The following is a 227783-nucleotide window of genomic DNA, read 5'->3' on the forward strand; positions in this document are numbered from 1 at the left end:
ACGGGTGTGAGCACCTCGTCCGGCGCTGCACAAACAGAGAAAAAGTCTAGGGGGCAAACCCGTAGGCTCGCGGCGCCCGGCGGGGCGACCTACAAGCGGGGGCTCCCGGGACGGCGACCTGCAAGCGGGGGGCTCGTGGCGCCGGGTCCATGTGTAACGACCGGGGGGCCGGGGTCATTCCGGGGGTGGCCCATCCCGTGGCACCCAATGGGGGTGGGGTGCGCGGCGGAGTCTTCAACGATCGGGCCGGGGCCGGCATTCCAACCCGCTACCGGCGCTCCAGTCCCGGCGTGCGGGTGGCGGAGCCGGTGGTGCTGCGATCGTCAGGGTGTGTAACGACCCCGCCCCGGCCATCATTCCGGCCCGTCGGTGCGCCCGGTCACAGGCCAGACGGCCACGAACCGGACAAACCACGTAACAGCCCTGTTCCCCCGCGCGGCACACCCGACATCGGCCCCAGGCCATCCCGATCAGTCATGATCCACTCGACGTCACGGACATCGCGGTATCCGGGACGGGTTGACACCCCGACGTCACGGAAACCGAGTTGATGGTGCTGCCCCGGATGGCTGATGCCCTGCTCAGGGCCGGAAATTCGGTTGAATCTGGGCGTCCGCGCCGCCAGGCTGAAGTCTCCGCCACCCCACATCCGGAGGACTTCCATGCGCCTGCTCCGTGATCTGTGGGGCACCTCGGCACGTCGGATGACGGTCGTGGCCGTCCTGATCGTGCTCGGCGCCGCCGGCCAGGCGGGGGCTTCGGCGCTGGCCGGCGCGGTGCTGGTGCACCGGTCGGCGGGCTTCTTCGCCGTGCTGGCCGTGGCGCTGGTCGCGGTGGTGCTCAGCGACCTCGCGGTGAGCCTGCTGATGGCCGGTCTGACCGCGGACTGGTCCGCCGACGTACGCCGCCGGCTCTGCCAGGTCGCTCTCGGGCAGGACCTGCCGACCCTGGAGACCACCCCGGTGGGTGAGCTGCTCGACCGGATCGACGGGGACGTCTACCAGGTGGCGTCGGGGATCCGTAACCAGGGCACCCGGCTCGCCCAGGGCCTCTGCGTCGGCCTGCTGTCGATGATCGTCGCGTTGGCCGTGTGGTGGCCGGCCGGGGTCGCGATGCTGCTGCTCACCGTGCTGCTCGCCGCCGGCCTGCGCGGGCCCACGGCGCGGATCGCCCCGGCCCGGATGCGCGAGGAGGAGGCCTGGTCCGACCTGGCCGCCGTGATGGAGGAGGCGGTGCACGGCCAGGACGACGTACGCACCAGCCTGGCCCGGCCGTACGTGCTGCGGCTCTACGCCCGGCGGGCCGCAGCCGTGCTGTCCCGGGGCGGCCTGGTCTGGGTGTTGTCCGCCCGGGTGGCCGCGGCCGCCACCGCGACGATCCGGGCCGGCATCGGCGCGGTGGTGCTCGGCGGGGCGTGGGCGTTGACCACCGACCGGATCGACGCCGCCCGGCTCACCGCGATCTGGCTGCTCGCCCTGGCCTTCGGGGCCACTGCGGAACACGTCAGCCGGATGGTGCCGGAGATCCAGGAGGCGCTGGGCGCGTGGGCCCGGGTGCAGTTGCTGCACAAGGCCCGGCAGGAGCCCGTCGGCGGCGCCAGCCCGACCGAGGGTGACCTGCGCATCCGCGACCTGACCTTCGAATACGAGGTGAGCGGCCCCGAGGGTGGCCGGGGGGCCGCGCTGCGCGGGCTCAGCCTCACCTTCGCGCGCGGACGCTCGTACGCGCTCATCGGGCGGACGGGTTCGGGCAAGTCGACGTTGGCGAAGGTGCTCACCAGGGCCGTCGACGTGCCGTCAGGCGCGGTCTTCCTCGGCGGCACCGACCTGTGCGACCTCGACGTCGAGCAGTTGCGCCGCTGGGTGGCACTTGTGCCGCAGCGTACCGAGATCCTGGCCGGCACTCTCGCGGAGAACGTCGCGCTCTACGACCCGGAGCTGCTCGACGCCGCGGCGAGGGCACTCGACGAGCTGGGCCTGGCCGGCTGGATCGCCGAGTTGCCGGACGGGTTGGCGACCCGGCTGGGGGAGGGCGGGCACGTGCTCTCCGCAGGTCAGGAACAGTTGGTGGCGTTCGCCCGGATCCTGGTCCGTGACCCGCATGTGGTGATCCTCGACGAGGCCACCGCGCGTCTGGACCCGGTCACCGAGGCGCGGGTGCAGCGGGCCACCGAACGACTGCTGCGCGACCGGATCGGCATCGTCATCGCCCACCGGCTCTCCTCCGTGCGCCGCTGCGACGAGGTGGTGGTGCTGGCCGACGGCGCGGTGGTCGAGGCCGGTCCACTGGAAACGTCGACGCGTTTCGCCGAACTGCTGGCGACCAGCCACGCCGCCGCGTACGCCGCGGTGGCGCCGACCGTCCGTGCCGGCGGCACCGACCTGCTGGTCGGTCCCGGCCCCGCCGACGCCTGGCCGAGCGCGCCGCCGCCCGCGCGGGCCGAACCGGTCGCGCCGAACGAGCAGGTCACCGCCTGGCCAAGTGCGCCGGTGCCCACGCGGGCTGAGCCGAATGGGCAGGCCACCGGGGAGACATCGCCCGACAGCACGCAGGGCACGGTGACGCCGACGCGGGCCGACCCGCCGCCGCTGCCACCCGTGCCGCCGGCCCGGACGCTGCGGGAGATCGTCCGACTCTGTACAAACGATCCCCGGTACGGGCTTGCCGCGATCGGATTGTTCCTCGGGCTCAGCCTGCTGGGGCTGGACGGCCCGCTGCTGCCCTGGCTCTGGGCCGACCTGGTCGACGGGACGGGCAACGCGTACCTGCCGGCGGTCGGGATCGTGGCCGGACTGCTGATCACCCTGCCGCTGCCGTTTTACACGCACGTCTGGTTCCCGCACTGGTGGGTACGGCAGATGCTGCGGATCGGCCTGCGCCTGGTGCACGGCCAGACCGGGCCGCGCCGGGTCAGCTCGCACACCCCGGCGGAGGTCGTGGCGCAGGGCGGTGACACCGAGCGGGTGGTCCAGCTCGCCGACAACGTGCTGGACCAGTCCGTCGCGCTGGTCCTGGTGGTGGCCATGACGGCGGTCACCGGCAGCGTCGTACCGGGGCTGTTCTTCCTCGGCACGATGGTCGTCTCCGGGCTGGCCGCGACGCTGTTCGGGCCGAAACTCGAACGTGCGGCCCGGGCGACGGTGGCGGCGCGGGCCGCCTTCGCCACGGCGCTGGTCTCCGCGCTCTCCGCGGCGCGGACGGTGAAGCTCGCCGGCGCGACCACCGCGGTGCTGCGCCACCTGGCAAGCCTGGACGTGCTGCGCAGCGACCGGCAGCGGCGGGAGATCTCCGTGCAGGTGTGGGCGCGCTCCACGCCGTCGATGGCCAGCGGGCTGTTGCCGATCGGCGCGTGGGCGCTCTACCTGGGCGGCTCGCTCTCCGCCGGGGCGGTGCTGGTAGCCGTCTCCACGTTGGGCGCGGCACGCTGGTTCGCCTGGACCACCGCCTCGTTGATCTCCCAGCTACCGTCGGCGCGGGTCTGGACGCGGCGCACCGTGGCGATGGCCGGCGTGAGCGCGTACTCCGCGGGGGTTGCCGCGGTCGACCTGGCCGCCGGGACGGCGCCCGCGCCGACGCCCGCGCCGCGGCATCCGCTGCGCCGGCTGGAGCTGCGCGGTTTCGGGGTGGTGCACTCCGACGGCACGGTGGCCGTCCGCAACGTGGACCTGAGCGTGCGGCGGGGGCAGTTGGTGCTTGTCGTCGGGCCGGTGGGTTCGGGCAAGTCCTCGCTGCTGCGGGCGCTGGCCGGGATCGTGCACCACACCGGTGAGCTGGCCTGGAACGGCGACCCGGTCACCGAGCCGGAGCTGTTCCTGCGACCCAACCAGGTCGGCTACGTCGGTCAGCTGCCCCGGGTGCTGTCCGGCACTGTCGCCGACAACATCGCGCTCGGGCACCAGGTGGACGCCGCCGACGCGGTCAGCACCGCCCAGCTCGACCACGACCTGGCCGCCGCCGGCGGCGGGCTGGGTCTGCTCATCGGGCACAAGGGCACGAGGCTCTCCGGTGGGCAGTTGCAGCGGTTGGCGTTGGCTCGGGCGCTGGCGCCGCGTACCGAACTGTTGGTCGCCGACGACGTGTCGTCGGCGCTCGACGTCACCACCGAGCTGGCGTTGTGGCAGGCGTTGCGCGGACACGGGGTGACGGTGGTCGGCTCGACCGCGAAGCGCGCCGCGCTGGTCCGCGCCGACCACGTGGTGGTGCTGCTCGGTGGCACGGTGGCTGCCCAGGGCAGTTGGCAGGACCTGGAGGGCGACTGGTCGCACCTGGCGGGCTGACCCTCGGACGGCTGCCGGGACCGGCAGCCGTCCGACGGCGGGGATCAGGCGCGGGCGTACTGCGGCGGCCCGGAGTAGACGACGCCGAGCTTGGCGGCGGCCCGGCGCGGCCAGTACGGGTCGCGCAGCAGCTCCCGGCCCAGCAGCACCAGGTCGGCCTCGCCGTCCGCGATGATCTGCTCGGCGTGCTCGGGCTCGACGATCAGGCCCACCGCGCCGGTGGGCACGCTGGCCTCGCGGCGGATCTGGGCGGCCAGCGGCACCTGGTAGCCGGGGCCGAGCGGGATGCGCTGGTCCGTGCTGACGCCACCGGAGGAGGCGTCGACCAGGTCGACGCCGACGCCGGCCAGCTCACCGGCGAGCACCACGCTGTCCTCGATCGTCCAGCCGCCCTCGACCCAGTCGGTGGCCGAGATGCGGGTCAGCACCGGCACGTCCTCGCCCACCGCGGCGCGTACCGCGCGGGCCACCTCCAGGGTGAGTCGCATCCGGGCGGTCCGATCGCCGCCGTAGCCGTCGGTGCGCGTGTTGGTCAGCGGTGAGAGGAACTCGTTGAGCAGGTAACCGTGCGCGGCGTGGATCTCCACGGCGGCGAAGCCGGCGGCCAGCGCGCGTTCGGCTCCGGCCGCGAACGCCTCGACCACGCCGGCGATGCCGGCCTCGTCGAGGGCGGTCGGCGTCCGGTAGCCGGCGGTGAACGGCTCCGCGCCGGGGGCGGTGGGCGTCCAGCCGCCCTCGGCGTCCGGCACGCCACCGCGCTCCGGCGCCCACGGCCGGTAGGTGGAGGCCTTGAACCCGGCGTGCGCGAGCTGCACGGCCGGCACCGCGCCGTGGGCGGCCACGAACGCGGTCACCGGCCGCCACGCGTCGACGTGTGCGCCGGACCACAGCCCGGTGTCCTGCGGGCTGATCCGCCCCTCGGGGAGCACCGCGGTCGCCTCGGTCAGCACCAGCCCGGCGCCACCTACCGCGCGGCTGCCGAGGTGGATCAGGTGCCAGTCGGTGGGCAGACCGTCCGGACCGGCGGAGTACTGGCACATCGGCGCCATGGCGACCCGGTTGGGCAGGGTGACGGCACGCAGGGCCAGGGGAGTGAACAGGGAACTCATGGGGCCATCCTCTCCGAGACGGCGACAGGCCCCCCGGGGGAGGGCCTGTCGCCGTCGGTGTGCTCTGGTCAGGCGGGAACGGGAGTCAGCTCGGGCCGGGCCTGGGCGGCCGGCTCCGGGTCGATCAGGTCGCGACGACCGGCGGACTCGTACGCGACCCGGTCGAGGGTGCCCTCGCGGGCGGCGACGACTGTCGGCACCAGGGCCTGCCCGGCCACGTTGGTGGCGGTGCGGATCATGTCCAGGATCGGGTCGATGGCCAGCAGCAGACCGGCGCCCGCCAGCGGCAGGCCAAGCGTGCTGAGGGTCAGGGTGAGCATCACGATCGCGCCGGTCAGGCCGGCGGTGGCCGCCGAGCCGACCACCGAGACGAACGCGATGAGCAGGTAGTCGGTGACGCCGAGGTGCACGCCGAACACCTGGGCCACGAAGATCGCGGCGAGGGCCGGGTAGATGGCGGCGCAACCGTCCATCTTCGTGGTGGCGCCGAAGGGCACCGCGAACGAGGCGTACTCGCGGGGGACGCCGAGCCGCTCGACGGAGCGCTGCGTCACCGGCATGGTGCCGACCGAGGAGCGGGACACGAAGGCCAGCTCGATCGCCGGCCAGGCGCCGGCGAAGAAGCGCAGCGGGTTGAGGCGGCCGGCGAGGATCAGCACCAGCGGGTAGACCACGAACAGCACGATGGCGCAGCCGACGTAGACGGCGGTGGTGAACTTCGCGAGGGGGGCCAGCAGGTCCCAGCCGTACGAGGCGACGGCATTGCCGATCAGACCGAGGGTGCCGATCGGGGCGAGGCGGATGACCCACCAGAGCGCCTTCTGGACGATCTCCAGCAGGGAGCGGTTCAACGCGACGAACGGTTCGGCGGCGTCGCCGACCAGCAGGGCCGCGGCACCGACGACGAGGGCGAGGAAGACGATCTGCAGGACGTTGCCCTCGACGAACGCGCCGACCGGGTTGGTGGGCACGATGCCGGTGAGGAAGTCGGTCCACGAGCCGGTGTTCTTCGGCGGTGTCGCGCCACCCACGTCGAGGGACACGCCCTTGCCCGGGTTGGTGAGCAGGCCGATGCCGATGCCGATGCTCACCGCGATCAGCGCGGTGATGCCGAACCACATCAGGGTCTTGAGGGCGAGCCGGGCGGCGTTGGCCACGCCGCGCAGGCTGACGACGCTGACCACGATGGCGGTGAAGACCAGCGGCGGTACGGCCAGCTTGAGGAGCTGGATGAAGAGGCCACCGACGGTGTGCAGGGTGCTGGTCAGCCAGCTCAGGTCGTTGGCGCGGGCCAGGAAGCCCAGCGCGACGCCGAGCACGAGGCCGAGCAGGATCTGCACGGAGAAGGGAATCTTGCGCAGGCTGAAGGGCATGAGGAATCTATCCAATTGTCCGGGTCTGATCGGGGCAGGCGTGGAAGCGCAGCTAGCCCGGACAGATGCCGCTGGCCTGCAGTCGGAGGTCGACATACAGGCGGACGGTGAGGCCCCAGACATTTGTCATCGCTAGGCGAGAATACGCCGCTGGCCGGGTATCGCAAGGAGCGGTCGGCGTGAGGATCCTTACCAGGAGCGTGTCTGCCCGCGGTCCAGGGCCAGGGTGGTGGCGGTGGCGAGACCCCAGGCCACGAGCAGCACGAGGACCACCCGTTCCAGCACACCCACCACCGCGCCCCGGCCGACGACGAGCATGCACAGCCCGACCGTCGCGCAGAGTGGCAGGGCCAGCGCGGCGCTCCCACCGGCCAGGCGACGCACCGCCGTGCCGACCGACCCGGACACGGCGAGCGCGAGCATGGCGAAGACCACCGACGCGGTGGCCGCGATGCTCGCGCCGCCGTGCACCAGATCCGCGGTCGTGGCGCGCTCGAACGGCGGCAGTGGGCAGCCGGTGGAGCAGGTCACCGCCCCGGACACCGCCGCGAACACGGCGCCGGTGGCGAGCAGCGCCGGCGCCGCCACCCACACCCCGGCAGGCAGCGCGCCGCCGATCAACAGCAACGCGGCGGCCAGGGCGAGGATTCCGATCCGGTACGTCGCGGCGTGTCCACTGCCGGCGATGCCGGCCTCGCTGACGTACCCGGTGAGACCGGGACCGGGACTGGCGACCACGGCGACCGTCACCGCCACCGCGCCCGCGAGCGCGCAACCCGCCGCGGCGGAACCGGCGGCCCGGCGGGCGACGTCCGCGCCGGGCCTCGGCGCGGTCGTGGTGCCGGGACGACCCGGCTCAGCCACGCCCGTGTGGCGTGTGCCAACCGGACTCGTCCGGCCCGAGTGGCACGATGCCGCTCGGGTTGATCTGGTGGTGGGTGCCGTAGTAGTGCCGCTTGATGTGGTCGAAGTCCACCGTCTCGCCGAAGCCCGGGGTCTGGAAGAGATCCCGGGCGTACGCCCACAGGACCGGCATCTCGGTCAGCTTGGTGCGGTTGCACTTGAAGTGGCCGTGGTAGGCGGCGTCGAAGCGGACCAGCGTGGTGAACAGCCGCACATCGGCCTCGGTGATCGCGTCACCCATCAGGTAGCGCTGCCCGGCCAGCCGCTCGGACAGCGTGTCCAGCCGGGCGAAGAGCGCCCGGAACGCCTCGTCGTACGCCTCCTGGGAGGTGGCGAACCCGCACCGGTAGACGCCGTTGTTGACGTCCGCGTGGATCTCGGCCATCAGCGCGTCCAGCTCGGGGCGCAGCGCGACCGGATACAGATCCGGTGCGTCGGGCGCGTGCAGGGACCGCCACTCGCTGGAGAAGTCGAGGGTGAGCTGGGGGTAGTCGTTGGTGACCACCCGGCCGGTGAGCGTGTCGACGAGCGCCGGCACGGTCACCCGGCCGGTGTAGTCCGGGTCGGTGGCCAGGTACGCCTCGGAGAGGAAGCCAACGCCGAGGACCGGGTCGAAGCCGTCCGGGTCGAGGGCGAACGCCCAGCCCCGCTCGTCGCGGATCGGGTCGACGGTGCCCAGCGAGATCGCGTCGTCCAACCCGAGCAGGCCGCGCACGATCCTCGCCCGGTGCGCCCACGGGCAGGCCCGGCACCAGATCAACCGGTAGCGGCCGGCTTCCAGGGGCCAGCGGTCCTGCTCGTCCGGACCGCCGCCGGGTGGGGAGGTCGAGTCGGCGGTGACCCGCCCGGTGAAGCGGTTGGGCTGGCGGACGAACGCGCCGCCGCCACTGGTCTCTGCGCTGAACTGGGCCCGAGCCATGCCGTCAACCTATCCGTTGCCGGCGCGGATATCCTGGCGGCCGGCAGCCCCCGCGACCCGGTGGGCGTGCCCATCCCCGCCGTCTGCACCCCGAAGGACTCGCGATGACCGTGGCATACCTGGTGGCCGGTGTCCGTACCCCGATCGGCCGGTACGCGGGCGCGCTGGCCGCCGTCCGCCCCGACGACCTGGCCGCGCACGTGATCCGTGAACTGGTCGCCCGCCACCCGTCGGTGGACTGGGCGCGGGTGGACGACGTCGTGCTCGGCTGCGCCAACCAGGCCGGCGAGGACAACCGCAACGTGGCCCGGATGGCGGCGCTGCTGGCCGGCCTGCCCGAGGAGGTGCCGGGCAGCACTGTCAACCGGCTCTGCGGCTCGGGCCTGGACGCCCTCGCCATCGCCGCCCGGGCCGTCGTGTCCGGGGACGCGGAGCTGATGATCGCCGGCGGGGTGGAGAGCATGAGCCGGGCGCCGTTCGTCCTGCCGAAGGCGACGTCGGCGTACTCCCGCTCGGCCGAGGTGTACGACACCACACTGGGCTGGCGGCTGGTCAACCCGTTGATGCGCGACGGGTGGGGCGTCGACTCGATGCCGGAGACGGCGGAGAACGTGGCCGCCGAGTACGGCGTGAGCCGGGCCGAGCAGGACGCCTTCGCGTACCGCTCCCAGCAGCGCGCCGCCAAGGCGCAGGCCGACGGCCGGTTCGCCGAGGAGATCGTGGCGGTGTCGGTGCCGGCCGGTCGGCGCGAGACCCGGCTGGTCGAGGTCGACGAGCACCCCCGGGAGACCACGCTGGAGAAGCTGGCCGCGCTGCCCACCCCGTTCCGCGACGGCGGCACGGTCACCGCCGGCAACTCCTCGGGCGTCAACGACGGCGCGGTCGCGCTGCTGGTGGCCAGCGAGGCGGCGGTGCACCGGTACGGCCTCACCCCGCTGGCCCGCATCGGCGGTGCGGCGGTGGCCGGCGTGCCGCCCCGGATCATGGGGATCGGCCCGGTGCCGGCCACCCGCAAGCTGCTCGACCGGGTGGGTGTCGAGGTGGGCGCGGTGGACGTGGTGGAGCTGAACGAGGCGTTCGCCGCGCAGTCCGTGGCGGTGTTGCGGGAGCTGGGCCTGCCCGTGGACGCCGAGCACGTCAACCCGAACGGCGGGGCCATCGCGCTGGGGCACCCGCTCGGCGCAAGCGGCGCGCGGCTGGCGCTGACGGCCGCCCTGGAGCTGCGCCGTCGCGGCGGCCGCCGGGCGTTGGCCACCATGTGCATCGGCGTCGGTCAAGGCATCTCGCTGATCCTGGAGTCAGCCGCCTAGAGTGGTCCACACCACACGACCCGCGGGTCGGCCGGTGCTCGCGCACGCCGTCGACGCCGGTGCCGTCCCGCGCCGCGGCGATGAACTGGGGAGCACGCTGATGCCGGACGGACTGCCGACCGAGATCGATCTGACCAGGCCGAGCGCGGCCCGGGTGTACGACTATTTCCTGGGCGGGGCGCACAACTTCGAGATCGACAGGCAACTGGCCGAGCAGATCGCCAGCATGACCCCGAACCTCGCCGCCACCATGCGTTCCGGCCGGGAGTTCCTGCGGCGGGCCGTCCGGGTGCTCCTCGACGCCGGCATCGACCAGTTCCTCGACATCGGCTCCGGAATACCGACTGTCGGCAACGTGCACGAGGTGGCCCAGGCGGTCAACCCGAAGGCCCGCGTGGTCTATGTCGACATCGACCCGGTGGCGGTCGCGCACAGCCGGGAGCTGCTCGCCGGCAACGAGTTGACAGGTGTCATCCACGCCGACCTGCGCGAGCCGGAGCGGATCCTCGCCGAGACCCGGCAGCTCGGGCTCATCGACTTCAGCCGGCCGATGGGCATCCTGCTGGCCGGGGTGGTGCACTTCATCCCGGACCGCGACCGGCCTGAGGAGATCCTGACCACCCTGCGGGCCGTCGCCGCGCCGGGCAGCTTCCTGGTCGTCTCGCACTCCACCTTCGAGGACCAGCCACAGGAGATGCTGGACGCCCAGCGGCTCTCCGCACGGACCGACACCGAGATCACCCTGCGCTCCCGTGCGCAGGTCAGCGACTTCTTCGGCGACTGGAAGGTCCTCGAACCGGGCGTGGTGCACATGCCGCTCTGGCGTCCGGACTCACCGTCGGACGTGGACGAGCACCCGGAGCGGTTCGGCGCCTTCGGTGGTGTCGCCCGGTACGACCAGCCCGCCGGCTGATCGACATGACCGCCGTCCCGGACTCCGTCGGCCGGGCCGATGCCCAGGGGTACGCCGCTGACTGGGCCCGCGCGATCCGCCGCCTCGGTTTCGTGCCGCTCAGCGTGACCGAGACCGAGCGGCTGCTGCTGGCGCACACGAACCGGTTGGCGCAGGCGGTGCGGGCGGAACCGTTCCGTGTCGAACCGGCGGAGGAGGTTGGTCGGGCGCTTGTCGAGGCGCACCTCACCGCGCCGCAGGCCCTGGACTGGACGCTGCGCGCCCTCGGTACGGACTTCCCGGGCCGGGTGCTCTCCAGCGTCGATGAGCCGGCGGACCTGACCGAGCGGATCGCGGCGCTGCAGGGCGGGCTGGCCGCCGGGTTCGCCCGCGCGCTGCGCGACCGCACGTTCAGCCAGCAGGAGCAGATCGCCAGGTCCGCCTGGCAGGCACGGGACCGGGTCGAGCAGGCACTGCGCGACAGCGAGGCCCGCTTCCGGGCGGTCTTCACCGGCGCCGCGATCGGCATCGGCATCGCCGGTGTGGACGGCCAGATCATCGACGTCAACCAGGCGTTCGCCGACATGCTCGGCTACTCGATCGAGGAGTTGCGCGGCAGCAACGTGGCGGCGCTGTTCCACGCCGACGACGCCGCCGGGATGTGGGAGCTCTACCAGGAGCTGATCGACGGCAAGCAGGACGCCGCCCGGGTGGAGAAGCGCTACCACCGCAAGGACGGCAGCGTCGTCTGGACGGATCTGGCCGTCTCGCTGATCCGGCACGGCGACGGGCGACCCCGGTTCACCGTCGCGATGATCGAGGACATCACCGAGCGGTACGAACTCCAGCAGCGGCTGCGCTTCCAGGCGCTGCACGACCCGCTGACCGGGCTGCCCAACCGGACGTTGTTCTTCGAGACGCTGGGCCGGGTCCTCGACGGCGCGGGCGCCGGGCAGCGGGTCGGGGTGTGCTTCCTCGACCTGGACGGCTTCAAGGCGATCAACGACAGCCTCGGCCACGACCTCGGCGACCGGCTGCTGGTGATGATCGGCCGCAGGCTGGCCGCGTGCGTGGCCGACCACGGCCACCTGGTCGCCCGGATGGGTGGCGACGAGTTCGTGATCCTGGTCGACGGCGGGGACGACATCGACGACGCGGTGGCCGTCGCGGAGTCCGCGTTGGCCGCCGTCGCGGCCCCGGTGCACGTCGGCGACCACCAGTTGGCCGTGACAGCCAGCGTGGGCATCGTGCAGTGCCCGGCGGCGGAGACCACCCCGTCCGAGCTGATGAAGGCGGCGGACACCACGCTCTACTGGGCCAAGGGGGCGGGCCGGGGCCGCTGGGCGGTCTACGACCCGGAGCGCAGCGCCCGGGACATCGCCCGGTCGGCACTTGTCGCCGGGCTGCCGGCCGCCCTGGACCGGGGCGAGTTCGTGCTGCACTACCAGCCGATCGTGTCGCTGCTGGAGGGCACCATGCTCGCGGTGGAGGCGTTGGTCCGGTGGGAGCACCCGGAGTTGGGCCTGCTCGGGCCGGACGGGTTCATCGGCCTGGCCGAGGAGACCGGCCTGATCGTCCGGCTCGGCGAGTGGGTGCTGCGGCGGGCCTGCCACGACGCCGAGCGGTGGCGGCGGGAGTTCCCCGACGCCCGGCTGGTGGTCAGCGTCAACCTGGCGGCGCGGCAGGCCGACGACCCGGCGATCGTGGACACGGTGGCCGACGTGCTGCACACCAGCGGCCTGCCCGCCGACCTGCTCCAGTTGGAGCTGACCGAGAGCGCCGTGATGGGCAGCGCCGGTGAGCCGCTGCGCAGCCTGCATCGGCTCGCCGCGCTCGGCGTCCGGCTGGCCGTGGACGACTTCGGCACCGGTTACTCGAACCTCGCGTACCTGCGGCGGTTGCCGATCCACTCGCTGAAGCTCGCCGGCCCGTTCGTGGAGGGGATCCGCGCCGACGGGACCGACGTCGCGGCCGACCACCGCGACGAACGGATCGTCGACGCGTTGGTCCGGTTGGCGCACGCCCTGGAGCTGTGGGTCACCGCCGAGGCGGTCGAGACCGGCGTGCAGGCCGAACGGCTGCGGGCGCTACGGTGCGACACCGGGCAGGGCCGGTACTTCGGCGCCCCGGTCCCGGCCGACGCGATCACCGCGCGGCTGCGGGGCGGGGCGGCGTGAGCGGGGAACGGGTTGCCGGCGGCCGCCACGGGCGCGCCACGGTGGACCGCCCGCAGGACGGCGTGCGCGCGAGGGGCCCCCGTGGTCCGGGTGGCTCGGTTGGCGGCGATGGAGGGTGACGGCGTGGACCTGACGGATTCGCAGACGGCGGTGACTGTGGTGGCCGGGCTGGCCATCCTGGCCGGGCTGGCCGGCGTGGTGGTGCCGGGTCTGCCGGCGTTGCCGCTGTGCTGGGGCGGTGTGCTGGTCTGGGCGATCTTCGGCGGCGCCGGGGTGGGTGGTTGGGCGGTGTTCGCAGCCGCCACTGTCGTCGCGGCGGGCGGCACCGTGATCAAGTACGCGTGGCCGGGCCGCAACCTGAAGAACACCGGCGTGCCGATGTCCACCCTGCTCGCCGGTGGGGTGCTCGGCATCATCGGGTTCTTCGTGGTGCCGGTCGTCGGGCTGGTGCTCGGCTTCGTCGCCGGGGTGTGGGCCGCGGAGCGGCTACGGCTGGGCAGCAACCGGCTCGCCTGGCCGTCCACCGTGCAGGCCATCAAGGCGGTCGGCCTGTCGATGCTCGTGGAGTTCCTGGCCGGTCTGACCGTCGCGGCCCTCTGGGTGACCGGCCTCCTCCTGACCTGACCACGGACACGGCGAGGCCGAGCCCGCCCTCCTGCGCGATCTTGCACTTTCTGTCCCGACAGTTGTGGCATGACTGCCCAAATCGACGACAGGAACTGCAAGATCGATGGGGGTGGAGTGGGCGCGGGGCACGTGTCGGGTACGGCGATGAGCCGTACGTGAGAGAGAGGCGTGCCCCGCGCCGCCATCCGGGCGGTCCGAGTGCCCGGGGAGCGGCCCCTGGATCGGGCCTGGTCACGAGGTCAAGGATGCGGGTCGGAGCGGCCGGACGGCAACGCAATTAGCTCTCCGGCGGTGAGTTTCCCACCCGCGACGTATTGACCGTCTTGATCAGCCGGGATGACACTTTGCGCACTCGCACGCGGAACCACCTCAGGGAGGTGTGCAGTGGCCACGACGCCCGTGCCGACCGCCGAGCAACCGATGGACGACGACGCCCGACGGCTCGCCGAACTCGGCTACAAACAGGAGTTGCGCCGCAAGTGGAGCGGCTTCTCCAACTTCGCCATCTCGTTCTCGATCATCTCGATCCTGGCCGGCTGCTTCACCACCTTCGGTCAGGCGTGGAACAACGGCGGGCCGGTCGCCATCTCCTGGGGTTGGCCGCTGATCTCGCTGTTCATCCTGATCATCGGCTTCTGCATGGCGGAGCTGGTGTCGGCGTACCCGACCGCGGGCGGGATCTACTGGTGGGCGGCCACCATGGGTCGCCCGGTGCACGGCTGGTTCACCGGCTGGTTGAACCTGATCGGTCTGGTGGCGGTCACCGCCTCGGTCGACTACGGCTGCGCGACGTTTCTCAACCTCACCCTGTCGGCGCTCTTCGACGGCTGGGCCGGGACGCTGCGGCAGGCGTTCGTGCTCTTCGTGATCATCCTGATCCTGCACGGCCTGATCAACATCTTCGGGCACCGGATCATCGACGTACTCCAGAACGTCTCGGTCTGGTGGCACGTGGCCGGCGCGGCCGTCGTGGTGGCCATCCTGGTCCTCGTGCCCGACAACCATCAGAGCTTCCAGTTCGTGTTCACCGAGCGGTTCAACAACTCCGGCTTCGGTGACGGGGACATCGGCGGACTGACGTTCTGGTTCTACGTGCTGCCGCTGGGCTTCCTGCTGACCCAGTACACGATCACCGGCTTCGACGCCTGCGCGCACGTCTCCGAGGAGACCCGGGGCGCGTCGCAGGCCGCCGCGCGGGGGCTCTGGCAGTCGATCTTCTATTCGGCGGTCGGTGGTTGGATCCTGCTGCTGGCGTTCCTCTTCGCGGCCACCGACGTCGAGGCGGTCAACGCGGCGGGCGGGTTCTCCGGCGCCATCTTCGAGTCGGCGCTGACCCCGGTCTTCTTCAAGATCGTCATCATCATCTCCACCATCGGGCAGTTCTTCTGGGGCATGAGCTGCGTGACGTCGATGAGCCGCATGGCGTACGCGTTCAGCCGGGACCGGGCGGTGCCGGGCTGGCGGCTCTGGTCGACCGTCGACCGAAACGGCACCCCGGTCAACGCGATCATCGGCGCCACGGTGGCCGGCCTGGTGCTGACCCTGCCGGCGCTCTACGAAAGCTCGGCCGGCATCCCGATCGCCTTCTACGCGGTGGTCTCCGTGGCGGTGCTCGGGCTGTACCTGTCCTTCCTCATCCCGATCGCGCTGCGGCTGCGGATGGGCGACCGGTTCGTGCCCGGCCCGTGGACGCTGGGGCGGAAGTACAAGCTGCTGGGCTGGATCGCGGTGATCGAGATCGCGGTCATCGCCGTCTACTTCGTGCTGCCGATCGTGCCCGCCGGGGTGCCCGGCAACGACGGCTTCACCTGGTCGGCCGTGAACTACGCGCCACTCGCCGTCGGCGGGGTGTTGCTGGTGGTCGCCGTCTGGTGGTACGCCTCGGCCCGGAAGTGGTTCGCCGGCCCGGTCCGCACCGTCGAGAGTTCAAGGATGGACGAAAGCCATGATCAGCAATGAGACCACCGCCGTGCTCGAAGCGCCGGACCGGCTGTTTCAGGTCACTCAGGTGAGTCGGAGCCATACCCGGTTGTGGTTGCAGGCCGACGCCAATTCGACACACGAGCACCGGCTCGAGGTCCTGTTCCAGCACGTGAAGTATCTCTGCGCACCCTTCGTGCTGCGCGGCTTGTCACTGCGCAGGGCGGATCCGGAGCAGACGCGCCGTCTGACGGAGTTGCACGGACTGGTCATCGAACCCGGTTCGGACATGTATCTCTTGTCCCGCAGCCACGACTGGTTCGTGGTCTCGTCGCACCCGCTCTGGGCCGAGGCGAAGCTGCGTTATCTTGACGAGCCGGTGTTCTGGTCGCACACCGGTAATGAGGACGTCGTGACCTCAATGGGGACCGTGAAGTGACGTGAAAGTGGGGCCGGGGTCCGCGGGACGGACTCCGATCCGACCGGCGGGCGGTGGCTGCCGCTCGTCGGTCGCGAACCGGAGGATGCGGTCGTCCTGCGGCCCCGGGGTGCCATTGCCGTCGCGGTTGCTGGTGGCCACCCAGAGGGAGCCGTCCGGAGCCACCTCGACGGCACGGAGCCGGCCGTAGGCGCCCACCAGTTCGGCGGACGGTGTGCCGACAGTCCCGGCGGGGCTGATCGGAACGGCCCACAGTCGGGTTCCCCGCAGCGCGGCGACGAACAGGGTGCCATTGGCGAAGGCGGCACCGCTCGGCGACGCCTGTGCCGGGGGCCAGACGACCACCGGGGCACGGAACCGGGGATCGCTGCTCGGGCCCTCCACGACCGGCCAGCCGTAGTTGCCGCCTGGGACGATGCGGTTCACCTCGTCCCACGTGGACTGGCCGAACTCGGTGGCGAACAGTCGGCCCTGCGCGTCCCAGGCCAGACCCTGCACGTTGCGGTGGCCGTAGCTGAACACCGGAGAGCCGGGCAGCGGGTTGCCCGCCGGGACGCCGCCGATCGGCCGGATCCGCAGGATCTTGCCATTGCGGCTGGACAGGTTTGCATGACAACTCCTCGCGCGGTTTGCCGCCGACCATGCCGGGGGCATTGACGGTGATCCGGTTTGCCAGTAGACCTTGGTGATGGAGGCCCGCTCATGAGCAGAACGCCGTTGACGTTGGAAGAGTTGCGGGTCGCCGTCGACGCCGGCGAGATCGACACCGTGGTGCTGGCCCTTGTCGACATGCAGGGGCGGTTGCAGGGCAAACGGTTCCACGCGCCGTTCTTCCTCGACCAGGTGGTGGCCAACGGCAGCGAGGGCTGCAACTACCTGCTCGCCGTCGACGTCGACATGAACACCGTCGACGGCTATGCGATGTCGAGCTGGGAACGCGGCTACGGTGACTTCGCGATGGTGCCGGACTTCGCCACGTTGCGCCGGATGCCCTGGCAGCCGGGCTCCGCGTTGCTGCTGGCCGATCTGACCTGGCTCGACGGCTCCGGCGACGTGGTTGCCTCGCCCCGGCAGATCCTGCGTCGGCAACTGGACCGGCTGGCCGAGCACGGGCTGACCGCGTACGCCGGCACCGAGCTGGAGTTCGTGCTGTTCCGTGACTCGTACGAGGATGCCTGGCGGCGCGGCTACCGCGACCTCACCCCGGCCAACCAGTACAACGTGGACTACTCGCTGCTCGGCACCGCCCGGGTGGAGCCGCTGCTGCGCCGGATCCGCACCGAGATGGCCGGCGCCGGGCTCACGCCGGAGAGCGCCAAGGGCGAGTGCAACCTCGGGCAGCACGAGATCGCCTTCCGCTACGACGAGGCGGTCGCCTGCGCCGACCACCATGTCATCTACAAGAACGGGGCCAAGGAGATCGCCGCCCAGGAGGGGATGGCGATCACCTTCATGGCCAAGCCGAACGAGCGGGAGGGCAACTCCTGCCACATTCACTTCTCGTTGCGCGACAGCAACGATGAGTCGGCGATGCTCGGCGACGGGCCGGCGCACCTGTCGGCGACCGGGCAGCGGGTGCTCGCCGGGCTGCTCGCCACCATGCGGGAGTTCAGCCTGCTGTTCGCCCCCAACATCAACTCCTACAAGCGCTACCAACCCGGCTCGTTCGCCCCGACGGCGCTGCGCTGGGGCGTGGACAACCGCACCTGCGCGCTGCGGGTCGTCGGACACGGGCAGGGCATGCGGGTGGAGAACCGGGTGCCCGGCGCCGACGTCAACCCGTACCTGGCGATCGCCGGGCTGGTGGCAGGCGCGCTGCACGGCATCGACGGCGAGCTGGAGCTGGGCGCGGAGTGCACCGGCAACGCGTACGACGACCCGGAGGCCGAGCGTGTCCCCGGCACTTTGCGCGACGCCCTGACCCTCTGGGAGAACTCCGCGGTGGCCCAGGAGGCGTTCGGCCCCGAGGTGGTGGCCCACTACGCCAACCAGGCACGGGTCGAGCTGGCCGCCTTCGACGCGGCGGTAACGGACTGGGAGCTAACCCGTGGCTTCGAACGCCTCTAACCCACCCCGCCCCTGCCGCCGCGATCTTGCACTTTGTGTCGCCGTTCTGTGGTGAATCGTCGCTGATGTCGGGGCAGTAAGTGCAAGATCGCGTGGAGGAAGGGGTGGGTTGGGGCATGAGTGTTGTCGTGGATCCGGCGAGCGGGGTTGGGTTCCGGGAGGTTTCTTCGGCGTCGGTGGAGGAGGTGGACGGGGCGATCTCTCGGGCCGCCTCGGCCTTCGTGACCTGGCGTCAGGTGGGCGCGGGGGATCGGGCACGGTTGCTGCGGCGGTTCGCCGCCGTGGTCGACGCGCACCTGGACGAGTTGGCCGCGCTGGAGGTGCGCAACTCCGGGCACACCATCGGCAACGCCAGGTGGGAGGCCGGCAACGTCCGCGACGTCCTGGACTACTACGCCGGGGCGCCCGAGCGGCTGACCGGGCGGCAGATCCCGGTGCCGGGCGGGTTGGACGTCACCTTCCACGAGCCACTCGGCGTGGTCGGCGTGATCGTGCCGTGGAACTTTCCGATGCCGATCGCCGCCTGGGGGTTCGTCCCGGCCCTCGCCGCCGGCAACACAGTGGTGCTCAAGCCCGCCGAGTTGACCCCGCTCACCGCGCTGCGGCTGGCCGAGCTGGCCCGCGAGGCGGGCCTGCCCGACGACGTGTTCACCGTCGTACCCGGTGCGGGTGCGGTGGTGGGGGAGCGCTTCGTCAGCCACCCGGCGGTCCGCAAGATCTGCTTCACCGGCTCCACCGAGGTCGGCACCCGGATCATGGCCGGCTGCGCGGCCCAGGTGAAGCGGCTCACCCTGGAACTGGGCGGCAAGAGCGCGAACATCGTGTTCGCCGACGCCGACCTGGAACGCGCTGCCGCGACCGCGCCGGGCGCGGTCTTCGACAACGCCGGCCAGGACTGCTGCGCCCGGTCGCGGATCCTGGTCCAGCGTTCGGTGTACGACAGGTTCCTGGAACTGCTCGAACCGGCGGTACGCGCCTTCCGGGTGGAGGACCCGTCCCGGGAGAGCGCCGAGATGGGTCCGCTGATCTCCGCGGCCCAGCGGGACCGGGTCGCCGGCTACCTGGCCGACGCGCGGGTCGCCTTCACCGGCTCCTGCCCCGACGGCCCCGGCTTCTGGCACGCGCCCACGGTGCTGCTCGCCGACTCGCCGGCCGACCGGCACTGGCGGGAGGAGATCTTCGGCCCGGTGGTCTCGGTGCTGCCGTTCGACGACGAGGCCGACGCGGTCCGGCTCGCCAACGACACCGAGTACGGGCTCTCCGGCTCCATCTGGACCCGGGACGTGGGTCGGGCACTCCGCCTGGCCCGTGCCGTCGACTCCGGCAACCTCAGCGTCAACTCGCACTCCTCGGTGCGCTACTGGACCCCGTTCGGCGGGATGAAGCGTTCCGGGCTCGGCCGTGAGCTGGGCCCGGACGCGCTGCACTCCTTCACCGACGTCAAGAACGTGTTCATCGCGACAGAGGAGTGACGCCTGTGCAGGGTCGATTGCAGGACCGGGTGGCCGTGGTCACCGGAGCGGGCAGCGGCATCGGGTTGGCCACCGTGCGGCGATTCGCCGCCGAGGGGGCCCGGGTGGTCTGCGTGGACATCGACGCGGCGGCCGGCACGAGGGCCGCCGAGGAGTGCGGTGGTGAGTTCGTGGCCACCGACGTGGCCGACGAGTCGGCGGTACGCGACCTGTTCGACGGGGTGGCCGACCGACACGGTCGGGTGGACATCGCGTTCAACAACGCCGGCATCTCACCCCCGGACGACGACTCCATCCTGGACACCGGCCTCGACGCGTGGGAGCGGGTGCTCCGGGTCAACACCACGAGCGTCTACCTCTGCTGCAAGTACGCGATCCCACACATGCGCCGCCAGGGCAAGGGCTCGATCATCAACACGGCGTCGTTCGTGGCGCTGATGGGCGCGGCGACGTCGCAGATCGCGTACACCGCGAGCAAGGGTGGGGTGCTGGCGATGACCCGGGAGCTGGGCGTGCAGTTCGCCCGCGAGGGCATCCGGGTCAACGCGCTCTGTCCCGGCCCGGTGGCCACCCCGTTGCTGCTGGAGCTGTTCGCCGCCGACCCGGAGCGGGCCGCCCGCCGGCTCGTGCACGTGCCGATGGGTCGCTTCGGGCAGCCCGCGGAGATCGCCGCCGCGGTGGCGTTCCTGGCCAGCGACGACGCCTCGTTCATGACCGCCGCGCAGTTCGTGGTCGACGGCGGCATCACGGGCGCGTACGTCACACCGCTGTGAGCACGCCGGCCCGGCGGCGGCCGCTGATCGGGATCAGCGCGTACGTCGAGCCCGCCGCCTGGGCGAGCTGGCAGGGCGTACGGGCCGTGCTGGTGCCAGAGGCCTACGCGCGGGCGGTGACGGCCGCGGGTGGCCGCGCGGTGGTCCTGCCGCCGGACGACGTGGACGCGGACGTGGTGGCCGTCCTCGACGGGCTACTGCTGGCCGGCGGCGCGGACGTGGGTCCGGGGCGCTACGGCCAGCGACCCGACCCGCGGACCGAGGATCGGCCGGACCGGGACGCCGGTGAGCTGGTGTTGTTGGCCGCCGCGCTCGCCGCCGGGCTGCCGGTGCTGGGCGTGTGCCGGGGCATGCAGTTGCTTGCCGTCGCCTACGGCGGCACCCTGCACCAGCACCTGCCCGACGTGGTCGGCCACGAGGGGCACCGGCCGGCGCCCGGCGTCTACGGGACCCATCCGGCACGGTTCGCGCCGGGGAGCCTGGCCGCGACGGTGCTGGCCGGGGTGGACCGGGTCAACTCCTACCACCACCAGGCGGTCGCCGATCCCGGTCGGCTCGCGGTCACCGGGTGGGCGGCGGACGACGTGATCGAGGCCGTCGAGGACCCGACGCGGCCGTTCGTGCTGGGCGTGCAGTGGCATCCGGAGAACGAGAAGGAGCCGCGGCCGATCACGGCGCTGGTCCGGGCCGCCGCCGAGCGGCTGGCCAGCGGTGTGAGCTAGGTCGCCCCGACGGGTGGTGGGGCCGGTGGGAGGATCGCCGCATGGGCAAGGTCTATCCGGAGATCGACTCTCGACTACGTGACTTCATCGCGGACCAGCCGGTCTTCTTCGTGGCGACGGCGGCGTCCGGCGCCGAGGGGCATGTGAACGTCTCCCCGAAGGGCATGCGGGGCACGTTCGTGGTCCTCGGCCCGCATCGGGTGGCCTACCTCGACTATCACGGCAGCGGGGCGGAGACCATCGCCCACCTGCGGGACAACGGCCGGATCACGCTGATGTTCTGCGCCTTCGACGGGCCGCCGAAGATCGTCCGGTTGCAGGGCCGGGGTCGCAGCGTGGCGGTGACCGAGGACGATTTCGCCGACCGGCTCGCCGAGTTTCCCGCGCCGCCGGACGTGCACGCCGTCCGGGCCGTGATCACCGTCGAGGTGGAACGGGTCAGCGACTCCTGCGGCTACGCGGTGCCATTTATGGACTTCCGCGCCGAACGTGACCTGTTACTCACCTCACACTCCCGGCGCACCGCCGACGACCTGGCTGTCTACCGGGCCACCAAGAACGCGGCGAGCATCGACGGGCTGCCGGTCTTCTGACCCCGTCAGGCGCGCTGGCGACCGCCGTTCGACGTCGGTGCGCCCGGCGTACCGTCAGGTGCCCGACGGCTCGGGCGGACATCAACAGCGTCCAACTGTCGTCTTGCGTTACGTTGCTGGTCCGCTGGGGTACAAGTCGAAGCACGGCGGGTGAAGATCAACGGTCGCGGGGTGCCGGCCGGAGCGGGAGGCTGTATGAGCTCGGCCCAGGGGGGCGCGGACATTGGGCGGTCCGTCGCGCCCGGCCCGACGGCTCCTCCGATGCTGGCTGCGGCGTTCGCGGCCGGCGGCGAGATGGGTGAGCTGCTGAGCCGCTTCGACTGGTCCGCCGGCCCGCTCGGCGAGCCCGGCCGCTGGCCGCTGGCGCTCACCAACGCGGTCGGCATGATGCTCGCCTCCAGCGCGCAGATCGTGATGTTCTGGGGCGACGAGCAGCTCGCCTTCTACAACGACGCCTACCGGCCGACAATCGGCGGCAAACATCCGGACGTGCTCTGCCAACCGGCCCGACACCACTGGGCGGAGACCTGGGCGGTGCTCGGCCCGCTGCTCGACGGCGTGCGGAGCACCGGGCGCTCCTACCGCGGCGACGACCACCCGTTCCTGCTGGACCGACACGGTTTCGTCGAGCAGACCTACTTCAACGTCTCGTACGACCCGATCCGGGGCGAGGACGGCTCGGTCAGTGGGGTCTACTGCATCGTCAACGAGACCACCGGGCGGGTCCTCGGCGAGCGCCGGCTGCGGGCACTTGCCGAACTGGGTGTCGAGTTGACCGACACGGGCAACGCCGCCGACCTCGGTCGGACCGCCGCCGAGGCGCTCGGCCGGCACCGGGCGGACGTGCCCTTCGCCGTGATCTACCTGACCGACGAGAGCGGTCAGCTCGCCCTGGCCGGGTCCACCGGCATCGCCCCGGCCGCTCTCGGCGACACCGCCGAGCTGCTGGCGCGGGTCACCGCCGACACCGCGCCCGCGACCGTCGACGTGGCCGATCTGCTCGATCCGCCGCCGGCCGACGCCGCCGACCAGGCCCTCGTGCTGCCCCTCACGGCGGCCAACCAAACGGTCGGCGTGCTTGTCGTCGGAGTGGCCCGCCAGCTTCCGCTCAGCGACGACTACCGCAACTTCCTGGAGCTGATCGCCGCCCAGATCTCCCGTGCGGCCGGCACCCAGCGCGCCTACGAACAGGAGCGGGCCCGCGCCGCCGGACTGGCGGCGCTGGATCTGGCGAAGACCAACTTCTTCGCCAACGTCAGCCACGAGTTCCGCACCCCGCTGACCCTGGTGCTCGGCCCGCTGGAGGACATGCTCGCCGACTCGGCCCGGCCCGCGGCCGAGACCGACCGACTCACCATGATGCACCGCAACGCGTTGCGCCTGCTCAAACTGGTGAACACCGTCCTGGACTTCTCCCGACTGGAGTCCGGTCGGCTCGCCGCCCGCTACCAGCCCACCGACCTCGCCAGCTACACGGCCCGACTGGCCAGCACCTTCCGATCGGCGACCGAACGGGCCGGGTTGCGGCTGGTGGTGGACTGCCCACCGCTGCCGGCGCCGGTCGTCGTCGACCGGGACATGTGGGAGAAGATCGTCCTCAACCTGGTGTCGAACGCGGTCAAGTTCACCTTCGACGGTGAGATCCGGGTGCGGGTCCGGGCCGTGGACGGCGTGGCCTGCCTGGAGGTGACCGACACCGGCATCGGCATCCTGCCGGACGAGCTGCCGCACGTCTTCGAGCGGTTCCACCGGGTGCCGGGGGTGCGTGCCCGCACCCACGAGGGCACCGGGATCGGCCTGGCGCTGGTCCGGGAGTTGGTCGAGATGCACGGCGGCACTGTCGGTCTGACCAGTCAGGTCGACGAGGGCAGTACCTTCACGGTGAGCGTTCCGTTCGGTGTCGCACACCTGCCCGCGGACCGGGTCGTGGCCTTCGACCCGCTGCCGCCCGGTGAGCCCGAGCAGGCCCGGCTCTACGTGGCGGAAACCGCGCGGTGGACCGGCGTCGCGCCGGCGCCCGGGTTCGACGCCCGGCCGACGGACGACGCCCCGGCCGGCCGGATCCTTGTCGTCGACGACAACGTCGACCTGCGCGAGCACGTCACCAGACTGCTCTCCCCGACCTGGGAGGTGGTCACCGCGAGCGATGGGCTGGTTGCCCTGCCGCTGGCCCGTGAGGGCGGCTTCGACCTGGTGCTCAGCGACGTGATGATGCCCCGGCTGGATGGATTCGGGCTGGTGAGCGCGCTGCGGGCGGACCCGCGTACCCGTCATGTGCCGATCGTGCTGCTCTCCGCCCGAGCCGGCTCCGCGGAGGCCGTCGCCGGCCTCTCCGCCGGGGCCGACGACTACCTCACCAAGCCGTTCTCCAGCCAGGAGCTGATCGCCCGGGTCCGGGCCAACGTCGAGCTGGGCCAACTCCGCGGCCAGATCATCCGTCGGCTCCGGGCGCTTGCCGACGCGGCGGTGGCCGTGAACACCGCCCGGTCCACCGCCGACGTGCTCCAGGTCGCCGCCCGGCACGCGCTGAGTCTCGCCGAGGCCGCGCGGGTGGTGGTCACCACCACCGGGGCCCGGGCCGAGGCGGACAGCGGCGGCGCCACCGCCACCGACCCGTCCTTCGTGGCCGACCTGACCGGCACCGCGGGCGAGCCGCTCGGTGAGCTGCGGGTCTGGCGGCCGGCCGGCGACGGCGCACAGGCCGACGACGCCGCGTTGACCCAACTGGCCCGCCTGGTCGGGGTCCGCCTGGAGAACGCCCAGCTCTACGAGGCCGAACACCGCATCGCGACCACCCTGCAGCACAGCCTGCTGCCCCGGTCGCTGCCGCAGCTACCCGGAGCGGTGGTGGCCAGCCGGTACCTGCCCGGCACCGCCGACGTCGAGGTCGGCGGTGACTGGTACGACGCGATAAACGTCGAGGACGACGACCTGGTGCTTGTCATCGGCGACGTGGTCGGCAAGGGCGTCCAGGCCGCCGCGGCGATGGGACAACTGCGCAACGCGCTGCGGGCGTACCTGCTGGAGGGCTACGGCCCGGCCGAGTCGTTGACCCGGCTCAACCGGCTTGTCGACTCCACCGAGGGCCGCTCCTTCGCGACTGTGGTCTGCCTGCTGTTCAACCCGCGCACCGGCCGGCTGCGGTACGCGAGCGCCGGTCACCCGTCCCCGCTGCTGGTCCGAGTGGGTGAGGTGTCGTTCCTGCACGACCGTGCGCTCGGCCCACCGGTCGGCGCGATCCCCGGGGCGACGTACGAGGCGGTCGAGGGCGAGCTGGCGCCCGGCGACCGACTGGTGCTCTACACCGACGGGTTGATCGAGGACCGCCAGCTCGGCATCGATGCCGCGCTGGCCCAGCTGTGCGTCGACGCGGCGACCCCCAGTGAGCACGTGGCCGACCTGATCGACGCGGTCGTCGCGCGGGTCGACGGGCGTCCGCGCCGCGACGACGTCGCGGTCCTCGCCCTCGAGGTGGCCGAGCTGAACCATTTCGCGTTGCGGCTGCCCGCGGACCCGACCCGGCTCAGTGTGCTGCGCAAGCGCCTGGAGGACTTCCTCGTCGCGCACGCGGTCGACGAGACGGACGTGTTCGACCTGACCGTGGCCGTCTCCGAAGCCGCGGCCAACGCCATCGAACACCCGGTCCACCCCGCCGAGGCGGTGATCAGCGTGGAGGTGGCCATCGAGGACCGGACGGTGACGGCGACCGTGCGCGACAGCGGGCAGTGGCGGGAGTCGTCCGACTCCGGGTTCCGGGGGCGTGGCCTGGCGCTGATCAGGGCGTTGGGTGAGCTGTCGGTGCGGCGTACCGACGCGGGCACCGAGGTGACGCTGCGCCGGGAGTTGCGGAGCTGACCGTGCGCCCGGCGGCGCGTCTCAGGTGGGCCGGAGCCAGCTCTGCTCGCCCAGGCCGGAGATCTCCAGCACCCGGCGGACCTGCCGCGACGGCAGGACGGTGAGCGCGCCCGAGAACTGCTGGGCGAGCCGGACCAGGGCGTGGATGGCGGCCGAGTCGAAGAAGGTGACAGCGCTCAGGTCGAGGGTGATCCGCTCGGCGGGCTCGCGCAGCGCCGTCTGGAGCATGGTGTCGGCCGTGGCCATGTCGACCTCACCGGCCACCACCACCTGGAGGTGGTCACCGTCGATCTCCGCGCTGGCGGAGAAGACGGGTGGTGCTCCCCCTTGATCCACGCTGACACCATGGCACAGCCGACCTGGCTGGGCAACAACCCCCTCGGAGCGCCCGTGGCGCGGGTCACCAGCGGCCCCGGCGATAGGCTGGCGGCATGACCGTCCGTCCGCCGCTGACACCAGGCACGCTCTCCCCGATGCGTCCGGTGCCGTCCCAGATCGCCCGACCGGAGTACGTGGGCAAGGAGCGCCCCGCCCAGTGGCGCGGCTCGCACGTGCAGACGCCGGAGACCATCGAGAAGATGCGGGTCGCCAGCCGGCTCGCCGCCCAGGCGACCCAGCTCGCCGGCGAGCACTGCAAGCCCGGCGTGACCACCGACGAGATCGACCGGGTGGTGCACGAGTTCCTCTGCGACCACGGCGCGTACCCGTCGACGCTCGGCTACAAGGGCTTCCCGAAGTCCTGCTGCACGAGCCTCAACGAGGTCATCTGCCACGGCATCCCGGACTCCACCGTGCTGCAGGACGGCGACATCATCAACGTCGACGTCACCGCGTACATCGGTGGGGTGCACGGCGACACCGACGCCACCTTCTGCGTCGGCACGGTCAGCGAGGACGCCCGGCTGCTTGTCGAGCGGACCCACGAGGCGATGATGCGCGGCATCCGCGCGGTCGCCCCGGGCCGCCAGATCAACGTGGTGGGCCGGGTCATCGAGTCGTACGCCAAGCGGTTCGGCTACGGCGTGGTCCGCGACTTCACCGGCCACGGCATCGGCGAGGCCTTCCACAGCGGGCTCTACGTGCCGCACTACGACAGCCCGCGGCCCACCGACATCATGGAGCCGGGCATGACGTTCACCATCGAGCCGATGATCACCCTGGGCACCTACCAGTACGACATGTGGGACGACGGGTGGACAGTGGTCACGAAGGACCGGAAGTGGACGGCCCAGTTCGAGCACACGATCGTGGTGACCGACGACGGCCACGAGATCCTGACCCTGCCGTGACCGACACCCCAGCGGCGCTGCGCGAGGCGCACCACGCGGACGTCTCCGGCGGGTGGCTGCGCCCGGCCGTCTTCGGTGCGATGGACGGCCTGGTCACCAACATCGCCCTGATCGCCGGCGTCGGCGGCGGCGGCGTGTCACCCCGCAACATCGTGCTCACCGGCTCCGCCGGCCTGGTGGCCGGCGCGATCTCGATGGGGCTCGGCGAATACACGAGCGTCCGCTCCGCCAACGAGCAGGTCGCCGCCGAGGTCGCCAAGGAGCGACGCGAGCTGGAACGGCACCCCGAGGCGGAGGCCCGGGAGCTGGCCGACGCCTGGGTGGCCCGGGGTCTTCCCCGGGACCTGGCGACCCAGGTCGCCGAAGCGGTGCGGCGGGACCCGGAGGAGGCCCTGCGGGTGCACGTCCGCGAGGAGTTGGGCGTCGACCCCGACGACCAGCCCAGCCCGTGGGCCGCGGCGATCTCGTCGTTCCTGTTCTTCTCGGTGGGCGCGCTGGTGCCGCTACTGAGCTACCTGTTCGGTGCCACCGAGCTGTGGCTGGCACTCGGTGTGGGCGGGCTCGGCCTGTTCGTCGCCGGTGCGGTGGTAGCCCGCTTCACCCAACGCCCATGGTGGACCAGCGGGCTGCGGCAACTGCTGCTGGGCGCCGCTGCCGCCGGCGCCACCTACCTGGTCGGCACGCTGATCGGCGTGCCGGGCGGGCTGTGACGCCTGTCAACCGCTGAGCAGGTCGTCGATCGTGCCGTCGACCGCCCGACCACGGGCGGCCAACTCCTCGGCCTGTCGACCGAGCACCACACCCACCTCGGTCATGTCCGCGCCGGCCAACCCGGTCCGTCGGACCGCGTCGCCGGGATCCCGATAGTAGGTGCGGCTCAGCAGGCCCGTGACCGTCGCCGCCGCCAGCCGGGCCTCACCGAGCATCAGTAGCGCCTGGTCGGTCTCGTACCACTCGGCGAGCCGGGCGGCCCGAGCGTGCGCCGCGCTGCCCCGGTACCAGGCCTGCCGGGCCGCGGTGCTGAACTCCGCCGGCCGGGCCCGCGCCAGCCGGCCCAGATGCTCGTCGCGCAGCGCCCGCAGCCAGCCGGTCGGATCGTGCAACGGCTGGGTCGTGACGTACCGGTCGGCGGTCAGCGGCCAGAGTGGGGAGATGACCCGGGCCTGCGCCAGGTAGTCCTCGGCGGCGGCCACGGTCAGGTCGACGAGCACCCCGTCCACGCGTCGGGTCGCCGGCCGTGGGCCGGCCCGGGGCCGGTAGGTGACCACCAGCAGGCCCGCCTCGCGATCCCCGCCGCCGTCGTCGTCACCGTGCGCCAGCGGGCCGTGCACCGCGACCGCGAGCACATCGGCCGGGAAGCGCCGGCGGATGGCCTCGCCGACCCGCTCCGCGACCGCCCACCGACCGTCGTCGAGGCCCCGGCCGACCTCGGCCGGCCCGCCGCCTGCGCTCATCCGGGCGCCAGGGTGCGCGACCGCGGGGCTTGCCACCCCGGCTCACTGCTCGCGCTCACGGGACCCGCCTCTGTTCGCGACCGGCCGCCAGCCTAGTCAGCCGACGGGGGACCGGCCGGCACGCCGCGCCCGGCCGGCACGAGCCGGAAGATGTGGATCTCCCGGCCGCCGGCCCGCCGGACGTACGTGTGGTACGCGGGCCACTCGGTGACCAACAGCTGCCACAGCCGGTCCCGCTCGGCGCCGGACGCCCGCTCGGCCCGCACCGGGATCCGCCGGCCCTTCAGCTGCACCTCGGCGGTGGGATCGGCGAGCAGGTTCATCGCCCAGCCGGGGTGCTGGGTCTGCCCCCAGTTGGAGCCGATCACCACGTAGGCGTCGTCGTCGGGCACGTAGAGCAGCGGGTTGCTGCGTGGCTTGCCCGAGCGGCGGCCGGTCGTCGTGATCACCAGGGACGGGATCAGGCCGAGCGCGACCACCCGCCCCCGGGTGAGTCGACCGACCACCCGGTCGGCCGGGACCAGCAGACGTGCGGCGGCGCCGAACCAGCGATGATGACCGACTCGACGGGTGAGGGTTCCGAGCACTGACACGCGGATCAGTGTGCCGGCTGCCGGGCCCCGCCGGCACCCCCCGTACGCGCCCGGCTTGCCAACCGGGCGGTCACGACACCGGGCTCAGTCCAGTCGACGTTCGATCGGCAGCCGGGCGCGGGTGAACAGGCCCGCCCCGAGCATCGCCACGATCGGCACCAGGACGAGCACCCCGAGCGCGGGCCACGGCACCACGTACGGGTACCGGTCGGGTACCGGCCAGTCGTTGGCGTACTGCCGGTTCACCGAGAACAGCACGATCGCGGCGGTGCCCAGACCGGCCACGATGCCGAGCACCGAGCCCAGACCGGCGATCAACCCCGCCTGGCAGATCGCCAGCATCCGGCGGAGCGCCGGTGCCGCGCCGACGGCCGCGAGGGTGGTCAGCTCGGCGCGTCCCTCGGCGGCGGCGAGCGCGGTGGCGATCCCGGCCGCGCCCATCGTGATGACGCCGGCCGCCGCCGCGAGCAGCAGCAGCAACGGGGAGATGTCCTGCTGATCACGGCCGTACTCCACGGACAACGAGAACGTGCCGAAGGGTCGCAGCGCGCTGGCGAACCGTTCCCGTTGCTGCCGGTCCGGCGGGGTGGGAGCGCCGATCACCCAACCGGCCGGTGACCAGGTCAGGCCGAGGTGCCGGGCCGCGGACGCGGAGAGCAGCAGCTGGGACTGGCCGGCCACCCCGTGCAACGCGTACCCGGGGAGGTCGGCGGTGGCGCCCGGCCGGTCCCTCCCGGGATCCACCTGGTTCACGCGTACGGTCACCAGGCCGTCGTGCAGGTAACGCGGGTCGGTCACCACCACACCCCCGGCGCGCAGCACGGCGGTGGCGGCGGCTGTCGTCGCCGGGTCCGCACCGGTGAGCAACGGCAGTGCGGTCCCGTCGTCCACGCCCGTCCGCACGTAGCCGCCGTCGTAGTTCATCGGGTCGATCCGACAACGCCTGTCGGCCCGCGCCTGCCGACGGTGCGCCGCGGAGAGCTTGTCCCCGGGCTGCCAGGGGCAGACCTGCGCGGGCGGCAGCACCGGCGCGACGTCGCAGTAACCCGCCTCGGGTGCGCAACTCACCGTGTTGATCGGGGCGATCCGGTCGGCGCCCCACTGGTCCCGGGCCATGGCGGCGAGCTGGGTCAGCGAGGGCTGCCGGACCGACTCGCCCGCGTAGACGAGCACATGGCCGGTCGGCAGCATCGGCCGGTAGGCGTGCGAGCTACGGGCGTCGCTGCTGGCCAGGAACCCGCCGAGCGCCACACTGCTGGCGACCGCCGCCATCACGGCGCAGATGGCCGGCGCGGCTGCGGCGCGGTTGCGGCTCGCGTCGCGCAACGCGATTCGCGGTGCCAACGGCAACGCCCGACCGAGCCGGGCGAGCGCGCCGATCAGCGTGGGCGTGCAGCACACCAGGCCCAACTCGCCGAGGATCAGGCCGGTGAGGATCACCACGGTGGAGGTACGGGACGCCCCGAACGCCGCCAACCCCACGCCGCCGGCCACCAGCGACAGCCCGAACGCCAACCAGCGGATCCGGGACACCGGGGGAGTGCGTCGCCCGGCGAGGCCGGCGCTGACGTCCTGCCGCGCGGCGGTCCAGGCCGGCGCCAGCGCGGCGAGCACCCCGGCCAGCACCGCGACGGCACCCAGCAGCAGCAGCGCGATCGGCCAGCAGCGGTACCCACCGAAGCGGGCGTCGAAGACGTACTGCTCCATCAGCGGACGACCGGCGAACGCCGCGCCGACGCCGACCAGCAGACCGGTGGCGGCGCCCAGCACACCCAGCACCACGCCGTCGGCCAGCACGACCCGACGGAGCTGGGCGGCGTCCCCGCCGGCCACCGCGACGAGCGCCAGATCGCGCCGTCGGCGACGGACGCCGACCGCGAAGGCCGGCCCGACCAGCAGTACGACCTCCAGCAGTCCGAGGCCGGCGATCAGCACGCCGGTGCCCAGGCCGGTTGTTTCGCCCGGGTCGACGGGGCCGAGCCAGATCCGCTTCCGTTCGGCGGCCGACCCGGTCGGAGGACGGGCGGCGACCAGCACACCCCGGTCGTTGAGTCGGGACACCAGCGCCGCGTCGATGGTGCCGGGCACGTCGACCAGCCAGCTGCTCTCCGGTTCGGGACTGGTCCGTGGCACCGCACCCGGGTGCAGCGCCACCACCGCGCCGAGGTCGTCGGGGAACTCGACCACCCCCACCACGGTGTACGCCCTGCTCCCGTCGGCGAGGGCCACGGCGCGACCGAGGCGCAGGCTCAGACGGCGCAGCGCCGCCGGACTGACCGCGACCTCGCCGGGCTGCTCGGGCGCCCGGCCCGCCCGGAAACGCACCAGCCCCCGGGCCAACGGGTCGCCGAGGTCCAGCACCCGCCCCTGCATGTCCTCGTCGCGGTGTGGGCCCCGCAGGGTCAGCGGGATGCCGCTGCGCATCTCGGTGACCCGACTGCCCGGCCCGAGCAGGGCGCTCACCTGGGCGGTGGTGGCTCGGGCGGTCGTGGGTCGCTGCGTCTCGACGCGGGCGGTCCAGCTGTCACCCCACTCGTCCTGTTCCAGAGGGGTGTCGGCGATCCAGCGCAGCTCCGCGTCGGCCACGCCGAGCCGGCGATCCACCCGTTCCTGGCCGGTCAGCACGGACATGTCGTAGCTGGCGGCCAGGAAGGCGAGCACGGCCACCGGCAGGGCGATCATCGCGAGCACCAGGGCGGTCCGGCGCCGGGCCCGGCGGGACTCCCGCCGGGCGATCCGCAACGCCGCCCGCCACGAGCCGGTCAGCTCGGCGAGCCGCCGACGACCGGCCCGGACCGGTGGCGCGGCAGGTCGTGCCGCGGGGGTGTCGAGCCGGGCAGGCGCCGGCCTGGTCCGGCGGACGGTCACCGCTCGCTGCCGGACAGCAGCTGCTCGACACTGCCCAACGGCGTGGTCGTGTCGACGAGTACGCCGTCGCGCAGGAACACCACCCGGTCCGCCCAGCCGGCATGTCGGGCCTCGTGGGTGACGAGCACTCCGGCGGCCCCCGCGTCGATCCGGCGGCGCAGGAGGTGCAGCACCGCCTCGCCGGTCTGCGAGTCCAGGGCCCCGGTGGGCTCGTCGGCGAGCACCAGCCGGCGTTCGCCCACCAGCGCGCGGGCGATGGCCACCCGCTGCTGCTGCCCGCCGGAGAGCTGGTCGGGAAAGCGGTCACCAAGCGCGGGCAGACCCACCTCGGTGAGCGCGGCCATGGCCAGCGTCCGGGCCCGACGTCCGCTGGTGCCGTCGAGTTCCAGCGGAAGCGCCACGTTCTCCAGCGCGCTCAGGCTGCCCAGCAGGTTGAGCTGCTGGAAGATGTAGCCGATCCGACGGCGCCGCAGCTGGGCCAGCCCGCGACGGTCCAGCGCGCCCAGCGGTTGCCCCTCCACCCGGACCTCCCCGCCGGTCGGGCGGTCCAGCCCGCCGGCGAGGGCCAGCAGCGTCGACTTGCCGGAGCCGGACGGGCCCATCACGGCGACCAGCTCCCCGGGCCGCACGACCAGGCTGACCCCGCGCAACGCGTGTACCGCCGCCGGTCCGGCGCCGTGGGTGCGGTGGACGGCGCGAAGCTCCAGCACCGCGTCGTCCGATCCGCTCACCGTCGCGCCTCCTCGCCGGCCCAGCGCGCCGCGTCCCGCGCGTCGGCGTCACCCGGCCCGGGTGGGGGAGGTGCCGGGCCGCTGGGCTGGTGCCGTACCAGACTTGTCTCGCAGTGGTCGAGCCAGCGGACCTCGGCCTCGGCCTGGAACACCATCGAGTCCAGCACGAGACGCCAGGGCAGGTCCTCCGGTCGGTTGCTGCCGTACTTCAACCGGGTCAACTCCTGCAGAGCCCGCATCGTCGCGCTGCGCTGGGCCTGCACCACCGAGCGGACGTCCACCCCGGGGGTGGTCAGCGCCAGCGCCAGTTTGATCGCCAACTCGTCGCGGGGCCGGTCGTTGCGGTTGACCGGGGTGGCGAACCAGAGCGCCAGATCCGCCCGGCCGGCGTCGGTGATCTCGTACGGGCGCTGCCCGGCCTCGCTCTCCGGCAGCGGGCGCACCAGACCGTCGCGTTCCAGGCGGGACAGTGTGGTGTAAACCTGCCCGATGTTCAGCGGCCAGGTCGAGCCGGTCGACTCCTCGAACGCGGCGCGCAGCTGGTAGCCGTACATCTGGCCGCGTTCGAGCAGGGCGAGCAACCCGTGACGGATGGACATGGCAACGGAGTATGCATACCTGGTATGCGCACCGCAACCGGAGTGGGACGGTTCAGGTCGGCCGTCCGGGAAATGGGACAGTCAGCGGGGTCAGCCCGGCCGTCTTGCGCCACCGGGTGGCCCGTACCGCGTACTCGACAAGGGCGGCCAACGCCTGGTTGCGGTCGGCGCCGGTGGTGGACGCCAGAGCCGCCCGCCAGTGCGCGGCCGTGCGCTCCTCCACCTCCGCGGCGAGCCGCAGGGCGCTGGCCCGGTCGGTGACCGGGAACGGCAGCGCGTAGCCGGCGCGGTCCGGCGGCACGACGCCGCCGGCCGTGCTCAGTTGCACCACAAGGGCGTCGCGCCGGCTGCGATGCGCGGCCTCGGCCTGGTGTGCGGCCTCCCGCGCCGCCCCGGTGAGCCGGACCCCGATCCGCCCGTAGGCGTAGATGGCCGCGTACTCGGCGGACAGGGCGGCGGCGAGCGCCTCCCCGGCGGACGGCTGCCTCACTTCAGTGCCTCCTGGTGGGTGGCTCGGGCGGCGGCGATCGACCCGAGCAGCGCGGCCCGTTCCGCGCTCGCCGAGGCGCAGGCGGCGGTGGCGGACTTCTGCGCGGTCTTCTCCAACGCGCGCAGGGCGGCGAGCGCGCCGCCCGGATCGGTTGCCGGGGCGGTGGTCGGGGTGGCCACAGTGGTGGGCAGGGCGACACCGATCACCCGGGCCAGTTCGGTGGCGTGCGCGGTGTGCGCCTCGGCGATCGGGCCGAGCCGGGCGGCCAGGTCGGGATGCGCGGCCGCGCCGGCCTGGTACGCGGCGGCCAGCGCGAGTGACTCGTCCACCATCGGCCGCAGCGGGTCCGGTGGTGGCGCCGGCTGATCGTCACGGTCGAAAAGATCACAGCCGGTCAGCGGCGCCGCGGCGCCGCCGAGCGCCAGCAGGGCCCCGGCACGCAGGAGCTTTCGCCGGGAATGTCTGGATGCCTGGTCGCGCTGCGTCGTTCTGCCGGTCCCCACCCGGCAAGTCAACACCATCCCCGTCGGTCCGGGGATCACCGACGTCGGTGCGCCGCCCGGCCCGCCGACGGGCAGGCGCGTTACGCTCTGCGCAGCCACCGGCGCGTCCGCTCCGGTGGTATGCCGGCATGTCGGGACGACCGATCACCGTCGACCAGGGAGAGGGTGCGGAGATGACGCAGCGTGGCCGTGCCACCAGGTCGACAGGGCGACCCCGCGATACCGCGGGTCCCCGCGGTGGTGATCTCGCAGCGCGACGCACGCGGTTGCGGGCCGTGATCGAGCCCGTGGTCAACGACGCCGGCTACGACCTGGAGGACCTGTCGGTTTCCCGGGCCGGTCGCCGGCACGTGGTGCGGGTGATGGTCGACACCGACGGCGGGATCGACCTGGACGCCGTCGCCGACGTCTCCCGCGCGGTCTCGACCGCACTGGACGCCGCCGAGGAGACCGGTGGCGACATCGTCGCCGGGGAATACCAGCTTGAGGTCAGCTCGCCGGGCGTCGACCGGCCGCTCACCCTGCCCCGCCACTGGCGGCGCAACGTGGGCCGGCTGGTCAAGGTCACCGCCCGGGGCGCGGCCGCGTTGCCCGGTCAGCGTGGCGAGCAGCCCGCCGGTGACCGTCAGCTGACCGGCCGGGTGGTCGCGGCCGACGACGAGGGCGTGCAGTTGGAGACCGACGGCGACCGTAGCTCCTGGGCGTACGCCCAGCTCGGCCCCGGCCGTGTGCAGGTCGAGTTCACCCGGCTCGCCGAACTCGGCGAGCCGGACGAGGAGTTCGACGACGCGGACGACTCGGACGAGATCGACGATTCAGACGACATCGACGACGAAGATGATGTGGAGGACGAGGAGAGGTGAACATCGACCTCGCGGCGCTGCGCGCACTCGAGCGCGAGCGGGAGATCCCGTTCGACACGATTCTCGCGGCGATCGAGACCGCGTTGCTGACCGCCTACCGGCACACCGACGGCGCCGAGCCGCACGCCCGGGTGGAGATCGACCGCAAGTCGGGCGCCGCCCTGGTGTACGCGCAGGAGATGGACGCCGACGGCAGCCTGGTGCGGGAGTGGGACGACACCCCACACGACTTCGGCCGGATCGCCGCCATGACCGCCAAGCAGGTGATCCTCCAGCGCCTGCGGGAGGCCACCGACGAGGTGCACTTCGGTGAGTACGTGGGCCGCGAGGGTGACCTGGTCACCGGCGTGGTGCAGGCGCACGAGACGCGTACCGAGAAGGGCATCGTCAGCGTCGACCTCGGCAAGCTGGAGGGTGTGCTGCCGCAGTCCGAGCAGGTGCCCGGCGAGCGCTACGCGCACGGTGAGCGGGTGCGCTGTGTCGTGGTGCACGTGGCCAAGGGCATGCGCGGGCCGCAGATCACCCTGTCCCGGTCGCACCCGGCGCTTGTCAAGAAGCTGTTCGCGTTGGAGGTGCCGGAGATCGCCGACGGCACGGTGGAGATCGGCGCGATCGCCCGTGAGGCAGGTCACCGTACGAAGATCGCCGTACGCTCCACCACCCTCGGGGTGAACGCCAAGGGCGCCTGCATCGGCCCGATGGGTCAGCGGGTGCGAGCTGTGATGAGCGAGCTGCACGGTGAGAAGATCGACATCATCGACTGGTCGGACGACCCCGCCACCTTCGTCGGTAACGCGTTGTCGCCGGCCAAGGCGCTGCGGGTCGAGGTCGTCGACCTGGCCGGTCGTGCCGCCCGGGTGACGGTTCCCGACTTCCAGCTCTCCCTCGCGATCGGTCGGGAGGGGCAGAATGCCCGGCTCGCGGCCCGTTTGACCGGTTGGCGGATCGACATTCGGTCCGACGCGGAGCAGACCGCCCCGGCCGCGCGTGCGGGAGCTGATCACGTGCGGGAGCCGGGCGGCGCGATCTCGGGCGGCTAGGGGTAGACTTCTTCCAGTGGTACGACGCGCAACGCCGGAACGCACCTGTGTGGGTTGTCGGCAACGTGCGCCGGCCAGCGAATTGCTGCGGATCATCGCGGTCCGGGACGAGGCTGGTTTCAGTCTTCGACCCGATCCGCGCCGCAGGCTGCCGGGTCGGGGAGCGAACATGCACCCGGATCCGGCCTGCTTCGCGCTGGCGGTGCGTCGCCGCGCCTTCGGGCGTGCGCTGCGCATCACCGAGGTCCTTGACCACGGTGTGCTGGCGGAGCACGTCGATGCGCCAACCACTACGTCCGGTCAACCCGACCGGGCGAGGGTCGCTAGCAGGGTAGGACGACCGACATGAGCACACGATGAAGTCCCTGAAATGACCAGGCTTCAAGTGCACGAGTGAGGTCGCTGCGGGTGCTGCCCGCACGACCTCGGAGTGAGGAGTGCAGTGGCAGGCAAGGCCCGCGTACACGAGCTTGCAAAAGAGCTCGGGGTCGAGAGTAAGACCGTTCTCGCCAAGCTGAAGGAAATGGGCGAGTTCGTGAAGTCCGCGTCCAGCACCGTCGAGGCGCCCGTCGCCCGTCGGCTGCGTAACGCATTCGTCGCGTCCGCCGGTGCTCCGGCACCGGCCGCCGCCCCGTCGGCGCCCGCGCCGACGCTGGCTTCCAACCCGACCCCGACGCTGTCCCCGACCCCGGGCGCGCCCCGGGTCTCGGCGAAGCCGATGCCGCCTCGGCGGCCGACCGCGCCGGCTCCCGGCCCGAAGCCGAAGGGTCCGGTGCCCGGTGCGCCGCAGCCGGCGGCTCCGGTCGCCAAGCCGGCGAGTGCCCACGACATCGAGGTGGCTGCCGCCGAGGCGCGTGCCGCCGCGCTGAAGGCTGAGCAGGAGGCCGCGGTCAAGGCCGCACAGGCCGCCCGCCAGCAGCAGCGGGACAACCCCGTTCGCCGGGAGCCTCCGGCCGACGGTGGCAACCGTCCCGGCCCTCGGCCGGGTCCCGCCGCGATGCCACCCCGTCCCGGTTCACCGGCCGCTCGTCCGAGCACGCCGGCTCCCGGTCCGGGTGCCCGACCCGGTGGTCGCCCACCGGCGCGCGGCGCCGGTAACAACCCGTTCGGTATCCAGGGCGGCCAGCAGCAGCGGCCCCCGGCCGCCGGTGCGGGTGGTCCCCGGCCCAACAGCCCGGCGGGCATGCCGCCGCGGCCCAGTCCCAACTCGATGCCGCCGCGGCCCAGCCCGGCCTCCATGCCGAGCCAGCGTCCGGCTGCCGGTCGTCCCGGTCCCGGTGGCGCTGGTCGCCCCGGTGGTGGCGGCGGCGCCGGTCGTCCCGGTGGCGGCGGCGGTGGCTTCCGTGGCGGTCCCGGCGGTGGCGCCGGTGGCGGTGGCGGTTACCGCGGCGGCCCTGGTGGCGGCGCGGGTGCCGGCGGTGGCGGTGGCTACCGTGGCGGCCCCGGCGGCGGTGGCGGTGCCCCCGGTGGCGGTTTCCGTCCGGGTGCTCCGTCCGGTGGCGGCGGTCGTCCGGGTGCGGGTGGTCGTGGCCGTGGCGGCGGCGCAGCGGGTGCCTTCGGGCGTCCGGGTGGCCGGCCGACGCGCGGTCGCAAGTCCAAGAAGCAGCGCAGACAGGAGTTCGACAACCTGTCGGCTCCGACCATGAGCTCGGGTGCTCCCCGGGGTCAGGGTCAGATCGTCAGGCTCTCCCGTGGCGCCTCGCTGTCGGACTTCGCCGACAAGATCAACGCCAACCCGGGTTCGCTGGTCCAGGAGATGTTCAACCTGGGCGAGATGGTCACCGCGACCCAGTCCTGCTCTGACGACACCCTGCACCTGCTGGGTGAGCACCTGGGCTTCGACATCCAGATCGTCAGCCCGGAGGACGAGGACCGCGAGCTGCTCGCGCAGTTCAACATCGACCTCGACGCGGAGGTGGCCGAGGAGCGTCTGGTCAGCCGTGCGCCGGTGGTGACCGTCATGGGTCACGTCGACCACGGTAAGACCAAGCTGCTCGACGCGATCCGCAAGGCGAACGTCGTGGCCGGTGAGGCGGGTGGCATCACCCAGCACATCGGCGCGTACCAGGTGCACGTCCCGCACGAGGGCGAGGACCGGGCGGTCACCTTCATCGACACCCCGGGTCACGAGGCGTTCACCGCCATGCGTGCTCGTGGTGCCCAGGTCACGGACATCGTGATCCTGGTCGTCGCGGCCGACGACGGTGTGATGCCGCAGACGATCGAGGCGTTGAACCACGCCAAGGCGGCCGACGTGCCGATCGTGGTCGCGGTCAACAAGGTCGACAAGCCGGACGCCAACCCGGACAAGGTCCGCCAGCAGCTGACCGAGTACGGCCTGGTCGCCGAGGAGTACGGCGGCGAGACCATGTTCGTCAACGTGGCCGCCAAGCCGGGCATCGGCATCGAGGAGTTGCTCGAGGCTGTCCTGCTGACCGCCGACGCGTCGCTGGAGCTGACCGCTCCGATCGACGGGCCGGCGCAGGGTGTGGCCATCGAGGCCCACCTGGACAAGGGCCGCGGTGCGGTGGCGACGGTGCTCGTGCAGAAGGGCACCCTGCGGGCGGGCGACTCGATCGTCGCCGGTGGGGCGCACGGCCGGGTCCGGGCCATGCTCGACGAGAACGGCAACCAGCTCACCGAGGCTGGGCCGGCGCGTCCGGTCATGGTGCTGGGTCTGACCGCGCCTCCCGGCGCGGGCGACACGTTCCTCGCCGCGGCGGACGACCGCACGGTGCGGCAGATCGCCGAGCAGCGGCAGGCACGGCGGCGGGCGGCGTCCTTCGCCAACTCCCGTGGTCGGGCCACCCTCGAGACGCTCATGGAGCAGCTCAAGGAGGGCGAGAAGACCTCGCTCAACCTCATCCTCAAGGGCGACGTCTCCGGTTCGGTGGAGGCTCTCGAGGACGCGCTGTTCAACCTGGACATCCCCGAGGAGGTCCAGCTCAAGGTCCTCGACCGGGGCGTCGGCGCGATCACCGAGAGCAACGTCATGCTCGCGAGTGCCTCGTCCGAGCCGGTCACGATCATCGGCTTCAACGTGCGGGCCTCGAACAAGGTCCGTGAGATGGCCGACCGCGAGGGCGTGGAGATCCGGTACTACACCGTCATCTACCAGGCCATCGAGGAGATCGAGGCAGCGCTCAAGGGCCTGCTCAAGCCGGAGTACGAGGAGGCCGAGCTGGGCAGCGCGGAGATCCGCGACGTCTTCCGCTCGTCCAAGATCGGCAACATCTCCGGTTGCATCGTCCGGTCGGGCATCATCCGACGCAACGCGAAGGCTCGACTGCTTCGGGACGGGGCGGTCGTGGCGGACAACCTCACGATCACCTCGCTCAAGCGGTTCAAGGACGACGCCACCGAGGTCCGCGAGGGCTTCGAGTGTGGTCTGACCCTGGGTGGTTACAACAACGTCCAGGTCGGCGACGTCATCGAGACCTTCGAGATGCGGGAGAAGGTTCGCGCCTGATCCGGCAGTGACACGCTGATCGAGGGGTTTACGCCGCGTGGCGTAAACCCCTTGATCATGCGGGGTGGGTTGGCGGTATCGTCCGGGGCGATGTTCACCGGAACCGCGGTCTTCGACCTGCTGCTGCCGGGCGACTCCCGGTCGCTCAAAGCCAAGAGATCATATGTACGGCCGATCGTCGCGGCGTTGCGTCGCTTCGAGGTCTCGGCCGCCGAGGTGGGTGCGCTCGACCTGCATGGTCGGGCGCAGCTGGCGGTGGCCGTGGTGGCCGCCGAGACGGCGCACGTCCGCGAGGTGCTCGACTCCTGTGAGCGCCTGGTGGCCAATCGCCCCGAGGTCGAGTTGCTGTCGGTCCGACGCCGGTTGTACGGCGTGGACGACGACTGACCATGGTGCCGGCTGTGCCGGGCGACCGGTGCGGCCGCGAAGGTAGTGTTCGAGATGTTGGCCGGTCGGCCGGCGACCCCCGGGTCGCCGGCGCGACCGGGAGCAGGACGCCGTGGAGGTGGCGAGATGTCTGATCCGGCCAAGGTACGCCGGCACGCGGAACGGGTGCGTGAGCTGGTCGCGTCGGTGGTGCGGAGCCAGATCAAGGACCCGCGGCTCGGGATGATCACCATCACCGACGCCCGGATCACCGCTGACCTGCGCGAGGCGACGGTCTTCTACACCGTGCTCGGTGACGCGGTGGCCCAGGCGGACACCGCCGCGGCCCTGGAGAGCGCCAAGGGGCTGCTGCGCAGCACTGTCGGCAAGGCGCTCGGGTTGCGCCACTCGCCGACCCTCACGTTCGTCCTCGACGACGTGCAGGACCAGGTCAAGCACATCGACGACCTGCTTGCCGCCGCCCGCAACGCCGACGCCGAGGTGCAGCGACTGGCCGCCCAGGCGAAGTACGCGGGCGAGGCGCAGCCGTACCGGGTGGACGACGAGGATGACGAGACGAACGAGGCCGACGAGGCCACCGACGTCAAGGACACCCCGCGGGGTGGGGAAACGCGGTGACCAGCACCGCCAGCGCCCCGCTCGCCGGGGCAGCCGGGCTCGGCCCGGCCGAGAGGGACTGGGCCGCGGCCGAGGCGCTGGTGCGGGCTGTCCCGCCGGGTGGCCGGGTCCTGCTGATCTGCCACATCAACCCGGACGGTGACGCGCTGGGCAGCATGCTCGGCTTCGGTCTGGGCCTGCGGCAGTTCGGCGTCTTCGAGCTGCAGGCGACCTTTCCCGGGCCGCCGGAGGTGCCCGAGCCGTTCCGGGGTCTACCCGGGCTGGACCTGCTGGTCCCGGCGGACGCCGCCGACCCCGCACCCGACCTGGTGATCTGCTTCGACGCGGCGAGTGAGTCGCGTCTCGGTGAGCTGGCCGGGCGGTTGTCGTCGGCGGGTGCGGCGCTGGTGCTCGACCACCACGCGTCGAACTCCGGCTTCGGCACCGTCAACCTCGTGGACCCGGGCGCCGCGGCGACGTCGGTCGTGGCGGAGCAGTTGCTGGCCCGGCTCGGGGTCGTGGTGGATCCGGCCATCGCGGAGTGCTTCTACGTGGCCCTGACCACGGATACCGGCTCGTTCCGGTTCGCGGCGACCACCCCGGCGGTGCATGAGATGGCTGCCCGGTTGCTGGCGACAGGCATCTCGCCCGGAGACATCTCCCGCCAGGTCTTCGACACCCGGCCCTTCGGGGCGGTGCGTCTCTTCGGTGAGGTGCTCAGCCGGGCACGGCTGGAGCCGGCGGCTGCGGGCGGCCGAGGGTTTGTCTGGACCTTCGCCACGCTTGCGGATCTGACCCGGCACGACCAGCGGCCGTACGTGCTGGAGGCGCTCATCGACTCGGTGCGGTGCACCGCCGAGGCGGATGTGAGCTGTGTGCTGAAGCAGACCGCTCCGGCCGAGTGGGCGGTGTCGATGCGCAGCAAGGGCGCGGTGGACGTCAGCCAGGTCGCGGTGACGCTTGGTGGTGGTGGCCACCGGTTCGCGGCGGGGTTCACCGGTCGGGGCACCGCCGAGCAGGTGGTCGAGTCGATCCGCGGCCAACTGGACGGGGCGTTGCTCGACCCCGGCGCCTGACGGCGGCGTTCGCCGTCATCGATCGCCCGGTCCGCAGGATCAGGGTCAACTCCGGGGAGTGTCGGTCTTCCCGCGCTCGGTGAGACCGGGAAGAATTGCGGGATGGAGCAGCCGCACGACCTCACCGTGGAGGCCCCCCGTGCCTGGGACCGGCCCACCGTCTCCGTTCCCGTCCTCGTCTGCCTGTCGCTCGTCGGTGGTCGGTTCGCGTCGTTCTCCACCGAGGCGAATCTCTTCACCATCGGCACCGGCGGGGTGCTGATCTGGCTCGGTCTGAGCAATCGGGTGCCTCGCCGACCGGCGCCGCGCCGGCTGGGCCCGGGGGCGGTCTGGTGGGCGGTGCCGGTGGTGGTCTTCGGGGTCTTCGAGGGCGTGACCTTCGTGCTGGCCGCCGGTGACGACTTTCCCACCTTCTCCCGGCTGGCCGACCCTCTCCTGGAAGATCATCTGACGCGGTCGGCGGTGTGGTTCGCCTGGCTGGCCGCCTTCTGGGGGCTGGTGCGTCGATGATGCGGGCGCTCGCCATCGGAGGTTTCCTCACCGCGCTGGCGCTCTTCGCGGTGGTCGAGTGGATGGCCCGGCGGGAGGGTTCCCGGATCCCCACCCTGGGCGAGGTCTGCGCGTACGTGATGCGCTACGAGGTCGGCTCGGTGCCGGTGGGCCGGATCGGTCTGTTCGGGTTCTGGTGGTGGCTGGGCTGGCACTTCCTGGCCCGCTGAGCCGGGTCTCCGCCTGTCCACATGGCGGGAACCGGGAGCAGCATATGGACCTGAACGATAACTTGGGAGACGGCCGGGTGCCGCGTCGCGGTGCAGGTCATGGGTGGTGGCGCCACACCTCGTGCTGCCTCCCTCCAGGGTCGGACCGACCCGGGCTCACGCTGCCCAGTCGGCTGCTCCGGTAATCCCGGACCGCCGTGGGACGCGCAGCACGACCGCCCGCGAGGGCCACTGCGTGTCGGTGGCTCGCTCCCTGGAAGGACCACCACCATGCCGAACAAGCCGAAGCCCGAGACCACCGACGACGCCCGCGAGCAGGCCCGCCGTGCCCTGCAGACGTCGATGGACACCCGTCAGTGACCCATCTCGACAAGTGGTGACGCCGCCGATGCGGCGCGCTGACGGCGTCACCGTCCGGCCACCCGTGGGGGTCGGGTCGGTTCAGGACAGGAACGTGTCCAGGGCCGCCTCGATGGTGCCGGAGTCCGGCGCCGCGTACGCCCTCATGGTGGTCCTGTCGTACGAGATGAAACTCGGGCACCTGTTCGTCGGGGCGGTCACGGTGCCGCCGTCGCCGATCTTCTCGGCGGTCCTGGCCGCGTAGAAGGTCAGGGTGTAGCGCGACGAGACGTAGTCGACGCTTACCTGCTTCTCCGCCTTGTCCTTGTACTGACACTTCTTCGGGGCGCCCTGGCTGCCCTCGACGAACGTCAGGCAGCCGACCACCGACACCTTCTGGTAGTCCGCGCCCTTGGCGTAGTAGGACTTGTCCGAAGGGACGTACGTCGACGACCAGGACGTCGGCCGGTCGGGGTTGTTCGAGAACGTGTACGCCTTGGCGCCGGCCCGGCCGCCGTAGGGCGCCGCGTTCAGGATCGGGCTGCCTTCGCAGACGTTCGCCAGGTCGCTTGAGTAGCGGGCGGTCATCGAGTTGTTGTTCGGTGGATCCGCCTGCCCCGGCGTGGGGACGGTCCCCGTGCCCGGGGTGCTGGCGGTGCGGGGCGTGGGGGTGGAGGACGTGCCCCGTCCTGGCTCGTCGTCACCGTAGGCGAGCAGGATGCCGATTCCCGCGCCGCAGATGGCGAGTATGACGACCACCGCGCCGGCGACCAGCCCGATGATCAGGCCCTTGTTCGACTTGTTCGGCGCCGGCGGCGGTGGCGCGCCGTAGTACGGCTGGGGTGGTGGCTGTCCGTACGGCGGGTAGCCGCCCTGCGGCGGCGCCGGGGGGCCGCTCCAGGGGGTGACGTTCGGGTCGGGCGGAGGGTAACTGTCGCTCACTGTAGTCAGGCCTATCGCTGTCGTGGTGCCCCCCGCGCGGGAGCCTTGGACAGGGTAGTGAGCGCCGCAAACCGGGATGCCGGCGACAGGGGGGCCATCGGGGCCGCGATCCTCGGTGCCGTCCGCCGAGCCGGTCGAGGACTGGGCTCGTAAGTTACCGGTGGTCTTGTGCTCCTTACCGCGGCCGTGCCAGGATCGGCGGCGATGAACCACGCCGCCACCGCTCACCGACCCGCCTCGCCTCGGCGGATCGCCGCGCTCGCCCTGCCGGCCCTCGTGGTGCTCGCCGCCGAGCCGCTCTACGTGCTCGTCGACACCGCGGTGGTCGGGCACCTCGGCCGGGTGCCGCTCGCCGCGCTCGCCGTCGGCGGCACCGTGATGACCCTCACCGCCTGGGCCGGCACCGTCGTCGCGTACGGCACCACTGGTCGCGCCGCCCGCCGCTTCGGCGCGGGGGACCGGGCCGAAGCGGTAGCCGAGGGAGTGCAGTCGTCCTGGCTGGCGTTCGGTGTCGGTCTGCTGATCGCGATCGGTATGCAGGTCGGCGGTGGCGCGCTCGCGCGTACCCTCGCCGGTGGACCTGGCGACGTGGCCGACGCCGCCGCTCACTGGCTGCGGATCGCGGCCCTCGGCGCCCCCGGCCTGCTGCTCGCCGCCGCCGGCAACGGCTGGCTGCGCGGGGTGCAGGACACTCGACGTCCGCTGTTCTTCGTGCTCGGCCCCAACCTGCTCTCCGCGCTGCTCTGCCCGCTGCTCGTCTACCCCGGCGGCCTGGGCCTGGTCGGTTCGGCGGTGGCGAACGTCGTCGCGCAGACGCTCTGCGGGGCCCTGTTCGCCGCGGCGCTGGTCGCCGAGCGGGTGTCGCTGCGGCCCCGGCCCCGGGTGATCCGCCAGCAGTTGGTGCTCAGCCGCGACCTGCTCATCCGAGGGCTGGCGTTCCAGGCCAGCTTCCTCTCCGCGACGGCCGTCGCCGCCCGCTTCGGCGCCGCCGCCGTCGGCGCCCACCAGATCGCCCTGCAACTCTGGTTCTTCACCGCGCTGGTGCTCGACGCCCTCGCGATCGCCGCGCAGTCCCTGGTCGGTGCCGCGCTCGGCGCCGGCGACGACGCGGGCGCCCGGGCGCTCGCCCGCCGGATCGGGCTGCTCGGCGGCGTCTGCGGCGTCGCCTTCGCGCTTGTCGTCGCCGCGGGCGCCGGCGTCGTGCCGTCGTGGTTCAGCTCCGACGAGGGGGTACGCGACCAGGCCATGGTGGCCTGGCCGTGGTTCGTCGCCATGCTGCCGCTGGCCGGGGTGGTGTTCGCCCTCGACGGCGTGCTGATCGGCGCGGGCGACGTGCGTTACCTGCGCAACCTCACCATCGTGGCGGCGCTCGGCGGCTTCCTGCCGGCCATCTGGCTGGCGTACGCGCTCGATCTCGGGCTGGGCGGCATCTGGGCCGGGCTCACCCTGTTCGTGGTGGTCCGGCTGGTCGCCCTGCTGCTGCGCCTGCGCGACGGCAGGTGGGCGGTCACCGGGGCCGTCCGCTGACCGGGGCGCCGGGCCGGCCGGTCAGCAGCGCGTGTTGGTCGGCACGGGCGCGTCGAGGTCGAAGATGGTGCCCGGGTCGCCAGCCGGTAGCTGTTCCCGGTGCACGCCGGCCACCCAGGACTGCACCTGCACCCAGCCCTGAGTGAGTTGGGCGCACTCGGCGTTCCAGGTCACTGCCTTCGCCGAGGCGATCCAGAGGCCCCGAGCGGAGGCCGGCACGTCGTCCGGGTGCGGCACCTGCCACACCACCCGGTCGCGGAACGCCACCAGGCCGGCGCCGGCGGGCGCCCGCCGGTCCACCTCGAACGGGTACGCCCACACGAACTCCGTGGACACCTCCAGCAGCCGGATGCCGTTCGCCTCGGTGGCCCGGTAACTGACCCGGCCGTCGGCCCGGGTGCCGGGCTCCCAGTCCGACGGCGACGCCATCCGGGTCGCGTACCGCAGGAAGGCGTTGCTGGTGAAATCCGTCCGGAGCCGCTCGCGAACGTCCGGGGCGAGCAGCTTCAGGAACGGCTCCGGATCACCCATGAACATCGAGGTGTCGAGCCGGCTCTGGATCAGCGCCTTGCGTACCGACTCCAGCGCGGTCCGCACCTGGGCGGCGCTGAACGGCCCGGTGCCCTTGGCGGCCGGCATTCGCACGGCCTCCGCACCCGGCGCGAAGGAGGCCGCCGGCGAGCCCGCGAACAGGTCTTGTGGCTCACCGACCCGGCTGACCGGCAGACTGGGGCTCGCCGAGGCGGCCACGCGGACACCGTCGGCGACCCTACCCACCAACACCACCCCGCCGGCGACCATCAGCAGGGCCAGCGCCAGGCCGAGGCCGAGCAGCACCGCGCCGTTGTGCCGGGCTGAGAAGAAGCGGACTCGGTCCCATCCGGTGGGCTGGTGCTCGGTCTGCGACGACCGCATCCACTCCGGTAGCCGCACCGGGTTGACCTCCGCGACCGGTGTGCGCGGCGCTGGCGGATCGGGCGTGCCCGTCGGTGTGGGCTCGCCCGGTGACGTGTTCTCCATCGGTCCTCCGTCAGTAGTCGCCGCTGGTGGCCAGCGCGAGCAGATAGTAGGCGCCCGTCACCAGGGCGGTCCCGAGGATCGCGGCGACGACGAACGACAGCACGGCGACGACGTTCGGATGCGACTCGCTCCATCTGGTCCGGCCGCGCCAGTGCCACACCGTCCGACGGGCGGCCCGGAGTGCCGGCCAGCCCTCGATCAGGTCGTCGAGGTAGCGCGCCGGGGTCCGCCGCTCCGGCGTCGGATCCCGCATCCACTGCGGCAGGTCGACGCGAGCGCGGTGCTCGTGGCCCGGAGGTCGGTCGGAGGTCATCGGCGATCCTGATTCCAAGGTGGCGACAGCGGGCGGGTGATCTTCGCATCCGCAGGGGTCGGTCTGCTGCCCGCCGAACGGACGCCCTGTCCCGACGAACCGGCTCAGGCCACGCCGGGCCCGCCCACGCATTCCCGGGCGCGGGCCATCTGGCAGGCTTGGCCGACGTGAGCACCGATGGTCTGATCGTGGTCGACAAGCCCGGCGGCATGACGTCGCACGACGTGGTGGCGCGGATCCGCCGACTGGCGAAGACCCGGCGGGTGGGGCACGGCGGCACCCTCGACCCCATGGCGACAGGTGTGCTGGTGATCGGTGTCGGCCGGGCCACCCGCCTGCTGACCTACGTGATCGGCGCGGGCAAGAGCTACACCGGCACCATCCGGCTCGGTCAGGCCACCGTCACCGACGACGCCGAGGGCGACGTGACCGCCACCACCCCGGCCGGCCTGGTGACCGACGAGGCGATCCGATCGGCGCTGGCCGGGTTGAGCGGCGAGGTCGACCAGGTGCCGAGCGCGGTCAGCGCCATCAAGATCGACGGGCAGCGGGCGTACAAGCGGGTCCGCGACGGGGAGAGCGTCGAGCTGCCCGCCCGGCGGGTCACCATCTCCCGCCTGGAGGTGCTCGCGATCCACCGCACCGAGCCGGACGTGGTGGACGTGGACGTGGACGTGACCTGCTCCTCCGGCACGTACATCCGGGCCATCGCCCGGGACGCGGGCCTGGCGCTCGGCGTCGGTGGCCACCTGACGGCCCTGCGCCGGACCGCCGTGGGCGGCTTCACCCTCGCCGAGGCGGCGACCCTCGACGAGCTGGAACAGCGTGCCCCGGACGTGGTGAACCTGCCGTTGGACGCGGCGGCCGACCGGTTCTTCCCGCGTCGCGAGGCCACGCCCGACGAGGCCCGGGTGCTGGCCCACGGCGGGCCGCTGGACCCGGCCGGCCTCACCGGGCCGTACGCCGTCTTCGGGCCGGCGGGCGGCCTGATCGCTATCGTCAGCGAGCGGGACGGACGGGCTCGGGCGGAGATCGTGCTCGCCCCGGCCTGACGGGTCGCAAGGCAGGCCCGCCGGCCCGGCCGGCGGTGTTGGGGACACCAGAGAGGAACGGCATGCAGCGGTGGCGGGGGTACGACGCGGCGCCCGGTGGGTGGGGACGCTCGGTCGTCACCATCGGCGTGTTCGACGGTGTGCACAAGGGGCACCAGGCGACCATCGGGCACACCGTGGCCCGAGCCCGGGAGCTGGGCGTCCAGTCGGTGGTGGTCACCTTCGACCCGCACCCGGCCGAGGTGGTCCGCCCCGGTTCGCACCCGGCGGTGCTCACCGAGCAGGCCCGGAAGGCGGAACTGATCGAGGAACTCGGCGTGGACGCGCTCTGTGTGGTGCCGTTCACACCGGAGTTCTCCCGGTTGTCGGCCGAGCAGTTCGTGCACGACGTCCTGGTCGAGCACCTGCACTGCGCGCTCGTTGTGGTCGGCGGCAACTTCCGGTTCGGGCACCGGGCGGCCGGCGACGTGGCGCTGTTGGAGCGGCTCGGTCAGACCTTCGGCTTCGGGGTGGAGGGCAGCCCGCTCGTCGCCGAGGACGGCACCGTCTTCTCCTCCACGTACATCCGCTCCTGCGTCGACGCGGGCGACGTCGGCGCGGCCGCCGCCGCGCTCGGCCGCCCGCACCGGTTGGAAGGCGTCGTGGTCCGCGGCGACCAGCGGGGGCGGGAGCTGGGGTTCCCCACCGCCAACCTGCTCCGCCACCGGTACGCGGCGGTCCCCGCCGACGGGGTGTACGCGGCCCGGCTGATCCGTCGCGGGCAGCACGAGCCGCTGATGGCGGCGGTGTCGGTGGGCACCAACCCGACGTTCTCCGGGCGGGAGCGGCGGGTGGAGGCGCACGCGCTGGACTTCACAGGTGACCTGTACGGCGAACGGCTGGCCCTGGACTTCGTGGCGCACCTGCGCGGTCAGATCCGGTACGACTCGATCGAGCCGCTGATCGCCCAGATGAACCAGGACGTCGAACGCACCCGGCGCGCGCTCGGCTGAGCGCCGTGGGCTGCGCCGCCGAGCCCTTCGCCGGGTGTTACCGGCGAGTGCTGGTAGTCTTGCCCAGACGTCGGGAGACCGGCGTGGGGCCTCGCGTGCCTGCTCGACGCCGCGGGTGCGAGGTACCGGTCCGTTCCCGGTCCATCGGGACGACGGACACCTACTTGATCAACCCATCGAAACAGGGAGAACATGGCGCTCGACCAGGAAGCCAAGGCCAGTATCCGCGCGGAGTACGCGACCGCCGAGGGCGACACCGGTTCGCCGGAGGTTCAGGTCGCGGTCCTCACCAAGCGGATCGCCGAGCTGACCGAGCACCTGAAGGTGCACAAGCACGACCACCACAGCCGCCGTGGGCTGCTGCTGCTGGTCGGCCGTCGCCGTCGGCTGCTCAACTACGTCCAGAAGAAGGACATTGCCCGCTACCGGTCGCTCATCGAGCGGCTCGGCCTGCGCCGGTGACGTGACGGGGGAGTGGCCGAGCGGCCGCTCCCCCGTACGGCGTCCCACCTGAAGAAACACGGGCCGCGCGACCACCCGAGAGGGAGCCGGTCAGCGTACCGGTCTCCGGTAGTGGCCCCCGGGAACCCCGGCATCAAGCCGGCCCCCGGGCGCTTCGATCGAAGACCGGCCGGCTGAGCAGCTCCCCGATGTCGTGGGCCCACGACGCGAAGGAGCACGACAGCACATGACCGAGACCAAACTCGGCACCGAATCCCGCACCGCCGTGATCGACAACGGGTCCTTCGGCACCCGCGAGATCACCTTCTCCACCGGCCGGCTGGCTCGCCAGGCCGCCGGTTCCGTCATCGCCCAGCTGGGTGAGACGGTCGTTCTCTCCGCCACCACCGCCGGTAAGCACCCGAAGGAGCAGTTCGACTTCTTCCCGCTGACCGTCGACGTCGAGGAGCGGATGTACGCCGCGGGCCGCATTCCCGGCTCGTTCTTCCGCCGTGAGGGCCGGCCCAGCGAGGACGCGATCCTCACCTGCCGCCTGATCGACCGGCCGCTGCGCCCGTCGTTCGTGAAGGGCCTGCGCAACGAGGTCCAGGTCGTCGAGACCATCCTCGCGCTCGACCCGCAGCACCCGTACGACGTCGTGGCGATCAACGCCGCCTCGATGTCGACAAAGCTGTCCGGCCTGCCCTTCTCCGGCCCGATCGGTGCGACCCGCGTCGCCCACATCGACGGCCAGTGGGTCGCCTTCCCGACCCTGGAGGAGCTGGCCCGCGCCACCTTCGACATGGTCGTGGCCGGCCGCACCCTCTCCGACGGCGACGTCGCGATCATGATGGTCGAGGCCGAGGCCACCCCGAACGCCGTCGCCCTGATCTCGGCCGGCGCCACCGCGCCGACCGAGGAGGTCGTCGCCAGCGGCCTGGAGGCCGCCAAGCCGGCGATCCGTGAGCTGTGCCGCGCGCAGAGCGAGCTGGCCGAGGTCGCCGCCAAGCCGGTCACCGAGTTCCCGGTCTTCCTGGACTACCAGGACGACGTGTACGACGCCGTCTCCGAGCTGGCCCGCGGCGAGGTCGCCGAGGCGATCACCATCGCCGGCAAGGCCGACCGCGAGGAGGCCCTGGACCGGGTCAAGGCCCGCGTCGCCGAGGAGCTGGGCGCTCGGTTCGAGGGTCGGGAAAAGGAGCTCAGCGCTGCCTTCCGGTCGCTCACCAAGTCCGAGGTGCGCAACCGCGTGCTGCGCGAGCAGGTCCGCATGGACGGCCGGGGCCCGCGCGACATCCGCGAGCTGACCGCCGAGGTCGGCGTGCTGCCCCGGGTGCACGGTTCGGCGCTGTTCGAGCGGGGCGAGACCCAGATCCTGGGCGTCACCACGCTGAACATGCTCCGGATGGAGCAGATGGTGGACACGCTGTCCCCCGAGAACCGCAAGCGCTACATGCACAACTACAACTTCCCGCCGTACTCGACCGGTGAGACCGGCCGGGTCGGCTCGCCGAAGCGTCGCGAGATCGGCCACGGCGCTCTCGCCGAGCGTGCGCTGATCCCGGTGCTGCCGTCGCGCGAGGAGTTCCCGTACGCCATCCGGCAGGTCTCGGAGGCGCTCGGCTCCAACGGCTCCACCTCGATGGGTTCGGTCTGCGCGTCGACGCTGGGCCTGCTCTCCGCGGGTGTCCCGCTGAAGGCGCCGGTCGCCGGCATCGCGATGGGGCTCATCTCCGACGAGGTGGACGGCAAGACCCAGTACGTGACGCTCACCGACATCCTCGGTGCCGAGGACGCGTTCGGTGACATGGACTTCAAGGTCGCCGGCACGCCGGAGTTCGTCACCGCGCTGCAGCTCGACACCAAGCTCAACGGCATCCCGTCGGACGTGCTGGCCGCCGCGCTGCAGCAGGCGAACGAGGCCCGGCAGGTCATCCTCGGCGTCATGAAGGCCGCGATCGAGGCTCCGGCCGAGATGTCGGACTACGCGCCGCGGGTCACCACCGTCAAGATCCCGGTCGACAAGATCGGCATGGTGATCGGCCCGAAGGGGCAGACCATCAACGCGATCCAGGACGAGACCGGCGCCGAGATCTCCATCGAGGACGACGGCACGATCTACGTCGGCGCCACCAACGGCCCGTCGGCCCAGGCGGCCGTCGACCGGATCAACGGCATCGCCAACCCGACGCTGCCGAAGCAGGGCGAGCGGTTCCTCGGCACGGTGGTCAAGACCGCCGCGTTCGGGGCGTTCATCTCGCTGCTGCCGGGCCGTGACGGCCTGCTGCACATCTCCAAGGTGGGCGACGGCAAGCGGGTCGAGCGCGTCGAGGACTTCCTCAACGTCGGTGACCGGGTCGAGGTCGAGATCGCGGACATCGACGCCCGCGGCAAGATCTACCTCGACAAGGTCCGCCCGGAGGGCACCGAGGCTCCGGCCGCCGGTGAGGCCGCCGCTGGCGACCGGCCGGCTGGTCGGGACCGGGGCGACCGGGCTCCGCGTGACCGTGGCGACCGCGAGCGTGGCGGCGACCGGGGCGGCGACCGCGGTGGCCGTGGCCCGGAGCGTGGCGGTGAAGGCGGCAACGGCGGCGGCGGCGAGGGTGGCGAGGGCGGCGAGCGTCCGCGCCGCCGGACCCGGCACAGCTGACCGTCGTACCTCGCATCACCCACCCCTCGTCGAACCGGGAGCAAGTCGTGAGTCGGGCCATCAGCGCGCCGTTTCCACCGGATCGACGGGGGGTGGCCGCGTCCCCGGGGAATGGGGCGGGCCGCTCCGGCGGCACCGCCCGTGCGGTGACCCGGACGCTCAGCGACGACCCGCTGGGTGGCACGGTACGACGTACCGTGCTGCCCAGCGGCCTGCGCGTCCTCACCGAGGCGATTCCGACGATGCGCAGCGTCTCGTTCGGCATCTGGGTGGCGGTCGGGTCCCGCGACGAGACCGGCCCGCAGGCCGGTGCCGCGCACTTCCTCGAGCACCTGCTCTTCAAGGGCACCCACAAGCGCACCGCGCTGGAGATCTCCTCGCAGATCGAGGCGGTGGGTGGTGAGACGAACGCGTTCACCACGAAGGAATACACCTGCTACTACGCCCGCGTGCTGGACGAGGACCTGCCGCTCGCGGTCGACGTGATGTGTGACCTGGTCGCCGACTCGCTGCTGGAGCCGGCCGACGTCGAGACCGAGCGCGGCGTGATCCTGGAAGAGATCGCCATGCACGACGACGAGCCCGGTGACGAGGTGCACGACCTCTTCGTCCAGGCCGTCTACGGCGACCACCCGTTGGGTCGGCTGATCTCCGGCACCGCCGAGACCGTCACGCCGATGACCCGCAAGCAGATCCAGAGCTTCTACCGGGGCCGCTACACCGCGCCGCAGATCGTCATCGCCGCCGCCGGCAACCTGGACCACGCAGCGGTGGTCAAGATGGTGCGCCAGGCGGTGCGGGGCACACCGCTGGACAGCGACCCGGCCACGCCGGCGCCGTACCGGGCGGCCACCCCGGCGGTACGCACCAAGCCGGCGACCACACTTGTGGAGCCGAAGGAGACCGAGCAGGCGCACATCATCCTCGGCTGCCCCGGCATCGACCGCCTCGACGACCGGCGCTTCGCCCTCGGGGTGCTCAACAACGTGCTCGGCGGTGGCATGTCCAGCCGCCTGTTCCAGGAGATCCGCGAGCAGCGCGGCCTGGCGTACTCGGTCTACTCCTACGCCAGCCAGTACGCCGACACCGGCCTGTTCGCCGTCTACGCCGGCTGCGCGCCGGGCAAGGTGGACGAGGTGCTGGCCCTGACCCGCGCCGAGCTGGCCCGGGTGGCCGCCGACGGGTTGACCGAGGCCGAGGTGGCCCGGGGCAAGGGGATGAGCAAGGGCTCGTTCGTGCTCGGCCTGGAGGACACCGGTTCCCGGATGAGCCGACTGGCCAAGGGTGAGCTGCTCTACGGCGACCTGATGCCCGTGGACGAGCTGCTCCGCCGGGTCGACGAGGTCACCGTGCAGGACGTCAACGTCCTCGCCGCCGAGTTGCTCAGCCGGCCGATGTCGCTGGCCGTGGTCGGCCCGTTCGGCGCGGGCGACTTCACGGTCTGAGGTCTGCCGCCCGACGCGTCGAGGGCGTCCCGGTCGGGGCGTCCCGGCCGGTGGAGCGCACCGGATCCGGCCCGAGGTGCGCGTCCCGATTGGGATAGGTTGTGCCCCGTGACTGACGAGCAGGAGAAGACCCGGGTTGGCGTGTTCGGTGCCCGGGGCCGGATGGGTATCGAGGTCTGCAAGGCGGTCGACGCCGCCGCCGACCTCGCCCTGGTCGCGGCGATCGACCAGGGCGACGACCTCTCCGCCGCCGCCGGCGCCGACGTGGTCGTCGACTTCACCACCCCGGACGTCGTCATGGACAACCTCAGGTGGTGCGTCGACCAGGGCATCAACGCGGTGGTCGGCACGACCGGCTTCACCACCGAGCGGTTGGAGCAGGTGCGCGGCTGGCTGGCCGACAAGCCCGGGGTGGGCGTCGTCATCGCCCCCAACTTCGGCATCGGCGCGGTGCTGATGATGCAGTTCGCCGCGCGGGCCGCCCGACACTTCGAGTCCGTCGAGATCATCGAGCAGCACCACCCGGGCAAGCTGGACGCCCCGAGCGGCACCGCCACGCACACCGCCCGGAAGATCGCCCAGGCCCGCGCCGAGGCCGGCCTCGGCCCGGTCCCGGACGCCACAAAGGACGAGGTGGCGGGTGCGCGCGGCGCCGACATCGACGGGGTACGCGTCCACGCGGTGCGCGCGAGCGGACTCGTCGCTCACCAGGAGGTGCTTTTCGGCACCACCGGCGAGACGCTGACCATCCGGCACGACTCGTACGACCGGGTGTCCTTCATGCCGGGCGTGCTGCTGGCCGTCCGCGCGGTGCGCAACCGCCCCGGTCTCACCGTCGCCCTGGACGCCCTGCTCGACTGACCGCCCCGCTCCTCCGTCTCGTCGACGCCGCCGGGCCGGGGCGGGGCGGGTGGGTTTAGTCCTCGGTTTGGACCTTCTCGGTCGGAACGGCTACGTGCAGGCGTACCTGGGGCACGAGCATGTCGTCGACGTCCAGGGCACGGGCCGCGCCGTCGAGCTCCCAGCCGGTGCTGGTGAGGAATTTCCGGGTCGCCTCGTCGCCCTCGAACGCCCAGGCCACCGCCCGGCTCAGCCCGTCCTCCCGCCACAGGTCGACGGCGGCGGCGAGCAACCGGCTGCCGTGCCCGCGCCGGCCCCACCGCGGTTCCACAAGCAGATCGGTCACGGCGGCCACGCCCGGGCCGAGCGCCTCGGCCGGCTCGTCCGGGGCCAGCGCCTCGGCGTCGGCCGGCCCGGAGGCGGCGAACCCCACCAGATACGATTGCTCGGCCTGTTCGACGGCGACCAGCACCCGGTGCGCGCCCGAGGGCGGCTCCAGCACCGCGGCGTTCCACCGCCGGGCGAGGAACGCCTCGTCCAGGTTGTCGAGCACGTGCCGAGGCAGGATCCGGCGGTACGCGACCCGCCAGGTCGCGAGTTGGATGCGTGCGATCTCGCCGGCGTCTTCAGGACGCGCCGGGCGGACGTACCCGAGAGCCATGGGACGGAAGCCTACGCAGGGCGAGGGAGGCGACGGTGGTGCAGGGTGCCAAGAGGACGACTGGGCAGGTCGTCGGGGTTGTGGTGCTCGCCGCGGCGGTCACCGCGTTCCTCGCCGTCGCGGCCGTGCGGCACGGTTTCTTCGACCTGAAGGTCTACTACGGCGCGTTGACCTGGTGGGTGCACGACGGCGGGGAGATCTACGACTACCTCAAGCCGGGCACCCAGTACGGCTTCACCTATCCGCCGTTCGCCGCGCTGGTGATGCTGCCGATGGCGTACCTGCCGTGGTCGGCCGCGATCGTGGTGAGCGTGCTCGCCAGCGTTGTCACCACCACGGTGCTGATCTGGTGGTGGGTCGACCCGATCGCCCGCCGGGCCGGCTGGACCCGGTGGTTCGCCCTCGCGGTGGCGCTTTGCCTGGTCGCCGCGTTCGAGCCGATGCGGGAGACCGTCAACTTCGGCCAGGTCAACACGCTGCTGCTCTTCCTGGTGGCGGTGGACCTGCTGCGGCTGCTGCCGGCCGGCAACCGGTGGGCCGGGGTGGGCATCGGGCTCGCCACCGCGATCAAACTGACCCCTGGCGTCTTCATCGTCTACCTGCTGGTGACCGGGCGATGGCGGGCGGCGCTCACCGCCTGCGGGACGGCCGCCGGGGTGTCGCTGCTCGCCGGTGCGCTCTTCCCGGACGCGTCCCGGGAGTTCTGGACCGAGGCGCTGTGGAACACCGCACGGGTGGGGGAGCTGGCCTTCGTCTCCAACCAGTCGCTGCGTGGGGTGGTCGCCCGACTCGACCCGGCGCACCCGAGCACCCTGCTATGGCTGCTGCTGGTGCTCGGCACCCTGGCGCTCTGGGCCTTGCGCTCCCGGGCCGCCGTCTCCGCCGGTGACGAGGCCACGGGGCTGGCGTTTACCGGGGCGGTGATGTGCCTGGTCAGCCCGGTCACCTGGGTGCACCACCTGGTCTGGCTGCTGCCCGCGCTGATCCTGCTCGTCGACAACGCGATGGCCGCGCCGGCCGGCCGCCGCCGGCGGGTCCTGCTGGTCGCCGCGACCATCGGGTACGCGCTGCTGATCAGCCGGACCGTCTGGTTCTGGGAGAAGGACTTCACCGGCCTCGGCGGCTTCCTGGGAAGCAACGCCTACGTGTGGATCAGCCTCGCGCTGCTGGCCTTCCTGCCGATCCGCGGCTGGCTGACCCCGCCCGGATCAGCTGTCGAGGAGCCCGACGTACCGCAGCTCGACAAGGCTGACCGGGGGTTGCCCACCGGCGAGCGGCACATGATAGGTCGACCGCTCACCGTCCGCTGACAGCCCGGCCCGTGCGCAGAACCGGCGGGCCCGCCGGTTGTCCGCCAGCACCCACGCCCGGTATTCGCGCCAGCCCCGCTCGGCGAGCCCGGCCCGAGCGGCGGCCAGGAGAGCGGCGGCGCTCCCGTCCCCCCAGTACGCCGGCTCCACGTACAACGCCACCACCTCGCCGACCGTCGGGTCCAGGTCGTCCCGGTCCTGGTCGCGGCGGTACGGCCCGAAGGTGGTGAAGCCGACGACCAGCCCGTCCACCTCGCCGAGCAGTGTGGTGAACGGATGGTCCGGGTCGGCGGTGCCGAGGTCGCGGCGACGCTGCGCCCAGGCCGCCACGTTCAGCCGCGCCAGCACCTCGTCCGGCATGAAGCCCGCGTAGCCCGCCTGCCAGCCGTGCACGTGCACCCGGGCGACCGCCTCGGCGTCGTCCGGCTCCTCCCGACGGATGGTCAGCATTGCACCGTTCTATGCCCCGTTGGTCGTCACGTCCAGCTTCCCGCACCGGCGTCGTACCGATGAATTAAGGTCGCCGACGATGGCCGCACCGGAATCACTCTCGCTCGCCCAGGCTCGTCGGGTGGCGCTCGCCGCCCAGGGCTTCGCCGACCCGGCGCCAGCCGGCGTGCCCACCCGCCGGCACCTGCGTCGGGTGCTCGACCGGGTCAACCTGATCCAGATGGACTCGGTAAACGTGCTGCAACGCGCGCACTACCTGCCGCTCTACAGCCGGCTCGGGCCCTACCCGACCACGCTGCTCGACCAGGCCGCCTATCGCCGCCCACGGGAGCTGTTCGAATACTGGGGCCACGAGGCGTCGCTGGTGCCGGTCGAGCTGCACCCGATGCTGCGCTGGCGGATGGCCCGCGCGCACAGCGAGTCCTGGGGCGGCATGCGGCGGATCGCCCAGGAGCAGCCGGAACTGGTCGCCTGGGTGCGCGACGAGGTGGCCGCCCGCGGCCCGCTGACCGCCGCCGAGATCGAGCACGACGCACCGCGGGAGACCGGCAACTGGGGCTGGAACTGGTCGGCGGTCAAGCGGGCATTGGAGTTCCTCTTCTGGGCCGGCGAGGTGACCGCCGCCCAGCGCAGCACCTCCTTCGCCCGCCGCTACGACCTGCCCGAGCGGGTGCTGCCCGCGGCGGTGCTGGCCGCGCCCACCCCGACCGACGCCGAGGCGTACCGCACGCTTGTGGCCCTTGCCGCGCGGTCGCTGGGGGTGGCCGCCGAGCCGGAGTTGCGCGACTACTTCCGGCTGCCGCTGGCCGGCGCCCGGCAGGCCGTCGCCGAGCTGGCCGAGGCTGGTGAGCTGGTGCCGGTCACCGTGGCGGGCTGGCGTCAGCCGGCCTGGCTGCACGCGTCCGCCCGGCTGCCGCGGTGGATTCGCGGCAACACACTTGTCAGCCCCTTCGACCCGCTGATCTGGGAACGTGCCCGCACCGAGCGGCTGTTCGGCTTCAGCTACCGGATCGAGATCTACGTCCCCGCGCCGCAGCGGGTCTACGGCTACTACGTGTTGCCCTTCCTGCAGGACGACCGGTTCACCGCACGGGTCGACCTGAAGGCCGACCGCAAGGCCGGGGTGCTGCTGGTGCCGGCCGCCTGGATCGAGCCCGGCGCCGACCCGGCGGAGACCGCGGTGGCGCTCGCCGCCGAGCTGCGCCGTCTCGCCGGCTGGCTCGGCCTGGACGCGGTGGCGCCGCCGCTGGCCGGCGACCTGGCCGGTCCGCTCACCGCCGCGTTGGCCGGCGTGTCCGGTGTACCGTGAGCGCGTGACGAGCGCTCCCGGTCCGTTCGACCAGCCGCAGCCCGCCCCCGGGGCGGTACACACCGTCCCGGTCGATCCGGCTGGCGTGGGTTCGTCGGCTGTGGGTTCGGCTGGCGTGGGTCCGGCCGGTGTGGGTTCGGCTGGCGTGGGTCCGGCCGGTGTGGGTTCGCCGGGTGTGGGTCCGGCCGGTTGGCCGATGAATCCGCCGGGTGGGCACCCGGGGGACCGGCTCACCCGGTTCGTGCTGCGGCTCAACGAGCGTTCGCCGCGCTGGGTGGGGCCGCTGGCCGCGGTCGGCTGCGTCGCCGTGGGCATGGGTTACGCGCTGATCAGCGACCCGGCCGACGCCGCCCCGGACGCCGCGCCCACCTGTCTGCTCAAGCTGACCACCGGGCTGGACTGTCCAGGTTGCGGCGGCACCCGCGCACTCTGGTACGTGCTGCACGCCGACGTGCCGGCCGCTGCCCGGCACCACTTCCTGTTCGTCTTCGCGCTGCCGTTCCTCGCGTACCTCTTCGTGGCCTGGGCGGCGAACCAGGCCTTCGGTTGGCGACTGCCGGAGCTGCAGATCAGCTCGAAGGTCATCATCGGGTTCATGGGCGTGTGGCTCGCCTTCTCGGTGCTGCGCAACCTGCCCTGGGCGCCGTTCACCTCGCTCTACGTCTGACCCGTCCGCCCTCCGGGCTCGCAAGGGGCGTCATCCAGCGTGGTGAAGGTCGGGCACGGCTACTCCAACGGCAGGCCGGGCCTCGCCGTGCCCCTGTAGAGCTGCCCCAGTTGTGGGGCACGGTCCACCGTGATGCCGGTCCACCGTGATGCCGGTCCACCGTGATGCCGGTCCACCGTGATGCCGGTCCGCCGTGATGCCGGTCCTCTTGAGTCGCTCCTGCGGACCGCGGCCCCGAACCTGCCGGCCTCCTGCGGGCGCCGGTCCGGTGGATGCCGGCCTCCAGCTGGCACCCGCCCCCGGACTCACGTGCCCCGTATTCGGGGCAGCTCTACAGGCAGCCGGACAGACGTCAGAGGGTTCGTGCGTCGTCGAGATCTTGGACACCTGTGACTCCACCGGTGTCGGGTAAGCGTCGCGGATTTGGTGGTAGCTGGGCGGTTTCTCTACCGCGAGCCCGAGTTGGGCCAGCGACCGACGGCCACTACAGTCCCAGGAATGCCGGAGATGGTGCAGCCCCAGGTCAAGTTGATCGCGTGGACCCAGTTCGCGGCCCCGGACGACGTGCCGTGGTCGACCGATGCGGAGGGTGGCCAGGCCCTCGCCGAGTTCGCCGGCCGGGCCTGTTACCAGTCCTGGAAGAAGCCGAACCCGGCGACCGCCACCAACGCCGGCTACCTGGCGCACATCCTCGACGTCGGGCACCTGTCGGTGCTCGAACACGGGTCGGTCACCTTCTACTTCACCGGGGTGTCCCGCTCCTTCACCCACGAGTTGATCCGGCACCGGCACTTCTCGTACTCCCAGTTGTCCCAGCGTTACGTCCCGGAACGGGACGCGGCCATGGTCGAGCCGGCGGTCATCGCCGACGACCCGGAGCTGCACAAGAAGTTCGTGGCGGCCGCCGAGGCGAGCGTTCAGGCGTACACCGAGTTGCTTGAGGGTCTTGAGCAGCGCTTCTCCGACGAGCCGAACCCGACGCTGCGCCGCAAGCAGGCCCGGCAGGCCGCCCGGGCGGTGCTGCCCAACGCCACCGAGACCCGGATCGTGGTCAGCGGCAACTACCGGGCCTGGCGGCACTTCATCGCGATGCGGGCCACCGAGCACGCCGACGTGGAGATCCGTGAGCTGGCCGTGGAGTGCCTCCGCCAGCTGCAGGGGGTCGCCCCGAACGTGTTCGCCGACTTCGTGATCTCCACGCTGCCGGACGGCACCGAAGTGGCGGCCAGCCCGCACGAGGCGTCCTGAGCCCTTCCCCGGCGGGCCCCGGCTGGTCGTCCGCTAGGTTGGAGGGTATGACGCACGACCACCTCGACGCCGCCGCCCGACCGGCGTCCCGCCCCTTCGGCCGGGTGCTCACCGCCATGGTGAGCCCGTTCACCCCCGACGGCTCGCTCGACCTGGACGGCGCCGCCCGGCTGGCGAGCCACCTGGTCGACGAGCAGGGCAACGACGCGCTGGTGGTCAACGGCACCACCGGCGAGTCGCCGACCACCACCGACACGGAGAAGGAACACCTGATCCGGGCGGTGGTGGAGGCCGTCGGTGACCGTGCCAAGGTGGTCGCCGGGGTCGGCACCAACGACACCCGGCACACCATCGAGCTGGCCACCGCCGCCGAGAAGGCGGGTGCACACGGCCTGCTGGTGGTCACCCCGTACTACAACAAGCCGCCGCAGGCCGGGTTGCTGCGACACTTCACCGCCGTCGCCGACGCCACCGGCCTCCCGGTGATGCTGTACGACATCCCACACCGCTCCGGCGTACCGATCGACACCGAGACGCTGGTCCGGCTCGCCGAACACGGCCGGATCGTCGCGGTCAAGGACGCCAAGAGCGACCTGATCGCCACCGGCTGGGTGACCAGCCGGAGCGCCCTCGCCTTCTACTGCGGCGAGGACGCCCTCACCCTGCCGGCGCTGGCCGTCGGCAGCGTGGGAGTGGTCGGCACCTCGACGCACTTCACCGGGGCGCTGACCGCACAGATGATCGAGGCGTACGACGCGGGGGACATGCCGGCCGCGCTTGCCCTGCACCGGCGGCTGCTGCCGCTGTTCACCGGCATCTTCCGCACCCAGGGAACCATCCTGGTGAAGGCGGGTCTGGCGTCGCTGGGCCTGCCGGCCGGCCCGGTGCGACCCCCGCTCGTGGACGCCACCACCGACGAGATCGCCCAGCTGCGCGCGGACTTCGCCGCAGCGGGCCTGGAGCTGCCCGAATGAACGAACGACACGATGGGCGCCGAGTAATGGCGTCGCAGAATGAGGTGGACGCGTGACCGAGGCGCACATCGAGGCGGAACTACCCCCGCCGCTGCCGGAAGGCGGCCTGCGGATCATCCCGCTCGGCGGGCTCGGCGCCATCGGTCGGAACATGACCGTCTTCGAGTACGACGGCAAGTTGCTGATCGTCGACTGCGGGGTGCTCTTCCCCGACGTCGAGCAACCGGGCGTGGATCTGATCCTGCCCGACTTCGGTCCGATCCTGGACCGACTCGCCGACGTCCAGGCCATCGTGCTGACCCACGGCCACGAGGACCACATCGGCGCGGTGCCGTACCTGCTCGCCCACAAACCCGACATCCCGCTGGTCGGCTCACAGTTCACCCTCGCGCTTGTCGAGGCCAAGTTGGCCGAGCGGCGGATCCAGCCATACACGCTCACCGTGCGGGAGGGCGGCCGGGAGCGGCTCGGCCCGTTCGAGTGCGAGTTCTTCGCGGTCAACCACTCGATCCCGGACGCCCTCGCGGTGGCCATCCGCACCCCCGCCGGCCTGGTGCTGCACACCGGCGACTTCAAGATGGACCAACTGCCGCTGGACGGCCGGATCACCGACCTGGCCGGCTTCGCCCGGCTCGGCGCCGAGGGCGTCGACCTGCTGCTGTCCGACTCCACGAACGCGGAGATCCCCGGCTTCGTCACCCCGGAGCGGGAGATCGGGCCGGTGCTCGACTCGATCTTCGCGAAGGCGAAGGGCCGCATCATCGTGGCCTCGTTCGCCTCGCACGTGCACCGCGTGCAGCAGGTCTTCGACTCCGCCGGCGAGCACGGCCGCAAGGTCGCGCTGATCGGCCGGTCCATGGTCCGCAACATGGGCATCGCCCGGGACCTTGGCCTGCTCAACATCCCGGCCGGTCTGGTCATCAGCATCGACGAGGCGACCACTCTGCCGCCGGACGAGATCGTGCTGATGTCCACCGGTTCCCAGGGTGAGCCGATGAGCGCGCTGGGCCGGATGGCCAGCGGCGACCACCGGCACATCACCATCGCCCCCGGCGACACCGTCGTGCTGGCCTCCTCGCTGGTGCCCGGCAACGAGACCTCGGTCTACCGGGTGATCAACCGGCTCGCCCGGGCGGGCGCGGTGGTCGTGCACAAGGACGTGGCCAAGGTGCACGTCTCCGGGCACGCCCCCGCCGGAGAGCTGCTCTACCTGCTCAACGTGGTCCGTCCCAGCAACCTGATGCCGGTGCACGGCGAGTGGCGGCACCTGCGCGCCCATGCCCGGCTCGGCATCGAGTCCGGGGTCGCCGCCGACCGGGTGGTGATCTGCGAGGACGGCGACGTGGTCGACCTGGTCGAGGGTCGCGCCACCCTGGTCGGGCACGTGAAGAGCCGGTACGTCTACGTGGACGGCCTCGCCGTCGGCGACGTCAGCGAGTCGCTGCTCACCGAGCGGCGGATCCTCGGTGACGGCGGCTTCATCGCCACCACCGTGGTCGTGGACTCGGTCACCGGCAAGGTGGTCGCCGGCCCGACGCTGTCCGCGAAGGGCTTCTCCGAGGACCCGGAGGCGTTCAACCCGGTGGTCCCGCTGGTCACCGAGGCGCTCAACCGGGCCGCGGCGGACGGCATCACCGATCCGCACCAGCTCCAGCAGATCGTCCGCCGGACCGTGGGTCGGTGGGTCAACGACAAGTACCGTCGCCGCCCGATGATCGTGCCTACCGTCGTCGAGGTCTGACACACGGCGGACCGGGCCGGTCACCGACACCCCTGTGGTTGTCGGTGGCCGGCCCGGCCCGTACCGCGACGAGGCACCGCGGTGCGCGACTCAGGGGAGCGCGGCGACCGCCTCGGCGTAGGCGACGCCGGTGGCGATGGCGGCGTCGACGAGCACCGTCAGCTGGGCCGGGGCCACGCCGTGACCCAGGTCGGTGGCCACGTCCCCGGCCAGCACCAACTCCCCGCCGATGTCGTGCACGTACGCCTTGGGCAGCAACCGGTCGTGGTTCCAGGCGTTGCAGAAGGCGTACGCCTCGGCGCGGCGGGTCGCCGGCAGCCGGCGGGTGGCCATGGCACGGGCGTGCAGCACCTCACCGCGTTCGCCGGCCCGCTGGAACTGGATCACCACGCCGTCCCACCGGCCGACGACCCGGTCGCCCTCCTCCACCAGATATCCGTCGCCGCGCCGGTCGAGTGACGCGGTGATCAGGTCGAGGGTCAGCGCCATCAGCTCCCGCCCATCCGCCCCGCTCTCCCCGGCGGACCCCTCGGCGTACCCGTCCGGCTCGTCGTCGGCGGGTAGCGGGACCGGCGCCGCGAGCGGTCGCTCGGCGAGCCAGGCGGCCATCCGCCCGGAGTGGTGGCCGGTGCCGTTGCGGGCGTCGAAGCTGCCGGCCAGCTCGTTGGCCACCCCGAGCAGCAGCGCGCCGAGGCTGGCCACGTCCGGTTCGGTGGCGGGTCGCCCGCCGTACGCCGGGCGTGGCATCGTTCGCCCGCCCAACCCGGCCGCCACGCCCAGACCGCAGACCAGCGCCCCGGCAGCGGCGAACTCCATGGCGGCGAGGTCGTCGGTGGGCCGATCCCACCGGGGCAGTTGCTCGACCAGGATGGTCAGCCCGCGCTCCACGTGCCCGCTCAGGGCACAGAACCGCAGGTGCGTGGCGAGGTGCGCGAACGCGCCGGGTTCGTGCCGGTGGCGGCGGTAGGCCCGCACGTGTGCCGCCGCGGCCCGCTCCGGCTCGCCGACCCGCAGAGCGGGCAGCAGGCTGGCCACCAGATTCCGTTCGGGCTGGTCGGTGCAGGCCTCCGGGTCGTCGTCGGTCGACGGCAGCTCGTCCAGCGCGGCTCGCCACTCGCCCCAGCCGGCCAGCAGCTCCGCGCGCCGGGCCGGGGCGCAACCGGGGCAGCCGCCGGCCGGGCCGGGCCGCCGGCCGGACCACCTCTCGTACCAGTGTCGGGCGGTGGGTTCGTCGCCCAGGTGGTCGGCGATCCGGCAGTGCAACTCCGCGACCGTTGGCGCGTCCGGACCGTTCGCGCCGACCCGGTGGGCCAGGTCGTGCAGCAGGGCACGGGTCTGGTCCAGCCCGACCCGTGGGGTGCCGAGCAGCGCCTCCACCGCGTACCGCTGGTAGCGCAGCAGCAGCCCGGACTCGACGTCGGTGAGCAGGTCGGGCCGGTGGTCGGCGGCGGCGCGGCACCGCCGGACCGGCTCGACCAGGCGCCACCGCTCCCCGTGCAGCAGGTACGCCTCGATGAGCGCGAACCGTGCGTCCACCCCGGAGCGGACGTCCCCGGTGGCGTCGGCGCGTTCGGCGAGCCGTTCCAGGGCCACCTGCCGGGCCGGGCCGTCGGGCAGGTCCCGAGCGTCGGAGAGCGCGACAGTCAGGGCCGGCGGAGTTGACCCGCCGACCCGGTCGACGGGACCGGCGGGTGGCGCGTCGCGGTGGCCTGCCCGGTCGGTGCGACTGCCGGTGGAATCGTCCCGGCCGGTCACGACGGCACCGCGCCGGGCAGTCGACGGACCGCCACGGCGAGCTGGCACCCGGTGGAGATGCCACAGTCGAGCAGGTGGTCGAGTTGGTGCGGGGTCACCCCGCGTTCCAGGTCGGTGACCACCTCGCCGTAGACCCGGGCCCGACCGTCGTCGTCGACGTGCACGAACGCCTTGGGCCAGAGCCGGTCGTGGTTCCACGAGTTGCAGAACGCGTACAGGGCGGGCACCTGCTCGATTCCGAAGGTGGGAGTGACCATCGTGCGGACCTGGAGCAGCTCGCCGTCCCCGCCGAGGCGGAGGAACCAGATCATGTTGTCGTCGAAGCGACCCACCAGTTCGCCGTCCTCGGTCCGGCCGACGGGCCGGCCCCGGGCGGCGAGCACCGCGGCGACCAGTTCGCCGCTCAACGGGCGTAGCGCGCCCGGGTGCCCGGCCAGCGGATCGTTCGGATCGCCCTCGTATTCCGGCGACGCCATGGGGCATCCCTTCTGAGGCGGATATCACGACCGGCGGCGGGTTTCGTGTTACGACGCGCGGACACGACCCGGAAAAGCGGGGATCTGCCCGGCCCCACCGTTACCGTGACTCTATGGCGGGCCGTACCTCTCAGGCGAGCCGGCGGCGCGGCGCGTCGCCGCGCGGTGGCACCAACAGTCGTGCCCGTCAACCGGCGAAGAAGACCCGGGCCCCGGTCCGGCGTCGTACGACGCCGGCGCGACCCGGCGCGGCCGTCTACGTGGGCCGCGCGGTGGGCGCACTGTGGATGGGCGTGGCACACGGGATGGGCTGGGCGGTGCGGGCCGCCGGTCGGCAGGCCGCCTCCGCCCGCGACCTCGACCCGGAGCACCGCCGGGACGGCGCCGGGCTGCTGATGTTCGGGTTCGCCCTGCTCACCGCCGTGGCGCTGTGGCTCTCCGGAGCGGGCCCGGTGGGCGCGCAACTGGCCGACACGATCCGGCTGTTCCTGGGCGCGATCTCGGTGGTCGTGCCGGTGCTGCTGATGATCGGCGCGTGGCGGTTGATGCGTCAGCCGGCCGACCCGGAGCACCGGGGTCGCGGGTTGATCGGCTGGAGCTCACTGCTCGTCTCGACCGCCGCACTGCTCCACATCGGTCAGGCCCCGGCCAATCCGCTACAGCGGGACTTCGCGGGCGGGTTGGTCGGCGCGGGCATCGGCGGGCTGCTGGAGCGCGCGGTCACCGCCTGGGTGGCGGTGCCGCTGCTGATCCTGCTGCTGCTCTTCGGTCTGCTCGTGGTGACCGCGACACCGATCAACAAGATCCCGGAGCGGCTGGGCCTGTTGGCCGGCGGGCTGGTCGCCACACCGGAGGCCGCCGAGGAAGCCGACGAGCCGGCCGCCCAGCGGCCGCGGAAGCGGCCGGCGAAGCGGACGCCTGCGCCGGTGGACGCGGACGACTTCGAGGACCTGGACGGCGCGGACCTCCAGGAAACCATGGTGCTGCCGCGCAAGTCCCCGGCGAAGGTGCCGGCGAGCCGCCGCCCGCCGGTCGAGCCGCCGGAGCACTCGCCCGCGCCGACGCGCGCCGAGCAGCTCGCGCTCACCGGACTGGCCGGCGACTACACCCTGCCACCGCCCAACATGCTCAGCGCCGGTGCCGCCGCGAAGACCCGCAGCAAGGCCAACGACGAGGTGATCGCCGCGCTGACCGGCGTGTTCGACCAGTTCGACGTGGACGCCGCGGTCACCGGCTTCACCCGTGGCCCGACTGTCACCCGCTACGAGGTCGAGCTGGGCCACGGTGTCAAGGTCGAGCGGATCACCCAGCTCTCCCGCAACATCGCGTACGCCGTGAAGTCGCCGGACGTGCGGATCCTCAGCCCGATCCCGGGCAAGAGCGCGGTCGGCGTGGAGATCCCGAACACCGATCCGGAGAACGTCGCCCTCGGCGACGTGCTGCGCTCACGTGCGGCGACGAGCGACCACCATCCGATGGTGGTGGCGCTCGGCAAGGACATCGAGGGCGGCTACGTGGTGGCCAACCTCGCGAAGATGCCGCACATCCTGATCGCCGGGGCCACCGGTGCCGGAAAATCGAGCTGCCTCAATACCTTGCTGGTGTCCGTCCTCACCCGGGCCACCCCCGACGAGGTACGCCTGCTGCTGATCGACCCGAAGCGGGTCGAGATGACCGGCTACGAGGGCATCCCGCACCTGGTCACCCCCATCGTGACGAATGCCAAGAAGGCGGCCGACTCGCTGGACTGGGTGGTCCGCGAGATGGACATGCGCTACGACGACCTCGCCGCCAACGGGGTCCGGCACATCGACGACTTCAACCGCAAGGTCCGCAACGGCGAGATCAAGGCCCCGCCGGGCAGCGAACGGGAGATGCGCCCGTACCCGTACCTGTTGGTGATCGTGGACGAGTTGGCCGACCTGATGATGGTCGCGCCGCGCGACGTGGAGGACTCGGTCGTCCGGATCACCCAGTTGGCCCGAGCGGCCGGCATCCACCTGGTCCTGGCCACCCAGCGGCCCTCGGTCGACGTGGTGACCGGACTGATCAAGGCGAACGTGCCGTCCCGGCTGGCGTTCGCCACCTCCTCGCTCGCGGACTCCCGGGTCATCCTCGACCAGCCGGGCGCGGAGAAGCTGCTCGGCCGCGGCGACGGGCTCTTCCTGCCGATGGGCGCCTCCAAGCCGGTACGCATTCAGGGCGCCTGGGTCACCGAGCGCGAGATCGCCGACGTCGTGAAGTTCTGCAAGGACCAGCGCGAGCCGGAGTTCCGCAAGGACGTGCTGGCCCCCGCGCAGGAGACCAAGAAGAAGATCGACGAGGACATCGGCGACGACCTCGACCTGTTGGTGCAGGCGGTGGAGCTGGTGGTGACCTCGCAGTTCGGCTCGACCTCGATGCTCCAGCGCAAGCTGCGTGTCGGTTTCGCGAAGGCGGGCCGATTGATGGACCTGATGGAGACCCGTGGGGTGGTCGGGCCGTCCGAGGGGTCGAAGGCGCGTGACGTGCTGGTCAAGCCGGACGAGTTGGAGGAGGTCCTGGCCGGCCTACGCGGCGACGTGGACTGACCGACGGTCACCCGCACCACGGTTCCTCAGTGGAAGATTTTCAGGCCGATCACGCCGGCGACCACCAGCAGCAGGCACAGGATCCGGGGCAGGCTCGCCGACTCGCCGAGCACCAGCATCCCGACCAGCGCCGTGCCGACCGCGCCGATGCCGACCCAGACCGCGTAACCGGTGCCGACCGGGATCTCGCGCAGCGCGTACGCCAGGCCGGCCATGCTCAGGACCAGCGTCACCGCGAACACCACGGACGGGACCAGCCGGCTGAGGCCGGCGCTGCGGTCCAGGGCGACAGCCCAGGCCGTCTCCAACAGTCCAGAGATCACCAATACCAGCCAGGCCATCGTTCACCTCACGCGGGAGTGCCCGGGCCGCCGGGGCCGGGACGAGTCGGGTCTGCACGTCGCGGGGCGTCTTGGCCTGACCGGGTACGCCCACCACTCGTCCGGGGTGGCCGCGGGCCACCGACGCCGACGCTAGCACCGGTCGGCCGTCGTGGCGGCTGGACGGGTCGGGCGTGGCGGCTCGCGCCGGTGGCGCAGTGACTCCCGCCACCCCGTCTTGACCTGCACTTGACTCTAACTTGCAGGATGGCCACCATGACGCTGATCTATGCCGACCCCGAGGTCGCCGCCGCGCTGGACGCCGCCACCACCGTCGACGTCATGCGGGCCGCCCTCCTGGCCGCGTACGAGGGACGTCTCGTGGCCCCGCCTCGGGCCGCCGCTCCGCTCAGCGGTGGGCGGCTGGTGCTCACCGCCGGACACCTGGTCGGCGAGTGGTACGGCTTCCGCTCCTACGACACCTTCGGCCACCCACGGAGTGAGCAGGTGGTGGTGCTGCACGACGCGGGCACCGGGGCGATCCGGGCGGTCGCGGTGGGCGAGGAGCTGGGTTCCCGTCGTACCGGAGGATTGGGTGGCCTGGCGGTCGACGCCCTGGCCCGCCCGGACGCGGCCACCCTCGGCGTGGTCGGCTCCGGCCGGCAGGCCTGGACCCAGGTCTGGGCCGCCGCCGCGGTCCGCCCGTTGCGCGAGGTGGTGGTGCACAGCCGCTCCGCCGCCCGGAGGGACGCCTTCGCCGCGCGGGTCCGCGCCGAGCTGGGCGTGCCCGCCCGGACGGTCACCGACCCCGGCTCGGCCGTCGCCGGGCGGGACATCGTGGTGCTGGCGACGACAAGCCCGACCCCGGTGCTCCGCGCCGCCGACCTCAGCCCCGGCACGCACCTCAACGCGGTCGGCTTCAAGCAGCGTGACCGCAGCGAGTTCGGCACCGACCTGCTGGACGCCGCCGACCTGCTGGTCACCGACTCGCCAGCACAGGCGGCGGACTACCAGCCGCCGATGCTCGCGGCCACGCCCCCGTACGCCGGGCGGTTGCGCGACCTGGGCGGCGTCCTGGCCGGCGCCGCCCCCGGCCGGACCACCGCGGACCAGATCTCGGTCTTCTGCTCCACCGGCCTGGCCGGCACCGAGGTCTTCCTGCTCGACGCGTTGACCCGCATGGGCGCCGTGGCTCGCTGAGCGCCGGCGGGGAACCCGGGTGACCGATTCGGTGCCGAGCCGCGCGCCCGGGTCGTCACCGCAGCCCCGCGTGCGTGGGCTTCCCCGGACGGCCCGGTACCCTCGGATGGTGTCTGCCACCTCTCCCGCTCCCGCTGACAACGCCGAGGGCCGTCGCGTCGCCCTGCTGACCCTGGGCTGCGCCCGCAACGAGGTCGACTCGGAGGAGTTGGCCGCACGGCTACACGCCGACGGCTGGCAGGTGACCACCGACGGCGAGGGCGCCGACGTGGTTGTCGTCAACACCTGCGGCTTCGTGGAGAAGGCCAAGCAGGATTCCATCCAGACCCTGCTCGCCGCCGCCGGGACCGGCGCCAAGGTGGTCGCGGCGGGCTGCATGGCCGAGCGGTACGGCCGGGAGCTGGCCGACAGCCTGCCCGAGGCGCAGGCGGTGTTGAGCTTCGACGACTACCCGGACATCGCCGCCCGGCTGAACGCGGTCGTCGCCGGTGAGCAGGTCACCGCGCACACCCCGCGAGACCGGCGCGAGCTGCTCCCGCTGACCCCGGTGAAGCGGCGCGACAGCGCCGTGTCGCTGCCCGGTCACGGCACCGTGAGCCGCACCGCCGTCGACACCGACGAGCACACCCCCGCGCACCTGCGGCAGATCCTGCGCCGCCGACTGGACACCGGCCCGGTGGCCTCGTTGAAGCTGGCCAGCGGCTGCGACCGGCGTTGCGCGTTCTGTGCCATTCCCGCCTTCCGCGGGGCGTTCGTCTCGCGTACCCCGGACGAGCTGCTCGCCGAGGCGGAGTGGTTGGCCAAGACCGGCGTACGGGAGCTGGTGCTGGTCAGTGAGAACTCCACCTCGTACGGCAAGGACCTGGGCGACCCCCGCGCGCTGGAGAAGCTGCTGCCGCAGCTCGCCGCGGTGACCGGCATCGTCCGGGTGCGGGCGAGCTACCTCCAGCCGGCGGAGACCCGCCCCGGGTTGGTCGAGGCGATCGCCAACACCCCGGGCGTGGCCCCGTACTTCGACCTGTCGTTCCAGCACTCCAGCGAGCCGGTGCTGCGTCGGATGCGACGTTTCGGCTCCACCGACCGTTTCCTGGAGCTGCTCGCGGGCGCCCGGGCGTTGGCCCCGGACGCGGGCGCGCGGAGCAACTTCATCGTCGGGTTCCCCGGCGAGACCCGCGCCGACGTCGACGAGCTGGTCCGGTTCCTGACCGAGGCCCGGCTGGACGCGATCGGCATGTTCGACTACAGCGACGAGGACGGCACCGAGGCCGCCGGCCTGCCCGGCAAGGTCTCCGCCGCGACGATCAAGCGGCGCTACGACCGGCTCAGCGCGCTCGCCGACGAGCTCTGCTCGCAGCGGGCCGAGGACCGGCTCGGCTCCACCGTCGAGGTGCTCGTCGACTCGATCGAAGACGGCGTGGTGGAGGGCCGGGCGGCGCACCAGGCGCCGGAGGTGGACGGTTCCACCACCCTGGTCGCCCCGGCCGAGGGTGGGGTCGACCTCGCCGCGCTGCGACCCGGTGACCTGGTACGCGCAACGGTCACCGGCACCGAAGGGGTGGACCTGCTGGCGGTGCCGGATGAGATGATCTCGGCGGCGCCCGGCGCGGCACGGTGACGGTGGGCCCAGGCGGAGCGGGGGAGCCCAGTGGTGCGGTGCCGGGTACGCCACGGAGCGCGGCGGTGACCGGGGCGACGGAGTCGACGCCGGCCCGGGTGGTCGCCGTGGTGCCGATCGTCAACGCGGCCAACGCGCTCACCGCCCTGCGGCTCGCGTTGGTGCCGGTCTTCGCCGCCTCGGTGATCATGTCCGGGATGACCCACGCCGGCTGGCGGATGGCGGCCTGTCTGATCTTCGCGGTGGCGTCGGCGACCGACCTGGTGGACGGCTGGATCGCCCGCCGGTTCGGGCTTGTCACGTCGGTCGGCAAGGTCGCCGACCCGATCGCCGACAAGGCGCTCACCGGCGCCGCCCTGGTGTTGCTCTCCTGGTACGGCCAGGTGCCCTGGTGGGTGACCGCGCTGATCCTCGTCCGCGAGCTGGGCATCACCGGGCTGCGGTTCTGGGTGATCCGGCACGGCGTGATCGCGGCCAGCCGAGGCGGCAAGGTCAAGACCGCGCTCCAGATCCTGGCCATCGCCTGGTATCTCTGGCCGATGCCCGCCGCCCTCGCCGCCGTCGGCCCATGGATCATGGCCGCCGCCGTCCTGGTCACGGTCGCCACCGGCTTCGACTACATAGCCCAGGCCCTCCGCCTCCGCCGCCCCCGCTGAACCCCCACCCCGGCCCCCGCCCCCGGCCCCGCGCCCCCGGCTGCCCCCGCCCCGGACCCCCGTTGATCATGAGGTTTTCGGCATCCGGCGCGGCGTGTCGCGACGATAACCTCATGATCGACGCGAGCGGGTCTGGTGGGGGGTGGGGGGGTTGGGGTTGGCAGGGTTGGGGGTTGGTGGGTGGGGAAGGGTGTGGGTGTGGCGGGAAGGACTGATTGATGCAGCGGGACACGGGTCGTGAGCGGCCGGCGGATGGTGCGGCGGACGACGCCGAGGTGGGTAGTGCGGCGGCCGGAGTCGTGCACCGGCTGGCGCAGCGGCACGAGACGCTCGCCACCGTCGAATCACTCACCGGCGGGCTGCTGGCCGCATCGATCGTGGACATCGCCGGCGTCAGCGGGATATACCGGGGCGGCCTTGTGGTCTACGCCACCGAGTTGAAGGGCACCCTGGCCGACGTCCCCGCCGACCTGCTGTCCGAGCGGGGGCCGGTGGACCCGGACGTGGCGGCGGCGCTCGCCACGGGTGGCCGCCGGCGCTGCGGCGCGGACTGGGGAGTGGCCACCACCGGCGTCGCCGGCCCGGAGCCGCAGGACGGCAAGCCCGTCGGCCTGGTCTACGTCGCGGTCGCCGGCCCGAATGGCGGTGCGGTCCGGCAACTCGACCTGGGCGGCGGGCGCGACCATGTCCGCGCCGGCGCGGTGGTCGAGGCGCTGCGGCTGCTCGCCGAGCGGATCCACGCCGCCGACACGGCGACCGCCGCGCTGCCCACGACCTAAGGCCGGTCGACGAACGGGGCAGCATCCGCCGCGGGGGCGGACCGACGCGGTGGTGGCCCTCGCCCGGAAAGCCGACTCCGCGACCGGCCCCGGGCGTCCGGGCAGTTGGGAGCGGTCGGCGCCGCCCGACGTGAGCCCGTCTCGGCGAACCGACGGGCGGGGCGGGATGTCGGCGGGGCTCGCAACGGGTACGGTTGCGGGAAGGCTCCGACGTTTCGGGGTCGGCGCGGTCCGCCGCGGCCGGCCGCCCAGCGCCGGGCGCGAGGTATCCCTCAGGGGGAGGTGCGATGATCCTGCTACGCCGGGTGATCGGTGACGCACTGCGGGCGCGCCGGCAGGGGCAGCAGCGCACGCTGCGTGAGGTCTCCACCGCCGCCAACGTCAGCCTCGGCTACCTCTCCGAGATCGAGCGGGGGCACAAGGAGCCGTCCAGCGAGCTGCTCGCCGCGATCTGTGACGCCCTCGGTGCCCGTCTGTCCGAGCTTCTCCGTGAGGTCAGCGACACCGTGGCGCTCGCCGAGCAGATGCCCGAGGTGCTCGTCTCGATGCAGGACGAGTCGGCCGACGCCGGGGCGGTGTCCAAGAACACCGGCCGGGGCGTCCGTCAGGTCACCTCCGATGGCAAGGTCGCCGTCTCGGTCCGCCAGGACTCGCCGCTCAAGGCCACGCTGCGCAGCTCACGCGTCCGCCCGACCGAGCGCGACCGGGACGTGGTCTGCGCCGCCTGAGCCCGCCGCTCGGTCGGTCCGTGGGAGGGCTGGCTCCGGCCGCGTAGGGTGGCCCACAGGAGCTGCCGGCGCGGTCGACCGCCCGGTACGGATGCCTTGTTGGCGTTCGGCTGGGACGATGGAGATCGGCCGGTGGTGGCCAGTCGGTCCATCCGGCCCGGCCGGCCGTGGTGGAGCGACGTTACTGAGGGGATACGGCGGAGATGGCGAACCCGTTCGTCAAGGGTTGGAACTACCTGATGGCGCTCTTCGGTGCGAAAATAGACGAGCATGCCGATCCGAAGGTGCAGATCCAGCAGGCCATCGAGGATGCCCAGCGGCAGCACCAGGCGCTCGTCCAGCAGGCTGCCGCGGTGATCGGCAACCAGCGTCAGCTGGAGATGAAGCTGTCCCGGCAGATGTCCGAGGTCGAGCGGTTGCAGGGCAACGCCCGGCAGGCCCTGGTGCTGTCCGACCAGGCCCGGGCCAAGGGTGACGAGGCCGAGGCCGTGCGGTTCGAGCAGTCGGCGCAGACCCTGGCCACCCAGCTGGTCTCCTCCGAACAGGCCACCGAAGACCTGAAGACCCTGCACGACCAGGCGCTGGGCGCCGCCGCCCAGGCCCGTCGTGCGGTCGAGAACAACTCGATGATCCTCCAGCAGAAGCTCGCCGAGCGCACCAAGCTGCTCAGCCAACTGGAGCAGGCCAAGATGCAGGAGTCGGTGGCCCGCTCGCTGGAGTCGATGTCGTCGCTCACCGCGCCCACGAACACCCCGTCCCTGGACGAGGTGCGCGACCGCATCGAGCGGCGGTACGCCAACGCGATGGGCCGTGCCGAGCTGGCGGGCAACTCCGTCGAGGGTCGGATGTTGGAGATCCAGAAGGCGACGATCGACTCAGCCGGTTCGGCCCGGCTGGAGCAGATCCGTTCCAGCATGGCGGGGGAGCAGCTCGGCGGCGCGTCGCAACGACCCGCCGTGCCGCAGGCCGAGAAGGCCGGCCCGGCCACCGACCCGACGGCCGCCGCCCGACTCGACGAGCTGCGCGCCAGCATGGCCCGTGAGCGGGGCACCGGCGACCCGACAGCCGCCGGCTGAACGACCGGACCGAGGAGGTCAGGGTGGCAGACGAGCGGACACGGTACTTCCGCAGACTGGGTCGGCTGCGCCGCTCCGCCCGACGGTGGAGCGTGCTCGCCGGTGGGCTCGGTGGCGCGGCCGCGGTGCTGACCCCGTACGCCGGCCTCGGTCTGCCCGACGCGGCCTGGGCCGGCGCCGCGGGCAGTGCGGTGGCGCTCGCCGCCTGGCGTTGGATCGACGTGCGTGCCCTCGCCGCCCAGCCGGCACCGCCCGCCCTCGACCCGGCGGAGGCCGCGGCCCGGTCGCGGGCCCGGCTGATCGCCGCCGTGGAGCGGCTGCCGGTCGGCCCGGGGGTGCTGGCCGAGGTCCGCCGGGTCCGCTCCCGGATCGCCCTGCGCGGCACCAGCGCGGGCGAGCAGTGGGCCCGACTGGACCGGGCTGCGCTCACCCTGGCTGGCATGGCTCCCCGGCTCACCGGGCTGGCCGAGCCGGCGGTGCTGGAGGCCGCCGCCGCCGACCGTTCGCTGCGTGACCTGGCCGCACGGGTGGCAAGCGTCGAACGGGCGTTGCGGCTGGCGCCGGCCGACGCCCGCCCGCCGCTGGCCGAGGCACACGCCATGCTGACCGCCCAGTTGGAGGGTGGGGTGGCGGCCTACGAACGGCTTGTGGTGGCCGCCGCCGGTTACCTGGCCGAGGATGCCCGACCGGAGCCCGCGCACCCGGCGGCCGACCGGCTCACCGAGGCGACCGACCTGCTGCACGGGGTGGCCGGTGCGCTGGCCGAGCTGCGCGGCGTCGGCACTCCGCTGCGCGCGCCGACCCGCTGAGAGCGCCGCACCGCGCCGGCCAGGTCACGGCGGCGTCGTGACCCGGACCGGCTCCGTGTACGGCGAACTGCCCACCACGTTGAACGACCTGATCCGGTAGTGGTAGGTGACGCCCCGGGTCAAGCCCGTGTTGCTGAAGCCGCGACCGGTCACCGTGAAGGTGGCCACCTCCCGGTCGAACGCCGGGTCCAGCGCCCGCTGCACGATGAACCCCGACCCCGGGCCGGCGGGGGTGCTCGCCGCCCAGACCAGGACCACAGTCGCGGTGTCCGGCCCGGGTGCGCTCGCCGTGGCGTCCACCCCGTTCGGGGTGCCCGGCGCGGGCGGTGAGGTCACCGTGGCGACCGTCGACCAGGCCGAGGCGGCACCCAGATAGGTGGTCCGCACCCGGTAGTAGTACGTGGTGTCCGGCGCGATCGCGACGTCAAGGTGGTTGTCGCCGGCACCGATCGCCGTGATGCCCGGCCCGCTGGTGAACGTCGGGTTGGTGGCCCGCTGCACGTCGATGCCGGTGGCGAACGACCGGTTCGTCCAGCGCAGGGCCGCCCGCAGCGGCGCGGCGGGTGGCAGTGCCGCGACCAGGCCACTCGGCGCGGCCAGGTGCACCGAGGCGGGCACCCCGTTGGACCAGGACGAGTAGCTGACCGCGTTCTCCGCCCGGATCCGGTAGTGGTAGGTCACCCCGGGAGTGACCGACGCGTCCGTGTACCGGGTGGCGGCTGCCGCGACGGTGATCGTGGTGACCTCCCCGTCGAATGTCGCGTCGGTGGCCCGCTGCAGCAGGTGACTGGTGGCCGGCGGCCGGCCGCCGTTGCTGGTCCAGGCGAGCGCGATCGCGGGTAGCGCGGTGGCCGAGCCCGGCACCGGCGTGGCGGTCAGCCCGGTCGGTGCCTTCGGCGTCACCCGCAGCACCAGTGGCCGGGTCATCCCGCCGTCGCGGTGGCCGGCGAGTTGGCTGTGCCAGCGGTATTCCCAGCCGAGGTTGACCAGGTGGTTGACCACGGTGGCGGGTCGCCCGTCCGCCGGGCTCACCGGGGTCGAGCCGGTCCGGGCACCGGCCGGGCGGCAGGGATCGAGCAGCCGGACGCTGTCACCCAGCTTGAAGGGCAAGGCCGGGGCGGCCGGGCGCAGCGCCACGACCACGTCCTCCCGGGGGTTGACCCGGACGATCTGCTTCCAGCCCAACTCGGTGCCGTGCGGGAGCCGCAGCGTGCCGTCCCAACCGACCCGGTTGACCACCTGCACGTCGCAGCCGCCGAAATGCACCGGTTCGGTCTGCCGGACGTTGCCGCTGATCCGCCAGAGCTGGGTGCCGTCGGTCGCGGCGCCCAACGGCACGGCGGGGTCGGTGGCGAAGAGCACCTCGGTGACCGGGTCGGTCGGACCGAGGGGCAGGGTCGTCGGGTTGAGCGGCCCGGCGTGCGGGTGTGCGACGCCGAGTCGGCCGACCAGCCGGCCGTGGTCGGGCTCGAAGACCTGCTGGACGGCCTTGACCGCGATCGGCAGCGTCACCGGGCCCGCCCCGGCCGTCGGTGTGATGGTCACCGAGGTGGCGTGCACCGGCACCGTCGTCGTCGACGCGGTACGGGTGCCGAACGCCGGGTCGTACGCCGGCTGCGGCACGATCGGCGGACGTTGACTGGCCGCGTACGCCACGGGCAGCCGGTCCCGCAGCTGGCCCAGGTCGTACGGCGGCGCCGGGGCCCCCGCCACCCGGAACTGGAGCAGGGTACGAGTGTTCGGGCCGTACCCCGGCTCGGTGCCCGGCGGCCCACCCTCGGCCGTCCGGTCCGGTGCGTCGGTGTGCTGGTCGTAGCGTGGGTCGAAGCCGGGCAGCGGCGCCGGGGCGTCGTTGTACAGGATCAGCGTGCTGCCGGGCGCCACGGTGGAGAAGTCGACGAGCACGTCGGCCCGTTCGCCCGGGCCGAGCAGCAGGGTGTGCCCGTCGACGTTCAGCACGGTGGGGTCGAGCCGGTCGTAGCGGTAGCCGACCGGCCGGTTCGGCAGCACCACCGGGGCGGGCAGCAGCCCGGCCTCGTTGCCGATCTGGATGAACGCCGGCCCGGCGGCGCGCGGATCCGGCACACCGCCGTCGCGTCCGTCGGTCGGCCACCCCGGCGGCCGGTCCGAGGCCCCCACCGCCGGCACCATCGGCACCTCCCCGGCTTCGGCCTCGGCGAGCGCCCCGTCGGCCGTCCACATCGGTGCGTCGGAGCAGGCCCGGTAGAGCTGGAGGTTGAGGCTGCGGTCCAGGCAGGCGTTGAGGATCCGGAACCGGTACGCGCGCGGCGCCACCTCCAGGTACGGATAGGCGACGCCGTTGACGAGTGGGGTGTCGCCGTACGCCTCGGGCACCGCCGACGGGTACGGCACGCCGGGGCGCAGCGGTGGCTCGTCCGGTGCGTCGACCGGGTCGTGGTGCGGGTTGGCGACGCAGCCGTCGGCGCGGGCGCTGTCCGCGGCGGGATCACGCGACCAGGGGCCGTAGTCCCACCGGCCGGTGGGGTTGCGTCCGCCGGACCGGTACGGGTTCTGCCGCGGCTGGTAGACGTGCGGGTGCCAGAGGCTGCCCCGGGTGCCCCAGCGTTCCCGGTCCCAGGTGGGGTCCTCGGCGGCGAGTTGGGCGTCGTCCGGCACGAACGTCTTGTCCTCGATCACCAGCGGCAGCTGGTCGGCCGGCAGCACCGCGTCGGCGACGAGCTGCTCCTCGGCCGGGTCGGTGAGCAGGTAGAGGGCGAGCTGTCCGCCGTACACGGTGAGCCGGGCCAGTCCGAGGGTGTTGTCGTGGAACCACAGCAGCCGGCCGCTCTGCTCGTTCGGGTAGTACAGGGTGGTGGCCCCGGCGCCCGGCGCCGGCATGTCCGGCACGTGGGTCACGCCCACCCCGTTCGGGTACGGGGTGATCTCCCCGGCCGGCGTGATCCACTGCCCCGGGTTGCCGGCGCTGTTCCAGCCGGTGTGTGCCCCGGCCAGGTGCAGCACGGCGCGGTTCTGCGGGAACGGGGCGGGCCCGTCCAGCGGGCCGATCCCGGCCCCCTCGACGGTGTCGTCGACCGGCAGGAACAACTCGCCGGCCCGGCCGGTCGGCAGGTGGTTGATGAACTTCACCCGGACCGGTCGGCCCCGCCGGGCGAGGATCATCGGGCCGAGGTGCCAGGGCCGCTCCGGGGGCGCCACCGTGTTGTGGCCCGCCGGGTCGGTGCCCAGGTTGAGTTGCCGGTAGCCGCGCAGCCGGGTGGCCGGCAGGTCCCGGTGCAGCCGTTGCGCGTACTCCTGCACGACGATCTCGTAGTAGTCGCAGCCCGGAAAGGTGATGGTGTCCGGCGTTGCCACCGGCAGGTGGCCGCCGAGGTCGGTGCCGTCGCGCCGGCCCGGGACGGGCAGTGGGTCGACGAACTTGCGCAGCCCGCTCCCGGGCGTCACCCGCCCGGCGGTGTCGCGCGTCGGGCGAGGGCTGTGGGCGAAGTTCGGCACCGGCCCGAAGCAGCGGGGCGGCACGGCCGGGTCCAGGCTCGGCGCCGGGGCGGTCTCCTCGGCGGTACGCGCGGCCGGCACGGACGCCGTCGCGCCGTTGACACGGCCGTCGGTGTCGCGGGTGGCCCGTTCGAAGAAGGTGGAGCGGAGTCTGCGGAACAACGCCATGACTCTCCCCGGGTCGGGGCGCGAGGGTCGCCACCCCGGCGTGGCTGCCTCGGCGCTCTGTTGACGATCGGTGAGCACTCAACCGCAGCATGCGACTCCGACGGCCGGATAGGAATTACCCAATCGTCCGTATCTGGGCTGGACTTCGCGGATCGCCGCCCTGGTCAGCCGGATTCTGGGGTGTCGGGCTGGCAGACCGGGCACCAGTAGGTGACCCTCTCGCCCAACTCCTCCTTGCGGATCGCGGTGCCGCAGCGGCGGCACGGCTGGGCGCGGCGACCGTACACGTAGCTGGTCTGGCCCCGGTGCAGGGAACCGGTGCTGCTCTGCGTCCACCGGCCACGGTTGGCGGCCAGCAGCCGCTGGGCGAGGGCCACCAGGCCGGGCAGGTCGGGCACCGCGCCGACCGGCGTCCACGGGGACACCCCGCGCAGAAACAGCACCTCGCACTTGTAGAGGTTGCCCACCCCGGCCAGGTTGCGCTGGTCGAGCAGCGCCTCGCCGATGGTCTGCTCCGCGTCGCCGGCGAGTCGGCGGACCGCCTCGTCCGGGTCCCAGTCCGGGCCGAGCAGGTCGGGGCCGAGGTGGCCGACCAGTTGGTCCTCCTCGGCGGTCGGCGCGAGGGTCAGCTCGTGCAGGTGATAGCCGACCGCGACGGCGCCGGGGCTGCGCAGCACCACGCGAATCAGGTGCGCGGGCCGGCCGGTCCAGCGTTCCCCCGGGGCGTACGCCCGCCAGGCGCCGTCCATCCGCAGGTGTGAGTGCAGGGTCCAGTGCGCCTGGTCCGGGGCGCCGAGGCGGAGCAGCAGGTGCTTGCCCCGGCTGGCCGACTCGCGGACGGTCCAACCGGTGAGGTCGGTGGTCGCCAGCCGGGGCACGCGGAATTCACTGTCGGTGATCCGCGCGCCGGCGAGCGCGCGATGCAGCACACGCGCGGTGTTCCAGACGGTGTCGCCTTCGGGCACGCTGCCATTCTCCCTCATTCGAGCAGGATTCGCATGTGTCGCTATTTGTACACAGGTTCCTCCTGATCTCCGGACATGCGAGGGTCAGGGAGTTCTGAGGAGAATGCCTATGTCAAGGCTGCATTGTCGTACTCGGTCCCTCACCCTCGTCGCCTCCCTCGCCCTCGCCCTCACCGCCACCCTCCTACCCGCCACCAGCCAGACTCCCGCCGCCGGAAGCCCGCTCACCCGCACCGCCGCCGCACCTGGCGGCGAACGGTGGAACGCCGACCTGTCCGTCGTCGACCGTGACGACGTCAACGTCCGGCGCACCGCCGCCGGGCTGCGCCTGCGCGAGGCCCGGCCCGCCGGACGCAGCCCGCGCAGCGCAGTCGCCGAGGGGATGCTGCTGAGCGCTCCCCGGACCCTGAGTCGGCCGGCCACCCGGGTCCGCGCCCAGGTCAGTGCCGACGTGCCGGCGGGCGCCACTGTCGAGGCCCAGGTCCGTGGTTGGCGGGTCAGTGGCTGGACCGAGTGGCGGACCGCCACCGCAGGCGCCGTCTTCGACCACCCGGTGAGCCGGGTGCAGAGCCGCGTGGTGCTCACCGCGCCCACCGGCGGTGCCACCGCGACGGTGCGCGCCGTCCAGCTCACCGCCGACACGGCCGCCGTCGTCGCCGAGGCCACGCCGGGCCTCACCTACCGGGTGTACGCCACCCGCATCGGCCTGGTCGGCCAGCAGACCGCCAACGGCCGCACCGTGCAACCCCGGGACCATTTCGTGGCGCTACCGTCGCGGCGCAGCCTGTCCCCGCTCAACTCGGGCGACTACTCCGTGCGGGTCTGCACCACCAGCGGCTCCCGCTGCGAGTACGCCCCGGTCTGGGACGTCGGGCCGTGGAACACCCGCGACGACTACTGGAACCCGTCGGCGGTGCGGGAGAACTGGAAGATCCTGGGGCAGGGCCGACCCGAGGCGCAGGCCGCCTACCAGTCCGGCTTCAACGGCGGGCGGGACCAGTTCGGCAGGACGGTGCTCAACCCGGCCGCCGTCGACCTGGCCGACGGCACCTTCTGGGACGGTCTCCAGTTGACCACCAACGCGTGGGTGGACGTCGCCTACCTGTGGACCGGTGGCGGGCTGCGCGGCGTGGTCGGTGACGGGCCGCTCACCATCCGCACCGGGGCCAGTACGTCGTACCCGAGCCGTGGCCTCGCTGCCCGGTTCGCCAACGTGCCGATCCAGTGCTACGTCACCGGCCAGTCCGTGACCGGGCCCTACGGCACCACCACCCGTTGGGACCGGCTGGCCACCGGCCAGTACGTCAGTCACGCGTACATCTCGGTGGTGTATGGAGGCGTCGTGCCGGTCTGCTGACCCGTGCTCGCCCCGTCGGGTGTCCTCAGGGGCGCTCGTCGGGGCGGGCCGGGCGCACCATGTCCTGGTAGCGCGGGTGGCTGGCGCCGTAGACGGCGTAGTTGAGTCGAGCGTGCGAGAGGCTCAGGTCGCCGTTGGGGCCACCCCGGACCGCGTCGGCGTCGGCGTCGGTCTGGCCGTCGTCGGTCCAGAAACAGACCGGGCAGGTCCCCCCACCGGTCCGGGATGCACAGCAGGGACAGCCCACGGGAACCACTTGTTCACCCACCGGGGCAGCATTCCACAGTCGAATATCAGCCGGAAACCCGCAGGACGTCACCCGGGGCCACCCGAAGGAGGTCCACCGCCCGCCCGCCGTTGACCGCGACCGCAACCAGCCCGGCCGAGTCGACGTACACCACCAGGCCATCGGCCGGGGCGTCGCCGAAGGTCCGTCCCCGGACGGCCGTCCGGGTCGGCTCCGCACCGGGCGGCCCGACCCGCAGCTCCGCCGGAAGCCCGTCGAGCAGGTGCGCCGATGCGGCCACCTGGACGTTGCCGAAATGGTCCACGGTCAACACCTCGGCGGTGAAGCCCTCGTCGTCGGCGATCAGCGTCGGCGTCGGCAGCCGGACCAGGCCATCCGGGTCGACCGGCGGCCCCGCCTCGGCCAGGGGCGCGCCGAGCGCCAGCCGGGCCGCCACCGGCGCGAAGACGTCCCGTCCGTGGAACGTGGCGGACACCCGCTCGGCCAGCCAGCGCGGCTCGGCCAGCCGCACCGCCGCGGTCACCCCGCCGAGAGCGCCGGCGGCGTCCGGCAGCAGCCCGTTGTCCGGACCGACGAGCAGCCCACCAGGGGTGGCCAGCGCGACCCCCCGCCGGGCGGTGCCCACCCCCGGGTCGACCACCGCCACGTGCACACCCACGGGCAGGTACGGCACCGTCTGCGCCAGCACGGCGGCGCCCCGCCGCACGTCCGCTGGTGGCACCAGATGGGTCACGTCGATGACCCGGACGGTCGGCGCGAGCCGGGCGATCACCCCGTGGCAGGCGGCCACGAAGCCGTCGGCGAGGCCGTAGTCGGTGGTCAGGGATATCCAGGGCGTGGCGGACATCCCCGCAGGCTAACCCTCGACGCCGGTGCGCCGTTCCAGGACGAGCTCGTCGTGCAGGGGTATGCCGTCCTCACCCACCAGCGGGATCTCCGGCTTGAGCTGCCGGGCGCGGTCCACCGCTCCCCGGTCGACGTGCACCAGCCGCAGGCCGCGCCGCTGGTAGAACCGCAACGCCCGCAGGTTGTCGTTCGAGGTGATCAGCCACACCCGGGCCAGCCCGGTCTCGGCCGCGATCGACGTCGCCGCCGACAGCAGGGCCGTGCCGACGCCCCGGCCGGGCACCGCCGCGACGAGGGTGACCACCTCCAGGGCATCCTCGTCGACGCGGTAGGTCAGCGCGCCGACCACTGCCGCGCTGTCGACAGCCACAAGCGTCGGAAGGGTACGCACGTCGTAACGGGTGTTGTGGGCGACCACGTACGGGCCACCCCACTCGCGCTCGTGCAGCGCGTCGATCGCGGCCCGCTCGGCAGGTCGCGCCGTCCGTACCTCGAACCCGTCCATGTTCCGCCTCCGCCCTTCCTCGCGTCGGCGCGTCGGCTCCGGAGCGTACCGGCCGACTGGTGGCCGACGTGGATGGCGGATATGGGACAGCGTGGTGGCCGACCGGCCCCTCCCGCCGCCGAGCGGTGCGGGGCAGACTGCCCTGGTGACCCTTCGGAGCGTGCCCGCCGTCGCGGTGCTGCTGGCCGCCGTCGCCCTCACCGCCGGCTGCGGCGGTGACGACGCCGACCCGTCGCGCGCGGCTCCCACCGCCTCGCCGGCGTCGCCCGACGTGGCCCCGACGGCCGCCGTGTCGCCGAGCGCGCCGACGCCCCCGGTGGCCCCGCCCAGCACCGGCGGTGCGCCACCCCCACCGGCCGCGCCCTCCGTCGTCCCGCCGGGGCCGCCGCAGCGCCGACCGGCCAGTCCACCGCCTGTGGTGCTGCCCAAACGTCCGTCCGGGGCGCCCGGGGCGAAGCAGGTCGTGGACGCGTTCCGGGCCGCCGGCCTGAAGGTGGCGCACCCGTTGGACCGCTCGGTGGACTGCGGACCGGACGGGCTGGGCCTGGGTTGCTCCGAGCTGATCGCCACCGACGCCGTCACCGTGTACGTCTTCCCGGACGAGACAAGCGCCGGCGACATCGCGGAGACCTGGGGTGGCCAGTCGTACCGCCGTGGCGCGGTGGTGCTCAACTACCTTGAGGCGAAGACCCCGGCGGCCGACCGCCCACGCTACGAGAAGGTGCTCGACGGCCTTCGCTGAGCAGCGCGCCGCTGGCTCCGGGAGGGTCAGCCGCGCAGGCGCAGGCCGCGTGGGGTCGCCCGGAAGCCGGCGGCGGTGAGTGCGTCGCGCAGCGGCGAGGAGTGCACCGCCTCACCGTCGGCCCGCTCCACCGACAACGCGCCCAACGCGCCGGAGTGGACAGCGTCGGCGAGCGCCTTTCCGGCCACCGCGAGCGTCTCGGTGTCGTCGGTGAAGGACAGCAGCGTCCGGCCACCGCGTTCCACATACAGCACCAGGTCACCGCCGACCTGCACGACCAGCGCGCCGGCCTTGCGGCCGGCCCGGTGCCCGGTTGCCGGGGCGGCCCCGTCGCCGGAGTCGACCACCCGGTCCGGCCAGGGCAGCGCGGCGCCGTACGGGTTGGCCGGGTCGGTGGCGGCGAGGACGGTGGCCGGCGCTCCCCGAGCCCGGGTGCCGTCCATCGGCTCGGCCAGCGCGCGCAGCCGGTCCACCGCACCGGGCACCGCGAACTGCGCCGCGCCCAGCCCTTCGACGAAGTAACCCCGGCGGGCGGCACCGCGCTCCTCGAGCGCCGACAGCACCGGGTAGACCGCCGAGAACCCGCCGACCACCTGTTCGGCCATCACCGCGCCGCGGGTGACCACCCCGTGCCGTTCCAGCAACACGTCGGCGAGGGCGGCGGCGCGCCGGGTCGGGTCGACGTCCCGTTCCGGAAGACGCGACCAGCGACCGGCGACCGTCGGCGGGCCACCCCGGGTCGGCAGCGCCACGCGGCCGGGCCGTCGGTACCGGGTACGCGGCGCGGACGGCCGGGAGCGGTGCGCGCCGCCCGCGCCGAGCACCGCGCGCAGCGGGGCGAGGGTGTCGTTGGTGAGGTGCCCGGCCCAGACCAGGTCCCAGATCACCCCGGTCAGGGCGGCGTCGTCGGTCGAGCCGACGCGGTCGGCCAGCGGCCGGAAGAACAGCGCCTGCCCGTCGCCGAGCGCGTCGAGCACCGCGTCGTGCAGCGGGGTGCGGGTCAGCGCCTCGTCGGGCGGCGGGAGCAGCAGCGGGGCGGCGTCCGCGTACGCCAGGGTGACCCAGCCGTCGCCCCCGGAGATCGCCCCCGACCCGGCCCAGAGCACCTCCCCGCTGGCGCACAGCTCGTCGAGCTGGGCGGGGGAGTAGTCGGCGACCCGGCCGGGCAGCACCAACCGTTCCAGGGCGGACGCGGGCACCGCCGCGCCCTGCAACTGCTCGACTGTCGCGGCGAGCGCCTCCACCCCGCGGGCGGACGAGCCGACCTGCTGCCAACGGGGCAGGAACGCCGCCAGTGCCCGGGGTGGCACCGGCTCGATCTCCCGGCGCAGCGCCGCGAGCGAGCGGCGGCGCAGCATCCGCAGCACCTCGGCGTCGCACCACTGGGCGCCGGCCGAATCCGGGGTGAACTCCCCGGAGACCACCCGCCCGGTGGCGCCGAGCCGGCGCAGCGCCTGCTCGACGACGAACACGCCCAACCCGAAGCGGGCCGCGCAACTGGCCGCGGCGAACGGCCCGTGGGTGCGGGCGTAGCGGGCCACCAGGTCACCGAGCGGATCGGCCACCGGGGCGAGGTACGCCTCGGCCACCCCGACCGGCAACGCCACGCCGAGCGCGTCGCGTAGCCGGGCGGCGTCCTCGACACCCACCCAGCGCTGCTCGCCGGCGATCCGCACCCGCAGCACCCGCCGGGTGGCCTCCAGCTCGGTCAGCCAGGTCTCCGGCACGTCCCGCTCGGTCAACTCGGCGTCGCTCAGGTCACCGAGCACCCGCAGCAGCTCGACCACGTCCTCCGCGTCGCGGGGTCGGCGTTGCTCGGTCAGCCACCGCAGCTGCCGGTCGGTCTCGGCGAGCACGGCGGGGTCGAGCAATTCGCGCAGGTCGACCCGGCCGAGCAGCTCACCGAGCAGTGTGGAGTCCAGGGCGAGCGCGGCGGCGCGCCGCTCGGCAAGCGGGGCGTCGCCCTCGTAGAGGAACGCGCCGACGTAGCCGAAGAGCAGCGAGCGGGCGAACGGCGACGGCGCGCTCGTCTCGACCTCGACCAGCCGTACCTTCCGGCTGGCCAGGTCGCGCATCAGCCCGGCCAGCGCCGGCTGGTCGAAGACGTCCTGAAGGCACTCCCGGGCGGCCTCCAGGGTGACCGGGAAGTCCGCGTACTCGCGGGCGACGTCGAGCAGTTGCGCGGCGCGCTGCCGCTGCTGCCACAGCGGTTGCCGGCGGCGCGGGTCGCGGCGGGGCAGCAGCAGCGACCGGGCGGCGCACTCGCGGAAGCGCGCGGCGAACAGCGCGGAGGTGCCGACCGACTCCTCGACCAGCTGGGTGATCTCGTCCGGCTCGAAGACCACCACGTCGGCGCCGGGCGGCTCGTCGGCGGTGTCCGGCAGGCGCACCACGATGCCGTCGTCGGAGGGCATCACCTGGGCGTCCACCCCGTACCGCTCGGCCAGCCGGCGGCCCACCGCGAGGGCCCACGGCCCGTTGACCCGGGCACCGAGGACGCTGTGCACGGCGAGCCGCCAGTCGCCCAGCTCGTCGCGGAACCGCTCGACCACGACCGTGCGGTCGTCGGGCAGCGAGCGGGTGGCCTCGCGCTGCTCGCGCAGGTATGCCATCAGGTTGCCGGCGGCCCAGTCGTCCAGCCCACCGTCCCGCAACGCGGCCAGGGCCGCCTCGTCGCTCTGTCGCAGCAGGGTCCGCACCCGGGCGCCGATGGCCCGGCCCAGCTCCACCGGGCGGCCGAGCTGGTCGCCCTTCCAGAACGGCATCCGGGCGGCCTGCCCGGGGGCGGGCGAGACCAGCACCCGGTCAGGGGTGATCTCCTCGATGCGCCAGGAGGACGAGCCGAGCAGGAAGACGTCGCCGACCCGGGACTCGTAGACCATCTCCTCGTCCAACTCGCCGACCCGGGCGGCCCGTTCGGCGCCGGCCAGGAAGACCCCGAACAGCCCACGGTCGGGGATGGTGCCGCCGCTCGTCACCGCCAGTCGCTGCGCTCCCTGGCGGCCGGTGAGCAGGTCGGTGGCCCGGTCCCAGACCAGTCGGGGGCGCAGCTCGGCGAACGCGGTGGACGGGTAGCGGCCGGAGAGCATGTCCAACACGGCGTGCAGCGCGGAGTCGGGCAGCTCGGCGAAGGGCGCGGCCCGCCGCACGAGCACGGCCAGGTCGCCGAGCGGCCACGGCTCCAGTGCCACCATCGCGACGATCTGTTGGGCCAGCACATCCAGCGGGTTGCGCGAGTAGTGCAGCTCCTCGATCGCGCCGTCGGTCATCCGCTCGGCGACCACCGCGCAGGAGAGCAGGTCGCCGCGGTGCTTGGGGAAGACCACCCCCCGGGAGACCGCGCCCACCTGGTGCCCGGCCCGGCCGACCCGTTGCAGCCCGGCGGCCACGCTCGGTGGGGCCTCGATCTGCACCACGAGGTCGACCGCGCCCATGTCGATGCCCAGCTCCAGGCTGGAGGTGGCCACCACCGCCGGGAGCTGGCCGGACTTGAGCGCCTCCTCGATGTGCTTGCGCTCCTCCCGGGAGACGCTGCCGTGGTGGGCGCGGGCGATCACCGGCGCCGCGCCGCTGGCCGCGCCGGACTGGGCCATCACCTCGGCCGGCGGCCGGTTGCGCAGCGGACCGGCGGGCCCGCCCCACCGCTGCGCGCCGGACACCGGGTCGTCGTCGGCCGCCGGGTCGTCGCCGGCCGACAACCCCTCGGGTACGACGATCGCGCCCTCGCCCGACGCGGAGGCCAACGCTTCGGCGGCCAGCTCGTTGAGCCGGGCGCAGAGGCGCTCGGCGCTGCGGCGGGAGTTGGTGAAGACGATTGTGGAGCGGTGCTGCCCGATGAGGGTGAAGACCCGCTCCTCCACGGCCGGCCAGATCGACGCCCGACGCGGCCCGGGGCCGCCCAGATCGTCCTCCGGTGGCTGCTCCCGCTCGTCCAGGCGGGTCATGTCCTCCACCGGGACCTGCACGCTCACCTCGATCGTCTTCGAGGTGGCCGGCTGCACGACGTCGACCGGGCGGGCGCCGCCCAGGAACTGCGCGCAGGCGTCGATCGGCCGGACGGTGGCGGAGAGGCCGATGCGCTGCGCCGGAGCGGGCAGCAGCTCGTCGAGGCGTTCGAGGGAGAGGGCGAGGTGGGCGCCGCGTTTGCTGCCGGCCACCGCGTGCACCTCGTCGACGATCACCGTCTGGACGCCGCGCAGCGAATCGCGGGCGGCGGACGTGAGCAGCAGGAACAGCGACTCGGGTGTGGTGATGAGGATGTCCGGTGGGGTGCGGGCGAAGGCGCGTCGCTCGTCGGCCGGGGTGTCGCCGGTGCGCATGCCGACGGTGATGTCGGGCGGTGCGACGCCCAGCCGGGTGGCCGCCTGCCGGATGCCGGCCAGCGGCGCGCGCAGGTTGCGTTCCACGTCGACGGCGAGGGCCTTGAGCGGGCTGACGTAGAGCACCCGGCACCGCTGCCGCGCCTCGGCCGGCGCGGGCTCGCGGGCCAGCCGGTCCAGTGACCAGAGGAAGGCCGCGAGTGTCTTGCCGGAACCGGTGGGTGCGACCACGAGGGCGCTGCGGCCGGCGGCGACCGACCGCCAGGCGCCGGTCTGCGCGGCGGTGGGAGCGGCGAAGGCGGCCTCGAACCAGGCGCGGGTGGCCGGGCCGAAGCCGGCGAGCACCGCGCCGGCGTCTGCGTCTGCCCCGGTCACCGGTCCATCCTGCCCCGCCGGTACGACAACGACGACCGACCGACGGTGGAATGCGCCGGACAAAAGCAAAAAGCATGGAACGTGCGCTTAATACGTTAAGTCTCACTTAACTGCTTGCTTCTAAGGAGCAACATAAAGTAACTTCACTGCCAACGCGAACCGGGGTGAGGGGATTTGATGGCCGGCGAGCAGCACACCGTCGAACCCGGCACCGACGTGCTGATTCGCAAGGTCGACAGCCACCTCGCCGCGCTCCGTGGCGGCCTGCACGGCGCCGAGTTCGAGCTCGCCGAACGCCTCGCCCGCTGCCTCCGGGAGCTGGTCCTGTGCACCGCCCAGGCCAGCGCCGCCGATCGCGGTCAGGTCCGCGCCGCCGTCCACTACTTCGTGCTACGCCGGGAGAGCCGCGGTCGGTTGCTCTCGGTGCGGTCGCTGGCCGCCGCGGAGCGGGTGGTCGATCGGGTGGCACGCCAACTCGGCCGAGTTGACCTGCTGACCGAGCTGCGCCAGGACCGCCCCACCCCCGAAGCCCCCCACCCCCAGACCCTCCTCCACTAGGGCGTGTGTCAAAGCCCCTGGCCGGCCTGCGGCGGGCCCAGACGACGACCGGCCGCGTTGGAGATTGGTCCGGATACAACACCGGTATCCGGACCAATCTCCGCCTTGCCGGACCGCCGCCTGGACTCCGCCTCGGCTCGACCGAGGACTTTGACACACGCCCTAGCCCGCCCCCACCCCACCCGGGTCGATCATGCGGTTGTGGTGGGTGACAAAGCCCCTGCCGTGGAATCAAACCGGCGCCGCAACTCCCTGATCGGGGGGTGGGGGACCCGCGATCTGCGGGGTGATTCCGGCAAAACCGCCCGAAGGGCGATGAACTGGCGTCTGATCGCTGCTAGGGGCCGCCGCTGCACGGGCGTCGGCCACCTGGATCGGGAGCGCAGGTGCTGGTACTGCTCGTCCTCCACCTCGTGGCGGCCCTCGTCGCACCCCTGCTCGTCCGGTGGTGGGGACCCCGCGCGTGCTACCCGCTGGCGCTGGCACCGGCCGCCGCCTTCGGCTGGGCGCTGGTCCGCACCCCGGCCGTCGCCGACGGCGGGGCGGTGGTCGAGACGTACCCGTGGATTCCGCAGTTGGGCCTCGACGTCGCGTTCCGGCTCACCACGCTCTCCTGGCTGATGACGCTGCTGATCGGGGGCGTCGGCGCGCTGGTGCTCGTCTACAGCGCCCGCTACTTCAGCACCGGATCGAGCGGTCTGGCGCAGTACGCGGGGGTCCTGGTCGCCTTCGCCGGCGCGATGCTCGTCCTGGTCTTCGCCGACGACCTGCTGCTGCTCTACGTCGGCTGGGAACTCACCACGATCTTCTCGTACCTGCTGATCGGGCACAGCACCGAGCGGCGGTCCAGCCGGTGGGCGGCGGCGCAGGCGTTGACAGTCACCACGCTGGGCGGGCTCGCCATGCTCGTCGGGTTCATCATGCTCGGCGTGCACGCGGGCACCTACCGGTGGTCGGAGATCGCCGCCGAGGCGCCGCCCGGCGGCGGATACCTGGTGGTCGCCGTGCTGCTGATCCTGGCCGGCGCGCTGTCCAAGTCGGCGGTGCTGCCGTTCAGCTCCTGGCTGCCGGTCGCGATGGCGGCGCCCACGCCGGTCAGCGCGTACCTGCACGCCGCCGCCATGGTCAAGGCTGGCGTCTACCTGGTCGGGCTGCTCGCGCCGGTGCTCGCCACGGTCGGGCCGTGGCGCCCGGTGGTGCAGATCGCCGGCGTGGCCACCATGCTGCTCGGCGGCTGGGCCGCGCTGCGGCAGACCGACCTGAAGCTGTTGCTGGCGTACGGGACGGTCAGCCAGTTGGGTCTGCTGGTCGCGGTGACCGGCTCGGGCACCCCGGACGCCGCGCTGGCCGGCACCGCGATGCTGCTGGCGCACGCCCTGTTCAAGGCGGCGTTGTTCCTGGTCGTCGGCATCATCGACCATGGCGCCGGCACCCGTGACCTACGTGAGCTGTCCGGCCTGCGGCACTGGTCCCGGCCGCTGTTCGTGGTCGCGGTGCTGGCCGCCGCGTCGATGGCAGGTGTGCCGCCACTTGTCGGCTTCGTCGCGAAGGAGGCGGTCTTCGGAGCGTTCACCGACAGGCCTCTGCTCCTCACCGGCCTGGTCGCCGGGACGGTGCTCACCGTCGCGTACAGCGCCCGTTTCCTCTGGGGCGCGTTCGCCGACCGCCCGGGTGTGGCACCGGCCCGGCCCGGCCCGATCGCCGCGTCGCTGCTGGTCCCGCCGGCGGTGCTCGCCGGTGTGGGTCTGCTCGCCGGCCCGGCCGCGAGCGTGGTGGACGAGCTGCTGCGTCCGTACGCCGATCTGCTCGGTGGGGTCGACGCGCACCTGGCGCTCTGGTCCGGGCCGACCCCGGCGCTCGGCCTGTCCGTGCTGGCGCTCGTCGGCGGCGGCGCGCTCTTCGCCGTGCGGGGGCCGCTGGCCCCGGTGCTGGCCCGGCTTCGTTCGCCGGTGGCCGGCAACCAGGGGTACGAGTGGATCGTGGGCCGGTTCGACCGGCTGGCCATCGAGGTCACCGGCGCGACCCAGCGCGGCTCGCTGCCGCAGTACCTGGGGATCATCCTGGTCTCGCTGGTGCTGGTGCCCGGCGCGGCAATGCTCTCCGCCGCCCCGTGGCGGGCCCGGATCCCGCTCTGGGACAGCCTGCTCCAACCGGTGGTCGTGGTGGTGATCGCGATGGCCGCGGTGCTGGCGGTCGGCGCCCGCCGTCGCCTGACCGCGATGCTGCTGGTGGGGATGACCGGCTACGGCACCGCGATGCTCTTCGTCCTGCACGGCGCACCCGACCTGGCGCTCACCCAGTTCCTGGTGGAGACCGCGACGATCGCGGTCTTCGTGCTGGTGCTGCGTCGCCTGCCGGAGCGGTTCTCGGCCCGCCCGTTGCGGCGTACCCGCTGGGTCCGTCGGGCGATCGGGGTGGCGGTGGGTGTGGTGGCCGCCGGGCTGGCCCTCACCGCCGCCGGGGCCCGCCGGGCCCCGGACATCTCCGCCGCGTTCCCGGACCTGGCGGTGTCGCAGGGGTACGGCCGCAACGTGGTGAACGTGACACTCGTCGACATCCGGGCCTGGGACACCATGGGCGAGCTGGCGGTGCTTGTGGTGGCCGCGACCGGGGTGGCCAGCCTGATCTTCGAGCGGTCCCGGACCGGGCCGCGACCGCGCCGGCCGGAGTCGGATCAGCGGGCCGACGAGCCCGGCCGGCCGGTGTGGCTGCGCGGCGGTCCCACCCTCTACGAGGGACGTCGCTCGATCGTGTTGGAGGTGGTCATCCGGCTGATCTTCCACACCGTGGTGCTGTTCTCGCTGTTCCTGCTCTTCTCCGGGCACAACGCGCCGGGGGGTGGTTTCGCCGGCGGGTTGGTGGCGGGTCTCGCCCTGGTGGTCCGCTACCTGGCCGGCGGCCGGTACGAGTTGACCGAGGCGGCCCCGATCGGCGCCGGCGCGATCCTCGGCGCCGGGCTGGCCCTGTCGGTGGGCAGCGGCGTGGTGGCGCTGCTGGTCGGCGGATCGGTGCTGGAGAGCGCCAAGGTCGACAGGTCGCTGCCGTTGCTCGGTGACGCCCACCTGGTCACGTCGATCTTCTTCGACATCGGCGTGTACCTGGTCGTGATCGGGCTGGTGCTGGACATCCTGCGCAGTCTCGGCGCCGAGGTGGACCGGCACATCGAGGCCACCGGAACGGCCACCGGTGGCCTGGCCGTCGACAAGGGGGAGCAACCGTGAGCGCGAGGAGTGAGCCGGGTTTGCGAGCCCCGCAGTCGCGAACAGAGGTGGCGCCGTGAGCGCGAGGAGTGAGCCGGGTTTGCGAGCCCCGCAGTCGCGAACAGAGGTGGCGCCGTGAGCGCGAGGAGTGAGCCGGGTTTGCGAGCCCCGCAGTCGCGAACAGAGGTGGCGCCGTGACCGAGAGTGACGCGGGGCCGACGCTGGTGCTGGTGCTGGCTGTCGCGGTGCTCGTCGGTTGCGGGGTGATCCTGCTGCTGGAGCGCACCCTGACCCGGATCCTGCTCGGGGTGATCCTGCTCGGCAACGGGGTGAACCTGTTGATCCTGTTGGGTGGGCGACCGGGTGGGGCACCGATCGTCGGCACCGGTGCGGTGGAGCGGATGAGTGATCCGCTGCCGCAGGCGATGGTGTTGACCGCCATCGTGATCACCTTCGGGTTCAGCGCGTTCCTGCTCGCGGTGGCGTACCGCAGTTGGTATCTGACCGGCGACGACGAGGTGCCCGACGACCTGGAGGACCGGCAGATCATCCGCCGTGCGGTGCGCAACGAGGTGGGCGCCGTCGACCACGGCGGGGAGGGTCCGAACGGGGACCCGGAGCAGGTCGATCCCGAGCCCGCCCGCCGCCGGCTCCGCCGTGGGGAGGAGTCGTGCTGAGCGCGCTGGTGCCGCTGCCGGTGGTGGTGCCGCTGCTCGGTGCGGCACTGACGTTGCTGCTGGCCGGGAAACCCCGGCTCCAACGCTCGATAAGCGTGTCCTGCCTGGGCGGCACGCTCGTCGTGGCGCTGGTGCTGCTCGTGCAGGCGTACCGGCACGGGCCGGTGGTGGTGGCGGTCGGTGGGTGGCCGGCGCCGGTCGGCATCGTGCTGGTCGCCGACCAGCTCGCGGCGCTGATGGTGGTGGTCTCGTCGGCGGTGACCCTCTGCGTGCTGTTGTACTCCGTCGGCCAGGGTCGCAGCGAGTCCAGCGAGTCCAGCCCGGTGGAGATCTTCCACCCGACGTACCTGGTGCTCACCGCGGGCGTCACGAACGCGTTCCTGGCCGGTGATCTGTTCAACCTCTTCGTCGGCTTCGAGATCCTGTTGGCCGCCAGCTTCGTGCTGATCACCCTGGGTGGCACCGAGACCCGGATCCGGACCGGGTCGACGTACGTGGTGGTCAGCATCCTCTCCTCGATGATCTTCCTGGCCGGTGTGGGCCTGGTGTACGCGGCCACCGGCACGCTCAACCTGGCCCAGCTCGCCCAGCGCCTCGACGACCTGCCCGACGGCGTCCGGCTGGCCCTGGAGCTGATGTTGCTCCTGGCCTTTGCGATCAAGGCGGCGGTCTTCCCGCTGTCGGCCTGGCTGCCGGACAGCTATCCCACCGCACCGGCCCCGGTGACCGCCGTCTTCGCGGGTCTGCTCACCAAGGTGGGCGTCTACGCGATCATCCGCACCGAGACGTTGCTGTTCCCCGGTGGGCATGCCGACGTGCTGCTCATGGTCGTCGCCGGGCTGACCATGGTGATCGGCATCCTCGGCGCGGTGGCCCAGTCCGATCTGAAGCGGCTCTTCTCGTTCACCCTGGTCAGCCACATCGGCTACATGATCTTCGGGGTGGCGCTGAGCACCGCCGCCGGGCTCTCCGGCGCGATCTTCTACGTGGTGCACCACATCACCATCCAGACCACGTTGTTCCTCGTCGCCGGGCTGGTCGAGGAGCGCGCCGGCAGCACCGACCTACGCCGCATCGGCGGGTTGGCCCGGGTGGCGCCACTGCTCGGGGTGCTGTTCTTCGTCCCGGCCATGAACCTCGCCGGGGTACCGCCGTTCTCCGGGTTCCTCGGCAAGCTCGGCCTGCTCCAGGCCGGGGTGGCGGCCGGCGGCCCGCTGCCCTGGGTGCTCGTCGCGGCGGGCACGCTGACCAGCCTGCTCACCCTCTACGTGGCGTCCCGGGTGTGGAACATCGCCTTCTGGCGGGCGCCCCGACTGGCCACCAGCGAGCCGGCCGTCCGGCTGCCGAAGCTGATGGTCGGGGCCACCGTGGCGCTGGTCGCGCTCGGGCTGGCGTTGACCGTACTGGCCGGTCCGCTCTTCGACGTCACCGCGGACGCGGCCGCCGACCTGCGGCTGCGCACCCCCTACGTGCATGCCGTGCTGCCGGGCGGCGCGCCGTGACCGGCCCCGAGTCGGCTCCCGACGCCTCCGCGCCCACAGTGGTGGGGCGCGGCCGGCTCGGGCGCTGGCGCGACCAGGTGGTGGCGCTCGGGTGGCTGGTGGTGGTCTGGAACCTGCTCTGGGGGGACATCACCTGGGCAAACGTGCTCGGCGGCCTGCTCGTGGGCGGCGCGGTGCTGGTCTTCTATCCGTTGCCGGCGGTCACCTTCGGCGGCCGGCTGCGGCCCGGGGCGCTGTTGGTGTTCGTCGGCCGGTTCGTCGTCGAGTTGGTCAGCGCGAGCCTGCACGTGGCCCGGATCGCCGTGCAGCCCGGCTACCGACCGCGTGGGGCGATCATCGCGGTCCGGCTGCGGGTGTCCACCGACCTGAACCTGGCGCTCACCGCCGAGGCGGTCTCGTTGGTGCCGGGCACGCTGATCCTCGAGGTGGACCGGGACTCGGGGACGCTCTACCTGCACGTGCTCGACACCCACGGAGCGGCGGACCTCGACGCGGCCCGCGAACGCACCCGCGCCGTCGAACGGCGAATCATCCGCGCGGTGGGCTCCGACGCCGAACTGCGCCTCGTCGAGACCCACCGATCCGAGAGGGGAACCAGCCGGTGACCACGTTCCTGGCCGTCGTCCTTACCGCCCTGCTGTCGGTGACCGCGCTGCTCGCGCTGGCCCGCCTCTACCGTGGTCCGTCGCTCGTCGACCGGGTGATCGCCGCGGACATGCTGCTCGCCACGATGGTCGGCGCGGTGGGCGCCGAGGCGGCGGTCAACAGGCATGCCACCACGCTGCCCGTGCTCGTGGTGCTCTCCCTGCTCGGCTTCGTGGGCTCGGTGTCACTTGTCCGCTTCGCCGTGCGGGAGCAGCAGTGATCGCGACGATCGCGGACTGGCTGGGGGCCGGTTGCCTGGTGGCCGGCGCGCTGCTCGGCCTGGCCGCCGCGATCGGCGTACTGCGGTTCCCGGACGCGCTGTCCCGGATGCACGCGGCCACGAAGCCGCAGGTGCTCGGGGTGCTGCTGTTGCTGGTGGGCATCGCGTTGCGCCTGCGGTCGCCGTCGGACCTGGGCATGGTCGCGCTGGTGGCGGTCTTCCAGTTGGCGACCGCGCCGGTCGCGGCCCAGATGATCGGGCGGGCCGCGTACCGGTCGGGGCGGATGGACCGGAGCCTGCTCGACGCCGACGAGCTTGCTGAACGGGGCTCGGGCGGCGGTTCGACCGGACCGGCGTGACGGCTGGCGAACCGGATATTCCGCTCCTTCGGCCCACCCCCAGCGGAGTCCCAGCCAGCGCCGATAAAATGGCGGCATGATCGACTCGTCTGCCCAGGAGGGCAGCAGTAGCCAGCCGGGTCGTGCCCGGCATATCCCCGTACCGACGACCCCGGGAGCCCTGAGCGACAGGTGCTGATCGTCGTCGGCCTTCTTCTGATCATCGTGCTCACCGCCGCCACCGGTTACTTCGTGGCGCAGGAGTTCGGCTATGTCGCCGTGGACCGGGGCAAGCTGCGCCAGCTCGCCGATGACGGCGATCAGGCCGCCGCCCGGGCGCTTACCGTCACCAGCCGGCTCTCCTTCATGCTCTCCGGCGCGCAACTCGGCATCACCGTCACCGCACTGCTTGTCGGCTACGTCGCCGAGCCGTACCTGGGCGGTGGCCTTGCCGACCTGCTCGGCGTGGCCGGCGTCAGCGAGGCGGTAAGCCTGCCGCTGTCGGTGGCGTTGGCCCTGCTCATCGCCACCGTCGTGCAGATGGTGCTCGGTGAGCTGGCCCCGAAGAACCTGGCCATCGCCCGGGCCGTCCAACTGGCCCGGGCGCTGAGCCGATCCACCCTGATCTACCTGGCCGTCGCCGGGCCGCTGATCCGGCTCTTCGACCGGGCCTCGGTACGGCTGCTGCGCCGGATCGGCATCGAGCCGATCGAGGAGCTGCCCAGCGGCGCCACCCCGGCGGACCTGGAACAGATCATCGCCGAGTCCCGCGAGGAGGGCAGCCTCGACGCCGAGATGTCCACGCTGCTCGACCGAGGTCTGGACTTCCGCGAGCTGACCGCGGGGGAGGCCATGGTGCCCCGGGTCGACGTGCACACCGTACGGGCGCACGAGCCGGTCAGCCGGGTGGTCGAGCTGCTGGACACGGGCCACTCCCGCTTCCCGGTGCGCGGGGCGGAGGGCGTCGACGACCTGCTCGGCGTCGTCGGCATCGCCGACGTGCTCGGCGTACCCCCGGGGGAGCGGGCCACCACCCCGGTGAGCGCGGTGGCCGTGCCGCCGCTGCTCGTACCGGAGACGTTGCCCCTGCCCACGGTGCTCGACCGGCTGCGGTCCGGGCATCGGCAGATGGCCTGCGTGGTCGACGAGTACGGCGGCTTCGCCGGGGTGATCACGTTGGAGGACATCGCCGAGGAGCTGGTCGGCCCGATCCGGGACGAGGACGACCCGCCAGACCGGGCACCGGCCCGGCAGGACGACGGGTCCTGGGTGGTGCCGGCGCGCTGGCGGATCGACGAGGTCGCCGACAGCACAGGCATCGCCCTGCCGGAGGCCCCGGAGTACGACACCCTGTCCGGACTGGTGATGCGGGAGCTGGGTCGGGTGCCGGAGGTCGGTGACCGGCTGGAGATCAGCCTGCTGCCCGAGGGCGCGGACGGCGAGGACAACGACGCCGAGCCCCGGGCGCTTGTCGAGGTGCTGGCCGTGGACCGGCACGTGGCCGACTCGGTGCGGTTGCAGCTGACCAAGCCGGGGGTGGTCGCGTGAGCCCCGGGATCGCGCTGTTCAGTTCGGTGATCCTGTTGGCGCTCAACGGGTTCTTCGTGGCCGCCGAGTTCGCCCTGGTGGCCAGCAAGCGGTACCGCCTGGAGCAGGCGGCGGCGAACGGCGGACGGGCGGCGCGTGCCGCGCTGGACGGCGTCCGCGAGCTGTCGCTGATGTTGGCCGGGGCGCAGCTCGGCATCACGCTGTGCACCCTGGGTCTCGGCGCGCTGGCCGAGCCGGCGATCGAGCACCTGCTCAGCCCGCTGCTGCACGCGGTGGGTCTGCCGGACGCGGCCAGTCACCTGATCGCCCTGGTCTTCGCCCTCGGGGTGGTGACCTTCCTGCACCTGGTGGTGGGGGAGATGGCACCGAAGTCGTGGGCGATCACCGACGCGGAGCGTTCGGCGACGCTGCTCGCGCTGCCGTTCCGCGCCTTCGCCCGGGTGTCCCGGCCGGTGCTGTCGGCGCTCAACGCCCTGGCCAACGCGATCCTGCGGCTGGTCGGGGTGAACCAGCAGGATCAGCTCGCCCAGGTGCACGGCCCGGACGAGCTGCGCATCCTGCTGGAGCAGTCCCGCGAGCACGGGCTGCTCGGCGCGGAGCAGCACCAGTTGCTGACCAGCATGCTGGAGTTGCAGGGCACGTCCGTGGCGCAGGTGATGGAACCGTTCGCCACCATGGTCACCGTCCGTCGGGACGACCCGGCCGAGCGGATCGAACAGGTGAGCCGGGACAGCGGCCGGTCCCGACTGGCGGTGCTCGACGAGGCGGGCGACGTCTGCGGCCTGGTGCACGTCCGGGAGGCGGTGCGGGTGGTCACCGCCGGTCGGGTCGCCACCGCGGGGTCGCTGATGACGCCCGCGTTCACCCTGCCCGCGACGTCCTCGGTCACCGAGGCGGTGGCGGCGATGCGGGCCCGGCAGTCGCAGCTCGCGTTGGTGCGCAACGGCGGCGGCCCGGCCCGGCCGATCGGTTTCGTGGCGCTGGAGGACCTCCTGGAGGAGGTCATCGGCGAGTTCGACGACGAGACCGACACGGTGCCGCGCGGGCGGCGGTTGCGCTGAGGCCTGTTTCATCAGAACTGGCCGGCCTGCGGCGGGCCCGGACGACGACCTGCGGCGTTGCGGTTTCGTCCGGATACAACATCGGTATCCGGACGAAACCGCGCCTTGCCGGATCGCCGCCCGGACTCCGCCTCGGCTCGACCGCCCTTATGAAACAGGCCTCAAGCCGCCGACCCGGCCGCGCGAACGAGGTGCGGCCGGGTCGGCGGGGCGGGGCGTGAGGTCGTCTCGACGGGGTAGGCGCTGCCCGTGCGGGGCCGGCGGGGCCTCGTCCCGGAAGGGGGCGTGCGGTGCGGCTGACCGGGGTGTCCCGGGAGTCCGGTCGGACCGGGCTGTCCGTGCGGACCACGCTGCCCAACCCGAGCACCCGGCCGGGCCTGCGCCTGCCGGGGCGGGTGACCCTCGCCGCCGGGCCGGAGGACGTGCTGGTGCGACACGTCCGGCTCGGCCTGGTCACCACCGTCGAACCGGACGACCCGGCCGCCCTCCGGCGTCTCATGCAGTTTCACCACCTGCCGATCGCCGGCCGGTTCGTCGTGCCGGCCGGCCGGCGGCGGGCTGTCGACTTCGCGTTGCCGCTGCCGTGGGAGACCCCGGTGACCACCTTCGGCGGGGTGCCGCTGCTGAGCCTGCGGATGGGCCTGCGTACGGCGGTGTCGATCGATCCCGACCTGGACCAGGGGGCCATGGTGCCCGTCTTCGTGCACCCGCTCCCCACCCAGCAGCACGTGCTGGCGGCGCTTGACACGTTGGGTTTCCTGATCCGCCAGTCCGGGTTGCAGGAGGGTGGGCTGCCCGGGGTGGAGCACACCCTGCCGCTGCACCAGCGCTGGGGCTACTGGGTGGGGCCGCTCTACGCCGGCCCGATCACCGAGCTGGAGGTGATCTTCGTGACCAACTCGGCGGGTCTGGAGGCGATTCTCTGGATGGATCGCCGGCTGGCGCTGGCCGGGATCACCCACCAGAGCATCAGCCGGTTCCGGATCTGGCACGAGGACAGCGACCGGCGGGACTGGGTCGCCACCGTCGACGGCTGGATCCGCCAGGCGATCAACCGGCACGCCGCCGCCGCCGCGCACGCCGACTGGTCCGCGCAGATCGCGGGTTCGGCCCACGTCAGCCGCCACCCGGACGAGCCGGTCCAGTCCGGCTACGGCCTCGGCGGCACCGCCGGCGGCGCAGGCGTCGGCGGAGGCGGCTCCGGCGGCGACGGCACCTAAACCAACCCCACCCCCACCCCACCCCACCCCCACCCCCACCCCACCCCACCCCACCCCAACCCCACCCCACCCCAACCCCACCCCACCCCAACCCCCGCGTTGATCATGGAGTTACAGTCCCGACACGCCGGGGCGAGTGGCTATAACCTCATGATCAACGCGGGGGCGGGGCGGGGGCGGGGGCGGGGGCGGGGCGGGGGTAGTGGGGTTTAGGTGGCGGTGGCGGTGGCTAGTTTGAGGCTGAAGGCTAGGAAGAGGGCTGCCACGGCGGTGGTGCCGCCGGCGGCCAGGCGGCGGCGTTGGCGGAACTGGGCGGCCAGGAAGGTGCCCGCGAAGATCAACGCGGTGAGGTAGAGCGCGCTCGTCACCTGGGCGATCAGCCCGAGCAGTAGGAACGACAGCGCCGGCCACGCGTAGCCGGGGTCGACGAACTGGATGAAGAACGAGATGAAGAACAGGATCGCCTTCGGGTTCAGCAGGCTGATCACCAGCGCCTTGCGGAACGGGCTGCGCATCGCCGCCGGCTCCGCGGCGTCGATGAGCCGCGGCGTGCTCGGGTCGTTGCGGTCGCGCCAGCGCCGCACGGCGCCGACAAGCATTGTCACCCCGACATAACCGAGGTACGCGGCGCCGGCGTACTTGACCACCAGGAACAGCGGGGGGTACGCCTTGAGCAGCGACGCCACCCCGGCGGCGGAGAGGAACATCAGCACCCCGTCGCCGACGAACACCCCACCGGCGGCCCGGTAGCCGACCGCGACGCCCCGTTTGGCCGCGGTGGAGAGCACGAAGAGCGAGTTCGGCCCGGGCAGCAGGATGATGGCCACGGTGCCCAGCACGTACGTCCAGATGTCGGTGATCCCCAGCACGCCCGCCATCATCACGCCACCGGTGCCGTTCGCAGAAGTCTTTCGCGCAGCCGGGCCTGTGCCTTCGGCCACTCGTCGACGGTCATCGCGTACTGCACGGTGTCCCGCCAGGAGCCGTCCGGGCGTTGCCGGTGCATCCGGAGCACCCCTTCCCGGGTCGCGCCAAGCCGTTCGATGCTGGCCTGGGAGCGAAGGTTGCGGATGTCGGTGTGCCAGACGACGCGTACCGCGTCCAGGTCGTCGAAGGCCCGGCTGAGCAGCAGCAACTTCGCCTCGGTGTTGATCCCGGTACGCCACCAGGGTCGGCCGAGGAAGGTGTGCCCGATCCCCACCGATCGCCGCTGCGGGTCGATCTCGTAGTAGGACGTGGTGCCGACCACCGCCCCGGTCCTCGCGCACCGCTGCACCCAGGCCACCCGCTCGCCACGGTGCTGGGCGGCCAGGGCGGTGCGGATCACCTCGGCCGTCGCGGCGGGCGTGGTGGGCAGTGCGACGCTGAGGTGCCGCCACACCTCCGCGTCCGCCGTGGCGGTGTGCAACTCGTCGGCGTGCGCCACCTCCAACGGCTCCAGCCGGACGTGCTCGCCGTGCAGCGGCGCCGGATCGTGCCAGGGCGTGCGGGCCGTGCGGAGAAACGCCGGCAGTGACGCGGTGACCCCGGCGTCCGGCTCGGGTTGCCCGGCGGTCAGCCGCAGCGGCAGCACGCCGGCCCAGTGCGGCAGGTCCAGGTCGACCTCGTCCTCGCGGACCCCACCGCTGCGAGTCCGGACGGACACCTCCTGCAGGGGCAGCGCCAGCACGGCGGTTTCGGCCAGCTCGCGCCGGCTGGGTGGGCGGGTGTCCGCGCTGCGCCCAGAGCCGACCTTCTCGACGAGCGCGGTGAGCATGGCGCTTTTCTCCCGCTCGTCGGTGACCAGTCGGGCGGTGCCGAGCGCGACGACCGAACGGTAGTTGGCGCTGTGGTGGAACTGCGAGCGCGCGTAGACCAGGCCGTCCAGCAGGGTCACCGTGACGCAGACCTCCAGCCCGTCGTCGCGGGCGGCGAGCAGGGGTCGGCTGCCGGTGGAGCCGTGCAGGTAGAGCGTGTCGCCGATGCGGACGTGCAGGGTGGGAAGCACCCGTGGCTGGCCGTCGACGGTGAAGCCGAGCGCACAGTGGTACGCCTCGTCGAGCACCGCGTGGGCGGCGGCCCGGTCGTAGCTCATCTTGTCGCGGGAACGGTGGGGTGTGGTCCGGGCGGTGGGTGGATACATGCGCGCGCCCCTTTGTTCTAGTACAATCTCTTATTTGTGTCAGCACGCTATCAGCTCAGTGGTACGACGGCCGTCGAGATTTCGGCCAGCATCGAGTCGGGCATCCGTGCGGACGCGCTGCCGCCGGGGGCCGCCCTGCCGTCCGTGCGGGCCCTCGCCGCCGACCTGGGGGTCAGCCCCGCCACCGTCGCCCGCGCCTACCAGGACCTGCGTCAGCGCGGCCTGCTCGCCACCGCCGGGCGACACGGCACCCGGGTACGCCCGCGCCCGCCGGTGGCCGCCCGCCGCTCCGCGCTGCGTCCTCCACCGTTGCCCGGCGCCCGCGACCTGTCCCGCGGCGAACCCGACCCTCGGCTGCTCCCGCCGCTGGGCCCGCACCTGGCGGCCCTCGCCGCCGACAACCGCCCGCCGGTCGGCTACTCCGACGCCGGCGTGTTGCCGGAGCTTGCCGAGGCGGCCCGCGCCCGGCTGAGCGCCGACGGCGTACCGGCCGGGGAACTCACCCTCACCGGCGGCGCGCTGGACGGCATCGAACGGCTGCTCGGCGCCCACCTGCGCCCCGGTGACGCGGTGGCGGTGGAGGACCCGGGCTGGGCCAACCTGCTCGATCTGGTCGCGGCACTGGGGTTGCGCCCGATCGGCGTACCGCTCGACGACGAGGGGCCACGTGTGGCCGGGGTGGCCGCCGCGCTGGCCGCCGGAGCACGGGCGCTCGTGGTCACCAGCCGGGCGCAGAACCCCACCGGCGCCGCCGTCTCCGCCGCGCGCGCGAAAGCCCTCCGGGCGCTGCTCGCCGGTCGGCGGGACCTGCTGCTGATCGAGGACGACCACGCCGCCGAACTGGCCCGCGTACCCCTGCATCCGCTGGCGGGGGCGACCCCGACCTGGGCCTTCGTCCGTTCGGTGAGCAAGCCCTTCGGCCCGGACCTGCGGCTCGCGGTGCTTGTCGGCGACGAGACCACGGTGGCCCGGGTGGCCGGCCGGACCCGGGTCGGCGCCGGCTGGGTCTCCACCGTGTTGCAGCGGTTGGTCCTCGCCCTCTGGCAGGACCCGGTGGTCGCCGAGCAGGTGGGGTGGGCGGCACAGAGTTACGAGCGGCGGCGTGAAGGGCTGCTGGCCGCGTTGGCCGCGCATGGCCTGACCGCGCACGGCCGCAGCGGCATCAACGTCTGGCTGCCCGTGTCCGACGAGACGAGCGTGGTCACCGCCCTGCGCGATGCCGGATGGGCGGTGGCCCCCGGCGCCCTTTACCGGATCGCCGCGCCACCCGCTGTCCGCATCTGCGTCAGCCCCCTGACCACCGAGGATCTGGCCCCGCTGGCGGCCGCCCTGGCCCAGGCCGAGAATCCCGCCCCACCCCGAGGCTTCCCGACGTAGCCCACCCGGCAACCCGCCCCGGCCTCCGCGATCTTGCACTTTCTGTCGTCGATATGTCGATCAATGCCGCGTTTGCCCGGGCAGAAAGTGCAAGATCGCGGGGATTCGGGACGGACGAGGCGGGTATGCGGGGCGCCGGAGGTGGGGTCATGGCTTCAGGTGGGGCACGTAAGGGCGTCTGGATCGCGGTGGCAGTGGCGATCATCATCATCATTATCGTGCTGATCGCGATCGCGTCCGGTGGGGATGGCGGTGGTAACGGGTACTGACGCCTGTGGGGTGGCATCGCGTCGCCGACCACCTGGCATGGCCGGGAGCGCCCGGCACTGCCGTCGAGAGCGCGCCGTGTCGCGGCACCGCGCGGTGGACGTACCGGGCACGGGGCACCTGACGGGTATAACAGTCGGCATGGCCGAGCAGACCGGGAGCGCTCCGGGCGCCCAGCGGTTCATCCCGCCCGACGCTGACACCATCGATGACCTGCGCACCGCGGCCGGTGGCTGCCGGGGTTGCGAGCTGTACCGCGACGCGTCGCAGACGGTCTTCGGTCGGGGCGACGAGAGCGCCCGGGTGGTGCTCGTCGGTGAGCAGCCCGGTGACATGGAAGACCAGAAAGGGCTGCCGTTCGTCGGCCCCGCCGGACGGCTGCTGCGACGTGCCGTCGACGACGCCGGGCTGGAGCCGGGTCAGCTCTACCTGACGAACGCCGTGAAGCACTTCCGGTTCTCTCTACGCGGCAAGCGGCGGATCCACCAGACGCCGGACCAGGTGCACATCACCGCCTGCCGGCCCTGGCTTGTCGGCGAGTTCGCCCGGCTGCGTCCGGAGGTCGTGGTGGTGCTCGGCGCCACCGCCGCCAAGGCGCTGCTCGGCCCGTCCTTCCGGGTAACCCGGCAGCGGGGTGAGTTGCTGCCCTGGCCCGAGTCGGCACAGCACCCGGAGGACTTCCAGCGGGTGCCGGTGGACAACTCCGGAAAGCGTGCCGACGTGCCGACGGCGCGACTGCTGGCCACCATCCACCCGTCCGCGGTGCTGCGCGCCGACGATCAGGACAAGGCGTACGAAGGACTTGTCGCCGACCTCACCGTCGTCGCCCGCGCCCTGCCCGACTAGGTGCCTGTGTCAGAGCTCCTGGCCGGACGACCGCCTAGGCTCGGCTCGACCGAGGACCGTGACACCGACCGCCAGCCTGTCGAAAATTGCCACCACGGCCGGGTATCAAGGCGATACCCGCCAGAAACCACAATGCGCGACGCGCGAAACAGGTCCTCTGCAGACTCATGTGAGTCGATCTTGTAGGGGAGGCCGTTGTGAGCGACGAGACACAGTCGATGGTCAGCCGGCGTGGGTTCCTGCGGGCGGTCGGGGTCAGCGGCGGCGCCGGCGCGATGCTCGCCACGATGGGCGCCATGGGACTCGCTCCCAGCGCGGCCGGATCCGTGCTCCCCTCATTCCGGGCGCCGGAGCGATCTGATTTCACCCTCACCGGGCGGTCGGGCGCCAGCGTCGTCGTCCTCGGCGGAGGCATCGCGGGGCTCACCACCGCGTACGAGTTGGGCAAGGCGGGCTATGACTGCACGATCCTGGAGGCCCGGCACCGCGTCGGTGGGCGGAACCTGACCATCCGCGGTGGCGACGTCGAGACCGACCTCGACGGACGCACCCAGCGGGCCGGCTTCTCCGACGGGGTCTACTTCAACGCGGGGCCGGGTCGGATCGCGCAGTGGATGGTCACCATGGACTACTGCCGGGAACTCGGCGTACCCATCGAGGTCTTCACCAACCAGAACGCCGACGCCTGGATCTACAACGAGTCCGCCGGGATGACCGAGCCGATCCGGTACCGCACCGCCAAGGCGGACGTGTACGGCTACGTCTCGGAACTACTCGCGAAGGCCACCGACCAGGGTGCGCTGGACAGCCGGCTGACCACCGACGACCGCGACCGGCTGCTGTCGTTCCTGCAGAGCTTCGGCGCGATCGGCGGGCGGGCCAGCGGGTGGGCGTACACGGGGACCAACCGGCGCGGGTTCTCCGGGTATCCGGGCGCGGGCAACGACGTGGGCGCCCTGCTCGGCTCGCCGCCTCCGCTCTCCGACGTCTTCGCCAGCAACGTGGGCAGGTACTTCTCGTTCGAGCTCGGCTACGACCAGGCCATGCTGATGTTCCAGCCGGTCGGCGGGATGGACCAGATCCCGCGGGCCCTGGCCAAGGCCGTGGGCACGAGACGGGTACGCCTCAACGCCGAGGTGACCGGGGTGACCGACCGGGGCAGCCGGGTCGAGGTGACCTACCGGCAGGGTGGCCGGCAGTCGCAGATCACCGCCGACTACTGCGTGGCGGCGCTGCCGCCGCACCTGATGGCCCGGGTGCCACACAACCTCGGCGCCGAGGTGACCGCCGCCCTGGCCGACTTCCCGGTCACCGCCGCTGGAAAGATCGGCCTGGAATACCGCAGCCGCTGGTGGGAGACCGACCAGCGGATCTACGGCGGCATCACCGAGACCGACCTGGACCTGTCGCACATCTGGTACCCGTCGCACGGCTTCCACGCCAAGCGCGGCCTGGTCGTCGGCTACTACAACACCGGGGCGAACGCCAGGGCGTACAGCGGGCTCGTGCCGGAGCAGCGCAGAGAGCGCGCCGTCAGCCAGGGTGTGAAGATCCACGGTGACAAGTACCGCACCGAGTTGGCCACCTCGTACTCGCACGCCTGGGACCGGACCCGCTACATCGAGGGCGCCTGGACCTCGCCCCGGTACGGCACGCCCGGATACAACCTGCTGCTCCAGCCGGCGGGGCGGGTCTACTTCGCCGGGGACTGGCTGAGCCACGAGGTGGCCTGGCAGCACGGCGCGTTCGTGGCGGCCCGCTCGGCGGTCTCCGCGCTGCACCAGCGGGTGATGGCCCGCTGACCGACCCAGATCGTGGACGGTTTCCGTTCCGCGCGAACGGGGACCGTCCACGATCCACAGTGCGTCGCGGATCGCGTGGGTGGGTAACGAGGGTCGATGGACGTTGACAACGGGCAGGCGGGCGGCGGACCAGCAGCATGCCCGTCGGGATCCCGAGGGGCACGCGCTACGCCAGGCACTGCGTACCGGCAGCGTGCCCGAGGGCGACGCGGTACGGGCCGAGCTGCCCACCTACCTCACGGGGCAGCGACGGGCCACCTGGGCGGCGCTGCTGTCCATCCTGGGCATCTCCCTCGGGCTGATCCTGCTCGCCCTGCTGACCGCCGGCAACGAGGGCTTCGCGGTGCTCTTCGGCGTGGTCGCCGCTGTCACCGTGGCCGTCGCCGCGCACACTCTGACCCGGATCCGCCGGCTGTCATCCCTGCTGGCCGTGCCCGACCCACCACAACCGCGCGAGTAGGACGACCTCCCGCGCGCACGAACCACGGCCCGCGCGACTTCGGGGAAAGTGCTGCTTCCCGGCGCGCTGAGACAGCAACTTCACCGACGTTGCGAGGATCTGGCGGCGGGCGGCGGGCGGCGGGCGGCGGGCGGCGGGCGGCGGGCCGCGGGCGGGCGGCGGGCGGTGTGCGGCTGTCGGCGAAACCCACTGCCGCTGGTCGGCGCGGGTGCGCGAGGATGGGTTACCCCTTCCCGAGGAGCGCCGATGGCCACCGACCTGACCGCGCCGCGTACCGCCGCCCGACCCGACGTCGCGTCGATCCAGCGTCGTACCCTGCGGTTGCTCTTCACCACCCAGATCGTCGGTGGCATCGGCGTGACCATCGGCATCGCCGTGGGCGCGCTGCTCGCCGCGCGGATCGCCGGCACCGCGATGGCCGGTGTGGCGCAGAGCGCCGGGGTGGTGGGCGCGGCGCTGCTCGCCGTCCCGGTCACCCGGATCATGGCGCGGCACGGTCGTCGGCCCGGCCTCGTGCTGGCGTACGCGATCGGTGCCGTCGGCGGCGTGCTCGTGGTGCTGGCCGCGGCCACCCGCTGGGTGCCGCTGCTCTTCCTCGGGATGCTGCTCTTCGGTGGCGGCACCGCCGCGAACCTTCAGGCCCGCTACGCGGCGGTGGATCTCGCCGAGCCGGCCCGCCGCGGGCGGCAGCTCTCGCTGATCGTCTGGGCCACCACCATCGGCGCGGTGGCCGCGCCGAACTTCGCCGCGCTGGCCGACCGGGTCACCACCGGCTGGGGGCTGCCCCCGTTGGCCGGGCCGTTCGCGTTCAGCTCGGTCGCGTTCGTGCTGGCCGCCGCCGTACTCCTCGGGTTGCTCCGGCCCGACCCGCTGCTCACCGCGCGGCGGCTCGCGGCGGCCGCCGCGCCGGTCGCCGGCCCACCGCCGGCCGCCGACCCCACGGCGACCGCCGTGGCCGCCGAGACGAGGCGCACCGCCGTGGCGGCCGAGGCGCGGGCGACCGCCGTGGCCGCCGAGGCGCGGGGGACCGCCGTGGCCGCCGAGGCGCGGGGGACCGTTGTGGCGGCCGGGACGCTGGCGGCCGGTGGCGGTGGGACGCCGGCCGCCGCGCCGGTCCGGGTGCGCGCGGCACGCGGCGCCGGGGTGGGGGCGGCCTGGTCGGTGGTACGCCGGCGCCCGGCCGCCCGGCTCGGCATCGCCGCGGTGGCGGTCGGTCACCTGGTGATGGTGGCGGTGATGGCGATGACGCCGGTCCGGCTCGGCGAGTCACACGCCGACGCCGACGTGCTGCGGCTGGTCGGCATCGTGTTGAGCCTGCACATCGCCGGCATGTACGCGTTCTCCCCGGTGGTCGGCTGGCTCACCGACCGGCTCGGTCGGCGGGCGGTGATCCTCGGTGGGGTCGGGTTGTTGCTGGCCGCCTGCGCGGTCGCCGGCACCGCCGGGCACCACACACCCCGGCTGTCGGTGGGTCTGGTCCTGCTCGGCCTGGGCTGGTCGGGGACGATGGTGGCCGGCTCGACGCTGCTGTCCGAGTCGGTGCCGGCCGGTGTGCGGCCGAGCGTCCAGGGGTTCTCCGACCTGATCATGGGGTTGGCCGGGGCCGGGGCCGCCGTGGTCAGCGGGTTTGTCATGCAGTCCGCCGGATATCCCGTGCTCACCCTGCTCGCGGCGGTCGCGGTGGTGCCCCTGGTGGCGCTAGCGTTGCGGCCGGTGCCGACCGGGGCACCGGACGAGGAGGGCTGATCACTGTGCGGCTGACCGACTTCTGGACGCGCCTTGACGAGGCGTTCGGGCCCGGCTACGCGGCCAGCATCGCCCGCGACCAGGTGCTGTCGCAGCTCGGCGGACGGACCATCGAGCAGGCACTGGCGTCGGGGGAGCAGACGCACGTGGTGTGGCGGGCGGTTTGTGCCGCGTACCCCGACCGCGTGCCCGCCCGACTACGCTGAGCAGCCTTTTCGCCGCTTCCGCGTGTCGCTTGTCTAGTCGTACACCTGTTCGGCTATTGTCCACAGCGGGGTGCTCGTCCACAGCTCGCGGCCCGTCGGCTGGTTTTCTGTCGGACCCAGCGCCTAGCGTGTCCGCGTGACGCGAAGCTCAGCAAAGACGCCGGCGAAGGCAGGGGTGGCAACCATGGCAGCAGGGCCTGACCGGGAGAAGGCACTCGACCTTGCTCTCGCTCAGATTGACAAGCAATTCGGCAAGGGCTCGGTGATGCGGCTGGGTGACCGGCCGGTCGTCCAGACCGCAATCATCCCGACCGGCTCCATCGCGCTCGACGTGGCGTTGGGCATCGGCGGTCTGCCGCGTGGCCGGGTGGTCGAGATCTACGGTCCCGAGTCCAGCGGTAAGACCACGGTGGCACTGCACGCGGTGGCCAACGCCCAGCGCAACGGCGGCATCGCCGCCTTCATCGACGCCGAGCACGCGCTCGACCCGGAGTACGCGAAGGCCCTCGGCGTCGACACCGACGCGATGCTGGTCTCGCAGCCGGACACCGGCGAGCAGGCGCTGGAGATCGCGGACATGCTGATCCGCTCCGGCGCCCTGGACATCATCGTGATCGACTCGGTGGCGGCCCTGGTGCCGCGCGCCGAGATCGAGGGCGAGATGGGCGACAGCCACGTGGGTCTCCAGGCCCGGCTGATGAGCCAGGCACTACGAAAGATCACCGGTGTGCTCAGCAACACCGGCACCACGGCCATCTTCATCAACCAGCTGCGGGAAAAGATCGGCGTCATGTTCGGCAGCCCGGAGACCACGACAGGTGGTCGGGCGCTGAAGTTCTACGCCTCGGTCCGGCTCGACGTGCGACGCATCGAGAGCCTCAAGGACGGCACCGACGTGGTCGGTAACCGCACCCGGGTCAAGGTCGTGAAGAACAAGGTCGCCGCGCCGTTCAAGCAGGCCGAGTTCGACATCATGTACGGCAAGGGCATCTCGCGCGAGGGCTCGCTGATTGACGTCGGCGTGGAGCAGGCGATCATCCGCAAGTCCGGAGCGTGGTACACGTACGACGGCGACCAGCTCGGCCAGGGCAAGGAGAAGGCCCGGGAGTTCCTGAAGGAAAACCCGGACGTGGCCGCCGAGATCGAGAAGAAGATCCTGGAGAAGCTCGGCGTCGGTGTCGGCGCGGGTGACGCCGCCGGTGGCCCCGAGCTGCCGCCTGTCGACTTCTGACCGGTCGCTGACCCATGGCAGGACGACGCGCCCGTACGGGGCGGGGCTGGGATGCCAGCCCACCCCGTACGGGCGACGCCACCGATGCGCCGCGCCCCCGCCAGGGTCGCCGTGGACGCTCCGCCGAGACCGACGCGGTCGAGTCTCCCCCTCGTGACGAGTCGGAGGTGGCCCGCGAGATCTGCCTGCGGCAGCTCGCGGTCCGGCCCCGCACCCGGGCCGAGCTGGCCGGTGCGCTGGCCAAGCGGGGCATCTCCGAGGAGGTCTCGGCCGAGGTGCTCGACCGGTACGACGAGGTCGGCATCATCGACGACGCCGCGTTCGCGCGGGCCTGGGTGTCCAGCCGGCACTCGGGGCGTGGGCTGGCCCGCCGGGCGCTCGCCAACGAGCTGCGCCGCAAGGGCGTGGACGGCGAGGTGGCCACCGAGGCGCTCGGTGAGCTGGACGAGGAGACCGAGGCGGACACCGCCCGCGCCCTGGTGGAGCGCAAGCTGCGCACCGCCCGAGGCGAGCCGGACGCGGTGTTCCGTCGGCTGGTGGGCATGCTGGCCCGCAAGGGTTACCCGCCCGGTGTGGCGATCCGGGCCGTGAAGGACGCGTTGGCCGCGCAGAGCGCCGAGGCGGCCGAGTTCGCCGAGCAGATCGACGCCGACGCGCTCGCCGACGCCGAGGGCGAGCTGGATCGCGACAACCGCTCGATCGGGTGAGAGTCGCGCTGGGCGCTGTGGGGTGGGCCGATGGTGAAGGCGTGTCTGAACGGTGGGCGCGGCCGCGACGTCCACCCGGCAGTGCCGATCACGCCCGCGGAGTTGGCCGCCGACGCGGCCCGTTGCGTGGCGCTCGGCGTCGCGGCCGTGCACGTCCATCCCCTGAGGCGTCGGGTGCCGAGTCGCTGCGCTCAGGAGGTGATCGCCGACGCGCTCACCGCGATCCGCGCCGCCGAGCCGGGGCTGCCGGTGGGGGTGAGCACCGGCGCCTGGATCGCGCCGGCCCCGGCCGACCGGGTGGCAGCCGTCCGGGCCTGGTCGGTGCTGCCCGACTTCGCCTCGGTCAACGCGCACGAGGCCGGTGCCGAGGCCGTCGCCGCAGCCCTGCACGAGCGGGGTGTGCACGTCGAGGTGGGGCTCTGGACGCTCGACGCCGTCGAGGCGTACCGGAGTTGGCGGGTGCCGGCCGGGCGGATCCTCGTCTGGGCCGCCGGCCAAGATCGTGCTCGATCCACGATGTAGTGGGGTCCTCGCGCGGTGAGGCCACTACTTCCTGGATCGAGCACGATCACGGCGAGCACGATCTTGCGGGGGAGGCGCGATCCTGGCGGGACGAGTGGGATCTTGTTCAGGCGCGAACCTGGCGAGGGTCGGGCGGGGATGGGGGGTCGCTGGTGTCACACAGTTGGCTCGCCGAGGGGTGCTGCCGTCGCTGAACAGGCACGACATCCGGATTCATGGCGGCGGATCGCCAGGTTTGTCACCGCGTGTCCGCAACGGCATCAGCGTTGCGTGACGACGCAACTTCTCTCCGTTCGGGGGGTTTGATCATGAGTCCTTGACCAGACCACCCCCGGCGACCTAGCCTCGCCATACAGGCTCACATTGCCCGACCAGCGCAGGCTAAGCGCACAACATAGATCGCGTAACAAGACAGCATCACTTTGGCCGACTCCCGGCCTTTGGCGGCAGATCTGGACAGGCCGGTCCGGAACTCCGCGACAACTGCACCCGGTCGCCGACGATGCCCGAGGGCACCGCCGGCGGAGAGAGCTACCCCACGGCCAGTCGCTCCGGTCGGGCGTCCACAGCCGCAGGAGTGTGCCCCGGCACGGTCGCTGCGGTCTCGACGTTAGGGGAGGCGGCCATGGCGGGGCGGCGGCACAGGTTCATCGGTAGACCCGACGGGGTCCCGGCATGAACGCCTTCGACGTCGTGCTCCTCGCGGCCGTCCTCGTCCTCGCCGTGGTGGTGATCGGGGCCGTGCTTGTGGGCATCCGGACGCTGCGGCGGATGGGTGCCGCGCCGGCTCCGGAGGATCCCGCCTTCATCGCCGAGAAGGATCGTCAGGAGCAGTCCCTCGCTGCCCTGCGGACCGCGGCTGACGAGGCGAACAGCACGATCGACGTGGCGAAGTCCGCGGCTGCGGCGGCCCGTGCCGAGGCGGCGGCCGCGAAGGCCGAGGCGAAGGCCGCTCGCGCCGAGGCCCGCCGGGTGCTCGACGATGCCCGCGCCGAGGCGGACACCGTCCTGGAGCGCGCCCACAAGCAGGCCGAGGCGGACGCCGAGCAGTTGCGGACGACGGCCCGGCGCAGCGGTGAGCGGGAGGTCGCGGTGCTCGCCGCCACCACCCGCGAGCAGGCCGCGGAGGTGGAGCGTCGGGCGGCCCGGATGGACGAGCGGGAGCGGATGCACACCGAGGAGGTGGAGCGGTTCGCCGAGCGGGAGCGGCAGCTCACCGAGGCGCGTGCGGCACTCGCCACCCGGGAGTCCGCGCTGGCCCGACGGGAGACCGAGCTCGCCGAGTCCGAGGAACTGCGCCGCCGGGAGTTGGAGCGGGTCGCCGGGCTCAGCGCCGACGCGGCCCGACTGGAGCTGGTCGAGGCGATCGAGACCCAGGCCAAGCGGGAGGCGGCGCTGCTGGTGCGCGACATCGAGTCCGATGCGCGCAACACCGCCGAGCAGCGGGCCCGCCACATCGTGGTGGACGCGATCCAGCGGGTGGCCAGCGAACAGACCGCGGAGAGCGTGGTCAGCGTCCTGCACCTGCCCGGTGACGAGATGAAGGGGCGGATCATCGGCCGGGAGGGGCGCAACATCCGCGCCTTCGAGTCGGTGACCGGCGTCAACCTGATCATCGACGACACCCCCGAGGCGGTGCTGCTCTCCTGCTTCGACCCGGTCCGCCGCGAGGTGGGTCGGTTGACCCTGGAGAAGCTGGTCCTGGACGGGCGGATCCACCCGCACCGGATCGAGGAGGTCTACGACCTGGCCCGGCAGGAGGTGGAGCAGCTCTGCCTCCGCGCCGCCGAGGACGCCCTGGTCGAGGTCGGCATCACCGAGATCCACCCGGAGCTGGTGGCCCTGCTCGGCCGCCTGCGCTACCGCACCTCGTACGGGCAGAACGTGCTCAAGCACCTGGTGGAGACCGCACACATCGCCGGCATCATGGCCGCCGAGCTGCGGCTGGACGTGCCGATCATCAAGCGGTCGGCGTTCCTGCACGACATCGGCAAGGCGCTCACCCACGAGGTGGAGGGCAGCCACGCCATCATCGGCGCGGACCTGGCCCGCAAGTACGGGGAGCACGAGGACGTGGTGCACGCCATCGAGGCGCACCACAACGAGGTGCCGCCGCAGACCATCGAGGCCGTGCTCACCCAGGCCTCCGACGCCTGTTCCGGTGGTCGGCCGGGAGCGCGCCGGGAGAGCCTGGAGGCGTACGTCAAGCGGCTGGAGCGCATCGAGGAGATCGCGGCCGGCAAGCTCGGCGTGGACAAGGTCTTCGCCATGCAGGCCGGCCGGGAGATCCGGGTGATGGTCAAGCCGGACGACGTGGACGACATCGGTGCGGCCGTGCTGGCCCGCGACGTGGCCAAGCAGATCGAGGAGGAGCTGACCTACCCGGGTCAGATCCGGGTCACTGTGGTCCGCGAGTCCCGGGTCACCGAGATCGCCCGCTGACCGGCCCGATCCTCAGGAGTTCAGCAAGATCGGGGTGTCCCCAAGGAGGGGACACCCCGATCTCACGAGTAGCGCCGGTCAGATCATCCGGCCGGCGGCGTCGCCGACATCCTGGGACGGCACCACCTTCGCGGCCGTCCGCGGGGTACGACCCATCCGCTTCTGCAACCACCAGGCCAGGGCCGACAGCGCACCGCAGATGGTGATGTACATCGCCCCCACGACGAGGTACGCCGGCAGGTACGGCAGCCCGAACGGCAACCGGCCGCCGATCTGCTTACCCACGAAGAGCAGCTCGGGGTACGTGATGATGAAGCCCAGCGCGGTGTCCTTGAGCAGCACCACGAGCTGGCTGACGATCGCCGGCAGCATCGAGCGGACCGCCTGCGGCAGCAGGATCAGCCGCAGCACCTGGTTCTTGCGCAGGCCGATCGCGTACCCGCCCTCGGTCTGCCCGTACGGCACCGCGTTGATGCCGGCCCGGAAGATCTCCGCGAGCACCGAGCCGTTGTAGAGCATCAGCCCGATGACGAGCGCCCACAGCTTGTCGATCGACCAGCCGTACTGCAACGGCACGTAGTAGCCGAAGAAGATCAGGATGAGCAGGGGGATCGCCCGGAACAGCTCGACCACGAAGGTGGCCGGTGTGCGCAGGATCCACTTGTCGCTCAACCGGGCGCTGGCGAAGAACGCGCCGAACAGCAACGCCAGGACCGCGGCGATGCCGGCAGCCTTCAGCGTCGCCGCCAGGCCGCCGAGCAGCTCGCGTTGCACCGAGGCGTACTGGAACTGTTCCCACTTGCGGGCCTCGAACTGGCCGGTGTCGGCGAACTTGTAGCCGATGTAGGCGAGCAGGGCGATGATGCCGGCGGTGGAGAGGACGCCCAGGATCGCGTTGCGCCGCTTGGCGCGAGGTCCGGGCAGGTCGTAGAGGATCGACGCCTGGCTCAACTCAGCCACCTTCCGTTCGCGGCCGTCGGGCTCGCCAGCTCACTCATCGGGCCACCCTCCACTTGCGCTCCAGCAACCGCTGCAACGCCACCAGCGGCAGGACCAGGATCAGGAAGCCGATGGTGATCCAGAGCAGGACGGCGAACTGCGGCTCGCCACGCTCCGCCATGTACGCGGGGATCGCGCCGGCCTCCAGCACCGAGAAACCGGCGGCGATCGTGGTGTTCTTCAGCATCGCGATGAACACGCTCATCATCGGCGGCACCATCGCCCGCAACGCCTGCGGCAGCACGATGAGCGTGAGCACCTGACCAAAGGTCATGCCCAGCGCGCGGGCCGCCTCGGCCTGCCCGGCGGCGACGGTGTTGACGCCGGAGCGGATCACCTCGCACACGAAGGCCGAGGTGTAGACGGTGAGCGCGATGGTGGCGCTGGCGAAGTAGTCGATGTTGACGTCGAGCTTCGGCACCGCGAACACGAGGAACGCGAAGACGAGCGTCAGCGGTGTGTTGCGCACCAGGTTGACGTACGTGGCGCCGAACGCGCGCAGCGCCGGCACGGGGGAGACCCGCATCGCGCCGAGCAGCGTGCCGAGGACGAGGCAGCCGACCGCGGCGATCAGGAAGAGTTTGACGGTGTTGGTGAACCCGTCGACGAACAGTTGCCCGTTGTCCGTCAGTACGCGGAAGAACTCGCCCATGCCTCGCTCTCAGTCCTCGGACGGGCGCCGGGCGGGGACGAGCCCCGCCCGGCGCCGCTACTCGTGTCGAGCCGGTCGGTCAGTACCGCTCAAGGGTGGGCGGGGCGCCCGCCGAGCCGGACAGGCCGAGCGTGCCGTCGTAGATCTTCTGCCAGGTGCCGTTGCCGAACGACGCCTCGATCTGGTTGTTGACGTAGTCGCGCAGCGCCTTGTCGTCCTTCGGCAGGCCGATGCCGTACTTCTCGGTGCTGAACGGCTTGCCGACCACCTTCAGCTCGCTCGGGCTCTGTGCCGCGAAGCCCTTGAGGATGGCGTCGTCGGTGGTGACGGCGTCGACCTTCTTGTCGAGCAGCTGCGAGACGCACTCCGAGTAGGTCTTGAACTCGACGATGTTGTTCGCCTCGGTCAGACCCTCGTCGCGGACCTTCTGGATCGGCGTCGAGCCGGTGGCCGAGCAGACCTTCTTGCCCTTGATGGTGTCCTTGCCGGTGATCGACGTCTCGTCCTTGCGGACCAGCAGGTCCTGGCCGGCGACGAAGTACGGGCCGGCGAAGGAGATGTCGTTCTTGCGCTTGTCGGTGATCGAGTAGGTGCCGACGTAGTAGTCGACCTCACCACCCTTGATCGCGGTCTCCCGGTTGGCCGACGCGATCTCCTTGTACTCGATCTTCGCCGGGTCGATGCCCAGCGTGCTGGCCACGTACTGGGCGATCTCGATGTCGAAGCCGCAGCGCTTGCCCTGGGCGTCCTTGTAGCCGAGGTTCGGCTGGTCGAACTTGACGCCGACGGAGACCTTGCCGGCCGACTTGATCTTCTCGAAGGTCGGGCTGCCGGCGATGGCCGCGTCCGTCTTGGGGGTGAAGGTCGCGCCGGAGCTCTTGCAGGTGTCGGACTGGGCGCCACTGGGGGCGCTGCCGCCCGCGCTCGGGGTCGGCTCACCCTCCTTGCCGCAGGCTGCGGCCGACAGGGCGAGGGAGGCCATCATGGCGACCGCCGCCACGCGCTTCATACGCATACTCTTCTCCTTCTTTCAGAAGCCCGCCGGTGGTCGGCGCGCTCCACTACGGACGCCTAGTGCGTGAGGATCTTGGAGAGGAAGTCCTTCGCCCGGTCGCTGCGCGGGTTCTCGAAGAACTCCGCCGGGGAGGCGTCCTCGACGAGCTTGCCGTCGGCCATGAAGATGACCCGGTTGGCCGCGTGCCGGGCGAAGCCCATCTCGTGGGTGACCACGACCATCGTCATGCCGTCGCGCGCCAGCGAGGTCATCACGTCCAGCACCTCGCCGACCATCTCCGGGTCGAGAGCGCTCGTCGGCTCGTCGAACAGCATCGCCTTGGGCTGCATGGCCAGGGCGCGGGCGATGGCCGCCCGCTGCTGCTGCCCGCCGGAGAGCTGGGCCGGGAACTTGTCCGCCTGGTTGGCGATGCCGACCCGGTCGAGCAGGGCCAGGCCGCGCTCGCGGGCGGCGGCCGGCTTCTCCTTGCGGACCTTGATCGGGCCGAGGGTGACGTTCTCCAGGATGGTCTTGTGGGCGAAGAGGTTGAAGGACTGGAAGACCATCCCCACCTCGCTGCGCAGTCGGGCGAGGGGCTTGCCCTCGGCCGGCAGCGGCTGGCCGTCGAAGATGATCGTGCCGGAGTTGATCGGCTCCAGCCGGTTGATGGCGCGACACAGCGTCGACTTGCCGGAGCCGGACGGGCCGATCACCACGACCACCTCACCCCGACCCACCGACAATGAGACGTCGTCCAGCACGTGCAGCGGTCCGAACCACTTGTTGACCGCGTCCAGCACGATGAGCGGTTCGCCCGTCGTCACGTCGTCCACCGTCCCCTGTCGTCTCCCGGATCGGGGTCGGTTGACCCCCGGTGCGGCCACTGTAGGCGGCCCGATGTGGCGGAATGCAACTCAGCGGGTCACGGAGCGGTAACACCGGTCACGATCGTCGGCGAGCGTCCGATTCCGGTCACTGTGCGGGTGGCAACGGTGGCGATCGTGGCGTGTTGTCGAGATCATGGGGGGATGACCGAACCGGTACGCCTGACCCGTTACGCCCGTGGTGGCGGCTGCGCCTGCAAGATCCCGCCCGGTGAACTGGAGATCATGGTGTCCGGTCTCGGCCCGGCCACCGGCACCGCGGAGCTGCTTGTCGGCCTGGACCACGGTGACGACGCGGCGGTGGTGCGCCTGGACGAGCGGACCGGCCTGGTCACCACCGCCGACTTCTTCACCCCGGTGGTCGACGACGCGTACGACTGGGGCCGGATCGCCGCGGCCAACGCGCTCTCCGACGTGTACGCGATGGGCGGCACCCCCCTTGTCGCGCTCAACCTGCTCTGCTGGCCGCGCGACGTGCTGCCGATGGAGTTGGCCGGCGAGGTCCTGCGCGGCGGCCAGGACGTGGCGCGGGAGGCCGGCTGCCACCTGGCCGGCGGCCACAGCGTGGACGACGACGGCCCGAAGTACGGCCTCGCGGTCACCGGCACGGTCCGTCCGGAGGAGTTGATCACTCTCGACGCCGGCGTGGCCGGAGTGCCCTTGTCGTTGACGAAGCCGCTCGGCGTGGGTGTGCTCAACACCCGACACAAGGCCACCGGTGAGAGCTTTCCGGAGGCGGTCGCCTCGATGAGCGCGCTCAACCGGGACGCCGCCCGCGCGGCGGTCGCCGCCGGCATCCGCTGTGGCACCGACGTGACCGGGTTCGGGTTGCTCGGGCACGCCTCGAAACTGGCCCGGGCCAGCCAGCTCACGGTGGCCATCGACGCGGCTCGCGTGCCGTACCTGGCGGGTGCCCGGGAGGCGCTCCGCGACGGGTACGTCAGCGGCGGCAGCCGACGCAATCTGGAGTGGGTGACGCCGTGGACGGATTTCGGCGTCGTGGGGGAGGACGAGCGGTTGTTGCTGGCCGACGCGCAGACCTCCGGTGGCCTGCTGGTTGCCGGCGAGATTCCGGGCGCTCCCGTGGTGGGTGAGTTGCTGCCGCGCGGCGAGCACCTCGTCGTCCTGCGCTGAGCCTTTCCGCAGCTCGGCGCCGGGGACGCGGCGGTCGCCGCCCGCCGGACACGCGAGACCCGCTCGCCGGACACGCGGTCCTGGTGGTGCGGTTGGCGCACCATAGCCGATAAACTGTCACCTTCCCGCTACTCCGAGCAATGTGGCTCAGGGAAATTTTGCCCGGAATGGTCACAGACCGGTAACTTGCCCCCGCCTGGGGTCAAATGCCCCCCACCATCGTGTGTAAGGCCCGATCCGGAGGCCGGTGGGACGAACGCAGCGAGGAGGCGGAATGACCGAGCTGTGGAACTGGAGAATCGACGGGGCTCGACCCGTGGAGGTCTACCCGGCGCTGGCCGAGGCGCTCGGCCGGGTGGTGATGCCGCTGGCGGTGGCCGACCCGGCCCGGCTGCCGGCGTACGCGGTGGTGTGCGACGTCTGGGAGGCGCCGGGCGAGTTCGCGACGGTCGTGGACTGCTACGGGGTGCCCGAGCAGCTCCCCGAGCACGCCAGCATCGCTGCGCTCGCTCGACTGTTGGGCCGCAACTGTCTGTTGCGCGACGACACGCTCGACGCGGGCCGGCACCTGCTCGTCGCCCCGGACGGCACGGTCCGTCCGGTGCATTTCGACGTGCGGGACACCGAGGACGGCGAGGTGCTCAGCAGGCACCGGCTCTGCACGGCCGGCGACCCGGGCTGCCGGGGCTGGTCGCAGTGCCACCGGTCGCGCTGGGCGCCGGACACGGTCGTCCCGGCGCTCGCGGCGGCCTGACCCGCGTACCAGGTGTCGGGGCCGACTCGCCGCGGCCTGACCCGTCCCAGGGCGGGCCGGGTGTCGCGCCGGCGAGTCGGGCCGCGCCGGCGGTCAGGTGGTGGCGGCGGCCTGCCGGTCCGGAGTGCCCGATCCGGCGCCCCGCACCACGAGTTGGTCGAGCAGGTCGCGGGTCGCCGCGGTCACGGCGGCCACCGCGGCGTCGAACGCGGCGGCGTTGTGTGCGGCGGGCGCCCGGAAGCCAGAGATCTTCCGGACGTACTGCAACGCCGCCGCCTCGACGTCCGCGTCGGTCACCTGCGGGGTGAACGGCTCCCGCAGCGTCTTGATGCTCCGGCACATGTGGGTTCCTCCTCTGCCGGCACCCGGATCACCACCCGCGGTGCTGACGGTTGTACCGACGGTGACACTGGGTCGATATTTGTCTATCCTGGTCACGGACCAGAGCCTTTCGCGCAATTATCGCCGCTCGCGCTCACCGCGCCCGGGCCCTCGGAGACTCATTGTGGACCATGCCCCCACCCGCTCGACCCGTCCCGACCTCGACAACCTCACCCGAAGCCTGCACACCCCGCTGGAGCGGATCGCCGCCGAGCACGCCGATCTGGTCGAGGCGGTCCGCCGCCGCGTCGTCGTGAACGAGTCCGTGCCGTCCGGCAGCGTGCCCGTCGCCGCCTTCAACTCGTCCATCTGAGCTGATGGCCGACCGGCGCGGTCCACCCGGAGCGGGCGGGTCCAGCCGGCCGATCAGCCAGTTCGTGCTGAAGGTGCACAGCCGGTGTGACCTCAGCTGCGACCACTGCTACGTCTATCAGCACGCCGACCAGACCTGGCGGGGTCGGCCGGTGCGGGTGGCGGCGGCCACGGTCCGGGCCGCCGCGCACCGCATCGCCGAGCACGCCCGCGAGCACGAGCTGCCGGTCGTGCACGTGGTGCTGCACGGCGGCGAGCCACTGCTGCTGGGTGCCGCCGGGCTGCGCGAGGTGCTGGCCGAGCTGCGGGCGGCGATCACGCCGTGGACGCGGCTCGACCTGCGGATGCAGACAAACGGGGTGCTGCTCGACGACGAGCTGTGCCGCCTCCTCGTCGACTACGACGTGCAGGTGGGTGTCTCGTTCGACGGCGACCGCGCCGCGAACGACCGCCACCGGGTCTTCGCCCACGGCGGCAGCAGCCACGACCACGTCCGACGGGCACTGGCCCTGCTCCGACGCCCGGAGCACCACGCCAGCTACGCCGGCATCCTCTGCACCGTCGACGTCCGCAACGACCCCGACCGGGTGTACGAGGCGCTGCTGGCCGAGAGCCCGCCCCGGGTGGACCTGCTGCTGCCCCACGCCACCTGGGACCACCCACCGCAGCGCCCCGGCCCCGGCTCCACCCCCTACGCGGACTGGTTGGGGCGGGTGCACCGGCGGTGGGTGGACGAGGGGCGGCCGGTGTCGATCCGGCTGTTCGAGGCGTTGCGGCCCGGTGGCGGTGGCACCGAGGCGTTCGGCCTCGCGCCGGCCGACGTGCTGGTGATCGAGGCGGACGGCAGTTGGGAGCAGGTCGACTCGCTGAAGACCGCCTACCACGGCGCGGCGGGCACCGGGTTCGACGTGTTCGGCCATGCGGTGCACGAGGCGGCCCGGCACCCCGGGGTGGCCGTTCGGCAGGAGGGCGTCGACGGGCTCTGCGCGACCTGCCGGGCCTGCCGGGTGGTCGACAGGTGCGGCGGCGGCCTGTACGCCCACCGCTGGCGCACCGGCTCCGGCTTCGACAACCCGTCGGTGTACTGCGCCGACCTGCTCCGCCTCATCGACAGCGTCGACGCCCACCCGCGGCCGGCGAGTGAACCGCCGGCCGCCGCACCGGCCGCCGCACCGGTCGACGAGCTGCTGGACGACCTGGCCACCGGCCACGGGTCCACACCGACGCTGGCGCTGCTCGCCGCCACCCAGCTCTCCATCACCCGGGCGTTGCTGGTGGCCTGCCGGGACCGGGCCGGCTCCACCGCCGCCTGGGAGCTGCTCGTCCAGCTCGACCAGACGGCGCCGGAGGCGGTCCGGGCGGTCCTGGCGCACCCCTTCGTCCGGCCCTGGCTTGTGCATCGCCTCGATTCGTCGGCCCGGTCCGGTGTCCGCCCCGCGGTCGACCCGTTGCCGGCGCTCGCCGTCGCGGCGGCCCTCCGGGCGGGCGTCCCGGCCGCGGTGCGCGTCCCGGTACGCGCCGACACGATCACGTTGCCCGCGCTCGGCAGCCTGGTGCTGCCCGGCCTGGGGGAGAGCGCCGAGGTGACAGTGCGGCCCGGTGGGTTCCGGGTCCGGGGCGGGACCACCGAGCGCACGGTGCTGCTCGATCCGGTCGAGCTGTCGGCCGACTGGCGACCGGCACGCGAGGTGTCGGTGTCCGGTGGCGGGTTGCTGATCGAGGACGGCGACCCGTACCGGGACTGCTACGGCCAGTCGGTGGCGCCCCGCCTGGCGGACCAAGCTGCGCGGGCGTTGGGGCGTACCCTGGCCGAGGCCTGGCGGGTCGTGCACCGGGACGGGCCGGCGCACGCGGCGGCGCTCGACGGCGGCCTGCGGGTCGTGGTGCCGCTGGCCCCCGACCCGGCGAGACCACTTCGCAGCGCGACCGCGCGGCACGCGTTCGGCGCGGTCGCGGTCACCGCCGATCCGGACCCGGAGACGATGGCGGTGCTGCTCGTGCACGAGTGGCAGCACGCGAAGCTCGGTGCCGCGCTCGACCTCTGTGACCTCGTCGAACCCGACCGGGGCACCCGGATCAGCGTGCCCTGGCGCCCCGACCCGCGGCCGCCCGAGGGCGTCCTGCACGGCGTGTACGCCCACCTGGCGGTCACCCAGGTGTGGCAGGCCCGGGCGGCCCGCGGCGGGGGTGACGCGTCGGCGCACGCCGACCGTTACCTGGCCTGGACCAAGGATGGCGTGGACGCGCTGCTGGCCAGCGGGTCGCTCACCGCGGCGGGTGAGCGGTTCGTCGGCCAGCTACGGCACGCCCTTGGGGAGACCCGTGTCGGGTCCCGATGAGCGCACCCTGGGCCGCCCCCGCCTCGCCGACGACCTGCGTGCGTTGGGCGTCCGGCCGGGGGCGTGTCTCGTCGTGCACTGCGGCCTGCGTCGGGTGGGCCGGTTGGAGCACGGGCCGGCGACGCTCGCCGGCGCTCTGCGGGACGTCCTCGGCCCTGCCGGCACGCTGCTGGTGCCCACGCACACCGACGGCAACTCGACCACCTCCCGGGCACACCTGGCGGCCGTCGCCGGCATGGACCGGGCGCAGCGCGACAGGTACGAGGCGGCGCTGCCGGGTTGGGACCGCCGCAGCACGCCCTCGCAGCGGATGGGCGCGCTCGCCGAGTACGTCAGGTGTGCCCCCGGCGCCGTGCGCAGTGACCATCCCCAGACCTCGTTCGCCGCGCTCGGCCCTCGGGCCCGGCAGCTCACCGAGGACCATGACCTCACCTGTCACCTGGGCGAACGCTCACCTGTCGGTGGCCTGTACGCGGCCGACGGGCAGGTTCTGCTGCTCGGCCTCGGCTACGAGGCGTGCAGTGCCCTGCATCTGGCCGAGTACCGGCTGCTGGTGCCGGCGCCCGAGCGCGACTACCGCTGCTTCCGGCTGGTCGAGGGGCGCCGGGTCCGCCTCGACTTCCGCGCACTGGACCTCGACGACCGCGACTTCCCCACGGTGGGCGCTGCGCTCGACGACGCCCCGTTCGTGCGGCACGGCCGGGTTGGTCAGGCCAGCGCGCGGCTGCTGCCGGCACGTGCCACAGTGGACTTCGCCGTCGACTGGTTCGCGGCGAACCGGCTGGCGGCGCGCCGTTGACGCGGGGTCTACGCTGATGGTCCGGCCGCGTGGGGAGGGCGGAGGGGCAGCGGTGAGCACAGCGGACGCACCCTCCCGAACGCGCGCCCCGCTCTTTTTCCTCAGCTATTCCAGGGCGCCTGTCGGCCGGGCCACCGGCAAGCCCGCCGAGTACGTCTCCCGGTTCTTCGAGGACCTCTCCGTCCATGTCAGCGAGCTGGTCGGCCCGGTGACCGGGGTGGACGCCGGCTTCCTGGACAGCTCCATCGCGGGCGGGGAACGCTGGAGTCCGGAGCTTCTCGAGGCCGCCGGCACCTGTCAGGTCTTCGTGCCACTGGTGTCCAGCGCGCTGCTCGGCAGCGAGTGGTGTGGTCGCGAGTGGGACGCGTTCTCCCGCCGACGCATCGTTCCGCGGCACAGCACCGCCTCGGTCCACGAGACGGCGATCGTGCCGGTCACCTGGTCGCCGACCAACGGCGCCGCGCTGCCCCGGGTGCTCCGCGACATCCAACGGTTCACCCCGACCGCCATGCCGGATCCCGACATCGCGGTGCACTACCAGCGGGATGGGGTCTATGGCTTGCTGACCATGCAGTGGGAGAACGCGTACCGCGCGGTGGTCTGGCGGCTCGCGCAACGGATCGTGGCGATCCACCGCGGCTACCTGGTGGAGCCCTGGGTGCCGGCGAGTGTGGACGAGTTGTGCAACAGGTTCGCCGAGGAGCCGGGATGAGCCCGCCGGGGGACCGCCGCCGACCGGCGGCACGAGGGACGTACTTCTTCCTCAGTTACGCCCACTCGGCGCCGGCCCCGGGCGCGCGGGCCGACGCCGACGTCTGGGTCGGCCAGTTCTTCACCGACCTGACCGACGAGGTGCGCCGCCAGGCGCGACCGGTGGCCGGGATGCGGATCGGCTTCTTCGACCAGCACATCCCGTTGGGCGCCGACTGGAAGGCGGCGCTCGCCGAGGCTCTCGGTGACGCCGAGGTCTTCGTCCCGCTCTACTCGCCCGGCTACTTCAGCCGCCCGTGGGCGCTGGGGGAGCAGGAGTCCTTCCGGGCCCGGTTGGCCGCCGCCGGGCCGGCCCGACGCACCGCCGGGCACCTCACCCCGGTGCTGTGGATCCCGTTCCCCCCGTGGGAGGCCCATCCGGAGCTGGACGGCGCACTGGACCTCGGTCGGGACATCCCGGAGTACGCCGAGGACGGCCTGCGCGCCTTCTGCATGCTGGCCTCCTACCGGACGCAGTACGAGCTGCTGCTCAGCCGCCTGGCCAGTCGGATCGTGCACACCGCCGAGCGGCGACCGTTGGGCCCGTCCCGCGCGCCCGGCCTCGACGAGGTCGCCCGCCCGGGACCTACCGACCCGGACTTCGTGGTCGCCGTCCTGGCCCCGACCCGGGACCGCCTTCCGGTCGAGCGGGACCCGGCCGGCTACGCGGCCAGCGGCCGGCTCTGGCGGCCGTACGGGAGCCGCCAGGAGCTGCCCGCCGCCGAGTACGCGGTGAGCACCGCCGAGCGCCTCGGGCTGTCCGCCCGCACGGAGGACTTCGCCCAGGCCGCCGGTCTGCTCAAGCGCCGGCCGGCGGTGCTGCTCGTCGACCCGTGGATCGCGGCGGCGCCGGACGCGTCCGCCCTGATCGCCCGCATGCTGCACGGCCTGCGGGAGTGGGTCGTTCCGCTTGTGGTCACCGACGACGACGACTCCCAGGACGCGACCCGGTGGGCGACCGAGGTGACGCGACTGCTGCACGACGCCGGACTGCCCCAGGTCAAGCGGGCGTGCAGCATGCCGGAGTTCGTCGACCTGATGCCGGCGCTTGTCACCGAGGCCCGCCGCCAGTTCCTCAAGTACGGCCCGGTGGTCCCCTTCGAACCACCGCCGCAGCCGGTGCCGAGCCTGCGCGACGGCCTGCCGCCCGCGGGCTCCACCACCGACCCCGCGTCCACGCCTGATGATCCGGCTCCCTTGCGTCCCCACGGAGAAAACCGATGAACAACGATCGTGCAGGCCAGGTCGTCACCTTCTACTCGTTCAAGGGTGGGACGGGCCGGACGATGGCGCTGGCAAACGTCGCCTGGATCCTCGCGGCCAGCGGCCGCCGGGTGCTGGTCGCCGACTGGGATCTCGAGTCGCCGGGCCTGCACCGCTTCTTCCATCCGTTCCTGGACGCCGAGGCGATCCAGGGCACCAGCGGTGTGATCGACATGATCCGCGACTACGAGTGGGAGACCACCCGGGTCGACGACCGGCCGGACCGCTGGATGGAGCAGTACGCCCGGGTCGGGCGGCACGCGTTCTCGTTGCGCTGGAACTTCCCGGAGGGCGGCGGCCTCGACTTCCTCTCCGCGGGCCGGCAGAACAGCGACTACGCCGTCTCGGTGAGCGGGCTGGACTGGGACAACTTCTACAACCGGCTGGGCGGGGCGCAGTTCTTCGAGGCGCTGCGGGCCGACATGAAGCGCCAGTACGACTTCACCCTGATCGACAGCCGGACGGGGTTGAGCGACGTCGCCGACATCTGCACCCTGCACCTGCCGGACACGCTCGTCGACTGCTTCACCCTCAGCGACCAGGGCATCGACGGGGCGGCCCGGGTGGCGCACTCGGTGCGGGACCGCTACCGGCGGCGCGACATCCGGGTCCTGCCGGTGCCGATGCGTGTCGACCAGGCCGAGAAGGAGCGGGCCGAGGCGGGTCGCCTGCTGGCCATGCGCCGGTTCGCCGGGTTGCCGGCGGGCATGACCGAGGCGGAACGGCGGCGTTACTGGGCCGCGGTCGAGGTCCCGTACCGCCCGTTCTACGCGTACGAGGAGACCCTGGCGACCTTCGGCGACCCGCCCGGTTCGCCGACGTCGCTGCTGGCCGCGTTCGAGACCCTGACCGGGATCCTCACCGACGGCGAGGTGACCGCGCTGCCGGTGATGGACGAGTCGGTGCGGGAACGCGGCAAGGCCCGCTTCCGTCGGCGTACCGAGGCGATCGACGACCAGATCGTGCTCCGGTACGCGCCGGAGGACGCCATCTGGGCCGAGTGGCTGGAGCGGGTGCTCAGTTCGGCGGGGCTGCGGGTGGTGGAGCCCGCCTCCGCCGTCGGGTCCGCCGGTACCCCCGCGCCGCGCACGCTGACGGTGGTCTCACCGGCCTACGTGGCGACGCCGTCGGGCGGCTTGCCCGACCGTGACACGAGCACCGGCTCCACGGCCCTCGCCGTGTACGTCGCCGACCTGCGCCCGTTGGCCGAGTTTCCGGCCCAGAGCTCCACCAACCTGGTGAACGTGAGCGCCGCGACCGCCGTGGAACGGGTGTTGCGGTTGGTCGGCCGTCCAGTGCCGTCGTCGGCGGACGGTCCGGCCGCCGGGGCCACCCGCTATCCCGGCACCGAGCCGCTGATCTTCAACGCCCCCAACCGGAATGCCCGGTTCACCGGCCGGGAGGACGACCTGGCGCGGCTGCGCGCGCAGTTGCAGAGCGGGGGCAGCGCGGTGGTGCTGCCGGTCGCCCTGCAGGGCATGGGCGGCGTCGGTAAGACGCAGGTGGCGCTGGAATACGTGCACCGGTTCCGGGCGGCGTACGACGTGGTCTGGTGGATCGTGGCGGACCCGCCGCAGTTCGTCGACACCGCCCTCGCCGACCTCGCCGGTCGCCTCGGCATCCTGGTCGGGCCCACGCTGCCCGACACGGTCCGGTCGGTGTTGCAGGTGCTGGGCCGAGGGGAGCCGTACGAGCGGTGGCTCGTCGTGCTCGACAACGCCGAGGAGCTCGACCAGATCGAGCCCTTCCTGCCGCAGGGCCCCGGCCACGTCCTGCTGACCTCCCGCAACCGCGCCTGGGGTGACCGGGCGAACCCGATCCAGGTGGACGTCTTCGACCGCACCGAGAGCGTGGCGCACCTCGCCCAGCGGGTGCCGACGATCAGCGCCGAGGAGGCCGACCGGGTGGCCGAGGCGCTCGGCGACCTGCCGATCGCGGTGGCGGCGGCGGGTGCCTGGCTCGCCGACACCGGCACGTCGGTCGCCGAATATCTGCGGCAGATCGAGCGGCACGGCCCCAGCGCGCTCTCCGTGGAGGCCACCTGGGACCTGTCGCTGAACCGGCTGATCGAGCAGGCGCCCGCCGCGTACCGGCTGTTGCAGCTCTGCTCGGTGCTGGCCCCGGAGATCGCACTCGAACTCGTCTACAGCGACGAGATGGCGTCGGCGCTCGTGCCGTTCGACCCGTCGGTGTCGGAGCGGCTCGTGCGCGGCGCGCTGGTCCAGCAGATCAACCGTCTGGCGCTGCTCAAGCTCGACGTGCAGGGCGGTCGGGTCCAGGTGCACCGGCTGTTGCAGGCGGTGGTCCGCGACCGGATGACCGAGGACGAGATCGTCGCCGCCCGACACCAGGTGCACCTGGTGCTGGCCGCGTCCCGGCCACGCGGCGACGTCGACGACCCGACCACCTGGGCGAGGCTGCGGATGCTCTGGCCGCACCTGGAGGTTTCCGAGGCGCTCACCTGCCCGGACGAGTCGGTGTGCCAGCTCCTGATCGACCGGGTCCGTTACCTGTGGCAGCGCGGCGGCCTGGACCAGGCCGACGGGTTCAGCCAGGAGGTGGACGACACCTGGAGCGCCCGGATCGGTGACACGCACAACGAGGTGGAGGTGTCGGCGCTGGGCCGACAGTTGCTGCACCTGCGGTTCAACCGGGCCAACATCCTGCGGAGTCTGGGCCGCTTCGACGAGGCCCGGGACCTGGACGAGGCGGTGCTCGCCGAGCAACGCCGGTTGCTGGGCCCGCTGCACCCGCACAGTCTGATGACCGCTGGCAGCCTCGGCGGTGACCTGCGGGCGCTCGGCCGCTACGCCGAGGCGCTGGAACGGGACCGGTCCACCTACGCCTCCTGGTTGCAGGTGTTCGGCGAGGACCACCCGCGGACGTTGAGCGCGGCGAACAACCTGGCCGTCTCGTACCGGCTGGTGGGCGACTACCGGTCGGCCCGCCGGTGGGACGACGAGGTGCACCAGCGGCGGCGGCTGGTGCTCGGCCCCACCCATCCCTACACGCTCGTCTCCGCGGTGCGGCTGGGCAGCGACCTGCGGGAGGCCGGTGAGTACGAGAGGTCGGCCACCCTGCTGCGCACGGTGTACGACACCTACTGCGAGGTGCTCGGGCCGGACGACGGGCAGAGTCTCGCCGCCCAGGTCAATCTGGCGGTGTCACTGCGCAGCGCCGGTCGGGGGAGCGAGGCCGCGCCGATGTTCGAGACGGCCTACCGGGAGCTCGACGAACGCTTCGGGTCGGACAATCCGGACACGGTGGCGTGTCGGTCGAGCCGCGCGGCGAACCTGTTGGCCGTCGGCGACGCGGCCCGGGCGGTGACCGAGATGACCGCGGTGAGTCAGGCGTACCAGGAGCAACTCCGGCTCGGCCCGGAGCACCCGTTCACCCTGGCGACGCTGAGCAACCTCTCCGCCGCGGAGCGCGCGGTCGGGCGCAGGTCGGAGGCGCTCGTGTCGGCTTCCCGCGCGGCCGGCGAACTGCGCAAGGTGCTCGGCCCCGACCACCCGCACACCCTCGCCGCGGAGGTCAACCAGGCGGTGTGCCTCGCCGAGAACGACGACTGGGAGTCGGCTCGGGACCGGCTGCGGGAGACCGCCGACCGGCTGGCCACGGTGATCGGCGCGGACCATCCCGACACGTTGCGCTGCCTCGGTGATCTCGCCCTGGTGTCGCGGCGGGCCGGCGACGGCGCCGCCGGAGCCGAGGACGTCGGCGCCGTGGCGGACCGGTTGGCCGAGGTGATCGGCCCGGAGCACCCGACGGTCCAGACACTGCGGGAGCGGCGGTTCATCGTCCGGGTCATCGACCCGCAGACGATCTGATCCGGATCGGCGCGGCGGGTGGGTCGGGCGTCCGCCCCGGCCCACCCGGCGTCGGTCGGGTAGGGCCCCGAGGGCTTTGACACGTGCCCTAAAGCCGGGGACTGGTCGCCAGGTCGGGGGTGGCCAGCCAGGTCAGGGTCTGCGGCAGGATCTCCACTGCCCCGAAGTGCGCGGCGCCCGCCTGCACCTGCACCTCGGCGCGCGAGATCCGCGAGGCGAGCCAGTGGGAGTGCTCCACCGGGGAGAAGCGGTCCTGCTCACCGTGCCAGAGCCGTACCTCCGCGCGGATGGCGCCGAGGTCGAACCCCCAGCCCTGGCGGATCGCCAACACGTCGTCGATCCAGCCCTCCGGGCCGTGTCGCACCGCCTCGGCGTACATGTCGGTGAGCAGTCGGCGGATCGCGACGTCGTCGACGACCCGGATGTCCTCGTCGGGCAGTTGGGGGCGGAGGAAGTCCAGCAGCGTCATCGGGTCCCGTCGAGCCTCCTCGGCCCGGACCTTCAGGTTGAGGGTCAGCTCGGTCAGGTCCTCGTCGGCCTGTCCGTAGTCCGTGACGTTCGTCGCGGCCATCCCGGCGTACCAGTCCAGGTCGGGCGCGCCGGCCGGGGCGAGACCCACCAGCACGGCGGCCCGGGTGACCCGGTCCGGCAGCAGCGCCGCGCAGGCCAGGGCGTGCGGCCCACCGCCGGATCTGCCGACCACCGCGAACCGTTCGATGCCGAGGTCGTCGGCGATCGCCGCCACGTCGGCGGCGGCGTCGGCCACCCGCCGACCCTCGTGCCGGTCGGAGTCGCCGTAACCGGGCCGGTCGTAGCAGACGAGGTGCACGCCGAGGCGGTAGACGACGATGCCCCGGGGCCGGGGGCCGCTGCGGCTGCCCGGGGTGCCGTGCAGCAGGAAGACCGCGGGCCCGTCGGGCGCACCGGAGGTCTCCACCGCGAGGCGCCGCCCGTCCGGAGTCGTGACGGTGCGCTGTGCCGCATCTTGTCGCGTCACGGTTGGCCTCCCGCGGGTCGTCATGTGCTCCCCCGTGAACGGAGCCGCGCATCGTCGGCGCCGAGTGCAAAGCCCCCGAAATCGCCCAGAACACATCCTTGATGTGCAGCGTACTGCCACCCGTGGATGCCCGCCATGGGCCGCCGGGTCAATGCCGGGGGGTCGGGGCCACCAGACGGGCCGCTACCCTGGTAGCCCGAGGGGAAGGGGCACCAAGAGGGTGGCTAGGACCTACAACGTCGTGACGTACGGCTGCCAGATGAACGTCCACGATTCTGAGCGCATCTCCGGCCTGCTCGAACAGGCTGGCTACGTACGCGCGGTGCCCGCCGACGACACCCCGGACATCGTCGTGTTCAACACCTGCGCCGTCCGGGAGAACGCGGACAACCGGCTCTACGGCAACCTCGGTCGCCTGCGCCCGGTGAAGGACAAGCACCCCGGGATGCAGATCGCGGTCGGTGGCTGCCTGGCCCAGAAGGACCGCGGCGAGATCGTCCGCAAGGCGCCCTGGGTGGACGTGGTCTTCGGCACCCACAACATCGGTGCGTTGCCGGTGCTGCTGGAGCGGGCCCGGCACAACGCCGCCGCCGAGGTGGAGATCCTGGAGTCCCTCGACGTCTTCCCCTCCACGCTGCCCACCCGCCGCGAGTCCACTTACGCCGGCTGGGTGTCGATCTCGGTGGGCTGCAACAACACCTGCACGTTCTGCATCGTGCCCGCCCTGCGCGGCAAGGAGAAGGACCGCCGTCCCGGCGACATCCTCTCCGAGGTGCGCGCACTCGTCGACGAGGGCGTGCTGGAGGTGACCCTGCTCGGGCAGAACGTCAACTCCTACGGGGTGGAGTTCGGCGACCGGTACGCCTTCGGCAAGCTGTTGCGGGCCTGCGGCGACATCGACGGGCTGGAGCGGGTCCGCTTCACCAGCCCGCACCCGAAGGACTTCACCGACGACGTGATCGCCGCGATGGCCGAGACGCCGAACGTCTGCCACTCGCTGCACATGCCGTTGCAGTCCGGCTCCGACGACGTGCTGAAGGCGATGCGCCGGTCCTACCGCTCCGAGCGCTACCTGGGGATCATCGAGAAGGTCCGGGCGGCGATGCCGGACGCGGCGATCACCACCGACATCATCGTCGGCTTCCCGGGCGAGACCGAGGCCGACTTCGAGCGCACCCTGGACGTGGTCCGCGAGGCGCGTTTCTCCTCGGCCTTCACCTTCCAATACTCGAAGCGCCCCGGCACCCCCGCCGCGACCATGGACGACCAGCTCCCCAAGCAGGTCGTGCAGGAGCGCTACGAGCGGCTGATCGCCTGCGTCGAGGACATCACCTGGGCGGAGAACAAGCGGCTCGTCGGGGAGACCGTGGAGGTGCTCGTCGCGGTGGGCGAGGGGCGCAAGGACGAGCGGACCGGGCGGATGTCCGGTCGGGCCCGCGACGGACGGCTTGTGCACTTCGCGACCCAGGCGCCGGGCGCCGAGTCGATGGCCGGGCAGATCCGGCCGGGCGACATCGTGCACACCACGATCACGTACGCCGCTCCGCATCACCTCAACGCCGACGGGGCGCCGGTGTCGCACCGACGGACCCGGGCCGGCGACGCGGCCGAGGCGGGCCGCTCCCCGCGTACCCCCGGGGTGTTGCTCGGTCTGCCGACGATCGGCGCGCCGCCGGTCGCGCCCGCGCCCACCGCCGGTTGCGCCACCCACTGAGCGCACGGAAGGGCCCCTCGTCGAGGGGCCCTTCCTCGGTCAGACGGTGATCCGGCCGGCGCCGGCGCCCGCCGTCACGATGGACTTGACGGTGCTCGCGGTGTCCAGTTGGTACGAGTACGGGATGCTTGCCACGCTGCCGCCGGTCTGCCCGGCGGGTGAGTTGACGAAGTGGTTGTTCCGGGCGACCAGACGGCCCGGCCCGGAGTCGGCCTCGCCCAGGTGGTACGTGTCGTTGACGTTCTCGAAGTAGTTGCCCTCGACGAGCACGCCGGCGTTCTCGGTGGAGGCCACGCCGTAGCCGCCGTTGGCCCGGTAGTAGTTGTTGAACACGTGCACCGGGTTGCCGAAGCGCACCCGGGGGTTGCGCTGCCTGCTCCCGTCGAACCAGTTGTGGTGGTAGCTCACCCGCAGGTGGCCGGTGTCCTGGGCGCCGTTGTCGTCGCTGTGGCCGAGCAGCATGGCCTTGTCGTGGCTGAAGACCCGGTTCCACGACACGGTGACGAAGTCCGATCCGCGCTTGATGTCGACCGCGCCGTCGTACCCGTTGCTGAAGGTGTTGTGGTCGACCCAGATGTTTGTGGCCGACTCCTGCACGTTTATCGCGTCGTCGTTCCAGTTCCGGAAGGTCAGGTTCCGGATGATGATGTTGCGGTCTCCGCTGACGTTGAGTCCGCAGCCGGCGATCGTGGCGCCGGAGTTGCCGAGGATGGTCTTGTTGGACCGGACCCGCAGCATTCCGGAGCAGGAGATCGTGCCGGACACCCGGATCACCGCGGCGCCTGTCGCGTTCAACGCGCTGGTCAGCGCCGAGGCGTTGGTGACTGTGGTGGTCGGTGCGCCGCCGCCGCCGGTGGTGCCGCCGTTCTGGGTGGCCCAGCCGACGAGACCCGTCGGTGGTGGGACGCTGGGCGGCGGATCGCTCGGGATCGGCGGGGTCGTCGGGGTGCCCGGGGTGGTCGAGGTGGTCGGGGTGGTGGTGCCACCGGTGCAGGCGACGTTGTTCAGGGTGAAGCTGGTCGGGTCCGGGTTTCCGGCGCTGTTCGAGCTCGCGTTGAAGCCGAACGAGGTGCTGCCGTTCGTCGCCAGGTTGCCGTTGTAGTCGACGTTGGCGGCGGAGACCTGGCCCCCGCTCTGCGAGACGGTCGCGCCCCACGCCTGGCTGACCTGCTGGCCGGCACCGTACGACCAGCGCAGCGTCCACCCGGAGACCGTGTCGCCGAGGTTGGTGACCGTGACGTTGCCGGTGAACCCGCCCGGCCACTGACTGGCGACCGTGTAGGCGACCCGGCAGCCGGCGGCGGCCTGCGCGGACACGGAGGTCAGCAGGCCGGCGGTGACGAGGCTTGCGGTGGCGGCGGCGGTGGTGGCGATCAGCGTCATTCGACGTCGTCCTGTGCGCATGCTGCTCCCTTTCGATGAGGCGGACGGTCCGTCGCGACGCCCATGCCCGTGGGCGGCGAATCGTGGCCGGGACCAGTGGTCCTCGGGCCCGCCGGTGCGATGACGTGAAGGAGAGCGGCTCCCGCGCTCACGCCCACCTGTGCGGAGGCAAGCGCTTTCCCGATAAAAGCATAGAAGCATCTGGATGTAAATGGCCGGGACGGCCGATGCCGTGGGCATCGGCCGTCCCAGCGGTTCAGCAGCTGGCGCCGCTGAGCTTCACCGCACCCGGCGCGCTGGCGGTGCCGTTGGCGGTGAAGCCCACGGTGACCGACCCACCCGCCGCGAGGGACGGCGCGTGACTGGGCGCAGCCGCAGTGACCGTCGTGCCGGACTGGGAGACGGTGGCGTTCCAGCCACTGCCCAACGTCACCCCGGACGGCCAGGTCCAGGTGACCGACCACGGGTTCACCGCGGCGGAACCGGTGTTCTTCACGGTCAGCTCACCCTGGAAGCCACCCTGCCAGGCGTTCACCTGCCGGTAGGTGGCCGTGCAGGCGCCCGGCGGCGGGGTCGTCGGCCCACCCGTCGGCCCACCGGTGGGTCCGCCGGTCGGCCCGCCGGTCGGGCCGCCACCCGACGGTGGGATCAGGTACGGCTGGAGGATCGCCTGCTTCGTGGTGTTGACGTTCGTCCAGTCGTCGAGCGCGATGCCGCCGGTGTCACCCGAGTTGGGGTTCCACGACCAGTAGGTGAAGGACATCCCGGTCACCCCGGTGCCGGTGTACGCCATCAACTTCTCCAGCCACACCTTGTCCTTCGGGTCGACAAGCGTGCTGCCGAACTCACCCATCATGATCGGCGCGATGTTCTGCTTGTAGAGGTAACCGAAGTACTTGTCCCAGATGGCCGGCATGTTCGCCGGGTAGTCCGGGGCGTCGAACCAGGTCTGCCGGTACACCGAGGTGGCGTACTCGTGCGGCGAGTAGACAAGCCGGTTGGCCACGCTCAGCCGTACCGGGAACTGGCCCGCCTTCGACAGGTTGCCGCCCCACCAGCCGCAGTCCTCGTCGTTGCTCGGGTCGTTGTCCCAGACGTTGGAGAGACCACCACTCGGGCAGCTCACCCCCTCGACGAAGATCAACCAGTTGGGCTGGACGCCGAGGATGGCGTTGCCGGCCCGCTCGGCGGCGAGCCGCCAGTCCCGGGTGGTGTCGCCGCAGCCCCAGCACGCGCCGGTGGCCGCCGGGTTGGTGCCCTCGGCGTGCGGCTCGTTGTGCAGGTCGGCGCCGATCACCGTGGGATTGCCCGCGTACCGCTGGGCGAGCATCTTCCAGTCGTTGATCCAGGTCGCCTCGGAGACCGTCGGCGTGTACCACAGCGGCGACTGCCCGGCCGACGTCGGCCGGTGCCGGTCCAGGATGATCCGCATCCCCTTGCTGCCCGCGTAGGCGATCACCTTGTCCAGGATCTGCAACGGCGACAGCCCGATCAGGTCCGGGTTGACGAAGTCGTTGATCCCACTGGCGGTCGCGCCCGGCTTCAGCGCGTCGTTCGAGTACGGCACCCGCAACGTGTTGTAACCCAACCGGGCCATCGTGTCGAGCTGCCCCCGCCACGGGTTGTTCGACCACAACCCGTGGAATGTCTTGTTGTCGGTCTCCATGCCGAACCAGTTGATGCCGGTCAACCGGACCGTGGCGCCTGTGCTGTCCACGATCTGACTACCGTTTGTGTGCAGGTAGCCGGTGCCGGTGCCAGCGGCGACGGCCGGGCTGGTGCTAACGGCGGTGGCGAGCAACACGCCAGCCGCGACGGTGGCGAGCGCGGTCAGCGCACCGCCGAGAGCTTTGGGACGGAACATTAACGCTCCACTTCGGAGGTCCGACGCCGTCCGATGACGACGTCGGCAGGCGGCCGTCCGCACGTCACGGCCCCTTTTCGGGTACGCGGACAGTGCGCGACGGTCCAGGTCACGCGGACGGGGACACTCGCGGAAGCGCACCGGCCGATCCTCGACAGCGGAGCCCCGCCGTCGTCGCCCTCGTCCCGGTGGCCCTACCTGGCTCCGTAGCTCATTCTGATCAGCAAGCCTCGATGCGTCAACCTGCGCTCCGCGTCGCCCGCACACCGCCGCGCCCGTGCGCGCTGCTGCTCTCCGTGCGCGCGTTGCTCTTCGTGCGCGCGTTGCTCGTGCTGCGGGCCCCCGGGAAGATCGCGCTGGAACATGGATGTCAACACCGTTGCGTTAGCGCCGTGGGCGGCTGGTCAACCCGGGACAGGAAGTGCCCGATCGGGGAGCGGGATCGGCACAACATCGGGGATGTTGCTGTCTCGCGCGTGTCGGAGGCAGCAACATCGGGGAAGTTGCTCAGATCTTGGCAAGGCGCGGGGCGCGGCGCGCGGGTGTGGGGGGTAGGACATGCGGGAGCCCCCGGTCCCGACACGGGACCGGGGGCTCCGGAAGACGTCAGCTCAGCCGGCCTGCTCGGCGAGCTGGAGGAACTGCCGCTTGGCGGCGAGTGCCTGCTCGGCGTCCTTGATCCGACGCGCGTCGCCGGCGCTCTGGGCCCGGGCCAGCCGCTCCTCGGCCTCCACCACCTGCGCCCGCATCTGCGCGAGCAGCGGGTTGTCCTCCTTGGTGGTGCGGCGCCACGCCGAGTCCATCACGTCGCGGACCTTGTCGTCGATGACGCGCAGCCGGCGCTCCAGCCCGGCGGCTGCCTCGCGGGGCACCCGGCCGGCCTCGTGCCACTGTGCCTGGATCTCCCGCAGCTTGGCCTGGGCGCCCTTCGGGTCGGCGTCGATGTCCAGCGCCTCGGCCTCGGCGAGCAGGGCCTGCTTGCGCTCCAGGTTGCCGCGCTGCTCGTTGTCCCGGGCGGAGAAGACCTCGCTACGCCGGCTGAAGAAGGCGTCCTGCGCGCCCCGGAATCGTTCCCAGAGCTTCTGCTCGGCCTCCTTGGAAGCGCGCGGCGCGGCCTTCCACTGGGTCATCAGATCCTTGAGCTGGTTGGCGGTCGCGGCCCAGTCGGTGGATTCCGAGAGCTTCTCCGCCTCGGCGACCAGCTCCTCCTTGACCGTCTGCGCCTGCTTGCGCTGAGAGTCCAGGGAGGCGAAGTGGGCGCCCCGGCGTCGGGTGAAACCGTCCCGGGCCGCGGCGAAGCGCTTCCACAGCTCGCCGTCGGCCTTCTTGTCGACCCCACGGATGGTCTTCCACTCGTCGAGGATCTCCTTGAGCCGGTCCCCGGCGGTCTTCCAACCGGTGGACTCGGCGGCGAGCTTCTCGGCCTCTTCGACGAGCGCGGTCTTGCGGGCCAGGGCCTCGCCGCGAGCGGCGTCCCGGGCGGCGCGCGCCTCGCCGGCCTTCTCCTCGGCGAGGGTGGCCAGCTTGTCCAGGCGAGCGGCCAGGGCGTCGATGTCGCCGACCACGTTGGCCTCGGGCAGCGTGGCACGGATCCGCCGGATCGTGCTCAGCGAGTGCCCGGCGTCGGCCGCACCCGACTTGAGACGCGCTTCGGTCAGGTCCACCTCGGTCACCAGATCGGCGAAGCGGCGCGCGAAGTGTGCCAGGCCCTCCTCCGGTGCTCCCGCCTGCCAGGATCCGACAACCCGCTCGCCCTCGGTGGTCTTGACGTACACGGTGCCGTCCGCATCCACCCGTCCGAAGGCAGTCCAGTCGCTCATGTGCCCATCCTCGTTCTCCCGGCGTCGAGGGATCGATCCCCCGTCGCCGCCACGGCGCAGCCAAGTTGCTTCCGGCATTGTCACAGGTCCGACCCGGTCCGCGTCGAGCGCCTATCGCCGACCGTGACCATACGGTGTCCTAGGGGCCGAATGACCGGATCGGCGCGGAGACGCACCGACGATTCCCGCTACGGTAAATGGGTGCCACTGGTCGCCGCTGCTGTCTGCCCACATCCGCCCCTGCTCGTGCCCGAGGTGGCCGGCTCCGCGGCCCCGGAGTTGGACGGCCTGCGGGCGGCCTGTGACACGGCCGTACGCCGGTTGCTGGCCGTCGACCCGGACACCGTGGTGCTGCTCGGCACCGGCCCGGTGACCGGCCTGATCCGCACCCCGGCCACCGGCTCCCTCCAGCCGTGGGGAGTCGACCTGGACGTGCCGCTGGTCCCCGGCCAGCCCGACCGGGGCGCGGTGCTGCCGTTGAGCCTGACCGTCGGCGCGTGGTTGCTGGCCCGCCACGACGCGCGGGAGTCGGTGACCGCCGCGCAGGTGGCCGCCGACGCCGGCCCCGCCGAGGTGGCCGCGCTCGCGGACGAGGTCGGCGCGGCGGGGGACCGGGTGGCGCTGCTGGTGCTCGGGGACGGCTCGGCCTGCCGGGGCGAGAAGGCGCCCGGGTACGACGACGCGCGCGCCCTCCCGTACGACAGGCGGGTCGCCGCGGCGCTGGCCGAGGCGGACCTGGACGTGCTGCTCGACCTCGACCCGGTGTTGTCGGCGGAGCTGAAGGCCGCCGGCCGCGCGCCCTGGCAGGTGCTCGCCAGGGCGGCCGGCTCGGCCGGTGGCGGGTGGCGCGGCGAGCTGCTGCACGACGCGGCCCCCTACGGTGTCGCCTACTTCGTGGCCTCCTGGGAGCGGATGTGACAGGCGACGCGGGCGGCACTGTCGTCGCGGTGGTCGGCCCGACCGCGGCGGGCAAGTCGGCGTTGAGCATCGCGTTGGCGCACGCGCTCGACGGTGAGGTGGTCAACGCCGACTCGATGCAGCTCTATCGGGGCATGGACATCGGCACCGCCAAGCTGACCCCCGCCGAGCGGGACGGCGTGCCGCACCACCTGTTGGACATCTGGGAGGTCACCGAGGCGGCCAGCGTCGCGGAGTACCAGCGGCTGGCCCGTGCGGCGGTGGACGACATCCTGTCCCGGGGGCGGGTGCCGCTGCTGGTCGGTGGGTCCGGCCTGTACGTCCGGGCGGTGCTGGAGCGTTTCGAGTTCCCCGGCACCGACGCGGCGCTGCGCGAGCGGCTGGAACAGGAGTTGGCCGAGGTCGGCCCGGCCCCGTTGTACGCGCGGCTGCGGGCCTCCGACCCGGCGGCCGCCGAGGGCATCCTGCCCGGCAACGGTCGGCGGATCGTCCGGGCCCTGGAGGTGATCGAGCTCACCGGCGCGCCGTTCACGGCGTCGCTGCCGCAGCCCACGCCGTACTACCCGTCCGTGCAGCTCGGCGTCGACCTGGACACCGCGCTGCTGGACGAGCGGATCGCCCTGCGGGTCGACCGGATGTGGGCCGACGGCCTGGTGCCGGAGACCCGAGAGTTGGTCGGGCGGGGGCTGCCCGAGGGGCGGACGGCGAGTCGGGCGCTGGGCTACCAGCAGGTGCTGCGCCTGCTCGCCGGTGAGCTGACCGAGCCGCAGGCGCACGACGAGACGGTCCGGGCCACCCGGCGCTTCGTCCGCCGCCAGCGGTCCTGGTTCCGGCGTGACCCGCGGATCCACTGGCTGGACTCGACTGCACCGGACCTGATCGGGGCCGCGCTGCGTCTGGTGCCGGCCGAGACGCGATAATGAGGGCGTGGAGTTCACCAAGGGCCACGGCACCGGCAACGACTTCGTCCTCCTTCCCGACCCGGACGGTCAGCTCGACCTGACCCCGGAGCTGGTCGCGGCGCTCTGTGACAGGCGGCGCGGCATCGGCGCGGACGGCGTGCTGCGGGTGGTCCGGGCGGCCAAGCATCCGGACGGCGCCGGGCTGGCCGGCGAGGCCGAGTGGTTCATGGACTACTGGAACGCCGACGGGTCGTTCGCCGAGATGTGCGGCAACGGCGCGCGGGTCTTCGTGCGCTACCTGCTCGACACCGGCCTGGCCACGCCCGCCGGTGCGGCGCTGCCGGTGGCCACCCGGGCCGGCGTCGTGCGCGCGCTTGTCGAGGGCGACGCCGTGTCCGTCGAGATGCGCCGACCCCGGGTGTACGACAGCTCGGTCGCCACTCTGGGCGGGCTGACCCTGTCCGGCACCGCCGTGGACATCGGCAACCCACATCTGGTCTGCGTGCTGCCGCCCGGCGTGGAGCTGTCCGCGCTGGACCTGACCACCGCGCCGGGGTTCGACCCGGCGTTCTTCCCGAGCGGGGTGAACGTCGAGTTCATCGTCGCGGGCGACCCGGTCGACGACACCGACGGGCACACCCTGATGCGGGTGTACGAGCGCGGCAGCGCCGAGACCCTGTCCTGCGGCACGGGTGCCTGCGCGGTGGGCGCGGTGGCCCTGCGCGACCTCGGCCGGGACACCGGGGTGATCGCCGTGGACGTCCCCGGTGGCCGCCTGACGGTGACGGTCACCGCGAACTCCTGCTGGCTGTCCGGCCCCGCCGTCCTGGTGGCCACCGGCGACATCAGCCCGTCCGCGCTGGCGGTGTGAACAACCGGTCGAGGTGGTAGGTCAGGATCGCCAGCGCGCTCGCGCCGTCGCGCTGGCCGCCGAGCACGCTGGAGCCCAGCCCGTTGGTGAGCGCCAGTAGGCCGGCGGCGACCACGTCGCAATCGAGCTCCGGGTCGACGTCACCGTCCTGCTGCGCTTGGCGGAGTTGCCGGGCGAGCAGCCGTTGGAGCTTGTCGGGATAGGCGGTGCCGTGCCGTTCGGCGAGGTCTGGCTCGCTGAACACCAGCGCGTAGTAGCCGGTGTAGGCCCTGGTGAGTTGGTGGCCCTCGGGGTCCGTCGGCAGGACGGCGGAGAGGGTGCCGACGACGACGGTGCGTGGGGTGACCGGCCCGAGTGCCCGAATCCGTGCCTCGACGCGGGCGGCTAGCTGCTCGCCGAGATAGCCCAGCGCGGTCAGCAGAAGCTCGTCCTTGGTGTGGAAGTAGTACTGCACCAGCCGCAGCGACACCCCGGCCTCGGCGGCTACCTCCCGCATGCTCGCGGACTGCAGCCCTCGGCTGCTGGCGATCCGCAGCAGCGCGTCGCCGATCTGCCGACGCCGCTGTTCGTGGTCGACGCGCTTGGGCACCGTGGCACTCCGTCCTGTTCCGTCAGCGGCGTTAGTGATACGGTCGTACCATCAAAGCGCGCGGGACAGGAGACATCGTGACAGTCGCACTTATCAGCGCGTTCACCAGCGATCGCGCCCGCGTCCGTTTTCTTGACGCGTACGAGCGGACCCGACGTCGGGTGTGGCCCACCGACACGGTCGCCACCGACCTGCCGACCAGCTTCGGGCGCACCCGCGTCTACCGATGGGGGGCCGGAGCGGCAACGCCGTTCGTGCTGCTGCCCGGCGCAGGCGGCAACGCCCTGAGTTGGCACCCGCACGTGCGCCGACTCGGGCGGGACCGGCCGGTGATCGCCATCGACCCGGTTGGCGAACCGGGTTGCTCCGTGCAGTCACTGCCCCTCGACGGCGGTGCGGACTGGGCGGGCTGGCTGTCCGAGGTCCTCGACGGGATGGGCGTGGACCGGGCGTACCTGGTCGGCTCGTCGTTCGGCGGTTGGGTGGGGTGCAGTACGCCCGGCACTCACCCGGCCGGGTGGCTGGCCTGGTCCTGCTCGACCCGGCCGGCTTCGGCAAGGTCAACGGACGGTTCCTCGCCTGGGTGATGCTGAGCGGCCTCGGCGGCCTCGCCCCGGCCCCGGTACGCCGCGTCGCGGCCCGGCTGCTGCGCAACGCGACCCTGCGTGACGACGACCTGATGGGGCTGATCCGCGCCACCTTCGGCTTCCGCCGCCGGCACCCGGTCCCACCGGCGCTCACCGACGACGAGCTGTGCGACCTCACGGTGCCGGTCCTGGCGCTGCTCGGCGAGCGCAGCCAGCTGTACGACGCCCGGTCGGTGGCCGACCGGATCAGTCGCCTGATCCCGGGCGCCCGGTCGGAGGTCGTCCCCGGCGCGGGTCACGACCTGCCGCTGAGCCACCCGGACCTCGTCGCCGACCGAGCCGCCGACTTCGCGACCTCCACACCGCCGCACGCTTCCGCGCCGTGACCAAGAGGTTCGCGTCAGGAACGGCGCGGTTCCTGACGCGAACCTCTTGATCACCAAGGTCGGGTGTTACGGGGTGGCGCTGGCGTTCGCCGCGATCTCGGGGAGGTCGGCGGGGCCGGGGTCGGCCGCCGGCAGCGGGCTGGGATTGTGCGCGGCGGCGCGGACGGCGGCGGCGACCGCCGGGGCGACCCGGGAGTCGAAGACGCTCGGCACGATCACCGTCGGGTTGATCTTGTCTTCGCCCACCACGTCGGCGATGGCCCGGGCAGCCGCGATCGCCATCTCCTCGGTGAACTCCTCGGCGTGCGCGTCGAGCATCCCGCGGAAAACCCCGGGGAAGGCGAGCACGTTGTTGATCTGGTTCGGCTGGTCCGAGCGGCCGGTGGCGACCACGGCGGCGTGCTTGCGCGCCTCCCGCGGGTCGACCTCCGGGTCCGGGTTGGCGAGCGCGAAGACGATCGAGTCCTTGGCCATCTGGGCAATGTCGTCACCGGTGAGCAGATTCGGCGCGCTCACCCCGATGAACACGTCGGCACCCCGGATCGCTCCCGGCAGATCGCCCGAGTAGTTCTCCTTGTTGGTGTTGTCCGCCAGCCACTGCCACGCCGAGTTGAGCCCGGTCAGCCCACGGTGCAGGGCGCCCTGCCGGTCGTACGCGATGATGTCGCCGACGCCCTGGCGCAGCAGCAGCTTCATGATCGCGGTCCCGGCCGCGCCGGCGCCGGAGACGACCACCCGGACGTCCTCCAGCCGCTTGCCGACCACCCGCAGCGCGTTGGTCAGCGCGGCCAGCACGCAGATCGCGGTGCCGTGCTGGTCGTCGTGGAACACCGGGATGTCCAGCGCCTCGCGCAGCCGGGCCTCGATCTCGAAGCAGCGCGGCGCGGCGATGTCCTCCAGGTTGATCCCGCCGTACGCGGGCGCGATCGCCTTCACGATCTGCACGATCTCGTCGGTGTCCTGGGTGTCCAGCACCACCGGCCAGGCGTCCACCCCGCCGAAGCGCTTGAACAGGGCGGCCTTGCCCTCCATCACCGGCAGCGAGGCGGCCGGGCCCAGGTTGCCCAGGCCGAGCACCGCCGAGCCGTCGCTGACCACCGCGACGGTGTTGCGCTTGATGGTCAGTCGCCGGGCGTCCGCCGGGTTCTCGGCGATCGCCATGCAGACCCGGGCCACCCCCGGGGTGTACGCCCGGGACAGCTCGTCGCGGTTGCGCAGCGCGACCTTCGACGTCACCTCGATCTTGCCGCCCAGGTGCAGGAGGAACGTCCGGTCCGACACCTTCCGCACGTCCACGCCGTCCAGCGCGGTCAGCGCGTCGACCACCTGGTCGGCGTGGCCGGCGTCGGCGGTGTCGCAGGTCAGGTCGACGATCACGTTCGTCGGGTCGGAGTCCACCACGTCCAAAGCCGTGACGATCGCGCCGGCCTCGCCGACGGAGGTGGTGAGCCGGCCGATCGAGGACGCGTCCGCGGTCACGGCGATCCGGATGGTGATCGAAAATCCGGCGCTCGGCAGTCGGGTGATGGCCACGGGATCCCTCCGTCACGGCTGTGCGGCCGGTCGGCCGCCGCCCGCATTTCTACCGGGTTGTCGCGGCCGACCAGCATTCGCCCCCACTTTTGGCGACCCTGGGCACGGGCATATAGCAGGTGCGTTCGGCGTTGTGTCATGTCAGGATTACGTTCCACTTATCAAAACGGACAGGAGAACCGCTTGCGAGACCAGGAGAGCTTTGTCCCCGTCGAGGACGAGCTCGACGACGTCACCACCGGCGAGATGGATCTGTCGGAGCGACAGTCCCTCCGACGCGTCCCGGGCCTGTCAACCGAGCTCACCGACGTCACCGAGGTGGAATACCGCCAGCTGCGGCTGGAGCGGGTCGTCCTGGTGGGCGTCTGGACCGAGGGCACGGCGGCGGACGCGGAAAATTCGCTCGCCGAGCTTGCCGCGCTGGCCGAGACCGCCGGTTCGCAGGTGCTCGAAGGGCTCATCCAGCGCCGCAGCCGACCCGACCCGGCCACGTACATCGGCCGCGGCAAGGTCGACGACCTCAGCGCGGTGGTGCTGTCCAGCGGCGCCGACACGGTCATCTGTGACGGTGAGTTGTCCCCGTCGCAGTTGCGCAACCTGGAGCAGCGCACCAAGGTCAAGGTCGTCGACCGGACCGCGCTGATCCTCGACATCTTCGCCCAGCACGCCAAGAGCAAGGAAGGCAAGGCGCAGGTCGAGCTGGCCCAGCTCGAATACCTGCTGCCCCGGCTGCGCGGTTGGGGTGAGACGCTCTCCCGGCAGACAGGTGGTTCCGGCCGGGGCGGCGGCGCCGGCGGCGGTGTGGGTGTGCGTGGTCCCGGTGAGACAAAGCTGGAGACCGACCGGCGACGGATCCGGCACCGCATCTCCCGGCTGCGCCGCGAGATCAAGAGCATGCGCACGGTACGCGTCACCAAGCGCGCCCGACGCAGCCGCAACTCCGTCCCCGCCGTGGCCATCGCCGGCTACACGAACGCCGGCAAGTCCAGCCTGCTCAACAGGTTGACCGGTGCGGGCGTGCTGGTGGAGAACGCGCTGTTCGCGACACTCGACCCGACCACCCGCAAGGCGACTGCCGCGGACGGCCGGCTCTACACCCTGTCCGACACCGTCGGTTTCGTCCGTCACCTGCCGCACCAGATCGTCGAGGCGTTCCGGTCGACGCTGGAGGAGGTCGCGGAGGCGGATCTGGTGGTGCACGTCGTCGACGGCACCCACCCGGATCCGGAGGAGCAGGTCCGGGCGGTCCACGCGGTGCTCGCCGAGGTGAGCGCGGAGCGGCTTCCCGAGCTGCTGGTGGTCAACAAGACCGACGCGGCCGACGAGGACACGCTGCTGCGGCTCAAGCGGCTCTGGCCGGACGCGATCTTCGTCTCCGCGCACTCCGGGCGGGGCATCGAGGGGCTGCGCGCGGCGATCGAGGAGCGGCTGCCGCGACCGGCCGTGGAGGTCCGGGCCGTGCTGCCGTACGACCGCGGTGACCTGGTTGCCCGCGTGCATCGCACGGGCGAGGTGCTCAGCACGGCTCACCTGCCGGAGGGCACCCTGCTGCATGTCCGCGTCGCCGCGGACCTCGCCGCGGAGTTGGTGCCGTTCGACGTCGAGCGTCAGGGGCAGGCGGCCGGCAGCCGCTCTTGAGCGGCCACGGTGTTATCCGCCGGAAACGCGTGGCATGCGACACTGGCCGAATGCGCCGCGTTGTTTCCTCGGTCACGGTTGCCCTCGGCCTGCTTGGGGCAACCGTGGCGCTCGCCGGAGTCGCCGCGGCGGCTCCCGCCCCCGGGTCGTCCCAGCCGCCCGCCGTCACCGCCGGCCAGAAGCGGTGCACGATCAGCGACGAGCGCCTGCGGGAGCTGTCCGGTCTGGTCGCGACCAAGAGTGGCTACATCGTCATCAACGACAGCACCGACAACCCGGCACGTGAGCGGATCTTCTTCCTCGACACCAAGTGCAAGATCTCGAAGGAGCCGGTCCGGTACGCGGGGCAGGGCCCGGTCGACACCGAGGATCTCGCCCTCTCCAAGGACGGCGGCACCCTGTGGATCGCCGACACCGGTGACAACGCCGACGCGAAGGAGCGCCGTACGCGCGTCGCGCTCTGGTCGATGCCGGTCACCGGTGCGAGGCAACCGACGCAGCACCGGATCTCCTACCCGGAGGGCAAGCCGCACGACGCCGAGGCGCTGCTCATCGGCGACGACGGAAAACCGCTGATCATCACGAAGGTCACCAGCGGCAAGGCCGAGATCTACGCGCCGTCGGCGGCGCTGCGCAACGGCGACGCCGAGGCGGTGCCGATGCGCAAGGTCGGCGACATCACGCTGCCGAAGACGCAGACGGAGAATCCGCTCAACACGTTCGGCCGGATCGCCATCACCGGCGCGGCCCGGTCGCCGGACGGCTCCCGGGTGGTCCTGCGCACCTACGCGGACGCCTTCGAGTACGACGTGAGCGGTGGTGACATCGTCGGCGCGCTCACCGCCGGCAAGCCCCGGGTGACGGCGCTGGCGGACCCGTTCGGCGAGGCCATCAGTTACTCCACGGACGGCAAGACGTTCCTGACCGTGTCCGACGCGTTCCGGTTCAACGAGGACGAGCCCCTCGACATCCTCGGTTACACGCCATCCACCTCGACCACCGTGCCACTCGCGGCGTCGGCGGGCGGCGTCAAGCAGGGGGCCTCGACATCCTGGGCCGCCGGGCTGGACTTCGACGACATCACCTATCTGGTGGGCGCGGTCGGGGTGCTCGGTCTGCTGCTTGTCGGTGCCGGCATCGTCGGCATCGTCCGGGCCCGCCGGCGGCTGCCCGCCGCCGACGCGTCGAAGACGTCGGATCCGGACGACAGTGAGCCGTTCAACCCGCGCGCGGGCCGAGCGGTCGATGGTTCGTCAGCGGTCGGTGACCGTACGGGCGGCGTCTACGGTGGCGGCGCGCCGGCGGGCCCCTACAGCGGTGGCGCGGGTCGCGGTGGCCCGACTCCGGCGGGTGGTGCCGTGTACGGCGGTGGCCGACCGGCCGCGGCCGACGGTGGCTACGGTGCGGCACGGCCGGACGGCGGGGCCAGTGTGTACGGCGGCGGCCGTCCCCCCGCAGGTGGCGGCGGCCGCCCGCCAGCAGGTGGCGGTGGTCGCCCGCCGGCCACTGGTGGTCGCCCCTACGGTGGCGGTCGCCCTCCGGTGGGTGGTGACGGTCGTCCCCAGGGTGCTGGCGGGGGCGGTGGCCGCCCGCAGGGCGCCGGCGGCGTTCCACCGGGCGGACGCCCCGGCAGTGGTGTGTACGGCGGTGACGGTGGCCACACCGGCACCGGTCGCGCGGAGCCGCCCCGACGCGGTGGGCAGGAGCCCGACCCGCGGGGCCAGCGGCCCGGCCGTCGCCGTGACGACGACGGACCTGTCGACCCGTACGGGCAGTATCCCGGCGGCGGTCGCGGTCACCGGGGCGACCGTTACTGACCGGCCCTCATCCCGTCCCTGACCACCGACTCCGCCGCTGACCGCCGACGCGGGTGAGCGCCCGTGGGCACTCACCCGCCGGTAGGTCAGATGCGGCGCAACACCGCCACGACGCGCCCCATGATGGTGGCGTCGTCACCGGGGATCGGGTCGAAGGCCGGGTTCTGCGGCATCAGCCAGACGTGCCCGTCGCGCCGCCGGTAGGTCTTGACCGTCGCCTCGCCGTCGAGCATGGCGGCCACGATCTCGCCCGAGTCGGCGGTCGGCTGCTGCCGGACAACCACCCAGTCGCCGTCGCAGATCGCCGCGTCGAGCATCGAGTCGCCCTTGACCTGGAGCATGAAGACCTCACCCTCGCCCACCAACTCGCGGGGGAGCGGGAAGATGTCCTCCACGGCCTGCTCGGCGAGGATCGGCCCACCGGCGGCGATCCGACCGAGCATCGGCACGTACGCCGGGGTCGGTCGTTGGGCCCGGGACAGCTCGTCGTCGATGGCCTCGCTGGGGGCGCGGACGTCCACCGCGCGCGGCCGGTTGGGGTCGCGGCGCAGGAAGCCCTTCTTTTCCAGCTCCTTGAGCTGGTAGGCGACGCTTGACGGCGACACCAGGCCGACCGCCTCGCCGATCTCCCGGACGCTGGGCGGGTAGCCGTGCCGCTCCACCCAGTTGCGGATGAACTCCAGGATGCGACGCTGGCGGGCGGTCAGGTCGACAGTCGCGGGGTCGGGGAAGGCGCTGACGACCGGGGTGACCGGGCGTACGGCGGGCTGACCCGTCCGGCTGCGCGCGGCGCTGCGGCGTCGGGTGGCCGGGGGGCCCGCCTCGGTGATCTGCTGCGGGCTCTTCGGCCGGCTGGCCCGGTCCTCGGTCACGTCCGTCCTCCCTGGTCGGCGCTGGGTGCCTCGTCGGCTCGTGGTGCGTGCGGTGGTGCCACGTTGTTCATGACCGTATAGGTGAGATCGGTCATTTTCAAACATCTGTACGACCTCTCACCGGCGTGTCGGGGTGAAAAACCGCTCCCGTCGTACGGATGTTCTGATAAATGGTACGTCGGATAGCACTGGTGTTCGACGGTCGGCCGTTTTCCGGGCTACTCGGGACGGCCGGTCGGTAACCCGGGAGAGGTCTCGACGTTGGGGTTTTCGGACGTGCCGGCGGGTGTGGGTGACCGGATCGTGCGTGACGCGCCGGACACGCCGGTCAACTTGACCCGGCTTGCCCGGCGACATACGGTCAACCCCTAGATGTAGTAGTGACACGGGCGTAAGTTGCCCACAGGTTGGGTCCGACTACCGACCGCACTCCCGTAACGTCGATCACGGCGGGCGTCGTCCGAGGATGGCACCGTCGCGGTCAGTCGTGCCCGGAGTCGCTCGGTGCGGGTCACAGTCGATCATTGTGAAGGAGGTGGGCGATGCGGTGTCCGTACTGCCGACACGCTGACTCCCGGGTGGTCGACTCGCGGGAGGCCGACGACGGTCAGCTCATTCGACGGCGGCGGTCCTGCCCGGAGTGTGGCAAGCGGTTCACCACCGTCGAGGAGGCGGTCCTCGCGGTCGTCAAGCGCAGCGGGGTGACCGAGCCGTTCAGCCGGACGAAGATCATCGGCGGGGTGCGCAAGGCGTGCCAGGGCCGGCCGGTGGACGACGACTCCCTCGCGCTGCTCGCGCAGCGGGTGGAGGAGACCGTCCGGGCCAAGGGGGCCGCCGAGATCCCGAGTCACGAGGTGGGCCTGGCGATCCTGGGCCCGCTGCGCGACCTGGACGAGATCGCCTACCTGCGGTTCGCCAGCGTCTACCGCTCCTTCGACTCGCTCGCCGACTTCGAGCGCGAGATCGAGACGTTGCGGGGCGCGGCGCGCGCCCGGGGGCAGGGTCGGGCCGACGCGGTCGAGGCCGCCGGTCCGGCCAACTGAATCTGCACAGTTTTTCGAGAGATTGGGACGCGCGGTGGGTGACCGCGCAGACGAGGGGGGCGACGGCGTGACAACTAGCCGTTCACGGAGCAAGGCAGGCGCGGGGCTGAAGATCGAGCGGGTGTGGACGACCGAGGGGGTCCACCCGTACGACGACGTCGCGTGGGAGCGCCGCGACGTCGTGATGACGAACTGGCGGGACGGCTCGATCAACTTCGAGCAGCGTGGGGTCGAGTTCCCGCAGTCGTGGAGCGTCAACGCGGCCAACATCGTCACCACCAAGTACTTCCGGGGCGCGGTGGGGACCCCGGAGCGGGAGTGGTCGCTCAAGCAGTTGATCGACCGGGTGGTCACCACCTACCGCACCGCCGGTGAGGAGTACGGCTACTTCGCCAGCCCGGCGGACGCCGAGATCTTCGCCCACGAGCTGACCTGGATGCTGCTGCACCAGGTGTTCAGCTTCAACTCGCCGGTCTGGTTCAACGTCGGCACGCCGTCGCCGCAGCAGGTCAGCGCCTGCTTCATCCTGGCCGTCGACGACTCGATGGACTCGATCCTCGACTGGTACAAGGAGGAGGGGCTGATCTTCAAGGGCGGCTCCGGCTCCGGGGTCAACCTGTCGCGGATCCGCTCGTCCCGGGAGCTGCTCTCCTCCGGCGGCACCGCCTCCGGCCCGGTCAGCTTCATGCGCGGCGCGGACGCCTCGGCCGGCACCATCAAGTCCGGCGGCGCGACCCGCCGGGCGGCCAAGATGGTCATCATCGACGTGGACCACCCGGACATCGAGGAGTTCGTGGTCACCAAGGCGCGCGAGGAGCACAAGATCCGTGCGCTGCGCGACGCCGGGTTCGACATGGACCTCGGCGGCTCCGACATCGTCAGCGTGCAGTACCAGAACGCCAACAACTCGGTCCGCGTCTCCGACGAGTTCATGTCAGCGGTCGAGAACGAAAAGGGCTTCGACCTGCGTGGCCGGCTGGACGGCTCGGTGATCGACACCGTCGACGCCAAGAAGCTGTTCCGCACCATCTCCCAGGCCGCCTGGGAGTGCGCCGACCCGGGCCTGCAGTACGACGACACGATCAACGACTGGCACACCTGCCCGGAGACCGGGCGGATCACCGCGTCGAACCCGTGCTCGGAATACCTGCACCTGGACAACTCCTCGTGCAACCTGGCCTCGCTCAACCTGATGAAGTTCCTCCGCGCCGACGGTGGCTTCGAGGTGGAGAAGTTCGTCAAGTCCGTCGAGTTCGTCATCACCGCGATGGACATCTCGATCTGCTTCGCGGACTTCCCGACCGACAAGATCGGTGAGACCTCCCGCGCCTACCGGCAGCTCGGCATCGGGTACGCCAACCTGGGCGCCCTGCTGATGGCCACCGGCCTGCCGTACGACTCGGAGCAGGGCCGCTCGGTCGCCGCGTCGATCACGTCCCTGATGACCGGCACCGCGTACCGCCGCTCGGCCGAGCTGGCCGGCGTGGTCGGCCCGTACGACGGCTATGCCCGCAACGCCGAGCCGCACAAGCGGGTCATGCGCAAGCACGCCGCGGCCAACGACGAGATCAAGCCGACCAGCCCGGTGGCCACCGCCATCGTCCGCGAGGCGACCAGGCAGTGGACCCAGGGCAACAAGATCGGTGACAAGTTCGGTTGGCGCAACGCGCAGGCCAGCGTCCTCGCCCCGACCGGCACGATCGGCTTCATGATGGACTGCGACACGACAGGTGTGGAGCCGGACCTGGCGCTCGTCAAGTTCAAGAAGCTGGTCGGCGGCGGTTCGATGCAGATCGTCAACCAGACGGTGCCGCGCGCGCTGCGCAGCCTCGGCTACCCCGAGGAGCAGGTCGAGGCGATCATCGAGCACATCGCCGACCACGGCCACGTGGTGGACGCCCCGGGCCTCAAGCCGGAGCACTACCCGGTCTTCGACTGCGCCATGGGCGAGCGGACGATCGCTCCGATGGGTCACGTGCGGATGATGGCGGCCATCCAGCCGTTCGTGTCCGGCGCCATCTCCAAGACGGTGAACATGCCGGAGGCGGCCACCGTCGAGGACGTCGAGAAGATCTACTTCGAGGGCTGGAAGCTCGGCCTCAAGGCGCTCGCGATCTACCGGGACAACTGCAAGGTCGGTCAGCCGCTCTCGGTGGCCAAGTCCAACAAGGCCACCGAGCCGGCCGCCGTCGAGGCCGCGCCGGTCGCCGTGGAGAAGGTCATCGAGTACCGGCCGGTGCGTAAGCGCCTGCCGAAGAAGCGCCCGTCCGAGACGGTCAGCTTCTCCGTCGGTGGCGCCGAGGGCTACCTCACCGCGTCGTCCTACCCGGACGACGGCCTCGGCGAGGTCTTCCTCAAGATGTCCAAGCAGGGCTCGACCCTGGCCGGCGTGATGGACGCCTTCTCGGTGGCCATCAGCATCGGCCTGCAGTACGGCGTGCCGCTGGAGACGTTCGTCAGCAAGTTCACGAACATGCGCTTCGAGCCGGCCGGCATGACCGACGACCCGGACGTGCGGATGGCCGCCTCGGTGATGGACTACATCTTCCGTCGCCTGGCGCTGGACTTCCTGCCCTACGAGCGCCGCGCCGAGCTGGGCATCTTCACCGCGTCCGAGCGGGCCGCCCAGCTGCGGGCCGAGGCCGACGCGGAAGCCGCAGGGGTCACCGGCGCGGAGCTCACCGCGATGGCGTCCTCGGCACCGGTGGCGACCCCGGCCAAGCCGGAGGCCGTCGCGCAGCCGGCCCAGGAGATGGCCGACGTGGCCGCCGCCAAGCCGGCTCCGAGCGTGGGTTCCAGCACCGAGTTGCTGGAGGCCGTGATCGGCAAGGCCGCCGACGCACCGCTCTGCTTCACCTGCGGTACGAAGATGCGCCCCGCCGGTAGCTGCTACGTCTGCGAGGGCTGCGGCTCCACAAGCGGCTGCAGCTGACGTACGCGAGATCCGCGAGCGCGGCAGGGGCCACCTGCCGCGCTCGCGGTGTCTCTTTGATCGACTCGCTTTCCAGGAAACCGGTGCATCAACCTCACCCGGACACCCCGACGTCACGAAACCCGAGTCGATCGTGCTGCCGACGGAGATTCAAGACCAGCCCAGCAGCGCGTGGCAAATGCCTTGCCTCGCACGGTAAAGCTGATCATCATGTCGTCATGAACGAGAGAATCGAACCTGCCGCCATCCGGTGAAGCGCTCCGAAACCGGCGTGCTGGGTGCCGGCCCCTTCCGGGAGATCGGCCAGCCGCGCGTCACCGCCAACTCTCCCAACGGTGATCTGATCGCGGTCGGTGGTGATCTCGGCCCGCCGCAATGGCACGGCCGTGCCATTGCGGGTGGCTCCCGGTCGTATCCGTTGGCGGTCTACGGGACTGACGACCTCGCCTGCGTCCACCAGATCTCCACTCGCTGGCCGGCCCACAGCATCGCCTTTCATCCCACCTTGCCCCTGGTGGTGATCGGCACAGGCTCCTACGACGGCGGGTGGTCCTACAACGGCAAATTGCTCCTGCTGGACCTGACGACAGGTATCGCCGTCTCGTTGCTGGGCCATCCCCGCGAGGTGCGGCGGATCGCATGGCGACGCCCGCAGACGCTCGACCTCGTGCTGGCAATCCCGTGCGACGCCGATGAGCAACGCTTCGGTACGACCTCCCTGGCGTGCTCGATCAGCCGCGACGACTGGGACCGAGCCGTCGTGGGCATGCTGCGAATGCCCTACGGCGAGAAACCGGTCCCGTACGAACCGTCGAGCGATACGACTGTGGCAGTCGCCACCGTCGCGCGACTCTGCCGCCAGCGCGGCCAGGCGTGGGCAGCCCGACGGGGCGTGTGGGCGGTCGAGGCGCTCAGGGATGGCCGCATCCTCACCGCGCTGGAGGGTGTCGGTCTGGAATGCTGGTCGGGGACATCTGGGGAGTTGCTCTGGCAGGTACCGACCGGTGGCACGGGTTATCAGATCCGGGTGCTGCCGGGCGATCGGACAGCCCTGGTGTTGACCCAGGTGCCGCGCCGGTACGAGGGCGGCCGGTGGACTCTGGACCCGAGCGTCGTGCTGGAGATCGATCTGGACGACGGCACGGTCCGCAAGACCCACGAATCGTCCAGTCCCGCAGTCGTGGTGGGCAGGACCGATGGCTCGTGGGCGCTTCGCGACACCGACCATGACGGGTGTAGCAAGACAGCCGGAGAGGTCACCTTCGGGCCGCCTGCTGCCGCTGCGGCCACCATCCGACTCGGTCCGTACGACCTCTTCAATCATTTCTTCGACATCAGGTACGCACCGGAGCTGCTGTTTCTGCGAGGCCGCGGGGATGAGCCCTGGCGCGACAAATGGGTGGTCGCCGTCGACGTGCCGGGCGGGCAGATCCGGCGGCTCTTTCCGCTGGAATGGGACACGTCGCGAGGCGGCCACCTGTTCGGTGGCGTCGGTGCGTACTGCGACGACCGGGCCGGGCCGTCGCTCGTGCACACGGGCGCGGTGCACAACGGCGGGGGCAGACTGCCGGGGAGCGCCTTCGTGGTCCGCCGTCGGTATCCGACGGGTGAGCTGCAATGGATCTTCACCGCCGACGGGGAGGCCGCCGCGCTGGACGCCGACGATACTTTCGTCCACGTCGTGTTCAGCTCGGGGGAGCTGGTCGTCCTGAAGACCGAGGACGGCAATGTCCACGCGCGACAGGAACTACGGATCGCCGGCCACCCTGTCGTACCGCTCTCGCTGACGCGGGTAGCTGTCGGCCGCCTGGCGATCGGCACCCTCGACGGCCAGGTGCTTGTCGTTCCCGTCCCGGCGGCCGCAGGTTGAGCGAACAGCAGGTGACCGGCCGGTCACCTGCTGTTGCCCATGATCAGGTGATGAAAAATAGGTCAGAGACGGCCCTGGGACCTACTTTTCATCACCTGATCATGGAGAGTGTGCGCTCGGCGGCGCGCACGGCGTTGTGGAACAGCATCGCGACGGTGGTCGGACCGACCCCGCCGACCCGGGGCGTGATGGCGCCGGCGACCTCGGCGCACGCTTCGTCCACGTCCGGCAGGAGGCGTCGCCCGTCGTAGCGGACGCCGGCCCCGATGACGACAGCGCCCGGCTTGACGTGCTCGGGCCGCACGATCCCGGGTACGCCGGCGGCGGCGACGAGGATGTCGGCGCGGCGGGTGTAGCGGGCCCAGTCGGGCACGCCCGTGTGCACGACGGTGACGGCGGCGTTGGCGGTGGGGCGCTTCTGGGCGAGCAGCATCGCCAGGGGCCGGCCGAGGGTGGCGCCCCGGCCGAGGATGACGACCTCGCGACCGGCGACGGGGATCTCGTAGTACGCCAGGAGGGCTTCGATGCCGGCGGGGGTGCACGGCAGCGGGCCGGGCAGTCCGACGGCGAGGCGCCCCATGTTCAGCGGGTGCATGCCGTCGACGTCCTTGTCCGGGTCGATTGTCTGTAGCGCCGCGTCGTAGTCCAGATGGCCCGGAACGGGGTACTGCACGAGCAGTCCGTGCACGGCCGGATCGGTGTTGAACCGGGCGATGGCCTGGTGCAGCTCGGCCTGGGTGGCGGTGGCGGGCAGGTGCACGTGCGGGGAGTCGAACCCGAGTTCGGCGGCCTGACGCTGCTTGATGGAGATGTAGCCGGCGCTGGCGTCGTCGTCGCCGACGAGAATTGTGGCGAGGCTCGGTGTGATCCCGCGGCTGCGCAGGCCTGTGGCAGCGGCGGCGGTCTCGGCCAGGACGGCTTCGGCGACGGGGGCACCCGGCAGGAGCCGGGCCGTCCCCGACGGGGTGTGGTGCTCCGCGGATCCACGTGTCGTGGTCATGATGTTCCTCCACGCAGGCGCCCAGGCGGTCGACGCCCGCGAGAGGCTCCCCGATGGTTCGACCATCCCGTGCCGCCAGTCGCCGGTGCCCTCGATAATGCCGCATCACCAGGGCATCTGCCCAACCGGACCAGCAGCTGCGCCGCAGGGCGGGAGGGCACGCGGTGCCGCGTCGGCGGCGCGCGGGGCCGATCAGTCGGCCGGAGCGTTCGGTAACACAAGCGGCCCGTCTGACGAAGTAGAGGTGTGAAGGCTACGAGAGAGGACAGCCTGTGAATGAGCCCGGCGAAGCGGGGGGCGACATCTCCGGCATCGGGGCCGATCCGGTGGCCTTCGAGGTCTTCTACCGGCGGCACCTGGAGGCGGTGGGCCGGTTCGTGGCGCGGCGGGTCGACGACCCGCACCTCGCCGCCGACCTGACCGCCGACGTGTTCCTCGCGGTGATCGAGTCGGCGGGCGGCTACCGGCCGGACCGGGGTAGCCAGGTCGGCTGGCTGTACGGGGTGGCCCGCAACGTCATCGGCGACGAGCGGCGTCGGGCGGCCCAACGGCTGCGGGTGACCGGTCGACTGGCCGGACGACGAGACCTGGGCCCCGATGACATCGCGCGCATCGAGGAGCGGATCGACGCCGAGTCGGCGGCCCGCCACACCTATCGGGCGCTGAGCGAGCTGCCCGAGGGCACCCGAACGCTTGTCGAACTCGTCGCCGTCGACGGCCTCACCGTCGCGGAGGCGGCCACCGTGGTCGGGATGTCCCCGGTCGCTGCCCGGGTCCGCCTGCACCGAGCCCGTCGCGTCGTCCAGGCCGTGCTCGCCCGCCCGGCCACCACCCTCGCCTGATGAGACGGAGCTGACATCATGAACAAGATCGAACAGTCGACCGAGGGTTTCGAGGAGCAGCTCCTCAGAGATCTGACCGCCCACGTCGCCCGGCGGGCCGAGGTGGCTTCGGCGACCCGTGCCGCCGGACTCCGTACCCGGTTCCCGCGCGGTTGGCGCCTGGCTGGAGCATTCGGACTGACCGTCGTCCTCACCGCCGGCGCGCTGGCGGCCCAGACGATGGGGGTGGGCGACAAGCCGCCACCCACGGCAACCGCGTCGGAGATCTTCCGGATGGCGGCCGACGCCGCCCGGCAGCAGCCCGAGCTCACCGCCCGACCCGACCAGTACGTCTTCACGGAAGCCCTGGTGACGGTACGGGACCAGCCGGCCAGCGGCCCGTACCGGACGCATCGGAGCCAACTGTGGCAGTCGGCCGGCGGTATCGCGTACTCGCAGGGACGCTATCGACCGGAGACCGATCCGAACGGGTGGACCCAGCTGACGGTGCTCCGCCTCGACGATCCCGGGGATCCTGACAAGGAGCTCGACGCCTTCCAGGAGCCCGCGTACCACGGCGACCTGCCCACCGATCCGGACGAGTTGCTTCGATACCTCCGGGAGCACCCGGTCGACCTGCATCTCTCTGAAGGCGCCGACGAGGAGGCCGTCTACGGGGACGAGAGCATGGCGTACACCACCGCGTGGTCGATGCTCACCGGTTACGTGCCACCCCGAGCGCTGGCGGCGCTGTTCGACCTGTTGGCACGGGAGCCCGGGGCGGTCGTCATCTCGGGCGACGTGGTGGACGCCGCCGGTCGACACGGGGTGGCGATTCGGATGCCCGGCGTGATCGGTGGTAACAGCGACGTCCTCTTCGACCGGGACACCCACGCCTTCCTGGGCCATCGGATGTCGGTGATACGCGACGGCAAGGAGTCGGTGCACCTGGCTTCCGCGCTACTCCGCATCGCCGTCGTCGACCGGCCCGGCCAGCTGCCCTGAGCGGTGCCGGGCGCGTCGCCGATCAGGATGTCCCGCCAGCCGGCATCGGGGTGGCTGGCGGGACTGTCGGTGCCGTCGCGGCCCGCCGCCAGGACTGAGCTGTCGACTGGTCGTGGTAGCGGGTGAACCCACAACCCCAGGCGATGGCGTCGTCGAGCGGAGATCCTCCGGGACGAGGCTGACGAGGCCCACCGCTGACAAGCAACCGCGAACCGACCGCGTACGACGTGAAGGTCTCCGCCGTGCGGTCGCGCGTGCCCGTCACCGGCGGATCCATGTCCACCGTGACGCGCGACGCGGTGCCACCGGAGAACCACTCGCCGACGGTGAAGGTGACTCCCACGAGGTCCAGCCTGTCGACGCCCGGACGGTTGGTGCGGGCCGGTCCGATGGTGGCCACGACACCGTCGAACGCGAACGCCCGATTGGCGAGCGTCTCCGGGGTGAACACCTCCACACAGCTCGCCGCGCCACTGGCCGGCAGTGGCCCGGACCGGTCCCGCGTCGGATCGTCCCCGTCGGTCGCCGGGGAGCCGGACAGAGCCGCCAGGCGCCGCCCGTCGGCAGAGTCGTTTTCGCCAGGCGATCCCGTACCGACGAGGTCCAAAGCGACGACGCCGCCGCCGAGCGCGAGGGCAGTCGCCGCAGCAGCACCGAAGAGCCCGAGGTGCCGCCTCCGGCGCTGTGTCGATCCGGCCGCGCGAAGCAGATGGTCCACCGGCGCGGGCCCGACGGGTCCACGGTCCGTGAGCCGTTCGGGCAGTCGGCCGGCTTCCTCGTCGTTCATCCGTGACTCCCTACGCAGGTCGGACAGCCGGATTCGGCCGCCCTCCTTGGACGGGCTGCCGGCCGCTGTGGATCCACCACAGTCAGCCCGGCCCACCACGGGTCGCGTTGCCGGTGCGGGCGGTGCGTCGGCACACGGGAACGGGGGCTGACCTTCCGAGGAATGGGCTGCGACGATGAGGGCATGACGACCGCTGAGGCGTACGCCGAGTTCGGCAGCCGCGAGGCGCGTGGGGTGTCCCCCACGTACGAGCGTCTGGCGCAGGCCGTCGCCCGCGACGACGCCCTACTCGCCCTGCTCGACGGGCTCCCGCCGGCCAAGCGACAGCCGAATCTGCTGTTCGGCGTCGTGCGCTGGCTCGGCGGCCCGGTCGACGACCCGGCCACCTTCCACGACTACGCGGTGACGCACTGGCCGGCCATCGAGGCGCAGCTGCGGGTCCGGGCCACCCAGACCAACGAGAGCGGCCGGTGCGCGGTCCTGCTGCCGCTGCTCGCCGCGCTGCCGCAGCCCCTCGCCCTGGTGGAGGTCGGCGCGTCGGCCGGGCTCTGCCTCTACCCCGACCGGTACGCGTACCGCTACGGCGATCAGCAGGTGGGCTCGGGTGAGCCGGTCCTGGCGTGTGCCGCCGACGGGTTGGTGCCGCCGGTCGGCGTACCCCGGGTGGTGTGGCGGGCTGGCCTGGACCTCAACCCGCTCGACGTGACCGACCCCGGCGACGTGTCCTGGTTGGACGCCCTGATCTGGCCGGAGCACGCGCACCGGCGGGCCCGGTTGCGGGCCGCGGCGGCGGTCGCCGCGGCCGACCCTCCACTGCTGGTCCGCGGCGATCTGGTGGACGACCTGCCGGCGCTGGCCGCCCGCGCGCCGGCCGACGCGACGCTCGTGGTCTTCCACACCTCGGTGCTCTACCAGGTGCCGGCGCCGCGCCGGGACGCGTTCGTCCGGCTGGTCCGGGAGCTGCCGGGGCACTGGATCGCGAACGAGGCGCCGGAGGTGCTGCCGTACGACGGGTTGCCCGACCCGCCGAGCGACGCGCTGCACAACGTCCTCGCGCTCGACGGGAAACCGCTGGCCTGGGCCAGGGGCCACGGCCAGGCGATGACCTGGTTCGGCTGAAGCCGCCCAGCCGGCCCGGCCGGCTCAACGGGCCTGCTCGGGCATCCGGGCGCGCAGGGCCCGGATGAACCAGTCCACCGCCGGCACGGTCGCGTCGCCTGTCGACCAGCCGTTGAGCACCGCCACCAGGTCGAGGTAGCGGTCCCGGCGGGGATCGTTTGCCAGCACCAGCCGGTCGAGCAACCGCTGACGCAGGTCGGCGTCGTCGGAGTGACCGGGCAGGCTCGCGTACCGGCTGGTGGTTGCCGCGACCACCGGATCGGCGGCCGGGCTGGTCGGGTCGAGGCCGGCCGCGAGGGCGGGGGCCGCCCCGTCCCGGACCACCGCGACGGCGTCCGGGCGGGGTAACCCGGGCACGTCGTGGTCGGCGGCGTGCTGCCGCGCCATCCGCCGCATACTCGCCCGGAAGGTGGGCTCCCGGCACAACTCGGCCAGCTCCAACCACGCCTGCACCTGCTCGGTGCTCGGGTCGTCGGGCAGCTCCGGTGTCATCGAGACGATCGCACCCGGGTACGCGGGCTGGTCGCCGTGGCCGGCGAAGACGCTGGCCAGGAAGTCCCCCACCAGGTGTCCCCGCTCGCGACCGGTGAGCTGGGCCAACCGGTGCAGCTCGTCCACCTCGGCCGGGTCCGACCCGCGCCTCGCCGCGACGGTGAGCACCGCCTGGCGCAGGCGCAGCACCCGGATCTGCACCGCCAACGCCTCGGCGTGGGCGGCGGCCACCTCGTGCAGAGGCACCTCGTGGTCCACCACCCGGCGGATGGTGGCGAGGCCCACGCCCAGGTCGCGCAGCGTCCGGACCAGCTCCAACCGGGCAGCCGCCTCGCCGTCGAAGAGGCGATAGCCGGTCGGGCTCCGGTCCGTCGGCGGCACGATCCCGCTGTCGGCGTAGTACCGGACGGTCTTGACGCTCAGGCCGGCGCGCCGGGCCAGCTCGCCGATCGTGTACCGCTCCGCAGCACTCATGCCCCCACCCTGCTGTCTCCCCCCGGTGGAGACTCAAGCGACTAACGTCAGCGAGCCCGCTCGTGGCGGAGCAGGACCACACCGTTGCCGAAGACGCGGCTCTCCGCCAGCCGCAGGCCGGTCGGGGCGTCGGCGTCGGGGAAGAGTCGGCGACCCCGAGCATCGTCGGACCCTACGACGAAACCGGCGGTGTGTCCCGCCTTCGTCGCAGCGGAGAGCAGACCACGAACAGGCACGCCGCCCAGGTGCCCAGCACGCTCGACCGGGGAATCTGACGACGGCCTAGACTGCTGCGGGTGACCCGGAAGGACTGCTGCTGGTGACCGGGGAACGACGACCCCTGGCGGATCGGCCGCTCACCGAGCCGCATCCGTCCCGGCTGTCGCCCGCGCACCCCGACCGGGCCCGGATCCTCGCCACGCACGCCGCCGCGCTGACCGCCGGGGAGGCCGGCTATCTCGACCCGGCGACGGGGTTGTTCGTGCTCAGCGCCGGGTTCCTGGCCCGGCGCGGCACCTGCTGCGGGCGCGGCTGCCGGCACTGCCCGTACGTGGATGATCCACAGTCCGGATAGGCGCGGGCAGGCAGGCGCGACGAGGGCTTCCGCCGGACACCCACACCCCGTACGGTGGCCGACGGACATCCGGCGGGCGCCTTCCGCCGTCGGTCGGCGGAAGGGTGGAGCGTGCGCGGGCGGATCGTGGTCGGAGGGCTGGCGGGGCTGCTGGTGAGCGGCTGCGCCGCCGAGGCCGAGCCGGCGGCGGTGCTGCCGCCGCCGGTGCCGATCGCCGTGGACGTGGTGGCGGCCTCCTCGGGCGGCGCCTGCCGGTTGTTGGACTTCGCGCTGATCGAGCAGTTGGTGAAGGCGCGCTTCGACGTGGCGGCGGCCAGCGAGCAGGGCGACACGCACACCTGTGTGGTGCGGGCCGGGGGCGCGGCGCTGCCGGAGTTGACGCTCACTGTGTCCGAGACCACGATCGACAAGGTGACCTTCGGTGCGGACGTGGTGCCGGACAAGGCGGCGAAGGTCACCGGGCTGGGCCAGCAGGCGTACCGGCGGACCACCGCCGCGGCGGGCGGGCACGGGCCGGTCGCCGAGGTGGGCTGGCTGGCCGCCGACGGGCGGCTGGCCACGTTGAGCTGGACCGGCGCGCGTGGCAGCGAACGCTCGGCGGCGGAGAAGGTGACAGGTGACCTGGCCGCCCTGGCCAAGAAGGTGGACACCCGGGCGCTGTGACGCCCGGGTGGCCGGTTGGTCAGTTGGCGGCGACGAAGACCCGGGAGGCGACCTCGCGGGGCAGCCGCACCCGGTCGCCCGACCTGTCGATCGACACCCCGTCGCGTTCCTGTGCCACGGTCACCGTGGCACCCGGGTCGACACCGGCGGCGTGCAGTTGACGCAGCACGTCGGCGTCCTTCTGCACGCTCTCGCAGATCCGGCGCACGACGACAGTCCCGGAGAGGCCGGGGAAGGCCAGGTTGCGCTCGCTCTCGACGGCCTCGGTGGCCTCCGCCACCGGCGAGCCCAGCTCCTGTAGCCCCGGGATCGGGTTGCCGTACGGGGAGCGGGTCGGCCGGTTGAGCAGGTCGTACACCCGCTTCTCCACCGCGTCGCTCATCACGTGCTCCCAGCGGCAGGCCTCCTCGTGGGCCTCCTCATAGGGCATCCCGATGACGTTTACCAGCAGCAGCTCGGCGAGGCGGTGCTTGCGCATCACGGACACGGCGCTGCCGCGGCCCTGCACGGTGAGCGTCAGGTGCCGGTCGCCCTCGACGGTGAGAAGGCCGTCGCGTTCCATCCGGGCGACGGTCTGGCTCACGGTGGGGCCGCTCTGCTGCAGCCGTTCGGCGATCCGTGCACGCAGCGGCGGCACCCCCTCCTCTTCCAGCTCGAGGATGGTGCGCAGGTACATTTCGGTCGTATCGACCAGGTCGTGAGACTTCATAACGTCAGCGGCCCTCCGGTGCTAGATGCTACCTCGGGTGGCGGGCCCACGGCCCCCGCCGAACCGCGTGCCGTCGACGTGAATGGTGTTGGATGGTCGCCATGTCCGGTACCCAGGAGCCGCTGGTCGAGGTCGATCGGCTTACTGCCGAGCTCGACCAGGCCGATCCGCCCACCCTGCTCGACGTGCGCTGGCGGCTCGTCGGCCCGCCCGGCCGCGACGACTACCGCGCCGGCCACCTGCCCGGCGCGGTCTTCGTCGACCTGGACACCGCGCTCTGCGGGCCGCCCGGCGCCGGCGGTCGGCACCCGCTGCCCGACCCGGCCGCGCTGCAGGCCGCGCTGCGGGCCGCCGGCGTCCGCGCCGGTCACCCCGTGGTGGTGTACGACGGCGGCGACGGCCTGGCCGCCGCGCGGGCCTGGTGGACGCTGCGCTGGGCGGGACATCGCCAGGTGCGCCTGCTGCACGGCGGCTACCCGGCCTGGGTCGCCGCCGGCCGGCCCGTCTCCACCGCCGCGCCCACCCCGACCCCCGGCGACGTCGTGGTACGCCCCGGTGATCTTCCGGTACTCGACGCGGGACAGGCCGCCGAGCTGGCCGCCGCGGACGACGCCGTGCTGCTCGACGTCCGGGCGGCGCCCCGCTACCGGGGTGAGGTCGAGCCGATCGACCCGGTCGCCGGCCACGTGCCGGGAGCGGCGAACCTGCCCGCCGGAGAGTACGTCGGCCCGGACGGACGCTTCCCGGCCGCCGCCGCGTTGCGAGAGCGGTTCGCCGCCGTCGGGGCGACCGAGGCGCGAGCCGTCGGGGCGTACTGCGGCTCCGGGGTGACCGCCGCGCAGGCGGTGCTCGCGCTGCACCTGGCCGGCCGCACCGACGCGGCCCTCTACGTTGGATCGTGGAGCAACTGGGTGGCCGATCCGACGCGCCCGGTCGCCCCCGGGCCGACATCCGGGCACTGACCAGCGCGTGCGGTGGGTCGGCGACGGTCCTCGTGCGACGATGGGCTCATGTCCGACGACACGGTGGTGGTGTGGGACGAGTCGCTGCTCGCCTACGACATGGGTGACCATCCGCTCGACCCGGTCCGGGTGGAGCTGACCGTCGCGCTGGCCCGCGAGCTGGGCATCCTGGATCGGCCCGGTGTGCGGGTGGTCAAGCCGGAGCCCGCCAGCGACGCCCTGCTCACCCGGGTGCACCACCCGGCCTACCTGGCCGCGGTGCGGGCCGCGCCCCGCGATCCGCTCTTCGCCGGGTACGGGCTGGGCACGTCCGACAACCCGATCTTCGAGGGGATGCACGAGGCCAGCGCGCTGATCACCGGTGCGACGGTGGCCGCCGCCGAGGCGGTCTGGCGTGGGGAGGCCCAGCGGGCGGTGAACGTGGCCGGTGGCCTGCACCACGCGATGCCCGCCCAAGCGTCCGGCTTCTGCGTCTACAACGACCCGGCGGTGGCCATCGCCCGCCTGCTCGACCTGGGCGCGGAGCGGATCGCGTACGTGGACGTCGACGTGCACCACGGCGACGGCGTGCAGCACGTCTTCTTCGACGACCCCCGGGTGCTCACGGTCAGCCTGCACGAGACCCCGCTCGCCCTGTTCCCGTACACCGGGTTCGCGGACGAGACGGGCGGGCCGGGCGCGCGGGGCACCGTCGTCAACATGCCGCTGCCGCCGGGTGTCGACGACACCGGCTGGCAGCGGGCGTTCCACGCGATCGTGCCGTCGGTGCTGCGCGCGTTCCGGCCGCAGGTGCTCGTCACCCAGTGCGGCGCCGACGGGCACCGACTGGATCCGCTCGCCGACCTCAACCTGACGGTGGACGGGCAGCGGGCCACCTACCTGGCGATGCGCGCGCTCGCCGACGAGTTGTGCGACGGCCGGTGGGTGGCCACCGGCGGCGGCGGATACGCGCTCGTCGAGGTGGTGCCCCGGGCCTGGAGTCACCTGCTGGCCGTGGCCACCGGTGCCGCGATCGACCCGGCGACGCTCACCCCGCCGGGCTGGCGGGACCTGGCCGCGTCCCGTCGTCTGGGTCGGGAGGTGCCGCTGCGGATGACCGACGACGCGGACCCGTCGTACGAGCCATGGCAGCCGACCGGCGAGCCGAACGCGGTGGACCGGGCGATCGCGGCGACCCGCAAGGCCGTCTTTCCGCTGCTCGGGCTCGATCCGCACGATCCACGGGACTGAGCGGAGCGGGGGCGGGCTGCGCCGGTGACGACCGTGGACCAGCCGGTGGACGTGCTGCTCAGCGACGGCAGCACCGTCCAGTTGCGTCCGATCGATCCGGCTGACGCGCCGGGCATCGTGGCGATGCACAGCCGGTTCTCCGAGCGCACCCGCTACCTTCGGTATTTCTCGCCGTACCCCCGCATCCCGGAACGGGACCTGATCCGGTTCGTCACCGTCGACCACCACGACCGGGAGGCGTTCGTGGTGCTGGCCGCCGACCGGATCGTCGCGGTCGGCAGGTACGAGCGGCTCGGCCCGCAGGCGCCGGACGCGGAGGTGGCCTTCGTGGTGGAGGACGCCTACCAGGGCCGGGGCATCGGTTCGGTGCTGATGGAGCACCTGGCCGAGACCGCCCGCCGCAACGACATCATGAGCTTCGTCGCCGAGGTGCTGCCGAGCAACGGGACGATGCTGCGGGTCTTCGCCGACTTCGGTTACCAGGTCCAGCGCGAGTACGCCGACGGTGTGGTGCACCTGAGCTTCCCGATCGCGCCCACCGAGGCCACGCTCGAGGTGCAGCGTGGCCGGGAGCACCGCACCGAGGCCCGCTCGATCGCCCGCCTGCTCGCCCCCCGGGGCATCGTCGTCTACGGTGCCAGCGCCACCGGCCAGGGCGTCGGCGCGGCGGTGCTGGGGCATCTGCGCGACGGCGGTTTCACCGGCGCGGTGGTGCCGGTGCACCCGAGCGCGTCGACAGTGGCGGGCCTTCCCGCGTACCCGTCGGCGGTTGATGCCGGCACGCCCGTGGACCTGGCGGTGGTGGCGGTTTCGCCGGAGGCGGCGACCGCGGTGGTCGCCGACGCCGCCGCCGCGGGGGTACACGGTCTGGTGGTCATCTCGGCCGGCTTCGCCGAGGCCGGGGCCGAGGGCGCGGCCACGCAGCGGGCGCTGGTCCGCGCGGCGCACGCCGCCGGCATGCGGGTCGTCGGCCCGAACTGTCTCGGCGTGGCCAACACCGACCCGACGGTACGCCTCAACGCCACCCTCGCCCCGGCACTACCGCCGGCGGGTCGGGTGGGCATCTTCAGCCAGTCCGGCGCGTTCGGGGTGGCGCTGCTCGCCGAGGCGGACCGACGTGGCCTCGGGTTGTCCAACTTCGTCTCGGCCGGCAACCGGGCCGACGTCTCCGGTAACGACCTTCTGCAGTACTGGCAGGACGATCCCGGCACCGACGTGATCATGTTGTACCTGGAGACCTTCGGCAACCCGCGCAAGTTCGCCCGGCTGGCCCGACGGATCGGTCGCGCCAAACCGGTGGTCGCGCTCGCCTCGCCGGCCCGCCCGGTGGGGGTCGGTGACACCGCCGGGCCGGACGAGGTGGCGGTGGCCGCGCTCTTCGCCCAGTCCGGGGTGATCCGGGTGGACACCGTGCCGGAGCTGCTCGACGTGGGTGTGCTGCTGGCCAACCAGCCGTTGCCGGTCGGCGGCCGGGTCGGTGTGGTGGGCAACTCCTCGGCCCTGACCGGCCTGGCCGCCACCGCCTGCGTCGGGCAGGGCCTCACGGTGGCCGACGGCTATCCCCGCGACGTCGGGCCGAGCGCCGGTGCCGCCGAGTTCGCCGCCGCTCTCGCCGAGACGGCCGGCGACGACCAGGTGGACGCCCTGGTGGTGGTCTTCGCCCCGCCGCTGCCCGGCCAGCGGACCGAGGTGGACGCCGACGTGACCGCCGCCCTGCCGGCGGCCCTCGCGCTGGGCAAGCCGACAGTGGCGACGTTTCTGGTCGGGCGGCTGCCGCCGGGGGTGCCCGCGTACGGGGGAGTGGAGGAGGCGGTGCGGGCTCTCGCCCGGGTGCACCGGTACGCCGAGTGGCTACGCCGCCCGCCCGGGGTGGTGCCCGAGTTGCCAGGAGTCGATCGGGACGCCGCGCCTGCCGCGTTCCGCACCGACGCCACCGACCCCGGTGCGCTGCTGGCCGCGTACGGGATCGACGTGGTGGCGTCGGTGCCCGTCGACTCGGTCGACGCGGCGGTCGACGCGGCGGCGCTGCTGGGCTATCCGGTGGCGCTCAAGGCGGCAGCCCCCGGGCTGCGGCACCGGCTCGACCTCGGCGCGGTCCGGCTCGACCTGCCCGACGAGCCGGCTCTTCGTCGGGCGTACACCGAGCTGGCCACGGCCTTCGGTGCGGACGCGCTGGTCCAGCCGATGGTCCCGCCCGGGGTGGCCTGCGTGGTGGAGCTGGTGGAGGATCCGGCGTTCGGGCCGGTGGTCGGCTTCGGTCTCGGTGGGGTCGCCACCGAGTTGCTGGGCGACCGGGCCTGGCGGGCGGTGCCGCTGACCGACACCGACGCGGCCGAGTTGGTCGACGAGCCCCGGGCGGCGCCGCTGCTGCGCGGGCACCGGGGTGCCGCGCCGGTCGACCGGACCGCCCTGGCCGACCTGTTGCTGCGGGTGGGGCGGCTCGCCGACGAGCAGCCCCGCGTGCGGTCGCTGACCCTCAACCCGGTGCTCGCCCGTCCGGACGGCATCGCGGTCCTGCATGCGCAGGTCCGGGCGGGCGGCGTGGCCGCCCGCCCGGACACTGGCCCCCGCCGCCTCTGACGGTGCCTGGTCAGGGCCGGCTGGAGATCTGTTGGACGCCCCAGGCGTTGCCGTCCGGGTCGGCGAAGAAGACGAAGCCGACGTTGTCCAGTGGGTGCGGCGTGGGGGTCGGGCTCGCGCCCAGCACCTGGATCTCACTCACCTCCACCCCCCGTTCGACCAGCTCGGCGTGGGCCCGCTTCAGGTCGGGCACCACCAGTTGCAGGCCCTTGAGCGAGCCCGGTGGCATGTCCGGGACGACGCCCTTGCCGATCACGATCGAGCAGCCGGAGCCGGGTGGGGTCAGCTGAATGATGCGCGCCTCGTCGCTGATCACCGTGTCGTGATCGACGGTGAAGCCGAGCTGGTCGGCGTAGAACTTCTTCGCCCGGTCCAGATCGGAGACCGGCACGATCACCACTTCGAGTGTCCAGTTCATGGGTGCTCTTCCTCTGTCGTCGTTGTGGAACGCAGCAGGTCGGCCAGTCGGGTGAAGCTCTGCCCGACCCCCCGCGCCATCGGGTAGCGCAGCACGGTGTCCCGCCCCTGCGCGGTGGCGTAGAGCAGCGTGGTGGTGACTGTCGTTCGCCCGGCCACCTCGGTGAACTCGTGGCTGACCACTGTCTCGCCCGGGTAGGACTGGTCGTCGAAGAGTTCGGTGTAGACCAGTCGGTGTGGCGGCTCGACCTGTCGATAGACCCCAGCCTGGGCCATCCGTGCGCCCTCCGGGCCCTGCGACACGAACCGCCACCGCCCGCCGACCCGCAGGTCGACGTCGCACTCCGCCAGCCTCCATCCGCGTGCGCCGTACCACCGGACCAGCAGGTCGGGTCGAGTGAAGGCGGCGAACACCAGCCGCACCGGCGCCTCGAACAGCCGACTCATCACGATCTTCCGGTCGCCCGGGGTGCGCACGACGAGCGGTTCGTCGACGCCTGTCACTCGCCCGTTCCGTCCGGTCCGGCGGGCCGACGCGCCGTGCCGGTGCGGTCGACGGACTGGAGTTCGTCGAGCAGTACGTCGAGGCGCTGGTAGCTCTCCACCCAGTAGTCGCGGTAGGTGGCGAGCCAGGCCGTCGCGTCACGCAGGGGCCGGGCCTCCAATCGGCACGGACGGCGTTGGGCGTCCCGCCCCCGGCTGACGAGACCAGCGCGTTCCAGCACCCTGAGGTGCTTGGAGATGGCCGGCTGGCTCATCTCGAATGGCTCTGCCAGCTCGGTCACGGTCGCCTCCCCGGCCGCGAGTCGGGCGAGGATGGCCCGCCGCGTCGGGTCGGCCAGCGCCGCGAAGGTCGCATCCAACAGCTCCGTGTCCACCACCCATAACCTCCTGGTTTTATAACCAGTTGGTTTTATCGTGGATGGGTGCCGTCGTCAAGCACCACAGCGGCACGGAAGGCCCTGGCGAACCGCCAGGGCCTTCCGTGGGAACCGAGTGCGTCAGCAGGCGTACGCCTCCAGGCGCTGCGCCCGCTCCGGGGCGCGCAACTTCAACAGCGTCACCTTCTCGATCTGCCGGATCCGCTCCCGGGACAGGCCGAACTCCCGGCCGACCTCGTCGAGCGTGCGCTGCCGGCCGTCGTCCAGCCCGAACCGCAACCGGATGACCGCCTGCTCCCGCTGGGACAGGGTGGCCAGCACGATGCTGACCTCGTTGCGCAGCTCGCCCTGGGCGGCGGCGTCGCTCGGCTCGGTGCGCGGGTCCACCGAGGCCACGAAGTCGCCGAGCGCGCTCTCCCCGTCGTCGCCGACGGCCTGGTCCAGGCTGACCGGCTCCCGGTCGTAGGAGATCAGCTCGATGACCTGGATCTCGGGGACTTCCAGGGCGTGGGCGACCTCGGCGACCGTGGGCTCGCGGCCCAGCGTCACCGCCAGCTCACGGCGGGCCCGGACCATCCGGTTGACCTGCTCGACCATGTGCACCGGGATGCGGATGGTGCGGGCCTGGTCGGCCATCGCGCGGGTGATCGCCTGCCGGATCCACCAGGTGGCGTACGTGGAGAACTTGTAACCCTTGGCGTAGTCGAACTTCTCCACCGCCCGGATGAGGCCGAGGTTGCCCTCCTGGATCAGGTCGAGAAACGCCATGCCGCGTCCGGTGTAGCGCTTGGCGATGCTGACCACCAGCCGCAGGTTCGCCTCCAACAGATGGTCCTTGGCCGCCCGGCCCTCCGCGACGACGAGTTCCAGGTCGGCCCGCAACTCCTCGGAGACGGGGGTGCAGGTGGCCAGCTTCTCGTCCGCGAACAGGCCGGCCTCGATCCGCCGGGCCAGATCGACCTCCTGTGCGGCGGTCAGCAACTTCGTCCGGCCGATCCCGTTGAGATACGCCCGGACCAGGTCGGTCGAGATGCCACGCTCGTCGGTGGCGTCCAGGTCGGCGAGGACCTCGGAGGTCCCGTCGGTGTCGGTCGTGGTGGCCGGGCGCATCCGGTGTTCCGTCATCTGCAGGACCATCTCTGTCTCTCCCCGTTTCCACGTCTGTGCCGTGTCTCCGGCCCAGTGGTGCCGGTGTGAGACACAGCTTGGCGGGCAGGGCGTAAAACGGGAGTGAGGCGATCGCGCACCCGACAGGAATTGGTCGGATCGTTGTGCGGAGTGTCGCCCCGGTCTGTGCTTGCCCGCCCCGGCTACGTTGCGGACGGTCGGCCACCGCGGTCGGCCCCGGACACAGTTGGAGGACGGCGTGGTCTTCAAGCGGCTCATGAAGGCGATGGGGGTCGGCGGCCCGTCGGTCGAGACGGTGCTGGCCAACCCGAACTGCCGCCCGGGCGGGCAGTTGGAGGGCCGCATCCAGGTGGTCGGCGGTGACCACCAGGTCGACATCGACCACGTCGCCCTCGGCCTGGTCACCCGGGTCGAGGTCGAGAGCGGCGACAACGACTACGACACCACGCAGGAGTTCCACCGTCAGCAGGTCACCGGCGCGTTCCGGCTGGAGCCGGGGCAGCGCCACGACATCCCGTTCCGCTTCCAGGTGCCGTGGGAGACACCCGTCACCGAGCTGTACGGGCAGCACCTGCACGGCATGACGATGGGGCTGCGTACCGAGCTGGAGGTCGCCCGCGCGGTGGACAAGGGCGACCTGGACGCGGTGTCGGTGCACCCGCTGCCGGCCCAGGAACGACTGCTGGACGCGTTACTGCGACTGGGTTTCCGGTTCGCGCGTGCCGATGTGGAGCGTGGCCACATCTACGGCGTACGGCAGACGTTGCCGTTCTACCAGGAGATCGAGTTCGGCCCGGCGCCGCAGTACGCCCGCTCGATCAACCAGTTGGAGGTCACCTTCATCGCCGACGCCCAGCAGATGCAGGTGGTGCTGGAGGTCGACAAGCGCGGCGGTGTCTTCACCGAGGGGCGGGACGCCTTCGGTCGGTTCACCGTCGCCCACGCCACCGCCGACCGCACCGACTGGACCGCCGAACTCGACAACTGGCTCCGCCAGTCCCTCTCCCGCCGAGGCCTCTTCTCCTAACCCCCCTTTCGGCGCGTTGATCATGAGGTTATCGCCACGACACGCCGAGGTGGCGAGCAATAACCTCATGATCAACCAGGAGGGGTGGGGGTGGGAGTGGGAGGGTGGGTGGGAGGGGGTTAGAGGTCTAGGAGGAGGGTGCGGGGGCCTATGTTCGTGCTTTCGACGAGCATGTGGGCGCGGAAGCGGCCGGTTTCCACAGTCGCGCCCCGTTGGCGCAGCGCGTCGACGACGGCGGTCACCAGGGGTTCGGCCACCTCGGCGGGGGCCGCCGCCGTCCAGCTTGGACGGCGACCCTTGCGCGCGTCGCCGTAGAGGGTGAACTGGCTGACCACCAGGATCGGCGCGCCGGTGTCGGCGGCGGACCGCTCGTCGTCCAGGATGCGCAGCTCGTGCACCTTGCGGGCCATCGTCTGAGCGGTCTGCGCGGTGTCGGTGTGGGTCACCCCGAGCAGCACCAGCAGGCCGTTCTCGATCGCGCCGACCACCTCACCGTCCACCGTCACGCTGGCCCGCCCGACGGTCTGCACCACCGCCCGCATCAGGCGCTCACCGGCTCGATGAAGCCGCGCTCCAGCAGGTGCGCCACGATCGGGCCGGCGGCCTCGGCCATCTCGTCGGGTTCGACGTCGTGCGCGGCGGCGAGCAGGGCGAGCTGGTCACGCTGCGGCAGGCGGCCGTCGGCGCCACCGACAAGCGCCAGCACCAGCGGGTCGATCTCCTCGGTCCAGCGCAGGCCGTGCGGCATCGCCAGGACCTGCCGGTCCACCGCCCAGCCCTCGTCGCCCATGGTGGCCTCCTGCCGCAGCTGGAGGCCCTCGGCGGCCCGGTAGCGCTCGGCGAGCAACGCCTCGGTGTCACGTACCCGGAGAAAGTCCTGGCGGTTGAACCAGGCGGCGACCTGGTCGCCCAGCGGTGGCTGCACCCGCTGGCGCAGGTCCTCCACCCGGACCGCCGGGTCGGCGTGCCCGCCCCGGCGCAGGGACACGATGCCGAAGCCGATCGCCTCCACCTTGTGCGCGTCGAACCAGTCCAGCCAGGCGGCCATCCGCTGCGGGTCGGCGGTCTCGCCGACGTCGGTGAGCCACAGGTCGACGTACGCCATCGGGTCGGCCACCTCGCGCTGGATCACCCAGGCGTCCAGGCCGGTCCCGGCGAACCAGCCGGCCACCCGCTCGTCCCACTCCTCGCCGGCGACGTGCACCCAGTTCGCCAGGTACTGCATGGTGCCGCCCTCGGTGAGCATGCCCGGGGCGGCGGCTGCCAACTCGGCGCCGATCGCGTCACCGACCCGGCCGGAGTCGCGGTAGACGTGCGTGGTGGTGCCCGGACCGACCACGAACGGCGGGTTGCTCACCACCAGGTCGAACCGACGACCCGCCACCGGGGCGACCAGGTCACCGCGGAGCAGCTCCCAGTCCTGACCGTTGAGGGCGGCGGTGGTCGCGGCGAAGCGCAGCGCCCGCTCGGAGAGGTCGGTGGCGGTCACCGACCTGGCGTGGGTGCCCAGGTGCAGAGCCTGGACGCCGGAGCCGGTCCCCAGGTCCAGTGCGGTGTCGACCGGCCGGCGCATGGTCGCGCCGATCAGGGTGTGGGTGGCCCCGCCGACGCCGAGGACGTGCTCGGCGTGCAACGGGCGACCCGGGCGGGCAGTCGCCGGCACGTCGGCGAGCACCCACCAGTCCTCGCCGTACGGCTCCAGGTCGACGCCGGCCCGCAGGCCGTCGCCGTGCCGCTCGACCAGCCCGCCGGCCAGCGCCTCCGCCAGGCCCAGCGGTGCCAGCGCGGCGGCCACCGCGGCCTCCGATTCGGTCTGGTCGCAGATGAACACCCGGATCAGGGTGCCGAGCGGGTCGCCGTCCTCGGTGGCGCGCAGCGCGGCCCGGTAGTCGTTACGGCCGACCGCGGCCGTCGCCTGGGCGCCCAACCGCTCGGCGATGCCGTGGCCGGTGAAGCCGGTCCGGGTCAGCGCGGCCCGCAGCGCGTCGACACCGGCGGGGGAGAGCAGCATGTCGTGTTCGTCCACCCCGACATCCTGCCTGCCGTCGCGGAGGCAGCCGTCATCACCCGCGAGATTCGACCCCGACGCCCGGCAGCCCCAGCTCCGCCGCCGTCGGGGCCGGGGGCTCGCCGGGCGCCGCCAGAGCCGGTGGTACGACAGTCGCCAGCCCTCGCCGCGCGGCCAACCGGTCGATGACCAGGGCGTACGCGGACAGTGCCAGCACGTCGACGACAACGAGCTGCCAGGGGGCGTCGGCCATCGTCTCGTCGGCGGTCAGCCCGCCGAACGCCGCCGCCAGGGTGAAGCCGGTCAGGTTGTTCACCACGTGCAGCGCGATCGCGGCCTCGAGCCCGCCGGTGCGGATCGTCAGCCAGCCCAGGAGTGCTCCCATGAAGACCAGGTCCAGGAAGCCCCAGGCCGTGCCCCAGCCGTGCGCGGCGGCGAAGAGCACCGCCTGGAGGGCGATGCCGGGCCAGGGCGTGCGCAGGTACGCGCCGACGGCCTGCACCAGCCAGCCCCGGAAGGCGTACTCCTCCGCGGCGGCCTGGAACGGCACCAGCAGCAGAATCATCAGCAGGCCGGCGGCGAACTCCGGCCACCCCACCCAGGTGGCCACCGGGTCGAGGACCGAGCCCTCGTCGGTCAGCCCGAGCAGGAGGTCCGCGCCGAACAGCATGACGATGATCAGCGGCGTGGCGATCAGCAGGCAGCGGCCGAGCCACTCCCACCGCAGCCGGCCGAGCACCGAGGAGACCGTGCCGGCGGGCCGGCGCTGCACGAGCCAGGCGGTGCCGAGCACCAGTGGGAGCAGCAGCGCCAGCGAGGCGATCAGCAGCGCCGCGTCCGGAATCGGGCCGAAGATGGGGAACCCGTCGGCGTCGTTCGGGCGGTTGGTGAGCTCGCCCACGATTGCGGCGACGACGAAGAGGAGGCCCATGACCACCGCCGCCGAGGCGAGCAGCGCGAGGGTGCCGACGACGGGCCGCCACCAGCGGTGCCGGTCGGTGCGGCCGAGTCGGTGGTACGGGGATCCCGGCGGGGCGGTCCGCAGCATGGCGTCGATCGTGGCAGACGGGCGCCACAGTCGTGCGATCGGAGCGTCGGTGTCCGCCCGGACCGGTACGCCGGGCAGGATGGTCGGCATGACGCTCGTGCTGCCCATCGACCCGGAGGCCAACCGGCTGCTGGAGCGCAGCCCCCTGGCCCTGCTGGTCGGGATGGTCCTTGATCAACAAGTCTCGATGGAGAAGGCGTTCTCCTCGCCGTACGTGCTCACGCAGCGGCTCGGCCACGACCTGGACGCGGCGGAGCTGGCCGCGTACGACCCGGAGGCCCTGGTCGCGCTCTTCGCCCAGCCGCCCGCGCTGCACCGCTTCCCGAAGGCGATGGCGGCCCGGGTGCGGGAGGTCTGCCAGGTGCTCGTCGAGCGCTACGACGGTGACGCGGCGCTGCTGTGGTCGGACGTCGCCGACGGGCCGGAGCTGCTGCGCCGGGTCTCCGCGCTGCCCGGCTTCGGCAGGCAGAAGGCGCAGATCTTCGTGGCCCTGCTCGGCAAGCGCTTCGGGGTGACCCCACAGGACTGGCGGAAGGCGGCCGGAGACTACGGCGACCCGGGCGCGTACCGGTCGGTGGCCGACGTCACCGACGTCGACTCGCTGCGTCGGGTGCGGGAGTTCAAGCAGCAGATGAAGGCGGCGGCCAAGGCCGCCGGCGGCTGACCCGGTCGCTCAGGCGGCGGTCGGGTGTGCCAGCGAGGCCAGCGCGCGCCGGACGTCGGCGAGCGAGACGGTCGCGGAGTCGTCCAGGTCGGCCAGGCCGGCCTCGATCCACTGGCGCATCAGCGTGGTGACCCCGATGCCCCGGGCGTCGGCGGCGGCCCGCACCCGCTCGTAGGTCTCCAACGGCAGCCGGACTGACCGGCTCACCATCGGCACGTCGGTGTCGGGGGCGGGGAGGTCCACCCCCGGGCCCTCGTCGATCAGCTCGGCGATCCGGTCGTCGCCGCTGTGGAACTGCTTGGTCGCGTCGTTTCGATGCATCGTCACGGCCTCCTCATCGGCGATCTCTCCGCACGGCCTCGTCGTAGCGCTTGGACTCGACGTCGCTCAACTCGCGTGCGGAGAGGATGTCCCAGTCGTTGTCGGTGCCATCGGCCTCGGCGAGCAGCACCGCCAGCCGGCGGCCCCGACGGGCGGCGGCATAGACCACCATGACGTCGTCGCCCAGGTGGCGGATGACCCGTCGGGCGCTGTGCAGCGCCTCCCAGACTTCCCCGGGCGTGACGTCGTAGACCCTCAGGTTGGCCAACGCCTCGTCGGTGAAGCTGAACCTGCTGCCCACGTCGCGGAGCGTACCACGGGCGTAACACGTGCTGGGATGAGTCGAAGTTCGCTGATCACGGTCCCGCGGTGACAGGATGAGGCGTAATCCCCTCGAGGAGGTCCATGGTGAAGCGTCAGGCCTACCAGCCGATTCTGATCACCGACGCCTCGCGCAGCCAGGACGATCAGCTCACCAGTCGCCAGCGCCGCTATGTCCTGATGATGGGCATCCGGGTGCTGTGCATCATCGTCGGCGCGATCCTGGTCGGTGCGAACGCCCCACTGCTCTGGCTGTGGCTGCCGTTGTGCGTCCTCGGCATGCTGCTCATCCCGTGGCTGGCCGTCCTGCTGGCCAACGACCGGCCGCCCAAGGAGGAGCACCGGCTGGCCAACCGGTTCCACCCCCGCCACCAGGACGACACCCCGCCGATGAGCCTCACCGCCGAGGAGCGACCGCACAAGGTCATCGACGTCGAACCCTGACCCGCGACCGGGCCAGGGTCCGATGCTCACGGCGCTGTGGCCGGGCGCCGACCTTCACGGCGCTGTGGCCGTGCGCCGACCTCTACGGCTGTGGCCGTGCGCCGACCGTCGAGACGGCCAGCGCGCCCAGGTCGGTGGCGCGGTTCAGCGCCACGGTGGGGGCGGCGTCGGCGAGCCAGGCGGTGAGCAGGCCGGCCGCGAAGGCGTCGCCCGCCCCCGTGACGTCCCGCACCGCCACCCGCCGGGCCGGAGCCACCCAGACCGCCGCGCTGCGGTCGACCCAGACCGCGCCGGCCGCGCCGCGCTTGACCACCACCCGCCGGGCCGTCGCCGACAGCGCCCGCCCCTGCGCCGCCGGGTCCAGCCCGCCGGCCAGCACCGTGGCCTCGTCCGCGTTGACCAGGAGCAGGTCGACGTCGCGTACCCAACTCAGGAACGCCGCCGCGCCCACCCGCCGCAGCGGCGCCGCGGAGGCCGCGTCGACGCTCGTGGTCAGCCCGCGCTCGCGGGCGGCGGCCAACGCCCGCAGTCCGGCGTCGCGCGACCCGGCGTCCAGGAGGGTGTACGCGGACAGGTGCAGGTGCCCGGCGTCGGGCACCGCCGCGAGGGACCGCTCGACGTGCGCGACGCTCAGCCGGACGTTCGCGCCCCGCTGGCTGACCATGGTGCGCTCGTCGTCGGTCGCCAACACGATCACCGTGCCGGTCGGCACGTCCTCGACCCGCTCGACCGCGCAGTCGACACCCGCCCGCTCCAACTCGGCCACCCGGACCCGCCCGGCGTCGTCGTCACCGACGGCGCCGACGAGCGTGACGTCCACCCGCTGCGCGGCCAACCAGGCGGCGGTGTTGGCCGCCTGACCGCCTCCGCCGATGCTGATCTCGGCTCCGGTGTCCGATCCGGCCGCGAGCGGCCCGGACAGCACGGCGACCACATCGGTGATCACGTCCCCGACGACGACCACCCGGGCCGGTCGGGTCATACCGCGGCGGCGGCGTCGCGGGCCGCCGCGGCGACCGCGATCCGCGCGGCCAGGTCGGCGTTGCGCAGGATGATCCGGACGTTGACGGCGAGGCTCGCGCCCTCGGTGGCCGAGTGGAAGTGCGCCAGCAGGTACGGGGTGACGGCCTTCCCGGTGATCCCGTCCCGCTCCAGCAGGGCCAGACCGTCGGCGAGCGTCCGGTCGTGCAGGTCCGGGTCGAGCTGCTCGTCGATCGGCAGCGGGTTGGCCACGAGCAGCCCGCCGGTGTGCAGCGCGTGCGCGTCGCGGGCGGCGAGCACGTCGGCGACCTGCTCCGGCGAGTCCACCGACCAGTCGAGATCGAAGCCGGCGTCGGTGCGGTAGAAGCCGGGGAACCGGCGGGTGCGGTAACCGAGCACGGCGACCCCGAGGGTCTCCAACCGCTCCAGCGTCGCGCCCACGTCGAGGATCGACTTGACGCCGGCGCAGACCACCACGATCGGGGTCTGGGCAAGGGTGACCAGGTCGGCCGACTCGTCGAAGGTGTGCGTGGCCTCCCGGTGCACCCCGCCCAACCCGCCGGTGGCGAACACCCCGATCCCGGCCGCGGCGGCCACGGCGCTTGTCGCGGCGACCGTGGTGGCGCCGTCCACGCCGGTGGCCGCCGCCACCGCGAGGTCGCGGACGGAGAGCTTCGTCACTCCATCGACGGTGGCCAACCGGGTCAGCTGCGCGTCGTCCAGGCCGACCACCAGCTTGCCGCCGATCATGCCGATCGTCGCGGGAACGGCCCCGGCGTCCCGGACCGCCCGCTCGATTTCCCTGGCCACCCGCAGGTTCTCCGGCCGGGGCAGCCCGTGCGAGACGATGGTGCTCTCCAGTGCGACGACGGGCCGGCCGTCGCGCAGGGCTTCGGCGACCTCGGTGCCGTAGCTGAGGTGAAAGTCAGTCACACGGGCACCGTACGGGGTGGGGCTCCGGCCGGCCTCAGGTGGACCCGGCCGTGATGACCTGCCAAACTTGACGGTTGGAGGTGCAGACGTGAGCACAGAGGTTCTCGAGCGTCCCGAACTGAAGGACGCCGACACCGGTCCCGAGATGTTCCACTACGTCCGCAAGGAGAAGATCGCCGAGAGTGCCGTCATGGGCACCTTCGTCGTCGCGCTCTGCGGCGAGACGTTCCCGGTCACCAAGGCGGCCAAGCCGGGTTCGCCGGTCTGCCCCAAGTGCAAGGAGATCTACGACTCGTACCGCGAGTGATCCTGGGCCGGCGTCCCGGCCGGCGACGTAGCCTGCGGCGGTGACCACCTCCACCGCCCTGCTCCTCGCCGACCTGACCGGCGTCGCGGTGTTCGCCGCATCCGGGGCGTCGGCGGCGGTGGCCAAACGGCTGGACCTGTTCGGCGTCGCCTTCGTCGGGTTCGTGGCCGCCCTCGGCGGTGGGATCTTCCGGGACCTGGTCATCGACGAGGTGCCGCCGCTGGCCTTCGCCGACTGGCGGTACGCGGGCACCGCCGCGATCACCGCGCTCGCCGTCTTCTGGCTGCACCCCCAACTGGCCCGACTGCGCACCACAGTGCTGGTGCTGGACGCGGCGGGCCTCGCGCTGTTCACCGTCACCGGCACGCTCAAGGCGCTCGACGCCCGGGTGCCGGCCGTCGGCGCCTGCCTCATCGGCATGCTCACCGCGATCGGCGGCGGGCTCGCCCGCGACCTGCTCACCGCCGAGATCCCGGTCGTGCTGCGCCGGGAGATCTACGCCCTTGCCGCGCTGGCCGGCTCGGTCACTGTGGCGCTGCTGTACGTCACCGGGCAGACCGGACCCGCGCCGCTCACCGCCGCCGCCGTCCTGGTCTTCGGGCTGCGCCTGATCGCCCTGCGTCGACGCTGGTCCGCCCCGGTGGCGACGCTGCGCCCGCCGCGCACCGGTGGAGCGGATCCGCGCACCGACCGGGAGTGGTGAGACGGTCCGGCCGTTGTTCGATTCGGGTGCGGGATTGTGACCAGCGTGGCGTCGCCTGGGCCGTGGGGCCCGCGCTGGTTATGCTGAGTCGGCCTTCGCGGCAGCTACTGCGCGGAGGCGTTTTCATGGGCGGCGGGACTCGTGGCCCTCGCCCGGGGTCCGCCATCGTGCGGTCGGAGAGGAGCTTCGCGTGGCAGCCCGGACGCCGGTGCTCGAGACGTTCCCGGCACTACGCTCCTGGCAGCGTAAAGCCCTGGTGGAATACCTGCGTCGGCGTACCGACGACTTCACCGCGGTCGCCACGCCAGGTGCCGGCAAGACCACCTTCGCCCTGCGGATCGCGGCCGAGCTGCTCGCCGACGGCACCATCGAGGCGGTCACCGTGGTCGCACCGACCGAGCACCTGAAGAACCAGTGGTCCGACGCCGCGGCCCGGGTGGGCATCCAACTCGACGCCGCCTTCCGCAACGCCGACCTGCACTCCGCGGCCGACTTCCACGGCGCGGTGGTCACCTACGCACAGGTCGGCATGGCCCCGCAGGTGCACCGCCGGCGCACCATGACCCGGCGCACCCTGGTCATCCTCGACGAGATCCACCACGCGGGCGACTCCCGGTCCTGGGGCGACGGGGTGAAGAACGCCTTCGAACCCGCCGTACGCCGGCTGATGCTCACCGGGACTCCGTTCCGCTCCGACGACAACCCGATCCCCTTCGTCAGCTACGAGCGGGGCGGCGACGGGCTGCTGCGCTCCCGCGCCGACTCCGTGTACGGCTACTCCGACGCGCTGCGCGACGGCGTGGTCCGGCCGGTGCTCTTCCTGGCGTACTCGGGAGAGACCCGGTGGCGGACCAACGCGGGGGAGGAGTTGGCCGCCCGCCTCGGCGAGCCGATGACGCAGGATCTGGTGGCGCAGGCCTGGCGTACCGCCCTGGACCCGGCCGGCGACTGGATGCCACAGGTGCTGCGGGCCGCCGACGCCCGACTCACCGTGCTCCGTAACGCGGGGATGGCCGACGCCGGCGGTCTGATCATCGCCACCGACCAGCAGACCGCCCGCTCGTACGCCAAGTTGATCGAGCAGGTGACCGGCGAGAAGGCCGCCGTGGTGCTCTCCGACGACCAGGGCGCGTCCGCCCGGATCGCGACGTTCGCGGCGTCCGACCAGCGCTGGCTGGTCGCGGTGCGGATGGTGTCCGAAGGGGTGGACATCCCCCGGCTCGCGGTCGGGGTCTACGCCACGAGCGCCAGCACGCCGCTCTACTTCGCCCAGGCGATCGGCCGGTTCGTCCGCGCCCGCCGCCCCGGGGAGACCGCGTCGGTGTTCCTGCCCAGCGTGCCGCACCTACTCGGGCTGGCCAGCGAGATGGAGACCGAGCGGGACCACGTCCTCGGCAAACCCAAGGATTCCGACGGGCTCGACGACGACCTGCTGGAACGGGCGCAGCGCGACGACCAGGCCAGCGGCGAGCTGGAAAAGCGGTTCGCCGCGCTGTCGGCCACCGCCGAACTGGACCAGGTGATCTTCGACGGGGCGTCGTTCGGTACCGCGGCCCAGGCCGGCACCCCCGAGGAAGAGGAATACCTCGGCCTGCCCGGCCTCCTCACCGCCGACCAGGTGTCCCTGTTGCTCACCAAACGGCAGGCCGCCCAACTCGCCGCCCAACGCCGCCGTACCGCCGACGCGGCCGCTCAGCCGGCCGCTGCGCCCACGGCAGCGCCACCGGCACCAATGAGTGCCGCCCAGCGTCGCGTGGCGCTCCGACGCCAACTGAACGCTCTGGTGGCCGCACGACACCACCGCACCGGCCAGCCACACGGCAAGATCCACGCCGAGCTACGCCGACTCTGCGGTGGCCCCCCGAGTGCCCAGGCCACCATCGAGCAACTTGAGGAACGCATCGCCACCGTGCAGACCCTCTAAACCCTTTCCGCCGTAGCGGGTCCGGGTCCGTAGCGGGTCCGCGTCCGTGACGACGCGGCCGGGTGTGGTGCGCCGCGTCTCTGGCGGGCCGCGCCGTGGCGTGCGTTCGGGGGTGCGGTGTGGTGTGCGGTGTGGTCTGTGTCGTGCTTGCGGCTTGCGGCTTGATCCACTCGGCGTTATTGAAAACGCGGTGTTCGAGCGAGGTGGAAAGCGCGACCTCCGTGAAACCGAGTGGATCAACGAAGGCTTGGGCGGTGCCGAGCATTGCCTGCCCGGAAGGTACGCGGATGCCCCCTTTGTGGGGCGCCCCGCTTGCAAGATTGCGCCATAACCAGGATCAAGATCGCGCGATAACCAGGATGTAGTGGTGTCGGCGCGTCGGTGAGGCCACTACATCCTGGTTCGAGCACGATCTGGGCGCGGGGCGCGGGGCGCGGGGCGCGGGGCGCGGGGCGCGGGGCGCGGGGCGCGGGGCGCGGGGCGCGGGGCGCGGGGGGCGCGTTCATCGTGGGGCGTGGCGCACTCAGCGTGGGACGTGGCGCGTTCGGACAGAAAAAGCCGACCGGAGGCCCCTCGGGGGACCTCCGGTCGACTATGTCGGTTAGCGGATTTAGTTCGCCATCAGATCGGCGCCACGCCAGCTGAAATCGGGCTCCGTTGCGAACCGCTCGGTGATCTTCACGAGATCCTCCGCGTACTTGTTCGCGTGGTGCCCGCAGAACACCAACTCGCTCCCACCCGTGAGAGTGATCCGGAGCTTCCCGGCAGCATTGCAGCGGTCGCACCGTTCATCGGCGGCTGGGGGAGCCGCCGTCACGGGCGGCGGCGTGAGGGTCGGGGTCATCGCCTTCCTCCTCTGGTCGTCACCGATGAACAATCTCTTCGGTCGTTGCTCACCTATGGTGCAACACCCTTGCTAGGCACTGCCTTCCCTGTGTGCCCGCGGGGGACCGAGGTCACACCTGGCAGGGACAGTGTGCCGTGCACCAAGGGTGCCACGTCAACGATCACATTCGTGCATCCGGACGATCTCCATCTGGTGTTGCACACCAGGTGGTCAAAACGACACGTTCGGTTGACGAAACCGGCCTAGTCCAGGTAATCCCGGAGGACCTGCGACCGGGACGGGTGACGCAGCTTGGACATCGTCTTGGACTCGATCTGCCGGATCCGCTCCCGGGTCACCCCGTAGACCTGGCCGATCTCGTCAAGCGTCCGTGGCTGGCCGTCGGTCAGGCCGAAGCGCAGGCGCACCACACCCGCCTCACGCTCGGAGAGGGTCTGCAGCACCTGCTGGAGCTGGTCCTGCAGGAGCGAGAACGAGACCGCGTCGACCGCGACCACGGCCTCGGAGTCCTCGATAAAGTCACCGAGCTGGCTGTCGCCCTCGTCGCCGATGGTCTGGTCCAGAGAGATGGGCTCCCGAGCGTACTGCTGGATCTCCAGCACCTTCTCGGGTGTGATGTCCATCTCTTTGGCCAGCTCCTCCGGAGTGGGCTCGCGACCCAGATCCTGGAGCAGCTCGCGCTGTATGCGGCCGAGCTTGTTGATGACCTCGACCATGTGCACCGGGATGCGGATGGTGCGGGCCTGGTCGGCCATCGCGCGGGTGATCGCCTGCCGGATCCACCAGGTGGCGTACGTGGAGAACTTGTAGCCCTTGGTGTAGTCGAACTTCTCCACCGCCCGGATCAGGCCGAGGTTGCCCTCCTGGATCAGGTCGAGGAAGGCCATGCCGCGCCCGGTGTATCGCTTGGCCAGCGACACCACCAGTCGGAGGTTCGCCTCCAGGAGGTGGTTCTTGGCCCGCTCGCCGTCACGGGAGATCCAGCCCAGGTCACGGACCATGTCCCGGACGAGCTTCTCCTCGCCCTCGTCGGCGGCACGCAGCCGCTCGGCGGCGTAGAGCCCGGCCTCGATCCGCTTGGCCAGCTCCACCTCCTGCTCGGCGTTGAGCAGCGGAACCTTGCCGATCTGCTTCAGGTACGCGCGGACCGAGTCGGCCGAGGCGGTCAGCTCGGCGTCCCGCCGGGCCTGCTTGAGAGCCTCGGACTCCTCGTCGTCCCACTCGAAGTCGTTGTCGGTCGCCGAGGCGGCGGCGTCGGTCTCGGCGGCCTGGGCCAGCTCGGCCGGCTCCTCGACCACCACGTCCTCGATCGCGGCGGCCAGCTCCTCCGGGTCGATCTCGCCCTCGGCGCCCTCGCCCTTGGCCTTGCCGGCGGCCTTGGTCGGCTTGGCGCCGGTGGCCGCGGCAACCGTCGCCTTGGTGGCTCGGGTCGCCTTGGTCGCCTTCGCCGGAGCCGCCGCGGCGGAGCCGGTGGCCTTGCTCGCGGCCAGCTTGCGCGGGGACGGCGTCGACGGCGCGTCGTCGCCGGCCGGCGCCTGCTTCGGGGCCGGCGCGGCGGCCTTCTTGGTGGTCTTGGCGGTGGTGGCCCGGGACGCCGGCGTTGTCGACCGGGCCGCGGCGACCCGGCGGCGGGTGCTCGCCGAGCCGTCCACCACTACGGTCACTCCCGCCTCGGAGAGCGCTCGCAGAATCTTCTTGGCCTGGGCCGGAGTCACCTCGGCGGACTCGACGGTGCGCGCGAGCTGGGCCGACGTCAGCTGACCACCGGCGCTCTGCGCGTGGGCGATCAGGGTGTCGGTGAGCGAGCGAACGTCGGCGCCGGTCTGGCGGGGTTCTGTCACGAATGACCTTCCGGAGGCGAAGAGCGGGCACGGCCGGGTCGTCCGGCACAGCGTGGGGCAACCGGGCCGGGCGATGTGGTTGAGGGACCCTCGCGTCCCGGGCCGGCCGGTGTTCGGCGGTCCGTGGCGCGTGGGCAGGGGTGAATTGTAACGCCGTCTGCGGCGATCATCCTGCGCCGCACTGCGTAACGACGGTGGGACCGCTGATTCGGCGCTGATCTGGACTTTGTAAGGATGATACCCGCGCGTGGCCCGGAACACCCCGGTCGTGCGGGAAGGGGACGTTGGGATGCACGGTTCGGCACCGTCACCTCGGGATCTGTTGGCGATCGCGCTCGACGTGGCGCGGGACGCGGCGGCCACCGCGTACCGCATGCGGGTCGAGGGGGTTTCCGTGGCCGCGACCAAGAGTACGGTCACCGACGTGGTCACCGCCGCCGACCGGGCGGTCGAGCGGCAGGTGCTCGACGCGCTGAAGCGGGCGCGGCCGGACGACGCGGTGCTCGGCGAGGAGTACGGCAGCGGGGACACCGGGCCGGTCGCGCCGGGCGGGGTGCGGTGGATCGTCGACCCGATCGACGGCACGGTCAACTACCTCTACGGGCTGCCGTACAGCGCGGTGTCGCTGGCCGCCGAGGTGGACGGGGTGGTCGTCGCCGGCGTGGTGCGCAACGTGAGCACCGGCGAGGAGTGGACGGCCACGGCCGGGGGCGGCGCCTGGCGCGACGGGGTCCGGTTGCGTTGCTCCACCGAGGTGGACCTGGGGCAGGCGCTTGTCGGCACCGGCTTCGGCTACGACGCCCGTCGTCGGGCGCACCAGGCCCAGGTGGTGGCCGGGCTGATCGCGCACGTGCGGGACATCCGCCGGCTGGGGGCCGCCGCGCTGGACCTCTGCCTGGTCGCGGAGGGCCGGCTCGACGCGTACTTCGAGAAGGGCCTCGCGGCCTGGGACCTGGCGGCGGGTGGGCTGGTGGCCGCCGAGGCGGGCGTGCGGGTCGCCGGCCTGGCCGGTCGGCCGCCGGGGCCGGACCTGGTGGTCGCGGCCCCGCCGGCGCTCTTCCCGCCGCTGCACGACCGGCTCGCCGAGCTGGACGCCGCCGGCGGGCCCTGAGCGGTCGACCGGGCGGTGCGTGGCGTGGGTTACGCCGTCACTTGGCGGCCGGGGACGGGCAGGAGCCCGCGGGCGCCTTCGGCGGCCCCGAGTCGCCGAGGGACTGGTTGACCTCGGTCGTGGTGGCGAGCTGCTGGAAGTTGTTGCCCAGCACCACGTCCACGGTGTCGTCGGTGCGCTTCTCGTCGTAGTTCCGCTTGGCCTCGTTGAGGAAGTACGCCTCGAGCAGGTGCGCGGAACCGACGCCGTTCGGGCCGTACCGCAGCACCGCGACGCCGTCGACCTGCTTCTTCTCGTCCCCGGTCTTGGTGACCTGGAACTGGCGGTTGCGGAATTCGTCGCTGACGGTGTGGGCGAGACCGGGCCGGTCCGTGGCATTGAACACGTTGATCTTGACGTCCTTGCGCTCGCGCAGGGTCAGATCCGCCAGGGGCCAGCCGTCCGGGCAGCCCGCCGCGGTGCCCGCGTTGCCCTGGCTGTCGCGGACCACGGCCATCACGACGAAGACCAGGGCGATGATCGCCAGCAGGCCGACGACGACGAGTGCCCGCACGCGCGCAAAACTCATCAGAGCACTCCCCGGACTCCAGGTGGGTGGTGACGGCCACGAGCGATCGCTCAGGCCGCCGGCCGTCGAATACGCCGCTGAGGTTAACGGTTGTCCGGCCGTCGCGTGGAAACAGCCCGACATGCCGGCGCGCCGACCGCGGACCGGGTACTAATACCCCTATCTTCGTGTCGCCTGAATCACATTGGGAACAACTTCGCGTGCAGGGGCGTACATCTCAGCCGCAAGGGCGGTATACATGCCTCGCCCAAGGGGGGGTAAGGTTCCGCGCTCGCAGGGGAGTCGCCCCAGCGAGCTCGACCCGTTCGGTCCTCGGGTCGGGTGCCCGACACAAGTGGTGGCCGGCCAGCGGAACCGAAACAGCGTCGTCCGGCGTTACAACCGGAAGCGACAACATCGATATGGGAGAGTGAAACCGATGGCCACCGACTACGACGCCCCGCGTCGCGACGAGGTCGACCTCGGCGAGGACAGCCTGGAAGAGCTCAAAGCACGGCGTGTCGACTCACAGTCGGGCGCGGTGGACGTCGACGAGGCCGAGGTGGCCGAGAGCTTCGAGCTGCCCGGTGCCGATCTGGCCGACGAGGAGCTCACGGTCAAGGTGCTTCCGATGCAGCAGGACGAGTTCCGGTGCGCCCGCTGCTTCCTGGTCCACCACCGTAGCCAGCTGGCGGTCGAGCGTAACGGCGAGCTGATCTGCCGCGAGTGCGTCTGACAACCACGACACCAGCGGCGGCCTCCGGAACGGGGCCGCCGCTGCCGGTGTAGGCATGCGGCCGTGGTGGGTACCTGCTTGACTCGTAGCGGGTAGCCACAGCACCGGGAGGTCCGATGAGCGATCGAGGCGGCACCACCGACGGCGGCACCGGCAACCCCGGCACCACCGACGGCGGCACCGGCAACCTCCGTGCCACCGACGGCGGCACCGGCGACCTCGGCGCCACTGTCGCGGCGTTGACCGCGGACGACATCGAGCCGGCCCGCCGCCGTCAACTGCTGACCCGGATGGTCGGGCAGGCCCGTGCCCGGGGCGTTTCCGACCTGTTCAAGCCCCGTGCCGCGATGCGCTGGATGGTCGACGCGGTCGCGGACGTCGCCCCGCACATTCCGGTGCGAGACCTGGACACCCTGCGTCAGCACTTCCCCGGCCTGGACGACGCCGCCCTGGCCGACCGGCTCGTGCGCAACGCGTCGCGGACCACCGCCGCGATCGGCGCGGCCGGTGGGGGAGTCGCCGCCGTCGAGTGGACGGTCGCCCCGACCCTGCTCTCCGCGCCGGTGCTGCTCGCCGCCGAGACCGTCGCCGTGGTGGCGGTGGAGCTGAAGCTGGTCGGTGAGCTGCACGAGGTCCACGGTGTCGCGCTACCGGACGGTGGCAGCCAACGGGCCGTCGCCCTGGTGCACTCCTGGGCCACCCAGCGTGGGGTCAACCCGATGGTGCCCGGTGTGGGAGTGGGCGCGGTGCTCGGCACCGCCGCCCGCAAGGAACTGCGGGACATGCTGCTGCGGCGCTTCGGCCGCAACCTCACCACGCTCGGGCCGTTCCTGACCGGCGCCGCGGTGGCCAGCTTCCTCAACCGGCGGGCCACCCAGCAGATGGCCGAGCAGCTTCAGGTGGACCTGCGTCGGCGGGGCATCGCCCGGCCCGCGCCACCGCAGGCCCTGCCAGGCCCGCCGACGGGCACCTGAGCGGGCCGTGGCGTCGGATCAGCTGGGCTCCGCCGTCGTTTCGGACACCGTGAGCGCGTCCCGCGCGGCCAGCACCGCCTCGGCCAGCTCGACCGGGTGCCGCGTGCTGACCACCCAGAACGGGGTGGGGTCGGCCGGGTCGTCGAGCACCACCTGCACGGCACCGCCGATCCACGGTCGCTGCACGACGAAGGCGAGCGGGTCCGCGCCGACGCCCAGCACCTCACGGCGACCGGCGGTGTCCAGCGGGATCACGTCGGCCACGAAACGCACCGGCAGGCGGGCGTCGTCCACCCGCAGCTCCGAGTCGGCGACCCCGACCCGGATCCGACCCAGCCACCACAACCCGGCGGCGGTGAGCGGCAGCAGCACGGCGAACGGCAGCCAGGCGCGGACGCCGGCGGCGCCCATCCAGATCTCGACTGCCAACAGCGCGGCGGCCACCAGCCCGGTCAACCACAGCCACCAGGGCAGATCCAGCCGTTCGGCGTACGCCGGGCGGGCGACGACCGGTGACTGATCGGCGGACGGAGAGGGCGACATGCTCACTCCTGCGAGGGTACGGCGCACGGCGGCGCGGCGAACCGGCAGGATGGCAGGGTCACCCCGCGAACCGGTGGAAAAGAGGGGACCCGTGACCGACGTCGTACCCGTGCCCGTGCAGCTGCTCGACTCCGAGCTGCCGATGCCCACGTACGCCCATCCCGGCGACGCCGGGGCCGACCTGGTGGCGGCGGCGGATGTGGAGCTGCCGCCCGGTGGTCGTGCCCTGGTGCCCACCGGCGTGGCCATCGCGTTGCCGGAGGGGTACGTGGGTCTGGTCCACCCCCGGTCCGGCCTGGCGGCCAGGCTCGGCGTGACGGTGCTCAACGCGCCCGGTACGGTCGACGCCGGCTACCGGGGTGAGATCCTGGTCAACCTGATCAACCATGATCGGGATGTGCCGGCGAAGATCTCCCGCGGCGACCGGATCGCGCAGCTCGTGGTCCAACAGGTCGCGCGGGCGAGGTTCGAGCCGGTGGTCGAGCTGCCCGCGTCCCGGCGCGGGACCGGCGGGCACGGGTCCACCGGTGGTCACGCCGGGCTGGTGCCGTCTCCGGCGGGCCAGGACCGGGTCGGGCAGCGGCCGGACGAGCCGGGCCGCGGGCAGACGGAAGAGGTGGCAGGGTGAGTGTGAACAGCGGAGGGCGGGCGCAGTGATCTTCTCCCGAAAGCGGGCCGATGCCGAACGGCGCACCGCTGACGAGCGGGCCGTCGAGGTCCCGGACCAGGGTGAGGCGGCACCGTCGCTGGTGCGCGGCCCGTACGACATCTCCGAGAGCTACGCCGACGTGCAGCGGCTCGATCTGGGCAGCCTGCACATCCCGGCGATCGCCGAGGTCGAGGTGCGGGTGCAGGCCGACCCGCAGGGCGTGATCCAGCAGGTCGTGCTGGTGCATGGCGACAACGCGCTCCAGCTGGGCGTCTTCGCCGCCCCCCGGTCCGAGGGGATCTGGGACGAGGTGCGCGAGGAGATCCGCCAGTCGCTGCTCCGCGACGGTGCGAGCGCGCAGGAGGTCGACGGCGAGTACGGCCCGGAGCTGCACGCCCAGGTGCCCACCCCGGACGGCCCGACGAATCTGCGGTTCGTCGGCGTCGACGGGCCGCGCTGGATGGTCCGCGGCGTGTTCCAGGGGCCGGTGGCCAGCGACCCGGCCGCGGCCGGGCCGCTCGTCGAGTGCCTGGACGGCCTGGTGGTCGATCGCGGCCAGGAGGCCAAGCCGGTCCGCGAGCCGCTGCCGCTGCGGCTGCCCCGGGAGATTTCCGACCAGACCGACGCCGAGGCGGGGGACGCCGCCGCCGAGCCGCGCCAGGTCTGACCCGCGCCCACCGGCCCGCCGGAACCAGCCCCGTCGGCGTACGCTGGCGGCACGGTTCCGGCGCCGCCGGGGCCGGCCGGGGACGGCGAGCGTGGAGAGGGTGACGCGGAGGTCATGACGACCGACGAGGGCCGGGTGTCGCTGCGGCGCATTCTGCAACGGTTCACCGCCAGCGAGGCCGAGATCGACGCGCAGGAGCTGCGCCGGGAGAGCGCCCAGTGCGGCGGGATCCCCGCCCAGCAGTGCTCGCGGGGTCAGCTGGTCTCGGTCGCTGGTCGGCTGCGCACGGTGGTCTACACGCCGCGCACCAACCTGCCCACCCTGGAGGCCGACCTCTACGACGGCACCGACGTGGTCACCCTGGTCTGGTTGGGTCGGCGGCACATCGCCGGGATCGAGCCGGGCCGGCACCTGACCGCCCGGGGCCGGGTGGCGGTGCGCGACGACCGCAAGGTCATCTACAACCCCTATTACGAGCTGGACTCGCCGAAGTGACGGCGCTGCGGACGGAAGGCCGGCGATGACGACGGGACAGCACCGGGCGGCACAGCCGGAGACCGGCCCACCGGACGAGGAGCCGCTGCCGACGATCGCCGAGCAGATGGCCGACCAGCTCGGCGGCTGGCGGGGGCTTGTCGAGTCCAGCATCCCGGTCGTCGTCTTCGTGCTCGCCAACGTCATCGGCGAGCTGCGGCCGGCGGTGATCGCCTCGGTCGCGATCGCGCTGTTGATCGCCGGGTTGCGGCTGGCCCAGCGCCGGCCGATCCGGCACGCCGTCAACGGCCTGTTCGGCGTCGGTATCGGCGCCGCCATCGCCTGGCGCACCGGCGACGAGCGAGACTTCTACCTCCCCGGCATCCTCTACGGCATCGGGTACGGCATCGCCCTGCTGATCTCGGCGGCCATCCGGCAGCCGCTGGTGGGCTGGATCTGGTCCGTGCTGGTCGCCAAGGGCCGCTCGGAGTGGCGGGACGACCCGAAGCTGGTGCGGACCTTCACCCAGCTGACCGTGCTGTGGGGCGTGGTGTGGCTGGCCAAGGTGGGCGTGCAGGCCGGGCTCTACGTGGCCCACCAGGACACCGCGCTGGGTGTGGCGCGGCTGGCGCTTGGCTACCCGCCGTACGCGCTGCTGCTGCTGATCACGGTCTGGACGGTGCGCCGGGTCACCCGGGAGCCGCAGCCGACCCCGCTGCCCGGCGCCTGAGCGAGGGCCCGGCAACCGGGCCGCCGCGTCCGTCCGCTCAGCGCGACCCGCGGGTCCGCTCGACGCTGTCCGGCCCGAGGATCACCGCGCGGACCTGGTCCTCCACCTCGGCCGTGCAGACGAAGACCAGCTCGTCGCCGGCCTCGATCGGGTCGTCCGGGCTGGGCACCAGGACCCGCTTGCCGCGCAGGATCGCCACCAGCGCGGAGTCGCGGGGCAGCGGCACGGCGTGGATCGGCTGACCGACATAGGGCGCGGTCGGCGGCAGAGTGATCTCGACCAGGTTCGCCTCGCCCTGCCGGAACGTCATCAGCCGGACCAGGTCGCCGACGGTGACGGCCTCCTCGACAAGCGCGGCCATCACCCGCGGCTTACTCACCGCGACGTCCACGCCCCACTGCTCGGTGAACAGCCACTCGTTCTCGGCCCGGTTGACCCGGGCGACCACGCGAGGCACCGCGAACTCGGTCTTGGCCAGCAGCGACAGCACCAGGTTGGTCTTGTCGTCGCCGGTCGCCGCGACCACCACGTCGCACCCGGCGACGTTCGCCTCCTCCAGGCTGCTCAGCTCGCACGCGTCGGCCAGGACCCACTCGGCGTCCGGCACCCGGTCCGGGCGCAGCATCTTGGGCTGCCGTTCGATGAGCATCACCTGGTGGCCGTTGTCGATCAGCTCCTGGGCGATCGAACGACCCACGTTGCCCGCGCCCGCGATGGCGACCCGCATGGCTCACTGCCCCCCTTCCGGCGGCGTCGCCGCCACCGACGTGACAGTCGCCACGATGTCATCGCTGACCAGCATGAACACCTGGTCGCCTTCCTGCACGACGGTAGAGCCGGTGGCCAGTGTGCCGATGCCGAAGCGGATCAGATAGGCCACCCGAGCGCCGGCCGCGTCCTCCAGCCCGCGTACCGACCGACCGATCCAGTCCTTGTGCACCGGCACCTCGACGATCGAGACGGTGCTCGTGGGGTCGCGGAAGATCTCCACGTTGCCCTCCGGCACCAGGTGCCGCAGCATCCGGTCGGCCGTCCAGCGCACGGTCGCCACGGTGGGGATGCCCAGCCGCTCGTAGACCTGCGCCCGGCGCTGGTCGTAGATGCGGGCGGCGACCCGGGACACGCCGAACGTCTCGCGGGCCAGCCGGGCAGAGATGATGTTGGAGTTGTCGCCGCTCGAGACCGCCGCGAAGGCGTCCGCGCGCTCGATGCCGGCCTGGCGCAGCACCTCGCCGTCGAAGCCGGCCCCGGTCACCGTGATTCCGGCGAAGTCGGGGCCGAGTCGGCGGAAGGCGTCGGCGTCCTGATCGATCACCGCCACCGAGTGCCCCCGGGATTCCAGGCTGTGGGCGAGGGTCGACCCGACCCGGCCACAACCCATGATCACGACGTGCACGCTGTCCCTCCCAAGGTGCGTACCACTCCGGCCGGGGTGGCCTGACGAGTGCGAGCCTGCCACGTCCCGGTGCGAAGCGGGGACCGACCGTACCCCGTCGTGCCGAACAGCCACGCTCGCCCACCCCCGCGCTCCCACGGTGGTGGTCGTACTCTTGGCGTTCGTGGCCAGTCCCACCTCGCTGCTGAAGCGGCTTCTCCTCGGTCGACCGTTCCGGTCCGACCGACTTCAGCACACCCTGTTGCCGAAGCGCATCGCGCTGCCCGTGTTCGCCTCCGACGCGCTGTCCAGCGTCGCGTACGCGCCCGACGAGATCCTGCTGACCCTCTCCATCGCCGGCACCTCCGCGTACTTCTTCTCCCCGTGGATCGCCCTCGCGGTGGTCGTGGTGATGCTCACCGTGGTGGCGAGCTACCGGCAGAACGTGTACGCCTACCCCTCCGGTGGCGGCGACTACGAGGTGGCCACGGTCAACCTGGGTCCGAAGTTCGGGGTCGGGGTGGCCAGCGCGCTGCTTGTCGACTACGTGCTCACGGTGGCGGTGTCGGTCTCGTCCGGGGTGGCCAACCTCGGCTCGGTGGTGCCGTTCGTGGCCACCCACAAGGTCCTGATCGCGGTGATCGCGGTGGTCCTGCTGACCGCTGTCAACCTGCGCGGCCTGCGGGAGTCCGGCACCGCGTTCGCCATCCCCACCTACGGCTTCGTCATCGTGATGGGCGGGATGCTGCTCACCGGGCTGTTCCGGGTCTTCGTGCTGGGCGACGACCTGCGGGCGCCCAGCGCCGACCTGGTCATCCAGGCCGAGCACAGTGTGACCGGTTTCGCGCTCGTCTTCCTGCTGCTGCGGACGTTCAGCTCGGGCGCCGCCGCGCTCACCGGCGTCGAGGCGATCTCCAACGGTGTGCCGGCGTTCAAGGCCCCGAAGAGCCGCAACGCCGCCACCACGCTGCTGCTGCTGGGTGCGATCTCGGTGAGCATGCTGGTCGGGATCATCTGGCTGGCCCGCCTGACCCACCTGCAGTTCGTCGAGGACCCGGCGCTCCAGATCGTCGCCGGCCCGGACGGCTACGTGCAGAAGACGGTCACCACCCAGCTCGGCGAGACGGTCTTCGGCTCCGGGTCGATCCTGCTCTACGTGGTGGCCGGGATGACCGCGCTCATCCTCTTCCTGGCGGCGAACACCGCGTTCAACGGGTTCCCGGTGCTCGGCTCGATCCTCGCCCAGGACCGCTACCTGCCCCGCCAGTTCCACACCCGGGGTGACCGGCTGGCCTTCTCCAACGGCATCACCTTCCTGGCCCTGTTCGCGATCGTGCTGATCGTCGGCTTCCAGGCCGAGGTGACGCGGCTCATCCAGCTCTACATCGTCGGGGTCTTCGTCTCGTTCACGGTTTCCCAGGCCGGCATGATCCGGCACTGGAACCGGCGGCTGCGCACCGAGCGGGACGCGGAGGCGCGGCGCCGGATGCACCGTTCCCGGGCCATCAACACGTTCGGCATGGGCCTGACCGGCACCGTGCTGGTGATCGTGCTGATCACCAAGTTCCTGCTCGGCGCCTGGATCGCGATCGCCGCCATGGCGGTGATCTACCTGCTGATGCTGGCCATCCGCCGACACTACGACCGGGTGGCGGCCGAGCTGACCCCGCCGGACGAGGGCCGGGCCGTGCTGCCCGCCCGCAACCACGCGATCGTGCTGGTCAGCAAACTGCACCAGCCGACGCTGCGGGCCATCGCCTACGCCCGGGCCACCCGACCGGACACGCTGACTGCCGTGACCGTCAACGTGGACGACAAGGACACCCGGGACCTGCAGGCCGACTGGGAGCGCCGGGAGATGGCCATTCCGCTCACGGTGATCGACTCGCCGTACCGGGAGATCACCAGGCCGATCCTGGACTTCGTCGCCAACACCCGCCGCAAGTCGCCCCGGGACGTGGTCACCGTCTTCATCCCGGAGTATGTGGTGGGCCGCTGGTGGGAGAACCTGCTGCACAACCAGAGCGCCCTGCGCCTCAAGGGCCGGCTGCTCTTCGAACCGGGGGTGATGGTGGTCAGCGTGCCGTGGCAGCTCGCGTCGACGGCGAGCAAGAACCTGGACCGGCTGGACGCGACGCTGTCCCGGACCCCGGCGCGTGGACCGCGGGGCACTGTGCCGCCGCCGGAGGGCCTGCCGGTCGCCTCCGCCCCGGCGCCCGAGAGTCGCCCGATCGACGGCGGCCCGCTCGGGACCGGCCGTGACTGAGCCCCGCGGGCGCCAGCCCGCGCCGCCCGCGCCGTCGCCCTCGTCGGTGCCGTCGGTGCCGTCGGTGCCTGAGCGTGGTCTGGCCGAGGCGGAACGGGTCGAGCTGACCGTCGACGCGGTCGCCCCCGGCGGGCACTGCGTGGCCCGGGTGGACGGGCAGGTGGTCTTCGTCCGGCACGCGCTGCCCGGCGAACGGGTCATCGCCGAGGTCACCGAGGTGCACCGGGGGTTCGTCCGGGCCGACGCGGTGACCGTGCTGGAAGCCTCACCGGACCGGGTCGAGCCGCCCTGCCCGTACGCGAAGCCGGGTGCCTGCGGCGGCTGCGACCTGCAACACGTCGCCCCGGAGGCGCAACTGGCCTGGAAGACCGCAGTGGTCCGCGAACAGTTGATCCGCCTGGGTGGGCTGACCGACGCGCAGCTGGACCGGCTCGGCGTCCGGGTCGAGGCGCTGCCCGGCGGGCTGCTGGGCTGGCGTTCCCGGGTCCGCTACGCGGTGGACGCCGCGGACCGGGCCGGCCTGCTCAAGCACCGCTCGCACGAGGTGGTGCCGATCGACCGCTGCCGGATCGCCCACCCGGCCATCCAGCAACTGCCGGTGCTCACCGAGCGCTGGCCGGCCGCCGAGGCGGTGGAGACCGTCGCCAGCACCGGCGGGGACGTGACAGTCACCGCGACCCGCGCCGGGGTGGGCACCCCGGTCAGTGGCCCGACCGAGGTTCGCGAGGTGGCCGCCGGCCGGGACTGGGCGCTGCCCGCGTCCGCGTTCTGGCAGGTGCACCCGGCCGCGGCGGACACCCTCGCCGCGGCGGTGCTGGAGTTGCTGGACCCGCGGCCCGGCGAGACCGCCTGGGACCTCTACGGCGGCGCCGGGCTGTTCGCCGCGGCCCTCGCCAGCCGGGTCGGCGACGCCCGGATCACACTTGTCGAATCGAGCCGGGACGGGGTGGAAGCGGCCCGCGCCAACCTGGCCGACCTGCCCCGGATCGAGGTGGTGGCCGCCCGGGTGGAGACCGCGCTCGCCCGCCGACGGATCACCGGCCCGGTCGACGTGGTGGTGCTCGACCCGCCGCGCTCGGGCGCGGGCGCCCAGGTGGTGCGGGACATCGCCGCCGCCGGCCCGCGTGCGGTCGCGTACGTGGCCTGCGACCCGGCGGCCTTCGCCCGGGACGTCCGCACCTTCACCGAGCTGGGTTGGCGGCTGGCGGCGCTGCGGGGCTTCGACCTGTTCCCGATGACGCAGCACGTCGAGCAGGTCGGGCTGCTGCTGCCGCCGGTCGGGCGCTGACCGGAGATCCTCGTCTCCGCCCCTCCGGCGACGGCCCGCGGATCCGGCTCTGACCAGGCGCTCAGTCGATCCGCGCGGCTCGGGCCACTCGGCCCGGGCTGCGGAGTGCCAAGCGGCCGATAGACTCTCCGGTCATGAGTGTTGAAGAGGACACGGCCAACCACGGCCGGTTGCTGGGGACGGTCCGCGGCCCGCAGGACGTCAAGCGGATGTCCGGTGAGGAACTGGACGTCCTCGCCGCCGAGATCCGGGACTTCCTGATCGCCAAGGTCTCCCGCACCGGCGGGCACGTCGGGCCCAACCTCGGTGTGGTCGAGCTGACGCTGGCCATGCATCGCGTCTTCGACTCCCCCCGAGACCGGCTCCTGTTCGACACCGGTCACCAGTCGTACGTACACAAGATCCTCACCGGCCGCCAGGCCGGCTTCGACAAGCTCCGCCAGCGTGGTGGCCTCTCCGGCTATCCCAGCCAGGCCGAGAGCGAGCACGACCTCATCGAGAACTCGCACGCCTCGACCGCGCTCTCCTACGCCGACGGCCTGGCCAAGGCGTACGCGCTGCGGGGTGAGGCGCGCAGCGTCGTGGCCGTCGTCGGCGACGGCGCGCTGACCGGCGGCATGTGCTGGGAGGCGCTGAACAACATCGCCACCGCCGGCAACTCCCTCGTGATCGTTGTCAACGACAACGGCCGGTCCTACTCGCCGACCATTGGCGGGCTGGCCGACCACCTCTCGTCGCTGCGGCTCAACCCCGGCTACGAGAAGGTCCTCGACACGGTCAAGGACGCCCTCGGCTCCACGCCGCTCGTCGGCAAGCCGATGTACGAGGTGCTGCACGCGGTCAAGAAGGGCATCAAGGACGCGGTGGCCCCGCAGGCCATGTTCGAGGACCTCGGCATCAAGTACGTGGGCCCGGTGGACGGGCACGACGTGACGGCGGTCGAGGCGGCGCTGCGCGCGGCCAAGAACTTCGGCGGCCCGGTCATCGTGCACGCGGTCACCCGCAAGGGCTACGGCTACCGCCCGGCCGAGGAGGACGAGGCGGACTGCCTGCACGGCCCGGGCAGCGCCTTCGACGTGGAGACCGGCGCGCTGCTGGCCGCCCCGTCGGTGAAGTGGACGCACGTCTTCGCCGACGAGCTGCTGGCCGTCGCCGACGAACGCCCGGACGTGGTGGGCATCACCGCCGCGATGGCCGAGCCGACCGGCATCGCCAAGCTGGCCCGCAAGTACCCCGAGCGGGTGTACGACGTGGGCATCGCCGAGCAGCACGCCGCCACCTCGGCGGCCGGCCTGGCCCTCGGCGGCCTGCACCCGGTGGTCGCCGTCTATGCCACCTTCCTCAACCGCGCCTTCGACCAGGTTCTGCTGGACGTGGCGATGCACAAGCTGCCGGTGACCTTCGTGCTGGACCGGGCGGGCATCACCGGCCCGGACGGCCCCAGCCACTACGGCATCTGGGACATGTCCGTCTTCGGGGTGGTGCCCGGCCTGCGGATCGCCGCTCCCCGCGACGCCGCCACGCTGCGCGAGGAACTGCGGGAGGCGCTCGCCGTCGACGACGGCCCGACCGTGGTGCGCTTCCCGACCGGCGCGGTCGCCGCGGACCTGCCGGCGCTGCGTCGGGTCGGCCCGGTCGACGTGCTGGCCGAGTCGGCGCGTACCGACGTACTACTGGTCGCCGTTGGCTCCTTCGGCCAGCTCGGCATGGAGGTCGCCGCCCGGGTCGCCGAGCAGGGCTACGGGGTCACCGTCGTCGACCCCCGTTGGGTGCGCCCGGTGCCGGCGGAGCTTGTCGACCTGGCGGCCCGCCACCGACTGGTGGTCAGCGTCGAGGACGGCGTCCGGGTCGGCGGGGTGGGCGACGCGCTCGGCCAGGCGATGCGCGACGCCGATGTCCGGGTGCCGCTCAAGGACCTGGGCGTACCAGCCGACTGGCACCCGCACGGCACCCGCGCGCAGATCCTAGCCGACCTGCGCCTGACCGCCCAGGACGTGGCCCGCGACGTCACCGGTTGGATCTCCGGCCTGGACGCCACCCCGGACCGCCTCACCCCCACCAGCAACGCCTCCGCGCAAAACTGACCCCCGCGACACCTTCGGCGGGCGGCCCCTCCGGGACCGCCCGCCGTCGCACGCTCCAACGACCCCGCGCCGAGCCCCGCCTGCCTGTGCCCCGCCTGCCTGTGCCGCGCCTGCCTGTGCCGCACCGATCTTGCACTTTCGGTTGTCGCAATGCGCTTTTCGCCACTGTTTGTCGCCGCAGAAAGTGCAAGATCGCGGGGGCCTCGGCGAGGGCGGGGCGGGGCCGGGGTGGGGCCGGGGCGGGGTGGGGTGGGGTGGGGTGGGGTGGGGTTAGTGGGGTTTTACTGAGCGGTAGTGGGTTTTGTCGGAGTTGGCGAGGCTGTAGGTCTGGGAGCGGGACGGGCTGGGGATGACCGCCAGGCCGGGGCGCTCGACCAGCAGCGGAGTGCCCGGAGGGACGGACAGGGAGCTGTCCCGGGTGGCCCGCCAGCTCAGCACCACGAGCGGCTGGCCGGGCACGGGCAGTTGGTACGCCTGCAACGGGGTGGCCCGGTCCGCGGGCGAGACGACGGGTGCGCCGCCGTCGGCCGGTCGGTAGATCACCGCGGTCATCGCGCCGGCGTCGGTATCCCAGCTGAGCTGCTGCAACTCCGCCGCCGCGCCGCCGCCGAGGGCCACCTCGCCGAGCGAGCGGACCGTGAGTTTCGCCATCGGCCAGGACGTCGGCACCGAGCGGGGGGCGTCCCGGTCGCCGATCCGACGCGGGATGCTGCCGAACGGACCCCGGTCGCCGGCCAGCACACAGGTGTCCAGGCCGGTCAGCGCCCGCCGGCCCGTGCCGGACTCGTCCCGGACCAGGGGATAGCGCGGATCGACGGTGCCGGTGCCCAGGTCGAGCAGCCGGTCGGCGGCCCGCCCGCGGGGCAACGACTCGGTGGTTCGGAGGGTCGCGGTCACCGCGACAGCCGTGCAGGCCGGCACGTCGACAGGCGCGCTGAGGCCGTCCGCGACTGTCAACGTCCGATCCTGCGGCCCGACCAGGGTCTGCACCCGGGCGGAGAGCAGGTAGCGCCGGCCGCCGGCGGTCTGCACCGGCAGCACATCGGAGTAGACGAGGTAGCCCGGGTCGGTGTATTCGGAGGCGCGGGTCACCGCGTACCGGTCGCCGTCGCGGGTGAGTTGCAGCAGCCAGGAGGCGCTCTCGCCGGGCACGTCGGCGGCCACGATCGCCATCGGGGCGCCGTCGACCCGACCGGAGAAGAGGATGCCGGACGTGGGGAGGTGCGCACGGTCGTCGGACGGCGACCGCCAGTCACGAACCGCGTCGGTGACCGCGGCCGTCGCCGTGGCGTCCCCCGAGAGGTCACCGCGTGGCGGCCACACGGCCAGCGTGCCGTCCAGGCTGTCGTACCCGACCCGCAGGTCCTTCGGCTTCCGATCGGCGACCGGACCGCAGGCCGCGGTGACCAGCAGCGCACTCAGCAGGACGGCGAGCGTTCTGCCGTACCGACGGCCTGGAGTCACCTGGCCCGCCCCCGATCGCCTCGCCGTCGCTGTCGGAAAGCGCCATAGTACGAGATGTCCGGTGCCGGACCTCAGGTGGTCGTCGCCAGACCGACCACAGTGGACGTCACCGGGCCTTTAGTGCGTTTTGGTTGCTCCGGTAGACTCCGCCGACTGTGACGCCTGCCGAGTCCCGCGCCCTGCCCGCGCCGCACCCGGAGTCGGCAGCCGGCTCCGACGAGATGGTGAGCTATCGCACTCCGGCCGGCCTCTTCGTCGGCCCCGCCGCCCTGACCAGCACCTCCACCGCACCGGCCGAGGCCCCGCGCACGACCGGTCCCACGCTCGCCGCCCCCGTCGAGGCCACCGCCCCCGCTCCCGCTGCGCCCGCTCCGGCTGAGACGGCTGCGCCCGCTCTGGCAGAGAGCGTCGCGCCGGCTCCGGCCGACGTGGCGGACGAGTCCGGGGAGAGCGCGGCGGCCGTACCGTCGCGGGCGTGGTGGCGTCGGTGGACGCGGCGGCGGCAGCACCTGGCGGTGGGCGGGTTTTTCCTGCTCGCCGCGGTCTGGGTGACCATCCGGATCTGGCTCGACCCCTCCGGCCGGGTGGCCTCGCTCTACACCGGTGACCCGGCCCAGGTGCAGTTCTTCCTGGCCCACTCGGTACGGGTGGTGCTGCACGGCGAGTACCCGTTCTACACCGAGCAGTTCAACTACCCCGACGGCGTCAACCTGATGGCCAACACGGCCGTGCTGGCGTTGGGCATCCCGATGGTCCCGGTGACGCTGCTGTTCGGGCCGGCGGTCTCCTTCGTGCTGCTGGTGACGCTCGGCCTCGCCGGCACCGCGATGGCCTGGTACCTCATGCTCTCCCGCCACCTGGTGCGCACCCCGCTCGCGGCGGCGGCCGGCGGCTGGTTCTGCGGGTTCTCGCCCGCGATGCTCTCGCACGCCAGTTGGCACCCGAACATCATCAGCCAGTTCCTGCTGCCGTTCATCGTCTGGCGGGTGCTGGTGCTCACCCGGTCTACCCGGCCGGTCCGCGACGGCGCGCTGCTCGCCCTGCTGGTCACCGCGCAGGCGTTCATCAACGAGGAGATCCTGCTCTTCACGGCGTTGGCGTGCGGCGTCTTCCTGCTGGCGGTGCTCGTGCAGGAGCCCGCCCGATGGCGGGCCGCGTGGCGGCCCCTGGGCGCTGGTGTGGTGACCTGCGCGTTGCTGGCCGGGGCGCTGCTGGCGTACCCCCTGTACGTGCAGTTCGCCGGGCCGATGGCCTACCACGGGCTCAGCGACGCGGTGAAGGACTACGGCAACGACATCGCCGCCTTCTTCGCCCCGGGCTCGCCCACCCTCGGCGGCAACCAGCGCGCCAACATCAATCTCGCGCCGAACTACTCCGAGGAGAACGCCTTCTTCGGCTGGAGCCTGTCGCTGATCGCCATCGGCATCGTGGTCTGGCTGCGCCGGGAGCTGATCGTCCGGGCGCTCGCGGCGACGGGCCTGCTCTTCGCCGTGCTCTCACTCGGCGAGCGCGTCTCGTGGTGGGATCGGGAGCTGGTCACCGGGCCGTGGCAGATGCTCGTCCACCTGCCGCTGCTGGACGCGGTGGTGCCGACCCGGTTCGGTCTGATCACCAGCGTGGTGGTCGGCCTGCTGCTCGCGCTCGCCGTCGAACGGGCCTGGGCGTTGCGTCCTGCCGAGCGGCGTGCCGTGCGGACGCTCACCGCGGCGGGCCTGGCGTTCGCCCTGCTGCCGATCGCCCCGATGCCGCTGCGGATGGTCTCCCGGCCGCCGGTGCCGGACTTCATCACCGCCGACCGTTGGCGGGCGTACGTCGGGCCGGACCAGACGCTGGTGCCGATCCCGGTGCCCAGCATGGGCAACACGCACGGCATGCGCTGGGCGGCGGCCACAAACCTCGACTTCAAGATCCCCGGCGGTTACTTCCTCGCCCCCCGCAACGGCAACACCGGTGACGCCGGCCGGTTCGGCGGCCGACCCAGCGGGGTGGGCCAGATGCTGGAGGAGGTGGCGACGACCGGTCGGATGCCGAAGCTGGACGACCGGCAGCGCCGTCGGTTCGCCGACGAGCTGCGGCACTGGCGGGCGGCGATCCTGGTGCTGCCGCTGCGGCAGCAGAACGCCGAGCCGCTGCGACGGACGGTCGAGGAGCTGGTCGGTCCGGGCCGTCAGGAGCTGGACGTCTGGGTGTGGGACGTGCGAGCGCTCACCGACCGTTCGGTCTGACAGCCACCGGGGACGACGTCGCCCCCGGTGGCGGCCAGCACGCCCTGGCTCGGGGGCCTGCTCGACCGATCAACCCACCAGGGCCCGGACGTCCCAGACCCACACGTCGTCGACCCGCTGCGGCGGCCCGATCAGGCCGGTGACCAGCTCGCGCAGCACCGTCTCGCGCGGGTGCGCCCCGAGCACCACCACCGACGCCCGCCAGAACCGCAGGTCCTCGACGGCCTGGCGGCGGTTCTCGTCGGTGAGCGCCGGGACCGCGTCCTTGTCCATGGTCGAGTAGATGAGGCTGCTGGTGGGCCGGTTCGGCGCGCCGAAGACCCCCTCACCCAGCTCGTTCGGGCCGATGAAGTAGCCGCCGGGCACGGGGAACTCCTGCCCGGTCAGCGCACTCCAGCGCAGGGTCGGCAGGCCGTGCACGTTGCTCGGGATCGGCACCGGCACCAGGGTCCGGCCCGCCGGCACGTACGGTCGCCAACCGCCCGCGGTGATGAAGTGCGGTGGCGGGTCGATCTGCTGGGCGGGCAGCGGGCGGGGGAAGAGCGGCAGCACGGCGAGGGTGACCGCCGCGTACCCCACCGGGCGCAGCCACCGACGGCGCGCCGCGACCGGCGCGGATGCGCCCGGGTCGTCGGACGTCGCCGGGGTCGGCTCGTCGACGCGCTGGGCCGGCACCCGCGCGGGCTCGGCCACCGCGCGCCCCTGGCGGTGCGCGACGTCCCAGGTCAACGCGAGTAGTACGCCCACCGCGGCGGCGACCACGAGCGTCAGCCGGGTCGGCATCATCATCTCGACCAGCGGCAGGTCGTCCGGCACGTACGACCACGGGCCGCGCACCGCGGTCTCGACACCGTCGAAGCGCACCATCGGCCCGATCGCGGCCACGGTGAACACCACGATCAGCACCGCGACGATCCGGGTGACGAGCGACCGGCGCACGAGCAGCACCAGCGACACGATCGAGAGCAGCACCAACGGCCAGCCGAACCAGGTGTTCTGCTCGGTCAACCCGATCGTCGTCTCCACTGCCGGATCTCCGGCCCAGGTGTCGCGGGCGAAGGTGACGAAGGCCATCAGGTCCTCGCCCCAGTTGTGGAAGACCCCGCCCTGTAGGCCCCGGTAGGACTGCGGGCCGTTGAACTGGTACCAGATCGGGTACGCCGCGAGCACAAGCGTCAGCCCGGCGGCGACGCCCAGCCCGGCCAGGAACGTGCGAGCCGCGGCCCAGGCGGCCCGCGGTCGCTGCGCGGCGTACGCCAGCACGACCACCAGGCAGGCCAGTGCCGTGAGCAGCAGCATCTCCTCGTTGATGAAGATCTGGTACGTCACCAGCGCGCCGAGCACCAGCCCGTTGCGCCGCCACCGGCCCGCCTCACCGAGGCGCAGCACCCGCACCACGATCAGCGGCAGCAGGAAGTTGGACACGAAGTTGGGCTGACCGTTGGCGTGGTGGATGATCCCCGGCGCGAAGCCGAGGAACGCGCCGCCGACGAAGGCCGCCGCGCGGGAGCGCACCAGGTGGCGGGAGAGCATCCAGTACCCGGTGCCGGCGGTGGCCGCCAGCGCCGCACCCAGATAGAGCGCGTACATCACCTGGGGGCCGAGCAGCATGGTCAGCGGGGCCAGCGGCAGGGTCACCCCGAGCAGCGAGGTGTTGGCGATCATGTTCACCCCGTCCGGGGCGTTCTGCCGGGCCGTGAAGAGCGGGTTCTCCAGGTGCCGCACCGAGTAGGCGCCGTGCGCGAACAACCACTCGAACCAGCTGTGGTCGGTGGGCAGGTGCGAGGACACCCGGCTGGTGACGTCACCCCAGTAGTTGAGGCAGACGAAGATGCCGAGCAGCACATAGGCTCCGAGGGCCAACAGGTCGGCTCGGGCCGGGCGGCGTCGAGGCCGCCGTGTCGGCTCGACCTCGGCCGGGTCGGCGTCGGTAACGGGATTCAGCGAAGGGTCTACCACCGGCACAGCCACGACGCGCCATCGTACAGGCGCGGGCCCGTCGCTTTTGCCGGGCCGGTGCGCTCACGGTCGGTTTGCCGGACATCACCGCGCCGGCCAGCGGGACGCGGTCACGGAAGGACGGTCGGTGTCGATCATCGAGTTGGGCGAGATCCGGGACGAGCCCGCGTCGGCGCCTCGGGTCCGCGCCCCGCGCGCCGTTGGTCGGCCGATGCGCGGCGCCGCCGTGCTGCTGCTCGCCCTGGTGCTGCTGGCCGGCGCGACACCGCTGCCGCGACGGACGGTGAGCATGGTGCCGGCATCGGCGGCCTCCAGTGCCTTCCTCGCCGAGGACAGCGTCTTCGTCTTCGACCCGCCGGCACCGGACAAGGACCGCTACCTGACCGCGTACGCCCAGCCGGCGCCGAACGGCGCCGCTATGCGGCGGCGGTGGCAGGCACCGCTGCCCCACCCCGACAGCTACCTCGGCGTCCGGGTCGAGCAGGGGCTGGTGCTGGCCGTGGGTGCCGAACCCGGGAACGGGGTGCTCGAGACCACCGCCTTCGACGCCGAGACGGGCCAGCAGCGATGGCGGCATCCGGGGACACCGGTGCCGATCGCCGGCGGAGGGCTGCTGTTGACCGACTCCCGCCAGAGCGGTGCGGACGGGATGAGCCGCGTCGAGCCCGACACCGGCCGGGTGCTCTGGTCGGTGCCGCTGCTGTCGCCGGCGGGCCCCGGCTTGCACCTGACCGACGGTCGGATCGACATGTTCGTGCTGGTGCAGCCGACCGGCGAGGTGCAGGTGCACGACGCCGTCACCGGCCGCCTGCTGCGCAGCCTGGACACACTGCCGGGCGGCCGGAAGGCGGTGCAGCAGGCGCAGGTCGTCGACGATCTGCTGCTGCTCCTCCCCGCCGAGGACGCCCCGGTGGTGGCCTACGGGCTGACCGACCTGAAGCCGCGGTGGACGGCCAGGATGTCCCAGGTGTCCTACGTGGCGGGTTGCGCCGACCTGCTCTGCGTGTCGCACCAGCGCGGCAGCCTCTGGGTCCTCGATCCGGCCACCGGCGCGGTGCGCTGGTCGGACTCGGGCGAGGAACTGCTGATCGACGTGCGCGGCGACCGGCTGCTGATGTCCGGGTCCGGCCAGCGGTTCGCGGTGCGCGACGCGGCGACCGGGCGACGGTGGACCGAGTTGGGCGAGTGGGACCTGGTGCCGGTGCTCCGCCCGACCGATCCGCTGGTCGGGCTGCGGCGCGGCGACGACGGCCGGATGGTCGTCGCCGAACTGGACCTGGCAGCCGGCCGGGCCAGAGTCCTCGACATGCTGCCGGACGTCGCCGGCAGTTGCCAGGCGTCCCTGCCGCTCCTGCTCTGCCAGCGTCTCGACGGCTCGGCCACGCTGTGGCGGCTGGCACGATGACCGGCCCGGTGATCGACCTCGGTGAGCTCCGGCACGGCCCGGATCCGGTGCCGCTGCCCCGCCCACCCCGCGCGGTCGGTCGGCAGTTGCGCTGCGCGCTGGTCCTGCTGCTCGTGCTGGCGACGCTCGTCTCCGCCGCCGTGCCGCCGCCTCGGCCCGCCACTGTGACGTTGCCGGCGCAGGTCGCCGCCGAGACGCTGTTCACCGCCGACCTGTTCGTGGTCCTCGACCCGGACCCGGAGCAGCCGACGCGGCGGCGGATGAGCGCCTTCCGGCTACCCGACGGCGGATCGCTCTGGCAGACCGCGGTGCCGGTGCAGGGCCGGAACTGGGAGATCACGGCGGCGGGCGACACCCTGATGGTCACGGTCCACGAGGTGCTGCCACCCGAGCCGAGCGTCCTGTCCCTGGCGTTCGACCGGGGCACCGGGGCGTACCGCTGGCAGCAGCCGGGCCACCCCACAGTGCTGGCCGACGGCACCGTGTTGCTGCAGTCCGGGGCCGACGAAGAGCCGGTCAGCCTGCGCGCGGTCGATGCCTGCTGCGGCGCCGTGCGCTGGCAGTTGGCCGACGCCGCCGAGTACGTCAGCTTCCGGCACGACGCCCGGGGGGTGGACCGGCTGGTGCTCCACCGGGGGAAGGGGTTGACCGAGGTGCGTGACGCGATCACCGGCGTGGCGCTGGCCCGGGCCGACCTGCGCCCACCCGAGGGTGGGTCGTACGAGTCGGTGCAGGTGGTGAACGGCCTCCTGCTGGCCAGCCAACGGGCGCCGGCCACGATCACCGCCTACGGGCTGGACCGGCTGGACCGGCGCTGGAGCACCACCATGACCGATCCGATCGACTTCATCGACGACTGCGGTCCCGTCGTCTGTGCGCGGCGAAACGGCGCCGAGCTGTGGGGGCTCGATCCCGCGACCGGCCAGGTGCGGTGGAGCAGCGACCGCTGGGCGTGGATGATCCCGCTTGAGGGACGGCTGGTGTCCACCGCGGCGAGGCCCGTGGTCGTCCCTCCGCAGCCGCTCGTCGTGCTCGATCCGATGACCGGCCGGGAACTGGCCGAACTGGGCCGGTGGGAGCTGGCCCAGGGCGGTCCCGACGGCCCGCTGGTCGGCGTACGTCTGCACCCGGACGGCGGCGTGGTCGTCGCGGAGTTGGACGTCCGCGCCGGGAAGACGCGTGTGCTGGACGTGCTCCCGGACGTCACCGGGAACTGCCAGTCGATCGTCGGCTTCCTCCTGCCCTGCCAGCTTGTGGACGGCTCGTACCGGCTGTTCCGGGTGCCCCGGTGAGCGGCTCGGTGATCGACCTCGGCGAGGTGCGGCACGGGCCGGAGCCGGAGCCGTCGCCCCGCCCACCCCGCGCCAACGGCCGGCCGTTGCGCTGCGCGCTGGTCCTGCTGCTCGTGCTGGCCACTCTCGCCGCCGCCGGAGCGCTGCCGCCGAGGCGGGCCGTGGTGACGGTGCCCGCCCAGGCCGGTGCGGACGTGCTTGTCGACGACGACCTGGTCCTGGTGATCAACCCGGTCACCACCCAGGCGCCGCAGTGGCGGCTCGCCGCCTTCCGGCTGTCCGACGGCGAGCCGGTCTGGGACGTGCCGCTGCCCGGGCAGGCCCGCTACTGGGGAATCCTGCCGAAGAGCGGAATGCTGTTGGTCACCGGTCACGAGATCGGCGCGGACCCTCGGGTCAGCCTCACCGTGGCGCTGGACCGCGCGACCGGGGCGTACCGCTGGCAGCAGCCCGATAGCCCCGTCGAGATGGCCGACGGCAACCTGCTGCTGCAGTCCAACGGCGAGGAGGAGCCGGTCCGCCTGCGGTCGGTCGATCCCTGCTGTGGCACGGTGCGCTGGCAGCTGACCGCCCCCACCGTCGGCGTGAACGCGCAGACCGTCGGCGAGAAGGCGGAGCGGCTGCTGCTCACCGACGTGGGCGGGCCGGTCGAGGTACGCGACGCGCGGACCGGCGCGGTGCTGGTCCGCGCCGACCTGCGCCCACCCGGTGGCGGGCCACTGACGTACGTGCAGGTGGTGGGCGACCTGGTGCTGACCGTCGGTGGCGAATCGAAGACCATCACCGCGTACGGGCTGGACCGGCTGGACCGGCGCTGGAGCACCACGGTAGGCGAGGTCGACATCGTCCAGGACTGCGGCAGCGTCCTGTGCCTGCAAACCCGCTCCGCGGGGCTGTGGGCTGTCGATTCCGCGACCGGCGAGGTGCGCTGGCGCAGCGACCGCTGGTCGTGGGCCTGGCCGTCCGGCGGCCGGCTGATGGCCAGCGTGCGCAGCAGCGATCCGGCCGGGCAGTTCTTCGTCATCGACGCGTGGACCGGCCAGGAGCTGGCCGACCTGGGCCGGTGGGAGCTGTACCAGCTCGACACCCGCGGCCGTCTGGTCGGCGTCCGCGCGCATCCGGACGGCGGGGTACTGGTCGGGGAGTTGGACGTCCACGCCGGCCGGACGCGCGTCGTGGACGTGCTGCCGAAGGCCACCGGCACGTGCCAGGCGATCACGGGCCACGTGCTGTGCGCCGGCTCCGGCGGCTCGTACCAGATCTGGCAGGTGCGCGACTGACCACCGGTCGGCCTGGGCGGGCGGCGAGGGAGGATTGTTGCCGGCTGGCACTAGGTTGTCGGTGGTCAGCAGCGAGGAGGCCGGGATGCGGGTACTGGTGGTGGAGGACGAGCGCAACCTCGCCGACGCGATCGCGCGCGGGTTGCGCAAGCGGGGGATGGCTGTCGACGTGGCGTACGACGGCGACGCCGGCCACGAGGCGGCGTTCGTCACCCGGTACGACGTGGTGGTGCTGGACCGCGACCTGCCCGGCGTGCACGGTGACCAGATCTGCGCCGACCTGGCCGCCTCCGGCGCGCTGACCCGGGTGCTGATGCTCACCGCGAGCGTCACGGTGGCCGACCGGGTGGAGGGGCTGCAGCTCGGCGCGGACGACTACCTGTCCAAACCGTTCGCCTTCGACGAGCTGGTCGCCCGCGTGCAGGCGCTGGGCCGGCGGGCCACCCCGGCCGCGCCGCCGGTGCTCGAACTGGCCGACCTGGTGCTCGACCCGGCCCGCCGGGTGGCCACCCGCGCCGGGGTGCCGGTCGACCTGACCAACAAGGAGTTCGGGGTGCTCAGCGAGCTGCTCAAGGCGCGTGGCGCGGTGGTCTCCAGTGAGGAGCTGCTGGAACGGGTCTGGGACGCCAACACCGACCCGTTCACCACGATCGTCCGCGTCACGGTGATGACGCTGCGCAAGAAGCTCGGTGACCCGCCGCTCATCGAGACAGTTGTGGGCGCGGGTTACCGCACGGCCGAGGTGGGCGCGTGAGCCGCCGGGTGCGGCCGACCCTGCGGTTGCGGCTGACGCTGCTCAACGGGGTGCTGCTGGTCGGCGCGGGGGCGATCCTGGTGCTGCTGGCCTGGCTGCTGGTCCGCGACGCGCTGCGCCCCACCGACGAGCTGCTGCCCGGCACGACAGTGCTGCTCTCCGACGGCGGGCGGATGGATGCCGCCGAGTGGCAGCGGCGCCTGGTCGACGCCGCGTCCGGGGAGCTGCTGGCCAAGGGCCTGGTCGCGCTGTTGGCGATAAGCGTGGTCGGGGTCGCCGGCGCGTACGCGGTGGCGGGCCGGGCGCTGCGCCCCCTGCACCAGGTCACCGCCACCGCGCAGCGACTCGGCGAGGCCACCCTGGACCAGCGGATCGGCTACTCGGGCGCCGACGACGAGGTGGCCGAGCTGGCGAAGACGTTCGACGCCATGCTGGACCGGATCGCGTCCGCGTTCGAGGCGCAGAAACGCTTCGTGGCGAACGCCTCGCACGAGCTGCGTACTCCGTTGGCCGTGATGCGGACCGAGATCGACGTGACGCTCAGTGACGACGACGCGGATGCCGCGGAGTACCGCCGGATGGCGACAGTGGTCCGGGACGCGTCCGAGCGGGCCAACGGCCTGGTGGACGCGCTGCTGGTGCTGGCCCGCAGCGAGGCGCAGGCCGGGCGGCAGCTGGGCCGGCGCACCGAGTGCGACCTCTCGGCGGGCACCGCGAACGCGTTGTCGGCGATGCGCCGCGAGGTGGAGCGGATCGGCCTGCGGGTGCAGACGTCGTTGGAGTCCGCGCCCGTCGTCGGTGACCCGGGGCTGCTGGACCGGTTGGCCGGCAACCTCATCGAGAACGCGGTTCGCTACAACCACCTGCACGGCCGGCTCTGGGTGCGTACCGGCACCGACGGCGAGCGGTCCTGGCTGGTCGTGGGCAACACCGGGTTCGAGGTGGACCAGGCCGACGTGCCGGGGCTGTTCGAGCCGTTCCGGCGTGGCGGCCGGGAACGCACCGGGGCCCGGGGGTCCGGCCTCGGCCTGTCCATCGTCCGCGCGGTCTGCACGGCGCACGGCGGCACGGTACGCGTCATCGCGCAGCCCGGCGGTGGCCTGGAGGTAACTGTCACCCTGCCCTCGGCGGACGCCCCGGCGGTGAACGGCGCGGTGGTCATTCCCGGCTGAACGGGGTTGCGCGCAGGGCACGCCCACTGGGAAGATCACCCAGGTCAGCTCGAGAGCGGAAGGGGGTGCGTCGATGTCCACACGTCAGGGCTCCGCACCCCGGGTTTCTGCCGGCTGACCCCGGGCAGCGGAGCGTCCCATCCCGTTCGGAGGGAACACCCGTGTATCCACGGATCCGCAACATCAGTTTTGACTGCCATGACACGTACGCCCTGGCTGGCTTCTGGGCCGCCGTGCTCGGGTACGCCCGACACTCCGAGGACGCCCCGGGTGACCCGGAGGCGGCCCTGCTGCCGTCGGACGACGCCACCCCGAACCTGTTCTTCCAAGAGGTGCCGGAGGAGAAGGTGACGAAGAACCGGCTCCACATCTGCCTGGAACCTGTCGACCGGACCAGAGATGAGGAGGTCGAACGGGTGCTCGGCCTCGGCGCCACACGTGTCACCGACCGTCGCAACGCCGACGGGACGGGCTGGGCGGTGCTCGCCGACCCGGAGGGGAACGAGTTCTGCGTGGTCCGCAGCGCTGGGGAACGTCTCGCCACCACCACCGTAAAGGACCAGCTGTGAGTTCGACGATCCACAACATCAGCATCGACTGTCACGACACGTACGCCCTGGCCGGCTTCTGGGCGCAGGTCTTCGACTGCCCCCGGCACCCCGACGACTTCCCGGGCGACCCGGAGGCGATGCTCCTGCCGCCGGGCGGCCCGGAGGTGCTCTTCCTCGCCGTGCCCGAGGGCAAGGCGGTGAAGAACCGACTGCACCTGGACCTGCAACCCGCCGACCGCACCCGGGCCGAGGAGGTCGAGCGGCTGATCGGCATCGGCGCGACGCTTGTCGCCGATCACGTCGGCCCGACCGGCGGCGGTTGGGTGGTGCTCGCCGACCCGGAGGGCAACGAGTTCTGCGTGCTCGGCAACGCCGCCGAGCGAGCGGCGGCAGCGGCGGCGCGGGCCGCGGCGCAGGGCCACGAACCGGCCTGACCGCCGGCACCGGGCACGAGGCCCCGGCCACCTTCGGATGGTCGGGGCCTCGGCATCACGTCGCCGGGCACTATACGAATGCTGTGACGCCTTCGTACTCCGCCAAGGGAGCGACGCCGACTTGCTCGTACTCGAGCAGGAGCAGGCCGTTCGCCGTCACTTCGTGGTGGACGAGCTGAAGGCCGACGGGTGCGCTCGGGTGGTCGAGCAGCCGCCGCCCGGAACCGACCACTGTGGGAGCGACGATGAGTCGGAGTGTGTCGACGAGGCCAGCCGACAACAGGGCCTTGCCAAGTCGCGCACTGCCGTGGACCTGAAGTTCCCGTCCTGGCTGCGACTTGAGGTTCCCGACGTTGTGGATCGGGTCGCCGCGAAGCACCGTCGTAGGGTGCCAAGCACCCTCCGCCAGCGTGTTGGTCACCACGTACTTCGGTAGTGAGTTCATCCGTTCGGTGTACGGATCGTCCGGGTCGGTGATCTGTGGCCAGTCGCGAGCGAACGCCTCGTAGGTTCGCCGCCCGAGTAGCAGACCGTCGGCGAGACCCAGCCATTCAGAGGTGCGCCCGACGAACTGCTTGTCCAGGTAGGGCACGAGCCAGCCGCCCTGGGTGAAGCCGCCGCTCGTGTCCTCGGTCGACGAGCCAGGACCCTGGCTGACCCCGTCGAGGGTGACGAACTCGGTGAGAGTGATTTTCACGGCGCACCCTGGCTCTCGGCGACCCCGGCGAGTTGTGCGGTCGCCGAACCCCAGCCGTCCGCGAAGCCGATCTTCTCGTGCAGGTCACGAGCGGCGGGATCACCGTGGCGGACGATGATCCGGTAGTCCGTGCCGTCCGGGTGATCCTTCAAGGTGATCTCCGCGGTCATCGGGACCGGGCTGGGGCTCGCGGGCCGCCAGGCGCTGTCGATGACGTTCGTGAACACGATCCGCTCATGATCGTCGACGACGAGGAAGCACGCGTCGAGGTGTGGGACGAACTCCACCCCGTCGTCGCTCAGTCGGGTCACGAGTGCGCCACCGGGTCGGACGTCCAGGCGATCGACGCGGCACAGGGCCGGCGCCGGTATCCACCACCTCTCGAAGCGGGACGGCTCGGTCCAGGCGCTCCACACGGCGGCGCGAGGGGCGCGGATGACTCGCGCCATGGTCAGGTCCAGGTCGGGATTCATTGCGGGTTCTCCTGCTGATCGGTGACGAGGCGTTCCAGGCGGTCCGTGCGCTCTTCCCAGATCCGGCGCTGCTCCGCGAGCCAGTCGTCAACGACGGCGAGGCGCTCGCGGTTGAGCACGCAGGTGCGTACCCGGCCGGACTTGGTCGTGTGGATCAGTCCGTTCGACTCGAGCGTCTGCACGTGCTTCATGAACGAGGGAAGGGTCATCGGAAGCTCGCGGGCGAGATCGCCGACGCTCGTCGGACCGTGGCCGAGGCGTCGGATGACCCAGCGCCGGGTCGGGTCAGCGAGGGCGACGAACACGCCGTCGAGCTGCGCCGAATACTGTGCCATCTGGCTAAGTATCGCGGGAGGCGACACTTAGCGCAAGGGCACAGTATTTGTCCATGATCGACAGGGGCGGCGGGGCAGGCGGCTGTGGTGTTAGATGAGCGGCCACAGCGAGCCAGCGAAGGACGTGGGCGGATGGACAAGGCAGCTACCGAGCCGGTGCGGGCGTACCTCACCGCGACCGGCGAGCGGCTTCGGGCCGACGGCTGCGAGGTGCGCACCGAGGACTGGGGCGGCGTACCGGTGCTGATCGGTCACCGGGGTGATTTCCGGATGCGGTGGATGGCGACAAAGCTGCACCTGTTCACGGTGGCCGCGCCGACGACTGTCGTCACGGCGGACGCCCTGCAGGGGTTCACCGCCACGGCGATGGACTACGTGTTGGCCCGCAAGGGGCAGCTGCGCGGCTTTCAGAACGGCGTGGCGGTGTTCCCCGCCCTGGTCGGCACCCAGGTCGAGCCGGCGGCCTCGGCGTGGGCGCAGGGGGGTCAGCAGGTGAAGTTCGCCGCGCTGTCCCGACCGGTGGCGGTGCAGGCCGGCAGCGGCACGGTCAGCGCCTTCCGTGGCAACCCGGTGCTCGGCTTCATCTACGCGGCTCACCTGCGGAGCAAGCTGAACGCGTACTTCCCGGTGGCCGGAGCCTGAGCGGTCCGGTCGGGTACGGCACGGGGCCCCGGCCACCCTGAGGTGGCCGGGGCCCCGGTCGTCGTACGGCTCAGGAACGCTGCTCGATCTGACCCCGGATGGTGGCGAACTCGGCCTCCACCTGCTTGGCGGTCTTGAAGTAGATCACCACCATGCCCACGCTGCCCCGGTCGGCCCAGACGCAGACGCCGAGTGGCACGCCCTCGGTCTTGCCGTCACCGCACTTCGCGTCGCCGCCCAGCGGGCCCGCCTCGACCACCGCCATGTTTGTCACCGCCAGCTCGCTGGCGAGCCCGGTGACGGCCTCGTCCAGCTCCTTCTTCGGGTCGGCCATCACGCCGGACACCGCCGTGACCATGATGAGATCCTGCTTGGCCGGGTCGCCGTAGAACGCCCCGATCGTGCTGGTCTCGTTCTGCACCTCGGCCTTCATCTCGGTGACCATCTGGTCGGCGGCCGACTGGAGCTGCGGGTCGTTGAGCTTCGGCCGGCCGGCGAGGGTCGCCGGCGCGACCACCCGGGTGTTGGCGGCGTCGACGACGTCGCCGACGTCGTCCTTGAGGGTGAACCAGGCGATCGCCACCCCGCCGAGGCAGAGCACGAGCAGCACCGCCAGCACGATCAGCACGATCTTGCCGACGTTCGACTTCTTCGCCGGGGGCGGGCCGGCGGGCAGGTACGGCTGACCCGGCTGCGCGGGCGGGAACCCCTGCTGCTGCGGCGGCGGCCACGCGCCGGGCTGCTGCGGCTGGCCCAGCTGCTGCGGCTGGCCGGGCTGCTGCGGCTGGCCGGGCTGCTGGGGCTGGCCGGGCTGGCCCGGCTGCTGCGGCGGGTTGGGGGAATCGTGCGGCGGGCCGTACGGGCTGGCCGGCGGCTGAGACATCAGTTAGCTCCAAGTCAGGGGTGCAAAGCGCGTGATCCTAACCCGGTGTGGCTACCGGTGATGCCCCGCGTCGGTCCTCCGCACGGCCGGAGTGATCACAAACGGTCGCGGTGGCCGGCCGTCCACGGGGGACGGTCCGACCACCGCGACGGTGGCGCTGCGATCTCGTTAGGCGGGCAGGCTCGCCGCCCCGCGCGGCAGGAACCGCTGACCGGTGACCCGCTCGGAGGTGCCGGTCCGGTCCAGGTACGGGGTGACGCCGCCCAGGTGGAACGGCCACCCGGCGCCCAGGATCATGCACAGGTCGATGTCCTGCGCCTCGGCGACCACGCCCTCGTCCAGCATCAGCCGGATCTCCTGCGCGAGCGCGTCGAGCGCGTTCTGGCGTACCTGCTCGGCGGTCAGCGGCCGGTCACCGACGACGAGCAGCTTGGCCACCTCGTCGTTTACCTGGTCGTCGACCACGATCGGCTGACCCGAGTCGGCGATCCGCTTGAGGTTCTCGCTGACGCCGTACCGGTCCGGGTATGCGGCGTGCAGCGTGCCGCCCACGTGGTACGCGACGGCCGGCCCGACCAACTGGAGCAGGGCGAGCGGGCGCATCGGCAGGCCCAGCGGGTCCAGTGCGCTGTTCGCCACGTCCAGCGGCGTGCCGGCGTCCACGGCGGCGAAAACGGTGCCCAGGAAACGGGTGAGCAGCCGGTTCACCACGAACGCCGGGGCGTCGGAGACCAGCACGCTCGACTTCTTGAGCTGCTTGCCGACCGCGAACGCGGTGGCCAGGGTGACGTCGTCGGTGCGTTCACCCCGGACGATCTCCAGCAGCGGCAGCACCGCCACCGGGTTGAAGAAGTGGAAGCCGACCACCCGCTCCGGGTGCTCCAGGTCGGCGGCCATCTCGGTGATCGACAGTGAGCTGGTGTTGGTGGCGAGCACCGCCTCCGGAGAGACGATCTTCTCCAACTCGGCCCAGACCTGCTTCTTGACGCCCAGGTCCTCGAAGACCGCCTCGATGACGAAGTCGGCGTCGGCGAAGGCGCCCTTGTCGACAGTGCCGCTGACCAGGCCGTACAGCTTGGCGGCGGTGCCCTTGTCCATCCGGCCCTTGATGACGGCCTTCTCGATCTGGGTGTGCACGTAGCCGACGCCCTTGTCCACCCGGGACTGGTCCAGGTCGCTCATCACGACCGGCACCTGGAGGCGGCGGGCGAACAGCAGCGCCAACTGGCTGGCCATCAGGCCGGCGCCGACGATGCCGACCTTTGTGATCGTGCGGGCCAGACCCTTGTCCGGTGCGCCGGCCGGTCGCTTGGCCCGCCGCTGCACCAGGTCGAACGCGTACAGGCCGCTGCGCAGCTCCTCGGAGAAGACCAGGTCCGCGAGGGCCTCGTCCTCGGCGGCGGTGCCGGCGGCGAAGTCGCCGTCCTTGGCCGTCTCCAACAGGTCGAGGGCCTTGTACGCGGCCGGGACCGCGCCGTGCAGCCGCTGGTTCAGCGTCTCCCGGGCGAAGTAGAGCACGCCCGCCCACATGTCCTTGTCGACCTCGGGACGGGTGACTGTCACCCGACCGCGCACCACGTCGGCGGCCCACTCCAGGGAACGCTCCAGGAAGTCGGCCGGCTCCAGCAGGATGTCCGCGATGCCCAGCTCGGCGGCCTGCTTCGGCTTGAGCATCTTGTTCTGCATGAGCGGGTTCTGGATGATCACCTGGGTCGCGGCGGGGATGCCGATCAGGTTCGGCAGCAGTTGGGTGCCGCCCCAGCCGGGCACCAGACCGAGGGAGACCTCGGGCAGCGCCAGGGCCGCCGCGCCACCGGAGAGCGTCCGGTAGTGGCAGTGCAGCGCCAGCTCCAGGCCGCCGCCCATCGCCGCGCCGTTGACGAACGCGAACGTGGGGACCGTGCTGTCCCTGAGCCGGGCGAAGACCCGGTGACCGAGCCGCCCGATCTCCAGCGCCTGCGCGCGGTCGGCGAGCTGCGGCAGGCCGACGATGTCCGCGCCCACGCAGAAGATGTACGGCTTGCCGGTGACCGCGACGAACGCCGGGTCGGCGGCGAGCGCGGCGGTGATCGCCTCGTCCAGGCTGGCCAGTCCACCCGGACCGAAGGTGTTCGGCTTGGTGTGGTCGAGCCCGTTGTCCAGGGTGATCAGGGCGGCGGGTCGGTCCAGCCCCGGTACGTTCACCTGGCGCAGCAGCGCGCGGGTGACGACCTCGTTCGGTGCGGCCAGTGCGCTCACTTGTTGCCACCCTCCCAGTGTGGGTTCTCCCAGATGACCGTGCCGCCCATGCCGATGCCGATGCACATCGCGGTCACGCCGTAGCGGACCTCGGGGTGCTCGGCGAACTGGCGGGCCAGCTGCGTCATCAGCCGTACGCCCGACGAGGCGAGGGGATGGCCGATGGCGATCGCACCGCCCCACGGGTTGACCCGCGCGTCGTCGTCGGCGATGCCGAAGTGGTCGAGGAAGGCGAGCACCTGCACGGCGAACGCCTCGTTCAGCTCGAACAGGCCGATGTCGTCGATGCTGAGCCCGGCGAGGCGCAGCGCCTTCTCCGTCGACGGGATCGGGCCGACGCCCATCACCTCCGGCTCCACGCCGACGAAACCGAACGACACCAGCCGCATGGCGACCGGCAGGCCCAGCTCGCGGGCGGTGGCCTCGTCGGCGAGCAGGCTCGCGGTGGCGCCGTCGTTCAGGCCGGCCGCGTTGCCCGCGGTGACCTTGCCGTGCGGGCGGAACGGGGTCTTCAGGGTGGCGAGCTTCGCAAGCGAGGTGTCCCGTGGAGCCTCGTCCACGGTCGCCAGGCCCCAGCCGCCCTCCGCGTCGCGGATCGACATCGGCACCAGGTCGTCCTGGAGCTTGCCGTTGGCGTACGCCTTCGCGGTCTTCTGCTGCGAGGCGAGCGCGAACGCGTCGGTGCGCGCCTTGGTGATGTGCGGGACCAGGTCGTGCAGGTTCTCCGCGGTGGCACCCATGACCAGCGCCGACGGGTCGACGAGCTTCTCCGCGATGATGCGCGGGTTGGGGTCGACGCCCTCGCCCATCGGGTGGTGCCCCATGTGCTCGACGCCGCCGGCGATGGCGACGTCGTACGCGCCCATGGCGATGCCGCTGGCCACGGTGGTCACCGCGGTCATGGCGCCCGCGCACATCCGGTCGATGGCGAAGCCGGGAACGGTCTTGGGCAGACCGGCCAGCAGGGCGGCGGTACGGCCGATGGTGAGGCCCTGGTCGCCGATCTGGGTGGTGGCCGCGATGGCGACCTCCTCGACCCGCTCCGGGGGCAGCTGCGGGTTGCGACGCAGCAGTTCACGGATGCAGCGGATCACCAGGTCGTCGGCGCGGGTGTTGGCGTACATGCCACCCGCCTTGCCGAACGGGGTACGGACACCGTCGACAAAGACGACATCCCGAACTTCACGGGGCACTTGAGCCTCCTATTCGACCATGATTCGGCCTTCGTGCGGAGCGGCACTCCGGACCGGACAGGGGTCGCCGACACGGGCACGTTCCCCCGAATGCTACTCGCCAGTAACCAACCCGGCCCCCAGGTCCCCCTGTGGCCCACCCCACACCCACCCCGCCTCCCTCACCCCCGCCTCCCTGACCCCCGCCCCCACCGGACCAGTCCGACCTTCGTTGATCATGGAGTTGTCGTCACGACACGCCGGTGGCGGTGGCGATAACCTCATGATCAACCACGGGGGGTGGGGGTGGGGTGGGGTTCGAGTTAGGGGGTGGGGGTTAGGGCTTCGGTTAGGTCGGTGGTGAGGAGCCCGATCTGCCACTCGCGGGCGTTGAGGCCGCGCAGCGTCTCCGCGACGGTGTCCTCGGTGAGCTCTTCCGGTGGCGTCCAGGCCAGCCGGCGCACCGAATCCGGGGTGATCAGGTTTTCCGGCGGCAGGTTGTGCTCACCGGCGATGCGGACCACCACCTCCCGGCACCGGGCCAGCCGGCCAGCCGCCACCGGATCGCGTTCGGCCCACCGGTGCGGCGGGGGCGGGCCCTCCACGGTCGGGGAGACCGGCAACGAGTCGTCCGGCAACTGCCGGGCGTCGTCGAGAGCGGCCAGCCAGGTGCGGGCCAGCCGACGGACCGACCGGCCGCCGAAACCGGGCAGGGTCAGCAGGGCCTTCTCGTCCTGCGGGTCCAACTCGGCGGCGGCGATGATCGCCGAGTCGGGCAACACCCGACCGGGAGCGGCGTCCCGCCGGGAAGCGATCTGGTCCCGGGCGTACCACATCGAGCGGACGCGGGCCTGGGCCCGCGCCCCGCGCAGCCGGTGGATGCCGGAGGTGCGCCGCCAGGGCTCCGCCCGGACCCGCGGCGGGCGCGCCCCGGTGCGGACCAGCGCGGCGAACTCCTCCGCGGCCCAGGCCGACTTGCCCTGTCGGGTCAGCTCCGCGTCGAGCGCGTCACGCAGGTCGGTGAGCAGCTCCACGTCGAGGGCCGCGTACGTCAGCCACGACTCGGGCAGCGGCCGGCTCGACCAGTCGGCCGCCGAGTGGTGCTTCTCCAGGGTGAACCCGAGCAGCTGCTCGGTCAGCGCGGCTAGCCCGACCCGCTCGAACCCCGCCAGCCGGGCCGCCAACTCTGTGTCGAACAACCGGCGCGGGCGCAGCCCCACCTCGGCCAGGCAGGGCAGATCCTGGCTGGCCGCGTGGAGCACCCACTCGGCATCCCCGATCGCCGCGTCCAGCGCGCTGAGGTCCGGCAGTGGCAGCGGGTCGATGAGCGCCGTGCCCGCACCGGCCCGGCGCAGTTGCACCAGGTACGCGCGCTGGCTGTAGCGGTAGCCGGAGGCGCGTTCGGCGTCCAGGGCGACGGGGCCGCTGCCCGCCGCGAAGCGGGCCACGACCTCGGCCAGCGCGGCCGGAGCGGCCACCGGGTCGGGCGTGCCGTCACGCGGGGCGATCAGCGGAACGGGCCCACCGTCGGTCGGGTCCACCCCGTCGCCCGCCGGCTTCGGCTGGGCCGACGGCGGGTGCTGGGGTGCGTTTCCCGGGAGTTCCTCGGCGGGCCGACGGCGCAGGGGTGGTTCGTCGGTCACCTGCCAACCCTAGTGCGCGCGATGATCCGGCGGGTGCAGCCGGTCCGGCGAGTGTCGGTCAGGTGTCCACGAGATGTCTCGGGCTACCACCCACACCCCGTCGATCATGGACTCGCGGTGCCTCACAAATGCCGTACACGGCAGCATTTCGCCCACCACAACTCCACGATCGACGCGGGAGGGGGCGGGCGCGGCGCGGGAGAGAGCGGGGGCGGGCGCGGGAGAGTGCGGGTGGGGTGGGGGTCAGGCTGCGCCGGCGGGGCGGCGGTCGGAGAGGGCGGTTACGCCGGGTGGGGGGAGGCCGGCGGTGGAGGCGAGCAGTGCGCACCAGCCGAGCAGGTGTGGGGTCAGGTCGTCGTCGATCGGCGTCCAGGAGGCGCGGATCTCGATGTCGCCGACGGTCGGTGGGCCGGCGAGGTCGCCGAAGCGGGTCGACATGGTCTGCGTCACCGTGCCGCCGATCGCCCGGTGGCCGGCATCCTGGGCGTCCAACGCGTCGGTCAGCCACGTCCAGCCGACCCCGGGTAGCAGCGGGTCGGCGGCCAGGTCGACCTCCAACTCGGCGGTCACGTAGGTGACCAACCGCAGGGTGCCCTGCCACGCCTCGTGGCCGACCGGGTTGTGCAGCAGGATCAGTCGGCCGGTCGCGACCTCGTCGGCGTCGCGCAGCACGGTCGCGGAGAGCGCGAACGCGTACGGAGCCAACCGCTGGGGGGCGCCGACCTCCTCCAGCGTGATCTCCGGCCGGGGAGTCGCCGATCGCAGCCCGGCGACCGCGCGGGCGAACGTCTCCGGGAGCGCGATCGGGGGGGCCATGTCGGCAGCCTATGCCGCCGTCGGCCCCCGGCTTCGACGGCGCGCCGACACCCGTGCGCCGCCGGGGGGCCTTCCGAAGTCGCTCTTCCTTTCACCCCAGGTGGGGTGGGGGTCGTGGGCGTGGCACGATTGCGGCGATGACCACGGACACCACGGGCACTGTCGCCCGAGACGGAGAACCCCGCCCCGGCGGACCGGCCGACTCGCCCTTCGTCAGGGCCTGCTGGCGACGGTCCGGCCCGCACACCCCGGTCTGGTTCATGCGCCAGGCCGGCCGCTCGCTGCCGGAATACCGGGAGATCCGGGCGACCGTGCCGATGCTGGAGTCCTGCCGTCGCCCCGAGTTGGTCACCGAGATCACGCTCCAGCCGGTGCGCCGGCACGGCGTGGACGCGGCGATCCTGTTCAGCGACATCGTGGTGCCGGTCGCGGCGGCCGGTGTCGATCTGGACATCGTGCCGGGCACCGGCCCGGTGGTCGCCGAGCCGGTCCGCACCCTCGCCGACGTCGAGCGGATCCGCCCGATCACCCGTGACGACGTCCCGTACGTGGACGAGGCCGTCCGGCAGTTGGTCGTCGAGCTGGGCGACACCCCGCTCATCGGTTTCGCCGGCGCGCCGTTCACCCTGGCCAGCTACCTGGTCGAGGGCGGGCCGTCGCGGACCCACGCGAAGACCAAGGCCCTGATGTACGGCAACCCGGAGCTGTGGCACGCGCTCTGCGGTCGGCTGTCCGAGGTGACGCTCGCCTTCCTGCGGGTGCAGATCGAGGCGGGCGTGTCCGCCGTGCAGTTGTTCGACTCGTGGGCGGGCGCGCTGTCCGAGGCCGACTACCGCCGGTACGTGCTGCCGCACTCGACCGCGGTGCTGAGCGGGCTGGCTGACGCCGGGGTGCCGCGGATCCACTTCGGGGTGGGCACCGCCGAGCTGCTCGGCGCGATGGGCGAGGCCGGCGCGGACGTGGTCGGCGTCGACTGGCGTACCCCGCTGGACGTGGCCACCCACCGGATCGGCCCGGACAAGGCGGTGCAGGGCAACCTGGACCCGTGCCTGCTGTTCGCGCCGTGGCCGGTGGTGGAGGCCGAGGTGCGTCGCATCCTGGAGCAGGGCCGGGCGGCCCCGGGGCACGTGTTCAACCTCGGGCACGGTGTGCTGCCGGAGACCGACCCGGAGGTGTTGACCCGGGTGGTCGCGCTCGTGCACGAGCTTTCCCACCGCCGGGCCGACCAGGGCTGACCCGTGATGCGGCAACCCTGGCGGGTGGCGGTGGTCGGCGGCGGTATCGCCGGGCTGGCCGCCGCGGTCCGCCTGCGCGACCACGCACCGGCCGGCACCGAGATCAGGGTGTACGAGCAGTCCGGCGCACTGGGCGGCAAGCTGCGTACGGGGGAGCTGGCTGGTCAGCCGGTGGAGTTCGGGGCCGAGTCGTTCCTGATGCGTGACCCGACCGGGGCGGAGTCCGCCGCGGTGGCCCTGATCCGACGGCTCGGGTTGGCCGAGAAGATCGTGCACCCGACGGTGGGGCAGGCCGCGCTCGTCATCGACGGTGGGCTGCGCCCCATCCCGGGCGGCACGCTTGTGGGCGTACCGGGGGATCTGGACCGGGTGACCTCGGTCGCCCGCCCGGCGGCGGACGCCGACACCGACGACGGGCGGCCCCTGGTCGGGCCGGACGCGGACGTCTCGGTGGGCGCGCTGGTCCGTTCCCGCTTCGGCGACGAGGTGGTCGAGCGGCTGGTCGACCCGATGCTGGGTGGCGTGTACGCGGGCCGCGCCGACGATCTCTCCCTGGTCACGACGATGCCGGCGCTGGCCCGTACGGCCCGGGTGGAGCACACCCTCGTCGGCGCGGTCCGGGCCGCGCAGGCCGCCGCGCCGCGTGCCCCCGGTGCTCCGGTCTTCGGCACGCTGGCCGGTGGGTTGCGCACCCTGGTCGAGGCCGCCGTGACTGCCAGCGGCGCGACGGTACGGCGGGACGCCGCCGTCCGCGAGGTGACACCTACCGACACGGGTTGGCGGCTCACCGTCGGCCCGACCCGCGACCCGGCGTTCGTCGACGTGGACGCCGTGGTGCTTGCGGTGCCGGCGCGACCGGCGGCCCGGCTGCTCGCGGGCCCGGCCCCGGCGGTCGCGAAGGGTGTCGGCGAGCTGGACTACGCGAGCGTCGCGCTTGTCACGCTGGCGCTGCCGCAACCGCGCCTGCCTGAGTTGTCCGGCTTCCTGGTGCCGAGCACCGAGGGTCTGCTGATCAAGGCGGCCACCTTCTTCACCACCAAGTGGGGGCACCTGCGCCGGCCGGACGGCCTGGCGTTGGTGCGCGCGTCGGTGGGCCGGTACGGCGAGGAGGCGCACCTTCAGCGCCCCGACGTGGACCTGGCGACCACCGTGCATCGAGAGCTCTCGGCGGTGCTCGGCACCCCGTTGCCCGCCCCGGTCGACGGGCACGTGCAGCGGTGGGGCGGCGCGCTGCCGCAGTACGCCCCGGGGCACGCCGACCGGGTCGCCGCCGCGCGCGCGGCGCTGCGGGCCGCGTACCCCACAGTGGTCCTCGCCGGCGCCGGTTACGACGGCGTCGGCATCCCGGTCTGCGTCCGCTCCGGCGAGACGGCGGCCGACGAGATCATCACAGCACTGGGAGGATCGGCGAGATGACCGAGCAGACAAACGCGGCCCGCCTGCGGGAGCTGAACGACAGCATCCGCTACACCATGTGGTCGGTGTTCCGGGCCAGCGCCCCGCTGCCGTCGCTGCGGGACAACGTCACAGGTGAGGTCGTGGCCCTCTTCGACGAGCTGGCCGGCAAGGACGTGGTGGTCCGCGGCGTGTACGACGTCGCCGGTCTGCGCGCCGACGCGGACGTGATGATCTGGTGGCACTCCGCGTCCCCCGACGCGCTCCAGGACGCGTACCTGCGGTTCCGCCGCACCACGCTGGGGCGGTCGCTGACCCCGGTCTGGTCGCAGATGGCGCTGCACCGGCCGGCCGAGTTCAACAAGAGCCACATCCCGGCGTTCCTTGCCGGCGAGGAGGCCCGCCCCTACATCTGCGTGTACCCGTTCATCCGGTCCTACGAGTGGTACCTGCTGCCCGACGCCGAGCGGCGCGAGATGCTCGCCGAGCACGGCAAGATGGCCCGCGGCTACCCGGACGTCCGCGCCAACACGGTGGCCTCGTTCGCGTTGGGTGACTACGAGTGGATGCTCGCCTTCGAGGCCGACGAACTGCACCGGATCGTCGACCTGATGCGGGACCTGCGCGCCTCCGGCGCCCGCCGGCACGTCCGCGAGGAGGTCCCGTTCTACACGGGCCGTCGCCGTTCGGTCGCCGAGATCGTCAACTGCCTGGTCTGACCCCCGCCCGGTCACGCCGCGATCTTGCACTTTCTGCCCCGACGAAAAGGGCATAAGCCGCAATAAGGCGACAGAAAGTGCAAGATCGCGGGGGACGGGTGGGTTTGGGTTTGGGTTAGAGGGGGCGGAGCATGAGTTGTTCGCCGTCGGAGGTCAGGGTGGTCAGCTGGAAGCCGGCGCGGCGGTAGAGGGCCTTCGCCGCCGCGTTGTCCGGCATGACGCTGAGCCGCAGCCGGTCGGCACCGTGCTGGCGGGCCCAGCACGCGACCTCGTCCACCAGGCGGTCGCCGACACCCCTGCCCCGGGCGTCGGGGTGCACCCACATCGAGATCAGCTCCAGCACCAGCGGGTCCGCCGTGGGTACGCCGCTGGCCATCCCGACCGGGCGCCGGTCCAGGACGGCCACCACGTCGTGTGCGCCGGGAATGCTCAGCCGGTCGCGCCAGCGCTGTTCGCGGTCGCCGTCGCCCTGCCAGTCGGCGAGCCGGGAGCCGAACGCTTCCGGCGCCTCGGTGAGGGCGGCCAGCCGCAGGTCGCGCCAGGTGGGCCAGTCATCGGGGGCGAGCACCCGGATCTCGATCATGCGGGAGATGGTGCCAGGACGGGCCGCCGGGCACCACCGGATTAGGGCCTGCGTCAAAGCCACTGGCCGGCCTGCGGCGGGGCCAGACGACGACCGGCCGCCTTGCCGGACCGCCGTCTGGACTCCGCCTCGGCTCGACCGAGGACTTTGACACAGGCCCTCACCGCCGGCCGGTGCCGCACCCCCGCCCGGGTGCGGCACCGGTCGGAGGTCAACTGGTCGACGTGCAGGAGACCAGCGGAACCGGGTTGCTGCCGTTCCACGAGCCGAGGAAACCGAACGTGGTGCTCGCGCCGGCGGCGAGGGTGCCGTTGTGGTCGGCGTTGCGTGCGGTGACCAGCGAGCCGTTGGTGCTGACCGTCGCGTTCCACGACGAGGTGACCCGCTGGCCGTTGTTGTAGTTCCAACTCACCGACCAGCCACGGGTGGGCGAGCCGCCCGCGCTCACCTTCACCTCGGCCTGGAAGCCGCCGGACCACTGGCCGGTGACCTGGTACGTCGCCGTGCAGGCCCCGGCCGGCGGCGGGGTGCTCGGCGGCGGGGTGGTGGGCGGAGGCGTGGTCGGCGGGGGCGTGGTGGGCGGCGGGGTCGTCGGCGGGGGCGTGGTCGGCGGCGGGGTGCTCGTGCCGCCGCCGAAGGTGACGTCGCTGCACAGGTAGTACGACTGGTCGAAGTGGCTGGCCTGCCAGACGGTGTAGACCATGTGCCGTCCGGTGCGCCCGGGCGCGTTGACCGGGATCTGGATGGAGACGCCGCCGGTGTCCGGGTTCCACTGGGAGGCCGGGGTGTTGCCGATCTGACCGGCCAACTCCAGGTCGTCCCAGCCGAGCGGCTCGGTGAGCGCGTCGAAGCCCTGCTTGGTCACGTACACCCGGATGTAGTCGGCGCCGTGACTGGCCCCGTCGAAGAAGCGGAGCCGGAAGTTGTTCGACACCGCCGTGGTCTTCCACGCGCCGATGGTGTCCAGCGCGTTGTAGCGACCATTCTGGGTGCGACCGCCGCTGCACAGCTGGCCGTTGGGGACGGCGGCCTGGTGGTTGCCGCCCACGCCCTCGCGGAACAGGCCGTTCCAGTTCCACATGGCCTGCGGGTCGGCCTGCCAGGCCTGCCAGCACATCGGGTCTTCGGTGGCCATCCGGGGGTTCTGGAACTCGGCCCCCCACCGTTGCCAACAGCTGTAGTTGCGCGAGGCCGGGTCGACGACCGATCCGTGCGCGGAGGCGGGCTCTGCCCGCATGGTGTTCAGAGCGGTCGTCAACAGGAGCGTGCTGGTCGCCACGATGGCTAACAACCAGAGCACGCGTCGTGATCGGGTGAGAGTGGACATGGAGCCCCCGGGGGGATGAGGTCGGACGACGACACCCGGATCGGCGGGAGTTGCCCACTCCCGCGCCTATTCGCTGGCTCCCGCGACGGCTCTACTCGGAACCATGCCAGCCCGATCGTCAGTCGTCAATGACATCACGTCGCATCGGGGTGTGCGGGATGCCGTCCTCGACGTACTCCGGGCCGCATACCGCGAAACCGCGCCGGCTGTAGAACGTGACCAGGTGCGACTGGGCGTCCAGCACGCAGGGCCGGTTGCCGACCACCTCCAGCGCCGCGCTCATCAGCCGGCCGGCGTGCCCGCCGCCGCGCGCCTCCGGGGCGACCACCACCCGACCGATCCGGGCGGCGCCGTCCGGATCGGCCAGGATTCGCAGGTACGCAAGCGGCGCGCCACCGTCGGTCAGCCAGAGGTGGCGGGTGCCCGGCTCGACGTCGCGCCCGTCGAGTTCCGGGTAGGGGCAGTTCTGTTCCACCACGAACACGTCGATGCGCAGCTTGAGCAGGTCGTGGAAGGTGCGGGCGTTCAGGTCGGCGAAGGACGCCGTCCGGATCTCGGTGGTCTGCGAGGACATCCGACGATGGTAGGCCGCCTCAGGGGACGCCCGGTCGAGGTGCCAGGTAGGTGGCGGCCACGGCGGTGAGCAGCAGGACGCCGCCACCGACGACCGGGAGCGGCAACGGCTCGTGCAGCAGCGCCACCGCCAGCGCCGCCGCGGTGAGCGGTTCGAGCAGGGTCACCACGGCGGCGACACTGCCCGGGGTGGTGCGCAGCCCGGCGTAGAACAGCGCGTACGCCACCGCCGTGGTGATCACGCCGAGGTGCAGCAGCAGTGCCACGGTGTCCGGGCGGACCGGCACGCCGATCCCGGCGACCACGGCGAACGGGGCCAGGGTCAGCGCTCCGATCACGGTGGAGATGGTGGTCAGCGTCATCGGTGCGACGTGCTGGGACACCTGCCGGCTGATCAGGGTGGTCACCGCGTACCCGAGGCCGGAGCCGGCCGCCGCGAGCAGGCCGAGCAGCGGCGCGGGCACCGCGGCGGTCGGGTCCGCCGTCGCCCCGGTGATCAGGGCGAGACCGACCACCGCCGCGACGAGCGTGGCGAGGCGCAGCGGGCCGGGGAGCCGGCGGGCGCGTACCGACTCCCAGGTCGCGGCGAGCACCGGGGCCAGGCCCAGGCTGACCACTGTGGCGACGCTGACGCCGGCCCACGCCACCGCGGCGAAGTAGAGCGCCTGGTAGAGGCCGAGGCCGACGCCGGTGAGCAGCAGCGGTGCGGGTGCCGCGCGCACCGCGGACCAGAGCGTGCCGAGCCGACCGGCGGTGCACGCCAGCAGGACGAGAGCGGCGATCGCGAGGCGATGGAACCCGATGCTGACCGGGCTGAGCCCGGTGCTGTCGCGCAGGAGTTGCACCGCCACGCCTGTGGTGCCCCACAGCACGCCGGTGACGGTGATCTGGATCAGGCCGGTGCGGGCCGGACTGGTGGCCGTGGCCGGGGCGGCCGGCGGCACGGTACGGGAGAGGGACACGGGGGCGCTCCGAAGGGTGAGCCGTTGACGGGGACGACGTCGACGGAGCGCGTACGGCAGGGGGCCGAGCCGGGTCGGTCACCCGGTCGGCAGGTGCGGCGCTCCGTTCAGGAGCGCGGCGGGGGAAGAACGCACAGCAGCGGCCGCATGGCGACGACCGTACCGCAGGATCGTGGGATCGGGCGCGGCCTATCGGCCGGCCGGCGCGATCGCGCGGGCGGGTGGTCAGGCCGGGCGGGTGGTCAGGCCGGGCGGGTGGTCAGGCCGGGCGTGCGCCGACGGCGTCGCGGATCTCGGCGCCCTCGGCGCCCTCGACCGCGCGGGCGCAGTGTCCGCAGCAGAAGAAGCGGCCGTTGACCTCGACGCCATGCCCGACGATCTTGACCTGGCAGTGCTCGCAGATCGGGGCCATCCGGTGGATCGCGCATTCGAACGAGTCGAAGGTGTGCACGTCGCCGCTGACGGTGTGCACCTCGAACGCCATCCAGTAGTCGTTGCCGCAGACCTCGCACGTGGCCATGGTCAAGCTCCCTCATTGCGCCGTTTCGTCCCAGAATGCCGGAAGCTTGGGCGCGCGTGGACCGAAATGGCCTCTCTACCGCCACCTGGGGCGGCGTGTCGGCTCCGGCGTGTTGTCCGTTGTGCCAGGTGAACTGCCGCAACCCCCGGAGGGTCACAGTGATCAAGCGCAACAAGCTCTTCGGCAGCCAGACCCGGGTGACCTTCTGCCTGCCCCGGGACTCCCCGCCCGGCCCGGTGAGCGTCGTCGGCTCCTTCAACGACTGGGAGCCGGGTCGACACGAGTTGGTGATCCGCCGTGACGGCCTGCGGACGGTCACCGTGCGGCTCCCGCCGGGGGAGTACGTGTTCCGCTACCTCGCCGCCGGTGGCGTCTGGTTGGACGACGAGTCGGCCGACCAGGTCGACGACCGGGGCAGCCTGCTCCGCCTCTGACGGCAGGGTCGTCCTGCTCCGCCAGCAGAGTCGTCACCATCGATGGATTTATCGATCGGAGTCTTTACTGTTAACAATGTTTAAATTATGTTGGGGGCACCCCACCGGACCCCGGAGAAGGAGCCGCCCCGATGCGTCGAAGAATCACCATCCCGCTGGTGGCGGCCGGTGCTGTCGCCGCCACCCTCACCGTCGCCGTCCCCGCGCAGGCGCACGGCTACGTCTCCGCCCCGCCCAGTCGGCAGGCGCTCTGCGCGCAGGGCCGGGTGCCCGACTGCGGGCAGATCAGGTACGAGCCGCAGAGCGTCGAGGGGCCCAAGGGCCTGCGCAGCTGCAACGCCGGCATCTCCCAGTTCGCCGTCCTCAACGACGACAGCCGGGGCTGGCCGGCCACCTCGGTCGGCAGCTCGCTGACCTTCACCTGGGTGAACACCGCCCGCCACGCCACCAGCAACTGGGAATACTGGATCGGCAACACCCGGGTCGGCGTGGTCAACGGCAACAACCAGCAGCCGGGCGCGACGGTCTCGCACACCGTCAACCTCGGCGGCTTCTCCGGACGGCAGAAGATCCTCGCGGTGTGGAACATCTCCGACACCGCGAACGCCTTCTACTCCTGCGTCGACGTGCAGATCGGCGGTGGGTCGAACCCGAGCCCCACGCCGAGCGCCTCACCCACCCCACGGCCCACCCCGACCGCCACCCCGACCGCCTCGCCGACCACGACGCCCGCCCCGGGCGGCAGTTGGACGGCGGGCCGGGCGTACCAGGTCGGTGACCAGGTCACCTACGGCGGACGGACGTACCGCTGCCGGCAGGCGCACACGGCGATTCCCGGCTGGGAGCCGCCGAACGTACCCGCGCTCTGGCAACAGGTCTGACCCCACGGGTGCGGCCGGTGGCCGCACCCGTGTCGCCCTCCCCGAGTGAACGGAGCACCCGGCATGCCCCGTCGTACCCGTCTGGTGTCAATTGCCGCCGCGCTGCTGCTCACCGCGGCCTGCGGCGGGTCGCCCACGTCGAGCACGCCGGTCGTGCCGCAACCGGCCCCCGCGTCCCCGGTCGGGACGGCGTCGCCCGGATCCGGGGGCGCGGGGTCCGCGGTCGCCGGGGACGCGATGAGCGGGATCGACGTGGTCTTCCTGACCACGATGGTCGGGCACAGCGAACGCACCCTGCAGATCGTCGCGCTGGCCCGGGACCGGGTGCGCGACGACGCGCTGCGCACCCTGGCGGCCGCCATCGAGGCGACCGAGGCCGACGAGCTGTCCGCGATGCGCGGTTGGTTACCCACGGCCGGGCCGGGCGCCAGCGCGGGCGCGCACCAGCACGAAGGGCACGGCGACGCCGCCGCGCTCGACCGGCTGCGGACCGCGCCCGACGCGGACGTCGACCGGGCACTGCGCGAGGTGCTCGCCGAGCACCAGCGTGCGGCGGCCGACCTGGCCCGAGCCCAGGTCGGCGTCGGCCGAAACGAGCAGGTCCGCGACCTGGCCCGGCGGATCGAGCAGTCCCGGACCGCCGAGGTCGGGCTGCTCGGGGGTACGCCGTGAGCACGCACCGGCCGCGCCCGGACAGCTCAGGTCAGCGAGGTTCCAGCCGGACCGAGATCGAGTTGACGCAGTGCCGGGTGTCCTTCGGGGTGAAGCCCTCGCCGTGGAAGACGTGCCCGAGGTGACTGTCGCAGCGGGCGCAGCGGATCTCGGTGCGCGCCATGCCGAGACTGCGGTCCTCGATCTCCTTGACCCGGCCCGGGATGGCGTCGTCGAAGCTCGGCCACCCGCAGTGCGAGTCGAACTTCGTGTCGCTGGAGAACAGCTCCAGCCCGCAGGCGCGGCAGTGGTAGACCCCCTGGGTCTTCGTGTCCACGTACTCGCCGACCCACGGGCGTTCGGTGCCGGCCTCCCGCAGGACGTGGAACTCCTCGGGGGTCAACCGGACCCGCCACTCGTCGTCGGTGCGGGGCAGCTCGTTGTCGTCAAGACTCACCCGTCAACGGTACGTCGAACGTCGGGGGTGTGGCATAAGGTCGCGAGATGGCGGGCACCAAGGCAGCGGTCACCGAGGTCGAGGTGGCCGGGCACACCGTACGGCTGAGCAGTCCCGATCGGGTGATCTTCCCCCAGCGGGGCTTCACCAAGGCGGACGTCTTCCACTACTACCTCGCGGTGGGCGACGGGATCATGCGCGCCCTGCGCGAGCGGCCCACCACGCTGCAGCGCTTCCCCGAGGGCGTCGAGGGTGAGGCGTTCTTCCAGAAGCGGGTGCCCACCCGGGGGGTGCCGCCCTGGGTGACGACCGCGCAGATCACCTTCCCCAGCGGTCGCAGCGCGGCGGAGCTGTGCCCGGCCGACCTGGCGCACGTGGCCTGGGCGGCGCAGATGGGCACCATCGTCTTCCACCCCTGGCCGGTGCGCGCCGCCGACGCCGACCGACCCGACGAGCTGCGCATCGACCTCGATCCGCAGCCCGGCACCGACTTCGCCGACGCGGCCCGGGCCGCCGCGGAGGTCCGCACGCTCCTCGACGAGCTGGGCGTGCCCGGCTGGCCGAAGACCTCCGGCGGTCGGGGCGTGCACGTCTACCTGCGCATCCAACCCCGGTGGACGTTCACCGAGGTGCGCCGGGCCACCATCGCGCTGGCCCGGGAGGTGGAGCGCCGCAACCCCGACCTGGTCACCACCGCCTGGTGGAAGGAGGAGCGCGGCACCCGGGTCTTCGTCGACTTCAACCAGATGGCCCGAGACCGGACGATCGCCTGCGCGTACTCGCTGCGGGCCAACGCGCGGGCCACCGTCTCCACCCCGGTCACCTGGGACGAGCTGCCCGACGCCGACCCGGACGACTTCGACCTGCGCACCGTGCCGGCCCGGCTCGCCGAGCGCGGCGACCCGCACGCCGGCATCGACGACGCACCGTGGGACATCACGCCGCTGCTGGAGTGGGCCGACCGCGACGCCGCCGCCGGCCAGGGCGACCTGCCGTACCCGCCGGACCACCCGAAGATGCCCGGCGAGCCCAAGCGGGTGCAGCCCAGCCGCGCCAAGCGCGCTCCGGAGGGCGAGAGCGCCTGAGGCGGCGAAACTCGGTGCGGCTACGCGCGCGTTGGCTAGCGCGACCGTCGTGGCCGGGCAGCAGGCTGGACGATCACGGGGGCGGTAACCTTCACCAGGCCGCCGCGCATGACGAAAATCGACCTCCGCGCTGTGGCGTCACCGGCAGAGTTCAACTGGTATCCATCAATCCACAGCCACCCGTGGTAGGTGTGCCAGTCGAGCACACGGATGACCCGGAACCGGAACGGGCGGAGGAACTGAACGGAACAGGCCCGGGTTATCCGGAGTACGTCACCCGCCCGGGGGGTCACTGATCTTTCCTGTCTCGCCACGCCCGCAGCGTTTCCCCGGCCTCTTTCAGCCGAGGACAACCCTCGGGGTTGCCGCACCTGGTGCAGGTGTTTCGATGGTGGAAGTCGACGACGAAGCCGGCCATGATCACCGGGAATGGCGGCTCGGGCCGCCACTCCTCCAACATCACGACTTGTCCCGCCCGGTCGTGTCTTCCGCTCGTCCAGCCCTCGGTTGTGCGGCCGGGCCGGCAGCGAAAACCCTCTGTTCCCATTGGATCGAGTTCCCGTGTCGAGGATCCCAGCCCGGCACATCCTGTCGGTGCACGGGCTGCTGTACGACGTGCACCGCCTCGCTCGGACGGTGAAACCACTTCCACCGGGCCACGCGCAACCTCCCACGATCATCGAATCAGCCGCTCTAGCAGCTACGATCCGACGGCATCGATGCAATGTGCAACGCTCCAGGTGAGACATTCACGCCGTGACAAGCTTTGCGAGTGATGATGCGGCGTCCGTCTCACGGCAAGTCGGATGACGGCTCAGGATGAGACAGGGAGGATGGGTGCCGATGAGTGAAGCGGGATCGACGGTGCCGAGGCGAGAACTGGGCCGGCTGCTACGGCAGACCCGGGAACAGGCTGGCATCGGTCTTGAGGCCGCCGCCTCCGACCTTGAATGGTCGCGCGCCAAGATGTACCGGATTGAGTCCGGGCAGACTCCCCTGCGGGCCTTGGACGTGGACCAGATGTGCCGGCTCTATAACGCCACTTCGGACATGACAGAAGTTCTCGTCAGCCTGGCCAAGGAGTCCAAGAGCAAGAGCTGGTATCACGCCTATGGCGAGGTGATCCCGCGCTGGTTCGAGCTGTACGTCGGGCTTGAGTCAGCGGCCAGTCGAATCCGGAGCTATGAGCACGCGGTAGTGCCGGGGCTGTTGCAGACGCCGGAGTACGCAGCGCAGGTGGTCCGTACGCGCCCGAGCGTGCCGGACGACGAAGCGGCAAAGCTGGTTGAGTTGCGTATCGAGCGCCAGCGGTTACTAACGCGGAAGCGGCCTGCCGCTCCCGCGCTGGACGTGATCATCGAGGAAGCTCTACTACACAAAGACGTTCCCGGTATGCCGGCGCAGATAGACAAGCTTGTGCGGGCTAGTGATGCACGCAACGTCTCCATCAGGGTGCTGCCGTTAAACGGCACGATCACTCAAGTCGTGGTGTCGGGCGGATTTGTCATCCTCGACTTTCCGACGAACGGGGCGAGGTCCGCCGAGCCGACGACGGTGTACAACGAGGGTCTTTCGGGTGCTCTCTACCTGGATCGAGTTGACGAGGTCAGGACGTACGCGGAAGTTTGGAACGCCCTCACCGCTCAAGCGTTGAGCGTTGAGGAATCCCGGAAGCTGATGCAGGGAATCAAGGAGAGGCAGCATGATTGATCTGGCCGGCGCGGCCTGGCGCAAGAGCACCCGGAGCGGAGCACAGGGCAACTGTGTGGAGGTTGCCGACAACATTCCGGGTGTCGTCGCTGTTCGGGACAGCAAGGATAAGGAGGGCCCCGCGTTGGCCTTCCTCCCGGTGACGTGGGGCGCGTTCGTCTCGTACGTGAAGGCAGCCAAGTAGCCCGCTGAGGCTGCCTGGACGACGGGAAACCCCCGACTCGCCCGCACGGGCAGGTCGGGGTTTTCGGCACCTCGTTGTACGGGTCCCTGTACCCGTCACCCAGCTAGCCTTCGCGAGGTGAGTGAATACGTGCAGGTGTCCACCGCCGCCCCCACTCGGGCAGCGGCAGTGAAACTGGCCGAAGGCGCAACGGCGGCACGCTTGGCGGCAGGCGCGCAGGTGGCCGGACCGGTGTTGTCGGTGTATTGGCATCTCGGCGAGCAGGGTGCGAGCGAGGAGTGGCAGGTGCTGCTGTACACCACGACCGACAGGTACCCGCGGTTGGAGGCGCACCTCATCGAAGCTCATCCGTGGGAAAACCCTCAGGTTACCGCCACGGCGGTCGTGCACGCCTCCGCCGACTACCTGGCGTGGATCAAGCGGACAGTCGAGGGCGGGTAGCCGCCTCGGTAGAGCCGGTCTGCCGCAGCGGCAACGCTGTGCCAGGCGACGAGGACGGTCTCGGCGACGATGTCGGCCGCGTCTCGGGCTGCTCGACGCTTCGCATCGCGTACGCCAGCAAGGGCTCGAAGGTGACCGCGTACGCGCGTCCGACGCTCTCCGCGCGCGGCCGTCGGCGTCGCGGAAACTTGTCGTACACCTGTTCTAAGATTTGTTGGTGATCGATGAGTTGGCACGGGCGGAGAGTGCGGTGGCGACCTGCGCCGATGCCTCGGCCTGGGCGCTCTCCGAGCACGACCTGATCACGGCGCTCGACGCCACCCACCGGCTTCAGCAGCGGCTGGCGGCGGTGCAGGTGGCGGTCGTCCGGGAGTTGGACGGGCGGGGCACCGCGGTCGCGCAGGGCGCGTCCTCGACGACCGTCTGGTTGCGGCACCGCCTACGCCTCGACGTCGCCGCTGCCCGTCGGCTGGTCGGCCTCGCCGCCTCGCTCGACGGGGCACCGCCCGCCGTGCGTGCCGCTCTGGCGAGCGGGGCGGTCACCGTGGAGCAGGCCCGGGTCATCGCCGAGGCGGTCGCCACCGCGTCGGCCCGCGCCGGCGTCGAGGTCGCCGACAAGGCCGTGGGCGTGCTTGTCGACTGGGCCGCGCAGTTCGACCCCACCCTGCTGCGCAGGCTCGGCAGCCGGATCCTCGACCACGTCGCACCCGAGATCGCCTACGCCGCCGCGGCGGCGGCCCTGGAGGCCGCGGCCGCTCGGGCGGCCCGCGACCGGCACGTCACCGTCTCCGAGCGGGCCGGCGGGCGACTACGGCTCAGTGGCACCCTCGACGCGGAGACCGCCGCGCTCGTGCGCGCCGCCATCGACCCGCTCAGCGCACCCTGCGGGCCCGACGACACCCGCACCGCCGGCCAGCGTCGGCACGACGCCCTCGGCGAGGTGTGCCGGCTGGCGCTGCGCACCGGCGAGCTGCCCGAGCACGGCGGCGACCCGGCCCAACTC

General features: G+C 72.3%; 210 protein-coding genes, 2 pseudogenes and 2 riboswitches (1 of these 214 running past the window's edge). Of the genes and pseudogenes, 130 read left to right on the forward strand and 82 right to left on the reverse strand.

The genetic code is table 11. The annotated features are described in order from the left end of the window. The first annotated feature begins 662 nt into the window (after nucleotides 1-662). Nucleotides 663-4277 carry an ATP-binding cassette domain-containing protein gene (locus ACLQ29_RS17435; protein WP_425772588.1) on the forward strand — a complete coding sequence of 1205 codons (3615 nt, stop codon included), beginning with the start codon at nucleotides 663-665 and terminating at the stop codon, nucleotides 4275-4277. 44 nt (nucleotides 4278-4321) lie between these two features. On the opposite strand, the gene ACLQ29_RS17440 is transcribed toward ACLQ29_RS17435, so the two are convergent. The 4 genes from ACLQ29_RS17440 to ACLQ29_RS17455 form a co-directional block, all read right to left on the reverse strand. Then, nucleotides 4322-5386, reverse strand: a complete 1065-nt coding sequence (locus tag ACLQ29_RS17440; RefSeq protein ID WP_425772589.1) for an NADH:flavin oxidoreductase/NADH oxidase — start codon at nucleotides 5384-5386, stop codon at nucleotides 4322-4324. A gap of 68 nt (nucleotides 5387-5454) precedes the next feature. Next, nucleotides 5455-6747 carry a dicarboxylate/amino acid:cation symporter gene (locus tag ACLQ29_RS17445; RefSeq protein WP_425772857.1) on the reverse strand — a complete coding sequence of 431 codons (1293 nt, stop codon included), beginning with the start codon at nucleotides 6745-6747 and terminating at the stop codon, nucleotides 5455-5457. Between the two features lie 201 nt (nucleotides 6748-6948). Continuing rightward, nucleotides 6949-7623 carry a DUF998 domain-containing protein gene (locus ACLQ29_RS17450; protein ID WP_425772590.1) on the reverse strand — a complete coding sequence of 225 codons (675 nt, stop codon included), beginning with the start codon at nucleotides 7621-7623 and terminating at the stop codon, nucleotides 6949-6951. After that, complete coding sequence (locus ACLQ29_RS17455; RefSeq protein ID WP_425772591.1) at nucleotides 7616-8581, reverse strand: glutathione S-transferase family protein; 966 nt, start codon at nucleotides 8579-8581, stop codon at nucleotides 7616-7618. Before ACLQ29_RS17455 ends, ACLQ29_RS17450 begins: the two co-directional genes overlap by 8 nt. A 104-nt stretch (nucleotides 8582-8685) precedes the next feature. Here ACLQ29_RS17455 and pcaF point away from each other — a divergent pair, with 104 nt between their 5' ends. The 6 genes from pcaF (at nucleotide 8686) to ACLQ29_RS17485 (ending at nucleotide 15946) form a co-directional block, all read left to right on the forward strand. Further along, a complete protein-coding gene (gene pcaF, locus ACLQ29_RS17460) occupies nucleotides 8686-9891 on the forward strand; it encodes a 3-oxoadipyl-CoA thiolase (protein WP_425772592.1) in 1206 nt (401 codons plus the stop codon). Nucleotides 9892-9991: 100 nt separating this feature from the next. Then, entirely contained in the window at nucleotides 9992-10804 is an 813-nt protein-coding gene (locus tag ACLQ29_RS17465; protein WP_425772593.1) for an SAM-dependent methyltransferase, read from the forward strand. Between the two features lie 5 nt (nucleotides 10805-10809). After that, complete coding sequence (locus tag ACLQ29_RS17470; RefSeq protein ID WP_425772594.1) at nucleotides 10810-12960, forward strand: putative bifunctional diguanylate cyclase/phosphodiesterase; 2151 nt, start codon at nucleotides 10810-10812, stop codon at nucleotides 12958-12960. 123 nt (nucleotides 12961-13083) lie between these two features. After that, nucleotides 13084-13584, forward strand: coding sequence for a DUF456 domain-containing protein (locus tag ACLQ29_RS17475; protein WP_425772595.1), 501 nt, complete (start codon nucleotides 13084-13086; stop codon nucleotides 13582-13584). Nucleotides 13585-13971: 387 nt separating this feature from the next. Further along, the gene (locus ACLQ29_RS17480; protein WP_425772596.1) at nucleotides 13972-15546 is read left to right on the forward strand and encodes an amino acid permease; all 1575 of its coding nucleotides are present in this window, start codon (nucleotides 13972-13974) and stop codon (nucleotides 15544-15546) included. Further along, nucleotides 15533-15946 (forward strand): hypothetical protein, encoded by a 414-nt coding sequence (locus ACLQ29_RS17485; RefSeq protein ID WP_425772597.1) that lies wholly within the window; start codon nucleotides 15533-15535, stop codon nucleotides 15944-15946. Before ACLQ29_RS17480 ends, ACLQ29_RS17485 begins: the two co-directional genes overlap by 14 nt. On the opposite strand, the pseudogene ACLQ29_RS17490 reads toward ACLQ29_RS17485, so the two are convergent. After that, a pseudogene (locus tag ACLQ29_RS17490) lies at nucleotides 15926-16552 on the reverse strand (PQQ-dependent sugar dehydrogenase); the annotation flags it as partial. The gene ACLQ29_RS17485 and the pseudogene ACLQ29_RS17490 sit on opposite strands and share 21 nt — an antisense overlap. A 96-nt stretch (nucleotides 16553-16648) precedes the next feature. On the opposite strand from ACLQ29_RS17490, the gene ACLQ29_RS17495 reads away from it, so the two are divergent. From ACLQ29_RS17495 to ACLQ29_RS17520, 6 genes are all read left to right on the forward strand, one after another. Next, complete coding sequence (locus tag ACLQ29_RS17495) at nucleotides 16649-18013, forward strand: glutamine synthetase family protein (RefSeq protein WP_425772598.1); 1365 nt, start codon at nucleotides 16649-16651, stop codon at nucleotides 18011-18013. Nucleotides 18014-18129: 116 nt separating this feature from the next. Beyond that, nucleotides 18130-19485, forward strand: coding sequence for an aldehyde dehydrogenase family protein (locus tag ACLQ29_RS17500; RefSeq protein ID WP_425772599.1), 1356 nt, complete (start codon nucleotides 18130-18132; stop codon nucleotides 19483-19485). Nucleotides 19486-19490: 5 nt separating this feature from the next. Next, nucleotides 19491-20258: a 3-oxoacyl-ACP reductase gene (locus ACLQ29_RS17505; protein WP_425772600.1), complete on the forward strand. Its 768-nt coding sequence runs from the start codon at nucleotides 19491-19493 to the stop codon at nucleotides 20256-20258. Next, nucleotides 20255-20980 carry a gamma-glutamyl-gamma-aminobutyrate hydrolase family protein gene (locus tag ACLQ29_RS17510; protein ID WP_425772601.1) on the forward strand — a complete coding sequence of 242 codons (726 nt, stop codon included), beginning with the start codon at nucleotides 20255-20257 and terminating at the stop codon, nucleotides 20978-20980. Before ACLQ29_RS17505 ends, ACLQ29_RS17510 begins: the two co-directional genes overlap by 4 nt. A 41-nt stretch (nucleotides 20981-21021) precedes the next feature. Then, nucleotides 21022-21573 (forward strand): pyridoxamine 5'-phosphate oxidase family protein, encoded by a 552-nt coding sequence (locus ACLQ29_RS17515; protein WP_425772602.1) that lies wholly within the window; start codon nucleotides 21022-21024, stop codon nucleotides 21571-21573. 195 nt (nucleotides 21574-21768) lie between these two features. Beyond that, on the forward strand, nucleotides 21769-25428 hold the full coding sequence (locus tag ACLQ29_RS17520) for a SpoIIE family protein phosphatase (protein WP_425772603.1): 3660 nt from the start codon (nucleotides 21769-21771) through the stop codon (nucleotides 25426-25428). Between the two features lie 21 nt (nucleotides 25429-25449). Here the strand turns inward: ACLQ29_RS17520 and ACLQ29_RS17525 are convergent, their stop codons facing one another. Next, complete coding sequence (locus ACLQ29_RS17525; protein ID WP_393375204.1) at nucleotides 25450-25764, reverse strand: STAS domain-containing protein; 315 nt, start codon at nucleotides 25762-25764, stop codon at nucleotides 25450-25452. A 95-nt stretch (nucleotides 25765-25859) separates the two neighbouring features. Here ACLQ29_RS17525 and map point away from each other — a divergent pair, with 95 nt between their 5' ends. Together map and ACLQ29_RS17535 are read left to right on the forward strand one after the other, a co-directional pair. After that, nucleotides 25860-26717: a type I methionyl aminopeptidase gene (gene map, locus ACLQ29_RS17530; RefSeq protein WP_425772604.1), complete on the forward strand. Its 858-nt coding sequence runs from the start codon at nucleotides 25860-25862 to the stop codon at nucleotides 26715-26717. Then, a complete protein-coding gene (locus ACLQ29_RS17535) occupies nucleotides 26714-27427 on the forward strand; it encodes a VIT1/CCC1 transporter family protein (protein WP_393375209.1) in 714 nt (237 codons plus the stop codon). The genes map and ACLQ29_RS17535 overlap by 4 nt, the downstream gene beginning before the upstream one ends. A gap of 6 nt (nucleotides 27428-27433) precedes the next feature. Here ACLQ29_RS17535 and ACLQ29_RS17540 read toward each other — a convergent pair whose 3' ends face one another. From ACLQ29_RS17540 to ACLQ29_RS17570, 7 genes are all read right to left on the reverse strand, one after another. Beyond that, nucleotides 27434-28171, reverse strand: coding sequence for a nucleotidyltransferase domain-containing protein (locus ACLQ29_RS17540; protein WP_425772605.1), 738 nt, complete (start codon nucleotides 28169-28171; stop codon nucleotides 27434-27436). A 92-nt stretch (nucleotides 28172-28263) separates the two neighbouring features. After that, nucleotides 28264-28764 (reverse strand): nitroreductase/quinone reductase family protein, encoded by a 501-nt coding sequence (locus ACLQ29_RS17545; protein ID WP_425772606.1) that lies wholly within the window; start codon nucleotides 28762-28764, stop codon nucleotides 28264-28266. An 84-nt stretch (nucleotides 28765-28848) separates the two neighbouring features. Continuing rightward, complete coding sequence (locus ACLQ29_RS17550) at nucleotides 28849-31632, reverse strand: FtsX-like permease family protein (RefSeq protein WP_425772607.1); 2784 nt, start codon at nucleotides 31630-31632, stop codon at nucleotides 28849-28851. Continuing rightward, nucleotides 31629-32363, reverse strand: coding sequence for an ABC transporter ATP-binding protein (locus ACLQ29_RS17555; protein ID WP_425772608.1), 735 nt, complete (start codon nucleotides 32361-32363; stop codon nucleotides 31629-31631). The genes ACLQ29_RS17550 and ACLQ29_RS17555 overlap by 4 nt, the downstream gene beginning before the upstream one ends. Next, nucleotides 32360-32962 (reverse strand): PadR family transcriptional regulator, encoded by a 603-nt coding sequence (locus ACLQ29_RS17560; protein ID WP_425772609.1) that lies wholly within the window; start codon nucleotides 32960-32962, stop codon nucleotides 32360-32362. Before ACLQ29_RS17560 ends, ACLQ29_RS17555 begins: the two co-directional genes overlap by 4 nt. A 52-nt stretch (nucleotides 32963-33014) precedes the next feature. Then, nucleotides 33015-33452: a ferritin-like domain-containing protein gene (locus ACLQ29_RS17565; RefSeq protein WP_425772610.1), complete on the reverse strand. Its 438-nt coding sequence runs from the start codon at nucleotides 33450-33452 to the stop codon at nucleotides 33015-33017. Beyond that, nucleotides 33449-33973: a hypothetical protein gene (locus ACLQ29_RS17570; RefSeq protein ID WP_425772611.1), complete on the reverse strand. Its 525-nt coding sequence runs from the start codon at nucleotides 33971-33973 to the stop codon at nucleotides 33449-33451. Before ACLQ29_RS17570 ends, ACLQ29_RS17565 begins: the two co-directional genes overlap by 4 nt. 155 nt (nucleotides 33974-34128) lie before the next feature. On the opposite strand from ACLQ29_RS17570, the gene rimP reads away from it, so the two are divergent. From rimP to ACLQ29_RS17615, 9 genes are all read left to right on the forward strand, one after another. Continuing rightward, nucleotides 34129-34818 carry a ribosome maturation factor RimP gene (gene rimP / locus ACLQ29_RS17575; RefSeq protein WP_425772612.1) on the forward strand — a complete coding sequence of 230 codons (690 nt, stop codon included), beginning with the start codon at nucleotides 34129-34131 and terminating at the stop codon, nucleotides 34816-34818. Continuing rightward, nucleotides 34815-35858: a transcription termination factor NusA gene (gene nusA / locus ACLQ29_RS17580; RefSeq protein WP_425772613.1), complete on the forward strand. Its 1044-nt coding sequence runs from the start codon at nucleotides 34815-34817 to the stop codon at nucleotides 35856-35858. Before rimP ends, nusA begins: the two co-directional genes overlap by 4 nt. A gap of 16 nt (nucleotides 35859-35874) precedes the next feature. Continuing rightward, nucleotides 35875-36207, forward strand: a complete 333-nt coding sequence (locus ACLQ29_RS17585) for a YlxR family protein (RefSeq protein WP_387200354.1) — start codon at nucleotides 35875-35877, stop codon at nucleotides 36205-36207. A gap of 93 nt (nucleotides 36208-36300) precedes the next feature. Then, entirely contained in the window at nucleotides 36301-39327 is a 3027-nt protein-coding gene (gene infB / locus ACLQ29_RS17590; RefSeq protein ID WP_425772614.1) for a translation initiation factor IF-2, read from the forward strand. Between the two features lie 90 nt (nucleotides 39328-39417). Continuing rightward, complete coding sequence (locus ACLQ29_RS17595; RefSeq protein WP_091400377.1) at nucleotides 39418-39714, forward strand: DUF503 domain-containing protein; 297 nt, start codon at nucleotides 39418-39420, stop codon at nucleotides 39712-39714. Nucleotides 39715-39840: 126 nt separating this feature from the next. Then, on the forward strand, nucleotides 39841-40332 hold the full coding sequence (gene rbfA / locus ACLQ29_RS17600) for a 30S ribosome-binding factor RbfA (protein WP_425772615.1): 492 nt from the start codon (nucleotides 39841-39843) through the stop codon (nucleotides 40330-40332). Then, nucleotides 40329-41387, forward strand: a complete 1059-nt coding sequence (locus tag ACLQ29_RS17605) for a DHH family phosphoesterase (protein ID WP_425772616.1) — start codon at nucleotides 40329-40331, stop codon at nucleotides 41385-41387. The genes rbfA and ACLQ29_RS17605 overlap by 4 nt, the downstream gene beginning before the upstream one ends. Nucleotides 41388-41489: 102 nt before the next feature. Then, nucleotides 41490-41897 carry a hypothetical protein gene (locus tag ACLQ29_RS17610; RefSeq protein ID WP_393375243.1) on the forward strand — a complete coding sequence of 136 codons (408 nt, stop codon included), beginning with the start codon at nucleotides 41490-41492 and terminating at the stop codon, nucleotides 41895-41897. After that, complete coding sequence (locus tag ACLQ29_RS17615; protein ID WP_393375430.1) at nucleotides 41897-42106, forward strand: DUF6186 family protein; 210 nt, start codon at nucleotides 41897-41899, stop codon at nucleotides 42104-42106. Before ACLQ29_RS17610 ends, ACLQ29_RS17615 begins: the two co-directional genes overlap by 1 nt. A 441-nt stretch (nucleotides 42107-42547) precedes the next feature. Here ACLQ29_RS17615 and ACLQ29_RS17620 read toward each other — a convergent pair whose 3' ends face one another. Then, a complete protein-coding gene (locus ACLQ29_RS17620; protein ID WP_425772617.1) occupies nucleotides 42548-43387 on the reverse strand; it encodes a hypothetical protein in 840 nt (279 codons plus the stop codon). 204 nt (nucleotides 43388-43591) lie between these two features. On the opposite strand from ACLQ29_RS17620, the gene ACLQ29_RS17625 reads away from it, so the two are divergent. Then, the gene (locus ACLQ29_RS17625) at nucleotides 43592-44914 is read left to right on the forward strand and encodes an MATE family efflux transporter (RefSeq protein WP_425772618.1); all 1323 of its coding nucleotides are present in this window, start codon (nucleotides 43592-43594) and stop codon (nucleotides 44912-44914) included. 21 nt (nucleotides 44915-44935) lie between these two features. Here ACLQ29_RS17625 and ACLQ29_RS17630 read toward each other — a convergent pair whose 3' ends face one another. Together ACLQ29_RS17630 and ACLQ29_RS17635 are read right to left on the reverse strand one after the other, a co-directional pair. Next, nucleotides 44936-45934: a hypothetical protein gene (locus ACLQ29_RS17630; RefSeq protein ID WP_425772619.1), complete on the reverse strand. Its 999-nt coding sequence runs from the start codon at nucleotides 45932-45934 to the stop codon at nucleotides 44936-44938. Between the two features lie 10 nt (nucleotides 45935-45944). Continuing rightward, nucleotides 45945-46247 (reverse strand): hypothetical protein, encoded by a 303-nt coding sequence (locus tag ACLQ29_RS17635; protein WP_425772620.1) that lies wholly within the window; start codon nucleotides 46245-46247, stop codon nucleotides 45945-45947. Between the two features lie 167 nt (nucleotides 46248-46414). On the opposite strand from ACLQ29_RS17635, the gene truB reads away from it, so the two are divergent. From truB to dapB, 6 genes are all read left to right on the forward strand, one after another. After that, complete coding sequence (gene truB, locus ACLQ29_RS17640) at nucleotides 46415-47299, forward strand: tRNA pseudouridine(55) synthase TruB (RefSeq protein ID WP_425772621.1); 885 nt, start codon at nucleotides 46415-46417, stop codon at nucleotides 47297-47299. 62 nt (nucleotides 47300-47361) lie between these two features. Next, entirely contained in the window at nucleotides 47362-48291 is a 930-nt protein-coding gene (locus tag ACLQ29_RS17645; RefSeq protein ID WP_425772622.1) for a bifunctional riboflavin kinase/FAD synthetase, read from the forward strand. Nucleotides 48292-48483: 192 nt separating this feature from the next. Beyond that, nucleotides 48484-48753 carry a 30S ribosomal protein S15 gene (gene rpsO, locus ACLQ29_RS17650; RefSeq protein ID WP_030337594.1) on the forward strand — a complete coding sequence of 90 codons (270 nt, stop codon included), beginning with the start codon at nucleotides 48484-48486 and terminating at the stop codon, nucleotides 48751-48753. A 226-nt stretch (nucleotides 48754-48979) separates the two neighbouring features. Then, nucleotides 48980-51382, forward strand: coding sequence for a polyribonucleotide nucleotidyltransferase (locus ACLQ29_RS17655; protein WP_425772623.1), 2403 nt, complete (start codon nucleotides 48980-48982; stop codon nucleotides 51380-51382). Between the two features lie 47 nt (nucleotides 51383-51429). After that, the gene (locus ACLQ29_RS17660; RefSeq protein WP_425772624.1) at nucleotides 51430-52827 is read left to right on the forward strand and encodes a M16 family metallopeptidase; all 1398 of its coding nucleotides are present in this window, start codon (nucleotides 51430-51432) and stop codon (nucleotides 52825-52827) included. Nucleotides 52828-52935: 108 nt separating this feature from the next. After that, on the forward strand, nucleotides 52936-53688 hold the full coding sequence (gene dapB, locus ACLQ29_RS17665) for a 4-hydroxy-tetrahydrodipicolinate reductase (protein WP_425772625.1): 753 nt from the start codon (nucleotides 52936-52938) through the stop codon (nucleotides 53686-53688). A 55-nt stretch (nucleotides 53689-53743) separates the two neighbouring features. Here the strand turns inward: dapB and ACLQ29_RS17670 are convergent, their stop codons facing one another. Next, nucleotides 53744-54328: a GNAT family N-acetyltransferase gene (locus ACLQ29_RS17670; protein WP_425772626.1), complete on the reverse strand. Its 585-nt coding sequence runs from the start codon at nucleotides 54326-54328 to the stop codon at nucleotides 53744-53746. 35 nt (nucleotides 54329-54363) lie between these two features. On the opposite strand from ACLQ29_RS17670, the gene ACLQ29_RS17675 reads away from it, so the two are divergent. Beyond that, nucleotides 54364-55638, forward strand: a complete 1275-nt coding sequence (locus ACLQ29_RS17675; protein ID WP_425772627.1) for a glycosyltransferase family 87 protein — start codon at nucleotides 54364-54366, stop codon at nucleotides 55636-55638. Here the strand turns inward: ACLQ29_RS17675 and ACLQ29_RS17680 are convergent. Continuing rightward, nucleotides 55537-56088 carry a GNAT family N-acetyltransferase gene (locus tag ACLQ29_RS17680; protein ID WP_425772628.1) on the reverse strand — a complete coding sequence of 184 codons (552 nt, stop codon included), beginning with the start codon at nucleotides 56086-56088 and terminating at the stop codon, nucleotides 55537-55539. The two genes, ACLQ29_RS17675 and ACLQ29_RS17680, sit on opposite strands and share 102 nt — an antisense overlap. A gap of 79 nt (nucleotides 56089-56167) precedes the next feature. Here ACLQ29_RS17680 and ACLQ29_RS17685 point away from each other — a divergent pair, with 79 nt between their 5' ends. From ACLQ29_RS17685 to ACLQ29_RS17705, 5 genes are all read left to right on the forward strand, one after another. Beyond that, nucleotides 56168-57397 (forward strand): winged helix-turn-helix domain-containing protein, encoded by a 1230-nt coding sequence (locus ACLQ29_RS17685; protein ID WP_425772629.1) that lies wholly within the window; start codon nucleotides 56168-56170, stop codon nucleotides 57395-57397. Between the two features lie 4 nt (nucleotides 57398-57401). Beyond that, nucleotides 57402-58064 carry a DUF2752 domain-containing protein gene (locus ACLQ29_RS17690; RefSeq protein WP_425772630.1) on the forward strand — a complete coding sequence of 221 codons (663 nt, stop codon included), beginning with the start codon at nucleotides 57402-57404 and terminating at the stop codon, nucleotides 58062-58064. Nucleotides 58065-58571: 507 nt separating this feature from the next. Then, the gene (thyX, locus tag ACLQ29_RS17695; RefSeq protein ID WP_355031682.1) at nucleotides 58572-59312 is read left to right on the forward strand and encodes an FAD-dependent thymidylate synthase; all 741 of its coding nucleotides are present in this window, start codon (nucleotides 58572-58574) and stop codon (nucleotides 59310-59312) included. Between the two features lie 47 nt (nucleotides 59313-59359). After that, entirely contained in the window at nucleotides 59360-60286 is a 927-nt protein-coding gene (dapA, locus tag ACLQ29_RS17700; protein ID WP_425772631.1) for a 4-hydroxy-tetrahydrodipicolinate synthase, read from the forward strand. A 52-nt stretch (nucleotides 60287-60338) separates the two neighbouring features. Next, nucleotides 60339-62027 carry a ribonuclease J gene (locus ACLQ29_RS17705; protein WP_327032393.1) on the forward strand — a complete coding sequence of 563 codons (1689 nt, stop codon included), beginning with the start codon at nucleotides 60339-60341 and terminating at the stop codon, nucleotides 62025-62027. A 90-nt stretch (nucleotides 62028-62117) separates the two neighbouring features. Here the strand turns inward: ACLQ29_RS17705 and ACLQ29_RS17710 are convergent, their stop codons facing one another. Beyond that, nucleotides 62118-63782, reverse strand: coding sequence for a YbjN domain-containing protein (locus ACLQ29_RS17710; RefSeq protein ID WP_425772632.1), 1665 nt, complete (start codon nucleotides 63780-63782; stop codon nucleotides 62118-62120). Next, nucleotides 63779-64258 carry a YbjN domain-containing protein gene (locus ACLQ29_RS17715; RefSeq protein WP_393375286.1) on the reverse strand — a complete coding sequence of 160 codons (480 nt, stop codon included), beginning with the start codon at nucleotides 64256-64258 and terminating at the stop codon, nucleotides 63779-63781. The genes ACLQ29_RS17710 and ACLQ29_RS17715 overlap by 4 nt, the downstream gene beginning before the upstream one ends. 113 nt (nucleotides 64259-64371) lie before the next feature. Here ACLQ29_RS17715 and ACLQ29_RS17720 point away from each other — a divergent pair, with 113 nt between their 5' ends. Continuing rightward, nucleotides 64372-66828 (forward strand): DNA translocase FtsK 4TM domain-containing protein, encoded by a 2457-nt coding sequence (locus ACLQ29_RS17720; RefSeq protein ID WP_425772633.1) that lies wholly within the window; start codon nucleotides 64372-64374, stop codon nucleotides 66826-66828. A 26-nt stretch (nucleotides 66829-66854) separates the two neighbouring features. Here the strand turns inward: ACLQ29_RS17720 and sugE are convergent, their stop codons facing one another. Next, on the reverse strand, nucleotides 66855-67169 hold the full coding sequence (gene sugE, locus ACLQ29_RS17725; protein WP_393375291.1) for a quaternary ammonium compound efflux SMR transporter SugE: 315 nt from the start codon (nucleotides 67167-67169) through the stop codon (nucleotides 66855-66857). A gap of 60 nt (nucleotides 67170-67229) precedes the next feature. Beyond that, a riboswitch (guanidine-III (ykkC-III) riboswitch) is annotated at nucleotides 67230-67294 on the reverse strand. Nucleotides 67295-67424: 130 nt separating this feature from the next. Here sugE and ACLQ29_RS17730 point away from each other — a divergent pair. The 7 genes from ACLQ29_RS17730 to pspM all read left to right on the forward strand — a co-directional run bounded on the left by ACLQ29_RS17730 (nucleotide 67425) and on the right by pspM (nucleotide 74011). After that, complete coding sequence (locus ACLQ29_RS17730) at nucleotides 67425-68348, forward strand: ornithine cyclodeaminase family protein (protein ID WP_425772634.1); 924 nt, start codon at nucleotides 67425-67427, stop codon at nucleotides 68346-68348. A gap of 106 nt (nucleotides 68349-68454) precedes the next feature. After that, the gene (rimO, locus tag ACLQ29_RS17735) at nucleotides 68455-69963 is read left to right on the forward strand and encodes a 30S ribosomal protein S12 methylthiotransferase RimO (RefSeq protein ID WP_425772635.1); all 1509 of its coding nucleotides are present in this window, start codon (nucleotides 68455-68457) and stop codon (nucleotides 69961-69963) included. A gap of 65 nt (nucleotides 69964-70028) precedes the next feature. Then, nucleotides 70029-70619: a CDP-diacylglycerol--glycerol-3-phosphate 3-phosphatidyltransferase gene (gene pgsA, locus ACLQ29_RS17740; RefSeq protein WP_393375300.1), complete on the forward strand. Its 591-nt coding sequence runs from the start codon at nucleotides 70029-70031 to the stop codon at nucleotides 70617-70619. Nucleotides 70620-70837: 218 nt separating this feature from the next. Further along, entirely contained in the window at nucleotides 70838-71398 is a 561-nt protein-coding gene (locus tag ACLQ29_RS17745; protein ID WP_425772636.1) for a CinA family protein, read from the forward strand. Nucleotides 71399-71685: 287 nt separating this feature from the next. Next, nucleotides 71686-72126 carry a helix-turn-helix domain-containing protein gene (locus tag ACLQ29_RS17750; protein WP_425760488.1) on the forward strand — a complete coding sequence of 147 codons (441 nt, stop codon included), beginning with the start codon at nucleotides 71686-71688 and terminating at the stop codon, nucleotides 72124-72126. A 203-nt stretch (nucleotides 72127-72329) separates the two neighbouring features. Beyond that, nucleotides 72330-73202 carry a PspA/IM30 family protein gene (locus ACLQ29_RS17755; protein WP_425772637.1) on the forward strand — a complete coding sequence of 291 codons (873 nt, stop codon included), beginning with the start codon at nucleotides 72330-72332 and terminating at the stop codon, nucleotides 73200-73202. Between the two features lie 23 nt (nucleotides 73203-73225). Further along, nucleotides 73226-74011: a phage shock envelope stress response protein PspM gene (gene pspM / locus ACLQ29_RS17760; protein WP_425772638.1), complete on the forward strand. Its 786-nt coding sequence runs from the start codon at nucleotides 73226-73228 to the stop codon at nucleotides 74009-74011. A 24-nt stretch (nucleotides 74012-74035) separates the two neighbouring features. Here the strand turns inward: pspM and ACLQ29_RS17765 are convergent, their stop codons facing one another. After that, entirely contained in the window at nucleotides 74036-77653 is a 3618-nt protein-coding gene (locus ACLQ29_RS17765) for a hypothetical protein (RefSeq protein WP_425772639.1), read from the reverse strand. A 164-nt stretch (nucleotides 77654-77817) separates the two neighbouring features. Next, nucleotides 77818-78618 carry a DNA-formamidopyrimidine glycosylase family protein gene (locus tag ACLQ29_RS17770; RefSeq protein ID WP_425772640.1) on the reverse strand — a complete coding sequence of 267 codons (801 nt, stop codon included), beginning with the start codon at nucleotides 78616-78618 and terminating at the stop codon, nucleotides 77818-77820. Between the two features lie 109 nt (nucleotides 78619-78727). Here ACLQ29_RS17770 and ACLQ29_RS17775 point away from each other — a divergent pair, with 109 nt between their 5' ends. Continuing rightward, nucleotides 78728-79975: a hypothetical protein gene (locus tag ACLQ29_RS17775; protein WP_425772641.1), complete on the forward strand. Its 1248-nt coding sequence runs from the start codon at nucleotides 78728-78730 to the stop codon at nucleotides 79973-79975. Nucleotides 79976-80000: 25 nt separating this feature from the next. On the opposite strand, the gene ACLQ29_RS17780 is transcribed toward ACLQ29_RS17775, so the two are convergent. The 3 genes from ACLQ29_RS17780 to ACLQ29_RS17790 are packed head-to-tail and all read right to left on the reverse strand — an operon-like array spanning nucleotide 80001 to nucleotide 81573. Then, complete coding sequence (locus ACLQ29_RS17780) at nucleotides 80001-80243, reverse strand: CPCC family cysteine-rich protein (protein ID WP_110566168.1); 243 nt, start codon at nucleotides 80241-80243, stop codon at nucleotides 80001-80003. A 25-nt stretch (nucleotides 80244-80268) separates the two neighbouring features. Then, nucleotides 80269-81069, reverse strand: coding sequence for an SAM hydrolase/SAM-dependent halogenase family protein (locus ACLQ29_RS17785; RefSeq protein WP_425772642.1), 801 nt, complete (start codon nucleotides 81067-81069; stop codon nucleotides 80269-80271). A 9-nt stretch (nucleotides 81070-81078) separates the two neighbouring features. Then, on the reverse strand, nucleotides 81079-81573 hold the full coding sequence (locus tag ACLQ29_RS17790) for a GNAT family N-acetyltransferase (RefSeq protein ID WP_425772643.1): 495 nt from the start codon (nucleotides 81571-81573) through the stop codon (nucleotides 81079-81081). A gap of 145 nt (nucleotides 81574-81718) precedes the next feature. Between ACLQ29_RS17790 and ACLQ29_RS17795 the strand changes: the two genes are divergently transcribed. Beyond that, on the forward strand, nucleotides 81719-82315 hold the full coding sequence (locus ACLQ29_RS17795) for a hypothetical protein (protein ID WP_425772644.1): 597 nt from the start codon (nucleotides 81719-81721) through the stop codon (nucleotides 82313-82315). Between the two features lie 26 nt (nucleotides 82316-82341). Here ACLQ29_RS17795 and ACLQ29_RS17800 read toward each other — a convergent pair whose 3' ends face one another. Then, entirely contained in the window at nucleotides 82342-87009 is a 4668-nt protein-coding gene (locus ACLQ29_RS17800; protein ID WP_425772645.1) for an ATP-dependent helicase, read from the reverse strand. A 177-nt stretch (nucleotides 87010-87186) separates the two neighbouring features. Here ACLQ29_RS17800 and ACLQ29_RS17805 point away from each other — a divergent pair, with 177 nt between their 5' ends. The 10 genes from ACLQ29_RS17805 to ACLQ29_RS17850 all read left to right on the forward strand — a co-directional run bounded on the left by ACLQ29_RS17805 (nucleotide 87187) and on the right by ACLQ29_RS17850 (nucleotide 97978). Beyond that, entirely contained in the window at nucleotides 87187-87567 is a 381-nt protein-coding gene (locus ACLQ29_RS17805) for a hypothetical protein (RefSeq protein WP_425772646.1), read from the forward strand. Nucleotides 87568-87953: 386 nt separating this feature from the next. Continuing rightward, complete coding sequence (locus ACLQ29_RS17810; RefSeq protein ID WP_425772647.1) at nucleotides 87954-90788, forward strand: Na+/H+ antiporter subunit A; 2835 nt, start codon at nucleotides 87954-87956, stop codon at nucleotides 90786-90788. A gap of 173 nt (nucleotides 90789-90961) precedes the next feature. Continuing rightward, the gene (locus tag ACLQ29_RS17815) at nucleotides 90962-91444 is read left to right on the forward strand and encodes a Na(+)/H(+) antiporter subunit C (protein ID WP_425772648.1); all 483 of its coding nucleotides are present in this window, start codon (nucleotides 90962-90964) and stop codon (nucleotides 91442-91444) included. Further along, entirely contained in the window at nucleotides 91441-92946 is a 1506-nt protein-coding gene (locus ACLQ29_RS17820) for a Na+/H+ antiporter subunit D (protein ID WP_425772858.1), read from the forward strand. Before ACLQ29_RS17815 ends, ACLQ29_RS17820 begins: the two co-directional genes overlap by 4 nt. Further along, nucleotides 92943-93551, forward strand: a complete 609-nt coding sequence (locus ACLQ29_RS17825) for a Na+/H+ antiporter subunit E (protein WP_425772649.1) — start codon at nucleotides 92943-92945, stop codon at nucleotides 93549-93551. Before ACLQ29_RS17820 ends, ACLQ29_RS17825 begins: the two co-directional genes overlap by 4 nt. Continuing rightward, on the forward strand, nucleotides 93548-93811 hold the full coding sequence (locus tag ACLQ29_RS17830; RefSeq protein ID WP_030489433.1) for a monovalent cation/H+ antiporter complex subunit F: 264 nt from the start codon (nucleotides 93548-93550) through the stop codon (nucleotides 93809-93811). The genes ACLQ29_RS17825 and ACLQ29_RS17830 overlap by 4 nt, the downstream gene beginning before the upstream one ends. Beyond that, nucleotides 93811-94170 carry a monovalent cation/H(+) antiporter subunit G gene (gene mnhG / locus ACLQ29_RS17835; protein ID WP_425772859.1) on the forward strand — a complete coding sequence of 120 codons (360 nt, stop codon included), beginning with the start codon at nucleotides 93811-93813 and terminating at the stop codon, nucleotides 94168-94170. The genes ACLQ29_RS17830 and mnhG overlap by 1 nt, the downstream gene beginning before the upstream one ends. 171 nt (nucleotides 94171-94341) lie before the next feature. Next, nucleotides 94342-95697 carry a hemolysin family protein gene (locus ACLQ29_RS17840; RefSeq protein ID WP_425772650.1) on the forward strand — a complete coding sequence of 452 codons (1356 nt, stop codon included), beginning with the start codon at nucleotides 94342-94344 and terminating at the stop codon, nucleotides 95695-95697. Next, nucleotides 95694-96758, forward strand: coding sequence for a hemolysin family protein (locus ACLQ29_RS17845; RefSeq protein ID WP_425772651.1), 1065 nt, complete (start codon nucleotides 95694-95696; stop codon nucleotides 96756-96758). Before ACLQ29_RS17840 ends, ACLQ29_RS17845 begins: the two co-directional genes overlap by 4 nt. A gap of 290 nt (nucleotides 96759-97048) precedes the next feature. Beyond that, entirely contained in the window at nucleotides 97049-97978 is a 930-nt protein-coding gene (locus ACLQ29_RS17850) for a sporulation protein (protein WP_425772652.1), read from the forward strand. A gap of 209 nt (nucleotides 97979-98187) precedes the next feature. On the opposite strand, the gene leuE is transcribed toward ACLQ29_RS17850, so the two are convergent. Together leuE and ACLQ29_RS17860 are read right to left on the reverse strand one after the other, a co-directional pair. After that, nucleotides 98188-98859 (reverse strand): leucine efflux protein LeuE, encoded by a 672-nt coding sequence (gene leuE, locus ACLQ29_RS17855; RefSeq protein ID WP_393375354.1) that lies wholly within the window; start codon nucleotides 98857-98859, stop codon nucleotides 98188-98190. Continuing rightward, a complete protein-coding gene (locus tag ACLQ29_RS17860) occupies nucleotides 98859-100100 on the reverse strand; it encodes a bifunctional pyridoxamine 5'-phosphate oxidase family protein/GNAT family N-acetyltransferase (protein WP_425772653.1) in 1242 nt (413 codons plus the stop codon). The genes leuE and ACLQ29_RS17860 overlap by 1 nt, the downstream gene beginning before the upstream one ends. A 36-nt stretch (nucleotides 100101-100136) precedes the next feature. On the opposite strand from ACLQ29_RS17860, the gene ACLQ29_RS17865 reads away from it, so the two are divergent. The 10 genes from ACLQ29_RS17865 (at nucleotide 100137) to rny (ending at nucleotide 111706) form a co-directional block, all read left to right on the forward strand. After that, nucleotides 100137-101477, forward strand: a complete 1341-nt coding sequence (locus ACLQ29_RS17865; RefSeq protein WP_425772654.1) for an aminotransferase class I/II-fold pyridoxal phosphate-dependent enzyme — start codon at nucleotides 100137-100139, stop codon at nucleotides 101475-101477. A 408-nt stretch (nucleotides 101478-101885) separates the two neighbouring features. Further along, nucleotides 101886-102590 (forward strand): UdgX family uracil-DNA binding protein, encoded by a 705-nt coding sequence (locus tag ACLQ29_RS17870; RefSeq protein WP_425772655.1) that lies wholly within the window; start codon nucleotides 101886-101888, stop codon nucleotides 102588-102590. Nucleotides 102591-102787: 197 nt separating this feature from the next. Then, nucleotides 102788-104392: a flavin monoamine oxidase family protein gene (locus tag ACLQ29_RS17875; protein ID WP_425772656.1), complete on the forward strand. Its 1605-nt coding sequence runs from the start codon at nucleotides 102788-102790 to the stop codon at nucleotides 104390-104392. 103 nt (nucleotides 104393-104495) lie between these two features. After that, nucleotides 104496-104852, forward strand: a complete 357-nt coding sequence (locus ACLQ29_RS17880) for a hypothetical protein (protein ID WP_425772657.1) — start codon at nucleotides 104496-104498, stop codon at nucleotides 104850-104852. A 246-nt stretch (nucleotides 104853-105098) separates the two neighbouring features. Further along, entirely contained in the window at nucleotides 105099-106598 is a 1500-nt protein-coding gene (locus ACLQ29_RS17885) for an MFS transporter (protein ID WP_425772658.1), read from the forward strand. 5 nt (nucleotides 106599-106603) lie between these two features. After that, entirely contained in the window at nucleotides 106604-106804 is a 201-nt protein-coding gene (locus ACLQ29_RS17890) for a DUF3046 domain-containing protein (RefSeq protein WP_030489422.1), read from the forward strand. 184 nt (nucleotides 106805-106988) lie between these two features. Next, complete coding sequence (gene recA, locus ACLQ29_RS17895) at nucleotides 106989-108035, forward strand: recombinase RecA (protein ID WP_007456801.1); 1047 nt, start codon at nucleotides 106989-106991, stop codon at nucleotides 108033-108035. A gap of 14 nt (nucleotides 108036-108049) precedes the next feature. Further along, on the forward strand, nucleotides 108050-108742 hold the full coding sequence (locus tag ACLQ29_RS17900) for a regulatory protein RecX (protein ID WP_425760460.1): 693 nt from the start codon (nucleotides 108050-108052) through the stop codon (nucleotides 108740-108742). 30 nt (nucleotides 108743-108772) lie between these two features. Beyond that, nucleotides 108773-109264 (forward strand): 3-keto-5-aminohexanoate cleavage protein, encoded by a 492-nt coding sequence (locus ACLQ29_RS17905; RefSeq protein WP_425772659.1) that lies wholly within the window; start codon nucleotides 108773-108775, stop codon nucleotides 109262-109264. Nucleotides 109265-109939: 675 nt separating this feature from the next. Beyond that, entirely contained in the window at nucleotides 109940-111706 is a 1767-nt protein-coding gene (rny, locus tag ACLQ29_RS17910; protein WP_393375379.1) for a ribonuclease Y, read from the forward strand. A 78-nt stretch (nucleotides 111707-111784) separates the two neighbouring features. Here rny and ACLQ29_RS17915 read toward each other — a convergent pair whose 3' ends face one another. From ACLQ29_RS17915 to ACLQ29_RS17930, 4 genes are all read right to left on the reverse strand, one after another. Next, the gene (locus ACLQ29_RS17915; protein WP_425772660.1) at nucleotides 111785-112657 is read right to left on the reverse strand and encodes an amino acid ABC transporter permease; all 873 of its coding nucleotides are present in this window, start codon (nucleotides 112655-112657) and stop codon (nucleotides 111785-111787) included. Between the two features lie 43 nt (nucleotides 112658-112700). Continuing rightward, a complete protein-coding gene (locus tag ACLQ29_RS17920; RefSeq protein WP_425772661.1) occupies nucleotides 112701-113357 on the reverse strand; it encodes an amino acid ABC transporter permease in 657 nt (218 codons plus the stop codon). A 79-nt stretch (nucleotides 113358-113436) separates the two neighbouring features. Beyond that, on the reverse strand, nucleotides 113437-114372 hold the full coding sequence (locus ACLQ29_RS17925; RefSeq protein WP_425772662.1) for a glutamate ABC transporter substrate-binding protein: 936 nt from the start codon (nucleotides 114370-114372) through the stop codon (nucleotides 113437-113439). A 56-nt stretch (nucleotides 114373-114428) separates the two neighbouring features. Continuing rightward, on the reverse strand, nucleotides 114429-115184 hold the full coding sequence (locus ACLQ29_RS17930; RefSeq protein ID WP_393375390.1) for an amino acid ABC transporter ATP-binding protein: 756 nt from the start codon (nucleotides 115182-115184) through the stop codon (nucleotides 114429-114431). Nucleotides 115185-115379: 195 nt separating this feature from the next. Between ACLQ29_RS17930 and selD the strand changes: the two genes are divergently transcribed. Then, entirely contained in the window at nucleotides 115380-116369 is a 990-nt protein-coding gene (gene selD / locus ACLQ29_RS17935; RefSeq protein ID WP_425772663.1) for a selenide, water dikinase SelD, read from the forward strand. Nucleotides 116370-116643: 274 nt separating this feature from the next. Then, nucleotides 116644-117123 (forward strand): hypothetical protein, encoded by a 480-nt coding sequence (locus ACLQ29_RS17940; RefSeq protein WP_393375394.1) that lies wholly within the window; start codon nucleotides 116644-116646, stop codon nucleotides 117121-117123. A gap of 93 nt (nucleotides 117124-117216) precedes the next feature. Here ACLQ29_RS17940 and ACLQ29_RS17945 read toward each other — a convergent pair whose 3' ends face one another. Then, the gene (locus tag ACLQ29_RS17945; RefSeq protein WP_357247470.1) at nucleotides 117217-117465 is read right to left on the reverse strand and encodes a DUF2277 family protein; all 249 of its coding nucleotides are present in this window, start codon (nucleotides 117463-117465) and stop codon (nucleotides 117217-117219) included. A 163-nt stretch (nucleotides 117466-117628) separates the two neighbouring features. On the opposite strand from ACLQ29_RS17945, the gene ACLQ29_RS17950 reads away from it, so the two are divergent. Genes ACLQ29_RS17950 through fxsT form a run of 6 tightly spaced genes read left to right on the forward strand, consistent with a single transcriptional unit; the run spans nucleotide 117629 to nucleotide 126797 of the window. Next, complete coding sequence (locus tag ACLQ29_RS17950; RefSeq protein WP_425772664.1) at nucleotides 117629-117817, forward strand: hypothetical protein; 189 nt, start codon at nucleotides 117629-117631, stop codon at nucleotides 117815-117817. Between the two features lie 4 nt (nucleotides 117818-117821). Next, nucleotides 117822-120155: an FxsB family cyclophane-forming radical SAM/SPASM peptide maturase gene (locus tag ACLQ29_RS17955; protein ID WP_425772665.1), complete on the forward strand. Its 2334-nt coding sequence runs from the start codon at nucleotides 117822-117824 to the stop codon at nucleotides 120153-120155. Beyond that, the gene (locus ACLQ29_RS17960) at nucleotides 120139-120954 is read left to right on the forward strand and encodes an aminoglycoside N(3)-acetyltransferase (protein ID WP_425772666.1); all 816 of its coding nucleotides are present in this window, start codon (nucleotides 120139-120141) and stop codon (nucleotides 120952-120954) included. Before ACLQ29_RS17955 ends, ACLQ29_RS17960 begins: the two co-directional genes overlap by 17 nt. A gap of 52 nt (nucleotides 120955-121006) precedes the next feature. Beyond that, nucleotides 121007-121666: a TIR-like protein FxsC gene (locus tag ACLQ29_RS17965; protein ID WP_393375408.1), complete on the forward strand. Its 660-nt coding sequence runs from the start codon at nucleotides 121007-121009 to the stop codon at nucleotides 121664-121666. Continuing rightward, a complete protein-coding gene (locus tag ACLQ29_RS17970; RefSeq protein WP_425772667.1) occupies nucleotides 121663-122928 on the forward strand; it encodes a TIR-like protein FxsC in 1266 nt (421 codons plus the stop codon). Before ACLQ29_RS17965 ends, ACLQ29_RS17970 begins: the two co-directional genes overlap by 4 nt. Next, entirely contained in the window at nucleotides 122925-126797 is a 3873-nt protein-coding gene (gene fxsT, locus ACLQ29_RS17975) for an FxSxx-COOH system tetratricopeptide repeat protein (protein WP_425772668.1), read from the forward strand. Before ACLQ29_RS17970 ends, fxsT begins: the two co-directional genes overlap by 4 nt. Before the next feature lie 88 nt (nucleotides 126798-126885). Here fxsT and ACLQ29_RS17980 read toward each other — a convergent pair whose 3' ends face one another. Continuing rightward, nucleotides 126886-127794 (reverse strand): alpha/beta fold hydrolase, encoded by a 909-nt coding sequence (locus tag ACLQ29_RS17980; RefSeq protein WP_425772669.1) that lies wholly within the window; start codon nucleotides 127792-127794, stop codon nucleotides 126886-126888. A gap of 151 nt (nucleotides 127795-127945) precedes the next feature. On the opposite strand from ACLQ29_RS17980, the gene miaB reads away from it, so the two are divergent. Then, nucleotides 127946-129508, forward strand: coding sequence for a tRNA (N6-isopentenyl adenosine(37)-C2)-methylthiotransferase MiaB (gene miaB, locus ACLQ29_RS17985; RefSeq protein ID WP_425772670.1), 1563 nt, complete (start codon nucleotides 127946-127948; stop codon nucleotides 129506-129508). Between the two features lie 39 nt (nucleotides 129509-129547). Here miaB and ACLQ29_RS17990 read toward each other — a convergent pair whose 3' ends face one another. From ACLQ29_RS17990 to ACLQ29_RS18005, 4 genes and pseudogenes are all read right to left on the reverse strand, one after another. Continuing rightward, nucleotides 129548-130438: a pectate lyase family protein gene (locus ACLQ29_RS17990; protein WP_425772860.1), complete on the reverse strand. Its 891-nt coding sequence runs from the start codon at nucleotides 130436-130438 to the stop codon at nucleotides 129548-129550. A 72-nt stretch (nucleotides 130439-130510) separates the two neighbouring features. Then, nucleotides 130511-131131 (reverse strand): annotated as a pseudogene (locus ACLQ29_RS17995) (cellulose-binding domain-containing protein); the annotation flags it as partial. A gap of 16 nt (nucleotides 131132-131147) precedes the next feature. Beyond that, nucleotides 131148-132755, reverse strand: coding sequence for a cellulase family glycosylhydrolase (locus ACLQ29_RS18000; RefSeq protein ID WP_425772671.1), 1608 nt, complete (start codon nucleotides 132753-132755; stop codon nucleotides 131148-131150). A 611-nt stretch (nucleotides 132756-133366) separates the two neighbouring features. Further along, a complete protein-coding gene (locus ACLQ29_RS18005) occupies nucleotides 133367-134575 on the reverse strand; it encodes a DUF349 domain-containing protein (RefSeq protein WP_393374875.1) in 1209 nt (402 codons plus the stop codon). A 150-nt stretch (nucleotides 134576-134725) separates the two neighbouring features. Here ACLQ29_RS18005 and ACLQ29_RS18010 point away from each other — a divergent pair, with 150 nt between their 5' ends. From ACLQ29_RS18010 to dapF, 3 genes are read left to right on the forward strand one after another with little or no spacing between them, the layout of a single operon-like run. Next, nucleotides 134726-135493, forward strand: a complete 768-nt coding sequence (locus ACLQ29_RS18010; RefSeq protein ID WP_425772672.1) for a hypothetical protein — start codon at nucleotides 134726-134728, stop codon at nucleotides 135491-135493. Beyond that, nucleotides 135478-136413 carry a tRNA (adenosine(37)-N6)-dimethylallyltransferase MiaA gene (gene miaA / locus ACLQ29_RS18015; RefSeq protein ID WP_425772861.1) on the forward strand — a complete coding sequence of 312 codons (936 nt, stop codon included), beginning with the start codon at nucleotides 135478-135480 and terminating at the stop codon, nucleotides 136411-136413. Before ACLQ29_RS18010 ends, miaA begins: the two co-directional genes overlap by 16 nt. Before the next feature lie 7 nt (nucleotides 136414-136420). Continuing rightward, nucleotides 136421-137266, forward strand: coding sequence for a diaminopimelate epimerase (gene dapF, locus ACLQ29_RS18020; RefSeq protein ID WP_425772673.1), 846 nt, complete (start codon nucleotides 136421-136423; stop codon nucleotides 137264-137266). Here the strand turns inward: dapF and ACLQ29_RS18025 are convergent. After that, a complete protein-coding gene (locus ACLQ29_RS18025; protein ID WP_425772674.1) occupies nucleotides 137241-137855 on the reverse strand; it encodes a TetR/AcrR family transcriptional regulator in 615 nt (204 codons plus the stop codon). The two genes, dapF and ACLQ29_RS18025, sit on opposite strands and share 26 nt — an antisense overlap. A 77-nt stretch (nucleotides 137856-137932) precedes the next feature. Between ACLQ29_RS18025 and ACLQ29_RS18030 the strand changes: the two genes are divergently transcribed. Together ACLQ29_RS18030 and ACLQ29_RS18035 are read left to right on the forward strand one after the other, a co-directional pair. Beyond that, the gene (locus ACLQ29_RS18030; RefSeq protein ID WP_425772675.1) at nucleotides 137933-138442 is read left to right on the forward strand and encodes an alpha/beta fold hydrolase; all 510 of its coding nucleotides are present in this window, start codon (nucleotides 137933-137935) and stop codon (nucleotides 138440-138442) included. Further along, on the forward strand, nucleotides 138373-138828 hold the full coding sequence (locus ACLQ29_RS18035; protein WP_425772676.1) for an alpha/beta fold hydrolase: 456 nt from the start codon (nucleotides 138373-138375) through the stop codon (nucleotides 138826-138828). The genes ACLQ29_RS18030 and ACLQ29_RS18035 overlap by 70 nt, the downstream gene beginning before the upstream one ends. A gap of 66 nt (nucleotides 138829-138894) precedes the next feature. Here ACLQ29_RS18035 and ACLQ29_RS18040 read toward each other — a convergent pair whose 3' ends face one another. Further along, nucleotides 138895-140361, reverse strand: a complete 1467-nt coding sequence (locus tag ACLQ29_RS18040; protein ID WP_393374882.1) for an NAD-dependent malic enzyme — start codon at nucleotides 140359-140361, stop codon at nucleotides 138895-138897. A gap of 183 nt (nucleotides 140362-140544) precedes the next feature. Here ACLQ29_RS18040 and hflX point away from each other — a divergent pair, with 183 nt between their 5' ends. Both hflX and ACLQ29_RS18050 read left to right on the forward strand, forming a co-directional pair. Next, nucleotides 140545-141999, forward strand: a complete 1455-nt coding sequence (hflX, locus tag ACLQ29_RS18045) for a GTPase HflX (RefSeq protein ID WP_425772677.1) — start codon at nucleotides 140545-140547, stop codon at nucleotides 141997-141999. Nucleotides 142000-142049: 50 nt separating this feature from the next. Beyond that, the gene (locus ACLQ29_RS18050) at nucleotides 142050-143816 is read left to right on the forward strand and encodes a hypothetical protein (RefSeq protein WP_425772678.1); all 1767 of its coding nucleotides are present in this window, start codon (nucleotides 142050-142052) and stop codon (nucleotides 143814-143816) included. Between the two features lie 86 nt (nucleotides 143817-143902). Here the strand turns inward: ACLQ29_RS18050 and lexA are convergent, their stop codons facing one another. Continuing rightward, nucleotides 143903-144688, reverse strand: coding sequence for a transcriptional repressor LexA (gene lexA / locus ACLQ29_RS18055; protein ID WP_030489395.1), 786 nt, complete (start codon nucleotides 144686-144688; stop codon nucleotides 143903-143905). 542 nt (nucleotides 144689-145230) lie between these two features. On the opposite strand from lexA, the gene nrdR reads away from it, so the two are divergent. After that, a complete protein-coding gene (nrdR, locus tag ACLQ29_RS18060; RefSeq protein WP_393374889.1) occupies nucleotides 145231-145731 on the forward strand; it encodes a transcriptional regulator NrdR in 501 nt (166 codons plus the stop codon). Nucleotides 145732-145765: 34 nt separating this feature from the next. Beyond that, on the forward strand, nucleotides 145766-148663 hold the full coding sequence (locus ACLQ29_RS18065; RefSeq protein ID WP_425772679.1) for a vitamin B12-dependent ribonucleotide reductase: 2898 nt from the start codon (nucleotides 145766-145768) through the stop codon (nucleotides 148661-148663). Nucleotides 148664-148871: 208 nt separating this feature from the next. Here ACLQ29_RS18065 and ACLQ29_RS18070 read toward each other — a convergent pair whose 3' ends face one another. Continuing rightward, nucleotides 148872-149120, reverse strand: coding sequence for a hypothetical protein (locus ACLQ29_RS18070; protein ID WP_425772680.1), 249 nt, complete (start codon nucleotides 149118-149120; stop codon nucleotides 148872-148874). A gap of 57 nt (nucleotides 149121-149177) precedes the next feature. On the opposite strand from ACLQ29_RS18070, the gene ACLQ29_RS18075 reads away from it, so the two are divergent. After that, entirely contained in the window at nucleotides 149178-150533 is a 1356-nt protein-coding gene (locus ACLQ29_RS18075; protein ID WP_425772681.1) for a hypothetical protein, read from the forward strand. Nucleotides 150534-150624: 91 nt separating this feature from the next. Here the strand turns inward: ACLQ29_RS18075 and ACLQ29_RS18080 are convergent, their stop codons facing one another. Then, on the reverse strand, nucleotides 150625-151533 hold the full coding sequence (locus tag ACLQ29_RS18080) for a bifunctional 5,10-methylenetetrahydrofolate dehydrogenase/5,10-methenyltetrahydrofolate cyclohydrolase (RefSeq protein WP_425772682.1): 909 nt from the start codon (nucleotides 151531-151533) through the stop codon (nucleotides 150625-150627). A 12-nt stretch (nucleotides 151534-151545) separates the two neighbouring features. Beyond that, a riboswitch (ZMP/ZTP riboswitch) is annotated at nucleotides 151546-151626 on the reverse strand. Nucleotides 151627-151805: 179 nt separating this feature from the next. Between ACLQ29_RS18080 and ACLQ29_RS18085 the strand changes: the two genes are divergently transcribed. Then, entirely contained in the window at nucleotides 151806-152375 is a 570-nt protein-coding gene (locus ACLQ29_RS18085; protein WP_425772683.1) for an RNA polymerase sigma factor, read from the forward strand. Between the two features lie 18 nt (nucleotides 152376-152393). Beyond that, a complete protein-coding gene (locus ACLQ29_RS18090; protein WP_425772684.1) occupies nucleotides 152394-153359 on the forward strand; it encodes a CU044_5270 family protein in 966 nt (321 codons plus the stop codon). 22 nt (nucleotides 153360-153381) lie between these two features. Here the strand turns inward: ACLQ29_RS18090 and ACLQ29_RS18095 are convergent, their stop codons facing one another. Beyond that, nucleotides 153382-154146, reverse strand: coding sequence for a hypothetical protein (locus ACLQ29_RS18095; protein ID WP_425772685.1), 765 nt, complete (start codon nucleotides 154144-154146; stop codon nucleotides 153382-153384). Between the two features lie 183 nt (nucleotides 154147-154329). Between ACLQ29_RS18095 and ACLQ29_RS18100 the strand changes: the two genes are divergently transcribed. Then, a complete protein-coding gene (locus ACLQ29_RS18100) occupies nucleotides 154330-155265 on the forward strand; it encodes a DUF2332 family protein (RefSeq protein WP_425772686.1) in 936 nt (311 codons plus the stop codon). Nucleotides 155266-155289: 24 nt separating this feature from the next. On the opposite strand, the gene ACLQ29_RS18105 is transcribed toward ACLQ29_RS18100, so the two are convergent. Continuing rightward, nucleotides 155290-156231 carry a MerR family transcriptional regulator gene (locus tag ACLQ29_RS18105; RefSeq protein ID WP_425772687.1) on the reverse strand — a complete coding sequence of 314 codons (942 nt, stop codon included), beginning with the start codon at nucleotides 156229-156231 and terminating at the stop codon, nucleotides 155290-155292. Nucleotides 156232-156278: 47 nt separating this feature from the next. Then, nucleotides 156279-156467, reverse strand: coding sequence for a hypothetical protein (locus tag ACLQ29_RS18110; RefSeq protein WP_425772688.1), 189 nt, complete (start codon nucleotides 156465-156467; stop codon nucleotides 156279-156281). Nucleotides 156468-156550: 83 nt separating this feature from the next. On the opposite strand from ACLQ29_RS18110, the gene ACLQ29_RS18115 reads away from it, so the two are divergent. Next, nucleotides 156551-156805, forward strand: coding sequence for a DUF5522 domain-containing protein (locus ACLQ29_RS18115; RefSeq protein ID WP_425772689.1), 255 nt, complete (start codon nucleotides 156551-156553; stop codon nucleotides 156803-156805). A gap of 111 nt (nucleotides 156806-156916) precedes the next feature. Continuing rightward, entirely contained in the window at nucleotides 156917-157468 is a 552-nt protein-coding gene (locus ACLQ29_RS18120) for a hypothetical protein (RefSeq protein ID WP_425772690.1), read from the forward strand. Nucleotides 157469-157487: 19 nt separating this feature from the next. Here the strand turns inward: ACLQ29_RS18120 and ACLQ29_RS18125 are convergent, their stop codons facing one another. Next, nucleotides 157488-158177: a metal-dependent transcriptional regulator gene (locus ACLQ29_RS18125; protein WP_425772691.1), complete on the reverse strand. Its 690-nt coding sequence runs from the start codon at nucleotides 158175-158177 to the stop codon at nucleotides 157488-157490. 101 nt (nucleotides 158178-158278) lie between these two features. Here ACLQ29_RS18125 and ACLQ29_RS18130 point away from each other — a divergent pair, with 101 nt between their 5' ends. The 3 genes from ACLQ29_RS18130 to ACLQ29_RS18140 are packed head-to-tail and all read left to right on the forward strand — an operon-like array spanning nucleotide 158279 to nucleotide 162949. Further along, nucleotides 158279-159139, forward strand: coding sequence for a sulfurtransferase (locus ACLQ29_RS18130; protein ID WP_425772692.1), 861 nt, complete (start codon nucleotides 158279-158281; stop codon nucleotides 159137-159139). Between the two features lie 48 nt (nucleotides 159140-159187). Continuing rightward, nucleotides 159188-160369, forward strand: a complete 1182-nt coding sequence (locus ACLQ29_RS18135) for an acetoin utilization protein AcuC (RefSeq protein ID WP_425772693.1) — start codon at nucleotides 159188-159190, stop codon at nucleotides 160367-160369. Nucleotides 160370-160393: 24 nt separating this feature from the next. Continuing rightward, nucleotides 160394-162949, forward strand: coding sequence for a GNAT family N-acetyltransferase (locus tag ACLQ29_RS18140; protein ID WP_425772694.1), 2556 nt, complete (start codon nucleotides 160394-160396; stop codon nucleotides 162947-162949). 10 nt (nucleotides 162950-162959) lie between these two features. On the opposite strand, the gene ACLQ29_RS18145 is transcribed toward ACLQ29_RS18140, so the two are convergent. The 4 genes from ACLQ29_RS18145 to sigB form a co-directional block, all read right to left on the reverse strand. After that, nucleotides 162960-163367, reverse strand: coding sequence for a VOC family protein (locus tag ACLQ29_RS18145; RefSeq protein ID WP_425772695.1), 408 nt, complete (start codon nucleotides 163365-163367; stop codon nucleotides 162960-162962). Continuing rightward, nucleotides 163364-163813, reverse strand: a complete 450-nt coding sequence (locus ACLQ29_RS18150) for an SRPBCC domain-containing protein (protein WP_425772862.1) — start codon at nucleotides 163811-163813, stop codon at nucleotides 163364-163366. Before ACLQ29_RS18150 ends, ACLQ29_RS18145 begins: the two co-directional genes overlap by 4 nt. Before the next feature lie 53 nt (nucleotides 163814-163866). Continuing rightward, nucleotides 163867-164283 (reverse strand): ArsR/SmtB family transcription factor, encoded by a 417-nt coding sequence (locus tag ACLQ29_RS18155; protein WP_425772863.1) that lies wholly within the window; start codon nucleotides 164281-164283, stop codon nucleotides 163867-163869. An 84-nt stretch (nucleotides 164284-164367) separates the two neighbouring features. After that, a complete protein-coding gene (gene sigB, locus ACLQ29_RS18160) occupies nucleotides 164368-165384 on the reverse strand; it encodes an RNA polymerase sigma factor SigB (protein WP_425772696.1) in 1017 nt (338 codons plus the stop codon). A 229-nt stretch (nucleotides 165385-165613) separates the two neighbouring features. On the opposite strand from sigB, the gene ACLQ29_RS18165 reads away from it, so the two are divergent. After that, the gene (locus ACLQ29_RS18165) at nucleotides 165614-166402 is read left to right on the forward strand and encodes a sporulation protein (RefSeq protein WP_425772697.1); all 789 of its coding nucleotides are present in this window, start codon (nucleotides 165614-165616) and stop codon (nucleotides 166400-166402) included. Between the two features lie 119 nt (nucleotides 166403-166521). Here ACLQ29_RS18165 and dtd read toward each other — a convergent pair whose 3' ends face one another. From dtd to ACLQ29_RS18180, 3 genes are read right to left on the reverse strand one after another with little or no spacing between them, the layout of a single operon-like run. Next, nucleotides 166522-166944: a D-aminoacyl-tRNA deacylase gene (gene dtd, locus ACLQ29_RS18170; RefSeq protein ID WP_425772698.1), complete on the reverse strand. Its 423-nt coding sequence runs from the start codon at nucleotides 166942-166944 to the stop codon at nucleotides 166522-166524. After that, entirely contained in the window at nucleotides 166944-168428 is a 1485-nt protein-coding gene (locus ACLQ29_RS18175) for a DUF7059 domain-containing protein (protein ID WP_425772699.1), read from the reverse strand. The genes dtd and ACLQ29_RS18175 overlap by 1 nt, the downstream gene beginning before the upstream one ends. A 37-nt stretch (nucleotides 168429-168465) precedes the next feature. Continuing rightward, on the reverse strand, nucleotides 168466-169566 hold the full coding sequence (locus ACLQ29_RS18180) for a CPBP family intramembrane glutamic endopeptidase (protein WP_425772700.1): 1101 nt from the start codon (nucleotides 169564-169566) through the stop codon (nucleotides 168466-168468). Here ACLQ29_RS18180 and ACLQ29_RS18185 point away from each other — a divergent pair. Further along, nucleotides 169538-170122 carry an HhH-GPD-type base excision DNA repair protein gene (locus ACLQ29_RS18185; RefSeq protein ID WP_425772701.1) on the forward strand — a complete coding sequence of 195 codons (585 nt, stop codon included), beginning with the start codon at nucleotides 169538-169540 and terminating at the stop codon, nucleotides 170120-170122. The two genes, ACLQ29_RS18180 and ACLQ29_RS18185, sit on opposite strands and share 29 nt — an antisense overlap. Before the next feature lie 9 nt (nucleotides 170123-170131). Here the strand turns inward: ACLQ29_RS18185 and ACLQ29_RS18190 are convergent, their stop codons facing one another. Both ACLQ29_RS18190 and ACLQ29_RS18195 read right to left on the reverse strand, forming a co-directional pair. Further along, nucleotides 170132-170443 (reverse strand): hypothetical protein, encoded by a 312-nt coding sequence (locus tag ACLQ29_RS18190; protein WP_088951534.1) that lies wholly within the window; start codon nucleotides 170441-170443, stop codon nucleotides 170132-170134. 13 nt (nucleotides 170444-170456) lie between these two features. Then, complete coding sequence (locus ACLQ29_RS18195) at nucleotides 170457-170744, reverse strand: hypothetical protein (protein WP_124771959.1); 288 nt, start codon at nucleotides 170742-170744, stop codon at nucleotides 170457-170459. A 104-nt stretch (nucleotides 170745-170848) separates the two neighbouring features. Here ACLQ29_RS18195 and ACLQ29_RS18200 point away from each other — a divergent pair, with 104 nt between their 5' ends. Next, nucleotides 170849-171208 carry a DUF3099 domain-containing protein gene (locus tag ACLQ29_RS18200; protein ID WP_425772702.1) on the forward strand — a complete coding sequence of 120 codons (360 nt, stop codon included), beginning with the start codon at nucleotides 170849-170851 and terminating at the stop codon, nucleotides 171206-171208. 82 nt (nucleotides 171209-171290) lie between these two features. On the opposite strand, the gene ACLQ29_RS18205 is transcribed toward ACLQ29_RS18200, so the two are convergent. Next, a complete protein-coding gene (locus ACLQ29_RS18205) occupies nucleotides 171291-172190 on the reverse strand; it encodes a carbohydrate kinase family protein (RefSeq protein WP_425772703.1) in 900 nt (299 codons plus the stop codon). Further along, nucleotides 172187-173122, reverse strand: a complete 936-nt coding sequence (locus ACLQ29_RS18210) for a pseudouridine-5'-phosphate glycosidase (protein ID WP_425772704.1) — start codon at nucleotides 173120-173122, stop codon at nucleotides 172187-172189. Before ACLQ29_RS18210 ends, ACLQ29_RS18205 begins: the two co-directional genes overlap by 4 nt. An 88-nt stretch (nucleotides 173123-173210) precedes the next feature. Between ACLQ29_RS18210 and ACLQ29_RS18215 the strand changes: the two genes are divergently transcribed. The 3 genes from ACLQ29_RS18215 to ACLQ29_RS18225 all read left to right on the forward strand — a co-directional run bounded on the left by ACLQ29_RS18215 (nucleotide 173211) and on the right by ACLQ29_RS18225 (nucleotide 176056). Continuing rightward, nucleotides 173211-173429: a DUF3039 domain-containing protein gene (locus tag ACLQ29_RS18215; RefSeq protein ID WP_007456912.1), complete on the forward strand. Its 219-nt coding sequence runs from the start codon at nucleotides 173211-173213 to the stop codon at nucleotides 173427-173429. A 40-nt stretch (nucleotides 173430-173469) separates the two neighbouring features. Beyond that, nucleotides 173470-174132: a trimeric intracellular cation channel family protein gene (locus tag ACLQ29_RS18220; RefSeq protein ID WP_425772705.1), complete on the forward strand. Its 663-nt coding sequence runs from the start codon at nucleotides 173470-173472 to the stop codon at nucleotides 174130-174132. A 190-nt stretch (nucleotides 174133-174322) separates the two neighbouring features. Then, nucleotides 174323-176056, forward strand: coding sequence for a DEAD/DEAH box helicase (locus tag ACLQ29_RS18225; protein WP_425772706.1), 1734 nt, complete (start codon nucleotides 174323-174325; stop codon nucleotides 176054-176056). 610 nt (nucleotides 176057-176666) lie between these two features. On the opposite strand, the gene ACLQ29_RS18230 is transcribed toward ACLQ29_RS18225, so the two are convergent. Together ACLQ29_RS18230 and ACLQ29_RS18235 are read right to left on the reverse strand one after the other, a co-directional pair. Beyond that, nucleotides 176667-176900 (reverse strand): DUF7455 domain-containing protein, encoded by a 234-nt coding sequence (locus tag ACLQ29_RS18230; protein WP_030489368.1) that lies wholly within the window; start codon nucleotides 176898-176900, stop codon nucleotides 176667-176669. A gap of 245 nt (nucleotides 176901-177145) precedes the next feature. Beyond that, nucleotides 177146-178744: an RNA polymerase sigma factor gene (locus ACLQ29_RS18235; RefSeq protein WP_425772707.1), complete on the reverse strand. Its 1599-nt coding sequence runs from the start codon at nucleotides 178742-178744 to the stop codon at nucleotides 177146-177148. A gap of 289 nt (nucleotides 178745-179033) precedes the next feature. On the opposite strand from ACLQ29_RS18235, the gene ACLQ29_RS18240 reads away from it, so the two are divergent. After that, nucleotides 179034-179855, forward strand: a complete 822-nt coding sequence (locus ACLQ29_RS18240) for an inositol monophosphatase family protein (protein WP_425772708.1) — start codon at nucleotides 179034-179036, stop codon at nucleotides 179853-179855. Nucleotides 179856-179892: 37 nt separating this feature from the next. Here ACLQ29_RS18240 and ACLQ29_RS18245 read toward each other — a convergent pair whose 3' ends face one another. Beyond that, nucleotides 179893-180408, reverse strand: a complete 516-nt coding sequence (locus ACLQ29_RS18245) for a LytR C-terminal domain-containing protein (RefSeq protein ID WP_425772864.1) — start codon at nucleotides 180406-180408, stop codon at nucleotides 179893-179895. Nucleotides 180409-180841: 433 nt separating this feature from the next. On the opposite strand from ACLQ29_RS18245, the gene ACLQ29_RS18250 reads away from it, so the two are divergent. Both ACLQ29_RS18250 and ACLQ29_RS18255 read left to right on the forward strand, forming a co-directional pair. Beyond that, on the forward strand, nucleotides 180842-181138 hold the full coding sequence (locus ACLQ29_RS18250; protein WP_007075406.1) for a DUF4193 domain-containing protein: 297 nt from the start codon (nucleotides 180842-180844) through the stop codon (nucleotides 181136-181138). 116 nt (nucleotides 181139-181254) lie between these two features. Continuing rightward, nucleotides 181255-182112 (forward strand): hypothetical protein, encoded by an 858-nt coding sequence (locus ACLQ29_RS18255; RefSeq protein ID WP_425772709.1) that lies wholly within the window; start codon nucleotides 181255-181257, stop codon nucleotides 182110-182112. An 18-nt stretch (nucleotides 182113-182130) separates the two neighbouring features. On the opposite strand, the gene ACLQ29_RS18260 is transcribed toward ACLQ29_RS18255, so the two are convergent. Next, nucleotides 182131-182655, reverse strand: coding sequence for a DUF3093 domain-containing protein (locus tag ACLQ29_RS18260; RefSeq protein ID WP_425772710.1), 525 nt, complete (start codon nucleotides 182653-182655; stop codon nucleotides 182131-182133). Nucleotides 182656-182746: 91 nt separating this feature from the next. Here ACLQ29_RS18260 and dut point away from each other — a divergent pair, with 91 nt between their 5' ends. From dut to ACLQ29_RS18280, 4 genes are all read left to right on the forward strand, one after another. Next, the gene (gene dut / locus ACLQ29_RS18265) at nucleotides 182747-183283 is read left to right on the forward strand and encodes a dUTP diphosphatase (protein WP_425772711.1); all 537 of its coding nucleotides are present in this window, start codon (nucleotides 182747-182749) and stop codon (nucleotides 183281-183283) included. Nucleotides 183284-183308: 25 nt separating this feature from the next. Then, nucleotides 183309-183971: a DUF3710 domain-containing protein gene (locus tag ACLQ29_RS18270; protein ID WP_425772712.1), complete on the forward strand. Its 663-nt coding sequence runs from the start codon at nucleotides 183309-183311 to the stop codon at nucleotides 183969-183971. A gap of 114 nt (nucleotides 183972-184085) precedes the next feature. Then, nucleotides 184086-184466: an OB-fold nucleic acid binding domain-containing protein gene (locus ACLQ29_RS18275; RefSeq protein ID WP_357070298.1), complete on the forward strand. Its 381-nt coding sequence runs from the start codon at nucleotides 184086-184088 to the stop codon at nucleotides 184464-184466. A gap of 25 nt (nucleotides 184467-184491) precedes the next feature. After that, on the forward strand, nucleotides 184492-185175 hold the full coding sequence (locus tag ACLQ29_RS18280) for a DUF3159 domain-containing protein (RefSeq protein WP_425772713.1): 684 nt from the start codon (nucleotides 184492-184494) through the stop codon (nucleotides 185173-185175). A 37-nt stretch (nucleotides 185176-185212) separates the two neighbouring features. On the opposite strand, the gene ACLQ29_RS18285 is transcribed toward ACLQ29_RS18280, so the two are convergent. Both ACLQ29_RS18285 and ACLQ29_RS18290 read right to left on the reverse strand, forming a co-directional pair. Next, complete coding sequence (locus ACLQ29_RS18285; RefSeq protein ID WP_425772714.1) at nucleotides 185213-185902, reverse strand: potassium channel family protein; 690 nt, start codon at nucleotides 185900-185902, stop codon at nucleotides 185213-185215. Between the two features lie 3 nt (nucleotides 185903-185905). Continuing rightward, nucleotides 185906-186571: a potassium channel family protein gene (locus ACLQ29_RS18290; protein WP_425772715.1), complete on the reverse strand. Its 666-nt coding sequence runs from the start codon at nucleotides 186569-186571 to the stop codon at nucleotides 185906-185908. A 163-nt stretch (nucleotides 186572-186734) separates the two neighbouring features. Here ACLQ29_RS18290 and ACLQ29_RS18295 point away from each other — a divergent pair, with 163 nt between their 5' ends. From ACLQ29_RS18295 to dxs, 3 genes are all read left to right on the forward strand, one after another. After that, nucleotides 186735-188816, forward strand: a complete 2082-nt coding sequence (locus ACLQ29_RS18295) for an APC family permease (protein ID WP_425772716.1) — start codon at nucleotides 186735-186737, stop codon at nucleotides 188814-188816. Between the two features lie 64 nt (nucleotides 188817-188880). Then, nucleotides 188881-190104 (forward strand): class I SAM-dependent RNA methyltransferase, encoded by a 1224-nt coding sequence (locus ACLQ29_RS18300; RefSeq protein WP_425772717.1) that lies wholly within the window; start codon nucleotides 188881-188883, stop codon nucleotides 190102-190104. Nucleotides 190105-190238: 134 nt separating this feature from the next. Beyond that, entirely contained in the window at nucleotides 190239-192188 is a 1950-nt protein-coding gene (gene dxs, locus ACLQ29_RS18305) for a 1-deoxy-D-xylulose-5-phosphate synthase (protein ID WP_425772718.1), read from the forward strand. Nucleotides 192189-192458: 270 nt separating this feature from the next. On the opposite strand, the gene ACLQ29_RS18310 is transcribed toward dxs, so the two are convergent. After that, nucleotides 192459-193652 (reverse strand): hypothetical protein, encoded by a 1194-nt coding sequence (locus ACLQ29_RS18310; protein ID WP_425772719.1) that lies wholly within the window; start codon nucleotides 193650-193652, stop codon nucleotides 192459-192461. Between the two features lie 155 nt (nucleotides 193653-193807). Between ACLQ29_RS18310 and ACLQ29_RS18315 the strand changes: the two genes are divergently transcribed. Beyond that, nucleotides 193808-195877 carry a hypothetical protein gene (locus tag ACLQ29_RS18315; RefSeq protein ID WP_425772720.1) on the forward strand — a complete coding sequence of 690 codons (2070 nt, stop codon included), beginning with the start codon at nucleotides 193808-193810 and terminating at the stop codon, nucleotides 195875-195877. A 69-nt stretch (nucleotides 195878-195946) separates the two neighbouring features. Here the strand turns inward: ACLQ29_RS18315 and ACLQ29_RS18320 are convergent, their stop codons facing one another. Continuing rightward, on the reverse strand, nucleotides 195947-197848 hold the full coding sequence (locus ACLQ29_RS18320; protein ID WP_425772721.1) for a hypothetical protein: 1902 nt from the start codon (nucleotides 197846-197848) through the stop codon (nucleotides 195947-195949). Between the two features lie 115 nt (nucleotides 197849-197963). Here ACLQ29_RS18320 and ACLQ29_RS18325 point away from each other — a divergent pair, with 115 nt between their 5' ends. From ACLQ29_RS18325 to ACLQ29_RS18355, 7 genes are all read left to right on the forward strand, one after another. Further along, nucleotides 197964-199241 carry a PQQ-binding-like beta-propeller repeat protein gene (locus ACLQ29_RS18325; RefSeq protein ID WP_425772722.1) on the forward strand — a complete coding sequence of 426 codons (1278 nt, stop codon included), beginning with the start codon at nucleotides 197964-197966 and terminating at the stop codon, nucleotides 199239-199241. Next, complete coding sequence (locus ACLQ29_RS18330) at nucleotides 199238-200533, forward strand: PQQ-binding-like beta-propeller repeat protein (RefSeq protein WP_425772723.1); 1296 nt, start codon at nucleotides 199238-199240, stop codon at nucleotides 200531-200533. Before ACLQ29_RS18325 ends, ACLQ29_RS18330 begins: the two co-directional genes overlap by 4 nt. After that, nucleotides 200530-201813: a PQQ-binding-like beta-propeller repeat protein gene (locus ACLQ29_RS18335; RefSeq protein ID WP_425772724.1), complete on the forward strand. Its 1284-nt coding sequence runs from the start codon at nucleotides 200530-200532 to the stop codon at nucleotides 201811-201813. The genes ACLQ29_RS18330 and ACLQ29_RS18335 overlap by 4 nt, the downstream gene beginning before the upstream one ends. Before the next feature lie 85 nt (nucleotides 201814-201898). After that, the gene (locus tag ACLQ29_RS18340; protein ID WP_393375004.1) at nucleotides 201899-202567 is read left to right on the forward strand and encodes a response regulator transcription factor; all 669 of its coding nucleotides are present in this window, start codon (nucleotides 201899-201901) and stop codon (nucleotides 202565-202567) included. Beyond that, the gene (locus ACLQ29_RS18345; RefSeq protein WP_425772725.1) at nucleotides 202564-203739 is read left to right on the forward strand and encodes a sensor histidine kinase; all 1176 of its coding nucleotides are present in this window, start codon (nucleotides 202564-202566) and stop codon (nucleotides 203737-203739) included. The genes ACLQ29_RS18340 and ACLQ29_RS18345 overlap by 4 nt, the downstream gene beginning before the upstream one ends. A gap of 161 nt (nucleotides 203740-203900) precedes the next feature. After that, nucleotides 203901-204308, forward strand: a complete 408-nt coding sequence (locus ACLQ29_RS18350; RefSeq protein WP_425772726.1) for a VOC family protein — start codon at nucleotides 203901-203903, stop codon at nucleotides 204306-204308. Further along, the gene (locus ACLQ29_RS18355; protein WP_425772727.1) at nucleotides 204305-204724 is read left to right on the forward strand and encodes a VOC family protein; all 420 of its coding nucleotides are present in this window, start codon (nucleotides 204305-204307) and stop codon (nucleotides 204722-204724) included. The genes ACLQ29_RS18350 and ACLQ29_RS18355 overlap by 4 nt, the downstream gene beginning before the upstream one ends. Nucleotides 204725-204794: 70 nt before the next feature. On the opposite strand, the gene ACLQ29_RS18360 is transcribed toward ACLQ29_RS18355, so the two are convergent. From ACLQ29_RS18360 to ACLQ29_RS18370, 3 genes are read right to left on the reverse strand one after another with little or no spacing between them, the layout of a single operon-like run. Beyond that, nucleotides 204795-205421, reverse strand: coding sequence for a dihydrofolate reductase family protein (locus tag ACLQ29_RS18360; protein ID WP_425772728.1), 627 nt, complete (start codon nucleotides 205419-205421; stop codon nucleotides 204795-204797). Further along, entirely contained in the window at nucleotides 205418-205894 is a 477-nt protein-coding gene (locus ACLQ29_RS18365; RefSeq protein WP_425772729.1) for an SRPBCC domain-containing protein, read from the reverse strand. The genes ACLQ29_RS18360 and ACLQ29_RS18365 overlap by 4 nt, the downstream gene beginning before the upstream one ends. Next, on the reverse strand, nucleotides 205891-206229 hold the full coding sequence (locus tag ACLQ29_RS18370; protein ID WP_425772730.1) for an ArsR/SmtB family transcription factor: 339 nt from the start codon (nucleotides 206227-206229) through the stop codon (nucleotides 205891-205893). The genes ACLQ29_RS18365 and ACLQ29_RS18370 overlap by 4 nt, the downstream gene beginning before the upstream one ends. 132 nt (nucleotides 206230-206361) lie before the next feature. Between ACLQ29_RS18370 and ACLQ29_RS18375 the strand changes: the two genes are divergently transcribed. Further along, the gene (locus ACLQ29_RS18375) at nucleotides 206362-206871 is read left to right on the forward strand and encodes a levansucrase (protein WP_425772731.1); all 510 of its coding nucleotides are present in this window, start codon (nucleotides 206362-206364) and stop codon (nucleotides 206869-206871) included. A 70-nt stretch (nucleotides 206872-206941) separates the two neighbouring features. On the opposite strand, the gene ACLQ29_RS18380 is transcribed toward ACLQ29_RS18375, so the two are convergent. The 5 genes from ACLQ29_RS18380 to ACLQ29_RS18400 all read right to left on the reverse strand — a co-directional run bounded on the left by ACLQ29_RS18380 (nucleotide 206942) and on the right by ACLQ29_RS18400 (nucleotide 213623). Next, a complete protein-coding gene (locus ACLQ29_RS18380; RefSeq protein WP_425772732.1) occupies nucleotides 206942-207754 on the reverse strand; it encodes a hypothetical protein in 813 nt (270 codons plus the stop codon). A gap of 168 nt (nucleotides 207755-207922) precedes the next feature. After that, nucleotides 207923-209992 (reverse strand): 3-hydroxyacyl-CoA dehydrogenase NAD-binding domain-containing protein, encoded by a 2070-nt coding sequence (locus tag ACLQ29_RS18385; RefSeq protein ID WP_425772733.1) that lies wholly within the window; start codon nucleotides 209990-209992, stop codon nucleotides 207923-207925. After that, nucleotides 209989-211185 (reverse strand): thiolase family protein, encoded by a 1197-nt coding sequence (locus ACLQ29_RS18390; RefSeq protein WP_425772734.1) that lies wholly within the window; start codon nucleotides 211183-211185, stop codon nucleotides 209989-209991. The genes ACLQ29_RS18385 and ACLQ29_RS18390 overlap by 4 nt, the downstream gene beginning before the upstream one ends. 302 nt (nucleotides 211186-211487) lie before the next feature. Then, complete coding sequence (locus ACLQ29_RS18395; protein WP_425772735.1) at nucleotides 211488-212807, reverse strand: ribonuclease D; 1320 nt, start codon at nucleotides 212805-212807, stop codon at nucleotides 211488-211490. A 243-nt stretch (nucleotides 212808-213050) separates the two neighbouring features. Further along, nucleotides 213051-213623: a DUF3000 domain-containing protein gene (locus ACLQ29_RS18400; protein ID WP_425772736.1), complete on the reverse strand. Its 573-nt coding sequence runs from the start codon at nucleotides 213621-213623 to the stop codon at nucleotides 213051-213053. 137 nt (nucleotides 213624-213760) lie between these two features. Here ACLQ29_RS18400 and hemE point away from each other — a divergent pair, with 137 nt between their 5' ends. From hemE to hemQ, 3 genes are read left to right on the forward strand one after another with little or no spacing between them, the layout of a single operon-like run. Beyond that, entirely contained in the window at nucleotides 213761-214858 is a 1098-nt protein-coding gene (gene hemE, locus ACLQ29_RS18405) for a uroporphyrinogen decarboxylase (protein WP_425772737.1), read from the forward strand. A 6-nt stretch (nucleotides 214859-214864) separates the two neighbouring features. Beyond that, nucleotides 214865-216274 (forward strand): protoporphyrinogen oxidase, encoded by a 1410-nt coding sequence (hemG, locus tag ACLQ29_RS18410; RefSeq protein WP_425772738.1) that lies wholly within the window; start codon nucleotides 214865-214867, stop codon nucleotides 216272-216274. Then, nucleotides 216271-216972, forward strand: a complete 702-nt coding sequence (gene hemQ / locus ACLQ29_RS18415; RefSeq protein ID WP_425772739.1) for a hydrogen peroxide-dependent heme synthase — start codon at nucleotides 216271-216273, stop codon at nucleotides 216970-216972. The genes hemG and hemQ overlap by 4 nt, the downstream gene beginning before the upstream one ends. Nucleotides 216973-217087: 115 nt before the next feature. On the opposite strand, the gene ACLQ29_RS18420 is transcribed toward hemQ, so the two are convergent. The 5 genes from ACLQ29_RS18420 to ACLQ29_RS18440 all read right to left on the reverse strand — a co-directional run bounded on the left by ACLQ29_RS18420 (nucleotide 217088) and on the right by ACLQ29_RS18440 (nucleotide 220937). Beyond that, entirely contained in the window at nucleotides 217088-217555 is a 468-nt protein-coding gene (locus ACLQ29_RS18420) for a GNAT family N-acetyltransferase (RefSeq protein ID WP_425772740.1), read from the reverse strand. 211 nt (nucleotides 217556-217766) lie between these two features. After that, nucleotides 217767-218882 carry a lytic polysaccharide monooxygenase auxiliary activity family 9 protein gene (locus tag ACLQ29_RS18425; RefSeq protein ID WP_425772741.1) on the reverse strand — a complete coding sequence of 372 codons (1116 nt, stop codon included), beginning with the start codon at nucleotides 218880-218882 and terminating at the stop codon, nucleotides 217767-217769. Between the two features lie 118 nt (nucleotides 218883-219000). Beyond that, complete coding sequence (locus tag ACLQ29_RS18430; RefSeq protein ID WP_425772742.1) at nucleotides 219001-219456, reverse strand: GNAT family N-acetyltransferase; 456 nt, start codon at nucleotides 219454-219456, stop codon at nucleotides 219001-219003. 19 nt (nucleotides 219457-219475) lie between these two features. Next, the gene (locus ACLQ29_RS18435; protein WP_425772743.1) at nucleotides 219476-220417 is read right to left on the reverse strand and encodes a DMT family transporter; all 942 of its coding nucleotides are present in this window, start codon (nucleotides 220415-220417) and stop codon (nucleotides 219476-219478) included. A gap of 259 nt (nucleotides 220418-220676) precedes the next feature. Then, nucleotides 220677-220937: a Prokaryotic metallothionein gene (locus tag ACLQ29_RS18440; RefSeq protein WP_355051720.1), complete on the reverse strand. Its 261-nt coding sequence runs from the start codon at nucleotides 220935-220937 to the stop codon at nucleotides 220677-220679. Between the two features lie 158 nt (nucleotides 220938-221095). On the opposite strand from ACLQ29_RS18440, the gene ACLQ29_RS18445 reads away from it, so the two are divergent. The 3 genes from ACLQ29_RS18445 to ACLQ29_RS18455 all read left to right on the forward strand — a co-directional run bounded on the left by ACLQ29_RS18445 (nucleotide 221096) and on the right by ACLQ29_RS18455 (nucleotide 222924). After that, entirely contained in the window at nucleotides 221096-221371 is a 276-nt protein-coding gene (locus ACLQ29_RS18445; protein WP_425772744.1) for an isoamylase early set domain-containing protein, read from the forward strand. A 131-nt stretch (nucleotides 221372-221502) separates the two neighbouring features. Then, nucleotides 221503-222252 (forward strand): lytic polysaccharide monooxygenase, encoded by a 750-nt coding sequence (locus tag ACLQ29_RS18450; protein ID WP_425772745.1) that lies wholly within the window; start codon nucleotides 221503-221505, stop codon nucleotides 222250-222252. Between the two features lie 63 nt (nucleotides 222253-222315). Next, nucleotides 222316-222924: a DUF305 domain-containing protein gene (locus ACLQ29_RS18455; RefSeq protein ID WP_425772746.1), complete on the forward strand. Its 609-nt coding sequence runs from the start codon at nucleotides 222316-222318 to the stop codon at nucleotides 222922-222924. A gap of 31 nt (nucleotides 222925-222955) precedes the next feature. Here ACLQ29_RS18455 and msrB read toward each other — a convergent pair whose 3' ends face one another. Continuing rightward, nucleotides 222956-223360: a peptide-methionine (R)-S-oxide reductase MsrB gene (msrB, locus tag ACLQ29_RS18460; protein WP_357247712.1), complete on the reverse strand. Its 405-nt coding sequence runs from the start codon at nucleotides 223358-223360 to the stop codon at nucleotides 222956-222958. A gap of 47 nt (nucleotides 223361-223407) precedes the next feature. Between msrB and ligD the strand changes: the two genes are divergently transcribed. Beyond that, complete coding sequence (ligD, locus tag ACLQ29_RS18465) at nucleotides 223408-224445, forward strand: non-homologous end-joining DNA ligase (RefSeq protein ID WP_425772747.1); 1038 nt, start codon at nucleotides 223408-223410, stop codon at nucleotides 224443-224445. Nucleotides 224446-224480: 35 nt separating this feature from the next. Here the strand turns inward: ligD and ACLQ29_RS18470 are convergent, their stop codons facing one another. Beyond that, nucleotides 224481-224738 (reverse strand): hypothetical protein, encoded by a 258-nt coding sequence (locus ACLQ29_RS18470; protein ID WP_425772748.1) that lies wholly within the window; start codon nucleotides 224736-224738, stop codon nucleotides 224481-224483. Nucleotides 224739-225288: 550 nt separating this feature from the next. Between ACLQ29_RS18470 and ACLQ29_RS18475 the strand changes: the two genes are divergently transcribed. The 4 genes from ACLQ29_RS18475 to ACLQ29_RS18490 form a co-directional block, all read left to right on the forward strand. Then, on the forward strand, nucleotides 225289-226155 hold the full coding sequence (locus ACLQ29_RS18475) for a helix-turn-helix domain-containing protein (RefSeq protein WP_425772865.1): 867 nt from the start codon (nucleotides 225289-225291) through the stop codon (nucleotides 226153-226155). Beyond that, entirely contained in the window at nucleotides 226148-226339 is a 192-nt protein-coding gene (locus ACLQ29_RS18480) for a DUF397 domain-containing protein (protein WP_425772749.1), read from the forward strand. The genes ACLQ29_RS18475 and ACLQ29_RS18480 overlap by 8 nt, the downstream gene beginning before the upstream one ends. A 117-nt stretch (nucleotides 226340-226456) precedes the next feature. Beyond that, nucleotides 226457-226780 carry a divalent-cation tolerance protein CutA gene (gene cutA, locus ACLQ29_RS18485; RefSeq protein WP_425772750.1) on the forward strand — a complete coding sequence of 108 codons (324 nt, stop codon included), beginning with the start codon at nucleotides 226457-226459 and terminating at the stop codon, nucleotides 226778-226780. Between the two features lie 217 nt (nucleotides 226781-226997). Beyond that, nucleotides 226998-227783, forward strand: the 5' portion of a protein-coding gene (locus ACLQ29_RS18490) for a DUF222 domain-containing protein (RefSeq protein WP_425772751.1). The gene runs 465 nt beyond the window's last position; 786 of the gene's 1251 nt are visible here — the first part of the coding sequence; it begins with the start codon at nucleotides 226998-227000; its stop codon lies off the right edge, out of view.

This window comes from Micromonospora sp. DT228 (assembly GCF_049841595.1).
Lineage (GTDB): Bacteria > Actinomycetota > Actinomycetes > Mycobacteriales > Micromonosporaceae > Micromonospora.

Excerpts from the sequence above, each read along its gene's own strand:
- ACLQ29_RS17670 (WP_425772626.1), bottom strand. The coding sequence starts at position 54,328 with ATGGCTCTCGGGTACGTCCGCCCGGCGCGTCCTGAAGACGCCGGCGAG.
- ACLQ29_RS18340 (WP_393375004.1), top strand. The coding sequence starts at position 201,899 with ATGCGGGTACTGGTGGTGGAGGACGAGCGCAACCTCGCCGACGCGATC.
- ACLQ29_RS17610 (WP_393375243.1), top strand. The coding sequence starts at position 41,490 with ATGGAGCAGCCGCACGACCTCACCGTGGAGGCCCCCCGTGCCTGGGAC.
- ACLQ29_RS18005 (WP_393374875.1), bottom strand. The coding sequence starts at position 134,575 with ATGAGCGACTGGACTGCCTTCGGACGGGTGGATGCGGACGGCACCGTG.
- ACLQ29_RS18180 (WP_425772700.1), bottom strand. The coding sequence starts at position 169,566 with ATGGGCAGCACGAGCGTCATGCCGACCATCCTGCCCGGCGTACCGGTC.
- ACLQ29_RS17715 (WP_393375286.1), bottom strand. The coding sequence starts at position 64,258 with ATGGCGTCGCCGGAATACGAGGGCGATCCGAACGATCCGCTGGCCGGG.
- ACLQ29_RS17925 (WP_425772662.1), bottom strand. The coding sequence starts at position 114,372 with ATGCGTATGAAGCGCGTGGCGGCGGTCGCCATGATGGCCTCCCTCGCC.
- dxs (WP_425772718.1), top strand. The coding sequence starts at position 190,239 with ATGAGTGTTGAAGAGGACACGGCCAACCACGGCCGGTTGCTGGGGACG.
- hemQ (WP_425772739.1), top strand. The coding sequence starts at position 216,271 with ATGACCGAGCAGACAAACGCGGCCCGCCTGCGGGAGCTGAACGACAGC.
- ACLQ29_RS17560 (WP_425772609.1), bottom strand. The coding sequence starts at position 32,962 with ATGTCCATCCGTCACGGGTTGCTCGCCCTGCTCGAACGCGGCCAGATG.
- miaB (WP_425772670.1), top strand. The coding sequence starts at position 127,946 with ATGCCGGGGGGTCGGGGCCACCAGACGGGCCGCTACCCTGGTAGCCCG.
- ACLQ29_RS18105 (WP_425772687.1), bottom strand. The coding sequence starts at position 156,231 with ATGAGTGCTGCGGAGCGGTACACGATCGGCGAGCTGGCCCGGCGCGCC.
- hemG (WP_425772738.1), top strand. The coding sequence starts at position 214,865 with ATGCGGCAACCCTGGCGGGTGGCGGTGGTCGGCGGCGGTATCGCCGGG.
- ACLQ29_RS17745 (WP_425772636.1), top strand. The coding sequence starts at position 70,838 with ATGCAGCGGGACACGGGTCGTGAGCGGCCGGCGGATGGTGCGGCGGAC.
- ACLQ29_RS18455 (WP_425772746.1), top strand. The coding sequence starts at position 222,316 with ATGCCCCGTCGTACCCGTCTGGTGTCAATTGCCGCCGCGCTGCTGCTC.
- ACLQ29_RS17955 (WP_425772665.1), top strand. The coding sequence starts at position 117,822 with ATGGCCGACCGGCGCGGTCCACCCGGAGCGGGCGGGTCCAGCCGGCCG.
- dtd (WP_425772698.1), bottom strand. The coding sequence starts at position 166,944 with ATGCGGGCGGTGGTGCAGACCGTCGGGCGGGCCAGCGTGACGGTGGAC.
- ACLQ29_RS17730 (WP_425772634.1), top strand. The coding sequence starts at position 67,425 with ATGACGCTGATCTATGCCGACCCCGAGGTCGCCGCCGCGCTGGACGCC.
- ACLQ29_RS18255 (WP_425772709.1), top strand. The coding sequence starts at position 181,255 with ATGAGCGATCGAGGCGGCACCACCGACGGCGGCACCGGCAACCCCGGC.
- ACLQ29_RS18050 (WP_425772678.1), top strand. The coding sequence starts at position 142,050 with ATGCGCCGCGTTGTTTCCTCGGTCACGGTTGCCCTCGGCCTGCTTGGG.
- ligD (WP_425772747.1), top strand. The coding sequence starts at position 223,408 with ATGGCGGGCACCAAGGCAGCGGTCACCGAGGTCGAGGTGGCCGGGCAC.
- ACLQ29_RS17870 (WP_425772655.1), top strand. The coding sequence starts at position 101,886 with ATGGCCGAGCAGACCGGGAGCGCTCCGGGCGCCCAGCGGTTCATCCCG.
- map (WP_425772604.1), top strand. The coding sequence starts at position 25,860 with ATGACCGTCCGTCCGCCGCTGACACCAGGCACGCTCTCCCCGATGCGT.
- nrdR (WP_393374889.1), top strand. The coding sequence starts at position 145,231 with ATGCGGTGTCCGTACTGCCGACACGCTGACTCCCGGGTGGTCGACTCG.
- ACLQ29_RS18230 (WP_030489368.1), bottom strand. The coding sequence starts at position 176,900 with ATGACCCCGACCCTCACGCCGCCGCCCGTGACGGCGGCTCCCCCAGCC.
- ACLQ29_RS17720 (WP_425772633.1), top strand. The coding sequence starts at position 64,372 with ATGGCGGGCCGTACCTCTCAGGCGAGCCGGCGGCGCGGCGCGTCGCCG.
- ACLQ29_RS18130 (WP_425772692.1), top strand. The coding sequence starts at position 158,279 with ATGTCCGGTACCCAGGAGCCGCTGGTCGAGGTCGATCGGCTTACTGCC.
- ACLQ29_RS17860 (WP_425772653.1), bottom strand. The coding sequence starts at position 100,100 with ATGTATCCACCCACCGCCCGGACCACACCCCACCGTTCCCGCGACAAG.
- ACLQ29_RS18375 (WP_425772731.1), top strand. The coding sequence starts at position 206,362 with ATGGACAAGGCAGCTACCGAGCCGGTGCGGGCGTACCTCACCGCGACC.
- ACLQ29_RS17540 (WP_425772605.1), bottom strand. The coding sequence starts at position 28,171 with ATGAGCGCAGGCGGCGGGCCGGCCGAGGTCGGCCGGGGCCTCGACGAC.
- ACLQ29_RS17970 (WP_425772667.1), top strand. The coding sequence starts at position 121,663 with ATGAGCCCGCCGGGGGACCGCCGCCGACCGGCGGCACGAGGGACGTAC.
- ACLQ29_RS18185 (WP_425772701.1), top strand. The coding sequence starts at position 169,538 with ATGGTCGGCATGACGCTCGTGCTGCCCATCGACCCGGAGGCCAACCGG.
- ACLQ29_RS17755 (WP_425772637.1), top strand. The coding sequence starts at position 72,330 with ATGGCGAACCCGTTCGTCAAGGGTTGGAACTACCTGATGGCGCTCTTC.
- rimP (WP_425772612.1), top strand. The coding sequence starts at position 34,129 with ATGACGCAGCGTGGCCGTGCCACCAGGTCGACAGGGCGACCCCGCGAT.
- ACLQ29_RS18400 (WP_425772736.1), bottom strand. The coding sequence starts at position 213,623 with ATGGCCCCCCCGATCGCGCTCCCGGAGACGTTCGCCCGCGCGGTCGCC.
- ACLQ29_RS17520 (WP_425772603.1), top strand. The coding sequence starts at position 21,769 with ATGAGCTCGGCCCAGGGGGGCGCGGACATTGGGCGGTCCGTCGCGCCC.
- ACLQ29_RS18240 (WP_425772708.1), top strand. The coding sequence starts at position 179,034 with ATGCACGGTTCGGCACCGTCACCTCGGGATCTGTTGGCGATCGCGCTC.
- ACLQ29_RS17685 (WP_425772629.1), top strand. The coding sequence starts at position 56,168 with ATGGCCGCACCGGAATCACTCTCGCTCGCCCAGGCTCGTCGGGTGGCG.
- ACLQ29_RS17630 (WP_425772619.1), bottom strand. The coding sequence starts at position 45,934 with ATGGAGAACACGTCACCGGGCGAGCCCACACCGACGGGCACGCCCGAT.
- ACLQ29_RS18125 (WP_425772691.1), bottom strand. The coding sequence starts at position 158,177 with ATGAAGTCTCACGACCTGGTCGATACGACCGAAATGTACCTGCGCACC.
- ACLQ29_RS18100 (WP_425772686.1), top strand. The coding sequence starts at position 154,330 with ATGACGACCGCTGAGGCGTACGCCGAGTTCGGCAGCCGCGAGGCGCGT.
- ACLQ29_RS17945 (WP_357247470.1), bottom strand. The coding sequence starts at position 117,465 with ATGTGCCGGAGCATCAAGACGCTGCGGGAGCCGTTCACCCCGCAGGTG.
- thyX (WP_355031682.1), top strand. The coding sequence starts at position 58,572 with ATGGTGCAGCCCCAGGTCAAGTTGATCGCGTGGACCCAGTTCGCGGCC.
- ACLQ29_RS17805 (WP_425772646.1), top strand. The coding sequence starts at position 87,187 with ATGGCCGGCGAGCAGCACACCGTCGAACCCGGCACCGACGTGCTGATT.
- ACLQ29_RS18380 (WP_425772732.1), bottom strand. The coding sequence starts at position 207,754 with ATGTCTCAGCCGCCGGCCAGCCCGTACGGCCCGCCGCACGATTCCCCC.
- ACLQ29_RS17900 (WP_425760460.1), top strand. The coding sequence starts at position 108,050 with ATGGCAGGACGACGCGCCCGTACGGGGCGGGGCTGGGATGCCAGCCCA.
- ACLQ29_RS17465 (WP_425772593.1), top strand. The coding sequence starts at position 9,992 with ATGCCGGACGGACTGCCGACCGAGATCGATCTGACCAGGCCGAGCGCG.
- ACLQ29_RS18450 (WP_425772745.1), top strand. The coding sequence starts at position 221,503 with ATGCGTCGAAGAATCACCATCCCGCTGGTGGCGGCCGGTGCTGTCGCC.
- ACLQ29_RS18200 (WP_425772702.1), top strand. The coding sequence starts at position 170,849 with ATGGTGAAGCGTCAGGCCTACCAGCCGATTCTGATCACCGACGCCTCG.
- sigB (WP_425772696.1), bottom strand. The coding sequence starts at position 165,384 with ATGGTCCTGCAGATGACGGAACACCGGATGCGCCCGGCCACCACGACC.
- ACLQ29_RS18365 (WP_425772729.1), bottom strand. The coding sequence starts at position 205,894 with ATGAATCCCGACCTGGACCTGACCATGGCGCGAGTCATCCGCGCCCCT.
- rbfA (WP_425772615.1), top strand. The coding sequence starts at position 39,841 with ATGTCTGATCCGGCCAAGGTACGCCGGCACGCGGAACGGGTGCGTGAG.
- hemE (WP_425772737.1), top strand. The coding sequence starts at position 213,761 with ATGACCACGGACACCACGGGCACTGTCGCCCGAGACGGAGAACCCCGC.
- ACLQ29_RS18260 (WP_425772710.1), bottom strand. The coding sequence starts at position 182,655 with ATGTCGCCCTCTCCGTCCGCCGATCAGTCACCGGTCGTCGCCCGCCCG.
- ACLQ29_RS17750 (WP_425760488.1), top strand. The coding sequence starts at position 71,686 with ATGATCCTGCTACGCCGGGTGATCGGTGACGCACTGCGGGCGCGCCGG.
- sugE (WP_393375291.1), bottom strand. The coding sequence starts at position 67,169 with ATGGCCTGGCTGGTATTGGTGATCTCTGGACTGTTGGAGACGGCCTGG.
- ACLQ29_RS18145 (WP_425772695.1), bottom strand. The coding sequence starts at position 163,367 with ATGAACTGGACACTCGAAGTGGTGATCGTGCCGGTCTCCGATCTGGAC.
- ACLQ29_RS18285 (WP_425772714.1), bottom strand. The coding sequence starts at position 185,902 with ATGCGGGTCGCCATCGCGGGCGCGGGCAACGTGGGTCGTTCGATCGCC.
- ACLQ29_RS17515 (WP_425772602.1), top strand. The coding sequence starts at position 21,022 with ATGGGCAAGGTCTATCCGGAGATCGACTCTCGACTACGTGACTTCATC.
- ACLQ29_RS18480 (WP_425772749.1), top strand. The coding sequence starts at position 226,148 with ATGATTGATCTGGCCGGCGCGGCCTGGCGCAAGAGCACCCGGAGCGGA.
- ACLQ29_RS18420 (WP_425772740.1), bottom strand. The coding sequence starts at position 217,555 with ATGATCGAGATCCGGGTGCTCGCCCCCGATGACTGGCCCACCTGGCGC.
- rpsO (WP_030337594.1), top strand. The coding sequence starts at position 48,484 with ATGGCGCTCGACCAGGAAGCCAAGGCCAGTATCCGCGCGGAGTACGCG.
- pcaF (WP_425772592.1), top strand. The coding sequence starts at position 8,686 with ATGACCGTGGCATACCTGGTGGCCGGTGTCCGTACCCCGATCGGCCGG.
- ACLQ29_RS18370 (WP_425772730.1), bottom strand. The coding sequence starts at position 206,229 with ATGGCACAGTATTCGGCGCAGCTCGACGGCGTGTTCGTCGCCCTCGCT.
- dapA (WP_425772631.1), top strand. The coding sequence starts at position 59,360 with ATGACGCACGACCACCTCGACGCCGCCGCCCGACCGGCGTCCCGCCCC.
- ACLQ29_RS18080 (WP_425772682.1), bottom strand. The coding sequence starts at position 151,533 with ATGACCACGACACGTGGATCCGCGGAGCACCACACCCCGTCGGGGACG.
- ACLQ29_RS17680 (WP_425772628.1), bottom strand. The coding sequence starts at position 56,088 with ATGCTGACCATCCGTCGGGAGGAGCCGGACGACGCCGAGGCGGTCGCC.
- ACLQ29_RS18250 (WP_007075406.1), top strand. The coding sequence starts at position 180,842 with ATGGCCACCGACTACGACGCCCCGCGTCGCGACGAGGTCGACCTCGGC.
- ACLQ29_RS17435 (WP_425772588.1), top strand. The coding sequence starts at position 663 with ATGCGCCTGCTCCGTGATCTGTGGGGCACCTCGGCACGTCGGATGACG.
- ACLQ29_RS17485 (WP_425772597.1), top strand. The coding sequence starts at position 15,533 with ATGATCAGCAATGAGACCACCGCCGTGCTCGAAGCGCCGGACCGGCTG.
- ACLQ29_RS17495 (WP_425772598.1), top strand. The coding sequence starts at position 16,649 with ATGAGCAGAACGCCGTTGACGTTGGAAGAGTTGCGGGTCGCCGTCGAC.
- rny (WP_393375379.1), top strand. The coding sequence starts at position 109,940 with ATGAACGCCTTCGACGTCGTGCTCCTCGCGGCCGTCCTCGTCCTCGCC.
- ACLQ29_RS17500 (WP_425772599.1), top strand. The coding sequence starts at position 18,130 with ATGAGTGTTGTCGTGGATCCGGCGAGCGGGGTTGGGTTCCGGGAGGTT.
- ACLQ29_RS17645 (WP_425772622.1), top strand. The coding sequence starts at position 47,362 with ATGCAGCGGTGGCGGGGGTACGACGCGGCGCCCGGTGGGTGGGGACGC.
- selD (WP_425772663.1), top strand. The coding sequence starts at position 115,380 with ATGACCGAACCGGTACGCCTGACCCGTTACGCCCGTGGTGGCGGCTGC.
- ACLQ29_RS17885 (WP_425772658.1), top strand. The coding sequence starts at position 105,099 with ATGGCCACCGACCTGACCGCGCCGCGTACCGCCGCCCGACCCGACGTC.
- ACLQ29_RS17595 (WP_091400377.1), top strand. The coding sequence starts at position 39,418 with ATGTTCACCGGAACCGCGGTCTTCGACCTGCTGCTGCCGGGCGACTCC.
- ACLQ29_RS17455 (WP_425772591.1), bottom strand. The coding sequence starts at position 8,581 with ATGGCTCGGGCCCAGTTCAGCGCAGAGACCAGTGGCGGCGGCGCGTTC.
- ACLQ29_RS18090 (WP_425772684.1), top strand. The coding sequence starts at position 152,394 with ATGAACAAGATCGAACAGTCGACCGAGGGTTTCGAGGAGCAGCTCCTC.
- ACLQ29_RS17655 (WP_425772623.1), top strand. The coding sequence starts at position 48,980 with ATGACCGAGACCAAACTCGGCACCGAATCCCGCACCGCCGTGATCGAC.
- ACLQ29_RS17625 (WP_425772618.1), top strand. The coding sequence starts at position 43,592 with ATGAACCACGCCGCCACCGCTCACCGACCCGCCTCGCCTCGGCGGATC.
- ACLQ29_RS18280 (WP_425772713.1), top strand. The coding sequence starts at position 184,492 with ATGACGACGGGACAGCACCGGGCGGCACAGCCGGAGACCGGCCCACCG.
- rimO (WP_425772635.1), top strand. The coding sequence starts at position 68,455 with ATGGTGTCTGCCACCTCTCCCGCTCCCGCTGACAACGCCGAGGGCCGT.
- ACLQ29_RS18425 (WP_425772741.1), bottom strand. The coding sequence starts at position 218,882 with ATGTCCACTCTCACCCGATCACGACGCGTGCTCTGGTTGTTAGCCATC.
- ACLQ29_RS17615 (WP_393375430.1), top strand. The coding sequence starts at position 41,897 with ATGCGGGCGCTCGCCATCGGAGGTTTCCTCACCGCGCTGGCGCTCTTC.
- ACLQ29_RS18475 (WP_425772865.1), top strand. The coding sequence starts at position 225,289 with ATGAGTGAAGCGGGATCGACGGTGCCGAGGCGAGAACTGGGCCGGCTG.
- ACLQ29_RS18430 (WP_425772742.1), bottom strand. The coding sequence starts at position 219,456 with ATGTCCTCGCAGACCACCGAGATCCGGACGGCGTCCTTCGCCGACCTG.
- ACLQ29_RS17470 (WP_425772594.1), top strand. The coding sequence starts at position 10,810 with ATGACCGCCGTCCCGGACTCCGTCGGCCGGGCCGATGCCCAGGGGTAC.
- ACLQ29_RS17905 (WP_425772659.1), top strand. The coding sequence starts at position 108,773 with ATGGTGAAGGCGTGTCTGAACGGTGGGCGCGGCCGCGACGTCCACCCG.
- ACLQ29_RS18205 (WP_425772703.1), bottom strand. The coding sequence starts at position 172,190 with ATGACCCGACCGGCCCGGGTGGTCGTCGTCGGGGACGTGATCACCGAT.
- ACLQ29_RS18330 (WP_425772723.1), top strand. The coding sequence starts at position 199,238 with ATGACCGGCCCGGTGATCGACCTCGGTGAGCTCCGGCACGGCCCGGAT.
- ACLQ29_RS17440 (WP_425772589.1), bottom strand. The coding sequence starts at position 5,386 with ATGAGTTCCCTGTTCACTCCCCTGGCCCTGCGTGCCGTCACCCTGCCC.
- ACLQ29_RS17635 (WP_425772620.1), bottom strand. The coding sequence starts at position 46,247 with ATGACCTCCGACCGACCTCCGGGCCACGAGCACCGCGCTCGCGTCGAC.
- ACLQ29_RS18135 (WP_425772693.1), top strand. The coding sequence starts at position 159,188 with ATGTCCGACGACACGGTGGTGGTGTGGGACGAGTCGCTGCTCGCCTAC.
- ACLQ29_RS17570 (WP_425772611.1), bottom strand. The coding sequence starts at position 33,973 with ATGGTGTTGACTTGCCGGGTGGGGACCGGCAGAACGACGCAGCGCGAC.
- ACLQ29_RS18190 (WP_088951534.1), bottom strand. The coding sequence starts at position 170,443 with ATGCATCGAAACGACGCGACCAAGCAGTTCCACAGCGGCGACGACCGG.
- ACLQ29_RS18275 (WP_357070298.1), top strand. The coding sequence starts at position 184,086 with ATGACGACCGACGAGGGCCGGGTGTCGCTGCGGCGCATTCTGCAACGG.
- leuE (WP_393375354.1), bottom strand. The coding sequence starts at position 98,859 with ATGATGGCGGGCGTGCTGGGGATCACCGACATCTGGACGTACGTGCTG.
- ACLQ29_RS18010 (WP_425772672.1), top strand. The coding sequence starts at position 134,726 with ATGACCGGATCGGCGCGGAGACGCACCGACGATTCCCGCTACGGTAAA.
- ACLQ29_RS17940 (WP_393375394.1), top strand. The coding sequence starts at position 116,644 with ATGACCGAGCTGTGGAACTGGAGAATCGACGGGGCTCGACCCGTGGAG.
- recA (WP_007456801.1), top strand. The coding sequence starts at position 106,989 with ATGGCAGCAGGGCCTGACCGGGAGAAGGCACTCGACCTTGCTCTCGCT.
- fxsT (WP_425772668.1), top strand. The coding sequence starts at position 122,925 with ATGAACAACGATCGTGCAGGCCAGGTCGTCACCTTCTACTCGTTCAAG.
- ACLQ29_RS18095 (WP_425772685.1), bottom strand. The coding sequence starts at position 154,146 with ATGAACGACGAGGAAGCCGGCCGACTGCCCGAACGGCTCACGGACCGT.
- ACLQ29_RS18150 (WP_425772862.1), bottom strand. The coding sequence starts at position 163,813 with ATGAGTCGGCTGTTCGAGGCGCCGGTGCGGCTGGTGTTCGCCGCCTTC.
- ACLQ29_RS17785 (WP_425772642.1), bottom strand. The coding sequence starts at position 81,069 with ATGTCCGCCACGCCCTGGATATCCCTGACCACCGACTACGGCCTCGCC.
- ACLQ29_RS17775 (WP_425772641.1), top strand. The coding sequence starts at position 78,728 with ATGTCAAGGCTGCATTGTCGTACTCGGTCCCTCACCCTCGTCGCCTCC.
- ACLQ29_RS17920 (WP_425772661.1), bottom strand. The coding sequence starts at position 113,357 with ATGGGCGAGTTCTTCCGCGTACTGACGGACAACGGGCAACTGTTCGTC.
- ACLQ29_RS18000 (WP_425772671.1), bottom strand. The coding sequence starts at position 132,755 with ATGTTCCGTCCCAAAGCTCTCGGCGGTGCGCTGACCGCGCTCGCCACC.
- ACLQ29_RS17790 (WP_425772643.1), bottom strand. The coding sequence starts at position 81,573 with ATGGACGGGTTCGAGGTACGGACGGCGCGACCTGCCGAGCGGGCCGCG.
- ACLQ29_RS17765 (WP_425772639.1), bottom strand. The coding sequence starts at position 77,653 with ATGGCGTTGTTCCGCAGACTCCGCTCCACCTTCTTCGAACGGGCCACC.
- ACLQ29_RS18440 (WP_355051720.1), bottom strand. The coding sequence starts at position 220,937 with ATGGCCACGTGCGAGGTCTGCGGCAACGACTACTGGATGGCGTTCGAG.